Consider the following 188,799-nt stretch of genomic DNA (forward strand, 5'->3'; position numbering starts at 1 on the left):
AGCGTGGCGATGTACCCCGACACGAGGACGACCGCCGCGATGAGGCCCCACTGCCGCGCGGCCGCGAGGTTGGTGAAAGCGCCGTCGATGCCCAGCAGCGCGTACGAGCCTTCGAGCGCGGAAGCCAGGTCGAGGTAGCTGAACAGCGAGACCAGCACATTCGCCGCGCCCGCGGCGAGCAGCATGATCGTCGCGAGCCGGTTCACCGACGAGCCTCGGCGAACGGGAGCGGGAGCAGGCGCGGGTCCTGGCGCGGCGACGATCGGCTCGGGATCGGATGCCGAGGGCGCGATGCCCGCCGACAGCGCTTCGGTCGCGTCGGGCTGCTGGATGCGGGCGCGCTGCTCATCCGCCGACGCGTACTCGCCGTACCGCGGCCGCTGACGGCCGTCGGGACCGACGTGGGGCGCGTAGTCGCTCACGCGCGGACCCGTCCGCCGATGGCGCGGTCATCACGCGAGCCGTCGGCGTTCTGACGCAGTTCCTTGGGAAGCGAGAAGAGCAGGTCCTCTTCAGCCGTGCGCACCTCTTCGACATCGACGTAGCCCGCGTTCGCCAGGTCTTCGAGCACCTGCTGCACGAGCACCTCGGGCACCGAGGCGCCGCTGGTGACGCCGACGGTCTCGACGCCGTCGAACCATGCCTGCTCGATCTCGTCGGCGTAGTCGACGCGATACGCCGCCTTCGCGCCGTACTCGAGCGCGACTTCGACCAGACGCACACTGTTCGAGGAGTTCGCGGATCCGACGACGATGACGAGGTCGGCATCCTTCGCGACCTTCTTGATCGCCACCTGACGGTTCTGGGTCGCGTAGCAGATGTCATCCGACGGGGGATCCTGCAGGTGCGGGAACCGAAGACGCAGGCGCCGCACGGTCTCCATCGTCTCGTCGACGGACAGCGTCGTCTGCGACAGCCAGACGACCTTGGACGAGTCCTTGACCTCGATCGTGTCGGCCTCCTCCGGAGAGTTCACGACCGTGACGTGGTCGGGGGCCTCGCCGGCGGTTCCTTCGACCTCTTCGTGCCCTTCGTGACCGATCAGCAGGATTTCGTAGTCATCGCGGGCGAAGCGCACCGCCTCGCGGTGCACCTTCGTCACGAGTGGGCACGTCGCGTCGATCGCGCGCAGGCCTCGGTCGGATGCCGCATCCACGACGGCGGGAGAGACACCGTGCGCGCTGAAGACGACGTGCGCCCCCTCAGGCACCTCGTCGACCTCTTCGACGAAGATCGCACCGCGCTGTTCGAGCTCGGTCACGACGTGGATGTTGTGCACGATCTGCTTGCGCACGTAGACGGGCGCGCCGTACCGCTCGAGGGCCTTCTCAACCGCGACCACGGCGCGGTCGACACCGGCGCAGTATCCGCGCGGGGCAGCGAGCAGCACCTTCTTGTGTCCGGGGACGGGGATATCCTGAAGGCGCTCGCGCCGCCGCGGAACGCGGGGCACCGCCATCCGTACGATCGGGTTCGCAGACACAGCAGTCACATGCATGAGTCTATGGGCGGACACCTGTGCGAAGGCCGGACCACGTCGCGGCGCGCGCACACGAGAGGACTGCATGACCACTTTCCAGGCCGCCCCCGTGCCGGGCGCGGCTCCCCCGCCCGATTCGGTGCATCCGCGGGATTCCTCCCTCGAGGCCCCGACGTCGGTTTCCCGACTCAACGAGACCATCCGCGGTTTCGTGACGAAGTGGGGCTCAGTGTGGGTCGAAGGCGAGATCACCTCGTGGAACCTGCGCGGCGGCAACGTGTTCGGGCGCCTCAAAGACGTCACGTCGGATGCCGCCATCTCGTTCCGCCTGTGGTCGTCGACCCGCGAGCGCCTGCCGGCCGACCTCAAGGTCGGCGACCACGTCATCGCGTGCGTCAAAGCCGACTATTTCGGGCGCACGGGCGACTTCAGCTTCGCCGTGTCGGCGATGCGCCACGTGGGTTTGGGCGACCAGCTCGAGAAGCTCGAGCGCCTGCGGGCCCAGCTGCGCTCGGAGGGCATGTTCGATCCCGCGCACAAGAGGCCGCTGCCCTTCCTCCCCCACCTCATCGGCCTCATCACCGGCGAGAACTCCGACGCCGAGAAAGATGTGCACCGCAACGCCGAGCTGCGCTGGCCGCACGTTCGGTTCCGTACGATCCACGCCGCCGTGCAGGGCGACCGGTGCGTGCCCGAGACTCTCGCGGCGCTTCGCACCCTCGACGCCGATCCCGAGGTCGACGTCATCGTCATCGCACGCGGCGGCGGCGACCCGCAGACGCTTCTGGGCTTCAGCGATGAGCGTCTCGTGCGGGCTGTCGCCGCGGCATCCACACCCGTGGTGAGCGCGATCGGCCACGAGAACGACCACCCGATCCTCGACGACGTCGCCGACCTGCGCGCATCGACCCCCACCGACGCCGCAAAGCGGATCGTGCCCGACGTGGCCGAACAGCGCGCCTACGTCGCGCACCTGCTCTCCCGTCTGACGTCGCTGCTGACGACCCGCGTCGGCCACGACATCGCCCAGCTCGAACAGCTGCGCTCCCGGCCGGTGCTGCGCGCACCCGAGTCTCTCCTGACGACGCGCGCCCACGAGCTGCACCTGCTGGGCGCGCGGGGGCGCGATGTCGTCGACCGTGCCCTCGAGCGGCAGGGGCGACGCACGGCCGAACTGCGCGCGACGCTGCGCGCGCTGTCACCCGCGGCGACGCTTGCCCGCGGCTATGCGATCGCCCACCTCGGCGACGGCGCCATCGTCCGCGATGCCGAGCAGGCACCGGCGGGGGCGCACGTCGCCGTCACGGTCGCACGAGGCTCCTTCGGGGCCCGCTCGGAGGGCCCACTCGACGAAGGCGACGCGACCGGGCGTCCGGCGGCTGCGAACTAGGATGGAGCCCATGACCGACTCGACCGCCGCGGCAGTCTCGGACCTCTCGTTCGAGCAGGCACGCGACGAACTCGTCCGTGTCGTCGCCGAACTCGAACAGGGCGCTCCGACCCTCGAGCACTCGCTCGCGCTGTGGGAACGAGGCGAAGCCCTCGCCGCCCGCTGCGAAGAGTGGCTGCTCGGCGCGAAGCGCCGCCTCGAAGCCGCGCGCGGCACCACCCAGCCGGACGCGGAGGCGTGATGGCGTCGCGCCAGCCGCGGATCGTGGCGGAACTCGGCCGCCCCGAGACCCCCGCCGAGACCGCGACCCGCAAGGCCGAAGCCTCGCGCACCTACCGGTCGAGCCAGACCACCCGCAACCTCATCGCGGCACTGCTCGTCACGATCGCGATCGTCGCCGTCATCGTCCTGGGCGTGCCCCGCGGCACGCCGCCACCGCAGGAGCCGATCGATGTCGCGGCAACGGCCGAGAGCATCGGCGTCGCTGAGGGGCACACCGCGATCGCCCCCGCCGTGTCCACCGACGACTGGGTCGTCAACCGGGCTTCGGTCGATGGTGACGGCTCCGTCCGCGCCTGGACGATCGTCTACGCCCCCGCCGATGAGAAGATCCCCGGATACCTCATCGTCGCGCAGGCCTTCGACGCTGACGCCGGCTGGATCACACGCGAGCTGTCGGGGTCCGCGCCGAGCGGCACGCAGAAGATCGGCGGCGTGACGTGGGACCGCTACGACCTCGAGGCGAGCCGCACCGGCAACATCACCGTCGCCCTCGGCACGACCGCCGGCGACGACTCGATCCTGATCTACGGCACCGCCGCTGACGCCCTCCTCGAAGACATGGCGACCGCGGTGGCCGACGAAGTGCTGACGCTGCGAGAGGACGCTGAATGAACGGGATGCCGACACCGCAGGAGGCGTGGGACGAGATGCGGCGCGGCAACGAGCGATTCGTCGCCGGCGCGCCGCGGCACCCCCATCAGGATGCCCAGCGTCGCCACGAACTCGCGAGGGGGCAGCGCCCGCACGCGGCGCTCTTCGGCTGCTCGGACTCCCGACTCGCGGCCGAGATCATCTTCGACAAGGGCCTGGGCGACCTGTTCGTCATCCGTAACGCCGGTCAGGTCATCTCGGACTCGGTCGTGGGCAGCATCGAGTACGCCGTCGCGGTGCTCGACGTGCCCCTCATCGTCGTGCTCGGCCATGACGAGTGCGGCGCCGTCGCGGCCGCGATCGAGAGCACGCAGCTCGACGCTCCCCCGCTCGCGCCCCACATCTGGCGCCAGATCGCGCCCATCGTGCCCGCTGCACGCCGCGTCATCCGCGAGCAGACCGTCGACGGCGTCCGTCCCGGGACCGTTGACGCCGAGCTCGTCGGCCGTGAGCACCTGCGCGACACCGTTGCGTGGCTGCTGCATTCGTCCGAGCTCGTCAGCCAGGCGATCGCCGAGCAGCGGGTGGGCATCGTGGCTGCGAACTACCGCCTGGCCGAAGGGCTCGCCGCCCCGGCCATCAGCCTCGGCGTCACGACAGACGCCTGACCCCCGAGATCCAGAGACGAGAGGAACGACGACGTGACCGATATCGAGTACCGCACCGAGCACGACACCATGGGAGAAGTCCGGGTGCCCAAGGACGCCCTCTACGGCGCACAGACGCAGCGTGCCGTCGAGAACTTCCCCATCTCCGGAGACCGTCTCGAGCCGGCCCAGATCGCCGCCCTCGCGCTCATCAAGAAGTCCGCCGCGCTCGCCAACGCTGAGCTCGGCACGCTCGACGCCGACATCGCCGACGCCATCGCGCGCGCGGCCGACCGCGTCATCGCGGGCGAGTTCGCCGACCAGTTCCCCATCGACGTGTACCAGACCGGTAGCGGCACCTCGTCGAACATGAACATGAACGAGGTGCTCGCCAAGCTCGCCTCGCTCGACCTCGGGCAGCCCGTACACCCCAACGATCACGTCAACGCGTCGCAGTCGTCGAACGATGTCTTCCCGACGTCCGTGCACATCGCCGTGACGCAGGAGATCATCGACGACCTCATCCCGGGCCTGGACCACCTCGCGGTCGCGCTCGAAGCAAAGGCCGAAGCCTGGGCGAGCGTCGTGAAGTCGGGCCGCACGCACCTCATGGACGCCACCCCCGTCACGCTCGGCCAGGAGTTCGGCGGCTACGCGCGCCAGATCCGCCTCGGCATCGAGCGCGTGCAGGCCGTCCTCCCCCACGTCGCCGAGGTCCCCCTCGGGGGCACCGCCGTGGGCACCGGCATCAACACGCCGCTCGGGTTCCCGCAGAAGGTGCTCGAACTCATCGTGAACGACACCGAGCTGCCGATCACCGAGGCGAAGGACCACTTCGAGGCCCAGGCGAACCGCGACGCTCTCGTCGAGGCATCCGGTGCCCTGCGCACCGTCGCCGTCTCGCTCACGAAGATCAACAACGATATCCGCTGGATGGGCTCCGGCCCCAACACGGGTCTCGGAGAACTGCACATCCCCGACCTTCAGCCGGGCTCCTCGATCATGCCGGGCAAGGTCAACCCCGTCATCCCCGAGGCCGTGCTCATGGTGTGCGCCCGCGTCATCGGCAACGACGCGACGATCGCGTGGGCCGGCGCGTCCGGATCGTTCGAACTCAACGTCGCGATCCCCGTCATGGGCTCGGCGCTGCTCGAGTCGATCAGCCTGCTCGCGAATGCCTCACGCCTGCTCGCCGACAAGACGATCGACGGGCTCACGGCCAACGTCGACCGCGCGGCTGCCTTCGCCGGCATGTCGCCGTCGATCGTGACCCCCCTCAACAAGCTCATCGGGTACGAAGCGGCGGCGAAGATCGCGAAGCACTCGGTCGCCAACGGCATCACGGTGCGCGAGGCCGTCCTCGACCTCGGCTACGTCGAGCGCGGCGAGCTGACCATCGAGCAGCTCGACGAGAAGCTCGACCTGCTGTCGATGACGCACCCGGGCTGATCGAAGCCGAAGCACCACGCGGGGCCACGGGGGTCCATAATCAGGGAGTGGCCCGAACACCACGCCCGATCTCGGCGCGCGTCCGCATTCTCGGCGCGGTGCTTGCCGTGGCCTGCGTCGGACTCACGATCGTCGGTGGTGTGACCTTCCTGATGCAGCGCGACTGGGTGGTCACCGAGATCAACGAGCGCCTGGAAGCTCAGGTGGCGCGTCTGCAGACGGTCGCCGACGCCCCTCTGTCCTCGCCCCCCGGCGACGGGCAGACCCAGACGGCGGTCGAGGACGTCCCCGTCACCGACTTTCCGTCCGTCGACGCGTACCTCGAGGCGGTCGTCGCGCGGCTCGTCCCCGCGCGCAACGAGGCCTCGATCGCGATCGTCGACGGCGTTCCGCGATTCGTTCCCTCGACGCTGTCGGGCTTCGACATCTCGGACGACCAGGACTTCGTCGATCGCGTCGTCTCGGAAACGGCGTCCGGGCAGACAGTGCGCGGTACCGCAGTGACCTCGCACGGGCCGTTGAGCTACATCGCGATCCCGATCCGTATGGACGGCGATCCGCAGGAAGGCGTGTACGTGCGCGCCGTCGACCTGGAGGCGGAGCTCGAGCCGGTGACCGCCGCGATGGCGACGTACGGCGTCGCGACGCTCATCGTGCTCATCGCGATGGGGGTCGTCGGCTGGTTCGTGACGGGGCGCCTGCTCTCGCCGATCCGGCACCTGCGCGAAACGGCCGACACCATCACCCTGGACGACCTGTCGCCGCGCCTTCCCGCCGTCGGCAACGACGAGATCGCCGACATGTCCCGCACCGTCAACTCGATGCTGGACCGCCTCGAAGGTTCAGTCGATGTGCAGCGCCGACTCCTGGATGACGTGCGGCACGAGCTGAAGACGCCGATCACGATCGTGCGGGGACACCTCGAACTCATGAACCCCCGGGATGCCGCCGATGTGACCAGCGCCCGAGATCTCGGCATCGCCGAGCTTGACCGCATGACCCGACTCGTCGAGGACATCGATCTGCTCGCGAGCGTCGAGGGGGGCTCGTTCACCCTCACCCGTATCGATCTCGCTGCACTCACCGAGCGCGTCGGCGAGCTCGTCTCGGTCATCCCGGGTCACACGTGGCGTGTCGAGCATGTCGCGCGCGGCCGCCTGCTGGGCGACGACGACCGTCTGTTGCAGGCGTGGCTGCAGTTGGCCGACAACGCCGCCAAGTACACCACCGAAGGGTCGGTCATCGAGATCGGCAGCGCGAAGGACTCCTCCGGCATCCGACTGTGGGTGCGCGACCACGGTGCCGGGATCCCGCCGGCGGCGCGGCATCGCATCTTCCGCCGCTTCGACCGCGCACACGGCAAGCGCAGCGTCGGCGGGTCGGGTCTGGGCCTGGCGATCGTCGACGCCATCGCCAAGGCGCACAACGGTCACTGCGCCGTGACCGATACCCCCGGCGGGGGTGCGACCTTCACGATCCATCTCCCCCTTCCCGTCGCAACGACGGAGTTCCCCGCACCCGTCCGCGCCGGTGACGTCGTGCTTCAGCGAGAGGCATCGGGATGACGACGATTCTGATCATCGAAGATGAACCCCACATCGCGGCGTTCATCGCACGCGGGCTCGAGACCGCCGGCTACGACACGATCCAGATCGAAGACGGCGCCGAGGGGCTCCAGGCAGCGCTCAGCGGTGCCGCCGACCTCGTCCTGCTCGACATCGGGCTCCCCACGATGGACGGCTTCGAAGTGCTGCGCGAGCTGCGGGCCGGCAACACGGCGCTTCCGGTCATCATGCTGACGGCCCGATCGAGTACGCGGGACACGGTCGAGGGACTGGACGCCGGTGCCAACGACTACGTCGCCAAGCCCTTCACATTCGACGAACTTCTCGCACGTGTGCGCTCACGGCTACGTGAATCCACGCAGGCCGGCGGTGTGCTGATCAGCCGCGGCGACATCGTGCTCGATGTGCTGGCACGCCGAGTGACCGTCGCGGGCGTTCCCGTCGAGCTGTCGGCGCGCGAATTCACCCTTGCCGAGCAGTTCCTTCGCCACGCGGGCAGCGTCCTCAGCCGCGAACAGCTGCTGAGCACCGTGTGGGGCCTCGATTTCGACCCCGGTTCGAACGTCGTCGATGTCTATGTGCGCTACCTGCGCGGCAAGCTGGGGGCGCATCACATCGTCACGGTGCGCGGCGAAGGCTATCGCTGGGAATAGTCCCACGCGAGAGAAGCCCCCGACGTTGGGGGACGTCGGGGGCTGGAAGACCGGTCTGGGGGAGGCCGGTCGCACATCAATCGCGTGAGTCTGGGGAACCTTGCGATCGATCTCTCTTCGAGCCGTCCCCGTGCAGGGGTGTCCCGGGGACGGACGATCTCACCGCCGGAGCGGAAGTCTCAAGGGGCGCCGGCGCCTCGCCGCGCAGGCCGAAGCGGGGGTGGTCGTGGGTGTCGACGCTCTCACGGTTGTCGCGATCGGGGCGCTCGGCGGGGCTCGACGGACCCGGCCCGACGACCGTGACGTCCGGTACGACCACGATGGGCGCGGGAGCAGGCACGACGACGGCGACCGGCGGTTCGGCGACGACCGGCGGCGTATGGACCACGGGCGGGGCGACCGGCGTCGCCGGCGGAGCCACGGCAGCGGGCGGCTCGGCGGCGGGAGGCGCCACGGGCGAGGGGACGTCTTCGCCGACGATCTCGGTGACGGGCGACACGTCGGCCGGTCCGGCGGCGGGCGCCGGCGTGACGGTCGCCTGCGGTGCTCGACTGATCTGGACCGTCGCGGTGTTGACGGGAGCCCCCGGCAACTCCGCGAAGATCGCGGCATTGCTCACGACCACGGTGGCGACGACGGCGGCACTCACCGCAAACGCGGTCGTACCTCCGATCGCGATCCGTGCGCGCGTGTCCACGAGAGCCGTCCCTTCGAGTCCGTGGAATTCACGGACCCTTCAATGGTGTCAGAGCCCACCCCCTGACCGTCCCTCTCGCGGGTGAGACTTTTCTCATACCGGCCGCCGATTCAGGCCAGTTCACCCGCCTCCAGCAGGTCGGTGACGAGCGCGGCGATCGCCGACCGCTCGGATCGCGTGAGCGTCACGTGCGCGAACAGGCCGTGTCCCTTGAGCGTTTCGATGACCGATGCCACCCCGTCGTGCCGTCCGACGCGCAGATTGTCGCGCTGTCCGACGTCGTGGGTGAGCACCACTCGGGAGTTCAGCCCGATGCGGCTCAGCACGGTCAGCAGCACGTTGCGCTCAAGGGACTGAGCCTCGTCGACGATGACGAACGCGTCGTGGAGCGAGCGGCCACGGATGTGCGTGAGCGGCAGCACCTCGAGCAGACCGCGCTCGATCACTTCGTCGAGGACATTGCTCGAGACGACCGATCCGAGGGTGTCGTAGACCGCCTGACCCCACGGGTTCATCTTCTCCTGCTGGTCTCCCGGCAGATACCCCAGCTCTTGCCCGCCCACGGCGAAGAGCGGTCGGAAGACGATGATCCGCTTCTGCTGCTGGCGCTCGAGAACGGCCTCGAGGCCCGCGCACAGCGCGAGCGCCGACTTGCCGGTCCCCGCGCGGCCACCGAGCGAGACGATGCCCACGTCAGGGTCCAACAGCAGGTCGATCGCAATGCGCTGCTCGGCCGAGCGGCCGTGCAGTCCGAACACCTCGCGGTCTCCCCGCACGAGCGAGAACGAGCCGTCGCCATGTGCCCGCCCGAGCGCCGACCCCCGCTCGGAGTGCACGATGAGACCGGTGTTGACGGGAAGACCCCGCACGTCGTCGCTCTCGGCGACCTCGCTCTCGTACAGGTCGCTCATCTCGTCGCCCGAGACATGGATGTCGGCGATGCCCGTCCATCCCGAGTCGACGGCCTGCTCGGCGAGGTACTCCTCGGCGCTCACGCCGAGCGAGGCGGCCTTGACGCGCATCGGCAGGTCCTTCGAGACGACCGTGACCTCGTGGCCGTCCTGCGCGAGGTGCATCGCGACCGCGAGGATGCGGGAGTCGTTGTCGCCCAGGCGCATGCCCTGCGGCAGCACCGAGGCATCGGTGTTCGACAGCTCGACACGCAGCGAACCGCCCTCGCCGACGGGTACGGGAAAGTCGAGTCGACCGTGCTCGACACGTAGCTCGTCGAGGTGGCGCAGGGCCTGGCGGGCGAAGTAGCCGATCTCGGGATCGTGGCGCTTGCCCTCGAGCTCGGTGATGATGACGACCGGGATCACGACGCTGTGCTCGGCGAATCGGAAGAACGCCCGCGGATCACTCAGCAGCACCGAGGTGTCCAAGACATAGGTGCGCAGCGTCTGATCGGCCTGGTCGAGGCCGGGCAGCTCCTGGTCGATCTGCTCGTGTGGTGCTCGTGTGGTGGTCACAACCCACTCCCCGCCCCCGGGTGGAGAACCCGGCAGTCACGAGTCGACCAGGTGTCACGAGTCGCGATCCAAGAGGCCGACCCGACCGGGCACGATGCCCGATGCGATGAACGTACGTCCGCCACATGACATCCGCTGCGTTCGACACGCCGAGGCGAGGCTAAGCGGCGGTGAACGTGCGTTCCCACACGCGCGCCGTCGCGAAGGCGGGGGCCGTCAGCTGCCGAATCGCCGATCGCGGTCTGCGTAGTCGCGGATCGCGCGCAGGAAGTCGACTTCGCGCAGATCCGGGCCCAGCGCCTCGACGAAGTAGAACTCGGAGTGCGCTGACTGCCACAGCAGGAAGTCGCTCAGTCGCTGCTCGCCCGAGGTGCGGATGACGAGGTCCGGGTCGGGCTGACCGCCCGTGTAAAGGTGTTCGCCGATCTGCTCGGGAGTCAGGCTCTCGGCGAGCTCGTCGAGTGATCCCCCCGACGTCGAGTGATCCGCGATGATGCTGCGCACGGCATCGACGATCTCGCCTCGCCCGCCGTATCCGACGGCGAGGTTGACGTGCAGACCCGTGTTGCCCTTCGTGCGCTCCTGCGCTTCCTCGAGCACGCAGGCGAGATCGGGCGGCAGCAGCTCGGACCGCCCGACATGCTGCACTCGCCAGTCGCGTTCGCGTGAGAGTCCGTCGGCGAGTTCGGCGATGATGTCGATGAGGTCGGACAGCTCACGCGAGTCGCGCTTGGCCAGGTTGTCGTTGGAGAGCAGGTACAGCGAGACGACCTCGACCCCGATGTCGTCGCACCAGCCGAGAAAGTCGCGCATCTTGGCCGCTCCGGCGCGATGTCCGTGAGCGGCCGAATCGTAGCCGAGCTGGCGGGCCCAACGCCGGTTGCCGTCGATCATCATGGCGACATGCCGCGGTACCGCCGCGTCATGGAGGCGGCGGCGGAGCCGGTTGATGTACAGCCGATAGAGGGGCCCTCTACCCTCGTTCGACGAAGCGCGCGCCACACCCCTACGCTACCGCGCGACGCCGCGCGGCATGTTTCCCGCGGCATACTCGGACGCGTAATCTGTGCGTGTGACCGACCGCCGCCGTGTTTCCGAAGAACCCGACGTTCCTGAGCTGCCCCTCATGGAGGCAGCGGACGTCGACGCCGCGACCCCCGAGATCCGCCCGACCTGGCGCGGCTGGATCCATGCCGCGACCTTTCCGATCGCGATCGTGGCGGGCATCGTGCTCATCGCTCTGGCGCAGGGCGGCCCGGCGAAATGGGCCTCGGCCGTCTTCATGCTCACGTCGATGCTGCTCTTCGGCAATTCCGCCCTGTACCACCGCATCGACTGGGGTCCGCGCACCAAGGCCATCCTGAAGCGGATCGACCACGCCAACATCCTGCTGCTCATCGCCGGCACGTACACCCCGATCGCGGTGCTTGCGCTCCCGACCGCCCAGGCCGTGACGCTGCTCTCGCTCGCCTGGGGCGGCGCGCTGCTGGGCATCCTGTTCCGGGTGTTCTGGATCGACGCGCCACGCTGGCTCTATGTCGCCCTCTACCTCGTGCTGGGCTGGGCGGCCGTCATGTACCTCGTGCCGCTGTTCGAGGCGAACCCGGCGATGATGATCCTCGTCGTCATCGGCGGTCTGCTCTACACGCTCGGCGCGGTCATCTACGCGCTCAAGCGGCCGAACCCGTGGCCCGGGCACTTCGGCTTCCACGAGATCTTCCACGTGTGCACCGTGCTGGCGTTCCTCTGCCACTGGACGGCGTGCCTGCTCATCGCTATGCAGCCGGCCTACCACGGCCCCTGATCCTCAGGCGCGCGGCGGTGCCTGCGAGTCGTCTGAACGTGAGCCGTCCCCCTGCCCGGCCGCATCGCGCGCCTCGGCCTCTTCGCGCAGTTCGTCGGCGATGTCAGCGCGCACGCGGCCTCGACGGATCCGGCGCAGCATGTCGAAGATGAGCAGGAAGACCGCGACGACGATGAGCACGATGACGGCGAAACCCAGTGGACCGGGAGTCACCAGCGACGGGTCGACCGTCATGCTCGGCGTCGGCTGGGGGGCTGCGGTCGCGAACGCGGCGATCACGGCGTGCATGGTGTCCTCGATCCGCGCAGAAAGCGCATAGCCTGGATGTCCCAGCCTAATCTTCTCGACAGGATCGCGATGACGACCCAGGACATGCTCGACCGGCGCTATGGTCGGCGCAGTCGTTCGGGTTCGCGTGCGCTCGTCATCATCGGGATCACACTTGCCGTCATCGCCGTGGGACTCTTCTCGTGGATGACGGTGGCTTCGTCCCTCGATGCGGTCGACGCCGACACGACGGGCTTCGATGTGGTCGATGAGCGCACCATCGTCATCGACTTCCAGTTCACCTCTCCCCCGGAGCGCAGCGTCGCGTGCGTCCTCGAGGCTCAGGACGAAGATCACGGCGTCGTGGGCTGGAAGGTCGTCGAGTACGAGGCGAGCGACCTGCACGGCCGCGCGTTCAGCGAGGTCGTTCCCACGACGGCGGGCGCGGTATCGGGGTTTGTCAACGACTGCTGGGTGACGTAGTCTGTTCCCGTTCACGCCCTGGCAACCGCCGGGGCGTTCGCCGTACCGCCCCCACAGCAAGGAGATCGACGTGTCCAGCGATGCCCAGGTGACCTTCCTCACCCAGGATGCCTACGACCGTCTCGCCGACGAGCTCGAGCGTCTTTCGACGACCGGCCGCGAGGAGATCGCCAAGCGGATCGAAGCCGCCCGCGAAGAGGGCGACCTCAAAGAGAACGGCGGCTACCACGCCGCCAAGGACGAACAGGGCAAGCAGGAGGCCCGCATCCGCACGCTGCAGCAGCTGCTGAAGGATGCGACCGTCGGCGAAGCACCCGAGAGCACGGGCGTCGTCGAGTCCGGCACGGTGGTCACCGCCATCGTCGCGGGCGGCGAAGAGGTCTTCCTGCTGGGCAACCGCGAGATCGCGGTCGGCTCCGAGCTCGACGTCTACAGCGAAGCCTCGCCTCTCGGCTCGGCCATCCTCGGCCTCGCCGAGGGCGAGAAGACCTCGTACACCGCACCGAACGGCCGCGAGATCGCGGTCGAGGTCGTCAAGGTGGAGACCTACGCGGGGCAGTGACCCTCGCGCGGGCCCGGCGACAGCTCAGCCGCGGACGATGACGGGCTCGAAGCCCGCCTCTTCGAGCACGGCGATGACGTCGGCGCGGTGCTCTTCGCCGCGCGTCTCGATGCTCAGCTGCAGAATCACCTCGCTGATCTGCAGACCCTGACCGTGCCGCGTGTGCAGCACCTCGATCACGTTCGCCCCAGCGCGCGAGACCAGCTCAGACACACGCGCGAGCTGCCCCGGGCGATCCGGCAGCGGGATCCGCAGTGACGTGTACCGGTCGGATGCCGCAAGTCCGTGCGCGACGACGCGCTGCAGCAGCAGCGGGTCGATGTTGCCGCCAGAGAGCACACTGACGGTCGTGCCCGTCGGTTGCAGCTTGCCCGCGAGCATCGCGGCCACACCGACGGCGCCGGCGGGTTCGACGACCTGCTTCGCACGCTCGAGCAGGACGAGCAGCGCCCGGGCGATGTCGTCTTCGGAGACGGTGACGACTTCGTCGACGACTTCGCGGATGATCTCGAATGTCAGATCGCCGGGGCGGGCCACGGCGATGCCGTCGGCGATCGTGGGGCGCGTGGCGACCGCGACCGGGTGACCGGCGGCGAGCGAGGCGGGGAAGGCTGCGGAGTTCTCGGCCTGCACGCCGACGATGCGGATCGAGCGCCCCACGGCCGCGGCACGCGCTTTGAGGGCGGCTCCGACCCCCGCGATCAGTCCGCCTCCGCCGATGCCGAGCACGACCGTGTCGATGTCGGGCAGCTGGTTCCACAGCTCGATGCCGAGCGTCCCCTGCCCCGCGATGATGTCGGGGTGGTCGAAGGGATGGATGAGCACGGCGCCCGTGCGCTCGGCGAACTCGGCGGCGAGGCGCAGAGGCGTCTCGACGGTCTCACCTTCGAGCACGACGTCGGCTCCGTACCCGCGCGTCGCGAGGAGTTTGGGCACGGGCACACCGAGGGGCATGAAGATCGTCGCGGGGATCCCGAGCTCCTGCGCCGCGAGGGCGACCCCCTGGGCGTGGTTTCCCGCCGAGGCGGCGACGACACCACGCGCGCGCTCGTCGGCGGTGAGGCGCGAGAGTCGGTAGGTCGCCCCACGGATCTTGAACGAGCCCGTGCGCTGCAGGTTCTCGAGCTTGAGGTGCACGGGCACACCGAGCAGCTCGGACAGGTACTGCGAGGCATCCACCGGGGTCGGTGAGATCACGCCGGCCAGCGACGCCGCGGCATCCTCGAAGGCGGCCAGCGGCGGCACGGCCGACCGGATCTGAGATGTGCTCACGCGCTTGTCCTCCTGGGACGTGGGACGGTCGTCCAGATGAAGTCGCCGGTGGGTGGCGCGCCGGTCTCCCACGCCCGCCTGCTGAGATACACCGTCACGACGTTGGCGAATGCGGCCAGCGGTACGGCAAAGAGCGCACCCGGGATGCCGGCGATCATGGCGCCACCCGCGACGACGATGACGATCGCGAGCGGATGCACCTTGACGGCGTGGCCCATCAGCAGCGGCTGCAGGACGTGACCCTCGAGCTGCTGCACGCCGAGGACGACAACGAGCATCCACAGCGCGATCCACGGGCCGTTGTATACGAGGGCGAGGAACACCGCGACGGCGCCCGTCAGCACGGCACCGACGATCGGAACGAACGCACCGAGGAACACGAGGACGGCGATGGGGATGGCCAGCGGCACGCCCAGCAGGAACGCGCCCAGCCCGATTCCGACGGCGTCGATCGTCGCGACGAGCATCTGCGTGCGGGCGTAATTGACCACCGTGACCCAACCGGCCTTCGCAGCTCCGTCTACGGCAGGGCGCGCCCGCCGCGGGAAGAGCCGTGTCGCCCACTTCCAGATCCCCGCGCCGTCGGCGAGAAGGCACAGCAGGATGAAGACGGACAGCAGCGCCCCGGCCGCGACGTGACCGAGCGTTGTTCCGATCGCGAGTGCACCCGACCACAGCAGCTGACCCTGCTCCTGCATGAGCTGGCTGCCCTGCGCGAGCAGGTCGTCGATCTGCTGCTCCGTGAGGTGCAGCGGGCCGTCGACGAGGTACTGGCGGAACTCGACGACCGCGTCGACGGTGCGTGCCTGCACCGATGCCAGCTCCTTGCTGATCTGCCACCCGACGAGCCAGAGCAGGCCCGACACGACCGCGAGCGTGCCCACGACCGAGATGACGATCGCGATCCATTTCGGAACGCCTCGGCGCAGCATCCATGAGAAGGCCGGCCACAGCAGGGCCGTCACGAGGATCGCGATGAGAAGAGGGATGACCAGCAGCTTGAGCTGGATGATGAGCCAGATCGCGACCCCGACGGCCGCGGCGATGACGAGCAGCCGCCACGAGTACGCGGTCGCGATGCTGAGGCCGGGCGGCACGGTGCGGCTCGCCTCTGTCGTGACGACGCGCCTGCGATCCCGCAGGGCGTCGAACAGCGAGCCGCGCGGCGGGGGTTCGTCCCGCCCTGACTCGGTGCTGCTCATCCATCAAGTCTACGACCGGCGCATTCCGCAGTCATGATGCTCGCACGCGGTGTCGGGAGCGGTCATTAGGCTGACGCCCGTGAAGTCCTCGCTCAGTCGTGCCGAGGCCCGCCGCATCGCCGTCGCCGCGCAGGGCTTCGCCCGCCCGTATCCCGATGACGTGGGCACGCGGCAGCTCAATCTCGCCCTCGGTCGCATGGCGACGCTGCAAATCGACTCGGTCAACGTGTTCGCGCGGTCCCATTACATGCCGCTGTTCTCGCGTCTCGGGCCGTACGACCCCGCACTTCTGGATCGACTCCTCTTCGCTCAGCGCCCGCCCTACCTCGAGTACTGGGCGCACGTCGCGGCGTTCATCCCGGCGACCGACTGGCCGCTGTTCCGGTTCCGCATGGATGCGCTGCGCGCGAAGTACGGCACAGGTCCCGATACGTGGTTTCAGGCACATCGCCCGGTCGTGGACTGGGTGCGCGCCGAGCTCGCTGAACGCGGCCCGCTCCGACGGGCGCAGATCGAGTACGACACGCAGCGCGGCGCGCGCGGTGAGTGGTGGGACTGGGATGCCGTCAAGCGCGCGCTCGAGCAGCTGTGGCTCTTCGGCGAGGTCGCGATCGCCGGCCGCCGCGGCTTCGAGCGCCGCTACGCTCTCGCCGCGGATGTCGTGCCTGCTGCGTCCCTCGGTGCGCGCGTGCCGCGGGAAGACGCCATCCGCGAGCTCGTGCGGCGCGCGGCGCGCGCCTACGGCGTCGCCACGGCGGCCGATCTCGCCGACTACTGGCGGATCACCGACCGCGCCGCGCTGCGGGCTGCCCTCCATGATCTCGTCGAATCGCGTGAGCTGCAGCCCGTCACGGTCGAGGGGTGGACGACGGGCGGCAGACCCACGCCGGCCTGGGTGCACACGGATGCCCGCCTCCCCCGGAGCATCGAGGCGAACACGATCCTGACCCCGTTCGATCCCCTCGTGTGGTTCCGCGACCGCACCCAGCGCCTGTTCGACGTCGAGTACCGGATCGAGATCTACACGCCGGCCGCCCGCCGCCGGTTCGGCTACTACTCCCTGCCGGTCCTGCAGGGTGACGACGTGGTGGGCCGCGTCGACCTCAAAGCCGACCGGGCGGCATCCCGTCTGCTCGTGCAGTCCGCGTGGTGGGAAGCAGGTCATCCCCCGGATGCCGCGGGGCATCTGGCTGACCGGTTGCAGGCCGCCTCCGCGTGGCAAGGGCTCGACACCCTGTCGATATCGGGGTGGGGCGATGCGGTCGACGATCTCGCGGCAGCGCTCCCCCGCGCCGGGCGTCACGATGCAGGTCCGCTCACCGCGGGTTAGCGTGGCACTGTGCAACGCCGTGTCATCGCAGGGGTGGTCGCCGGCGTCGCGGCGGTCGCGGTCGGCGCCGGCATCGCGGCGTGGGCGCTGACGCGTCCGCCGTCGGCCGATGACGCCGCCGAGCAGTACCTGCGCGCACTGTCCGACGGAGATTTCGCCGCGATCTCTCCCCTGCTGCCCGAGACGGCCGACGCGACGCGCCTCGAAACGGCGTTCGCGGGGGCGACAGGACACCTCAGCGACTACACCGTGAGGGTGACCGACGAGGGCGACACGGTCCACGCGCGGGCCGACGTGCAGCTCGGCGGTGCCGACGGCGTCGTCGTCTTCGAGCTTTCGCGCAGCAAGACGGGCTGGGTGCTCACGGCAGAGTCATTCGCGAGCCTCGAGGCCACGACGACCCTCGGCGACTCCGTCGTCATCGGCGACGCGCTCGAGCCCTCGGGTACACCGATCCCGCTACTCCCTGCTGTCTACCCCGTGTCGGCGGCGCCGACAGGGCTCCTCGACGCGCGTGTCGAGGCGGTCGTCACGGGCGAGCGCCCCGTCACGGTCGCGCTCGATCCGATCCTCACGCCGACAGCGACAGAGGTCGCCCAGCAGCAGCTCGACGCATACGCCGAGGCGTGCACCGCACCGGCGGCCACGGTTCCCGAGCGGTGCGGCCTGCGCGTGCCGTGGGCTGCGGATCTGCGTGTGCTCGAGCGCGTCGCCTTCCGCGTAGAAAAGCTCCCGACTCTTCAGATCGGCCCCGACGGCCGATCGTTCGAAGCGACCGGCGGCGCCATCGTCGCCACCGCGACCGGCACGACCAGAGCCGGCTCGGCGGCCTCGTTCACCTACCGTTCCGGTGCGTGGGCGCTACGTGGGACCGTCGACTTCGAGGGCGAACAGATGGTGCTGCGGGTCCACTGACCGCCTACCGAGACCGGCGCTGACACGACAAATGCCGCATATCTGCATCGACGAACGCGACATTGTGGCCGCGCATATCAGAGTGGACGCAGTTCAACAAGACTTATATCCGCACGCGCGCGACGCTATGCAAGGAGTATGACAACATCCCTACCCCTACCCGGAACAGCTCGGAGGCGTCGCGGCACAGTTGCCGCCACCGTCACCGTCGCAGCCCTCGCGGCTGCTCTGCTCAGCCCGACGGCGGCATCAGCGACAGCCGCTGACCCCGTCATCACGATCGAAGACGGCGTCACCCAGCCGGTCTTCGACTACGGCACGGCCGTGCGTGAGCGCGTCTTCATCCCCGTCGAAGGCGTCGACCAGGACAACGACGGCATCACCGATGTCACGTCCGTCGACATCATCCGCCCGGCCGCGGCCTCGCCGGAGATGAAGGTCCCCGCGATCATCGACCCGAGCCCGTACTACACGACACTCGGACGCGGCAACGAGTCCCAGCTGCTGACGGACGTCGACGGCGACGGCGTCGCCGATCTGTTCCCCCTGTTCTACGACAACTACTTCGTACCGCGCGGCTACGCCGTCATCCACGCGCAGATGAACGGCACCGGCTGGTCGACCGGGTGCCCCCACCACGGTGGTGCCGGTGACATCGAGAGCATGAAGGTCGTCGTCGACTGGCTCAACGGCCGTGTCCCCGCCTTCAACGCCGCCGGTGACGCCGTCGCTGCGACGTGGCACAACGGCAAGTCGAGCATGATCGGCAAGTCCTACGACGGCACGCTGGCCAACGGCGTCGCCGCAACCGGCGTCGACGGACTGTCCACGATCGTCCCGATCGACGCGATCAGCGACTGGTACCGCTACTCGCGCACAAACGGCATCCGCCACAACTCGAACTACCCGGCGAGCCTGTCGAACACCGTCACCAACCCCGACCGTCGCGCCCTGTGCGCCCCGTCGCGTGCCGTGTTCAACGACATCGACGGTGACGAGACGGGCGACATGAACCCGTTCTGGGACGAGCGGAACTACCTCAACGGCATCGACAACGTCAAGGCGTCGGTCTTCGCGATCCACGGCCTCAACGACGACAACGTGCGCATGAGCCAGTTCGGCGACTACTGGGAGGCCCTCAGCGAGCGCAACGTGCCGCGCAAGGTCTGGCTCCCCCGCCTCGGCCACATCGACCCGTTCGAGTTCAATCGTGAGGTGTGGGTCGACACGCTGCACCGCTGGTTCGACTACTGGCTGCACGGCATCGACAACGGCATCATGAACGAGCCGCAGTCCACCGTCGAGTTCGGTCCGTCCGAGTACGTCCACGAGGCATCGTGGCCGGCTCCCGGCACCGAGACCGTCGAGCTCAACCTCTCCGGTGCGACGCAGGGCGCTGCCGGTGCGCTGCGCATGGCCCCGGTCGCCGATGCATCGACCCTCTCGTTCCGCGGCGGCTCCAACGCGCCCGCTGAGAACACGTTCATCCAGAACCCGACCGCCGCCCAGGCCAACCGCGTCGTGCTGCTCTCCGAGCCGCTCACGCAGGACCTGCGTGTCTCGGGTACGCCCGTCGTCAAGCTCGACGCGTCGCTGAGCCAGGAGCAGTCGAACCTCGCTGCGCTGCTGGTCGACTACAGCACCGACGTGCGCACCCCGCGTTCGCCCGGTGATGGCATGCTGACCACAGACGTCCGCACCTGCTGGGGCGTTTCGAGCGCCACCGACAGCGCGTGCTACCTCGAGGCTGAGCGTCGCTCGGCATCGTCGGACTTCTGGCGCGTGTCGCGCGGCGTCCTGGACTCGTCGAACCGTGAGGGCATCGCCGAGGGCCAGGCATCGCCGGTCGTCCCCGGTCAGAAGTACGACTTCGACTGGAAGATGGAGCCGTACGACCACGTGTTCAAGGCAGGCTCGCGCATCGGCGTCATCCTGACGACGAACCTGTCGGGCTACCAGGCCGGCTCGCCGAACGCCACCGTAACCTTCGACGCTGCCACGTCTACGATCGCCCTGCCCATCGTGGGCGGCGCGAACGCGGCGGCCTCGGCCGGTCTGAACACCGTCGCCCTCGATGCAGCCGTCACGGCGCGCTGCCTCGCCGGCAAGGTGTACAACACGGTATCGGTCACGAACAACGACTCCGTCGCTGCGAACATCTCGGTCACGAGCCAGCACGGCAACAAGTCGTTCGTCTCCGTCCAGCCGGGCAAGACCGTCTCGGTCTCGCTCAACACCCGCACGGCAACGCTGACCGCGGGAGAGATCGGCATCGGCGGTAACGCTGACGGCCGCACCGACCGCACCAGCACGGTCACCTACGCCGCACACACCTGCGGCTGATCCATCACTGACGCCGGCCGCGGCATCCTGGTTTCGCCAGGGTGCCGCGGCCGTCGCCGTCGGTACCGGCGATTCCCCGTCGCACTCGGCACAGCCGGGCGGCGGGGTCTTGCCCGCATCGCGCCGGCCGGGTCGGAGTGCATTCGCGCTGACGGCACCGTCGCGGTGACACCGCGGCACTCGCCGGAGGCGCCGGGCCGGTGGCAGCACCCAGCACCCAGCACGCAACAGGCACACCGATAGCGCCCCTACCGGCACGTCCTCATCGCTGAGGGCCGGGTCACAGCAACGCGTCTGCCCCCGGCAGGGAGCAGACGCGCACGGTGGATCAGAACTGCACGCGGGGCGGCTCCGAGATCGCGGCGCCGTCGACGACCTCGAAGAACTCGCGCTCGTGGAATCCGAGGTTGCGTGCGAAGAGGTTGTTCGGGAACACCTTGATCTTGGTGTTCAGCTCGCGCACGCCGCCGTTGTAGAACCGGCGCGACGCCTGGATTTTGTCTTCCGTGTCGACGATCGACTGCTGCAGGTGCAGGAAGTTCTGGCTCGCCTGTAGCTGGGGGTAAGCCTCGGCGACGGCGAACAGCGACTTGAGCGCCTGCTGCATGTGCCCTTCGGCCACGCCCGTCTCAGCCGGCCCCGTCGCCGTGAGCGTCTCGGCGCGCGCCCTCGTGACGTTCTCGAACACGGCCTTCTCGTGCGCCGCATAGCCCTTCACCGCCTCGATGAGGTTGGGCAGGAGATCGGCACGCCGTTTCAGCTGCACGGTGATGTCGGCCCACGCCTCGTCGACGCGGACGTTCAACTGCACAAGCGAGTTGTACGTCGCCCAGAGGTAGACACCGGCGATGACGACGAGCGCCACGACGATGAGAACCGGAATGAGCCATTCCCACATAGCCACAAACTCCGTTCGAAAGATCACCTCATCCTAACGGCGGCACCGACGCCGCGACCGGCACCAGAGGAGACTCCCAGCTACTCGCCGAGCACACGTCCGAGGTAGGAGTTGTGGAACATGCGCGTCGGATCGAGTCGATCCCGCACGGCGATGAAGTCGTCGAACCGCGGGTACCGGTCGCGCAGGTCCGAGGCATCCCGCGTGTGCATCTTGCCCCAGTGCGGTCGTCCGCCGAAGCGCAGCATCACCTCCTCCGCGGCTTCGAAGTACGCCGTCGGGTCTTCGCGGACGTACCGGTGCACCGCGATGTACGCGGTCTCGCGTCCTGACGCGGTCGACAGCCACAGATCATCGGATGCCGCGAACCTGACTTCGATGGGAAAGGAGATGCGCCACCCCTCGTCGGCGATGAGGGTGCGCAGGGCCGCGAAGGCGGGTACGGCGTGCTCGGCAGGCAGGGCGTACTCCATCTCACGGAAGCGCACGCTGCGCCGGTGGGCGAAGACGCGCGCCGAGTAGTCGGTCTGCTCGCTCGTGCCCGTGAGCTTCGTCGCGGCACGCGACACCGCGGGCACGACGCCGGGAACCGCCGACCCGAGCGCGCACGTCGCGCGGTACACGCCGTTGGCCAGGAGGATCTCGTCGACCCAGCGCCGGACGACCGGAACCGGTTGGCGCACGTCGCTCTCGGGCAGGCGTGTCAGCGACGTGGTGAGCGCCACCTCGGTGTGCGGGAACCAGAAGAACTCCGTGTGGTCAGCCGCGCGCACACGCGCGGCGAGCCCGTCCAGGACGTCATCGAGCGGCTCGCGGCGCTCGACGGCGTGCAGCAGGAACGCCGGCACGCATTGGATCGTGATCTCGACGAGGATGCCCAGGGCACCGAGGCCGAGAGCGACCGCCGGCAGCAGATCGGTGTTCTCGTTCTCGTCGACGGTCATCCGCTCACCGTCGGCCTGCACGAGGGTGACGCCCGTGACCTGGGTCGCGAGTCCGCCGAACCGCGCACCCGTGCCGTGCGTACCGGTCGAGATCGCGCCGGCGAGCGACTGCCGGTCGATGTCGCCGAGGTTCTGCATCGCGAGCCCGTACCGCGCCAGCAGACGCGGGATCTGGTGCAGGCGGGTGCCGGCCAGCAGCGTCACGCGGGACAGCTCGCGGTCCACGCGCACGACACCGCTGAGATCGGTCAGATCCAGCAGCACCCCCGGCGCAACGGCGATGGCCGTGAAGCTGTGCCCCGCGCCGACGGCTTTGACGCGCATCCCCCGTGCGGCCGCCGCTCGGACGGAACGCTGCACGGCCGACACCGACCGCGGAAACTCGATGCGCTGCGGCCGCACCGAGACCGAACGCGCCCAGTTGTGCCATGTCCCGCCCGGACGCGTCACAGGAAGGCCTTCCCCTCGCCGCGATAGGTCGGCAGCTCGTCGACGACGGCTCCGTCATCGACGACGTGATATCGGTCGAGCCGCTCGGCGAGCTCGCCGCTCTTCGCGTGGCGGAACCACACCCGGTCTCCGACCGACAGCATGCGCGCCGCTTCGCCCTGCAGCGGGGTCTGCACCTCGCCGGCGCCTTCGCGAGGCAGCATCCGCAGTCCCTCCGGCCACACGGGTCGCGGCTGTCGACTCGCCGCCGGCGGGCCCGATGCCACCCATCCCCCGCCGAGCACCGTGGCGATGTCGGGGCGGGGTTTGCGGACGACCTCGAGCGCGAAGGCTGCGGCCGGCGCCGGGTCGAAGGCGCGGTAGCCGTCGAAGAGGTGTCCCGCGAGCAGTCCGCTGCCTGCCGTGAGCTCGGTGACCGACTGATCGGATGCCGTGAGCTCGAGCGAGCCCGTCCCCCCGGCGTTGACGAACTCGAGCGGCGCGACATCGCGCAATGCCGCGACGATCGCCGCTCGCCGGTCGAGCAGCTCGTGCGCCGAGCGGCGCTGCATCCAGCGGATCGCCGCATCGCCCGCCCCCGTGGCATCGCCCTGCCCCGCGATCTGGGCTTCGTACATCATCAGACCGACGAGACGGAAGCCGTCGCGAGCCGCGATCGAACGGGCGAGAGATGCCACCTCCCCCGGCTCGTGCAGAGGCGAGCGGTGCACCCCGATGTGCCCGAGGCCGGGTGCCCGCCAGGACGCGTCGGCGTCGATCGCGACCCGCAGCTCGGGCCGCGCTCCGGGTGCGGCGACGGTGTCGACGAGGTCGAGCTGCGCGGCGTCATCGATCATGAGCGTGATGCGGGAGGCCGCTCGCTCATCGGCGGCGAGCGCAGCGATCGAGGTGCGGTCGGCCGTGGGATAGCCGAGCACGACGTCCTCGTGCGTATCGGCGAGCCAGAGCGCCTCGGGCAAGGTGAAGGCGAGCACGCCGCGGTAGCCCGCGAGGGCGAGAGTCGCATCGAGCACTCCGCGCACACGCACCGACTTGCTCGCGATACGGATCGGCACGCCGCCCGCGCGCACCACCATGTCGAGGGCGTTGTGGCGCAGCGCCGCGACGTCGATCACCCCGACAGGCCCCGAGATGTCGGCGACAGCGCGGGTCAGCGTCGTCCAGTGCCGAGCGGGTTCGGGCCAGGTGGGAGCCGAGGTGGCCGTCGCGAGCAGGTCCATGCGCCCCAGCCTACGAGGCCGTTGCGCACGGCACCCGCGTGCGGTTCGATGTGGGCATGACCACTGCCATCCACTACCTTGCGCCCGGCACGAGTCGTCCCGCGTGCGGGGACACGAGCCCGGACGCTCTGTCGTCGGGGTCCCTCGCTTTGGTGACGTGCACGGCGTGCGCACGCGTCGTCACGACGCCGCGCCGGCCGACGCCACACGGGCGAACCAACTGACGCGCGCGAAAGAGCACCGTCGTGCCCCCGGTGGGACTCGAACCCACACTTCAGCGATTTTAAGTCGCCCGCCTCTGCCATTGGGCTACGGGGGCATCGTCGTCGACGACACCCACGCTATCGGTCAGCTCGAGACAGCGGCCTTCTCGGCGTCGGCGTTCTTCGCATCGGCCGACTTGCCCTGGTCACGGGGTTCGGCCGGCGGCGTGACGGCCGGCTGCGTCGGACGAGGGCGGGCGGCGAACTCTTCGAAGACGTAGCGCGGGCTCTGCACGGTCTCGAGGTTGACGAGGTCGCGACCCAGCCAGAAGTTGTTCCACCAGCCGCCGATCACGCGCCACTTGCGCTCCCACGACGGCATCGCGAGGCCATGGTAGCCACGGTGCGCGACCCAGGCGACGAAGCCCTTGAGTGCGATCTTGCCGGACTGGAAGACGCCGTTGTAGAGACCGAGGCCAGCGACGGCGCCCAGGTTGTGGTGGACGTACTCGCGCGGCAGCTCGCCGCGCAGGACACCGACGATGTTCTTGGCGAGCAGCTTCGCCTGACGCACGGCGTGCTGCGCGTTGGGCACGCAGTAGCCGCCCACGCCGCCGCCCGAGAGGTCGGGCACGGCCGAGATGTCGCCGGCCGCCCAGGCGCCCTCGACGATCTCGTCAGCGGTGCCGACGCGCAGGTCGGGGCGGGTCTGGATGCGACCGCGCTCTTCGACGGGCAGGTCGCTGCCGCGCACGACGGTCGGGTTCGCCATGACGCCGGCGGTCCAGATGATGAGGTCGGTCGGGATCGTCTCGCCGGTCGACAGCTGGACGTTGCCGTCGACGGCACCGGTCACCTGGGTGTCCAGGTGCACCGAACCGCCGCGCTCGGCGAGGCTCTTGAGCACCCACTCGCTCGTCTTGAGCGAGACCTCGGGCATGATGCGCCCCATCGCCTCGACGAGGTGGAAGTGCGTGTCATCGAACGTGATCTGCGGGTAGCTCTTCACGAGCGAGGATGCCAGCGAGCGCAGCTCGGCGAACACCTCGATGCCGGCGAACCCGCCGCCGACGACGACGACGGTGAGCAGACGGTCACGCTCGGGTCCGGGCGGCAGCACGGACGCCTTGTCGAAGTTCGACATCAGGCGGTCGCGGATCGCGACGGCCTCTTCGATGGTCTTGAGACCGATCGCGTTGTCGGCGATGCCCGGGATCGGGAATGTGCGCGACACGGCACCGGCGGTCACGACGATCTGGTCGTACTCCTGCTGGTACGGCTCGCCTGCGACGGGGGTGATCGTCGCGACCTTGCGGGCGTGATCGATTCCCGTGACCTTCGCCGCGATGACGGCGGTGCGCTTGAGGTGACGACGCAGCGCCACGACGGAGTGACGCGCCTCGATCGAGCCGGCAGCTACCTCGGGAAGGAACGGCTGGTACGTCATGTACGGCAGCGGATCGACGATCATGACTTCGGCTTCGCCCTTGCGGAGAAGCTTCTCCATCTTCCAGGCGGTGTAGAAGCCCGCGTATCCGCCTCCGACGATGAGGATTCTGGGCACAGTGTTGCTCACGGCGGGGAAAACTCCTCGTGGATCAGCGGCTCGGCGCGCGGGACGCCATTCGGATGCGTCGGACAGTTGCAGTGACGCCGAGCCCCATCAGTATAGCGGTGGACGTCAGCACCAGGAGCGGGAGCGTGCCATACAGCAGAGACTCATACGACGGCAGCAAGGGGGAAGCTTCCACCGGCCCGTCAGCGACCGGCGGCAGAGGGTCGATGTCGACGGGGCCGCCCGTCGGCGCGGGCGCGGGTGCGGCATCCGCTCGGCGGTAGAGGCGGACCCACTCTTCCAGGCTGCCCATCGGATTGGACGAGACGGCGGGAACATCCGCCGAGATCGCGGCAGCGGCATCCACGAGACCGTATCCGTATAGCGGGTCGGGGTGCGCCGTCGCCAGCGGAGACGGTCGCGCCGTCTGGATGATGCGGTTGATGACGTTGTTCGCGTCGAGGTCGGGGTGCGCGGAGCGCACGAGCGCTGCGATGCCGGCGACGATGGGGGCCGCCCCGCTCGTGCCCTTCCACAGCACGACCTGGCCATCGGCTGCGATGCCGAGCAGGTTCTCGCTCGGCGCCGAGACGCCGATCGTGATCCCCTGCGTCGAGGCTTCGACGCTCGCGCGTCCCTCGGGGTCGACGCCGCCGACGGTGAGGACGCCCGGGATGGTCGCGGGGGCGCCGACGCGCGACGTTCCGCTCGCGCGGTTGCCCGCCGCGACGACGACGACGACGTCGTTCTCGTAGGCGTAGAGGAAGGCTTCGTCCCAACTGCGGTCCCAGTCGGGCACGTTGGTCGTGAGCGAGAGGTTGATGACGTCAGCGCCGTTGTCGACCGACCAGCGCATCGCCTCGGCGATCTGGTCGACGAAGGGCACGGAGGCGGCAGCTCCGAAACCGACCGACACCGACAGCAGCTCCGCTTCGGGCGCGACGCCGATCATGCCTGTCCCGGGCCCCGTGCCGCGCGCCGCGGCGAGCGAGGCCACGAGCCCCCCGTGACTGCGATCGACCGTGCCGACGGGCTTGCGGCCTTCGGGACCGCCGGTTCCCGAGACATCGATGCCGCCCACGACGGCACCATCGAACTCGACGGGGCCCCGTGCGATGCCGGTGTCGATGATCGCGATGCGAACACCCTCGCCCCGGGTCGTCTGCCAGGCCTCTTCGATGCCGTACTCGTCCAGCCAGTACTGCATTCCGCGGATGGGGTCGATCTCGGGCACGTCCGCAACGGCCGGGGCGGCGGCCAGCGGAGCGACGAGCGACAGCAGGAGCGCGCCGGCCGCGAGCGCGCCGCGCCTCACCCCGCGGCTCCCGGCTGGGCGCATACGCAGCGCTCGGGCGACCACGACGACAACGCGAGCGCCCGGTCACCGAAGGGGTTGACGCCGGGTCCTGCCGCGAGCGCGTGCGCGAGCACGGCGTGCAGGCACTTGATGCGGGTCGGCATGCCGCCCGCGGAGATGCCTTCGATCTCGGCGACCTCGCCGTAGGGCGCACGGTCGGCGAGGTAGGCCTCGTGTGCGCGCTGATACGCCGCGCGCACGTCGTCGTCGTTCGCGAGGTCGTCGGTGAACTCCCGCATCACCTGACCCGCTTCCAACGTCGACATCGCCGCCGTCGCGGCGGGATGCGTCAGGTAGTAGAACGTCGGGAACGGCGTGCCGTCGTCCAGGCGCGGCGCCGTCGCGGCGACCGTCGGGTTGCCGCACACGCACCGCGCGGCGATGCCGACAACCCCCCGGGCTGGACGCCCGAGTTGGTCGCGCAGGACCGCGAGATCGGCGTCGCTGACAGGCGGATAGGGAGGCGTAGGCACGCTCTCCAGGTTACCCGGCACCTCCGGGAGACAGCTGAATCTCCTCACCCCTCGGGCGAGTCCGCCGGCTCCGGGTCGGGCACGCCGATCGTCGGCGGCGCGACCGTCTGCGCGAGGCCCGCTTCGGTGAGCGAGCGCACGAACTGCGACATCCAATCGGTGCGCGTCTGCTCGACGTCTTCGCTCACGGAATCGAGCTCCTGCGGACGCTGGTATGCGGGCAAATCGTTGTCGACGAGGTAGATGACCTCGCCCGGCTTGACGTAGTAGAGACGCTCGCGCGCCTGCGTCGTGATGTACGCGGGGTCGCGCCAGCGTTCGCGCTGCTCTTCGAGCGCGGTGACCTCTTCACGGCTCATCTGCACCGAGCGCTCGAGCGCCGACAGCTGCTGCTGCTGCTCGATGTACATGCCGATCGTGGGGACGAGCACGAACGCCGCGAGCACGACGAGCCCCAGCATGATCACCATGAAGCCCGACAGGCGGATGCCGCCGAGCCACTGCCTGACATCGACCTGACGCGCTTCGCGCGAGCGCCGGGCACGAGAAGGGGAAGCCGTCGTCTTCGCCACGGCTTCCCCCTTTGCGTGAGCAGCCCGCGCCCGGGCGTATCTGGATCTAGGCCTTGAAGCGCGGGAAGGCCGAGCGACCCGCGAAGACCGCGGCGTCGCCGAGGTCTTCCTCGATGCGCAGAAGCTGATTGTATTTCGCAACGCGCTCGCTGCGGGCGGGCGCGCCGGTCTTGATCTGACCGCAGTTCACCGCGACGGCGAGGTCGGCGATCGTGGTGTCCTCGGTCTCGCCGGAACGATGCGAGAGCATCGAGCGGTAGCCGTTCTGCGTCGCGAGAGCGACGGCGTCCAGCGTCTCGGACAGCGTTCCGATCTGGTTCACCTTGACCAGAAGCGCGTTGGCCACTCCGAGGTCGATCCCCCGCTGAAGTCGCTCGGGGTTCGTCACGAACAGGTCGTCGCCGACGAGCTGCACCTTCGAGCCGAGCCTGTCGGTGAGAACCTTCCAGGCGTCCCAGTCGTCTTCGTCGAGGGCATCCTCGATCGTGACGATCGGGTAGTTCGCGACGAGGTCCGCGAAGTAGTCCGTCAGCTTCTCGGCCGACCAGGACTGCCCCTCGACGGTGTAGACGCCGTCGTCGAAGAACTCCGTGGCGGCGACGTCGAGCCCGACGGCGATATCGGTGCCGGGCGTGTAGCCGGCCTTCTCGATCGCGCGCATGAGGAAGTCAAGACCGTCGCGGTTGCTCGGCAGGTCGGGGGCGAAGCCGCCCTCGTCGCCGAGTCCCGTCGCGAAGCCCGCAGCCTTCAGCTCGCCCTTGAGGACGTGGTAGACCTCGGTGCCCCACCGCAGCGATTCGGCGTAGGTCTCGGCACCGATCGGCGCGAGGAAGAACTCCTGGAAGTCGATGCCGTTGTCGGCGTGCTCGCCGCCGTTGATGACGTTGAACAGCGGCACCGGGAGAACATGTGCGTTGGGACCGCCGAGGTAGCGGAACAGGGGCAGGTCGGCAGCATCGGCGGCCGCCTTCGCGACGGCGAGCGAGACGCCCAGGATCGCGTTGGCGCCGGTGCGCGACTTGTTCTCAGTGCCGTCGGTCTCGATGAGGATCTCGTCGACGATGCGCTGCTCGCTCGCCTCGACTCCCTCAAGGGCCGGTCCGAGCTCGTCGATGACGGCGGCGACGGCCTTCTGAACGCCCTTGCCGCCGTAGCGGCTCTTGTCGCCGTCGCGCAGTTCGTACGCCTCGAACGCTCCGGTCGATGCGCCGGAGGGGACGGCCGCACGCTGGACGGTGCCGTCATCGAGCAGCACCTCCACTTCGACGGTCGGGTTGCCGCGCGAATCCAGGATCTCGCGCGCGCCTACAGCCTCGATGAGTGCCACGGGGGACTCCTTAGGTCGTGGAAGTGGGGATCGGCGGAGCGTCGTCGGTCCGTCGGTGCGAGTCTAGTGATCGGACGCCCTTTCGGAACGGCCCCGGCCACTCCCCGGCCGCCCCCGGAGCCCGCCGGGGATGTGTCACCCGCCGTTATACGACCAGCGCGATGGCGATGCCGTCCCAGCCCTTCGCGTCGAGCGTCTGGATCGCCGTCGCATCGAAGCGGGGGTCACGGCCCAGCATCTCGAGGCCGCGCTGCACGCCGATGATCTGCGGGTCCTCGGTCGCCGGATCGGCCACCTCGCCCGAGCGGACCGTGTTGTCGACGACGACGATGGTTCCCGCCCGCCCCAATCGCGCGGCCCAATCGAGGTAGATCGTGTTCGACTCCTTGTCGGCGTCGATGAAGACGAGGTCGAACGGCTCGCCGCCCTGAAGTGTCGGCAGCACATCGGCGCCGCGACCGAGCGCGATCTCGACCCGGTCTCCCACGCCGGCGCGGTCGAGGTTTCTGCGCGCGACCTCGGCGATGTGCGGCTCGGCCTCGATCGTCACGACGCGGCCACCCTCGGGAAGCGCGCGGGCGAGCCAGATCGTCGAGTACGCGCCCAACGTTCCGATCTCGAGCACGCGACGTGCGTGGGACACGCGGGCGAGCAGGTGCAGGAGCTTGCCGTTGACGGGAGCGACCTCGATCGACGGCAGGCCTGCTGCCCGCTGATCGGCGACGGCCTCCTCGAGGTCGGCGTCATGGCCGACGAGCGTGTCGGTCAGGTAGGCGTCGACCCGACGCCAGGAGTGCGGGTCGGGAAGAGGTTGGTTCACCCGTCCAGACTCGCCGGACCCTCTGCGTCCGTCAACCCGGCGGCGATCGGCGGGTCTGCGCTTTCGCGCGCGCCGCCATCGTGGCCAAGAGCGCGGCCCCGGTCTCGGCATCGTCGACCGTGACGACGAAGGTGCGCCCGTTCGACCTCGAGACCTCGATGCACGATCCCGTCCGCAACACGGCACCGTATCGACCGTCGGGCGACCAGCGCATGCCCCACCCGCCGAAGTCGGCCATGGGGTTCACGTGCGATGCCGTCACCGCCGCGACGTCGCTCGCGGCGATTCGGAACCTCGGGATCCCGAGCGCCGAGCGCACCGTGAGCCCGGACGCATCGACCACGACGTGGAAGACCGTGTTGGAGGCGATGAGGAGCGCCATCAGCGCGCCGAGGCCGAGGCCGATCCACCCAGCGCCCGACTCCCCCGAGAGGATCATCCCCACTCCGATCGCGACGAGAAGCGCCACGGCGCCGGCGAGCAGGATCATGCCCCCGCGCGACATGACGGCCGAGCGGATCCAGACCGCCTGCACGCCCTCGGCGAGCGGCAGCGGTGCGATCTGCGCGAGGGCGGCACGCGGCGGCGCCGCCGGCAGCGACGCCCACGCGATCGCGACCCCGACAGCGCCGGCCACGACGCCGACGAGCATGCTCGGCCAGATCGTCGGGGCATCCGTCGCCTCATCGGCTCCCACCTGTGCGAGCACGGCGGTCGTCATCAGCACGACGATGAAGGCCGTCGTGCCGAGCGACACCGCGCCGATGAAGCGGTAGGAGCCGCCGCCGTGGTCCGCGCGCGGGTCGACGCGGCGCGGCCACAGGGCGGGTCCGACGACGATGAGCGGCAGCAGCACCCCGATCACGGCCGTCAGTGCGAGGGCGACCCAGGCGGGAGCGTGCCCGTCGGGCTGCCCGCTCACCCCCCAGTGGATCACGATCTGCGCGGGAAGGCGCGGCAGGCAGATCGCCTGGATGATCATGCCGACGAGGGCGAGCGCGACGGGGACGACCAGACCGACGACGCGCAGCCGGGAGGCGACCTCCCGGCTCATCGCGCCGTTCCCCGTCGACCGGGAGAGCGGAGGCTCACGTGTCGTGTTCGATGATCCCCACGTCCTGCCGGTGGTCGTCAGGGTCGCCGGGTGGGAAGACCGCGACCTCGGGCCTCTTGCGCAGCGAGAGGGCGCTGGCGACCGCCCCACCCCACACGACGACGATCGACAGGACGAGGAACGTGATGGCGAGGGGGGTCATCGGGACGCCTTTCGCTGAGCCGACAGGGTTTTCGGCGCCGGGGGAAATGGCGGCCAGGCCTCGAAGTCATCCGGCGAGCGCTTCCACCGAAGCGCGGTCAGCACGGCGGCGCCGACCACGATGACCCCGATCGTGCCCCAGCCGAAGGTGAGGAGGTACCAGTCGGGCAGGCCGCCGTAGCCTTCCGTGACGAGCACGATGATGCGCTGCACGAGCATGTAGCCGAGGACAACCGGACCGAGGACACCGACCAGGAAGATCCACCAGCCGCCGACACGGAAGGTCGAGAGGGTATTGAGGTGGTAGCGCAGCTCGGGCCCCTTGCGCGCGACCCACACGACCAGGATCGTCAGGAACACCGCGGATGCGACGATGCCGATGTTGTTCGCCCACTGGTCGACCGTGTCCAGCGCGAGCAGACCCGTCGTCGTCGAGAAGATGAGGATCGACAGCACGGCCGACACGACGCCGACACCGATCGATGCCGTGCGGCGCGTCCACCCGAACTTCTCCTGCACGGCCGCCGAGACGACTTGCAGGATCGACACGAGCGACGTGAAGCCGGCAAGGGTCAGCGAGCCGAAGAACAGGCATCCGAAGATCGGGCCGCCCGGCATCTGCGACACGATCGCGGGGAACGTGATGAACGACAGTCCGACGCCCGTCAGCCCTTCGAGCTCGTCGACCGCGATCCCCTGCTGGAAGGCGAAGAATCCGAGCGTCGCGAAGACGCCGATGCCGGCGAGGATCTCGAACGACGAGTTCGAGAACGCCACGACGAGACCCGGCGTCGTGAGGTTGGACTTGCGGCGGCGATACGACGCGTAGGTCACCATGATGCCGAAAGCGATCGACAGCGAGAAGAAGATCTGGCTGTACGCCGCGATCCACACGTTCGGGTTCCCCAGTGCCTCCCAGTCCGGCGTGAACAGGGCGTTGAGGCCCTCGGCCGCGCCGTCGAGGAAGAGCGCACGCACGACCAGCACGGTGAAGGCGACGACGAGCACCGGCAGCGCGATCATGTTCGTGCGCTGCACGCCCTTGGCGACACCCGCCGCCATCACGATGATCGCAACGACCCAGACGATCGCGAGCGGAATGAGTACGCCCGGCACGAACTCGAGGCTGAAGCCCGGATCGCCGACCTTCAGGTAGTCGTTCATGAGGAACGCGCCCGGGTCATCGCCCCAGCGCAGATCGAACGAGAAGACGAAGAAGCTCAGCGCCCATGCGATGACGGCGGTGTAGTACAGCGCGATGACGAAGGCGATCATCGCCTGGAACCAACCGAGGGCCTCGAACAGGCCCTTGCCCCGGCGTGCGAGCCGGCGGAACGCCGTCGGCGAGGCGCCGCGGAAGCGATGGCCGATCGCGTAGTCGAGGAAGAGGATGGGGATGCCGGCGGTCAGCAACGCGATCAGGTACGGGATGAGGAAGGCGCCGCCGCCGTTCTCGTACGCAACACCCGGGAACCGCCAGATGTTGCCGAGACCCACCGCCGAGCCGATCGCGGCAATGATGAAGCCGACCTGGCCGGTCCATTGCTCGCGGGGCTTCTCGGTGCTCACTCCGGTGCGCGACTGTGCTGTGGCCACAGGTAACTCCCTCGTCAGTGTGACGACCGCGCGCAATCTGGGGGGGGTGCGGCGGTCACCGGAACGCTACCAGCCTCGTGCGCGTGCGCGCGAACCGCGCGGATCGCCGCTGCTCAGCCGAGCGGCTTGATCTCGAGGTCCGCGCGCGTCGCGCCGGCTGCCACGGTGGCGAACGCCGTGTACCCGTCGGATGCCGCGCGCTCGAGAAGCGCCTTGAGGTTCTTCGTGCGCCGCTCCAGGCGCACGCGCGAGCCCTCGGCGACGAGGGCTGCCTTGATCGCGATGAGCTCGTCCTGTGCCGTGTCGCGGTCGTGCACCAGGACGACGGCCGACGCTGCGGCATCCGCTCCCTCATGGACCAGGTCGACGATGCGCTCGAAGCCGATCGAGAAGCCCACGGCGGGCGCGTCCTGTCCGAGGAAGCGACCGATCATGCCGTCATAGCGGCCTCCGCCGCCGAGCGAGTAGCCGACGGACGGGTGTGCGAGCTCGAAGATCGTTCCCGTGTAGTACCCCATGCCGCGCACGAGGAAGGGGTCGAAGACGAGGGGGATGTCGGCGGCTTCAGCCGCCGCGTCAGCCGACGGGCGTGCCGCGGCCACGGCCGCGCCGATGCCAACGAGGTGCGCGACGATGTCGTCGGGCGCCCCCTCGGGAAGCATCCTGCGGATCTGGCGCTCGCTGTACGGGATGTACTCGAGCGTCATGGGGCGGGTGAGGAATGCCTCGAGGGCGTCGACGGCGGCGGGCGTCACGGCCCGGTCCCGCAGCTCGGACACGACGCCGGCGGGCCCGACCTTGTCGAGCTTGTCGATCGTGATGAGCACGCCGGGGCGCTCACCGGGGGCGAAGCCGAAGCTGTCCAGCATCCAATCGAGGATTCGGCGGTCGTTGATGCGCACCGTGCCGCCATCGAGCCCCAGGGTGTCGAGCGTGTCGAGCGTCGCCACGACGAGCTCGGCCTCGGCGCGCGCCGTGGCGTCTCCGATGATGTCGATGTCGCACTGCACGAACTGGCGGTAGCGGCCCTTCTGCGGGCGCTCGGCACGCCACACGGGGGCGATCTGGATCGCGCGGAAGACACTCGGCAGCTCACCGCGGTGGCTGGCGTAGAACCGCGCGAGAGGCACGGTCAGGTCGTAGCGCAGCCCCAGGTCGGTGAGGGCCGACGGGTCGTCGGCGGCGGCGCGGATCGCATCACTGTCGAGACCGCGCTTGAGCACGTTGTACGCGAGCTTCTCGTTGTCGCCGCCGATGCCGGCGTGCAGGCGCGCGTACTCCTCCATGACGGGGGTCTCGATCTCGTCGAACCCGTGCGCGCGGTAGCGCTCGCGGATGACGGCGAGCACACGCTCGCGGCGGGCCTTATCGGCGGGGAGGAAGTCGCGCATGCCGCGCGGCGGATTGACGGATGCCACGGCTCTATCTTTCCAGGTCTCGCAGCTGCTCTTCGGTCGCACGGATCTCGGCCTCGAGGTCGCGCAGCCGCACCCGCAGTGCGCGCTCTGCATCCCACCCGTTGGCGCGGGCGACCGCGACGAGCCCGAGCAGCGCGTCGCCGAGTTCGGCCTCGGTCGTCGGCTCGTCGACGACCTCAGGGGCCGGGTCAGAAGGTGAGCCCGCTTCGGGGCGCTGAGCTCGTGGAAGCGTCGCCGCCTTGCCCAAGAGCTTCTGCGCGAGCGCGAGCGAAGGCATCCGGTCGCTGACGCCGTCGAGAACGCTGGTGCGCTCGTGCTTCTCTGCGGCCTTTGCGGCGTTCCAGTGCACGAGCACCTCATCGGGGGTGCGCGCGACGGCGTCGGCGAAGACATGCGGATGCCGCCTCATCATCTTGTCGGTGAGCCCCCGGGCGACGTCGTCGATGTCGAACGGCTCGACGGCGTCGCGCGAGGCGATCTCGGCGTGGAACAGCACTTGCCAGAGCAGGTCGCCGAGCTCTTCACGCAGCTCGGCGGGCGTGCCGTCCTCGACGGCGTCGATGACTTCGGCGCTCTCCTCGACGAGGTACGGCACGAGGTCGCGATGATCGATCTGCTGGGTCCACACACAGCGATCCCGCACGGCGCGCATCGTCTCAGCCGCGGCACGGAGGGCATCGGGCTGCGAGCGCGGGTCGGGTGCGGCATCCGTCATGCGATCTGGCCCTTCGTCTCCTCCTGCGGCGGCAGCTTCTCGTCACGGGTCTCCGGCGACATGCGGCGATAGTGCAGCGCGCGCTGCGCGACGAGCGCAGCCGCCAGCACGATCGAGATCACCGAGCCGGCGAGCACGCCGAGCGTCGCCTCGTCGCGCATGAGCGGGCTGTCCGCGAACGCGAGCTCGGACAGCAGCAGCGACACCGTGAAGCCGATCCCGCCGAGCGCGCCGGCCGCGACGAGGTCGAGGAACGCCAGATGCGGCGCCGTCCCGCGTTTGCCGATGCGCAGCGATATCCATCCCGCGATCGTGATGCCGATGATCTTTCCCACGGGCAGCGCCACGAGGATGCCCCAGAACGCCGGCGAGAGCTCGGTGGGAGACACCATCGGGATCACCACGAGCGCCGCAGAGAAGGCGAACAGCGGCAGGACGAGCCCGTTCACGAACGGTTCGAGCGTGTGACGCGTGCGCATCGCGGGCTGCTGCGCCATCACGAGGCCGAGCGCGACACCGGCGATCGTCGCGTGCACGCCCGAGAGGTACACGAGCACCCACGTCGCCGACCCGAGCACGACGAGCCCTCCGATGACGGCGCCGTCCGCACGCGAGCCGAGCATGCGGCTCAGAACGGCGAAGATCGCCACGGCGACGACGGCGAGCGCGAGCAGGCCGACGTTGACGTCGTTCGTGAAGAGCACCGCGATGAAGACGATGCCCACGATGTCGTCGAGGATCGCCAGCGCGAGGAGGAAGATCCGGATGCCGCTGGGCAGGCCCTTGCCAAAGACGGCGAGCACGCCCAGGGCGAAAGCGATGTCGGTCGCCGTGGGGATGGGCCATCCCCCGGCGGCGTCGGACCCGCCGGCGAAGAGCAGGAACACCCCGATCGGCACGAGGACTCCCCCCGCGGCAGCGATCGCCGGCTGCAGGGCCTTGCGTGCGGAGTTGAGCTCCCCCACCGTCAGCTCGTACTGCAGCTCGATCGCGACCACGAAGAAGAAGATCGCGAGCAGACCGTCCTGCACCCAGTGTCCGACGGACATCTCTAAGACGCCCGGGATGCCGAGGTACGTCGCCTTTATCTCGGCGATGGCAGGGCCTATCGGCGAATTGGCCAGGACCAGACCGAGGATGGCTGCGGCCAGCAGCAGGACGGCGGGAAAGCGCGCGGAGCGGAGCAGGGACATGGGCCTCTTTCGAGTGAGTCGGCAGGGTACGGCAGCACCGTGCCGACCAGACTTCCCGGCTCACCGCGGCCCAGTGTACCCAGACGTGGTCAGTCCACGCGCGTGTCCTTCGCGTGGCGGGCGAGACTCTGCCCGTAGCGCTCCGTGAGCTGCACCATGAGGTCGGGGGTCTCGGCGTCGAGGCCGAAGACGTAGCCGGGGAAATCGAGTTCGCGCTGCGCCGCCCAGATCTCCTCGTGGCGCTCCGGCGGCAGGATCCGGGCGGGCTCGCCGACAGCGACCCATCCGATCGGGACGACCGACTCGGGCGGCAGAGTCGTGCGCAGGTGCACGACGGCGTTGATGCGGATGTCGCTTCGCGCACCGATCCGGGCGCCGTTGAAGACGCGGGTCCCGGTCGCCAGGAACACTTCGTCCTCGATCGTCGCGCCCGAAACGCTGGCCATCGGCCCGACGAGCACGTGGTCTCCGATGTGCACGGGATTCGTCGCCGTCGCGCGAACGAGCGCATTCTCCATGACGATCACGTCGTGCCCGAGCGTGACCCGACCTCCCTCGGAGGTGAGGACGGCTCCGTGCAGCACTTGACACTCGGGGCCGATCTGAACGTCTCCGCTGATGACAGCAGTCGGTGCGATGACCGCCGTGGGGTGGATGCGGGGCTCGACCCCGAGATGCGTGAACCTCATCGTTCCTCCTCGGTCGGCGCTCAGCGTAGCGCGCCCTGACGCGCGTGGCATCCGCTCAGGAGTCGCGCGCGTTAGGCTGATGTCTCTCATCCGTGCCGATGCGCGTCACCCGCGCACCCCCCGGACAGCCACGCACAATCCGCGTCGCACCCGGCAGCCCACGAACCCGTGGGTGGGGATCGCCGGTTCCGGGTGCTATCGCTCCGGCCAGAAAGTGCTCTCCGTGACCGAACCGCTCGCCGCTCTTCCGCCCGCCGTCACCGAGGTGTTCGACACCGTTCAGGCACGCAACCCCCACGAACCCGAGTTCCTCCAGGCCGTGCACGAGGTGCTCGAGTCGATCGGTCCCGTGCTCGAGCAGAATCCCGAGTTCGTCGACGGCGGCATCGTGGAGCGGCTCGTCGAGCCCGAACGACAGATCCTGTTCCGCGTGCCGTGGGTTGACGACAGCGGGCGTCTGCGCGTAAACCGCGGATTCCGCGTGCAGTTCTCGTCGGTGCTCGGGCCGTACAAGGGCGGACTGCGCTTCCACCCGTCCGTGAACCTCTCGATCGTGAAGTTCCTCGGCTTCGAGCAGGTGTTCAAGAACGCGCTCACGGGCCAGGGCATCGGCGGAGCGAAGGGCGGCAGCGATTTCGACCCGCACGGCCGCTCCGGCGGTGAGGTCATGCGCTTCTGCCAGGCGTTCATGGACGAGCTGTACCGCCACCTCGGCGAGCACACCGACGTCCCCGCGGGCGACATCGGTGTCGGCGCGCGTGAGATCGGCTACCTCTTCGGCCAGTACCGCAAGATCACGAACCGTCACGAATCAGGCATGTTCACCGGCAAGGGCGTGCAGTGGGGCGGCGCCGAAGTGCGCACCGAGGCGACCGGCTACGGCGCGGTGTTCTTCGCGCAGGAGATGCTGGGCGTGCGCGGTCAGTCGCTCGCGGGCCTGCGCGTCGGTGTGTCCGGCTCGGGCAACGTCGCCATCTACGCCATCAAGAAGGCCTGGCAGCTGGGCGCGACCCCCGTGACGGCTTCGGACTCGTCGGGTTACGTCGTCGACGACGCCGGCATCGACGTCGAACTGCTGCGCCAGATCAAAGAGACCGAGCGCGCTCGGATCTCGGAGTACGCCGCACGCCGGCCGTCGGCACGATTCGTCGAGGGTGCTCGCCCGTGGGAAGTGCCCGTCGACATCGCGATTCCGGCGGCGACCCAGAACGAGCTCGACGAGCGGGACGCCCGCGCGCTCATCGCCAACGGAGTGCGTGCGGTCGCCGAAGGGGCGAACATGCCGTCGACGCCCGGCGCTGTCGCGGCCTTCCAGGCCTCCGGCGTGCTGTTCGGGCCGGGCAAGGCCGCCAACGCGGGCGGTGTCGCGACCTCGGCGCTCGAGATGAGCCAGAACGCGTCACGCCAGCGCTGGACGTTCGATGACAGCGAGGCGCGCCTGCGCGCGATCATGAAGGACGTCCACGATGCGGCCTTCGATGCCGCGGCACGCTACGGTCGCCCCGGCGACTACGTCGTCGGGGCCAACTCGGCTGCCTTCGAGCGTGTCGCGCAAGCGATGCTCGCGCAGGGCGTCATCTGACGCCTTTCGACGACGCGTGCGGTCAGCCGGCCTCGGCCGGCGCCGCATCCTTCTGCGGCCAGAGCTGATCGAGCAGCTGCGCGACCCACGCGATGAGCTCGCCGTCGCGCAACACTTCGCCGCCCGCGGTCGGCAGCGGGACGACGAGGGCGTCACCGCTCGAGACGAGCTTCGCCTTGGGGTACAGCCGCTGCAGCCGCACCCGCATCGAATCGGGCAGGTTCGCCGGGGCGATGCGCAGATTCGGTCCCATCGCGACGACGTCGGCCAGCCCCGCGCGCGCGGCGCGACGCCGCAGCCGCGCGACCGCGATGAGACCGTCGACGTCGCTCGGCAGGTCGCCGTAGCGGTCGGTGAACTCGTCGACGACGAGATCGATCGCGTCGTCCTTCGCCGTGAGCGACGCCGCAGCCGAGAGCTTCTGGTAGGCCTCGAGCCGCAGCCGTTCACTGTCGATGTACGACTCGGGGATCCGCGCCTGCACGGGCAGCTCGAGCCGCAGCTCGGTCGGACCCTCGACATCGTCGCCGCGGAACGTCGCGACGGCCTCTCCGATCATGCGCAGGTACAGGTCGAACCCGACCCCCGCGATGTGACCCGCCTGCTCGGCACCGAGCAGGTTGCCGGCACCGCGGATCTCGAGGTCCTTGAGCGCGACCTGCATGCCCGACCCGAGGTCGTTGTTGACGGCGATCGTCTCGAGGCGGTCCGCGGCGGTCTCGGACAGCGGCTTCGTCTCGTCGTAGAGGAAGTACGCGTACGCCCGCTCGCGCGCGCGCCCCACGCGTCCGCGCAGCTGATGCAGCTGCGACAGTCCGTATTTGTCGGCCCGGTCGATGATGATCGTGTTGGCGTTGGAGATGTCCAGGCCCGTCTCGACGATCGTCGTGCAGACGAGCACGTCGAACCGGCGCTCCCAGAACGCATCGACGACCTCTTCGAGGGCGTGCTCGCCCATCTGGCCGTGGGCGACGGCGATGCGCGCCTCGGGCACGAGCTCCGCGAGGTCGGCCGCGACCCGCTGGATCGACTGCACGCGGTTGTGCACGAAGAAAATCTGCCCCTCGCGCAGCAGTTCTCGCCGGATGGCCGCAGCGATCTGCTTGTCGTTGCGCGGACCGACGAACGAGAGGATCGGATGCCGGTCCTCGGGCGGCGTCTGCAGCGTCGACATCTCCCTGATGCCGGTGACCGCCATCTCGAGCGTGCGGGGAATCGGCGTGGCACTCATCGCGAGGATGTCCACGTTCATCTTCAGCTTCTTCAGCGCGTCTTTGTGCTCGACGCCGAAGCGCTGCTCCTCGTCGACGATCAGGAGCCCGAGGTCTTTGAAGATGACCTTCTCGGTGAGGATCCGGTGCGTCCCGATGACCATGTCCACCGTGCCGTCGGTGATCCCCGCGAGCACGTCGCGCGCCTGCTTGTCGGTCTGGAACCGCGACAGCGCTTTGACCTTGACGGGGAATCCGGCGAACCGCTCCGTGAACGTCTCGAAATGCTGCTTCACGAGCAGTGTCGTGGGCACCAGCATCGCGACCTGCTTGCCATCCTGGATTGCCTTGAAGGCCGCCCGCACGGCGACCTCGGTCTTGCCGAAGCCGACGTCGCCCGACAGCAGCCGGTCCATCGGGATCGGCTTCTCCATGTCGGCCTTGATCTCGTCGATCGTCTGCAGCTGATCGGGAGTCTCGGCGAACGGGAAGGCCTCTTCGAGTTCGCGCTGCCACGGTGTGTCCGGACCGAACGCGTGACCCTTGGCCGCCATGCGCGCCGAATACAACTTCACGAGCTCGACCGCGATGTCGCGCACGGCCCGGCGCGCCTTGCCCTTCGCCGCGGCCCAGTCGCTGCCGCCCATCTTGGACAGTGTCGGCGCTTCGCCTCCGACGTAGCGCGACAGCAGGTCGAGCTGATCGGTCGGCACGAACAGCTTGTCGCCCGGATACCCGCGTTTGGACGGCGCATACTCGAGCACGAGATACTCGCGCACGCTCTTGACCGGATTCCGCCCGCCGCTGGAGACCTCGCGCTGCGTCAGCTCGATGAAGCGCCCGATGCCGTGCGTGGCGTGCACGACGGGATCTCCAGGCTTGAGCTGGAGCGGGTCGACGACGTTCTTGCGGCGCGACGCGAGCTTCTTGACGACGCGCTGGTCGCCACCGATCGTGCGGCCGTAGAACTCGGTCTCGGTGAGCACGGCGAACTTCGCGTCGGCCACCTCGAAGCCGCGTTCGAGCGGTGTCGCGACGACGTACGCCACGCCGCCATCCGGAATACCAGAGAGGGTCTCGACCTTGCGCGCCGCGATGCCGCGTTCGGCGAGCACGTCCCGCGCGCGATCCACGAGGCCGCCGCCGGACGCGGCGACGACGACGCGCCATCCGTCGGCGAGCAACTGGCCGACATGCGCCGTCGCCCCGTCGACGTTGCCCTGGAACGAAGGCACGGATGCACCGGGCACGCGGATCGCCGAAGCCTGCTCGAGGGCGACGTCGATGTCGATGTCCTTGCCGGCCTCCTGAGCCGCGCGCAGCTCGGCGATCGCGTCGGCCGCACCGGAGTCGAAGGCGCTCAGCGTCCACCACACGGCGCCACGCTCGTGGGCAGCCTCACGCAGACGCGGCAGTGTGATGAAGTCCCCCGCGCCGAGGTCGATCGGTGCCTCCGCACCGGCCGTCGCGGCGCTCCACGCGGCCTCGAGGAACTCGCGGTTGGTCTCGCCGAGGGTGATGGCGCGCGCGACGGCACGCTCGGGGTCGACGAGGGCGATCGCGGCGCCCTCGGGCAGGTAGTCGACGAACGTGACGATCCGATCGGCGACGGCCGGCAGAAGCGACTCCATGCCCTCGGTCGGGATACCCTCGGCCATCTTCTCGAGCATGCCGCGCAGGCCCGGGAAATCATCCGCCAGGGCGCGGGCACGCTCGCGGACATCGCTCGTGAGCAGCAGCTCGCGGCTCGCGATGAGCTGCACGGCGTGCACGTCTCCGGGCAGCGAACGCTGGTCGGCGACCGAGAAGGCGCGGATCTGGTCGACCTCGTCGCCGAAGAACTCGATGCGGTAGGGGTGCGGGGCTGTGGGCGGGAAGACATCGAGGATGCCGCCGCGCACCGCGAACTCGCCGCGGCGCGACACCATGTCGACGCGCTGATACGCCAACTCGACGAGGCTCAGCGCGATCGTCGACAGGTCGTGGCCGCGTCCGCCGACCGAGAGCTCGACGGGGGGCACGTCGGTCAGGCCCGCGGCGAGGGGCTGGATCGCACCGCGCACCGAGGTCGTCACGACGAGGGGGGACGTGCCGTCCCACCGCGCGATGCGGCCGAGCACGTCGAGCCGGTTGCCGACGATCTCGGCCGACGGGCTGAGTCTTTCGTGCGGCAGGGTCTCCCACGCCGGGAAGTGCATGACCTCGGCGCCGGGAAGCACCGACCCGAGCGACGGCCCGAGCGCATCGGCGCGGCGGCCCGTCGGCGTGATGACCAGTAGCACGGGCGGATGACCCGCCGCGCGGCGCCTGTCGAGGAGCGCCGCGAGCAGCGGAGCGTCGAGGCCCTCGACGAGCGAGAAGTCGGCATCGACGGAGGCTGCGCTCGCGGCATCCCGGAAGGACTCAGCCTGTTCGAGGGCACGCACGATCCCGGGAACTGTCACCGCAGAAGTCTACGCGTGACGACGGACATGGTTGCCGCGGGCGCTCGTAGGATGAACGGGTGAGCGATCGACAGCCCTTCGGGAGCACCCCCGCGAATGCCCCGTACGCTCCGCCGTACGTGTTTCCGCGCGCGATGGTGATGCCGCCTCCTCCCCCGCCGCGGCCTTCGGCGACGATCGGGATCGTCGCGCTCGTCGCCGCACTGGTCGCCGCCGTTGCGGCGCCCCTCGTCGTCGCGTTCGCGGCGTACAGCATCGGAGCGTCGGGCATCGACTTCGCCCGGCTCGTGAGCGGGCCCGACCTCGACCTGGCAGTGCTCAGCCCCGTGCGCGACACGGTGCTCGTCAGCGAGATCGCGGGGTGGGCGGGCACGGCGGCGGGCATGTGGGCCCTCGTGCAGGGCATCATCGCGATCGCGACGGGCGCAGGGCGCGGTCAGGGGATCGCGGCCGTCGTGCTCGCCGTCTGCGGTCCGCTGCTCTTCGCGATCGGCGTCCTGGCCGGTCTCGCGCTCGGCCACGCGGCAACGCCGATCTGATCCGACCGCGCCGTACGCCTCAGACGCGTGGGGCGTGATGCTTCTGCTGCGCCGCGAGCAGTCCCTCGCCGACGAGCTGCTCGACGGCATCGGCGGCGTCGGAGAGCAGGATCGGCAGCGTCTTGCGCTCCGTCGCCCCGAAGGGATCGAGCACCCAGTCCGCGGCATCCTGACGCCCGGGGGGCCGGCCGATGCCGACCCGCACGCGCGGGAAATCCGGAGTGCCGAGAGCCTTCGCGACGTCGCGCACACCGTTGTGACCACCGTGGCCGCCGCCTGTTTTCAGCTTCAGGGTGTCGAACGGGATGTCCAGCTCGTCGTGCACGACGATGACATGGTCGGCATCGATGCCGTAGAACTTCGCGAGCCCCGCGACGGGCCCTCCTGAGACGTTCATGAACGAGTTCGGCTTCGCGAGGATGAGCTTCGCACCCCCCGGCCGCAGCCACGTCTCGACGACCCGGGCATTCGCCTTGTGCGCCTTGAACCCCTCACCGCGCCGTGCCGCGAGCTCATCCACGACGAGCTGCCCGACGTTGTGCCGGGTCGTTTCGTAGCGCGGCCCGGGGTTGCCGAGGCCGACGACAAGCCATGCATCTGCCATGTCCACCATCCTGCCCGAACGCCACACGACTCAGCGCCGCCCGTCCCAACGCCGAAGGGGTGCGTCGCCCGATCGGACGACGCACCCCTTCATGAGCTTTCGGAGTCTTACTCTGCGCTCTCGGCCGACTGCTCGGCGGCGAGGGCGGCGTCGTCCTGGGCGATCTCTTCTTCAGCGGCGATCGCGGCGGCGGGCACCGAGATGGCGACGATGAGCGTCTCGGGGTCGGCGATGAGCGACGAGCCCTTGGGCAGCGTGAGGTCGGCGGCGGTGATGTGCGTGCCGTCCTCGAGGCCGTCGATGTTGACCTCGATGCCCTCGGGGATGTGGGTCGCCTCGGCCTCGAGCAGGATCGTCGCGGCGTCGAGGTTGGCGATCGTGCCCGGGGCGGACTCGCCCACCATCGCGACGGGAACGTCGACGTGGACCTTCTCGCCCTTGTTCACGACGAGCAGGTCCATGTGCTCGATGATCTGGCGTACCGGGTCACGCTGCACGTCCTTGACGAGCGTCAGCTGCGACGAGCCCTCGATGTCGAGGTCGAGCAGCGCGTTGGCGCGGCGCACGAGCAGCGAGACCTGGTGGCCCGGCAGCGCGACGTGCACGGGGTCGGTTCCGTGGCCGTAGATGACGGCGGGGATCTTGCCCTCGGCGCGGAGGCGACGGGCGAAGCCCTTGCCGAAGTTGTGGCGGGTCTCGGTGGCGACCTTGTTGTCGAGTTCGTTCGACATGATGTTTCTCCTTAGGGCACGCGGCCCGTCTGCTCTCGGGCACCGCGCGAGTCGCGGGCCCACGTAGATGGGGGTCTCGACTCGAACGCGAGTGCGTGAGGAAACCCGAAAGGCCTGCACACCCCCGTCGATAACGGATTCCGTCACGTACCGCCGGGGCGGCAAGCGACGATCCCTCGCCGAAGTCCTCCACGAGTCTACCAGCGCTCCCGCTACGATGAGGAACGGACCATCCTGCCCCGACCCCGGAGGACCCCGTGACCATCGATACCCAGCTCGCCACGACCCTCATGTTGGGGCTCATCAGCCTCCTGAGCGCCCTCGGACTGATCGCCCTCGCCGGCGCCCTGTGGTCGCTCGGCCGCTCGGGGTACCGCAACAGCTGAGCGCCCCGGCGCGGTGGGCGCGCCGCCATCCCCGCGCGATCGCGTCACGCGTTGCGCACCGAATCGTCCCTTCATCGATCCCAGGAGCACGCGTGCCGCAGACCGACCCCTCCCACAGCAACGACATCTCGACCGATCGCGACGACCAGCCGGGCTCGGCTCCCGCCCACGAGGGCGCTCCGCGGCCCGAAGAGGTCGACCGTCCCGTTCCTTCGCCCGAAGGGCCGGATGCCGCGGTCTCCGCGACGGCGAACATCGGTGTCGTCGGCCTGGCGGTGATGGGCTCGAACCTGGCGCGCAACCTCGCCTCGCGCGAGGGGAACACCGTCGCGGTGTTCAACCGCACCTACGCCAAGACCGACGAGCTCGTCACCGAGCACCCCGAAGCCGGTTTCGTCGCCACGTCGTCGTACGAGGAGTTCGCCGCGTCGCTCGTGCGTCCGCGCACGGCCGTCATCATGGTGAAAGCCGGCCCCGCCACCGACGCCGTGATCGACGCGCTCGTGTCGGTGTTCGAGCCGGGCGACATCATCGTCGACGGCGGCAATGCGCTGTTCACCGACACGATCCGCCGCGAGAAGGCCGTGCGGGACACGGGCGTCAACTTCGTCGGCATGGGCGTCTCCGGCGGCGAGGAAGGCGCGCTGCTCGGTCCCTCGCTCATGCCCGGCGGATCCGACGAGTCCTGGACCACGCTCGGCCCGATCCTGCGTTCGATCGCGGCGGTCGCCGAGGGCGAGCCGTGCGTGACGCACGTCGGCCACGACGGCGCCGGACACTTCGTGAAGATGGTGCACAACGGCATCGAGTACGCCGACATGCAGCTGATCGCCGAAGCGTACGACCTGATCCGGCGGGCCACCGGCAAGAGCCCCGCCCAGATCGCGGACATCTTCACGCAGTGGAACACCGGCGAGCTCGAGTCGTATCTGATCGAGATCACCGCCGAAGTCCTCCGCCAGACCGACGCCTCCACCGGCGAACCGCTCGTGGACGTCATCGCCGACCAGGCGGGCGCGAAGGGCACCGGGGCATGGACGGTGCAGACCGCCCTCGACCTCGGCGTGCCGGTGTCCGGGATCGCGGAAGCCACGTTCGCCCGGTCTCTCTCGGCACAGGGCGCCCAGCGTCCGTATGGCGCGAACCTGCCCGGCCCCGACGGCGACCTCGACGTCACCGACGTCGAGGCGTTCATCGAAGACGTGCGGTTGGCGCTGTACGCGTCGAAGATCGTCGCGTACTCGCAGGGATTCGACCTCATCCGCGCCGGCGCCGCCGAGTACGGCTGGGCGATCGACCTCGGCGCCATCTCGAAGATCTGGCGCGCGGGCTGCATCATCCGCGCCCAGTTCCTCAACCGGATCGCCGACGCCTACACGCAAGACCCCGGTCTGCCCCTGCTCATGGCCGCTCCGTACTTCGACGAAGCGCTCGGCCGGGCACAGGGGGCATGGCGCCGCATCGTCGCCGATGCCGCCGTCAGCGGCATCCCCTCCCCCGCATTCAGCTCGTCGCTGGCCTACTACGACGGCATCCGCGCCAAACGACTGCCGGCGGCGCTCATCCAGGGCCAGCGCGACTTCTTCGGTGCGCACACCTATCGGCGGATCGACCGCGAGGGCACCTTCCACACCCTCTGGTCGGGGGACCGCACCGAGATCGAGGCCGAAGACACGCACTGACGCGCGCCCGTGACCCCGAGACACCGGCCGCCGAGAGCGGTCTCGGTCATCGGGCTCATAGGAAGTGCATAGACAGTGCCGAGCGCGGGGCGTAGGCCAGACCCGGGGAACAGCCCACAATGGGAAGCGTGAACGCAACCCCCACTCTGCGCCGGCCCGACGGCACGGCCCTGCGCGTGCTCGTCGTCGACGACGAGCAGATGCTCACCGACCTGCTCGCCATGGCGCTGCGCATGGAGGGCTGGGAGGTGCGTGCCGCGTCTTCGGGCACCGAGGCGCTGCAGGCCGCGCGCGAGTTCGAGCCCGACGCCATGGTCCTCGACGTCATGATGCCCGACCTCGACGGGATGGCCGTGCTGCAGCGCCTGCGCCACTCGGGTGACAACGTGCCCGTGCTCTTCCTCACGGCGAAGGACGCCGTCGCCGACCGCGTCGCGGGTCTCACCGCGGGCGGCGACGACTACGTCACGAAGCCCTTCAGCCTCGAAGAGGTCGTGGCGCGTCTACGCGGCCTCATGCGCCGCGCAGGAACGGCGCATACGAGCGGCAGTGAGCCCATCCTGCGCGTCGGCGATCTCACGCTCAACGAGGACAGCCACGAAGTCGAGCGCTCGGGAACAGAGATCGAACTCACGGCGACCGAATTCGAGCTGCTGCGCTTCCTGATGCGCAACCAGCGCCGCGTCGTGTCGAAATCCCAGATCCTCGACCGGGTGTGGAACTACGACTTCGGCGGGCGCTCATCGGTCGTCGAGCTGTACATCTCGTACCTGCGGAAGAAGATCGATGCGGGCCGCGAACCCCTCATCCATACCGTGCGCGGCGTCGGGTACATGATCAAGGCCCCGCAGTGACGTCGGATGCCGCTCCCCCGGCGTCACCGAAAGGCCGACGGCCCTGGACCCTGCAGAACCGCCTCATCATCACGATCGTCTCGATCGTCTCGCTCATCCTCGTGCTCGTCGCCGTCGCGATGAGCGCGATCCTCGGCACCGTGCTCGAGCAGCGCCTCAACGCGCAGCTGACCGCGACGGCGAACCGCACGGCGCTGTGGATCGGGCCCCTGCTGAACGCGGGCCTGTCCGCCGCTGACGTGCTGCGCGAGAATCCACAGCCGGTCGGATCGCTGCTGGCGATCTCGTCGCCGTTCGGAGACGCGACGGCCGCCGTCGTCACCGAGGACGGCAGCGTCACGGCGCTCGATGACGATCAGATCTCTCAGATCGAACAGGGACTGCGCGTCGAGGGACCCATCGTCGCGTCGATCGACGGTGTCGGGACGTACCGGCTCGAGGGACTGCGTGCGGGGGCCACCGTCGTGCTCGTCGGCCTGTCGCGCGCCGATGTCGCCGCCACGATCGGACAGATGCTCACGACGATCACTCTGCTCACCCTCGGCGGACTGATGCTGCTCAGCGTCGCGACGGCGTGGACGATCCGCGTGGGACTCGCGCCGCTTCGGGCCGTCGCCGACACCGCAGCGCGGGTGTCGGCGCTGCCCCTGGCCGAGGGCACCGTGTCGCTCACCGAACGCGTGCCGGCCACGCAGGCCGACCCGCGCACCGAAGTCGGACGCGTCGGCGCGGCGCTCAACACGCTGCTCGATCACGTCGCGGCTTCGCTCGATGCGCGTCAGCGCAACGAAGAGCGGATGCGGGCTTTCGTCGCCGATGCGAGCCACGAGCTGCGCACGCCCCTCGCCTCGATCCGGGGGTACTCCGAGCTGTCGCTGCGATCCCTGCGGCAGGCGCAGGGATCGGGCGGGGCGGCCGCGGACACCATTGCGCGCGAGACGACGGAGGCCTCGCTCGAGCGCATTCAGGCGCAGTCGCTGCGCATGACGGCGCTCGTGGAGGACTTGCTGCTGCTCGCCCGGCTCGATGAGGGACAAGAGCTCGTCTACGGCTCTGTCGACCTCTCGCGGCTCGTGATCGATGCGACGGGCGACGCGCGGGCGGCGGCATCCGATCATGACTGGTCGCTCGATCTCGACGAGCAGCCCGTCGTCGTGGCGGGAGACACCGGGCGGCTCACGCAGGTCGTGGCCAACCTGCTCGCCAACGCGCGCGTGCACACGCCCGCGGGCACGCACGTCGCGGTCTCGGTGCGCCACGACGGCCGAGACGCCGTCGTGCGCGTGCACGATGACGGCCCGGGGATCGACCCCGCCGTCGCCGACGAGCTGTTCCAGCGCTTCGCGCGCGGCGACCGCTCGCGTGCGCGGCAGACCGGCGGCACGGGCCTCGGGCTGTCGATCGCGCAGGCGATCGCCCGCGCACACGGCGGGTCGCTGTCGGTGCGGTCGGCACCGGGCGACACGACGTTCGAGCTGAGGCTTCCTGCGGCGCGACCGGCTGACCCGGGCGCGCACCCCGCTCAGTAGCCGCTGAAGGCGTCGGTCGTGATCGAGCGCGCGCGCTCGAGGGCGGGCGCGAGGTCGGCGATCAGCCCGGCCGGCCCGGAGATGTAGGCGTGCCGTGAGGTGATGTCGGGTACGACGCGCACGAGGCCCTCGGCGTCGAGCCGGACACCCCGCGCCCACATCCAGTGGGACGGCAGATCCTCGGGCCGATCCCGCGTGAAGACGACCACGGGCACGCCCGTCGACTCGAGGTCGGAGCGGTAGGCGAGCTCGGACGCCTCGGAGGCCACGTACACGAGAATGACGTCGCGTGCCTCGTCGGCGAGCTTCGCGGCACGCAGCTGCGACACGAACGGCGTCACGCCGATGCCGGCGGCGACCAGCAGCAGGGGCGCGCTCGTGCGCCGGGGCAGCACGAAGTCGCCCCACACGCCCGTGACGGGCAGCGCGGTTCCGGGTTCGACGGCCGCCAGCGCGCGCTTGTACGAGCTCGGCGGCTTCGCCCCGGAGCTCGGCGCCTCGCGGAAGGCGACGCGCACGAAGGGCATGTCCTGCGGCGCCGAGGCGATGCTGAACTCGCGCCGTGTTCCGCGGGCATCAGGGTGGTGGTGGGGCACTTCGAGCTCGAGGTACTGCCCCGGCACGAACCGCAGAGGACGACGGGCGCGGAAGGTGATCTCGCGGACGGTCGGGGTGAGCTGTGCGCGTGATTCGAGCACGAGGCTCACCGACGAGCGCACCGCGAACGCGAAGGCGACGAGGTTGCCGATGAGCAGCGCCCGCTCCTGCCCGAGAGTGATCGCTCCGAGATCGATCGGCCAGCCCGCGAGAAGGCCCACGACGCCGGCGACGATGAACTGCTGGCGACGACGCGGCGGCAGGGTGAGGGGCTCGGAGAGCATGAACGCGCCGAGGAAGAGGAAGGGGGAAGACGACAGGATCGGCCAGAAGATGTCGCCGACCTCGGTCGACACCCCCGCCGCCTGATACTGCGCCGCCGTGCGCACGACGGCGACGCCGACCGCGACGACGAGGAAGACACCGATCACCCGCAGCTTCTCTGTGCGCCACAGGACCACGATGCCGAGCAGCGCGACGGGTACGGCCATCGCGGGTGTGCCGACCCACCACGACGGCATCCCGAGCGATGGCACGGCCAGTGCGACCAACGTCAGCACCGTCGCGCCGACGGCGGCGGGGTTGAGGATGTGCCGGCCCTGCCACGCCAGGATGTACTTCGAGAGGGATGCCACGGCGGCTGCCAGCGCGATCCCGGCCAGTCCCGCGAGGTCGAGCGTCGGGCGCAGCACGAAGAGCAGGATGTGCGCCGTGATGAGCGAGGACTCCAGACGCCACGGCAGCGAGAGGATCCGCTGAGCCGCGGCATCCACCCCCACGCACACGACCGAGAGCACCGCGAGCGTCGCGATCAGCTCGAGCGGACCGGGGGCGACCAGACCGAAGAACGACAGCACGAAGGCGACGGCAGCCAGCGCGGCGAGCGCGAGCATCACGAGCCGGTACATCGATACACGTCCGAGAACCGCGAAGACCCGGCTCCAGAGGACGGTCAGCGAGCCCAGCACGTCACACCACCTCACGAGAGAGGTCGGCAGACGAACGGAGGCGCGGCGAAGACGTGTCGGTCACCGTTCCACGGTACTGCCCGCACCGAACAGCTCTGCACCGCAGCCGGGCGACCACTGCACCCGACCGTCGGTGCTCATCCGCACCCACTCGACGCCCCAGGCGTGGGCGAGCCGAGGACCGCCGTCGAAGAACAGCGCCGTCGCGATCGCGTCGGCCCGCAGCGCCGTCTCGCCCACAGCCCACGTCGCCGCGATCGCGCGCACGGGCTCCCCCGTCCGGGCATCGAGCACGTGGTGCAGGCGCTCGCCCCACGCGCGCCGGTTCGTCGCCGAGGCGCACAGCGCGGCATCCTCGATCTGCCACACCCCGATCGCGCGGCGAGCGTCGAACGGGTGCTCGAGCCCGATCCGCTCGCGCGTACCCCGCACCGCGATGTCGCCGCCGGCGTCGACGACGGCATCTCGGCATCCCGCGCCGGTGAGGACGTCCGCGACGAGGTCGACGAGACGACCCTTGCCGACCGCGCCGACATCGATGAGGGCGGGATGCCGCAGGCCGAGATGGTGCTCGCTCCAGGTGAGCAGGTCGCGCCAGTCGGCGGCCGCGGGCTGCGCGCCGCGATCGACGAGAGAGAAGTCCGCGTCGTATCCGCGATGCGCGAGCGCGTCGCCGACGAGGGGCTGCACGGCGCCGGCCGTCGCCTCGGCCAGAGCGACGTAGACGTCGAGCATGGCGCGGGTGTCCGCGGGCGCAGGCACCTCTCCCCCGTCACGCGCGAGCAGGCTGATGAGCGAATCGGGGCGGAAGCGCGACCAGGCGGCATCGAACGACGAGATGACGGATGCCACGCGGTCACGCACGGCGCTGGGCACCGGATCGGCGGTCTCGATGTGCCACACCGTGCCGATGGCGGTGAAGCCCCACTGCGAGCGCGGCGACACGTGCGTCAGCCCGCGGCGTCGGCCTTGATCGCCCCGAGCGCCTCGGCGAAGCCGCCGCTGGTGAGCGAGGACCCGGCGACGCGGCTGACCGAGATCTCATCGAGCGGCTTTCCCACGACCTCGTCAGAGATGCCGCCGATGAACTGCGACTGGAACTGCCCCGACTCGGCGCGTTGCGGGTCTCCGACGACGCTCACGTCGGTCACGACCTCATCGGCGAGCGTGAGGGTCACCGTGATCGTCTCGACCGTCTCGGGCGTCGCGTACGAACCCTGCGCCGTGTAGGTGCCGTCGGCGTACTGCCCTGTGGAGCGCTCACCGTCGGGTTCGGCGGAACCGCACCCCGCGAGACCGAACGCACCAGCCACACCGAGCGCGGTCGCCATGACCACGCGAGTACGAGCGATCACGCCGCCCCGTCGAACATGCTCGTGACCGAACCGTCCTCGAAGATCTCGTGGATCGCGCGGGCGAGCAGCGGAGCGATCGGCAGGACGGTGAGGCTCGGGAAGCGCTTCTCGGGCGGCAGCGGGACCGTGTCGGTGACGACGACCTCGTCGATCGCTTCGCTCTGCAGACGCTCAGTGGCGGGAGCGCTGAAGATGGCGTGCGTCGCGGCGACGATGACGCGCTCGGCGCCGCTCTTCTTGAGAGCCTCGGCCGCCTTCACGATCGTGCCACCCGTGTCGATCATGTCGTCGACCAGCAAGCAGACCCGACCCTCGACGTGCCCGACGATCTCGTTGACGGACACCTGGTTGGCGATGTTCGGGTCGCGGCGCTTGTGGATGATCGCCAGCGGCGCGCCGAGACTGTCCGACCACAGGTCGGCGACGCGCACGCGGCCGGTGTCGGGAGAGACGATGGTGAGCTTGGCGCGGTCTTCCTCTGAGAGCGTGTTCTCGAAGTACTCCAACAGCACAGGCTTGGCGAACAGGTGGTCGACGGGGCCGTCGAAGAAGCCCTGGATCTGCGCGGCGTGCAGGTCGACGCTCATGATCCGATCCGCGCCCGCGGTGCGCAGCAGGTCGGACACGAGTCGGGCGCTGATCGGCTCGCGACCGCGACCCTTCTTGTCCTGACGCGAGTAGGGGTAGTACGGCATGACCACCGTGACGCGCTTCGCGGAAGCGCGCTTGGCGGCATCCAGCATGATGAGCGTCTCCATGAGCCACTCGTTGACCGGCGGCCCGAAGCTCTGGATGAGGAAGAAGTCGCATCCGCGGATCGACACCTCGAAGCGGGTCAGGATCTCTCCCGACGCGAACGTGCGGTACTCGGTCGGAACGAGCTTCGTACCCAGACCCTCGGCGACGTCGGCCGCCAGTTCGGGGTGCGAACGGCCCGACGCGACGACGAGCCGCTTCTTGGTCTTCGCTACCAGGCCCGGGGCCATGTCCCGCGCGTTGTCGCGGTCAGCCGTCTTGCTCTTGCGCCCCATCGTCCGCTTTCTGTGCGGACCGAGCCTTGGCCGCGACGTCCGCGGCTCCGGTTCCCGGTCTGTTCATCTCGACCCACCCCTCGACGTTGCGTTGAGGTGAGACGCTCAGTGCCAGGGCACCCGCGGGAACGTCCTTGCGAACGACGGCTCCCGCCCCGGTCTTCGCGCCATCTCCGATTCTAACCGGCGCGACGAAGACGTTATGCGACCCCGTGTGTACCTCGTCGCCGACCTCGGTGCGGTGCTTGGCGAGATCGTCGTAGTTGGCGGTGATGGCGCCGGCACCGAGGTTCACACGGCGGCCGATCGTCGCGTCGCCGATGTAGGACAGATGAGGAACCTTGCTGCCCTCGCCGATCGTGGTGTTCTTCGTTTCGACGAACGTTCCGATCTTGCCGTTCTCGCCGAGGATCGTGCCGGGCCGCAAGTACGAGAACGGTCCGACCGTCGCACCTGCGCCGATGACGGCCAGTGTCGCGTCGGTGCGCTTGACGGTCGCACCCTCCCCCACTTCGCAGTCGGACAGCGTCGTGTCGGGTCCGATGACCGCGCCCGAGGCGATCGTCGTCGTCCGCAGCAGATACGTGTTCGGCAGGACCGTGACATCGGGCGCGAGCGTCGCGTCGACGTCGATCCATGTCGTCGCGGGGTCGAGGATCGACGCGCCTTCGAGCTGCCAGCGTCGCACCGTGCGGGCATTGAGCAGACGCGCCGCCTCGGCCAGCTGCACGCGGTCGTTGACCCCGAGCGCGACGGCGGCGTCGGGGGCCGGTGCCGCGGCGACCGGCTCGTCGGCACCGCGCAGCAGGCCCACGACATCGGTGAGGTACATCTCGCCCTGCGCGTTGGCGGTGCCCACGCGCGCGAGCTGCGTGCGCAGCGACGCCGCGCGGAAGACATAGACCCCCGCGTTGATCTCGGTGACGGCGCGCTCCTCGGGCGTGGCATCCTTCTGCTCGACGATGCGCTCGACAGCGCCCGACGCGTCGCGGATGATGCGGCCGTAACCGGTCGGCTCATCGAGGATGGCGCTCAGCACGGTCGCGGCGGCGGCACGCTCACGGTGCGTCCGAAGCAGCATCTCGAGGGTGTCCGCGTCCAGCAGCGGCACATCGCCGCTCAGCACGAGCACATCCCCGTCGAAGGCGGGGATCGCCTCGAGCGCGATCTCGACGGCGCGGCCGGTGCCGGGGACGTCGTCCTGATCGACGACGACGGCCTCGGGGTCGGTGTCGACCACGGCCTGCGCGACACGGTCGCGCTCGTGCCGCACGACGACGAGCACGGCGGCGGGTGAGAGCGCGCGAGCCGTGCGCACGACGTGCCCGACCAGCGGAAGCCCGCCGATCGGATGCAGCACCTTGGGCAGCGCCGACTTCATACGGGTGCCCTGCCCCGCGGCGAGGACGACGACGGCCAGCGGTGTGTGCGTGTTCGACATGCTCCGCCGCCAGGATTCGAACCTGGGCCTAACAGCTCCAAAGGCTGTCGTGCTGCCGTTACACCACGGCGGACCGGCCGCCACCGCGGCACCCGACAAGTCTGCCACGTGGAAGGCGGATGGGATGATGGGCGGGTGGCGGATAAGTCGGACGAAGTCGATCGCATCGTCGAGGCGTGGGTCGCGCAGCGCCCCGACCTCGACTTCTCGCCGCTGGAAGTGCTCTCGCGCGTCGACCGGCTCTCTCGCCACCTCGATCGCGCGCGTCGCGATGCGTTCCGCCGCAGCGACCTGGAGCCGTGGGAGTGGGACGTGCTGTCGGCTCTGCGGCGCGCGGGTGAGCCGTTTCAGCTGAGCCCCAAGCAACTGCTGCAGCAGACGCTCGTCTCCAGCGGCACGATGACGAACCGCATCGATCGGCTCGTGGCGCGGCGGCTCGTGCGACGCGAAGCCGACCCCGACGACGGGCGCAGCATCCTCGTCACGATCACCGATGACGGACGCCTGCGCGTCGATGCGGCCATCACGCGCCTCGTCGACGCCGAGGCGACGCTGCTCGCGACTCTCTCCCGCGCCGACCGCGATCGCCTCGCCGGGCTGTTGCGAAAGCTGAGCCTCGGCTTCGACCGCTGAGCGCATCCGGGCCGGCGTCACCACCGGGCCCGGATGCCACAGGTCAGCGTCCGACGGACTCCGCGAGGTCAGCGCCGGCCGACTCGTCGAGGTAGCGCTCGAGGCTGTCATCGAGTTCGTCGATCCACGGCGTGTGGTGCTGCACGGCGATCGTTCCGGTCATGACCGAGCGGTAAGTGCGGTCACGGTAGCCCATGATGTCCTCGGCCTTGTCGTGCTTCCACGCCAGGAAGATCTCGACGACCTCATCGATGTCGAACATCGGGTGGTCCGTCGCATCGATCAGGTCACGGATGTAGTCGCCCTGGAAGCGGATCTCATCGGCGGCGCTGGCGATCGCGTGGAACCGCGCGAGCCACTGATCGATGTCGATCTGCCGCGTCGCGGCATCCGGAAGCCGGATGCCGCCGAGGATGACATCGCGCACGAACCAGGCCTGGGCGTCGAACATGTTGAAGGTGAACCACTGGTCCTGCGCGCCGAGATAGAACACGTGCGGGTTGTCCTGCCACACGACACCCTTGTACAGCCCCGCGGGGTAGACGCAGTTGCGCGATTCCAGGGCGAGCTCGTCGGGAAGGAACGGGTACTTGTGCAAGTAGCCCGTGCACAGGATGACCGCGTCGATCTCGGCGACGCTGCCGTCCGAGAAATGCGCCGTCGATCCCTCGAAGCGATCGATGAGCGGACGCTCTTCGAACCCCTCGGGCCAGTCGTATCCCATGGGCTGCGTGCGATAGCTCGCGATGACGCGGCCGGCGCCCATCTTGTAGGCCTGGCTGCCGATGTCCTCGGCCGAGTAGCTCGAGCCGACCACCAGGACGGTGCGGTCCTTGAGCGCCTCCGCGCCACGGAAGTCATGCGCGTGCATGATGATGCCGGGGAACGTCTCGACACCGGCGATCTCAGGCTGGGACGGGAACGAGAAGTGACCGGACGCCACGATGATGCGATCGAACTGCTCGCTGGTCGTCGTGCCCTTGACGAGGTCTTCACTCGCGAGTGTGAACGTCTCGGTCTCGGGGTCGTAGTCCACCCAGCGAACGACCGTGTTGAAGCGCACCGCTGTGCGCAGGCCGGCCTTCTCGACGCGGCCGTTGATGTAGTCCCACAGCACCTCACGCGGCGGATAGGACGAGATCGGCTTTCCGAAGTGCTCATCGAAGCTGTAGTCCGCGAACTCCAGGGCTTCCTTGGGGCCGTTGGACCACAGGTTGCGGTACATGCTGGAGTGGACCGGCTCGCCGAATTCATCGAGACCCGTGCGCCACGTGTAATTCCACTGGCCGCCCCAGTCCTCCTGCTTCTCGAAGCAGACGATCTCGGGAACTTCTGCGCCCGCTTGCTCTGCCGCGTGGAAGGCTCGCAGCTGCGCCATCCCACTGGGACCGGCGCCGATAATCGCTATTCTCATGTATTCGTATCCTCTAGTTACGTGTCATTTGCATCTGCGTCATCGCATACGTCGGCACCGCTGCGGCACGGGGAAGAAGCACCACGCGCACCGTTCGGGTATCGGTGCTGACCGTTTTCCAGGGTATCAAGCACGCGATCAGAGGCCCTTTCCAGAGGTCACGGTCACCACGAAACACTGCGCGGGCCCGCCCCCGAAGGGACAGACCCGCGCAGTGTTCTGGAGAGGATCGGCTACGAGCCCTGATATGGGGTGAAGACCGTGAAGGTCTCGCCCGTCTCGAGGTTCGTCACCGTCACGGTCGCTTCACCGTCGGCGACCGACGCCGACCGTGAGTTGAGCGAGACGGCGACGGTCTTGCCCGGTGCGACCGACGAGAACGACTTCTTGCCGAAGGCCGTCGCGACGTTGATGTTCACCGGGGCATCCCCGTCGTTCGTGACCGAGACGGTCACGTACGCCGTGCTGCCGAGCGAGCGCGTCGCGGTGCCGGCCGTGACGGTGAGCGAGTCTGCGAGCTCTCCGCAGTCACCGACCGTCGCGCCACCCAGGGCGTTCGTCGCGCCGAAGTCACTCAGCGCGGCGCTGTTCGCGTCACAGGTGAGCGTGCCGTACACGGTGTTGCCTGCGAACACGGGACCGTACGCACCGGCGAGCCTGCTGAAGCGCTCGTTGGCGGTGACCTGCGTGTTGCCGGACAGCTCGACGCCACGACGGAACGTCGTGCCCGCCGCGGTGACGTCGCGCTCGACGCCGCTGATGGTCGCGGCGCCCTCGACGGTCGATCCGAAGATCTGGAACGTCTCGGCGTCGTTCACGGCGAGTGCGCCCGAGATGACCGTGTCGGTCACCAGGGCAGAGGCACCGTCGGCGACGGTGAGGGCCCCGGCGATGTCGGCATCCGTGATGCACGTGGCACCCTCGGTCAGCGTCACGGACTCGAGCGAGCCGGTCAGCGTCTGAGTGCACTCGAGAGCCTCGCCGGGCAGTGCCGTCGCGGTGTACGAGTCGGCATCGCCGATGTTGCCGGCGGCGTCGATTGCGCGGTGCTCGACGAGGTGCGTACCGAACCCGGGGATGAAGCCGCCCAGCGGGTGGTCATCCGGAAGGGTCTGCTCGAACGCGGCCTTGCTCAGTCCACCCGAGCCGAGGTTCCCGTAGGTGAGAGCCTTCAGGTCGGTGCCGGAGTGACGGAAGCGGAACGGCGAGTCGGGCATCGGCTGCTCGGGGAAGCCCGAGTAGTCGAGCCATCCGTCGCCGTTGAGGCGCAACTGGCCGACGACGTAGCGCTCGCTGTCGTACCCGACGGTGGAATCCGTCGGGTCGAGCTTCATGTCCCATCCCCCGAAGTAGATCGGGTGCGCGTCGGTCGTCGAGGTCGCAAGCGACTCGGACAGCGTCCGCGGCGCGGTGGGCATGACGGCGTCGATCTTCCACGCCTGGGTCGCCGGAGCGACGTCAGGGTGTGCCGGGTCGGTGACCGAAACCGTCAGGTCGTAGGTTCCCGAACCGAGATCGAGAGCGCCCAGATCGAGCGTCGTGCGCGTGCCGGACTGCACCTCGACGCCGTCGATCTTCCACGTCACCGTGGGGATGCGGTCGCTCGGGTGGTTCGTCCGGACGAAGACGACCTCGTCGTGTGCGAGCGGCGTGGCAGTGAGGCTCGCCGAGGTGATCTCTGCACCGGGAGCGGACGGAACGACGGCCTCTGCGCCGATGGTCCACTGACGGGTCTGCACGAAGCGCGGACCGTTGTATCCCGAGTCGGTTGCCGTGTTGTTCGTCGACGGGATGCGGACCCAGTCGATGCCGTCGGGACCGACGGGGTCACGAACCTCGACGTGGACGATCGTGCCCTCGGGCAGGTCGAGCTCTCCGAGATCGAGGCTGCGCTCGGGGCCTGAGGCGATGATCTCGCCCTCGGGACCGCCGTTGCGCCACGTCACCGTGAGCTCGTGGAAGCGCGGCTGGCCGGACTCGGTCCACAGGGCGCTGTCGGCGGGGACGACGCCCTCGGGCGTCGACGTGACGACCATCTGGCCCGAGTCGCGCAGGCCCGTGATGCGGGCGACCATGTGCTCGAGGCCGATCTGATCGAAGTCGTATCCGACCCAGCGCATCATCGAGTGCTCGCTCGGGCGGAATTGGCCACAGGGGTACAGGCCGCCGGATTCGTAGAGGCCGATTCGGCCGCCTGAGCGGCTCTCTTCGCCGAGCCAGCGGAACCACTTGTGCTGGTCGGCAATCATCTGCTCTTCGGACGTGTACGTCGTGTGGTGGAAGCTCGTGCCCGACTCAGCACCCGTGTAGCACGAACGGACGATGTCGCGCGAGTTGTAGGGGTACTCGTCGCGCAGCGTGCCGAGCGAGTGGCCGAGCTCGTGCAGCGAGACGACGGGTCCCTGCGGGGAGCCCGCGGAGGTCGTCGCGTCGCGTCCGCCGATGCCGCCGTACGTGAAGGTGTTGGCCAAGGCCAGCGTCTGGACGTTCTGCGCCGTGCGCGGAATGCCCAGCAGCGGAGCGACGTAGTCGTCGAGGATCCGGCGCTGAGCCTCGATGCCCGTCTCGCAGGGGTTGACGCCCTCGGGGTAGCGGCCCGCCTGCGACGCGCAGTCGACGGGGGCGCGGCCGTAGGTGATGCCCCGGGCGAGCGGGTCACTGCAGCCACTCAGCGTGAGGCGCAGGGCCGTGTTCTTGGTGGCGAGGGGTCCCTCACGCTCGCCGGTGTCGCGGATCGTGCCGTCGGGGTGACGCACACGGCCGTCGGGGTCGCAGTGCACGCCGTAGTCGATCGAGGCGAGCTGCACGGCGTAGATGTTGATGTAGTTCTTGTAGCTGCGGAAGGGCTCGGTCCCCCACAGCACGCCGAGGTTGCGGTCGAGGTCGGCCATGAACAGGCTCTGCTGGTCAGCCTGGTAGCCGTCGCCGAAGACGACGAGGTTCAATCGCTCGCTGGGGTCGCCGGTCACCTGGATCGGCACGACATTTGGCTCGGGCAGCGGGTCGACCGCTGTCGCCGTCGCTGTCGCGGCACCGCCGACGACGAGCGTTGCGGTCATCGCGACCGTCGCGAGTACCGCGCCGATCCTCGATGACGCTCTTCTGGGGGTTTTCAACACGTGAACCTTCCTCTTCCGGGGACGCGTCGGTGCGCCATCACGGATCCACACCGCTTCGTAGGGGTGCAGGGGTCTCCGGGCGGGCGCCCGGTGACGTGTTACACACTACTGAAGCGCTCCGACAACGACCACGGACGGACGCCCGCGGTTAGTAATATTTGACATATCACTGATGGCCCTGCGACGATTCGGGCACCGTCGACGGATTCCACGCGGCACGACGTCGTGACAGCACCACGGAATCCCGTCGATCAACGCAACCGCTACGCACGATGCCCGCGGTGAGGCGGGCACGTGCACGGACCCCGACATCGTCGAAGAAGGGACCCTCCACCGTGAGACTCAGAACGCCCGCAGCCGCGGCTGCCCTGGTGTGCGCCGGCCTCGTCGCCGCCACGGCGACCCACCCCGCGACCGCCAGCACCACCGCGCCCCCCGAGATCGTCGTCGCCGACGGCGTGACCCAGCCGGTGCACGGCTATGCCGACGCCGTACGCGAGCGCGTCTGGGTGAAGGCAGGCATCGACAGCGACCGCGACGGCGTCGAAGACGTGATCCGAGTCGACATCATGCGCCCGGCCGCGACCGAAGACGGCCTGAAAGCCCCGGTCATCATCGACAACTCCCCCTATTACACGACGCTCGGACGCGGCAACGAGTCCGAGCTCAAAGCCGATGTCGACGGCGACGGGCTCAACGACCGGTGGCCGCTGTACTACGACAACTACTTCGTGCCGCGCGGATACGCCGTCGCGCTCGTGGACATGACCGGGACCGCCGGATCGACAGGGTGTCCGACGATCCAGGGCGAGTCCGAGAACCTCTCGGGGCCCGCCGTCGTGGATTGGCTCAACGGTCGCAACACCGCCGTCGATGCGAACGGCGACCCCGTCGTCGTGGACTGGCACAACGGCAAGTCCGGCATGATCGGCAAGTCGTACGACGGCGCGCTGGCGATGGGAGCCGCCGTCTCGGGCGTCGAGGGTCTTGCGACCGTCGTGCCGATCGGCGGGCCGTACAACTACTACGACTACACCCGCACGAACGGGCTCGTGCAGCGTGGGGGCAACTACCTGCGGTCCCTCGCCACGACGATCACGAACGACGACCGCGCGCGCCAGGCCCGGTGCGCACCGGTGTGGGATGAGATCGACGCCGCCGACGGCGACGAGAACGGCGACTACTCGCCGTTCTGGTACGAGCGCAACTACCTCGACGACGTCGACAAGGTCACCGCCTCGGTCTTCCTCGTGCACGGCCTGCAGGAGGAGAACGTGCGCGCCGATCACGCCTCGAAGATGTGGGCAGCCCTGGGCGCCCACGACGTCGAGCGCAAGATGTGGCTCTCACGCACGGGCCACATCGAGCCCTTCGACTTCCGCCGCGGCGAATGGGTCGACACCCTGCACCGCTGGTTCGACCACTACCTGCACGGCATCGACAACGGCATCGACGACGAGCCGATGGTCGATGTCGAGGTCGCCGGCGGCGAGTGGGAGCAGCACGCCGACTGGCCCATCGCAGGGACAGAGCACGTGGAGTTCTATCTTCGCCACAACGGAGACGGGGCCGGGTCGTTCGCCCTGACCCCCGCTCCGGGCGAAGCGTCGTCGGCCTCGTTCGTCGATGACTCGCGCCAGACCGAGGCGCAGGCGATGGCGAACCCGCAGGCGACGTCGGCATCGCGGCTGGCCTTCCTGTCGGAGCCGCTCGCCCGGGATCTGCGCATCTCGGGAACCCCCGTCGTCGAGCTGACGGCCGCCTCGAGCCAGGACGTCGCCTATGTCGGCGCGATGCTCGTCGAGTACGGCCCGAGCAGGCAGAACGACCGCACCGGCGACGGCATCCGGCAGAACACGACGGCACCCGAGACGTGCCACGGTGAGGCGTCCGAGCACGATGACGCCTGCTACCGGATCGTGGACTACCGTCCCATCACGACCGACCAGTGGCGCGTCACGAAGGGCGCGATGGATGCCCGCAACCGCTTCTCGCTCGAGGAGGCGACGCCGCTCGTGCCGGGTGTGCCCGAGAGCCTCAGCTTCCCGATGCTCCCCGAGGACTACACGTTCACCGAGGGAAACCGCATCGGCGTGATCCTGGTCGGCTCGTACCGGTCGTACTCGGTCGAGACACTGGCATCCCGCCCCGAGATCACCGTCGACACGAAGGTGAGCCGCATCAGCCTCCCCGTCGTCGGCGGGACCCAGGCGGCATCGGATGCCGGGGTCGAAGCGCTCGCCGGAGCGGCGACGGCCACGACGCGCACGCTCGGCGGCACGGCCTACGTGAGCGTCACGGTCGGCAACGACGCCGAGGGCGCGGTGGACATCACCGTCGAGACGGAGTTCGGCACGAAGAGGTTCGCCTCGGTCGCGTCCGGCAAGACCGTCAGCGTGTCGTTCAACACGCGTGCGACCTCGGTCGGCGCGGGCGAGGCGACCGTCACGGTGACCGGTGTCGTCGACGGTGAGACGATCACCGTCATCAAGAAGGCGCCCTACTCGGCGCGCTGAGTCCAGAGGCGGCGGGGGTGCGCTCTCGCACCCCCGCCGCCTGCCGCTCACTCCTCGACGGTGGACAGCTCGAACCAGCGCTCCTCGACGGCATCCCGGTCGGCCTGGAGCGCCGTGATCTTCGCCATCTCGGCGGCGAGGCCCTCGTAGTCGGCCTGGTCGTGGTCTGCCAGCGCCGCGCGCGCGGCGGCGATCTGCTGCTCGAGCTTCGCGAGTCGACGCTCGAGCGAGGCGAGCTCCTTCTGCATGGCCCGCAGCTCGGCGCCGCCCAGCCGCGGTGCATCCGGTGTGTCAGCGGATGCCGCAGCCCGGTCCGCTGCAGGAGCGTTGCGCTCGCGCTCGCGCAGGCGCAGGTACTCATCGACGCCGCCGGGCAGGTGACGCAGGCGCCCGCCGAGGATCGCGAACTGCTGATCGGTGACCCGCTCGATGAAGTATCGGTCGTGGCTCACGACGAGGAGCGTGCCCGGCCACGTGTCGAGGAGGTCCTCCATGGCGGCGAGCATGTCGGTGTCGAGATCGTTGGTGGGCTCGTCGAGGATCAGCACGTTCGGCTGCTCGAGCAGGATCAGCAGCAGCTGGAGGCGCCGCTTCTGGCCGCCCGAGAGGTCCTTGACCGGCGTTGAGAGCTGAACGCTCGAAAAGCCCATCTGCTCGAGCAGCTGACCGGGGGTGAGTTCCTGCGCCTTCGAGCCCGCGCCGAACGTGTACGACGTCCGCAAGCTCGCGATCACGACGCGGACCGGGTCGTTCAGGTGCTCCTCGAGTTCGTCCAGGCGCTGCGTCAGCGTGGCCACCTTGACGGTCTTGCCTCGCTTGACGCGGCCCGTCGTCGGTTCGACCTCACCCGAGACGAGCCCGAGCAGGGTGGACTTGCCGGCGCCGTTGACACCCAGGATGCCGGTGCGCTCCCCCGGCGCGATGCGCCATTCGACGGGGTGCAGCACCTCACGGTCGCCGTACGAGACCGACGCGTCGAGCAGGTCGACGACGTCCTTGCCGAGCCGGGTGACGGCGAGAGACTGCAGCTCGGTCTTGTCGCGGATCTCGGGCACGTCGGCGATGAGCTCGTTGGCGGCGTCGATGCGGAACTTCGGCTTCGACGTGCGCGCGGGGGCTCCTCGTCGCAGCCACGCCAGCTCTTTGCGGGCGAGGTTCTGGCGCCGCGCCTCGATCGTCGCCGCCTGACGGTCGCGCTCGACCCTCTGCAGGATGTACGCGGCGTACCCGCCGTCGAAGGGCTCGACGATGCGGTCGTGCACTTCCCACGTCGCCGTGCACACCTCGTCGAGGAACCACCGGTCGTGCGTCACGACGAGCAGTCCGCCCTGATTGGCCGGCCAGCGGCGCTTGATGTGGTCGGCGAGCCAGGCGATCGCCTCGACGTCGAGGTGGTTCGTCGGCTCGTCGAGGAAGATCACGTCGTGGTCGCCGACGAGAAGCTGCGCGAGCGCGACACGACGGCGCTGACCGCCGGACAGGCCAGCGACCGGACCGTCCCACGCGATGTCGGCGAGGAGCCCCGAGATGACGTCGCGCACGCGCGGCGAGCCCGCCCACTCGTACTCGGGCGTGTCGCCGACGACGGCTTCGGCGACCGTGCCGGTCTCACCCAGCGTGTCGGACTGATCGAGCACGCCGACGCGCACGCCGCCGCGCACGGTGACCCGGCCGCCGTCGGGTTCGAGTCTGCCGGCGAGCATCGCGAGAAGGCTGGACTTGCCGTCGCCGTTGCGGCCGACGACGCCGATCCGATCGCCTTCGTCGATGCCCAGCGAGACGGAGTCGAAGACGACTTTGGTCGGGAACTCGAGGTGCAGGGCTTCCGCCCCGAGAAGATGCGCCATATTCCTTCCAGGCTATGCCCCCCGTGAGCCCGAGAGTGCACCAGGGGCCGAGGCTGCGGGATTCACCCGATGTTCACGGCGGCGGACGGCCGCCCGCCGGCGCGCGGTGAGGGCCTACGGGGTCAGTACCAGAACGACAGGCGGGGCGACGACGGCCACGACAGGATCGCCGCGGCGCGGATCGGGTCGGGGGTCTCGGCCCGTCCGGCGGCGGCGAGGGTCGCAAGCGAGACCCCGCCGAGGTAGACCGCGCCGAGCTCAGCGGCACCGAGCGCGACCGGAAGCGCGTCGACAGGTGCGTCACCGTCGACACGCGACACCCGGGCCGCGCCGTCGTCGGCGACATCGAGCAGGTATCGCCCCGCCGCGAAGCCCAGCGGGTCGGTGACCTCGAGCACGAGCCGGCCCGGCGACGCATACCGCCGTGCCTCGAGGGCCCCTTCGACGTCGAGGATGCGCACGTACTGGTGGTCCTGAACCGTCACGACCGCCGCACGCTGGTCGGCGATCATCCACCGCAGCGGCTCATCGACCGAGACCTCTTCGGCGCGCACCTCGGCCACGAGGTCGAGCTCGAGCAGGAACCGCCACAGCGCCGCGTACGCGTCATCGCCGTCCGCGACGAGGTAGTGCACCGAGGCCGTCGCCTTCGTGAAGTCGTCGTGGTTCTCGCGGACGGCGTACACCGCCACGCCGCGCACCTCGCCCGCAGCATCCGTGTACTGCACGGCCCGCTTGTCGCGGGCCTTCTCGGTGTCGGGGCGCGTACCGGCGAAGCCGTCCCAGTGGGAGTCCGGGATCTCGATCTCGCCCGCGACGCGCAGGCGCGACCGCTCGTGCACGAGGGGCATGAGCTCGCGAGCCCGCTCGCGGGTGATGAAGTCGACCCGCCCGTCGGGGCGCGGTCCGATCCATCCGGCGCGCGCCGTCTCGATCCGCACCGACGCGCTCATCGCCGCGGGTCCGAAGCCGTAGCGGCCGTAGAGCGTCGACTCGCTCACCGTGAGCATCGCCGCCGGCACACCGGCATCCCGCGCGGCGCGCAGCTCACCCTCGAGCATCGCCCGCGCGATCCCGCGGCGGCGGTGCGTGGGCGAGACCGTCACGGCCGAGATGGCGCACGAGGCGATGCCGCCGCCACCGGGCACCGTGAGCTCGGAGATCCACGACGCGATCGTGCCGACGGGCGCGTCGGCCATGGGCGCCGTCGGGTCGTAGACGCCCGTCAGTCGCCGGTACCCACTGCGCTCGCGGACCGCCGCGACCTGCTCGTCGGTGCGCTCGCCGTCCTGGAACCCGCGGCGGACGACCTGCAGCCACGGCGCGAAGCCGTCGGAGTCGACGGCGACGCGGCGATATTCCAGCCCGCTCGTGGCGAGCCGCTCGGCCGATACGGCATCCGCTGCTCCCTCGCGGAACGCCGCACGGGCGGCGTCGTCGAACAGGTTCATGGGCGTTCTCCTCGGTAGGTCGCGGTCGACAGGTCAGGTGTGGACGACGCGGGCACCCGCGACGGGACCGTGCACGTGCAGGGCGTCATAGCCCGCGGCCGACAGCGTCACCTGAAGGTCGATCGCCCCCTCGGCATCGCTCGCAAGGAAGGCGATCGTCGGCCCGGATCCCGACACGATACCCGCGAGCGCCGACGCACTCGACTCGCCGAGTTCGAGCAGCTCGCGCAGGTCGGGTCGCAGCGACAGCGCCGCCGTCTGCAGGTCGTTGCTCAGCGCGTCTGCCAGCGCCGCGGCATCCCCCGCGCGCAGCGCCTGCAGCACGGGCGGCGCGACGTCAGGCGTGCGGTCCGGACGGGGGGCGTCTGTGGTTTCACGCAGCTCGTCGAGGTGCCCATAGACCCGCGGCGTGGACAGGCCGTCGTCCGAGGGCACGATGACCCAGTCGAACCGCCCCTTCGCGAGTGCGGGACTCAAGCGATCGCCCCGGCCCGTGCCGACCGCCGTGCCCCCGAGCAGAGCGAAGGGCACATCGGCGCCCAGGCGGGCGGCGAGGCGGTGCAGCTCGGCACCGCCGAGGTCGGTCCCCCACAGGGCGTCGCACGCGACGAGCGCGGCGGCGGCGTCGGCCGAGCCGCCGCCCATGCCTCCGGCGACCGGCACATGCTTGACGATGTCGAGGTGCACGCCCCCCGTGTAGTTCGCCCTCTGCGCGACCAGTCGCGCGGCGCGCACCGCGAGGTTGCGGTCATCCAGCGGCACGCCCGTGACATCGACCGAACCCGACACCGACATGGTGAACTCGTCGGAGTGCGAGGCCACGACGTCTTCGTACAGCGACACCGCCTGGTACGCCGACGCGACGTCGTGGTATCCGTCTTCCTGCACGCGCCCGACCTCGAAGAACACGTTGAGCTTGCCGGGCGCGCGCACACGCACGTCGTCGTTCACGAATGCGTGCGTCACGTGTCCTCCGCTTCCTGCCACAGGTCTCGCTGACCGCCCTCGCCGAGCGCATCGATGCGGGCGAGTTCGTCAGCGGTGAAGGGCGCGCCCTCGAGGGCGGCGAGGTTCTCGTCGATCTGAGCGGGGCGGGACGCACCGATGAGAGCGGATGCCACGACACTCTCGCGCAGCACCCATTGCAGCGCCAGCTGGGCCAGCGACTGGCCGCGCTGCTGCGCGATCTCGTCGAGGCCCCGCAGCCGCGCCAGGCCGGCGGGGGTCAGCGGACGGTCAGGGAGCGATGCGCGCTTCTGCGACCGCTGGGCGGGGGTGCCCGCGAGGTACTTGTCGGTGAGCAGGCCCTGCGCCAGCGGGACGAACGCGATCGCGCCCATTCCCTCCTGGTCCAGAACGTCCGTCAAGCCGTCCTCGATCCAGCGGTCCAGGACCGAGTACGACAGCTGGTGGATGACCAGCGGCGTACCCATCGACCGCGCGATCGCAGCGGCCTGCGCCGTCTGCAGCGCGTCATACGACGACACCCCGACGTAGCGCGCCTTGCCCGCGCGCACGAGCGTGTCGAGGGCTCCGATCGTCTCCTCCAGCGGAACGTGCGGGTCGAACCGGTGCGAGTAGAAGATGTCGACGTGGTCCAGACCCATGCGCTGCAGGGACTGGTCGGCGCTGGAGAGCAGGTAGCCGCGCGATCCGCCGTCGCCGTAGGGACCGGGCCACATGCGATAACCGGCCTTGGACGAGATGATGAGCTCGTCCCGGTAGGGCGCGAAATCCTCACGCATCATGCGGCCGAAGTTCGTTTCGGCCGAGCCGAACGGCGGGCCGTAGTTGTTGGCGAGGTCGAAGTGCGTGATGCCCCTGTCCAGCGCGTGGCGAAGCAGAGCGCGCTGATCGTCGAAGGCGATGTTGTCGCCGAAGTTCCACCACAGACCGAGCGACACGGGGGGCAGGACGAGCCCGGACGATCCGACACGGCGGTACGGCACATCCTGATAGCGGTCCGCGGCAGCGGTATAGGGACGGTGCAGGTCTCCACCGTCAGGCGTTCGGGAGGGCACGTCGCTCACAGATCCAGGCTAGTGATCGACACGGGCGATGCGCAGGTAGTCCTCGACCGTGAGGCTCTCGCCCCGCGCCGTCGGGGCGACGTGCGCCGCCTCGAGCACGGCGCTGGCGTGCGCGGACGAGCCGCCGAGGACCTCGGAAAGCGCCTGGCGAAGCATCTTGCGTCGCTGTTGGAAGGCCGCGTCGACGATGCGGAAGGTGCGGCGACGTTCGTCCTCGGTGCCCCGCGGTTCGGCGTCGCGCTCGAAGGCGACGAGCACGCTGTCGACGTTGGGCACGGGCCAGAACACGTGACGGGACACCGTGCCGGCGAGGCGCCAGGTTCCGTACCAGGCCGCTTTGACGCTGGGCGACCCATAGGTCTTCGATCCGGGGCCGGCGGCGAGGCGCTCCCCCACTTCGGCCTGAACCATGACCACTCCGCGCTGCAGCCGCGGAAAGGTCTCGAGGAAATGCAGCAGGACGGGCACGCTGACGTTGTACGGCAGGTTCGCCACGAGCACCGTGGGGTCACCCGGAAGCTCCGTCACCCGCAGCGCGTCGGCGTCGATGACCGTGAGCGCACCCTCGGGCACGCCGTGCGCGCGGGCGGTGTCCTCCAGACGCGCCGCGAGCCGGTGATCGATCTCGACGGCCGTGACGGCGGCCCCGGTCTCGAGGATCGCAAGAGTGAGCGAGCCCAGCCCCGGTCCGACCTCGACGACGCGCTCCCCCGCGGCGACGCGGGCGACGTTCACGATCTTTCGCACGGTGTTCGCATCGACGACGAAGTTCTGCCCGAGCTTCTTCGTCGGGGTGACATCGAGTTCTGCCGCGAGCGCGCGGATCTCGGATGCACCGAGGAGAGTCACGGCCATGCGTCAACTGTAGTCACGTGGCAGAGGCTCTCCGTCCCTAAGATGTCGAGGTGCCTTCCCTCGGTGACTTCATCGCGCCGCGGCGACTCGGCAGGGACTTTCGCTGGCTGCTCTCCTCGTCCTGGACGAGCAATCTCGGCGACGGCATCGCGCTGTCGGCATCCCCCCTTCTGATCGCCTCGCTGACGTCGTCGCCTCTGCTCGTGGCCGCCGGGGCGATGATGCAGTTCCTGCCGTGGCTGCTGTTCGGCCTGCTCGCCGGCTCGATCGCGGATCATCACGACCGCCGGCGGCTCGTCATGATCGCCAACGCCTCGCGCGCCGTCGTCGTCACGGGACTCGTCGTCTTCCTGCTGACGGACCAGGTGACCGTGGTCATCGTGCTCGCGGCGGCCTTCCTCTACGGCACGGCCGAGGTGTTCGCCGACACGGCGGGCGCGACGCTCCTGCCGATGCTCGTGCGCCCGGCCGACCTCGGCATCGGCAATGCGCGCCTGCAAGCGGGGTTCCTCGTCGGCAATCAGCTCGCGGGACCGCCCCTGGGCGCTTTCCTCTTCGCGGCGGGCTCGTTCTGGCCGTTCGTCACCCAGATCGTCTGCGTGAGCCTCGCCGTCATCCTCATCTCGCGCATCGCCCGCACACCCGTTCCGCCGAAGGAGGATCCCGCCCCCGAGGTGAAGCCGCGTCCGATCCGCGAAGGGCTCGCCTGGCTGCGCGCCAACGCGCCCGTGCGCACACTCGTCCTCATCATCCTCGTCTTCAACGTGACGTGGGCAGCCCCGTGGGGCGTCCTCGTGCTCTATGCGACCGAGTATCTCGACATGGGCGCGGTCGGCTACGGCGCCCTCACGACGGCGTCGGCGCTCGGCGGACTCATCGCCACCGTGTGCTTCGGGTGGCTGGAGCGGCATGTCTCGTTCGCGACGCTCATGCGCGTGTGCCTCACGCTCGAAGTGCTCATGCACCTCGCTTTCGCGCTCACGACATCGCCGATCGTCGCGTTCGCCCTCATGTTCGGATTCGGCGCGTACGCGTTCGTGTGGGGAACGATCTCGACGACCGTGCGCCAGCGGCTCGTGCCGATGCACCTGCAGGGCCGCATCGCATCGGTCAACATGGTCGGCGTCTTCGGAGGGCTCGTCATCGGGCAGCTGATCGGCGGCCTGCTCGCTCAGGGCTGGGGGCTCACCGCGCCGTGGTGGTTCGCGTTCGTCGGCTCGGCGATCACGCTGCTCGTCGTGTGGCGGTCGATCTCGCACATCGCGGCGTCACGCCCCGTGCTGGGCGACGACGCGACGGATCAGTCCTCGAACGCCCCGTAGACCTCGAGCGTGTTGGCCGCCAGCTGCGCGCACAGTTCGTCGAGCTCGACGCCCAGCTCGACGGCGAGGAAACGCACCGTCACGGGGATCAGGTACGGCGCGTTGGGGCGACCGCGGTGCGGCACGGGGGTGAGGAACGGCGCATCCGTTTCGACGAGGATCCGCTCGCGCGGGGTCACCTTGAGGGCATCCCGCAGGTTCTGGGCGTTCTTGAACGTGACGTTGCCCGCGAACGACAGGTAGTAGCCCCGTTCGGCGGCGATCTCGGCCATCGCCGCGTCGCCCGAGAAGCAGTGGAAGACCGTGCGCTCGGGGGCTCCGACCCGCTCGAGGGTCTCAAGGACGGCGTCGTGGGCCTCGCGGTCGTGGATCTGCATCGCGATGCCGTGCTTCTTCGCGAGGGCGATGTGCGCCTCGAAGCTCTCGAACTGCGCGGGCAGGCCCTCTTCGCCCGTACGGAAGAAGTCGAGCCCCGTCTCACCGATCGCGCGCACGCGCGGCTGGGCGGCGAGCTCATCGATGACGCCGATCGCTTCGTCCAGCCGCCCGGCGCTCTGGTACGCGGGCGCCTCGTTGGGGTGGATCGCGACGGCCGCGAGCACGCGGGGATGCGATGCCGCCGCCCACGCCGACCAACGGCTCGAGTCGATGTCGCCACCGGCCTGCACGACCCCCACGACGCCGACCGCCGCAGCGCGCTCGAGCTGCTCGTCGAGGCTCAGCGACGCATCGCCGTCGTCGATCTCGAGGTGCGCATGGTTGTCGTACACCGGCACGGGCAGGGGCTCGGGAGCTTCGGGCCACCGCACGTCGCCGCGGCCCTCCTGCGAACGGGTACGGACGTACTGCGACGGGTCGCTGTCTGTCACGAGGAGCGCCGTTCCCGCACGCTCACGCGCCCTGCTCGACGCGCGGGAACAGCGGCGCGAGGCCGTTGACGCTCGTGCCGGGACGCAGGACACCCCACTGGCCCGCCTCGCGGATGGGCTGATCGACCAGTCGACCGAGCGACTCGGCCGCGCCGAGCGCGACCCACAGCTTCTCGGTCGCCTCGGGCATGACGGGAGACAGCAGCACGGCCAGGGCGCGCAGCCCTTCGGCGGCGGTGTAGAGCACGGTGCCCAGTCGCACGCGCTGCGTCTCGTCCTTCGCGAGCGCCCAGGGCTCGTTCTCGGTGATGTACAGGTTGAGGTCGTCGACGATCGTCCAGATGGCGTGGATCGCCTCGTCGATGCGGAATCGCTCGATCGCGGCATCGGCGCTGGCGGCGGCATCGGCCACGATCTGCTGCACGCGCAGGTCACGCTCGGTGTATTCGCCGGGGGGCGGCACGATGCCCTCGAAGTAGCGCTCGACCATCGCCGTCGTGCGCGAGGCGAGGTTGCCGAAGCCGTTGGCGAGCTCGGCCTGGTAGCGCGCGGCGAGGTCCTCCCACGAGAACGAGCCGTCCTGTCCGAATGCGATCGCCGAAAGGAAGTAGAACCGGTACGCATCCGACCCGAAGACGTCGGTGATCTCGGTCGGAGCGATGCCGGTGAGCTTGGACTTCGACATCTTCTCGCCGCCGACGAGCAGCCAGCCGTGCGCGAAGACACCCGCGGGCACATCGACGCCGGCGGCCATCAGCATGGCGGGCCAGATGACGGCGTGGAAGCGCAGGATGTCCTTGCCCACGACGTGGTACGCCGGCCAGCGGCGCGCGAATTCGCTTTCCTCGCCGGAGCCCGGCGCAGGGTCGTCGCCGTATCCCACGGCCGTGACGTAATTGAGCAGGGCATCGACCCACACGTAGATGACGTGGGATTCGTCCCAGGGCACCGTGATGCCCCAGTCGAACGTCGAGCGTGAGATCGACAGGTCTTTGAGCCCGCTCTTGACGAACGAGACGACCTCGTTGCGCGCGGACTCGGGTCGGATGAAGTCACTGCTCGCGTAGAGCTCGAGAAGCTTGTCCTGGAACTCGCTGAGCTTGAAGAAGTAGTTCTTCTCCTGCAGCAGCTCGAGCGGCTTCGAGTGGATCGCGCAGACCTTGAGCCCCTCGAACGCCCCCTCGCCCTGGACGATCTCGGCCTCGGTCTTGAACTCTTCGCAGCCGACGCAGTAGAGCGCCTCGAACTCGCCGGCGTAGATGTACCCACGGTCGTAGATGGCCTGCACGAACCGCTTGACCCGCTCCTCGTGGCGCGGCTGGGTCGTGCGGATGAAGTCGTCGTTGGCGACATCGAGGGTCTCCAGCAGCGGGAACCACGACTCGCTCACGAGCTTGTCGACCCATTCCTGCGGCGTCGACCCGTTCGCGGCGGCGGCGCGCATCATCTTCTGGCCGTGCTCGTCGGTGCCCGTCAGCATCCACGTGTCATCGCCGGCCTGGCGATGCCAGCGGGCGAGCGCGTCGACGGCCACGGTCGTGTAGCCGTGGCCGATGTGGGGCACGTCGCTCGGGTAGTAGATCGGCGTCGTGATGTAGAAGCTGCGGCCAGAAGTCACCCTTGAGATTCTAGGCCGGATGGATGCCGCTTCTGGCGCTATGACGGCCGCGCTCGCCGCGCGAGTGCTTCCTGGTAGAGATCCCGCGACGAGTGACCAGTGTGCGAGGCGACCTCGGTGGCGGCAACTTTGAGGCGCGTCCCCGCCGCGACGAGGTCGAGCACATGCGTCACGGCATCGGTGAAGGGAAGTTCACGCGCCGCGGCCCCGGCCACGACGATGACGAGCTCGCCCCGCACGCCCTGCTCGGCCCAGGCGACCAGTTCGGCCAGGGTGCCCCGCGCGACCTCTTCGTGCAGCTTCGTCAGCTCGCGGCAGACGGCTGCGCGCCGATCGGCGCCGAACGCCGCGGCCATGTCCGCCAGCGTCGCGGCGGCGCGCGAGGGGGCGTCGAAGAACACCATGGTGCGCTGCTCGCCCGCCAGCGCGGTGAACTCGGCCATCCGCTCGCCGTGCTTGCGCGCGACGAAGCCCTCGAACGTGAAGCGGTCGGTCGGCAAGCCCGCAACGGCGAGCGCCGTCACGACAGCGCTCGGACCGGGGATCGCCGTGACCGCGACGCCGGCCTCGGCGGCGGCCGCGACGAGCCCGTAGCCGGGGTCGGAGACCGTGGGCATGCCGGCATCGGACAGCACGAGCACGTCATTGTCGCGAGCGAGCTCGACGATCTCGGGCGCACGCTCCTTCTCGTTGTGGTCGTGCAGCGCGATGAGCCTCGGCCGGTTGGCGATGCCGAGCCCCGCGAGCAGCCGCTGCGTCGTGCGGGTGTCTTCGGCGGCGACGATCCTGGCCTCCTCGAGTGCTTCGACGAGGCGGCGCGACGCGTCGCCCAGATTGCCGATGGGGGTCGCCGCGAGGATGATCACGCCGCCAGCATAGGCTGGTCGCCGTGATGCCGATCGCCGAGCCGCTGCTGCCGCCCGCGCGACCGACCCTGTACGACCGGTGGATGCTGCGCCTGGCCGGCGAGCCGCGTCTGGCCCGGCTGTGGCGCTGGCTCGCCCCGACCCTCGTCACCGTCGTCGCCGCCGTCCTGCGGCTGTGGAACCTGGGGCATCCGAGCACCCTGGCGTTCGACGAGACCTACTACGTCAAAGATGCCTGGACGCAGTGGAACCTCGGCTATGCCGCGAGCTGGCCCGATGACGCCGATGCGAGCTTCATCGCGGGCGACACCGACATCTTCCTCACGTCCGGCAGCTTCGTGGTGCATCCGCCCCTCGGCAAGTTCTTCATCGGCCTCGGCATGGCGCTGTTCGGGCCGGATTCGGCCTGGGGCTGGCGCATCGCGGTGGCTGTGTTCGGCATCGCGACCGTGCTCGTGCTGTACCTCGTGGCGAAGTCGCTCACGGGTTCGATCGCCTTCGCCACCGTGGCATCCGGTCTGCTGGCCGTCGACGGTCTCGCGATCGCGATGAGTCGCGTGGCACTGCTGGACGGCATCCTCACGTTCTTCGTGCTGCTCGCGTTCTGGTTCGTGGTGCTGGATCATCGCCGCACGGCGACCCGGTTCGCCGCGGCGCTCGCCGCGCGCGACCACGGCGATGATCCGCCCGCGTGGGGACCCGTGCTGTGGAACCGCCCGTGGGTGATCGCGGCAGGTGCCGCGGTCGGAGCCGCGACCGCGGTCAAATGGTCGGGGCTGTACGTGGCTGCGGGCCTGGGGATCTACCTCGTCGTGGTCGATGCTCTCGCGCGACGCCGCGCGGGCGTCATCTTCTGGCCGACCGACGCCGCCTTCCGCCAGGGCGTCGTGACGTTCGTCCTGTTCATCCCGGTCGCCGCCGCGGTCTATGTGGCGTCGTGGGCGAGCTGGCTCCTGACAGACGGCGGCTACGGGCGCCGCGCACTCGAGGGCTCGGACGGCGGTGGCATCGGCTCGGCCCTGGCGAATCTGTGGGCGTACCACGAGCAGATCTACGGCTTCCACGTCGGACTCGTGAGCGCCCACGGCTACGCGAGCCCCGCCTGGCAGTGGCCCCTGCTCATGCGCCCGACGTCGATGTACTTCCAGAACGACGACGGCATCGTGCAGAACATCTACAGCATGCCGAATCCGCTTGTCTGGTACGCCGCCGTCGCCGCTGCGGTCTACCTCGTGTGGCGCTTCGTCGTGTCGCGGGATTGGCGTATCGCGCTCGTGCTGACCGGCATCGCGGTGACGTACGTCCCGTGGCTGCTCTACCCCGAGCGCACGATCTTCCAGTTCTACACCGTCGCGATCCTCCCGTTCCTGATCCTCGCGCTCACGTTCGCGCTGCGCGACGTCGCCGGCGCGGCGAGCACCGACGGCTACCGGCGCCAGTCAGGGCAGCGGGTCGTCTGGGTCTTCCTCGCCGTCGTGCTCGTGCTGGCGGCGTTCTGGTACCCGATCGTCACCGCGACCGGTGTGCCGTACGACTTCTGGCGCATGCACAACTGGCTGCCCAGCTGGATCTGACGGGCTGCGCGGGGTCTGTCCGCTCTCAGCCGTGCGAAGCCGCTGCCGCGGCGCGCGCCGCGATCGGAAGCGCGTCCAGGATCTGCTCGATCGCGGCATCGTCGTGCGCCGCCGTGAGGAACCACGCCTCGAAGACGCTCGGCGGCAGCGATACACCGGCATCGAGCATGGCGTGGAAGAACGGCGGGTAGCGCCAGGCCTCTTGCGCGCGGGCGTCGTCGTAGTCGCGCACGGGCTCTGGGCGGAACGCGAGCGAGAAGAGGTTGCCCGCGTGCGAGACGACGTGGGAGACGCCCTGGGCGGAGAGCGCCTCGCCGAGCGCCGTCGAGACCGCGCGGGCGGCGCGGTCGACGCGGTCGTAGACGTCGGCATCCGCCAGCCGCAGCGTCGCGATGCCCGCCGCGACGGCGAGCGGGTTGCCGCTCAGGGTGCCCGCCTGATAGACGGGGCCGAGGGGTGCGAGCAGCTCCATGAGGTCGGTGCGACCGCCGATCGCCGCCAGCGGCATCCCCCCGCCGATGACCTTGCCGAACGTCACGAGGTCGGGGCGCCATCGCCCGCCTGCGGCTTGTTCGAGACCCCACCAGCCGGCCGGTCCGACGCGGAAGCCCGTGAGGACTTCATCGAGGATGAGCAGCGCACCGTTCGCGTGCGCCGTCTCGGCGAGGAACGCGTTGAACCCCGGATCGGGCACGAGGATGCCGGCATTCGCACCGGCGGCCTCGGTGATGACGGCCGCGATGCGCCCGGGGTGCGCGGCGAAGGCCGCGCGCACGGCATCGCGGTCGTTGTAGGGCAGCACGAGGGTGAGCGCCGCGACGTCGGCGGGCACCCCCGCCGAGCCCGGCAGTCCGAGGGTGGCGATTCCCGAACCGGCTTCGGCGAGCAGACCGTCGGAGTGCCCGTGGTAGTGCCCGGCGAACTTGACGACGATGTCGCGCCCCGTCGCTCCTCGTGCGATGCGGATCGCGGTCATGGTCGCCTCGGTGCCCGTCGACACCAGCCGCAGGCGGTCGATTCCCCGCACGTCGTCGATGCGCAGCCGGTCGATGACGAGTTCGGCCAGCTCGGTCTCGCCCGGCGTCGATGCGCCGAACGACAGGCCGCGGGAGGCGGCCTCCTGCACGGCCGCGACGACCTCGGGGTGAGCGTGGCCGAGGAGCGCGGGGCCCCACGAAGCGACGAGGTCGATGTAGTCGCGGCCGGCGACGTCGCGCACGGTCGCTCCCGTCGCCGAGACGATCGAGAGGGGCGTGCCGCCCACCGATCCGAAGGCGCGCACGGGAGAGTTCACGCCACCGGGGATCACGGCGCGTGCGCGGACAGCGGCGTCGTCGTTCGTCGTCATGCGCTCAGCCTTTCGGCGGCCTCGATGGCCCAGTAGGTCAAGACGGCGTCGGCACCGGCGCGCACGATCCCGACGAGCGATTCGTCGATCGCGCGGGTGCGGTCGATCCAGCCCTGCGCGGCGGCGGCCTCGATCATGGCGTACTCCCCCGACACCTGATACGCCCAGACGGGCACGGGTGAGGATGCCGCTGTGTCGGCGAGCACGTCGAGGTAGCTCATAGCGGGTTTGACCATGACGATGTCGGCCCCCTCGGCGATGTCGAGGTCGACTTCGCGCAGCCCCTCGCGACGGTTCGCGGGGTCGAGCTGATACGTGCGGCGGTCGCCCACGAGCGAGGACTGCACGGCTTCGCGGAAGGGTCCGTAGAGGGCCGAAGCGTACTTCGCGGCGTACGCGAGAATCGCCGTCGCGCCGTGCCCGGCACCGTCGAGCGCCGCCCGCACGGCTGCGACCTGGCCGTCCATCATCCCGGACAGTCCCAGCAGCCGCGATCCGGCGGCCGCCTGCGCGAGAGCCATGTCGCGATACCTCTGGAGGGTCTCGTCGTTGTCGACGCGACCCTGGTCATCGAGCACGCCGCAGTGACCGTGGTCGGTGAACTCGTCGAGGCACAGGTCGGTCTGCACGACGAGCGTGTCGCCGACTTCGGCGGCGGCGACGCGTGTCGCGACGTTGAGGATGCCGTCGTCGTCGGTTGCTCCCGACCCGATGGCGTCTTTGTGCTCGGGCACGCCGAAGAGCATCACCCCGCCGATGCCCGCCGTCGCGGCGCGATGAAGCTCGGACTTCAGAGAGTCGAGCGAATGCTGCACGACGCCGGGCATCGAGCTGATCGGGCGGGGTTCAGTCGCTCCTTCCCGCACGAACAGCGGCAGCACGAGCTGTGCCGGGCTCACCCGGGTCTCTCGCACGAGTCGGCGCCAGGCGGCCGTCGCGCGCAGTCGGCGAGGGCGGACAGCGGGAAATGCGGTCATTGGGGATCCTCATAGGGCCGTGCACGCAGCGGGGCCAGGTCGGCGGCTCCCGCGGCGAGCAGTTCGTCGGCGACACGCTCAGCCATCTCGAGCGCCGTCACGTCGCCCAGGTAGGCGGCGTGCGAACTCGTGAGCTGGTCTCCGCCGTCGGGCCGGTAGACCCGCGCCGAGAGGAACAGCATCCCGTCCTCGACGAACGCGTGGGCTCCGACAGGGGCAGCGCACCCCGCTTCGAGCCGGGCCAGCACGCCCCGCTCGGCTTCAGCCGCGACGCGCGACGGGCGATGGTCGACGCGCGCCGCCAGGCGCTCATCTCCCACGCGGGTCTCGACCGCGAGCGCTCCCTGCGCGGGGGCGGTTGGCCATCGGTCGAGCTCGAACAGCTCGGTGACGACGCCGAGCCGGCCGAGCCGCGTCAGACCCGCCGCGGCGAGCACGACGGCGTCGAGGTCGGTGCCGACGCGGCTCAGACGCGTGTCGATGTTGCCGCGGATGTCGATGAGGTCGAGATCGGGCCGGTGCCTCGCGAGCTGGGCGCGGCGGCGAGGTGACCCCGTGCCGATCTTCGCGCCCTCGGGCAGCGTGTCCAACGTCAGAGCGTCACGCGCGCACAGTGCGTCACGTGCGTCCTCCCGCTTCGGCACCGCGGCGATCGACAATCCCTCGAGCGGGCTGGTGGGCAGGTCTTTGAAGGAGTGGACGACGGCATCGATCTCACCGGCCAGGAGCGCCTCTCGAAGCGCCGCAGCGAAGACGCCCGTGCCGCCGAGGGTCGACAGCGACGCCGTGGAGCGGTCGCCCTCGGACACGATCGGCACGAGTTCACCGCCGAGGGCGTCGGCGACGGTGGCGGCCTGGGTCATCGCGAGGGCGCTCGCGCGCGTGCCGATCCGCAGGGCGCTCATGACGTCGCCGGCGCGGTCATGCAAGCACCTCGCCCAGTTCGTCGGGTGTGATGAGGCGACCGGTGAAGAACGGCACCTCTTCGCGCACGTGGCGGCGCGCTTCGGTGAACCGCAGGTAGCGCATGAGATCGACGAGTTCGATGGGATCGTCGGCTTCGAGGCCGAGCAGCCACTCGTAGTCGCCCAGCGCGAAGCTCGCGACGGTGTTCGACTGCACGCTCGGGTACTCCCGCCCCTTGCGGCCGTGGTCGGCGAGCATCGCCCCGCGTTCGGCGGAGGGCAGCAGGTACCACTCGTAGCTGCGCACGAACGGGTACACCGTGAGCCAGCCCTTGGGCGGCAGGCCACGGGCGAAGGCCGGTGAGTGGTCGCGGCTGAACTCGGCATCGCGGTGCACGCCGAGCGCGTTCCACGTCGGCAGCAGGGGCGACAGCTCGAGCGAGCGGCGCAGCGTGCGCAGATCTGCCTGCAGACCCTCAGCGGTGTCGCCCGTGAGCCACAGCATCACATCGGCGTCGGCGCGCAGGCCCGAGACGTCATAGACGCCGCGCAGGCTGGACACGCCCGCCGAGACCTCGGCGAAGCCGGAGCCCGTCGCCGGCGCGGGGTGCGGGTCGCGACGGAAGACAGCCCACAGAGTGTAGAACGTCGCCGTGGAGGTCGTGTCGGTGGTCGGATCGGTGCCATCGTTCGAAGAACTCACCCGTCCATCCTCCCCCTTTTCCGAGGGGATGCGCCCGTCATGCCGAGGTCGTCATCGCCGCGGCCGTCCGTTCGGCATGCGCGATGACACCGGCAAGGCCTGTGCCGGCGACTCCCTCCCCCACCGAGATGACCTCGTCGGGATACGGCTGCGCCCCGCGGTCCCAGGCCTGCACGGCGGCATCCGTCACCGCCTGAAGCGGCGCGCCGAGCAGCTTCTGCGCGTCGGCGACGGCGCGCGCGACGGCGTCGCCGGCGAGGTCTCCGTCGTAGGACAGCCGGACGGCGTGTCGAGCGCCGAGCGCCTCGGCGGCCCACGCCCACTTCGCGGTGATGTGGGTCAGGGCCCGCGCCCCCACGCCCGGAGCGTCAGCTGCCACGAGCAGTCCCGTGCCGCGCGGTGCGGCATCCCATCCCGGAGCGTCCACGACGAGCGTGACGAGCGTGAGCCGCCGCCGCGCAGCGGGTGCCGAGAAAGCACGCACGACGGTGCCGTCGAGGCGCTGCCCCCCGGCGACGACCCCGTGGGCATCGAGCGCGGTGACGTCGACGCCCGTGCGCACATCGACGCCCAGCCGGGCGGCGTCGGCGGCGAGCGCCGTGACGAGTCGGTGCATCCCGCCGCGCAGGCCTGCGACCTGCGTGCCGGCGGGGGCCTGCGCGCGGAGAGCCTGCACGGCCGCCGCGAGCGAACCCCGGGCCGTGAGTTCGGCGCGCAGCCGCGGCGCCACCGCTTCGACGGGCAGCGCGTCGGGTTCTTTCGAGTGCACGCCGCGCACGACAGGGGCGACGAGTCCGTCGACGACGCGAGACCCCATGCGAGCGCGCACGAGGGCGCCGAGGGATGCCGCGTCCCGGCCGATCCGCGCCGGCAGAGCCCGATCGAGTGCGGCGCGCCAGGCTCCGACGCGTCCGATCGCGCGAACGACGTCGGGCGCGAGCGGTGTCCCCGGAATGCCCAGGACGCCGACCGCCGGCAACGGCACGGCGGTTCCGTCGGCGCGGTGCAGCCACGCCGATACCGGAGCGGGCGGCACGACCTCGAGGCCGAGTTCGGCGGCGAGCGTCGTGACGGCACCGCCGCGCGTCGCGAACGACTCGGCGGCGGCGTCCAGCGTCACTCCGGCCAGCGGTAGCGGCTGCACCTGACCGCCGAGCCGGTCACTGCGCTCGAGCAGCACGACGTTGCGGCCCGCGAGGGCGAGGCGGCGCGCGGCGACGAGGCCCGCGACGCCGCCTCCGACGACGATGACCTCAGAGCTCATGCACCAGGTCGACGATGCGCGTCAGCACGGTGGGGTCGGTCTCGGGCGGCACGCCGTGCCCGAGGTTCACGATGTGCGCCGGGGCCCCCGAGCCGCGCTCGACGACGTCGCGCACGTGGCGCTCGAGGAGGTTCCAGGGCGCCGTGAGCAGAGCGGGGTCGATGTTGCCCTGCAGCGGCATCGTGCCGCCCAGACGCCGGTTCGCCTCGTCGAGCGGCAGGCGCCAGTCGACGCCGATGACGTCGGCACCGACCGCAGGGGTCGCGTCGAGCGCTTCGGAGAGTCCGAGGCCGAAGTGGATGCGCGGCACGTCGAGTCCGCGCAGCCAGTCCATCGCGCGACGCGAATGCGGCATCGCGCGGCGCACGTAGTCATCGCGCGAGAGGGACCCCGCCCATGAGTCGAAGAGCTGCACGACGCTGGCCCCGGCGAGCACCTGCGCGCGCAAGAAGGCGCCCGTCACGTCGGCGCACCAGTTCAGCAGCGTCGCCCACGTGTGCGGGTCGCTGCGCATGAGCGCGCGCGTGCGCAGCTGATCCTTCGAGGGCCCACCCTCGATGAGGTAGCTCGCGACGGTGTACGGCGCTCCACCGAACCCGATGAGCGGCGTGCTGCCGAGTTCGGCGACGGTACGGGCGACGGCCTCCGAGATGGGCGCGAGTGCGTCGGGTTCGAGGGGACGCAGAGCCAGGACATCGGATGCGGACCGCACGGGGTTCGCGAGCACGGGACCGCGTCCGGGCACGATGGTGACATCGACGCCCGCGAGGAGGACCGGAACGACGATGTCGCTGAAGAAGACGGCGGCATCGACACCGTGGCGCCGGACGGGCTGCAGCGTGATCTCGGACGCGAGCGCCGGAGTGAGGCACGACTCGAGCATCTCGGTGCCGGCCCGCAGCTCGCGGTACTCCGGCAGCGAGCGGCCCGCCTGACGCATGAACCAGACCGGCAGGGTCTCGGGCCGGTCGCCCCGTGCGGCGCGGACGAGCCGGGCACCGGTCGTCCTGCCGTCGCGCAGGGGGTGGGTATCGGGCAGGACCGTCACGTCGGAAAGCACACAGCCAGGCTACGACCTCACGCCGTTAGAATCTCTGCGTGCTGTTCTGTCTGACGGCGAATCACCGCAACACCGAGTTCGAGGTCTTGGACCGTATCTCGCGTGTGGCTGAAACGACCGCCGCCGACCTCACCGAAGCGCATGACTTCGTGCGCGGAGCCGTCGTGCTGGCCACGTGCAACCGCTTCGAGACATACCTCGACATCGACGAGCCGCTCACGGGCGCCGTCGCCGTCGCGCGCGAGGCCGTGCTCGAGCAGCTGGCGCTCGCCGACACCGACATCACGGCGCTGCGCGCGTCGGCGGTGACCGTTGCAGGTGACGACGTCGTTCGCCACCTCTTCAAGGTCAGCTCGGGCCTGGAGTCGATGGTCGTCGGCGAAGAGGAGATCAGCGGTCAGGTGCAGCGCGCGCTCACGGCGGCACGCCGCGACGGCACGACGAGCCCGACCCTCGAGCGGGTCTTCCAGCGCGCGGCGCACGCGACCCGCGCCGTGCGCGCGCAGGCAGACGTCGCCGCGGGCGGCCGCTCCCTCGCCCGGCTCGCGCTCGAACTGGCCGACACGCGCGTGTCCGATTGGCAGAGCACGCCGGTCCTCATCGTGGGCACGGGCCAGTACGCCGCGACGACGATCGCCGCCCTGCGGGCCCGCGGCGCAGCCGACGTTCGCGTGTACTCCGCGACCGGCCGCGCGCAGCAGTTCGCCGCGCGCTACGGCATCCGTGCCGAGCACGACCTGCGCACCGCGATCGGGGGCGCCCGCATCGTGCTCACCTGCACGACCCGCTACACGATCGTCGGCGACGATGTGCCCACCGGTGCCCCGCGCCTCATCATCGACCTCGGCCTGCCGCGCAACGTCGATGCCGCCGTCGCCGACCTCGACGGGGTCGAACTGCTCGACCTCGAGCTGCTGGGCCGGCATGCCGCGCTTCCCGAGCTCGGCGCGGGGGCGCACGAGATCGTCGGGTCGGCAGCGGCGGCCTTCACCGCCGAAGCCGCGGCGGCTCCCGCCGTCGTCGCGGTGCGCTCGCACATCCAGGCGGCCCTCGACGACGAGCTCGCCCGCGCCGCCGCGCGCGGCGGTGATGCGGCTACCGAAACCGCGCTGCGTCACCTCGCCGGGGTCATTTCGCACATCCCGTCGGTGCGGGCCCGCGAGCACGCCGAACAAGGACGCCTCGACGAGTACGAGCGCGCGCTCGGGATCGTCTTCGGCATCGACGTACCCGCCGCGGCCCGATGCCCCCGCGGGCTCGAAGCGGTCTGACCGTCGCCGCACCGGCATCCCCTCGACGCCAGACGCAGCACGTTGCCGAGACGGCGGACCGGCACCCCCGAGAAAGCTCGAGGGCACCGGTCCGGTACGTCACGCGGAGGCCTGCCTCCGGGTGCGGAGCACGAGGATCGTGGCCCCGCCCAGCAGCGCCAGACCCGCCAGGCCGGCGATCCACGGCGTGCCGATGGATCCGGTGAGCGGAAGCTCACCGCGCACGAGCGTCACTTCGTCCTCTTCGCCGCAGTCGCCCTTCGCGAGCACGACCGGCGCATCCAACCCCTCCGGCGTGTGCTGCAGGGTCGCGACCCACAGCTGACGTCCTTCCCTGGTCGCCGTGAGGGCAGGTGAGGCGAAGACTCCCGAGCCGACGATCGAGGTGCGACGCGTCTCGACGAGGGTCTCGGCCGTGCACGTCGGAGCCTGGTCGTGCGCGTTGTGGAACACCTCGAAGACGATCTCGGCCGCGACGTCGTCGCCGAGCCCTTCGACGAACGCCTCGTCGCGGTAGGTGTCACCGATCCCGACCGAGGGCGTCGCCTGCGTGCGCAGTGACGCTTCGCTCACGAGCGTCGTCTCGTGCGGCAGACCGCACTCGCCCTGGTCGAGCACGATCGGATCACCGTCGGCGTCAGCTCGCCACGACAGGCGCTCGACGCTGTAGTGCGTGCCCGCCTCCGTGACGCGGATGCCGGGCGAGGTGTACTCCCCCGCCTGCGTGATGACGACGGGCCGGTCGCTCGTGTCCCCTACGAGGGAGTCCGCCGTGCAGGAGTCGATCGGGGCGACGCCGTCGACGGCGCGGTAGAGCTCGAACGTGATGTATGTCTCGCCGTCGGCCGGTACCAGTCCGTCGACGATCGCGACATCGCGCACGAGACCGGCATAGCCGATCGTCTCGGGTGCAAGCGAGCCGATCGTCGGCACGGGCGCCGAGGTCATCTCGCTCTCGAGGCCGCACTCGCTGACCATGATCTCGCGCCCGTCGACATCGTCTGCGCGGTGCTGCCACGCATAGTCGCCGAACGACGGCACGACAGGAGCCGTGAACGTGTACCGGCCGACGGCGTCGATGTGCAGCGTCTCGCTCTGCCAGACGAGGTTCTCCGCGACGCACGCGCCCAAGGCCTCGGTGTCCTCGGGCACCCGGTAGAGCGCCGTCGAGATGTCGGCGCCGCCGGCGGGAAGCACGTCGGCGACGATGACGGTGTCGAACGCCGTGCCGCCCTTCTGCGCCGCGGGCTGGGCCTCGGAGGTGATGTTGGGCACCATCGTCATCTGCGTCTTCTCTCCGAAACGCTCGTGCCGTTCGTAGGCGGACCCGTTCTGCAGGTACGCCCGCGTCTGGTCGGACTGGTCGGTGCCGATGATGCTCCATACCGCGGTGTAATGGCCGGGACCGGGGAGTTCCCAATCCGACTCGACCCGGTACGGCTGTGACGGACCTGTCGCCGGATCCGTGACCAGCACGAGCTCGCCCACCTCGACGGCGTCGGCGGGGATGTCCGCCGTGGCCTCGATCGGCTGCGCGGGGGTGCTGTACACCCGGGCCGTGGCTGCCACGGTCACGAACCGACCCCCCGCGACCCGCGGCCACTCGTTGAGCGACGTGCCGAATGTCACGTGGTCGACGAAGGTGCCTCCCGGCGCGTAGACCTGCTCGACCTGCGTCGTGATGTGCGGCGCGAAGGTCACACTGCGGGCGGTCGAGTCCTTGCCGGCGACGCGGAAGGTTCCGGCGCCGCCAGGACCGACAGCCGCCTGCTGACCGGGCGTCGTCCACAGGTGCAGCGCCGCGGCATGCCCCGACCCGAAGGTGCCCGAACCCGAGATCCGATAGGACGCGCCGTTGTGGGTCGGCGGCACTCCGCGCACGGGATAGGCGACACCCTGTCGCATGCCGGCGAGCGACGCGCTCCCCGTCGAGGCGAAGATGCCGTTCGTGAGCGAAACGGTTCCCGTTGCGGGCGTCCCCACCATCTTGACCGTGCCGGCGTAGTTGTTCGCGGCGTCGGTGGTGAAGACGAGCTCGCCCGCACCGTTGACGGCTCCCGCGGTGACGCCTTCGACGGCCGCGAGCAGTTGCGCGGCGCGGGCCTGGATCGCGCCGACGGTCGCGGGGCCGACGAGCCCGACGAGCTTGTAGTTGATGAAGCCGTTGAGATCGTGGGAGCCGTTCCAACCGCTGGAGTTGTACATCGCATCGGGGTTGGCGAGATGCTTGACGACGAACGAGACCGCCGAGGCGTTCACGTTGTCCCAGCTCTGGCCGTACTGCGTGACGATCGTGTTGATCTTCGCCGCGGTGTCCCCGCTGATGGTCGACGTGCCGAACGGGCTGTCCGAGATGATCGACGAGTGGATGCCGGCCGAGCTCGTCGCCCCGGTGGGGTTGGCGGCGCCCGGCACGATGCAGTAGATGAGGCTGCCGTCGGGCGCGATGAAGGCGCCCTCCCAGCCGATATGGCTGCTCGGCCACGTGCCGAAGCCGGGACCTTGCGACGCCGCCGACGCGCTCTGCACGCCGACGATCGCACCGGCGGCGACGATCGCCGTCGCCAGCACCGTCGCGACGAGTCGCACGGTGCGACGCGCGAACGTGCGCCGGATGCGCAGCATCCGGCGGGTGATGGTCGTGGAGTCGGCCCGCTCGCGAGCTGCTTTCCGGATAGACATGATTCTGCCCTTCGTTCGTTTCGGAACGACGGTAGGTATCTGTGGATGTGCGAGGGCCCGTGCGAGCCCCCGTGCCGTGCCGCCACAGCGGATCTGCGTGCCGGGTTGCGGGATTGCCGTGTCGGTCGGACGATACGCGTGACCGCGAGCTCAGCCGGCGGCGAGCTGCGCGGGGTCGGTGACGGGAAGGCGGCAGGCGAAGCCGTGGCAGTCGTATGCGGTCGCACGGGCGCCGACGATCGCCGGTTTATCGGCGAACAGCTCGAAACCCGCGTCGACCCACTCTCTGGCCTGGTCGGGGCTGATGACCGCGACGACATCGGCATCGAGACCACGTGCCTCGCGCGCGAGCGGATCGTCGGAGTCGCCGATGACGACGACCTGCCGCGGGGGCGCCGCGATGATCGTCGCGACGCGCAGCAGCGCGCCGTGCGCGAGCGGCTGGGAAAGCGCGGCAGCGGCGTGTCGGGCGACGAGGTGCTCGGCCCGAGCCCTCAGCTCATCACCCCCGCCGAGCAACCAGAGCTGCGCGGCCGCGTCGGCCAGCGCCGCGACCCCCGAGGGCTCGTCTCCGTCGGATGCCGCGTCGGGTGCGCCGATGCCCTGCACCGTGAGCACGGGGTCGCCGCCGCCGGGCACGGCGGGCTCGTCGTCGGCGAGACAGGCCTCGACGAGCTCACGGGCGCGCACGGCCGCTGCCGGCTCGCCCGTCGCGATGGCGAGCGCGACGAGCCCGGCGGCGAGCTGACCGTAGTCGGAGAGCGTCGCGGCGGCGCGTGAGGGGATCTCGTCCAAGGACGCACGCACGAGGCCGCCGTCGGGCAGCGTGTTGGCCCCGAGCACGGCGTCCGCCGCCCACGCGGCCGCCTCGATCCAGGAGGGTTCGCCGAAGCGCGCGCCGGCACGGGCGAGCGCACCGATCGCGAGACCGTTCCACCCCGTCACGACCTTGCCGTCGACGGCTGGCGGCTCGAGTCCCGAACGGTCTTCGAGCAGGTAGTACCCGCCCTCGCTGCGGACGCCGTCGATCCACGACTCGGAGTCCTGCGCCGCACCGAATCCCCCCGATGGCTGCTGCAGCACCGAGGTGAGGAACGAGGCGATGCCGCGTGCGGTGCGCTCGTCGTCGGCCTCGCGGGCGGCCTCGAGCAGCAGCGCGTTATCGGTCAGCATGCGCTCGTAGTGCGGCACGGTCCAGTCGCGCCGCGTCGCATAGCGGAAGAAGCCGCCCTCGGCCCGGTCGCGCAGCGGCGACGCAGCCATCGTCTGCAACGCCCGGTAGGCGACGGCCGCCGCCTCGGGCTCGGCCGTGCGCACGAAGCGGCTCAGCAAGAAGCCCAGTCCCGTCGCGACGGGGAACTTCGGCGCAGCCGGGTCGCCGCCCCAGAACCCGGCGTACTCGGGATCCTCCTGTGCCGCGAGAGCGCGTGCAGCGGCGCGCAGCTCTTCTGCGTCGGGCAGCGAGCCGGCCTCGCGGGTCTTCGTCCGCACCTCGGTGAGCGCGTCGACGATCGCCTCGGCGGTGCTGTCGACCTGGTCGCGACGCTCGGTCCACGCCTCGTGCACGGCCGCGAGCACCTGACGAAACGCCGGCAGACCGCCGCGCGGTTCGGGCGGGAAGTACGTCCCCGCGAAGAACGGGCGCCCCTCGGGCGTCGTGAAGACCGTGAGCGGCCAGCCGAGGCTCGGCGTGAACGCCGCGGCGGCGGCCATGTACGCCGCGTCGACCTCGGGATGCTCCTCCCGGTCGACCTTGATCGCGACGAAGCCCGCGTCGAGATCCGCCGCGGTGGCGGCGTCGGCGAAGGACTCCCGTGCCATGACATGGCACCAATGGCACGTCGAGTAGCCGATCGACACGAGCACGGGCACGTCACGCCGACGCGCCTCAGCGAAAGCCGCCTCTCCCCACGGATACCACGCGACGGGATTCTCGGCGTGGGCCCGCAGGTAGGGGCTGGCCGAACGAGAGAGGCGGTCGTTCATCTCCTCAGTTCAGCTCATTCGGGTGCGCGCCGACGCGCCCCGTGCCATCACCCGGATCGAGAGCGTCGATCGCCGCCATCTCGGCGTCCGAGAGCGCAAAGTCGAAGATGCGCAGGTTCTCGCGCAGTCGTTCGGGGTTGACCGACTTCGGAAAGACGATATTGCCCTTCTGGATGTGCCAGCGCAGCACCACCTGCGCGGGCGTGCGGCCATGAGCTGCCGCGGCGTCGTGCACGGCGGGTGTGCCGAACAGGTCGTACTTGCCCTGTCCGAGCGGACCCCACGCCTCGATGCGGATGCCCCGTTCGGCGCACCACGCGACGACGTCGCGCTGCTGATGGGCGGGGTGCAGCTCGATCTGGTTGACGGCGGGCAGCACTCCCGTCGCATCGACGATGCGCTCGAGGTGCTCCACGAGGAAGTTCGACACGCCGACCGAGCGCACGAGACCCGTGTCGCCGAAGGTCGTGAGCGACTTCCACGCGTTGACGTAGTTGTCGTTCGCCGGTGCGGGCCAGTGCACGAGATAGAGGTCGACGTACTCCAGCCCGAGTGTGGTCAGGCTCTGCTCGAGCGCAGCGCGCGGCTCTTCCCCGGCTTGCCGGTCGTTCCACAGCTTCGTCGTGATGAACAGCTCCTTGCGCGGGATGCCGCTCCGCGCGATCGCCGCACCGACACCCGCTTCGTTGCCGTAGATCGCTGCGGTGTCGATGTGGCGGTAGCCGAGCGCGAGCGCCTCACTGACGACCTTCTCGGTTTCCGCGGGCGGCACCTTGAACACGCCGTACCCGAACTGCGGAATGTCGTACCCCGAGTTGAGCGGAATCCGCGGCACATCGGCGGGGGGCTGAGCCTCGGGGCCGGCGTGGTGGTGTGCGTGGTGGTCTGCCATGCGAACAGACTACGACCGCAGAGCCTGCCCGTCTCGGGTGGATGTGAAGAAACCGGGTGACAGACGTACGCCCCCGACCGCCGCGGGCACGACGGGCGACCCTTCCTACGCCGGATCGCACGCCGACGCCCGCCGGGGAGCCTGCGACAGATACGATCGAGGGCTGTGTCCGCGCCAGAACCTGTCATCTCATACCCGCCGGAGCTGCCCGTCAGCGCCGCACGGGACGACATCGCGCGCGCCATCCGCGATCACCAGGTCGTCATCGTCGCCGGCGCCACGGGGTCGGGCAAGACGACGCAGCTGCCGAAGATCTGCCTCGAGCTCGGCCGCACCCGCATCGCCCACACCCAGCCGCGCCGGATCGCGGCGCGCACGATCGCCGAACGCGTCGCCGAAGAGCTCGAGGTTCCCCTCGGCACGACGGTCGGCTACAAGGTGCGATTCACCGACAAGGTCACCGAGGACACCCGCATCGCCGTCATGACCGACGGGATCCTCCTCAACGAGATCCACCGCGACCGGCTGCTGCGGCGATACGACACGATCATCATCGACGAGGCGCACGAACGCTCTCTCAACGTCGACTTCCTGATCGGGTACCTCACCCGCATCCTGCCCCAGCGCCCCGACCTCAAGGTCATCATCACGAGCGCGACGATCGACCCCGAGAGCTTCGCGAAGCACTTCGCAGGTCCGTCCGGGCCCGCGCCCGTCATCGAGGTGTCCGGCCGCACGCACCCCGTCGAGATCCGGTACCGGCCACGGACGGATGCCGCCGAGAGCGACGGCGACGACGTCGACGGAATCACCGCGGCGCTGCGCGAACTCGATCGCGAACCCGCGGGCGACGTACTGGTCTTCCTTCCCGGCGAGGCAGAGATCCGCGACGCGATGGATGCCGTTCGCGGCATGTACGCCAAGGATGCCGCGCCGACCGAGGTGCTCCCCCTGTACGGGCGCCTCTCCTCGGCCGAGCAGCACCGCGTGTTCGAACGCTCACGCGTCGCGGGCGTGCGCCGCCGTGTCGTCCTGGCGACGAACGTCGCCGAGACGAGCCTCACGGTCCCCGGCATCCGGTACGTCATCGACACGGGCACCGCCCGCATTTCGCGGTACAGCAACCGCACGAAGATCCAGCAGCTGCCGATCGAACCGATCTCGCAGGCCTCGGCGCAGCAGCGCTCCGGCCGCGCAGGACGCACGGCGCCGGGCATCGCGATCCGGCTCTACGCCGAAGACGACTTCGCGACGCGGGACGAGTTCACCGAGCCCGAGATCCTGCGCACGAGCCTCGCCTCGGTCATCCTGCAGATGCTCGCGCTCGGATTCGGCGAGATCGAGCGGTTCCCCTTCCTCACACCGCCCGACTCGCGCGGTGTGAAGGCGGCCGTCGACCTCCTGACAGAGCTGGGCGCCGTCGAGACGGCGCGCTCAGGGGGCGGCAGGGGCGCGTCAGAGACAGGACGGCTCACCGAGATCGGCCGGGAGATCGCACGGCTGCCGATCGACCCGCGGTTCGCCCGGATGATCGTCGAGGCCCGCCGCACGGGCGTGATGCCCGACGTGCTCGCGATCGTCGCCGGGATGTCGATCCAGGATGTCCGCGAACGACCCGAGGAACGGCGCGAAGAGGCCGACCGCCTGCACGCCCGGTTCACCGATCCGACCAGCGACTTCATCACGCTCCTCAACCTCTGGAACCACCTGCTCGAGAAGCAGAGCGAGCTGGGCTCGAGCGCGTTTCGCCGCATGTGCCGCGCCGAGCACCTCAACTACGTGCGCGTGCGGGAGTGGTTCGACGTCCACCGTCAGCTCAAGGCTCTGCTGGGTCGTTCCCCGCGAAACCGCACGGCCGACGCGCACTCCTCCCGTGACGGCGAAGCTGCGGGCTCGGATGCGGACGCCATGCACAAGGCGATCCTGTCGGGCCTGCTCTCGCACATCGGCATCCTCGACGACCGCGCCCCCGCCCGTCAGACCGGCGCGAAGGGCGCCCAGGGCAAGAGCGCCGCTCCGGCAACCTACATCGGCGCGCGCGGCACCCGGTTCTCGATCTTCCCCGGGTCTGGGCTGAAGAAGAAGCGGCCCACCGCCGTCATGGCCGCCGAGCTCGTCGAGACGAGCCGCCTCTTCGCCCGGACCGTCGCAGCGATCGACCCCGCCTGGGCCGAGCCGCTCGCGGGCGACCTCGCCAAACGGCAGCTGAGCGAACCGCACTGGTCGAAGGCCGCGGGCGCGGCATCCGCGTATGAGAAGGTCACTCTCTTCGGGGTCGAGATCGTGCCGCGCCGCCGCGTGCAGCTCGCCCGGTTCGACCGGCCGTTCGCCCGCGAGCTGTTCGTGCGCCACGCGCTCGTCGAAGGTGACTGGGATTCGTCGCACCTGGACAAGCGGCTCACGGCCTTCGAACGGCGCAACCTCGAGCTGCGTCGCCGGCTCGAGAAGATCGAGGAGCGCGAGCGGCGACGCGACATCCTCGTGGGCGACGAGGCCGTCTACCGCTTCTACGACGCGCGCATCCCCCGGGACGTCTTCGACGCGCGCTCTTTCGAAGCGTGGTGGCAGGATGCCGCGGCCACGACGCCGCGCCTGCTCGACATGGCCGAGGCCGACCTCCTCGACGACGCGGCGCGCGGCGACGAGCGGGACTTTCCGGCGCGCTGGCGTCAGGGCGATCAGGTGCTCTCGCTCGCCTATCGCTTCGAGCCGGGCGCACCCGATGACGGTGTCACGGTCATCGTGCCCCTCGCTCTGCTGGCGCAGCTGCGTCCGGACGGGTTCGACTGGCAGGTGCCGGGTATGCGCGACGAGCTCATCACGGCACTCCTGCGCGCGCTGCCGAAAGCGATCCGCCGGCATGTCGTGCCCGCCGCGGACTGGGCCGCGCGGCTGTCCGAAGACCTCGCGGGCCTCGGGCCCGAATCCCACGACGGTCTGCCTCCCACGCCGCTGCTCGACGCCCTCGCGACCCGCATCCAGCGGATCGCCAACCAGCCCGTCACCCCCGCGGACTTCGAGCTGGCTCGCGTGCCGTCGCACCTGCTCGTTTCGTTCCGCGCCGTCGACGAGCGGGGACGCACGGCCGGATCGGCGCGCGACCTCGGCGACCTGCAGCGACGGCTCGCCGATCGTGCGCGCACGGCCGTCTCGCGCTCGCTGACCCCGCGTGCCGCGGCGCCCGGGCCCGCAGCACCGCCGAGCGCGGCAGCATCCGCCGCCGTCACAGAACGGTCCGGCCTCACCGACTGGGAAGTCGGCGACCTGGCCGACGTCGTCGACACGAAGGTGGCCGGCGGCGTCGTACGCGGGTATCCCGCGCTCATCGATGAGGGTGCCAGCGTCGCACTCCGCATCGAGACGACTCCGGAGGCCGCCGCCGCCGCAACACGCGCGGGCGTGCGCAGACTCGTGCTCCTGACGGCCCCATCGCCCGCCGCCTATGTGCTGGAGCACCTCACGTCGGCCGAGAAGCTCGCACTGGCGGCATCCCCGTATTCGTCGGCGAAGGCGCTCATCGAAGACGCGCGCCTCGCTCTCGCCGACGCTGTCATCGCGCGCACGGTTCCCGACGGTGTCGTGCGCACGCGCGCCAGATTCGAGGCCGTGCGGGATGCGTTCTCAGCGGTCGTCGTCGATGAGCTGTTCCAGACCGTTTCGCTCGTGGCCCGCATCTTGACGGCGGCGCGCGATGTCGAGCGGGCCGTCCGCGACCAGAACTCGCTGACGCTGCTGGCGGCCCTGAACGACGTCAAGGCGCAGGTCGCGGGGCTGGTCTTTCCCGGCTTCATCGCGCGGACAGGCCTCGAGCGGCTCGCGCACCTGCCGCGGTATCTGCGCGGTGCGCTCGAGCGGGTGCGCAGCCTCACCGACAGCCCCGGGCGCGACCGTCAGCGGCAGAACGAGTTCGAGCGCGCTGCCGCGCTGTACATCGAGGCGGGCGGCACGCTCCCCCTCGCGCCCGATGCATCGCCGTCCCTCAACCGCGTGCGCTGGCTGCTCGAGGAGTACCGCGTGAGCCTTTTCGCGCAGGGGCTCGGCACGGCCGAGCAGGTCTCACTGCAGCGCATCCAGAAGGCGCTGCGGGAATAGTCCTTCGCCGCGGACGGGTTGGCCCCGACATGGCACACGCGATCGTCTACACCGAGTTCGGCGGACCCGAGGTCCTGCACCAGATCGACTTCGATCCGTCCGAGCCCGGGCCGGGCGAGGTCGCCGTGCGGGTCGAGGCGGCCGGCGTCAACCCGATCGATGGCAAGCTGCGGTCCGGACGCCGGGCATCCGCTCCCCTGGACGGGCCACGGCGCGTCGGCGCCGACGGGGCCGGCGTCGTGACCGCCGTGGGCACCGACGTCGAGGGACTCCGCGTCGGTGACGCCGTCGTCTTCTCGGGCGTCATGGGGGCCTACGCGACCGCCATCGTGGTCGACGCCCGGCGCGTCGTGCCGCGACCGGCGTCGGTGAGCGCCGAACTCGGTGCGGCCCTGGGCATCCCCTTCGGCACCGCCTACCAGGCTCTGCGCTCGCTCGCCGTCGGGCCGCGCGACGCGCTGCTCATCCACGGCGGATCGGGTGCCGTCGGCCAGGCGGCGATCCAGTTCGCCGTGCTCGCCGGCGCGACCGTCGTCGCGACGGCGTCCGAGCGCCGGTTCGACCGCGTCCGCGCGCTCGGGGCGATTCCCGTGGCGTACGGCGAGGGACTCGTCGATCGGGTCCGTGCCGCGACCGCGAACGCGAACGCGATCACGGTCGCCCTCGACGCGGCGGGAACCGACGAGGCGCTGCAGGCGTCACTCGATCTGGTCGCCGACCGCGCCCGCATCGCGACGATCGTTCGTGGGGCGGATGCCGCTGGCCTGGGCATCCGCGCCTTCTCGGGCGGCAGCCCCGACCCGCTCACCGCGCAGCAGCAGGCCTGGCGTGCCGAGGCCGTGCCGGTGACCCTCGCGCTGCTGGCCGCGGGCCGCTTCTCGGTCGAACTCGGCCCGTCGCTGCCCCTCGCGGAAGCATCCGAGGCCCAGCGCCTCGTCGACTCCGGCACGGACGGCAAGGTCACCCTCCGCCCGTGAACTGCGACCTTGCCCCCGGACCGCGAGAGGCTCGGTACGCTCGGAGAATGACTGCATTGCGCTGGGGCATCCTCGGACCTGGCGGGATCGCCCGTGCGTTCGCCCGCGACCTGAAGACGGCCGGGCTCGACCTCGCCGCGGTGGGCTCCCGCCGACTCGAGAACGCCCGCGCGTTCGCCGACGAGCTCGGCGTGCCGCGCGCCCACGGGTCGTACGAAGACCTGGTCGCCGACCCCGGCATCGACATCGTCTACATCGCGACACCGCACCCGTTCCATGCGGCGCAGGCCATCCTCGCCCTCGAAGCGGGCAAGCACGTTCTCGTCGAGAAGCCCTTCACGATCAACGCGGCCGAGGCCGCCCTCGTGCGCGACGTCGCCCGGGCGAAGGGCCTCCTCGCGATGGAGGCGATGTGGACGCGCTACCTGCCGCACATGGTCCGCATCCGCGAGCTGCTCGCGCAGGGCGCGCTGGGCGCCGTGCGCGCCCTGACGGCCGACCACACGCAGCGAATCAGCTCGGACCCCGCGCATCGTCTCAATGCCCTCGAACTCGGGGGCGGTGCACTGCTCGATCTGGGCATCTACCCCGTCTCGTTCGCATGGGATGTGCTCGGCGCGCCCGCGACGATCGCGGCTGCGGGGACTCTCGGTCCGACCGGAGCCGACGCCGAGATCGCAACGATCTTCACCTACCCGTCGGGAGCGATCGCGACGACCCTGTCGGCGGCGCACTCGGCGGGCCCGAACACGGCGCACATCATCGGCACGGATGCCCGCATCGAGATCGACCCCGTCTGGTACACGCCGACGTCCTTCCGTCTTCTCGGTCCCGACGGCGCGGTCCGTGAGGCGTTCGCGTCGCAGGTCGAGGGCCGGGGCATGCAGTATCAGGCACTCGCGGCCGAGCGCTTCATCGCGCAGGGAGTCACCGACAGCGATGTTCTGCCGATCGATGAAACCGTCCAGATAATGGGCAGTCTCGACGCTGTCCGTGAGATCATCGGTCTTCACTACCCCGGAGAGAACTGAACATGCCAGACCTGCTCCAGCCCCGCGTCGCCGTCTACCTCGACTTCGACAACATCGTGATGTCCTGGTACGACCGCGTGCACGGGCGCAACGCCTATTCACGTGATCGTCAGCGCATCGCCGAGAACGCCACGGCGCCCGAGATCGCCGAACGGCTCGCCGCGGCACGCATCGACGTCGGGGCGATCATCGACTACGCCGCATCCTTCGGAACCCTCGTGCTCACGCGCGCCTACGCCGACTGGTCAGCGCCGGTCAACGCCGACTACCGCTCGCAGCTCGTCGCGCGCGCCGTCGACCTCGTGCAGCTGTTCCCCGCCGCCGCCTACGCCAAGAACGGCGCCGACATCCGCCTCGCCGTCGACACGGTCGAGGACATGTTCCGCCTTCCCGACCTGACGCACGTCGTCATCGTCGCCGGAGACTCGGACTACGTGCCCCTCGCCCAGCGCTGCAAGCGGCTCGGCCGGTTCGTCGTCGGCGTCGGCGTCGCCGGCTCGACCGCGAAGTCGCTCGCCGCGGCATGCGACCAGTTCGACGCCTACGACGCGCTGCCGGGCGTGACCCCGCCGGCGACCGGCAAGTCCGACGGCGGCACCCGCCGCTCGCGCCAGAAGGCCAAGGACCCGGCCGCCGATCTGCTCGAGCGGGCGCTGCGCCTCGAGAACGACAAGGACGACGACAAGTGGCAGCACGCGTCCGAGGTGAAGAGTCTCATCAAGCGGCTCGACCCCGCGTTCAGTGAGAAGGCGGTCGGACACAAGAGCTTCACCGACTTCGTCAAGGCCCATCCCACGGTGGCCGAGGTCGACGAGTCGTCGAACATCGTGCTCATCCGTCTCGCGGGTGAGCGCCGCTGAGGCCGTGAACACTGTCGGGTACAGTGTGGGACTGTGGCACGACGCAGCGCCCAGCCGGGCTCGCAGTCCTCGCTCCGCGAGGCCAATCGCGCGCGCCTGCTCGAGTCTCTGAAGCGGCACGGGCGCCTCACTCAGGTCGAGCTTGCCGGGATCACCGGCCTCTCACCGGCGACCGTGTCGAACATCGTCAAAGAGCTCACGGCATCGGGTGTGCTGCACACGTCGTCCACCTCGCGCAGCGGTCGCCGCGCGACCCTCGTCTCGCTCGCCCGACGGCTCGGACTCGTCGCGGGCGTGCATTTCAGCTCTCGGCACCTGCGCATCGCGATCGCCGACCCGATGCGCACGATCGTGGCCGAGACGGCGCTGCCGGTCCCCCTGGATCACCGCCACGACGCCGAACTGGACCGCGTGAGCATCCTGCTCGGCGACATGATGGAGTCCCTCGGCGGGAACGTCTCCGACCTCCTCTCGGTGGGGCTGGCCCTTCCCGCGCCGATCGATCCGCGAACGGGCATGATCTCCACCCCCGGGCTCCTGCGCGGGTGGGAGGGCGTCGATGTCGGCGAGAGCCTGCGAGCGCGTATCGGGCGACCCGTGCACGTCGACAGCGAAGCGAATCTCGGCGGCCTCGCCGAAGCACGTGAGGGCAGCTCGCGCACGGCCGCGTCGTCGGTGTTCATCCGGGTCGGCCACTCGATCAGCTCGGGCCTCGTCATCGGCGGCGACCTCTTCCGCGGCGCGAACGGCAAGGCCGGCCAGATCGGCCATGTGACGCTCGACGAGAACGGCCCCATCTGCCGGTGCAGCAACCGCGGCTGCCTCGAAACGTTCGCCGGCGGTCCCGCGCTGCTGTCGCTGTTCCCCCCGGGCGAGGGCATGCAACGACTGGGCGATCTCTTGCAGGCTGCCGAGGACGGCGACGGCAGCGCCCGCCGCGTCATCGCCGACGCGGGCCGTCATATCGGTATCGCCGCGGCGAGCCTGTCGAACCTCTTCGACCCCGAGATGATCGTCGTCGGGGGTGAGCTGGGCCTCGCGGGTGAGATCCTCATGGCACCGATGCGGCACGCGCTCGAGCGCTCGGCGCTACCCGCCGCGGCGGGGCTGCCCGAGGTGGTCGGGGCATCGTTCGGAGAGTGGGCCGAGACGCGCGGAGCAATCGCGATCGCCCTCGACAACGTCGCCGTCGAATCCGATGTTGTGGCCATCACGGCGTAGCGTGCTCGGATCCGCGCGAGTGCGCCGCGTCATCGCCGCCTTCGCGGCAGTGTGCCTGAGCGCGATGCTGCTCGTGGCGTGCAGGGATGACGGGGGCTCGGCGGGAACGATCGCCCTCCTGCTTCCCGATGCCAAGACGGCGCGCTATGAGACTTTCGACCGGCCCTTCTTCGAGGCGCGGGTCGCCGAGCTCGGCGACTACCGCGTGCTCTACGCCAATGCCGACCAGGATGCCGCGAAGCAGCAGCAGCAGGCCGAATCCGCGCTCGCGTCGGGGGCCGGTGTGCTCGTCCTGGACCCCGTCGACGGGCGCGCCGCGGTGAGCATCGTGACAGCGGCGAATGCGCAGGGCGTGCCTGTCGTGTCGTACGACCGGCTCGTCGAAGGCGGGGATCTGGCCTACTACGTGTCGTTCGACAACGAGAAGGTCGGGATGCTCCAGGCGACGGCCTTCGTCGACGCGCTGCGCGACCGCGGCGAGGGCACCGGCGGCATCCTCATCGTGAACGGATCGCCCACCGACGGCAACGCAGCCGCTTTCAGCGCCGGTGCCCACAAGGTCATCGACCGGACGGGCCTGGACGTGCTCGCCGAGTACGACACGCCCGATTGGAGCCCCGACAAGGCACAGGACTGGGTCGCCGGACAGATCACCCAGTACGGCGACCGCATCGCCGGGGTCTACGCGGCCAACGACGGGATCGCGAGCGGCGCGGTGGCGGCCCTACGCGCGGCCGGGGTCTCGCCGATGCCGGTCGTGACGGGTCAGGATGCCGAACTGTCCGCGCTGCAGCGCATCGTGCGCGGCGACCAGTACATGACCGTCTACAAGGCGATGAGGCCGCAGGCAGAGCTTGCCGCCGAGGTGGCCGTCGCGCTCCTGCGCGGCGATACCGTGGCGGCGCCGATGACGATCGACGGCACACCGACGACACTGCTCGAGCCGGTCGCGGTGACCGTCGACGACATCGTCGACACCGTCATCGCCGACGGCTTCTGGCGGCTCGAGGACATCTGCACGCCGGACTACCGCGCGGACTGCGTGGCAGCGGGGCTCGTCGTGGAGTGAGCGCGGGGCGCGAGTAGGGTCGTTGCCAACGACCCCGATGACGAGGAGTGACGATGGCGCCGACTCGGCCAGGGCGCTCCCGCGAGCGCGTGCTGACGATGCGCGGGATCGGCAAGCGCTTCGGTTCGGTGAGGGCCCTCACCGGTGTCGACTTCTGGGTCAATGAGGGCGAGGTCGTCGCGCTCGTCGGCGATAACGGTGCGGGGAAGTCCACCCTGATCAAGGTGCTCGCGGGTGTGCACGCTCCGGATACCGGCACGATCGAGTTCGACGGCGAATCGGTCCAGATCCACTCCCCCGCCGACGCGCAGCGCTTGGGCATCGCGACGGTGTTCCAGGACCTCGCGCTGTGCGACAACCTCGACGTCGTGGCGAACCTGTGGCTCGGACGGGAGCTCGTCGCCGACGGCCTTCTCGACGAGGTCGGGATGGAGAAGCGCACCTGGTCGCTGCTGCGCGAGCTCTCGGCCAAGGTGCCGTCGGTGCGCGTTCCTGTCGCGTCGCTGTCGGGCGGACAGCGTCAGACGGTCGCGATCGCACGCTCGCTGGTGGGCGATCCGAGGGTCATCATGCTCGACGAGCCGACGGCGGCGCTCGGTGTCGCGCAGACGGCGGAAGTGCTCAACCTCGTCGAGCGACTGCGCGAACGAGGGCACGGCGTGGTGCTCATCAGCCACAACATGGCTGACGTCCTTGCCGTCGCAGACCGCGTCGTGGTGCTGCGGCTGGGCAGGAACAACGGGGTGTACAGCGCCGCCGAGCTCACGAGCGAGACACTCATCACCGCCATCACGGGCGCCACAGACGTGTCCACACGCCCGGCTGCGGCCCCACCGCCTGAAGCGCCCGGCCTGGACGAAGAGCGCACGGGGGCGCAGGTCATCCCGCTCCCGCGCCCCCACGAGCGGCGCAGCGGACGCCGGGGCGGGGACGCATGAACGGGCGGGACACCGGTTCGGCCGCTGTCGAGGACGAGCTCGGACGATCCGCCGGCATCCGATCCTCGCTCGACCTGCTGACGGCCCGGATCCGCGGCGGTGACCTCGGCGCACTCCCCGTCATCGGCGGCCTCCTCGTCATCGCGATCGTCTTCCAATCCCTGAACCCCGTGTTCCTCTCCTCGACCAACCTCGTCAACCTCACGATGCAATGCGCGGCGATCGGCACGATCGCACTCGGTGTCGTGATCGTGCTGCTCGTGGGCGAGATCGATCTGTCGGTCGGCTCGGTCTCGGGTGTCGCCGCGGCGGTGCTGGCGGTCACGTTCGTGCAGCTGTCGTGGCATCCGATCCTCGCTCTCCTGGCGGCCGTCGCGATCGGCGTCGCGGCGGGGCTGCTGTACGGGTTCCTCTTCACGCGGTTCGGTGTGCCGAGCTTCGTCATCACCCTCGCCGGACTCCTCGGGTTCCTCGGGCTGCAGCTGTGGGTCCTCGGCCCCAACGGCTCGCTCAATCTGCCGCCCGACTCCTGGCTCGTGACGTTCGCGCAGCGGCTGTTCCTTCCCGCGTGGGCCTCGTACGCCCTCGCGGTGCTGGCTGCAGCAGGCTACGCATGGACGCGCGTGCGCCACGCCCGCCGCCGTGCAGCGGCCGACCTCGTGCACCGCGGGTACCTCGAGATCGGCCTGCGGGCGGGCGGGCTGCTCGCCTTCCTCGTCGTCGTCGCCTGGTATCTGCATCTTTCCCGCGGTGTGGGCGTCATGTTCCTGCTGTTCGTCGTGCTCGTCGTCGCGGTCAACGTCCTGCTCACGCGCACGCGGTGGGGTCGGGCGGTCTACGCCGTCGGCGGATCGGTCGAGGGTGCCAGACGTGCGGGAATCCGCGTCGAGCGCATCTACGTGTCTGCGTTCGTCCTGTGTTCGACGCTCGCCGCCCTCGGGGGCATTCTCGCGGCGGCGCGGCTCGCCGCGGCGAACCAGAGCTCCGGCGGCGGAGATACGAACCTCGTCGCCATCGCCGCCGCGGTGATCGGCGGGGCGAGCCTGTTCGGCGGCCGAGGCACGGCATACGCCGCACTGCTCGGGATCATCGTGATCCAGTCGATCTCGTCGGGGCTGACGCTGCTGAACCTGGATTCATCGATCCAGTTCATCGTCACAGGCGTCGTCCTCGTGCTCGCCGTCATCGTCGACTCCGTCTCTCGTCGCTCGCGCGCGGCGAGCGGACGGGCATGATCTCTGGATTCACTTCACGAACGAGTTGCCAAAGCGTTACGTTCACTACTTGACGTCAAGGATGCTGCGGCCCCAAGATCGACCTGAGAACGATGCGCCTCGGGCGCCGCCCGGGATTCGCACCTTCAATGACGAAAGGCGAACGATGAAGAAGTCATCTCTGTTCGCGGTCGCCGCACTCTCAGGCGCCGCCGCGATGATTCTGGCCGGCTGTGCCGGCGGCGGCGCCACGCCGTCCGAGAGTGGCGCCGACAGCGGAGCCGGCGGCGACGCGACCGGCCGAGCCTGCGTCATCCTGCCCGACGCCGCATCATCTCCTCGCTGGGAGAACTTCGACCGCAAGTACCTGCAGGAGGGCCTGGAGGGCGCCGGCTTCGAGGTCGACATCCAAAACGCCCAGGGCGATGTGAACAAGTTCTCCACGATCGCCGATCAGCAGCTTACGCAGGGCTGCGGTGTCATGCTGCTCGTCGATTACCAGGGCGCCGCCGAGACGGTCGCCGCCAAGGCGCGGGCCGAGGGCATCCCTGTCATCGCCTACGACCGGCCGTTCGCCGGCGCCGACTACTACGTCTCGTTCGACAACGTCGAGGTCGGTCGCCTGCAGGGCCAGACGGTTCTCGACGGCCTGGAGACCGCCGGTGTCGCCCCCGCCGATGCGACGGTGGTCTACATCGGGGGCGACCCCACCGACGGTAACGCCGCGATGTTCCACGAGGGCGCCGTCGAGGTCATGGAGGGCGCCGGAGTCGTCGCAGCTGCAGAACCTCCCGGCGCATGGGACCAGGCGAAGTCGCAGACGAACTTCGAGCAGGCGCTGACCTCTCTGGGCGGCGAGGTCGACGGCGTGTGGGCGGCCAACGACACCAACGCCGCCGGCGTCATCAAGGTGCTGCAGGACAACAACCTCGAGGGCGTGGCGGTGTCCGGCCAGGACGCCAACGTGGCGGGGCTGCAGAACATCCTCCTCGGCTGGCAGACCGCTACGGTCTACAAGCCGGTGGCCGATGAGGCCGCCGCGGCTGTAGAGGTCGCCATCGCCCTGCTCAACGGCGACACGGTCGAGACCGACGCAGAGCTCGACGACGGGACGCCGTACATCCAGGTCACTCCGGTGCTCGTCGGACCGAACGAAGTCAAGGATGTCGTCGCCGCCGGCGACGCCGCCTTCGACGATGTCTGCACGCCCGATGTCATGGCCGCGTGCGAGGAGTTCGGCGTCGTCGCCGGCTGACCTCCTCATAAGGGGGCGCCGCGTCCGCACGGGCGCGGCGCCCTTCCCCACCATCGCAAGGAAGCGAGCATGCCAGAGACCATCCCCGCCCCCCAGCCGATCATCGAGCTCATCGGCGTCAAGAAGGCCTTCGGGCCGGTCAGCGTCCTCAAGGGCGTCGATCTCACCATCCGCGCCGGCCGGGTCACGGCCCTGGTCGGTGACAACGGCGCGGGAAAGTCGACGCTCATCAAGGGGCTCGCCGGCGTCCAGCCCTACGACGAAGGCCAGGTGCTCGTCGACGGGGCGCACCGGGACCTGCACGCTCCGCGCGACGCGGGTGCCCTCGGCATCGAGGTCGTCTACCAGGACCTCGCGCTGTGCGACAACCTCGACATCGTGCAGAACATGTTCCTCGGCCGCGAGGAGCTCGCGAACGGCACGTTCGACGAAGGGCGCATGGAACGAGAGGCCTCCGACACTCTGCGCTCGCTCTCGGTGCGCACGGTGAAGTCGGTGCGCCAGAAGGTGTCCTCCCTCTCGGGCGGGCAGCGCCAGACCGTGGCCATCGCGCGCGCCGTGCTGAAGAAGGCGCGCGTGGTCATTCTCGACGAACCCACCGCGGCGCTCGGCGTCGCCCAGACCGAGCAGGTGCTCAACCTCGTCGAGCGGCTGAGGGACCAGGGCGTCGCGGTCGTCCTCATCAGCCATAATCTCGCCGACGTGTTCGCCGTCGCCGACGACATCGCCGTTCTCTACCTCGGACAGATGGTCGCCCAGATCGACACCGACGAGACCACCCGGGACGACGTCGTGGGGTACATCACCGGCACCAAGACGAGAGGCGTCACGCTCATCGACAGCACCACGATCCCCACCGGAGGCGTCGAATGACCACGCAGGCGCCACGCACCGAGGCCTCGCCCGACCCGCTCGCGAGCGACATGATCGGCAGCGGCGTCGAGGGGGGTCTGCGAGATCAGGTCACCGCGTGGTGGCAGCGCGTGCGCGGCGGCGACATGGGAGCCCTCCCCGCCGTGGGCGGGCTGGTCGTCCTGGGCATCATGTTCAGCGCCCTCAGCCCGTTCTTCCTCACCGAGCGCAACTTCGCGAACCTGCTCAATCAGGCGGCGTCACTGGTCGTCCTGGGGATGGCACTCGTCTTCGTCCTGCTGCTCGGCGAGATCGATCTGTCAGCCGGCGTCACGGGAGGCGTCGGCATGGCGTTGTTCGTCGTGCTGAACGCCGTCGTTGGAGTTCCCTGGCCCCTCGCCCTGCTCATCGGATTCGGATTCGGCCTGCTCACGGGCGCCCTCATAGGTTTTCTCGTGGCGAGAATCGGCATACCGTCGTTCGTCGTCACGCTCGGCCTGTTCCTCGGGTTCCAGGGTCTCGCGCTGGTCATCATCGGTCCTGGCGGGCTCTACCGCATCCAGGTGCGCGAACTCATCGCGCTGCAGAACGGCAATCTGCCGGTGTGGGGCGGCTGGGTCATGCTCGCCGTCATGCTGGCTGTCTCCGGCGGCACGGCGATCTGGGACCGCGCACGGCGGACGCGGGCCGGCGTACCGAACCGCGCGATGCCGCTCGTGTGGATCAAGCTCGCCGTCATCGCGGTCATCGGCGGTGCTGTCGTGTACGTGCTCAACCAGAACCGCGGACAATCCGTCGTCGAGGTCGCGGGTGTGCCCGTCATCGTGCCGATCGTGCTGGTCATCCTCTGGATCGGCACGTTCGTGCTGGACCGCACGAAGTTCGGCCGGTACATCTATGCGATCGGCGGAAACGCCGAAGCGGCACGCCGCTCGGGAGTGAAGGTGCGGTGGGTGAAGTGGTGGGCATTCGTCATCTGCTCGTCGCTCGCCGTAGCCGCGGCGCTCTTCTCGGTCTCGCGCGTGGGCTCAGTCGACGCGACGGTGGGCCGTGACATCGTGCTGTCCGGCGTCGCGGCGGCCGTCGTCGGCGGGGTGAGCCTCTTCGGCGGCAAGGGCCGGCTCGTGAACGCCGCGATCGGCGCGCTCGTCATCGCGATCATCACGAACGGCCTCGGGCTGCTCAATCTGCCCGCCGGCGTCAATCTGCTCGTCACGGGCGGCGTGCTGATCCTCGCGGCGACCGTCGATGCGCTGTCGCGACTGCGTTCCGGGGGCGGGATGCGCACGTAGCGCCCCTCTGGCGTCATCGCAGCAGAGAGCGCAACGCCTGATTCGGTCAGCACGCCTGGAGGACGGCAACGGGGAGCACCCCTCTCACCAGGGCGACCCCGGACACCGAGGCCTATCGCGGCGGTGCGCCCCGGGGCCATACTCGGGGCATGCGAGCGGTGTTCGATTTCCTCGCCACGCAACCGGTCCTGACCGCGTTCCTCCTGGTGGGGCTGGGCTCTGCGCTCGGTCGCGTGCGGGTGGGCGGGGTGTCGCTGGGTGCGATCGGCGTCCTGTTCGCCGCGATGGGCCTGACCGCGTGGGGTGTGGCCACCGGGGTCACCATTGAGCTTCCGGCGCTCATCGGCGACACCGGTCTGGTGGCCTTCGCCTTCTGCGTCGGCCTGATCGCCGGACCCAGCTTCGGACATACCCTCCGCACCGCCTACCCCCTCCTCCTCCTGGTCACCGGGCTTCTCTTGGCCACCGCGGCCACCGGCCTACTGCTCGGTCGCGCTCTGGGCTTCTCGACGGTGACGATCGCCGGCACGTTCGCGGGTGCGGTGACGAACACACCGGCACTGGCGGCGAGCGGAGGCAGCCCGGAGGCCACGGTGGGGTACGCGAGCGCCTACGTCTTCGGCGTGATCGCGCCCATCGTGGCCGTCAGTCTGGCGCTGCGTCATCGCGCTTCGCACGACGAGGCTGCCACGCAGTTGGAGAACAAGGCTGTGCGGATCGACACCACCGATCGCCCGACGGCAGGGGCGCTCAGCCGTCGCTATGGAGGGCGCATCACGTTTTCGCGGCTCCGCTCGAAAGGCGGCGGCGACTACGTCGTCGTCGGGCCCGACACCGAGCTCCCGCCCGGCGGAGTGGTCAACGTCGTCGGTCCGCGCGAGGCGGTCGACGCGGTAGCCGCCGAGCTGGGGCACACCTCATCCCTCGACATCATCCAGGACAGGTCCCGGCTGGAGTATCGCCGCCTCATCCTCTCCAACCCCGAGCTCGCCGGCCGCGCACTCGGCGCTCTCGGGCTGCGCGAACGCTTCGGGGCGACCGTGCCGCGTGTGCGCCGCGGCGATGCGGAGATGCTCGGTGCGGACGATGTGATCCTGCAGCAGGGCGACCGGCTGCAGGTCGTGGCTCCCCGGGACGAGATGCCCGCCCTGACGGCGCTGATCGGCGACTCCGAACGGGGCATGACCGATATCAACCCTGTGGCGCTGGGCATCGGAATCGCGCTCGGGCTCGCGCTCGGTGTCGTCACGGTGCCGTTGCCGGGTGGCGGCGGATTCGCCCTCGGCCCGGCGGCGGGCGCGCTCATCGCCGGTCTCGTTTTCGGTCGCGTCCGCCGCGTGGGCCCGGTCGTGACGACGCTGCCCACCAGTTCCGCAAACGTGCTGGCCGAGCTGGGGCTCGTGCTCTTCCTCGCCTACGCCGGAACCAAGGCAGGGTCGCTGATCGTCTCAGCCATCACGTCGGGCGAGATCGTCGGCCTCCTGGTGCTGGGCGCCGCAATGACGGCGCTCCTCGCCGTCGGGACGTACGTCGTCGCGCGTCTCGCGCTGCGCACCGAGGGCACGCGCCTGGGCGGAGTGTTAGCGGGCACCTTCACCAACCCGGCGCTGCTGGGCTTTGCCAACACGCGCACCGGCTACGACATGCGTGTCACGGTGGGCTACACGCTGGTCTACCCCGCCGCCATGGTGGTGAAGATCCTCATCGCACAGGTCCTCGTCGTGGCGTTCTGACAGTCAGGCGCCCCGGCCGAGGCGATGTTGAGGAGGCGCTTGGGCGCCGCGACCAGCAGAGCGGCAAGCACCCAACAGGCCAGGCTGCGCCACATCATGCGGCGGCCGCTCGCACGTCGTCGATGAACCGCACGTACTCGTCGGCCGTGTTCTCCGCCGTCATGACGCGCAGCACGACCTCGTCGACGGCGTCGCGATACTGCGGGATGCTTCCCGCCAGCGCCGCCGGTTCGATCGTCGTGTCCAGCGCGGCGATGCCGAGCCGCGCGAAATGCGCGCGGTACGCCGGGTACCCCGCGTAAGCGTCGGCCTCGGCGCGCAGCCGCCCGACGGCGGCTGGATCCGACGTGGCGCGGACATAGAGGGCGATCCGCGTGCTCGGCGCGGCTTCGTGCGCCTGGGCGCGCTGCGTCCGCGCGACGTCGGGCGTGAGCCAGCTCAGGACGAGACCGTCGGATGCCGCGGTACCGAGCCGCCGCATCCGTGGGCCGAGTGCCCCGACGACGATCCGCGCCGATGTGCCGGCGCGGATCTCGGCCACGGCGCCCCGCACCCGATCGAGTGCCCCCGTGCGCGCCTGGCCGGAGCCGATGCCGAGCACGAGGCGGTCTGCCGGAAGCCCGGCGGCGCGCTCGAGGATCTCGCGGGGCGAGCGCCGGTCGACCGGCAGCACGCCGGTGGCCAGCACAAGGCGCTCCGTCGCTGCAGCGGCGGCGGCGATGACGTCGAGCGCGTCATGCCCGACCGTGTCGTTGACCCACAGCGCGTGCAGGCCAGCCTGTTCGGCCGCCCGTGCGACGGCGCTGCCGACGGCCGGGCCCGCGGCGGCCGCGATGCCGATCGACAGATCGCCTGTCACGGTGCCACCCCGACGTGCCGTGCCACCGCGCCGGTGTGCGCATAGAAGGCCGCCAGATCGGACTCGCCGTCAGCTGGAAGCAGGATGACGGCGTCGACCCCGGCCTCGAAGAATCGTGCGGCGCCGGCGGCGACATCGTCGGCCGATCCCCACAGCACGCGCCCCTCGGCGGGACGGTCCGGGAACTCCCCGCGGGCGCGTTCCTCGGCGGCGTCGCCGAACGCGGCATGCACGTACGCGACGATCTCGTGCGCGCCGGTGCGCCCCGAGGCCTCGCGCCCCTCGCGCACGATCGCGATCCGATCGGCGACCTCGTCGGGAGTGTATCCACCGACGAGCACCGTTCCGTCGGCGACCTCGCCGCTCAGGCGCAGCGTCTTCGGACCGTCGGCCGCGGCATACACCGGCGGTGCGACGGCGACCGGCCACTCCAGGCGCACGGCGTCGAGTGTGACGTAGCGGCCCGAGACCGTGACCTCGTCGCCGGCGAGAAGAGCGCGCACACTCGGGATGTACTCGCGCATGAGGGTGAGCGGCGAGGCGACGCGGGCGCCTGCCTGCCCCATCCAGTCGAGCACTCCGTGGCCGAGTCCGGGCAGGAACCGACCGGGGAACATCCGCTCGATCGTCGCGATCTCCATCGCCGTGAGGGCGGCGTTGCGCAGCGGCATGGGTGCGATGCCGAGGCCCACCCGCAGGTTCTCACTGCACGCGAGCGCGACGGCCGCGGTCGCGAAGCCGGACTCGCGGAAGCAGTCCTCCCACACCCACAGCTCGGTAACGCCTCCGGCCTCCGCGGCCTCGACGGCTGCGCGAAGCGCCTCGGGAGGGTTCTGGTACGGGCTGAAGATCGTGCCGATGCGTGCCATGCCTCCACTCTGGCACCACCGACAGACACCCGCACCGGATGACCGGTGCGGGTGTCGGATCGGTTGTCGGGCTCAGGCGGCGACGGCCAGCGGCACCCCCGCCGTCGCGACGATGCCGTCGGCGGCGGCATCCACCGTCACGGCACCGCCATCGGTGAGCGCGCCCGTCACGAACAGCTCTGCGAGCCGGTCATCGACCTCACGCTGGATGAGCCGACGCAGCGGCCGCGCCCCGTACTCGGGTTCGTAGCCGTGCTCGGCCAGCCACTCGATCGCCGCGTCCGTCACGGTCACGGTCACCTCGCGCTGCGCCAGCCGTGCCTCGGTCGCGCCGAGCATCAGGTGCACGATCTCGCGCAGCTGCGTCTTGTCGAGCTTGCGGAACAGCACGATGTCGTCGATCCGGTTGAGGAACTCCGGTCGCATCGCTTCGCGGAGCTTGCCCATGACCCGGTCGCGCAGGTCCTTCTCAGACCCGAACCCCGTGGAGCCGCCGCTGTCGGCGAGGAAGCCGATCGCTCCACCGCGCGACGCGAGGAACTCCGAGCCGAGGTTCGAGGTCATCACGATAACGGTGTTGCGGAAGTCCACCGTCCGGCCCTGACCGTCGGTGAGCCGCCCGTCCTCGAGCACCTGCAGGAGCAGGTTGAAGACATCCGGATGCGCCTTCTCGATCTCGTCGAACAGCACGATCGAGTACGGGTCGCGGCGCACGCGCTCGGTGAGCTGACCCGCCTCGTCGTAGCCGACGTAGCCCGGAGGGGCGCCGACGAGTCGCGACACCGTGTGGCGTTCGCCGAACTCGCTCATGTCGAAGCGGATGATGCTCTCGGAGTCGAACAGCGAGGTCGCCAGGGCCTTCGCGAGCTCGGTCTTGCCGACGCCGGTCGGTCCGAGGAAGAGGAACGATCCGACGGGGCGACGCGGGTCTGCCATGCCGGTGCGGCTGCGGCGCACCGCCTTGGCCACAGCGGCGACGGCGTCGTCCTGCCCGATGACGCGAGCGTGCAGTTCGGACTCGAGGTGCGCGAGACGGTCGCGTTCGGACTCGGTGAGCCGCGCGACCGGGATGCCGGTGGCCCGGCTGATGACACTCGCGATCTCGGGTTCGTCCACGACGTGGCTCGCCTCACCCGGCTCGCTGTGGGCCATCTTCTCGGACACGCTCTCGAGCCGGCCCTGCACGGCGGCGATCTCGTCGCGCAGACGGGAGGCCTCTTCGTAGTGCTCGGCCGACACCGCGGCGTTCTTGTCCGCTTCGAGGGTCGCCAGCTGAGCCATGAGCGCACTGATGTCGACCTTGGCGCCCAGGCGCAGTCGCAGTCGCGCACCGGCCTGGTCGATGAGGTCGATCGCCTTGTCCGGAAGCACGCGCTCCGTGAGGTAGCGGTCGCTCAGTTCGACGGCGGCGCGCAGCGCCTCGTCGGTGTAGACGATGCCGTGGTGCTGCTCGTACACGGATTTGAGCCCGTGCAGAATGCGGACGGCGTCTTCGATCGAAGGCTCGCCGACGCGGACCGGCTGGAAGCGACGCTCGAGCGCGGGGTCCTTCTCGATGACGCGGTACTCGGTGAGTGTCGTCGCCCCGATCAGCTGCAGATCACCGCGTGCCAGGCGCGGCTTGAGGATGTTGCCGGCATCCATCGAGCCGTCGCCGCCGCCTCCGGCGCCCACGACGGTGTGCACTTCATCGATGAAGACGATGAGCTCGCCCTTGCGTGCGGCGATCTCGTCCATCGTGCCGGTGAGGCGCTCTTCGAAGTCACCGCGGTAGCGGGTCCCGGCGAGCATGGCGGGCAGATCGAGCGCGATGACGCGCTTGTCGCGCAGCTGCTCGGGAACCTCGGCTGCCACGATCGCCTGCGCGAGGCCCTCGACGACGGCGTTCTTGCCGACGCCGGCCTCGCCCACCAAGACGGGGTTGTTCTTCGTGCGGCGGCTCAGGATCTCGATCGTCTGCTCGATCTCGGCGGCGCGGCCGATGACGGGGTCCAGCTCGCCCGCTGCGGCACGGGCCGTCAGATCGGTGCCGAACCTGTCGAGCATCGGCGTGTCGGATGCCGTGGCCTCGGGCTGCTGCTCAGGACCGCCGACGCCGCCCGGCGTGACGGTCTCGCGCGCGCCCTGCGTGAGGGCTTCGGCGGTCACGCCGGCCTGTGCCAGTACCTGGCCCGCCGGGGTGTCCTGCGCGAGCACCAGAGCGAAGAAGAGGTGCTCCGGGTCGACATAGGTCGAGCCCGAGGAACGGGCGACCTGGAACGCGTGGAAAAGCGCGCGCTGCACCGAAGGAGTGACGACGGCACCGTCGATACCGGCAGCACCGGATGCCGCGGGCAGACGCTCCTCGGTCGCGCGGGCGATCGCCGCCGGATCGGCGCCGATCCGCTCGACGGCGTCCTTCGCGGGCGATTCCGTCACCAGGACGCGCAGCACGTGAAGTGCGTCGAGCTCGTGCTGACCGCGTTCGAGCGCGAACCGGCCGGCGCGCTGCAGGATCTCCTGCGTGCGCGAGCCGAGGAACCGGGTGAGGTCGATCGAACGGCCCGCGCGAGCGCGCTCGCCGGCGAGGTACCGCGCGAGGAACTCATCGAACGAGCTGTTCTCGCCGGCACCGTAGGGGGGCGTGAAGTCTTCGGGCATGCATTTCTCCTGGTCAAACCTGAGTAGAGCGCTATCAACTTACAAAGTTGAGCAGAGTCGTATCAAGTTCAACGAATGGCGTGCCGACATATTCCCCGCGTTGATCGCTCACACCGAACGCTCCGAAATGTCCGTGCGGAGCACGGATGTGCCGATCCGGCGACGGGACGATGCTGGATCGGTGTCACCGAGACAAAGGAGAAGGACATGACCGATCTGCAGACCACCACGATCAGCGAGGCCGACAGGGCACTCAAGGCCAAGCACCGCGCGATGTGGGCATCCGGGGACTACCCCCGCGTCGCATCCGACCTCGTCTGGCCTCTCGGCAGACGCGTCGTCGAGGCCGTCGACATCCGCCCCGGCGAGCGCGTGCTGGACATCGCCGCCGGATGCGGCAACGCTGCCATCCCCGCTGCGCTGCGCGGCGCGACGGTCGTCGCGAGCGACCTGACCCCGGAGCTGTTCGACGAGGGTCACCGCCTGGCACAGGCGGCGGGCGCGGAGCTCGAATGGATCCCCGCTGACGCCGAGGCCCTGCCGTTCGAAGACGACGCTTTCGACGTCGCGCTCTCGACGGTCGGCATCATGTTCGCCCCGCACCATGACCGCAGCGCCGCCGAGATCGTCCGCGTGACCCGACCGGGTGGGCGCATCGGGTTGCTCAACTGGACGCCCGAGGGGTTCATCGGGCGGATGTTCGCCGTCATGAAGCCGTTCGCGGCGCCCCTGCCCGAAGGAGCGCAGCCCGCTCCTCTCTGGGGCGACGAGGAGTATGTGCGTGCGCTGCTCGGCGACCGGGTCGACGACGTGCAGGTGTCACGCGACACGGTGCGAATCGACCACTTCTCGGACGGAGAGCAGTTCCGCGCGTACTTCGCGTCGAACTACGGCCCGACGATCGCCGTGTACAACCGCAACGCCGACGATGCGGCACAGAGCTCAGCCCTCGATGCCGCGCTCGTCGCCCACGCCGACGGCGCTCTGGGCGAGAGCGGATCCATGGAATGGGAGTACCTGCTGGTCACCGCCCGCGTCTGCTGAGCATCGCCCCCCTTCCGCTGACGTCAGGCGTGACTACACTGAGCGGCGTGCTGGGCCCGCCCCTCACTCCGCGCGAAAGCGCGGTGCTGGCAGCCGTAGAGCGGCGTTTGAACAACTCCGAGATCGCCGCGGAGTTGTTCATCTCGGTGCGCACGGTCGAGAGTCACATCGCGAGTCTGCGCCGCAAGCTCGACGCCCATGCGCGGACGGAGCTGCTCGAAGCGGCCCGCGAGCGCCGAGCGGCCGCGGTGCATGTCCCGACGAACACGCTGCGCGGCAGGGGTCGCGATCTCGCGCGGCTCGAGCAGCTTCTTCGCCATGGCAGGTGGGTGACGATCGTCGGGCCCGGCGGCGTGGGCAAGACCAGGCTCGCGCTCGAGATCGCGAAGTCCCCAGGGCCCCGCATCCCCTTCGTCGTCGACCTCGAGCACGCCGAACCCGACGATGTCGTCTCGAGGGTCACGTACGCCCTCGGCCTCGAGGGCTCACTTCGCGGCGATCTCTGCGCCCAGCTCGGCGTCGCCCTGTCCGCCCGGCCGTACATGCTCGTGCTCGACAACGCTGATCGGGTCGGCGCGACGACCGCACGAGCCGTGCGGCGGCTGTGCGATGCTGCCCCCGACCTGCACGTCATCGTCACATCGCGCACCCCGCTGGGCGACGAGGACGAAGTCGTCCACGTTCTCGCTCCCCTGTCCACCGAAGGCCCCGATGCCCCGGCCGTCGCGCTCGTCGTCGATCGGCTCGAGTCCGCGGGCTACACGTTGACCCCCGAGGACCTCGCAGCCGTCCAGCGCATCGGCCAGCGGCTGGACGGCCTGCCGCTCGCCCTCGAGCTCGCGGCATCCGCCGCCCGCCATCTTCCGATCGCGCAGCTCGACGCCCGGCTCTCGCGCGGTTTCGCGACCCTTGACCGGGCGGCACCGCACGGTCGCCATCGCACGCTCGAGACGACCTTCGACTGGACGTGGGATCTGCTGGCAGCCGACGAGCAGGAAGTGCTGCGGCGGCTGGCCGCCCTTCCCCGCACGTTCGATGTCGACCTCGCCGAGGCCGTCACCCACCCCGGCGTCGAGAGCGTCATCATGCGCCTGCTCGATCGCTCGCTCCTCGTGCCGCACTCGCAGGAGCCGCTGCGCTTTCGCTTGCTGGCGGTCATGCGCGAGTTCGTGCATGCGCGCACGGATCCCTCGCTCATCCGCGAGGTGCTCGAGCGCCACGCCGACCACACGATGCGGATCGCGAGCGACTTCGCCTCACGAGCACGCACCGACGGCACCCCCGCCGCTGCCCGCACCTCGGCTGCCCTGTGCCCCGAGATCCACGCGGCGCTTCGCTGGTCGCTCGCGGCGCGGCATCCGAGCGCCGTCGCCCTCGCGTCATCGCTCGCGGTCGGGGTCGAGCAATACGGAGCCGACGTCGAGAGTATGAGCCTGATCGCGGCCGCGTCGACTCAGGACTGGTTCCTCGACGCGATGCGGCCGCAAGACCTTCTCGTCCTCGGAAACGCCCTCGCCTTCTCGGACATCGACCGGGTCGCCCTCCTCGCCGAACGCGCCCTCGCGATCGCCGCTGACGACGAAGCACGCGCCGCGCATCAGCTGGCAGGCCTTGCGGCGGCCTACCGGTCTGACTCGCCGGAAGCGCTGCGACACCTCGCCGAGGCCGAGCGGCTCGCCGAAGCCCCCGGCGACGACTGGGAGCTGGGGGCGATCCGCCAGTTCCGCGGAATCGCGCAGCGGGCATCCGACCCGTCCGACCTGCAGGCGGCGCTGTCGTCGTTCGAGTCCGCCATGCGCGCCTTCGCGCGGGCGGGCGACGACACACACGTGAACAACGTGCGCTACATGATGGCGCTGACCTCAGCCGAAAGCGGCCACGACCCCGAGCGCGCCGTGCGCTGGGCTGCGGAGTGCGTCGAGCATGCCGCGATCACCTTGAACGAGCATGAACTCGCGCACGCTCGGCTGGTGCAGGCATGCCTCGGACTGGAGGTGGCCGGCGACCCGGCGGAGCTCGCAGAGACCTTCCGGCATCTGGGTGACCTGCGCTGCACGAACCGGATGCTGCTGCTGTGCGCCGCGCGCACGCCCGAGCCGCGGCGACGCATTCCGATCCTCCGGGACGCGCTGGCGATCGCGGTTTCGGCGGGCGATCATGCGCGCGAAGTCGACACGCTCGGCAGCCTCGTGAGCGCCTACGACGCCGCAGGCGACGAGGCAGAGGCCCTGGCCGCGCTCGATCGGATCGCCCGACTCTCGAGTCAGGAAGCAGCCGAAGCGGCGTGCCCGCCCGGCCTGCGCGCGAGGTTCGCCGAGATCAGTGCCGTCCGCCCGGAGGGCCGATGATGAGCAGCGCGACGAACACCAGGATCACCGCGAGCGCCAAGAGGATCGCCAGCACCCACGGCCGGCGCAGGAACCACCGCATGAGCCGGTCGTGCCACGCGGCATCTCGGGGGTCGTTCGTCTGCTCCAGCCGCCACGCTCCGCGGAGTCGGCCCGTGCGGTGCAGCCAGATCTCCATCGGGATCGTCGCGTAGGGCACGATGGCGCTCACCACGGCGCTGATCGTCGGCCCCAGACGCCAGCGCTGGTTCTTCGCGACGAGGATCGCCGTCGCCCCGTACGACAGGAACACGAAGCCGTGGATGCCGCCGCCGATCGTCGTCGCGATGGTCAGGTCGAGCGTCGCCCGCAGGATCAGACCGGTGATGAGCAGCGTCCACGAGATCGCCTCGGCGATCGCCAGCGTGCGGAACAGGGTCTGGGGCGTGCGGAACACGGGTCTCCTCGGGTGGGCGCTTGCCTTCCACCCTACGTTCGTGCGTGACACGCGAACGACACCGGATGCCGCGGGTTAGCGTGGAGCGGTGATGTTCTCGCTCGACGACCTGCGGCGCTGGCCCGACCTCGAAGCACCCGGACTCGTCGCGGTCGACGCGGCCGACCGACTGCTGCTGGACGAGTCCGCCGCCGCACGCTCTGACCTCGGTCCCGGTGAACTCGTCGTGATCGGCGACGCTTACGGCGCCCTCACCCTCGGCGCGGCCGCGCAGGGAGCCCAGGCCATCCGCGTCCATCAGGATGCGCTGACGGGCGAGCGCGCGCTCGGGGCCAACGCCGAGCGCGCGGGGCTGCGGGACGCATTCGCCTCGCACACCCTCGACGCGTCCCTCGTGAACGGCGCCCGCGTCGTGCTCGTCCGCCTCCCCCGCTCGCTCGACGCATTGCGCGACATCGCCGCGCTCATCGCCGCCCACGCGGCATCCGATGTCGTCGTCTTCGCCGGCGGGCGCATCAAGCACATGACGCTCGCGATGAACGATGTACTGCGGGTGAACTTCGACCGGCTCGACGTGACGCACGCACGGCAGAAGTCACGGGTCCTGGTGGCTCGCGGGCCGCGTGACGGGCACGACCCCACGCCTCGCCGACAGGAGCACGACGGCCTCATCGTCTGCGCGTTCGGTGGCGCGTTCGCCGGAACGTCGATCGACATCGGCACGAGGCTGCTGCTGGAGCACCTGCCCGAACGCGTGACGGCTCCGGCGATCGACCTCGCCTGCGGTACAGGCATCGTCGCGACCGCGCTCGCGCTGCGTCACCCCGACCTGACCGTGTACGCGTCGGACGAATCGGCGGCTGCGGTCGCCTCGGCCCGCGCGACGGCCGACGCGAACGGCGTGGCAGACCGCGTGCGGGTCGAGCGCGACGATCTGCTCGGGTCGCTTGCCGCGGGAAGCGCCGGCTTCATCGCGCTCAATCCGCCGTTCCACAGCGGAAGCGCCGTGACGGAAGACCTCGCACGGCGGTTCTTTCAGGATGCCGCACGGGTGCTCCGCCCCGGCGGCGAGCTGTGGACCGTGTTCAACTCGGGCCTTCGCTACCGCGCCGCACTCGAGAAGATCGTCGGTCCGACCCGTCAGGTCGCGCGCAACGCGAAGTTCACGGTCACCGCGTCCACGCGTCGGTGACACGCCGTCCGAGGCGGTGGCGGAGCTCGCATCCCGCGCGCCGATAAAGTCGGAAATGCTGTCCATTTTCCGCCTTTGGAGGCCCCATGACGATGACCGCTGCACCCCGTGACGCCGAGCGCGCCGACGACGGCTATTTCGGCCCCGAGAGCATCTCGTGGCGGATCTTCTCGGACCCGACGTCGAAGCTGGGGGGAATGGCGGCTCTCATCATGCAGGCCCTCAACCCGAGCATGATGCGCCTGTTCTACGCCGCGACCGAGTCGCACGGCGACGCGGCCGGACGCGACGAGCGCACCGGGCGGTACTTCGACACCGTCGTGTTCGGCGACAAGGCGCATGCTGACGCCGCCGCGGCCTCGGTGCGCCGCATGCACGCCCACGCGACGTGGACCTCGCCGGACACCGGTGAGGTGCTGCGGGCCGACAAGCCCGAGTGGCTCGCGTGGACCCACAACACCTTCGTTTACGCGCTCCTGCGCGTCTCAGAGGAGTTCGGGCTCGAACTGACCCCGGCCGAGCAGGAGCAGTTCATCGTCGAGCAGCTGATCGCAGCGCGTCTTGTCGGCATCGAAGACGAGGCGCTGCTGCCCCGCACCCGCGCCGACCTCGAGTCGTACATCAACGCGCAGACCGGCTGGCTCGCGCTGACCCTGCCGGCCGCCGAGGTGACCCGGGCGCTCCGCGCGCCGTCACTGCGGGGGAACCCCATCACGGTGTGGACGACGATCATCGTGCAGGACGGCGTGCTGTCGGTGCTGCCGGAGTGGGCTCTGCTGCTGTACGGCATCGAAGGGCGACCGATGAACCTGCGCGCCGCGGCCCGCACGACGAAGCGCCTGATGGGCATCGCCCGGCGTTCACGTTCCTACGCCGACACGATCGCCGACGCCACGAAGCGCGTCACGACCCACCCGTACCGCAAGGTGCGTCCCGCGCGTCGCTGACGGTCAGGCGTTCTCGCCGGACTGCTCGCGCCGACGCCGCGCGAGTTCGGCTCGCAGCCGGTCCTCTTCGATCTCCCTCTCGAGCGCGGCGAGCTGCTCCTCGGTCGTGCGCACATCGTGACGGATGGGCGCGGGTGCGGGAGCGGGCTGCGCCCGGGGACGCGGCGCGGTGCGCGGCATCCGCGGGCCGTCTTCGGGATACACGCGACCGAGCGTGAACCACAGCATGCTGCCGATGATCGGCAGCAGGATCACGATGATGATCCACATCGTCTTGGGCAGGTGCTTCACCTGGAAGTCGTCACGACGGATGATGTCGACGAGCGAGAACACCATCACTCCGACGACGAGAACCGAGATAAAAGGCATAAGGTTCCACAGCCTAGCGCTGTGCCGACAACCGGTTGCCTACGGCCCCCGAGCGGAACGTCGGGTCGGGATCGTTCCACGTCTCGACGGTCTGTGCGATCCAGAAAGCGGCGAACAGGACAAGGGCGAGGGCTTCGCCGAGGAAGACCGGCGAGACACCCCACAGCTCAGGCACCCCTCCGCCGAGAGAGCCGACGATGACGACCGCGAGCAGGGCCAGCAGCACGGCGATGATCGCGACCGTGATCGCGAGATAGACGGCTCGATAGCCGAACGCACGCGCACGGCCGGCGTCGATCGCGGACGCGAGCGCGGCGAGCGCGATGAACCCGAAGAACGAGGCCGCCGCGATGACGTGACCGACCCGCAGAAAGCCGTCGGGGGCCACGAACCGCCACACCGCCGTGGCGGCGATGAGCGCCCCCGAGACGACGAGCGTGGGGAGCCGTCGGGACACCGTGCGCTCGGTGATCGCCAGCACGAGCACACTCCCCCAGCCCACGGCCCCGATGACCAGCAACGCCGTCATGCCGTTGCCGACCGCCTGCGCGAAGGCCTCGGGCACGCACGGCTCGACGCCGCCAGGGCACTCCACGGCGAGCCCGGGCACATCCCCCGCGAAGACCGGTGTGGGCACGATCGCGATCAGGGGCGCGACGACCGCCGCCAGGTCGAGAGACACCTGGCCGAAGCTGCGCCCGGACAGCACGAGCAGCGCGAGCGCGACGGCGAACACCCCGCCGACGAAGACCGGTCCGGCGGCGGTGTAGTACGCCGCGCTCACCGAGCCCAGCGGACCGCTGTCGATCCACAGCGCCGTGAGCGAGGCGGCCAGCAGCACCACGATGCCGACGAGCGAAAGCCGGACGTAGCGATACGTGCGCTGCAGCGACGTGCTCGCGACGGGTATCGCCGGGCCCGCGATGAACGATCCGTCTGCTCCGGCGACCCTTGATCGGGCGGGCTTTCGAACACGTTCCGCGCTGGCTTCCATCTCGTCGCCCAGCGTGCCCTGCCACGCCCGATGGGTCAAGCGATCTTTGCTCGAGCGGCGGGTGCTCAGGGCCGATGCACGCGCGTCGCGCGGCGCGCCTCGAACTCCGGTACAACTGGTGCTGACGCACAGTCATCTGCGGGATGCCTCCCGACAGGGCGGCGCCGGAGTACATTGCCGCTGAAGGGACCGCGTTGAGCAGCACCGCCCACCCCCCTCGCCCTGACCGCCGCCGACCGATCACGGTCGCCGTGCTGGGGGCGGCGGCCATCCTCGTGGGTGCGACCGTGGCCGTCGCGATGATGGCCACCGCGACCGACGCCGGCCGTTCGTCGACAGCCTCTCCCTCAGCACCCTCGCTCAGCCCTCCCCCCACCCCGACGCCCACACCCACCCCACTCACGCCGCAGGAGCAGCTGCTCGCGTCGAGCGACGACCCGAACGCGTGCTCCGTCGCTTTCGCAGGCCCCGGGATCGCTGATCCCCCGATGCTGCAGACCCAGGGGGCGCTCTACACCGGGCTGCCGATTCCCACGCAGGACGGCGCCGTCTTCGCCGGCTGGTACGCGACACCGGCCGATGCCGCGGCCTACGCGGTGCCCGGGCGGGTCAACGGGTCGGAGGCCGTCGTCTGCGCCGACCAGCAGGTCACGCTGCACGGCTCGTGGATGACCCCCGAACTCAACGCCGCAGAGAGCGCTCGAATCCCGATCCTCATGTACCACCAGTTCACCGCGAAGCCCGAGGGCGAAGCAGGCTGGCTGCGCGGCAACTACGCGTACATCGGGGATTTCGAGGCGCACATGGCCTACATCGCGTCCACCGGCTTCTACCTGCCGACCTGGGATGAGCTTTCCGCATTCATCGACGGGCGACTCTTCCTGCCCAACCGCTCGGTCATCGTGACCGACGACGACGCCGACCAGTCGTGGTTCGATCTCGCCGTGCCCGTCATCGACGCCCACCAGGTGCTCGCCACCTCGTTCATGGTCACGGCCTACCGGCAGGATCCTGCGCCGTCGTCCTACGTGCTGCGCCGATCCCACACGCACGACATGCACCAGGCAGGCGCGAACGGCGACGGACGCATCGTGAACTGGTCAGTGCCCGAGATCGTCGCCGACATGGAGATGTCGGGCGCGACCCTCGGGGTGAAGGAGGTCATGGCCTATCCCTTCGGGCACTACAACGACACCTCGAAAGAAGCACTGCGGCAAGCCGGCTGGGAGTTGGCCCGCACGATCGAACCGGGCTCTGTGACGATCGGAACCGACAAGCTCGCCCTGCCGACGGTGCGCATCAACTACGGGATGGGCCTCGACACGCTCATCGGCCTCATCGGCTGACGCTGTCGCGCGTCGACCAGAACGCCCACGCGACGAGCAGGGGCTGGAAGAACAGCCGGACGAGGCGCTTGCGGTCGGTATCGAGTCCGAAACCGTCACGCCGCATGCGCCACTGCTCGATGTTGCCAGGGAACACCGCGATGAAGAACGCGGCGAGGATCACCCCGAGCGTGCGACGCGAGCGCGGCAGTGCGACCAGAGACGCACCGAGCATCACCTCGACGACACCGGATGCCACGACGACGGCATCCTTGTCCATGACTCGGGTCGTGAAGTCAGGCACCTGCGCTTGGAACTCTTTCCGCGCCCAGAACAGGTGACTGATGCCGGCGAAAACCATGGATCCGGCCAGCAGCCAGCGTGCGATCGCCCTCATCGGCTCACTCTCATCTCATCTCTGAAGATCCGTGGCGCGGATCATCGTCACATCTCGGTGCAGGCGTCACCCGACGAGGGGTGTCCATAGAGAACGAGCGCCGCGCCGGTGTCATCGAGGACCGAGACGGAGGTCGCTCCGAGGCGAACCGCTTCTTCGCAGAGCGCGAGAGCCGCCTGCGCTTCGGGGCTGCCCGGCTCGCCGCGCGGCGTGGGGATGCTGGTGGAGATCTCCCACCGCCCCGGTTCGGTCTCCCGCACGCCCGTGGCTTCCGGGGCGACGATGCTCAAAGACGCCAGCGTGTCCCCCTCTGCCGGCGCGTCGGCCGGCGGCGCTGTCTCAGTGGGTGCATCCGCTGCCGGCGTCTCGGCGGCAGGTGTCTCGGTAGCCGGTGTCGGAGTCGGAGTGGCGGACACCGTCGCGGTTCCGCTCGGCGTGGCCGTCGGCGAGGGATCAGACGCTGCACAGCCGGTGAGCACGAAGACGAGGGCGACCGCGGCGAGAGACAGGGGGCGCTTCATGCCTGCCACGTTATCGCGCTCCCGCGCGGGTCGGCGCGGAGGCTCATCGGTGCTCGGGTTCGGCGGCGAAGACCGGCTCGGGGGTCGCCAGTCGAGCGACGATCGAGTCCCGCCTTCAGATTGTCGAACGGTTTCTCGACCAGGAACCACGAGGCCGTCGCCGCGAGGATCGTCAGCACGAAAGCGCCGATCTGCCAGTACTCCCAGCCCGCGTCGCGAAGCCACCAGGTCAGGGGGTAGTTCCAGAGGTAGGCGGCGTACGAGATCGCTCCGAGCCCCAGGAGGGGCTTCACGGCCAGGGGCACGACGGGAACATCGCGAAGCTTCCACAGCACCACAACGGTCAGAAGACCGATCACGATTCCTCCGACGTAGTAGGTCGCGGGGAGCTCCTTCGCGCCCGGAACGACGGCATAGACGATCAGCGCCAGCCCACCCAGGCAGGCGCCGGCGGTCGCACGGCGCCCGTACACGTAACGCGAGATGTGATGCTGCCCGAGCTGCGCCGCCGCTCCGATGACCATCGCGATCGTCCAGGTGGTGACAGCGTTGTAGGTCAGCCAGTAATCGGGGGCGACGAGCGTGAGCCAGAGACAGTTGCCGGCGAAGATGAGCACGGCCGTCACAGCGACAACGAGCCGAAGGCGCTTCCACCGCAGTCCGATCGCCAAGACGAGAGGCCACACCAGGTAGAACTGCTCTTCGTTGGCGAGGGTCCACAGGTGACTCATATTGCCGCTGCCGTGACTGAAGAACGGCACGTTCATCGTGTACGTGAGAGCGACCATGACCGTGCGGACCACCTGTGGGCGGGTGTCGGAGATGTTGAGCACCCCCTCGACGATGACGAACCCGATGAGCAGGAAGACCAGTGCAGGAACGAGGCGGATCGCGCGGTTCCGATAGAACCGCCCGTAGCGCACTTTTCCGTACCGCCGCAGGTCCGACATCAGGAGCCCCGTGATGAGGTAGCCGCTCAGGGTGAAGAACACCACGACGCCGATCAATCCCCCCGCGCTTGTCACCTCCGGATACGAATGCCGGATGAGCACGAGCAAGATGGCGATGCCGCGCAGGACGTCGAGTCCTTCGATGCGCGCGCCTTTAAGAAACGGCACTGTTCCCCCAGATGAGCGGCAGCCGCAATCCCCATGCGCGGCCGACGTGCGCTCACAATAGCGGTGCGCGTTCCGCGAGAACAAGCATCATGTGCGGGCATCCGGGAGAACCCGACCGACCGGGGGCCGAGCGGTCACGTCAGGAGGCCCTCCCCGATGTAGCCGCCCGCCGCGCAGCCCGGTGGTACGGCGAAGACGGCCGAGCCGATCGGCGTCGTCCACTCGTTGAGCAGGTCGAGCTCATCGAGTCGCCGCTGGATCGGGGTGAACTGACGATCGACGTCGGCCTGGAAGGAGACGAAGATCAGTCCGGCCCTCGAGATCTCCCCCGCGACGGGCATGTCGTCGTAGTTGTATGCCCGACGGAAGATCCGTTCGGTGGGGTTGTCACTGCGTGCACGCCGCAGGTGCGAGAACTCCGGAATCACAGGGAAGCCGATCGCGTCGGTTGCCGTGAAGTCGGGCTCGTCGAACTCGTCTGTTCCGGTCAGCGGCGCGCCGGTGGATTGGAAGCGGCCCACCGACTGGTCTCGGCCGCTTCGGTCGAGGCGGTCCCACGTGTCGAGGTTCATGTCGATGCGACGGATCACGAGGCTTGTTCCGCCGGCCATCCACCCGTCGGTGTTCCACACGACCTGGTCGAAGTCCGGCGTGCCGGGGCTGACGTTCGAAGTGCCGTCGACCTGGCCGAACAGATTCCGCATCGTGGTGCCGGGCTTCACGGTCCCGTGCGCGCGACGGAACCCCTGCTGCGACCAGCGCAGGGTCGCGAAGCTGCGGGCATCCTTCAGCAGCATCCGCGACGCGTGTGCGACCGTGAGCGGGTCGTCGGCGGCGACCTGGATCAGCAGGTCGCCGTCGCTGTACTCCGGCTGCAGCCGGTCGATCGTGAAGGCCGGCAGGGGGCGCAGCCAGGAAGGCGCCTTTCCCTGGGCGCGGCTCACGAGTTCCGGGCCGAAGCCGAACGTGACCGTCAGCCGCGCGGGCGAGACGGCGAGTTCGGGCTCCGTGTCAGCCAGTGCGCCCTGACCCTGTGTGAGGCGGGCGGCGTCATCGGTGAGGATCCGCATCATCCGCCGCAGTCCGTCCCGATCGGTCCCGGGCAGCAGATCGAGGGCGAGGAAGACCCCGTGCGCTTGCGCGTCGGTGTCGATGCCGGCCTGGTGGGCGCCGTGGAAGGGGACCGTCGTGTCGCCGTTGAGGGGCACGGATGCCGCCGGGGCAGGCGCCGGGTCCTGTGAACGGACGACGAGGTCGATGCCGACCGCCGCTGCTGCGCCGACACCGGCGACAGCGCCTCCGAGGAGGAACTGTCGCCGGGTCGCGCTGCGGCGGCCGGGAATGTCGTCCCGGCCGCGGCTCATTTGTGGTCCATCTCCATGTCCCCGTCGTAGTTCTCGTTCGCTCCGGCGAAGTCCTTCACGGGGGCGACGAACTCGAACGAGGAGCCGTCGGACAGGAGGAGGGTCAGGGCGAGCTCGTCTCCGGCGTGCAGCGGCTGGGTGAGTTGCATCAGCATGATGTGGTTGCCCCCCGGTTCGAGCGTCAGCATTCCGGATGCGGGGATCACGAAGCCGCCGTCGACCGGACGCATCATCATCTCGCCGGTGTCGTTGGCGACCGTCTCGTGCAGCTCGAGCATCGGCGACACTGCCGCCTCGGCTCCGACGACCGTGACGTCGGCGTCGCTGCTGTTCGTCAGCTCACCGAACGCGGCGGACATCCCGCCGTCGACCGCTTTCACCCACGCGTCGGCGATCTCGATCGAGTCCGCGGCGGGTGAAACGGTCTCGGCGTAGGCGGGCTCCGGGGCGGGAGCGGCGCTCGACGCGCAGCCGGTGAGAGCGAAGGATGCCGCAGCGAGCAGGATCCCGGCGCGGAGGGCGATGTTTTTCTTGATGATCACGGGGGTGTGCCTTTCACAGATGGTTCGACGACTCATCGATGGGAGCCGCCGGTGTCGACACCGGATCGGTGCCGACGAAGGAATCGGAAGAGCGCGAACAGGGCGACCGCGACGATCGCTCCGCCCGCGCCGATGAGAACCGTCCGCAGCGCGGGGTTCTCCTGTGTGGCCTGACTCTCTTGTACGCCGGCGTTCTCGGGTGCGCCCGCCTTATCGGGTGCGACCGCCCCGGCCCCTGACCCCGCATCCGTGGCGCGCGCCAACGGCTCGCCATCGCCGACCGTGAACGGGATGATGCCCGAGATCGGGTGGCCGTCGTCCGACACGACCCGCCAGCGCAGTTCGTATCCGGCCTCGGGCATTCCAGGACGCACCTCGGCGGTGACCTCGTTGCCCTCGGGGACGGGCGCCTCGGCGATCCAGTCGGCGCCCTCGGCGTCGACGATCACGACGACCGCGCCGGTGGTGAGCACGTCGCCCGAGAACGTCAGCGACACCGCCGCAGGTGCCTCGGCGAGTGCCTCGCCCGCCGTGGGCGAACTGGCGATGAGCTTGTCGTGCGCGGATGCCGGGTCGGCCGCGGACAAGACCGCGAACATCGCCACAGCCACCCCCGCCGCGAGCATGCGAAAACGGGACATGACAAACCTCTTCGATCACGCGTCACGTCGTGACGCAGCGGACGAGTGTCACCTGCTCACGGAGCAGGCGACGGGGGTCACCCTCCGAAGGATTCCGGAGGAGAGATCAGACCGATACGAAGAGAGGGGGCCCGCGCCGCGCGAGCGAAGAGGGGTGCCATCCGAGCGGAGCCATCGCGCGCCGTTCGATGGCGACGGCGGCGATACGGCGCGGTGCGAGCACGACGCTGACCGACGCGAGGCGCCGGGTCGCCGCATGCAGGACGTCACCTGCCAGGGCGAGAAGCCGGCGGACACCGCGCTCGCCGCGGTACAGCACGGCGAGCGTCACGACTGCGGCGACTGCGTGGCCGAGCCACATCGTCACTCCGTCCGGCGCGACTCCGGGCGCCGACACGGTTGTCGACGCGGTGACGTGATGGGTGAACAGCGCCGGCGACGAGGCACCGGACCCGCGCGACATCCCCAGGACGAAGAGCTCGTGGAACAGGGCCTGGCTCGCGACGACCGCGGCCGACAGTCGCCACAGCGAGAGGGACCGACCGGTCAGCAGCGTGCAGACCATGACCGCGAGCAGCCACGGCACGATGACACCGGCCCAGCCGGGCATCTCGCCGCCCCCCGCGACGTGCGACAAGAGGGCGATGAAGGTCGAGACGGATGCCGCCAGCACACCCCGCAGGACACGGGGGCCTCGTGATGCCCGGGTGGCGCTCCCCGTCGGCACGTGATCGTTCGCCGGAGGGATCAGAGAGACGGAGTCGAGGTCATCCACGCCGGTCGCACAGAAAGGTGGGCGCGAAAGCGCGCTCTCTCTCGTACGACTCTGCATGTCGATCGCTGCTCCGGGTGTGAAGGGTCGCGGTCGACGGGACGCTGCCGGCGCCGAGACTTCACCCGCAACGCTACCAATCGCGTCAGCGCCCACCAACCACGTTCAGAGCGACGAACGCCGGGCACCCATGGTTTGGTGGCTGCGGCCTCGCCGATGACAGACGACGCGGGCGGGTCACCGCGATGTCCTCGCCACCCGAAGTGGCGCTCTTCCGCCTGGCGGCCGTCAGCCCGAGCGAGGTGCGGTGGGCCCGGGCGCTTGGCGTCACCCGGGCCCGCCCTTCCGCTGACTGACCGGTCCTGACCCGGCTCTCGCAGCAGGCAGTGCACCAAGTGAGAGGGAAGCTGGGGACAACCCTCTCTGTACGCCACACGGTAGACGCCGCGGGAAACCAGCGACAAGGGTGAAATCGGAGTTCACCCGCACGTCACCCGCCCGCGGCAGTGACATGCGTCTTTGGCAGCCGCTGTGCGGCGTCGTCGCAGTGCTTGGCACGGTAGGGAGCATCCGGGTGGTCGGGACTCGTCGCTCCGCGACACGGAGATCAGCCGCCTGAGGCCGCGCCGGTCAGCAGCCGAGGGCGGCGAGGAAGGCAGCCTGCGCGGGGAACCGGTAGACCTCGCCGCCCTCGTGCCGGTTGAAGCCATAGACGTCGATGCGGCGGTCTGCGGTGGCGAGGTGGTTGAAGGCGGCGAACACCGTCGACGGCGGGCAGGTGTCGTCGAGGATCGCCGTGGAGTACAGCGCCGGCACGGAGGACCGCCGCGCGAAGTTGACGCCGTCGACGTACGAGAGCGTGTTGAACACCCGCTCGGCATCACCACTGCCGCGGTGTACGGCGAGATAGCGCACGATCTCGGCGTAGGGGTCCGTGTCGGTCATCCCCACCGCCCGCTCGAAGTGGCAGAGAAAGGGCACGTCCGGCATCGCGGCGACCAGCCGCGGGTGAAGGCCACTCACCGCGACGGTGAGCCCGCCACCCTGACTGATGCCCGTGATGGCCACCCGGTCCGGGTCGACGCCGTCGAGACCGAGCGCCGCGTCCACGCAGCGGATGGCGTCGGTGATGAGCCGGCGGTAGTAGTAGTCCTCGGCGTCCTCGATGCCCCGGGTCATGAGTCCCGGCACGCTTGGACCGGTGCCGTGCGGATCGGCGGTGTCCCCGCCGCCGCCCCATGTGGCGCCCTGCCCGCGCGTGTCCATGACGATGTGTGCACGACCGGATGCCGCCCACGCGAGGCGCTCGTGCGGCAGGCCGCGACCGCCGCCGTAGCCGAGGAACTCGACGACCGCGGGCAGGCGTCCCGTGACGCCCGCCGGGCGGAGGTACCAGGCGCGGATCGGGTCGCCGCTGAAGCCAGGGAAGACGAGGTCGTACACCTCGATGTGCCGCAGCGCCGTGGCCACGGGGGTGAGCACGGCGGCGTCGCCGACCGCCCGCGCTTCGGTCAGCGTGCGCTCCCAGAAGTCGTCGAAGTCGGCAGGTTCGCGGACCTCAGGCCGGTAGGTCCGCAACTCGGATTCGGGCAGGTCGAAGCGTGGCACGGCGATCCTTCCGGTGACGCCTCCGGCGGCGTGGGTCGAGCCTAGCTACGTCGGCGTCCGCCGTCACGGCCGAGGTTTGCCTGGGGCTTTCCCAAACCGCGCGCAGTGCCTTGTGCAACTCGGGCCGGCGTAGCCGTCTCGTCCCACGACGGGGCGTCCCGCCCCGACTGCGTCAGCGCGCAAACGGCGACTCGCGGCGCCGCGAAGGCTTCTAGAAGTCCCAGTCGTCGTCTTCGGTCGCTTCGGCTTTGCCGATGACGTACGACGAACCGGATCCCGAGAAGAAGTCGCGGTTCTGGACATTGGGTTGTCGTGGCGGCGTCTGCCGCGGAATCACGCGGCATTTCGCCGCACACTCACCCACTCGGTAACCCGCTAACCGCGGACGTTCGTGGGCAAAATGTGGGCACGTGTGACGCCCGATTCACCACGTCGCCATGGCGCCGACGCGTCACGGCAGGATCGTGACGAGCGTCCCCAAAGGAAGAGCGTCGACGGCTTCAATGGCTTCCGCGCCGAGGCGGAGGCATCCGTGGGAAACCGCACCGCGGGCCACTTGTTGATAATGAATGCCGATCAGCCCGCCGACACTCCCTCCGTATGGCTCATCCGCAGCGGTTGCGTGCAAAGACGTCAGCTGGATTCGGTGCGTGTCCTGCTGTTGGGCGGGGTCCAGGTATTGGGCCTGCAGATACCCCAAGACGTTGACCGGCGTCGGGGTTTCTGGAGTGCCTACACCCACTTCGAACACGTGTTGAACGGCGTCACCTTCCAGGATGGTGAGCGTCTCGTCAGACACGACGACAACGATCTGCGACGTGATCGGGCGCGGATTGCGGAGCTTATCGCTACGTACCCATGCTGCGGTCTGCGCCGCGGGCGGAGTCGAAGCGCTGGCGGAGCGCTGTGAGGGTAGCTCGCGACGTGATGGCGTGAGTATCAACGACCAGTCACCTTGTCTCAGAATCTCCACCAGCACTGAGGGCTCGCCGAGAAAGTTCACCGCGGCGAACCGCGCAACAGGTTCAGAGCGATCCGCTCCAAAGAGTGGCACATCGGACTCGACCATGTATGCGGTTGCGGAGGTCCGAGCCGAATCGGAGTAGGTAAGTAGTCCGGGGATCACGGCGTCGTAGGAGGCTTCAGGCAGAAGCGCGATCTGGTCGTCGCTGAGTGGAGCCTTCGGCGCGAGCGTGGGTTGGTCACGAAAGGCGTCCTGGTTCATACGTTCGGCGACGGGCGCCGGGTTCGCGCAGCTGGCAAGCATCATGATCAGGGCGAGCGCAAGAACACCAGACGGTGGGAGCCTCCGCCAGCCTGGGCTTGCATGCCGTGCGCGCAAGCCCAGGCCGCCGAGAGTGTTCATCGCGATTGCTATCCGGAAACCACTGGTAGCGCCGGTCGGCTCGGGCGGTCCGGTGCCGGCGGAGCAGGTTGTGACGGATCCTGCACTTCGATCGCTCCCACTTCGATAATTCCGTCCACGGTGCAACCGAAGTCACCCAACGTGAAGGTGCCGCCGCCGGGCTCGCTCACGGTAACCCCCGTGATGGTCACCGCCGACCCCTGTACGTGAATCAGGTAGCTACCCGACGGGCCGAACGTGTACGCCGGAAAGGATGGCGAGGCCACGATCGGAAATGGTGCTGCCGGGTCAGGGACGGTGGTGAGAGGCAACGGAAAGTTCGTTGCTGTCAGCGGGCTTGACGTGTTGTCCGGCGCGGTGATGTCCACCGTGACATTGACGAAGCCTTCCATGGTTTGGTAACCGTTGTCGAGGATGGCTTCGGCGACCTCGGCAGGCAGCTCGAGGTCTACGGTGACCTCGGGATAGACAGTGTCTCCAGCATGGATCGTGTCCGGCAGAATCACGTCGACCTCGACACCAACCGCGAATGGGTTCCCCTCATTGACATACCCCTGAGTACAGGAGACGTCGAACGTTGCGTGCACAGTCTGCGCGCTCGCAGGTGCCGCCAACCAGAAGCCGCCGCTAACGACGAGAGCCGCAACAGCGATAACTCCCATTCGGCGTGTCTTGTGCGCGCATTTATCCTTGATCTCCACGTTCGCTCCCTGTGTGTTCGGTCGTCCGCCAATGAAAAGCCGGTCCGTGTTGGCCGAAGGTATCTGCACGCTGGGTGAAATGGAAGTGGCCACCTCCCCCTTGTTAATTCGCAATCACAGACCCTGATGGATGCCGATCATGTCAGAGCGGCGATAGCTGAAGCGGGCCGGCACATGCACGTCTGGTTTCGCGTCGTCCGCAGAATCACGTGCATATTTGCAGCATTTCGCGCGTGCATGCAAGAAAGCGAATAGCAGCGAAATACCACACTCAGCCTTCTGACAACTAGGCATATCGGGCAGTGCAGAGATCACCCGGGTGACAATGAAGATCACCCTCGGGTGAAGACGCTCTCAGCCACACTTACGGAAGTACTCTGCTGCCCTAAATAGCGGGTATGCGCTGACCAACTCGCTCATATGTGACACTTTGCTCACCCTGCTGGGCTGCCCAATTCAGACGTCACCTACCGATACGGCAGCCCCGAGGCGTTCTCGTGGCTCACCGGCATCCGAACAAGATGCGGTGGGCCTGGGCGCTTGGCGTCACCCAAGCCCACCCTTCAGCCGTGTCGCCGGAACCGACCCCGGATTTTCGCAGCGGGCATTGCACCAAGAGAGAGGGAAGCTGGGGACCCCCTCTCTGTACGCCACAACGTAGGGGCGGGGAAAACCAGCAACAAGGGTGAAACTCGAAGATCACCCGCACTTCACCCCGGCCCCGCGGCATACATCCTGCGTGCCGGCGGCCACCCGATGGATCAGTACCTGCCCTGCCCCGCTCTGTCAGAGCGAACGGCCTCGCGCGCGCCGACAAGCGCACACGAGGGCCTAACCGATTGGAAGGCCGTTGAGATTTACTGAGCAGCCGAGCACTGTGGCAGGCTAAACGCGCGACCCGACGCTGGCCCAGCGAACAACGTCTTGGCCATCGCAGGATTCGCGGTCGGAGTGACCAGGTCCTCGATGTTGATCGCCTGCACACGGCTGGGCGTTTCCAGCAGGTACCGGTTCGTGACCGACTGCGCGCGGCCGTCGTGTGGTCGAGCTTGATGCCGTTCTCGCCGTACTTCGCTTCCAGACGCCGTCCTCGTTGTACGTACTGATGTCACCCTTGGCCATCGTTCGTCCCCTCTGAGGAGGTCAGCCGCTCACAGAATGTGGGCAAAACGTGGGCAAGGCCCCCGCCGGGGGCTCTATGCGAGCTGCTGGCGGGGGCCTCAGTGTTCATGGTGCGATCCGGTGATTACCTGCTTGACCTGGACTTTTAGAAGTCCCAGTCGTCGTCTTCGGTCGCCTCAGCCTTGCCGATGACGTACGACGAACCGGAGCCCGAGAAGAAGTCGTGGTTCTCGTCGGAGTTCGGCGAAAGCGCGGACAGGATCGCGGGGTTCACGTTCGTCACCGACGAGGGGAACATCGCCTCGTAGCCGAGGTTCATGAGCGCCTTGTTGGCGTTGTAGTGCAAGAACTTCTTGACATCTTCAGTGAGACCCACGGGGTCGTAGAGGTCTTGCGTGTACTGAACTTCGTTCTCGTACAGCTCATACAACAACGAGAACGTGTAGTCCTTCAGCTCGTCGCGCGTCGCCTGGTCGACGGTCTCGAGTCCGCGCTGGTACTTGTAGCCGATGTAGTAGCCGTGCACGGCCTCGTCACGGATGATGAGGCGAATGAGATCGGCCGTGTTCGTGAGCTTCGCCTTCGACGACCAGTAGATCGGCAGGTAGAAGCCCGAGTAGAACAGGAACGATTCGAGCAGGGTCGAAGCGACCTTGCGCTTGAGGGGGTCATCGCCGCGGTAGTAGTCCACGATGATCTGCGCCTTCTTCTGCAGATTCGTGTTCTCGGTCGACCAGCGGAACGCCTCGTCGATCTCTTTCGTCGAGCACAGCGTCGAGAAGATCGACGAGTAGCTCTTGGCGTGCACCGACTCCATGAACGCGATGTTCGTGTAGACGGCCTCTTCGTGCGGCGTGATCGCGTCGGGGATGAGCGAGACGGCGCCGACCGTGCCCTGGATCGTGTCGAGCAGGGTGAGACCCGTGAACACCCGCATCGTCAGGATCTGCTCGTCATCGGTGAGCGTATTCCAGGACTGGATGTCGTTGGACAGCGGCACCTTCTCGGGCAGCCAGAAGTTGTTCACGAGGCGGTTCCACACCTCGAGGTCTTTGTCGTCCTGGATGCGGTTCCAGTTGATCGCCTGCACGTGGTTCAGGAGCTGCAGCTTCTCAGCCATGATTGCCTTTCGAAAAATCCCAGATCAAAGCCACTACAGCATGCACGAGACACACTCGGTCATGTCGGTGCCCTCGAGTGCCAGCTGCCGCAGGCGGATGTAGTAGATCGTCTTGATGCCCTTGCGCCACGCGTAGATCTGCGCCTTGTTGATGTCGCGCGTCGTGACGGTGTCCTTGAAGAACAGCGTGAGCGACAGGCCCTGGTCGACGTGCTGCGTCGCCGCGGCATACGTGTCGATGACCTTCTCGTAGCCGATCTCGTAGGCGTCCTCGTAGTACTCGAGGTTGTCGTTCGTCATGAACGGCGCCGGGTAGTAGACGCGGCCGAGCTTACCTTCCTTGCGGATCTCGACCTTCGACGCGATCGGGTGGATCGACGACGTCGAGTTGTTGATGTACGAGATCGAACCGGTCGGCGGCACGGCCTGCAGGTTCTGGTTGTAGATCCCGTGCTTCTGGATGCTGGCCTTCAGCGCCGTCCAGTCCTCCTGCGTGGGGATGTGGACACCGGCGAAGAGCTCGGCGACGCGCTCGGTCTGCGGCACCCACTCCTGGTCGATGTACTTGTCGAAGAACTCCCCGGACGCGTAGGTGGAGTCCCAGAACCCGTCGAAGACCTGACCCCGCTCCTTCGCGATGACGTTCGACGCGCGCAGCGCGTGGTAGAGCACCGTGTAGAAGTAGATGTTGGTGAAGTCGAGGCCCTCTTCCGAGCCGTAGCGGACGTGCTCGCGGGCGAGGTATCCGTGCAGGTTCATCTGCCCGAGGCCGATCGCGTGCGAGCGGTCGTTGCCGTCTTCGATGGAGCGCACCGAGGTGATGTGGCTCTGGTCGCTCACGGCGGTGAGCCCCCGGATGGCCGTCTCGACGGTCTGGCCGATGTTGCCGCCATCCATCGCGAGGGCGATGTTCATCGAACCCAGGTTGCAGGAGATGTCCTTGCCGATCTGGTCGTACGACAGGTCCTCGTTGTACGTCGTCGGCGTGTTGACCTGCAGGATCTCGCTGCACAGGTTGGACATGTTGATCCGGCCCTTGATCGGGTTGGCCTTGTTCACCGTGTCCTCGAACATGATGTACGGGTAGCCCGATTCGAACTGGATCTCAGCGATCGTCTGGAAGAACTCGCGAGCGTTGATCTTGGTCTTCTTGATGCGCGCGTCATCGACCATCTCGCGGTACTTCTCGGTGACGGAGATGTCACCGAACGGCACGCCGTAGACCTTCTCGACGTCGTACGGAGAGAACAGGTACATGTCCTCGCCGTTCTTGGCGAGCTCGAAGGTGATGTCGGGCACCACGACACCCAGCGACAGCGTCTTGATGCGGATCTTCTCGTCGGCGTTCTCACGCTTGGTGTCGAGGAAGCGCATGATGTCGGGGTGGTGGGCGTTGAGGTAGACAGCGCCGGCACCCTGACGCGCACCGAGCTGGTTGGCGTAGCTGAAGCTGTCTTCGAGGAGCTTCATGACGGGGATGATGCCCGAAGACTGGTTCTCGATCTGCTTGATCGGCGCGCCCGCTTCGCGGATGTTCGACAGGAGCAGGGCAACGCCGCCGCCGCGCTTGGACAGCTGCAGCGACGAGTTGATGCCGCGCGAGATCGACTCCATGTTGTCTTCGATGCGCAGCAGGAAGCACGAGACGAGTTCGCCGCGCTGCGCCTTGCCCGAGTTGAGGAACGTCGGCGTCGCCGGCTGGAAGCGACCCGAAATGATCTCTTCGACCAGGTCCATCGCGAGCTTCTCATCGCCGTCGGCCAGGCCCAGCGCCGTCATGACGACGCGGTCCTCGAAGCGCTCGAGGTAGCGCTTGCCGTCGAAGGTCTTGAGCGTGTAGCTCGTGTAGTACTTGAACGCACCGAGGAACGTCTCGAAGCGGAACTTCTTCGAGTACGCGAAGTCGTTGAGCTTCGAGATGAAGTCGAACGAGTACTTCTCGAGCACGGTCGGCTCGTAGTACTCCTTCTCGACGAGGTAGTCGAGCCGCTCCTTGAGGGAGTGGAAGAACACCGTGTTCTGGTTGACGTGCTGCAGGAAGTACTCCCTCGCCGCACGCTTGTCGGCGTCGAACTGGATCTTGCCGTCGGCGTCGTACAGATTCAGCATCGCGTTGAGGGCGTGGTAATCCAGCCCTTCGAACGCGGGGTTGTGCTTGAAGTCGGTCCGCGCCTCGGTCACTGCAGATTCCACCATTGTTCCAATCCGTCGCTCACGCGATCGATGTCCTCGGGCGTGCCGAATACTTCTAGCCGATACAAGTGGGGCACACGGCACTTGCGGCTGATGATGTCGCCGGCGAGGCAGAACGCCTCGCCGAAGTTGGTGTTCCCCGCGGAGATGACCCCGCGGATGTGACGACGGTTTCGCTCGTCGTTGAGGAACCGGATCACCTGTTTGGGAACGGCCCCCTTCTCTTCGCCTCGACCCTGGCCGCCCCCGTAGGTGGGAGTGACCAGGACGAACGGCTCGTCGACGAGAAGGGGTTCGTGAGATGGATACAGCGGGATGCGTGCGGCACGCATGCCCAGCTTCTCGATGAAGCGGGCGGTGTTGCCGGAAACGCTGGAGAAGTACACCAGCAGCGGTGCCTCAACGGCGACCTGCATGGCCTTCCCCCTCAGTGATGCGTCCTGATCAGAGACGAGACGCGAGCTCGTCGATCTTGTCGGGACGGAAGCCCGACCAGTGGTCCTCATCGGTGATGACGACAGGCGCCTGCATGTAGCCGAGCGCCTTCACCTGCTCGAGTGCCGAGGGGTCCTCGGAGAGGTCGAGAACCTCGTACTCGAGGCCCTTCGAGTCGAGTGCTCGATACGTCGCGGTGCACTGCACGCACGACGGCTTCGTGTAGACCGTGATCGCCATGTGGATCCGTCTCCCCCTTACATTCGATGCTTTCCGGCGGTTTCCCCCCACCGGGAGTCCAATACTACATATGGGTGCCGACATTCGATAGCACCACAAGGTCTAGTAGTTACATCCGTGTAGTTTTCCACCGTTCTCTACAGGTACAACACAAGTTGTCCACCGATTCATCCACAGGATCGACACTGGCTGCGGTGTCCGAAAAGGCCAGGATCACGCCAGTTTCGGAGGCCCCGCACTCAAACGATCCACAGGCGGGACGCTACGAGGGGGTTCCGACATCGGATCGGGCGATGATCGGACGCCCTGGCGTGTCGTGGGCGTGTCGCCCGGCAGCATCCCGAAGCACTACCTTTGATCCGTGGCGGGGTACCGGGAGCTTCTGCGCACGCCCGGCGTCGGGCGGATCATGGCAGCGCAATTGACGGCGCGCTTCCCCAATGGGATGACGAGCCTGGCGGTGCTGCTGCACATCGAGCACGTCACCGGCTCGTACGGGGCAGCAGGCCTCGTGCTCGCGGCGACCTCGATCGGGCAGGCCGTGGCCGGGCCCGTCACCAGCCGCTGGATGGGCCGCTGGGGCATGCGGCGCGTCATCTCGATCGCCCTCGTCGTCTGCGCGCTCGCGATCCTCTCGATCGCCCTGCTCGTCCTGCCGCTTGCGCTGTACATGGCGCTGGGTCTCATCGCCGGCCTGTCGACGCCGCCCGTGCAATCCGCCGTCCGCACGATCTACCCCAAGATGGTGCCGGCCAAGCAGCTCACGCCGCTGTACTCGCTGGACGCCTCGCTGCAAGAAGTCATCTGGATCCTCGCGCCCGTCGTCATCACCTTCGTCGCGACGCAGGTGGGAACCGTCCCCGCGCTCCTGGTCGTCGTCGTCGTGCTGATCGGCGGCGGCACGTGGTTCGTCCTGTCCCCCGAACTCGGGCGCGTGCGGATTCCGCCGAGCCGCCGCGGGATCGGGCGCGTGCTGGCCAAGCCACCCGTCCTGCTCGCGACGGTCGTAGGCTTCCTGCTGATCGGCGCGTGCGCCTCGGTCGAGGCCGGCGTCGTCGCGACGTTCGACCACGGCGGCCTCGAGGCGGGCCTCGTGCTCGCCGTCTTCGCCTTCGGCAGCCTCGGCGGCGGTCTCGCCCTCGGCCACCTGCCGATGGGGCGCTGGTCGATGGCGCGGCGCCTCGCCATCGTCACGGTCGGCCTGTCGCTCACGATGCTCTCACTCAACGTGTGGTGGCTCGGCGGCACCCTCGTGCTCGCCGGCATCGGAATCGCCCCCGCCCTCGCGGTCATCTTCGCGATGACCTCGGCGAGCGTGAAGTTCAGCGAGACGGCCGAGGCCTATGGCTGGGTCGGCACGGGACAGCTCATCGGCGCCGCAGCCGGGTCGTCGATCGCGGGCTTCCTCATCGACGACATCGGCCCGAGCGGTGCGTACATCGCCGGAACCGGATTCGCCGCCGCCGGGCTGCTCGTCGCCGTCGTCTTCGTGCGCTGGTTCCCCGATCTGAGGCACCGTGACGTGAGCCCGATCCCCGACACCGAACCGATCTCGACCCTCACCCAGCCCTGATCATCCTCGAGAGGTACGCAGGTCGTGCCGCAGACGGATGCCGCACCCCCGGCCGCGTTCATAGCGTTGGAGTGTGACGAAGAACCTCTCTGCGACCGGAGCCTTCGTGCTCACCCTGCTCGGCAACATCCTCTTGCTCATCGTGCTCGCTGCGGCAGCCGTCGTGGTGCCCGCGGCGGCGATCATCGTCTTCGGCGGGGAGCTCCTCGGCCTGTGACCCGGGCGCGGCCTACCCTGGAACCATGCCGGCTCCCGTGACCCTCCCCCGTCTGTCCTGGGGCGATCCCGCCGCTGATCGCCACGCCCTGCTCGTGCACGGCCTGGGCTCGAACGGCGCGCTCATGTGGCGCTACGGCATAGCCCTCGCCGAGGACGGCTGGCACGCGGTCGCGGTCGACCTTCGTGGCCACGGGACGGCGCCGCGAGCCCTGGACTACACGATCGCCGCTTATGCCACCGACCTCGCGGTCACACGCCCCGATGACGGCGGATCGTGGGACCTCGTGATCGGCCATTCGCTCGGTGCGGCGGCCTCCACGGCGACAGCCGCGACCGACCCAGCGTGGACGCGCAGACTCGTGCTGATCGACCCCGCGATCCACCTGGGCGCCCGCGACCGCGAGATCGTGCGCACGAGCCTGGAACGCTCGTTCGCCGACCCCACGCCGGCGGCCATCCGCGCCGAGCATCCGACCTGGCACGAGAACGACATCGAGCTCAAGGCGCTGTCGGCTCAGCAGGCCAGCCGTTGGGCGGTCGAGCAGACGAGCGCCCAGAACTCGACGTGGGACGAAAGGGACGCTGCATCCCGCCTCTCGATCCCGACCCACGTCATCGCGTCCGACCCGACGGTGTACTCGATCTTCACGGGCGCGCTCGCACGCGACGTGCTCACGAACCCGCTCGTGATGATGTCCGTCGTCGCGGGCGCCGGCCACTCGCCGCACCGCGACAAGCCCGACGACACCATCGGGCACCTGAGAGAGGCACTGTCATGACGACCTTCGACCCCGCGGACCTGCTGCCCGACGACCTCCTCGAGCGCTTCCGTGCCCGCGCCGTCGTGTATGACCGGGACAACACCTTTCCCGAGGACGACCTCGCCGATCTGAAGGCGAACGGCTACCTCGCGATCCTCGTGCCGCGCGACCTCGGGGGTGCGGGGCTCGGCCTGGCCGAGGCATCCGTTCTGCAGCAGCGCCTCGCGACGGCTGCTCCTGCGACAGCACTCGCGATCAACATGCACCTCGTCTGGACAGGGGTCGCCAAGGTGCTCGCCGATCGCGGCATCGACAGCCTGCGGTTCGTGCAGGAGGGCGCCGCCGCGGGCGAGGTGTTCGCCTTCGGGATCAGTGAGGCTGGCAACGACCTCGTGCTGTTCGGCAGCGATACCGACGCGGCGCCTCAGCCCGACGGCGGGTACGCGTTCACCGGAACGAAGATCTTCACGTCACTCGCCCCCGTGTGGACGCAGCTGGGCCTGCACGGCCTCGACACGACCTCGCCCGATGCTCCGCAACTGGTCTATGCCTTCGTTCCGCGGTCAGAGGCCGTCGTGACGCGCGACGACTGGGACACACTGGGCATGCGCGGCACACAGTCGCGTACGACCGAGTTGCACGGCGTGATCGCGCCGGCTGACCGGGTCGTGCGGCGTGTGGCGCCAGGACCCAATCCCGACCCGATCGTCTTCGGGATCTTCAGCGTCTTCGAGCTGCTGCTCGCCTCGGTCTACACCGGCATCGCGCGGCGGGCGCTCGATGTCGCCGTCGAGACGGTGCAGCAGCGCACCTCGAAGAAGACGGGCAAGACGTACAGCCAGGACCCCGACATCCGCTGGCGCATCGCCGAAATGGCCCTCGCCTACGACGCGCTGCCCCCGCAGATCGAGGCGCTCTGCCGCGACGTCGACGGTCTCATCGACCACGGGGCCCGCTGGTTCTCGCTGCTGAGCGGCGTCAAGCATCGGGCCGTGACGATGGCGAAATCCGTCGTCGATGACGCCGTCCTCGCGGCGGGCGGCTCGTCGTACTTCACGCGCTCCGAGCTCAGCCGGCTCTATCGCGACGTGGTCGCGGGGCTCTTCCACCCCTCTGACCCCGAGTCCGCTCACGCGACGGTCGCTTCGGCCTGGCTGGGGCCGGTCGAGTCCTGACGGCGACGGTGTTGCGCCCGTAGCGCGTCGACAACTCCGGAGGAATGGGGAGTTGGGCGGTTGGGGGCGGCCCGGGCGACGATCCGTCCGGAGTTGTCGACGGGTCAGCGACGCCGCATCCCGAACAGCAGCCCCTTGAGCGCACTCAGCACGGTGTCGGGGTTGTACAGAATGTCCTCGGCTATCGGGCGATAGACCGCGTATCCGAGGGCCGCGAGCTTCTGGTCGCGGCGGCGGTCCTTGCGGATGTCGGCCCAGCTGCTGTGGTGTGCGCGGCTGTCGCACTCGATGACGAGCCAGCCGTCGACGAGCAGGTCGACACGCCCCACGCCGCGGATCTCCACTTGCAGCTCTGGGCGGACGCCGAGGCCGCGGAGCATCAGCCGTACGAGCGTCTCTGGTCCGGATTCGGCGAAACCGTCGACGAGCCCACGCAGCCGACGATGCCGGCGCGGAAGCGCGTCGAACAGCTCGTCCAAGTCGTCCTTGTGGAGCAGCCCGAGGTGAAGGGCGGAGTCGATCGACGCGATCGTCGCCCGTGGGGATTGACAGCCCGCGGCCTGCACGAGCGCGTCGAAGACTCCGACGGTGGCGTGCTGGGGAGGCTGCTGGCGACGGACTTCGACCCAGTGCAGCCGTACTCCCGCGCCGCGTGCGGGCACGGGCAGCCGGCTGGCGCGGGCCGAGACCTGCACGTGGACGGCGCCGAGGCTGCCGAGCTGATCCGTCGCCCCGCCGTGCACGAACACGCCGGCGAGCTGAAGGGCCGAGACGCACGCGAGGCGTCCTCCGGCGCGTGCCGCCGTGGCGACGGAGGGCGCACAGTCCGCTCGGAGGAACACGCCCCGTCGAGCTTTCAGCAGCACGCCGTCGCGAACGAGGCGCCGCGCGTGACGGTCGCTCAAGCCGTGACCGGAGAGGTCGCAACGTCGCAGCAGGGTGTTCCGGGGCACATCGAGGTGCATCATGCCGACGATCGTCGGGGCGGCGCGGCGTGCCGGGCTCGCCGACAGCCGGATGTGGGGAGGGGGCGCGCTCAGTCAGCCCTGGGGAGGGGCGTCGACAACTCCGGAGAAACCGCCCGCCACCCGCCCGTTGCAGGCCCGAAACCCGGTTCTGTCCGGAGTTGTCGACGCCTCCCGGCCGCGCCCGCCCGCCGCCCGCCCGCCCCCCACCGGCCCGGCCCCCGCCCGCAACCCCCGCCGTGTCGGCCTCCTCCCGTGCGAGGATGACGCCATGGCGCGCACCCCCACTCACCTGCTGAGCCCCGCCGACCAGGAGCGGCGCCGCGGACTGCGCTTCATGAAGGGCGTCGCCCTCGGCGCACTGGTCTTCATGGCGATCGTGTTCGTCGTCGCCTTCGCCCTGCAGCAGCAGCTCCCCTGGCTCGCCTACGTGCGGGCGGCCGCCGAGGGCGGCATGGTCGGCGCCCTCGCGGACTGGTTCGCCGTGACGGCGCTCTTTCGCCACCCGCTCGGGATTCCCATCCCGCACACCGCGATCATCCCCCACCGCAAGGACGAGATCGGGCGCACTCTCGGCGAGTTCGTCGAGACCGAGTTCCTGCGCGGCGACGTCGTGCGCGCCAAGCTTGAGGCGACCGCCCTGTCGGCGCGGCTCGGCGAATGGCTCGCGCAGCCCGAGCACGCCGATCGCATCGCCGCCGAGGCGTCGGTCATGGCCTCCGGAGTCCTCAGCGCCCTGAGCGACGACGACGTGCAGCATGTCATCGAAGACCTCGCCCGCGAGCACCTCATCGCCCCGGAGTGGGCCCCGCCGCTCGGGGACTGGCTCTCGCGCATCGTCGAAGCCGATGCCCACCACGCCGCCGTCGACCTCGCCGCCGACAGCATCGCCGCGTGGCTCGAGAACAACCAGGACGCCTTCACCGGACTGCTCTCGCGCCGCCTGCCGAGCTGGTTGCCCTCGATCGCCCACCGCCTCATCGACGAGACCGCCTACCGTGAGGCGACGAAGTTCGTCGCGGCGGTTCGCGCCGACCCGCAGCACCCCGCACGCACGGCGATCGACGGCTACCTCGTCCGCCTCGCCGACAACCTGCGGCACGACCCCGTCACGATCGGCCGGTTCGAAGACGCCAAGGCCGCCGTGTTCGACAGCCCCCGCGTGCGCGAGCTCGCCGCGCAGGCATGGGGCACGGCGAAGGCAGGCCTGCTGCGCTCTCTCGCCGACGCCGACAGCCCGCTGCGGCGCCGGGCGACGGTGGCCATCGCCGAGATCGGCGAGCGCCTCACGACGGATGCCGCACTGCAGAACCGCGTCGACACGTGGGCGACCGACGCCGCCGTGTTCCTCGTCGACCGCTACCGGCACGACATCGCCTCGATCATCTCCGACACCGTCGAGAAGTGGGATGCCGCCGAGACGACGGAGAAGATCGAGCTCATGGTGGGCCGCGACCTGCAGTACATCCGCCTGAACGGCACCATCGTCGGCGCCCTGGCGGGTCTGGTGATCTTCACGATTGCCCATGCACTCCTGGGGTGACACGGCGTAATCTGAGCCCGTGGATGCCGACCAGCTCCTCTTCTCCTACGCGACGCTGCAGCGCCCAGACGTGCAGCTGAACACGTTGGGCAGGCCCGTCGAGAGCGAGCCCGACATCTTGCCGGGGCACCGGCTCGACTATGCCGAAGCACCCCACCCCCGCTCGTCGGATTCGCCGCCGCGGCCCATGCTGCGTCCGACCGGCAGCGAGCTCGACAAGGTCATCGGGCGGGCGATGTGGGTGACCGAGACAGAGCTCGACGCGTGCGACGAGTACGAGGCGGAGCTGTACCGGCGCGTCGAGGTCACGCTCGCGAGCGGCCGCGCGGCATGGGCTTACATCGCGAACCGACTGCACTAGCGTGTGGGCATGGCGCTCTCCCACGATCCCCTCTGGCCCCGCGCGGGCGACTGGCCGCCCGCCGCTGATGAGATGACGGATGCCGCGATCCTCGGCGTCCCCGCTCACGCCACGTCCTTGTCACCGACCGGAGCCGCCGCGACTCCGGCCGCCGTGCGAGAGGCGCTGCGGCGGTACAGCCCGACTCTGATGGGACCGCCGCCGGTCGATCTGACCGTGCTCGACGTCGTCGACGGCGGCGACATCGACGACCCCGACGGGCCCGGCGGCGAGGAGCGGACCGAGTCGCGCGTGCACGCCCTCGCGGAGCGTTCTCGCCGGGTCGTCGCCCTCGGCGGCGACAACTCGATCACGTATGCGGTGGCGCGCGGCGCCGGTGCGTCAGGGCTCATCACGTTCGACGCCCACTTCGATCTGCGCGACGGCGTCTCGAACGGCTCGCCCGTGCGCCGGCTCGTCGAGTCGGGGTTCGACGCCCGCCGCATCGTGCAGATCGGCATCGCGGACTTCGCGAACTCGATCGCCTACGCCCGTCGCGCCGCCGACCTCGGCATCACGGTCGTGACGCTCGACGACGTGCGCCGCCGCGGCCTCGCCGAGGTGGTGGCGCATGCGCTCGAGGTCGCGGGTGCCGAGGATGGCGGCATCCATCTCGATATCGACGTCGACGTGTGCGATCGCTCGGTCGCACCGGGGTGTCCCGCGTCGCTGCCGGGCGGCCTCGCCGCCTGGGAGCTGCGCGCTCTCGTGCGCGGCGTCGCGACCGACGGGCGAGTGCGCTCGGCCGACATCGTCGAGGTCGACGCGACGGGCGATGCCGACGATGCGCGCACCGTGCGCCTTGCAGCACTGTGCGTGCTCGAACTGCTCGCTGGACTCGCCGGGGTGTCGTCATGACGCACCTCGTGCTCGTGCGGCACGCCAAGTCGGACTGGAACTCTCCCGACCTCGACGACCATGACCGTCCGCTCAACGCGCGCGGTCTGCGGGATGCCCCGCTGATGGCGGCGCGGCTGGCGGCGACGGGCCTGCGGGTCGACGCGATCCTGTCGAGCACGGCGCTGCGCGCGTCCACGACGGCCGACTTCTTCAGCGGCGCGATGGGTGTGCCGGTCGAGGAGCAGGAGCGCCTCTACGGCGCCCCCGCCCCGGTGCTGCTGCGGGCGGCGGCCGAGTCGGGGGCCCGATCGGTCATCGTCGTCGCGCACGATCCGGGCATCAGCACGCTCGCGGGCGAGCTGTCCGGCGGCGGGATCGGGCACATGCCGACGTGCGCGGTCGCGACCTTCCGGTGGGACACCGACGACTGGGACATCGCGACGAGCATCGATCCCGAGGACTGGACCTGGAGCACGCCGCGCTCAGAGTAGGACGCCGTCCTTCCACACCGCACGTATGATCGGCACCCCGGGCCGGTAGGCCAGGTGCACCCGCGTGGGGGCGTCGAGCAGGGCGAGGTCGGCCCGCATTCCGGGAGCGATGACGCCGACGTCGGTGCGGCGCAGAGCCTGCGCGCCGCCCGCCGTCGCCGCCCAGACGGCTTCAGCCGGCGACATCCCCATCTCGCGCACGGCGAGCGCGATCATGAGCGGCATCGAGCTCGTGAAGCACGACCCCGGGTTGCAGTCGCTCGCGAGGGCCACCGTGACGCCGGCGTCGATGAGGCGGCGCGCGTCGGGGTACGGCTGCCGGGTCGAGAACTCGACGCCGGGCAGCAGCGTCGCGACGGTTCCGGATGCCGCGAGCGCCGCGACGTCCTCGTCGCTCAGGTACGTGCAGTGGTCGACCGAGGCTGCACCGGCGGCGACCGCGACGGCGACGCCTTCGCCGTGGCCGAGCTGGTTGCCGTGCACGCGGGGGGCGAGTCCGCGGTCCACGCCTGCCGCGAGAATCCGCCGTGCTTCGGCGGGCGTGAAGGCACCGCGCTCGCAGAAGACATCGATCCAGCGGCTGTGCGGCGCGCACGCGGCGAGCATCTCGCCGCAGACGAGGTCGACGTAGGCGTCGCGGTCGTCGGCGTATTCGGCGGGCACGACGTGCGCGCCGAGGAAGGTGACCTCATCGGTCACTTCGGCCGCGAGTCGGGCCAGGCGCTCCTCGTCGGCGACCGACAGCCCGTAGCCCGTCTTGACCTCGAACGTTGTCGTGCCCTGGCCGTGCAGCTCGTCGGCGAAGCCGGCGAGGCGCGCGCGCAGCTCGTCGTCGGTCGCGGCGCGGGTGGCGGCGACGGTCCGCCGTATACCGCCCGCGGCATACGGCACGCCCGTCATACGAGCCTCGAACTCGTCGGCGCGGTCGCCGCCGAAGACGAGGTGGGTGTGCGAGTCGACGAACCCGGGGAGGACTGCCCGTCCCCCGGCATCCACCACGTCGCCCCCGCCCGCCGACAGCGACGCCGCGGACGGGGCGTCGGCGGCGGAGCCGACCCAGGCGATGCCGCCGTCCTCGATCAGGACGGCCGCATCGCGCAGCGTGCCGCAGGGGTCACCGGCTTCCTCGACGTTCGTCGTCAGTTCGCAGATGTTCGTGATGAGGGTCGTCGTCACGGCAGTCGCCTTTCTTTCGGGCTCGCGGCCATCACAGCATGGGCACGTTCAGCCCGCGCTCGCGCGCGACCTCGACCGCCCGCTCGTATCCCGCGTCGACGTGGCGCATGACGCCCGTGCCGGGGTCGTTCACGAGCACACGGGCGAGCTTCTCGGCGGCGAGGGGCGTGCCGTCGGCGACGGTGACCTGCCCCGCGTGGATCGAGCGGCCGATGCCGACACCGCCACCGTGGTGGATCGACACCCACGATGCACCGGATGCCGTGTTGAGCAGGGCGTTGAGCAGCGGCCAGTCCGCGATCGCGTCCGACCCGTCGGCCATTGCCTCGGTCTCACGGTACGGCGAGGCGACCGAGCCCGCGTCGAGGTGATCGCGGCCGATCACGATGGGCGCCGACAGCTCGCCCGACGCGACCATCTCGTTGAACTTCAGCCCCGCGAGGTGGCGCTCCTGGTAGCCCAGCCAGCAGATCCGGGCCGGAAGCCCTTCGAAGTGCACGGTGTCGCCGGCCTTCTCGAGCCATCGCACGAGCCCCGCGTTGTCGGGGAAGAGCGCCTTGACGGCCTCGTCGGTCTTGCGGATGTCTTCGGGGTCTCCCGACAGCGCCACCCAGCGGAAGGGCCCGCGCCCTTCGGCGAACTGCGGGCGGATGTACGCCGGCACGAAGCCCGGAAACGCGAACGCGTTCTCGTACCCGCCGAGTTGCGCCTCGGCGCGGATCGAGTTGCCGTAGTCGAACACCTCGGCACCGGCATCCTGGAAGCCCACCATCGCTGCGACCTGCGCCGCCATCGACGCGCGGGCGCGCTCGGTGAACCCGGCCGGGTCGCGCTCGGCTTCGGCCCGCCACTGGTCCAGCGGCACGCCGACGGGCAGGTAGGCCAGCGGGTCGTGTGCGCTCGTCTGGTCCGTGACGATGTCGATCGGGATGCCGCGGTTCAGCAGCTCGGGGAACACCTCGGCGGCATTGCCCACGACGCCGACCGACCGTGCCTCGCCCGCCTCACGGGCAGCGAGGACGCGCGTGACCGCCGCGTCGAGATCCGTCGTGTACTCGTCGAGGTAGCCGTGCTCGACGCGGCGCGCGAGGCGTGACTCGTCGACGTCGACGATGAGCACGGCGCCGCCGTTGAGGGTGACGGCAAGAGGTTGCGCGCCTCCCATTCCGCCGCATCCGCCGGTCAGGGTGAGCGTGCCGGCGAGGTCGTCGCGGCCCAGTGACCGCGCGACGGCGGCGAAGGTCTCGTACGTGCCCTGCAGGATGCCCTGCGTGCCGATGTAGATCCACGACCCCGCCGTCATCTGCCCGTACATCGTCAGACCCAGCTCTTCGAGCTTGCGGAACTCGGGCCACGTCGCCCAATCCCCCACGAGGTTCGAGTTGGCGATCAGCACGCGCGGCGCCCAGTCGTGCGTGCGGAACACCCCGACGGGCTTGCCGGACTGCACGAGCAGCGTCTCGTCGGGCTCGAGTTCGTCGAGCGTGCGAACGATCGCGTCGTAGGCCTCCCACGAGCGGGCGGCGCGGCCCGTGCCGCCGTAGACCACGAGGTCTTCGGGGTGCTCGGCGACCTCGGCGTCGAGGTTGTTCATCAGCATTCGCTTGGCGGCTTCGGCGCCCCAGCTCTTCGCGGTGCGCTCGGGCCCGCGCGCGGCGCGGATGGTGCGGGTGTCAGTCATGGCGTGCTCCTCGGTCGGTGTGGTCGGAACAGGTGTTCTGGCTCAGGCGGGGCATCCTCACTCGGCGGCGTCCTGTCCGTGCGAGAGCGCCCGCTCAGAGTGAGGGGATGCGGCTTCGGCGACGGCGCCCGAGAGGACGAGCCCGGTCGCGGTCTCGATGTCGGGTGAGACGAAGGCGTCCGGCCCGGGCCCGGCGATGCCGGATGCGCGCAGCAGCGAGCGGACGGCACCCGTCGCGGGTGCGGGCTCGAGCGGCGCGCGCAGGTCGAGGGCCCGCGCCGCCGTGACGAGCTCGATCGCGAGCACCCGGGCGAGGCCGTCCACCGCGCGGCGCAGCTTGCGCGCTGCGGCCCACCCCATCGAGACGTGGTCCTCCTGCATCGCCGAGGACGGGATCGAGTCGACCGATGCCGGCACCGCGAGCCGCTTGAGCTCGGACACGATCCCCGCCGCGGCGTACTGCGCGATCATGAGCCCGGAGTCGACGCCGACCTCGTGCGCGAGGAACGGCGGCAGGCCGTTGCTGCGGGCGGGATCGAGCGCACGGTCGGTCCGCCGCTCCGAGATCGAGGCCACGTCGGCGGCGGCGATCGCGAGGAAGTCCAGGACGTACGCGACCGGGGCGCCATGGAAGTTGCCGTTCGACTCGAGGCGCCCGTCGAGCGTCAAGACGGGGTTGTCGACGGTCGAAGCGAGTTCGCGCGACGCGATCAACGCGGCGTGGTCGAGCGTGTCGCGCGCCGCGCCGTGCACCTGCGGCGAGCAGCGCAGCGAGTAGGCGTCCTGCACACGGGTGCACACGGCCGGGTCGCGGTGCGACGCGACGATCGACGAGCCCGCGAGGTGGGCGCGCAGGTTCGCAGCCGACACGGCCTGGCCGTGCTGCGGCCGCAGTGTCATGAGGTCGGCCGCGAAGACGGCATCGGTCCCCAGCTGACTCTCGACGGACATCGCTGCGGCGAGGTCGGCCGTGTCGAGCAGCGTCCCGAGGTCGTGCAGGGCGAGCAGCAGCATCCCGAGCATCCCGTCGGTGCCGTTGATGAGGGCGAGGCCCTCTTTCTCCTGCAGTTCGAGCGGAGTGATCCCCGCCGCCGCGAGGGCTTCGGTGGCAGGCACGATCTCGGAGTCGGCCGCGCCGCTGCCGGCCACCCGCACGTCTCCCTCTCCCATCGCGGCGAGCGCGACGTGCGACAGCGGCGCGAGGTCGCCCGAGCAGCCGAGCGAGCCGTACTCCCGCACGATCGGCGTGATGCCCGCGTTGAGCATGGCGGCGTACGTCTCGACGACGATCGGCCGCACGCCCGTGCGCGCCGATGCGAGCGTCTGCAGCCGCAGCAGCTGAAGTGCACGCACGACCTCGGTCTCGATCTCGGCGCCCGTTCCCGCCGCGTGCGAGCGGATGAGGCTCGCCTGCAGCTGGCGCCGGCGCTCGGGGGCGATGAACGTCGTCGCGAGTGCACCGAAGCCCGTCGAGACGCCGTAGTGCGGCTCGGGATCGTCCGCGAGTCCTTCGATGAGGGCGCGGGATGCCGCCGCCCGCTCCATCGCGGCGGTGTCGAGGTCGACGCGGGCACCGTAGCGCGCGACGGCGACGACGTCTTCGGGCAGGAGGGGCGCAGCGCCCACGACCACAACAGAACTCATGGCTTGATTCCACACCCCGTCCCTCGCAGGCAACGGTGGCGTATGCCAAGCTGTGTCTGTCATGCCAGACAAACCCGTGCCCCGAGGCCCCCGGCCCCAGGTGCCCGCCGCCGATCAGACGCTGCGGATCCTCGCGCACCTCACGAAGCAGCGCGGTCCCGTGCCTGCCCAGACGATCGCGACGGCGCTCGACCTGCCCCGCTCTACGGTGTACCACCTGCTCGCGACCCTGCAGGAGCACGCCTTCGTCGTGCACCTGCCCGAAGAGCGGCGGTGGGGGCTCGGGATCGCGGCGTTCGAACTCGCCGGAGGCTATGCGCGCCAGGAGCCGCTCGCCCGGGTGGGCCGCCCTGTGCTCGCCGACCTCGTCGATCGCGTCGGTGAGAGCGCGCATCTCGCCGTCATGCACGGCCGCGACGTGCTGTACATCGTCGAGGAGCGCGCTCCCCGGCGCCCCGCCCTCGTGACCGACGTCGGTGTGCGGCTGCCCGCGCACCTGACCGCGACGGGCCGCGCGATGCTCGCGGCACTCCCCCGCGAGCAGGTGCGAGCCCTGTATCCGGATGCCGCGGCCTTCGCCGACCGCACGGGCCGGGGCCCCCATCGACCGCGCGAGCTGCGCGACGTGCTGCGCGAAGCGCGCGAGCGCGGGTGGGCGACCGAGGACGGCGAGGTCACCCTCGGTCTGCAGTCCATCGGCGTCGTCGTGCGCGACCACGCCGGGTGGCCCGCGGCCGCGATCGCCGTGACGTGGCCGGCCGACGGAACGGCTCCCGACCCGGCTCACGCCGCCAACGCGGCGCGCGAGATGGAGCGACGGATCGGGCGCGTCGGATAGCGCGGACACGCATGTCGTGCAGCCCCTTGGGGGTCCTCGGCGGTCATGCATAGCGTCGAAGCATGACGCCCGAAGAGACCCCAGACCAGACCGGACTCCTCGATGCGACCGGCACGATCGACGAGTTCGGCCAGGTCGAGCGCGAAGAAGATGCCACCCCGCTCGTCGACGAGATCGCCGCGCGGGTGCTGCGCAGCGGCGGCCGAGTGCGCGCCGCGCCGCGCCGCGATCTGGTCGACGGCTCTCCCGTCGCGGCGACGCTGCGCTTCGCCGTCGCGGCCACCCGCAGCTGATTCCGGTGACCGCCCGGCCGAATCGCGCCGGGCGGTCACCGCATTCGCGGGGTGGAGCCCCTAGTCGACCTTCGCGACCCGTCCGCCCGTCAGGGCGACGAGCTCGTCATAGGTCAGGGGGAAGACCGTGTGCGGCGTGCCGCCCGCGGCCCAGATCTGGGGGAACGCCGCGAGATCTTCGTCGACGATCGTCGTGAGGGGGGCCGGGTGCCCGGTCGGTGCGACGCCGCCGATCGCCTGCCCCGTCGCATCCCGCACCTGCTGCGCTGTCGCCCGCACGATGCTGCCGCGACCCAGCCGTTCGGCGAGAGCCGCGGTGTCGACACGGTGCGCGCCACTCGTCATGACGAGGAGGGGCTCGTCGTCCGACCAGAACACGAGGCTGTTGGCGATCGCGCCGACCTCCACTCCCAGGGCCGCGGCGGCGAGCGCGGCGGTCGAGGCGGCGTCAGGAAGAACCACGATCTCGCCCTCGACGCCCGCGGCGCGGAGGGCATCGTGGACCATTCGGCTTCGGGGGTGCAGGTGCTCGGTCACCGCCCCAGCCTAGAGGCCACCGCACGCACAGTGCCCACCCCGCTGACACCCGGTGCCCGCCGCGCTTGTCGATGTGCTGAACTCGCCGCGCCTCGGTTGAACGATCCGCACATCGGTGGTCCAATGGTGACGGATGCCGCACAGCCGCGGCACTCACCAGCGCACTGCCCATAAGGCCCGCCGAAAGAAGATCGCGATGACGCACACTCTGCCCCTGCCCGATTTCACTCACGAGCGCGTGGAGGTGACCACGGGGCGACGCAGCGGGCTGTTCATCGCCGTCGCACTGCACTCCTCTGTGCTCGGCTCGGCGCTGGGCGGCGCACGCCTGTGGACCTACCCGCACTGGAGCGACGCCCTGGGCGACGCGCTTCGGCTGTCGGCCGCCATGACGCTCAAGAACGCCGCAGCCGGGCTCGACTCGGGCGGCGGCAAGTCGGTCATCGCTCTGCCCGAGGGGGTCATCCTCGACGAGGAACGTCGCCGCGCGGCATTCCTCGATCTCGGCGACGCCGTCGAGCTGATGGACGGCCTCTACCGCACGGCGGAAGACGTCGGCTCGACGACCGAGGACATGCTCGTCGTCAGCGAGCGCACGGCGCACGTCGTGGGCCTCCCTGAAGCCGGGGGCGGCTCGGGCGAGCCCGCCGGCCCCACGAGCCTGGGCGTCTACGAGTCGCTGCGCGCGACACTCGAGCGCGTGACGGGCACCGCCGACGTCGCTGGCCGCCGCATCACGATCTCGGGCCTCGGCCAGGTCGGCAGCCGCCTCGCGGTGCGCCTCGCCGCCGAGGGCGCGATGCTGACCGTGACCGACGTGAACCCCGCCAAGCAGAACCTCGCCGGCGAGCTCGGCGCGCACTGGGCCACCCCGGGCGAAGAGCACCTCATCACCTCCGACGTCTTCGTGCCGGCCGGCATCGGCGGCCTCCTCACCGATGCGGTCATCGACGCGCTCGACACGAAGGCCGTCTGCGGCCCCGCCAACAACCCCCTCGCACGTCGCGAAGGCGCCGACCGGCTCGCCGCGCGCGGCATCCTGTACGCGCCGGACTTCGTCGTCAACGCGGGCGGTGTGATCTACCTCGACCTCGAGGCCAAGCAGATGGGCACGCGCACCGAGATCATGGACCGCGTCTCGGCGATCGGCGACACGGTGCGCCGCATCTTCGACGAGGCCGAGTCGCGCGGGGTCACCCCGCTCGCCGCCGCGGAGGCCCTCGCCGCCGAACGGCTCGCCGCCGGTCGCACCGCGTTCGTCAACACCGCTTCGTAGTCGGGCTGCGCCCCCTGTCAGCGACGCCCGCGCGTCACTGACAGGGGGCGTTCCCCTTCTGTGGGGGTGGGCCGCGGAACGCGCACGCTTCGCCCCGCCGAGTTGTTTTCGGTCCACCGAAGTTCTAAGTTTTCGGTATGCCGAAATGTGCCCGCGCGATCGCCGTCCCCGCCGCCGCGGTGCTCGTCGCGCTCACCGGCTGTGCGTCGACGGTCGACCTGAGCGATGACCGTCCGGTCGCCCTCGCGACGTTCACCGTGCTCGCCGACATCGCGCAGAACGTCGCGGGCGACCACATCCGCGTCGAGTCGATCACGAAGCCGGGCGCCGAGGTGCACGGCTACGAGCCGACGCCGCGCGATGTGGCCAAGGCATCCGAGGCCGATCTCATCCTCGACAACGGGCTGAACCTCGAGGCGTGGTTCGAGCGGTTCGTCGAGTCCGCAGACGCCCCCCACCTCGTCGTGAGCGACGGGGTGGACACGATCGACATCACCGACGACGCCTACGCCGGCATGCCGAATCCGCACGCGTGGATGAGCCCGCTCAACGCCCAGATGTACGTCGACGCGATCGTGCCGGCTTTCTCCGAGCTCGCCCCCGAGCACGCCGAGGCCTTCGCGGCGAACGGCGAGGCCTATAAGGCCGAACTGCAGGCGGTGCACGACGAGCTCATCGACGCGCTCGGCGAGCTTCCCGACGCGCACCGATCGCTCGTCACGTGCGAAGGGGCGTTCTCGTACCTCGCGCGCGACGCAGACCTGACCGAGCAATACATCTGGCCCGTCAACGCCGAGCAGCAGGCCACTCCGCAGCAGATCGCCGCGACGATCGAGTTCGTCCGCGACAACGACGTTCCCGCCGTCTTCTGCGAGTCGACTGTGTCGGATGCACCGATGCAGAGGGTCGTCGAGGCGACCGATGCCGCGTTTGGCGGAACCCTCTACGTCGACTCCCTGTCCGAGCCCGACGGCCCCGTGCCGACCTACCTCGATCTGCTGCGCCACGACACCCGCACGATCATCGACGGGCTCACAGGCGGCCGGTCATGACGATCGACGTGCAGGACGTCACCGTGCGGTACGGCGACGTGCCGGCCCTCGAGGACGTCTCGCTCGTGATCCGGCCCGGGCTCGTCACGGGCCTCATCGGCACGAACGGCTCGGGCAAGTCCACCCTGTTCAAGACGATCACGGGGATGCTGCGCCCCGACCGTGGACGCGTGCTTCTGGACGGTGCCGATCCTGCCGTCATCCGGCGCCGGGGCGGTCTGGGCTACGTGCCGCAGGCCGAAGACATCGACCCGACCTTCCCCGTCTCGGTGCGCGAGGTCGTCATGATGGGCCGCTACCGCGATATGGGCCTCACCCGGCGACCGCGCGCCGCCGATCGCACCGCCGTCGACGCTGCGCTGGCGCGCGTCGAGCTCACCGACCTCGCCGATCGTCAGATCGGACGCCTGTCGGGCGGGCAGCGCAAGCGGGCGTTCGTCGCCCGCGGGATCGCTCAGGATGCCGACATCCTGCTGCTGGACGAGCCCTTCGCGGGTGTGGACCGGCGATCCGAGGCGCTCATCGTGCGACTGCTCACGGACCTCGCCCGCGAGGGTCGCACGGTGCTCGTCTCGACGCATGACCTCGCCGGGCTCGCGCGGCTCGCCGAGGAGGCGATCCTGCTGCAGCGGCGCGTGCTCGCGCACGGTCCGGTCGCCGACGTGCTCACTCCCCGCAACCTCGCCCTCGCATTCGGCACCAACATCGAGGAGCAGCCGTGATCGATCTGCTCCTCGAACCGCTGCAGTACGACTTCATGGTGCGCGCGCTCGTCACGACCGTGATCGCCGCCGTCGTCTGCGGGCTGTTGTCGTGCTGGCTCGTGCTCGTCGGCTGGTCGCTCATGGGCGACGCGGTCTCGCACGCCGTGCTGCCGGGGGTCGTGATCGCCTACGTCGTCGGAGCGCCGTTCGCGATCGGCGCTCTCGTCTTCGGCTTCCTCGCCGTCGGACTCATCGGCGCGATCCGCGGCACGACCAGAGTGAAAGAGGATGCCGCGATCGGCATCGTCTTCACGACGCTGTTCGCCCTCGGACTCGTGCTGATCTCGGTCACGCCCAGCCAGACCGACCTCAACCACATCATCTTCGGCAACATCCTCGGGGTGAGCACGGCCGACCTGATCCAGATCGGGATCCTCGCCGCCGTCGCCCTCGTGATCCTGCTCGTCAAGCGCCGCGACCTCACCCTCTACGCCTTCGACGCGACGCACGCGTTCGCGATCGGCCTGAACCCGCGACTGCTCGGAGCGCTGCTGCTGGGCCTCATCGCGCTCACCTCGGTCGTCGCCCTGCAGGTCGTCGGCGTCATCCTCGTCGTGGCGATGCTCATCATCCCGGGTGCGACGGCGTATCTGCTCACCGACCGCTTCAGCCGGATGCTGCTGCTCGCACCCCTGCTCTCGGCGGCGAGCGCCGTCGTCGGCATCTACCTGAGCTACTGGGTGGATGCCGCGTCCGGCGGCCTCGTCGTGCTCGTGCAGGGCGTCGTCTTCGGCCTCGTCTGGGTGTTCAGCCCGCGGCACGGCCTGCTCGGTCGGCGGCGCTCCGCGCGCCGGCGCCCGGCCCGCGGCATCCTCACTCCCCCGGCAGCGCGCTGACCAACGAAAGAAGGCACCCACGGGGGGTGCCTTCTCGAGTGTGGTGGACCTGAGGGGATTCGAACCCCTGACCTCTTCATTGCGAACGAAGCGCGCTACCAACTGCGCCACAGGCCCGTAAACCTCAGCAAGATTATCACGCTGAGAAGTCGCGGACGAACGCGCTACTGACCGGATGCGCGACGCGTGAGCAGGTCGCGCACGTGCGCTTCGATCTCGGCGTCGTCGACGTACCCCATGCGGGAGTACTCCGCGGATGCCGCGCGCTGCGGTCGCGCCGACTCGATCGACGTCGGGCGCTGCGCGGCGGCGCGCTGACGGATCGCCTCGTCGACGGCGGCCAGGCGCAGGGCCTCACGCGCGTCTTCGCCGTCGAGCACGGCCGCGGCGCGGGAGCCGGCCGATGCGGTCAGCGGACGCGGAAGCTCACGCGGCGCCCACTCGCGGCGGGTCCGCTCGAGCTCGACGTCCTGCATGTCTAGGGCGACGCGCTCCCGAGCGACGTGGGCGGCACGGGTCACGGCGCGTGCGCCGACACGCGCCATGCGCTGCAGCACGAGCACGGCGATGAGGGTCGCGGCGAGCCCCACCCACAGAAGCAGCTGTGCGCCTGTCGCGATGACGGCCCAGGCGCCCCACCCGGCGACGCCGAGCCCGGCCAGGCCGAGCATCATGGCGCTCAGCCGCACACCGCGGCGCGCGCGGGCGCGACGGGCTTCGGGACTGAGCCTCGCGGCGACGCGCTCGTCACGGGCACGCTCGAGTTCGATGCGCGCGTGTTCGAGGGCCGCCTGCTCGCGCTCGGCGAGAGCGCGGCGAGCGAGCTTCTGCTGCGCCATAGCGGTGCGGGCCGTGAGCTCGAGACGAACCTCTTCGGGTGTCTCGCTCGTCTCGGCGAGCACGCGGAGGGCCTGGTTGAGGCGTACGGCATTGCGCTCGGCGGCGTCGTACTGCCGCCGGCTGTGCCAGCTCGGCAACAGGTAGACGAGCCACAGCAGCGCCGCGACCAACACGATCACGCCGCCGCCCAACACCTGCCCACCCATGCCGTCCACGGTAAGCGACGCGGGCCGTGCGCCCCCGCATCCCCCCGCGTGTCTTCCCAACCCCGGCACGGCGAACCTGCCACGCCGAGGCCGAGGCCGCCGCCGAGGCGACAGAGGTGCGGCGACGCGGGTCAGGCGTGCAGGCGGTCGGCCGGGGGCACGGTCGCCGCGTCGGCGGGGGCGCGACCCGAGACCCAGCGGCGCAGCACGCCCTCGGGCACGTCCTCGCGCACGAGGGCGAAGGCGTAGTGATCCCGCCAGTCGCCGTTGATGTGGATGTACCGGCGACGCAGACCCTCGTACCGGAAGCCCAGCTTCTCGACGACGCGCAGGCTCGCGACGTTCTCAGGGCGGATGCAGATCTCCATGCGGTGCAGCCGCAGGTCGGTGAAGCACACGTCGGTCGCCAGCGCCACTGACGTCGGCGTGATGTTGAGGCCGGCGAACCGCTCGCTCACCCAGTAGCCGATCGTCGCGGTCGCGAGCGAGCCGCGCGCGATCCCCCACACGTTGAGCTGTCCGGCGATCTCACCGTCGTACTCCATGACGAAGGGCACCCCGGAGCCGTCGCGATACTGCTGCAGCAGCCGGCGGACGCCCAGACGCATGTCGAACGACACGGCGCCATCGGGGTTCGTGGCTTCCCACGGGCGCAACCACGAGCGGTTGCTGAGCAGTTCGTTCTGCAGCGTGCGAGCGTCGCGCTGACGCACAAGTCGCACAGAGATCGGCCCGTGTGCTCGCGGAGTCGTGAGATCCATCCGACTCCCCCTACTCGGCGGCGATCAGAGCGTCGCCGCGAAGTCCTTGATCCATGGACGCAGCTCGGGACCGAGATCCTCGCGGTCGGCCGCGAGCTGCATGATGGCCTTGATGTAATCCAGCCTATCGCCGGTGTCATACCGGCGCCCGCGGAACACGACGCCGTATACGCCGGGTCCGTCCGGGTCGGCCGCGAGTTCTTGCAGCGCGTCGGTGAGCTGGATCTCGCCGCCCTTGCCCGGCTCGGTGTGCTCGAGCACGTCGAACACCGACGGAGCGAGCACGTAGCGCCCGATGACGGCGAGGTTCGAGGGTGCGTCTTCGCGCGGGGGCTTCTCGACGAGGCCCGTCACACGCACGACATCGTCATCGCCGGTGTGCTCGACGGCCGCGGCGCCGTACATGTGGATGCTGTCGGGCTCGACCTCCATGAGCGCGATGATCGCGGCGCCCGTGCGCTCGTGCTCGGCGAGCATGCGCGTCAGCAGCTCGTCACGCTCGTCGATGAGGTCATCGCCCAGGAGGACGGCGAAAGACGCGTCGCCGACGTGGGCGCGGGCACGCAGCACGGCGTGGCCGAGCCCCTTGGGCTCGCCCTGGCGCACGAAATGGATGTCGGCGATGTCGCTGGATTCGAGAACGCGACGCAGTCGCTCGTCGTCTCCCTTGTCTTTCAGCCTGACCTCGAGCTCGGGCACCGAGTCGAAGTGGTTCGAGATCGCGTTCTTGTTGCGCCCGATGATGACGAGGATGTCGTCGATGCCGGCGCTCGCGGCCTCTTCGACGACGTACTGGATCGCCGGCTTGTCGACGACGGGCAGCATTTCTTTGGGCATCGCCTTCGTGGCGGGGAGGAAACGCGTCCCCAACCCAGCAGCGGGAATGACGGCCTTGAAAGTCTTCTGCGACATGTTCGTTACTCTACCGGCGCGTCCGACACAGCCCTCTCCCCGCTTCGGAAAGCGGATGAGCGCTTCGCTCAGCCGCCCGCCTCCGGCCGGGGCGCGAGCACCGCGATTAGACTCGGGGCATGGCTCCCGACCTCGTCAACGCGAAGCGCGCCCTGCGCGCCGACCTGCGCGAGCGTCGCCAGACGCTTTCCGACAGCGCACGGGATGCCGCAGCCCACGGCATCCGCGAACAGCTCGACGCCCTCGTGTCCGAACTCGGCGCGACGAGCGTCTCGTGCTTCCTGTCGACACCGACCGAACCCGGCACGCGCGAGTTCGTCGACGCCGCCGTGGCCCGCGGCATCCGGGTCCTGCTGCCCATCACCCGCGCCGACGGCCTGCTGGACTGGTCGGTGTCGACCCCCGACTCCCCCATCGCCGAAGGACTGTTCGGCATGCCCGAACCGGTCGGCGACGTGCTCGGACCGATCGCCGTCAACGATGTCGACCTCATGATCATCCCCGCCGCGGCCGTGTCGCTCGACGGGATGCGACTGGGCTGGGGCCGCGGATACTTCGACAAGACGCTCGGCTCGATGGAGCGCCGTCCGCCTGTCTACGCCGTCGTCTACGACACCGAAGTGCTCGACGAGGTTCCCTTCGACGAGCTCGACCAGCCCGTCTCGGGCGTCGTGACGCCCACCCGCACCCTGTCCCTGTCCCTCGAGCGACACTGACCCATCCGAGAGCACCCATGCCCACCTACGCCTATGCCTGCAAGCAGTGCAATCACCGCTTCGATGCCGTCCAGTCCTTCGCGGACCCCACCCTCACCGAATGCCCCGAGTGCGGCGGATCCCTGCGCAAGGAGTACGGCTCGATCGGGGTGACCTTCAACGGCTCGGGCTTTTACCGCACCGACTCGCGTGCGTCCAGCAGCACGGCGAGCAGTTCCGGTGACTCCGGGTCGTCTTCCGGTTCCGCGTCATCTTCGGCATCATCGAAGCCGGAGGCAAAGTCCTCCCCCGCCGCGACGGGCTCATAACCGGCGGAAGCCGACAATCTCAAAGGAGACCTCGTGATCAAGGGCTTCAAAGACTTCATCATGCGCGGCAACGTCATCGACCTTGCCGTCGCGGTCGTCATCGGAGCGGCGTTCACCGCCGTCGTGACAGCCATCGTCGACAGCATCATCACGCCTCTGCTCGCCATCTTCTGGAAGCCCCAGGAAGACGGCGCGATCGGCTTTCCCGTGCCTGACCTCTACGGCGGCACCGTGACGTTCCCGATCGGCAATCTGATCAACGCGCTCATCAGCTTCCTCGCCATTGCCGTCGTCGTCTACTTCGTGTTCGTGTACCCCATGAACAAGTGGAAAGAGGTCCAGGCGGCCAAGGCCGGCGTCGACGAAGAGCCGCCGGCTCCCACCGAGACCGAGCTCCTCGTCCAGATCCGCGATCTCCTCGAGCGCCAGACAGGCGTCCAGGTCTCTTCGACTCCTCCCGCAGGCGACGCACCGCGTCAGTAGTGCGGGGGGACGTCCTGGCGCATGCGCTCGTCGTTCGGGCCTGAGGGCGAACCGGATGCCGCGGCATCCGGTTCGTCCTGCGTCAACGGTTCGTCCGTCGTCCCCGGCACGGGCGTGAGCCTGACCCGACGGGAGCCGGGCACCCGCACGAGCTTCTGACGGTCGTCGTCAGTCGACATCGATCGGCTGCGTCTGCTGCTCAGCGCGCGGCGATTCGGGTGCGACGCCGAGCAGTTCGGCGATGCGCGTCGCGACGGCGCGGGGGTCGCTGTACAGGTCGAACGAGTGCACGCGCACGTAGTGCCAGCCCAGACGCCGCAGGATCTGCGGGCGCAGGCGCAGGGCCTCGCGCAGCGATTCGCCGATCGTCTCGGGGTCGCTCTCGGCGACGACGGCCTTGCCGTTGTACTGCGCGACGAGCGGCAGGGTTCCGCGGTAGTGCACGTCGACGGCGATGCCGAGGCTGCGCAGCTCGCGGGCGAGGGCCAGGGTGAGCGGGTCGGCGAGGTCTTCGAGCCGGGCATCGCGCGAGCGCGCGGCGATTCCGCCGAGGATCCCCATCAAGGTCGCGGCGCCGTGCTCGAGGCGTCCGTCGTCGAAGGCCGAGGGCCGGATCGACGACACGATGACCATGGAGCGTCGCGCGCGCGTCATGCCGACCGTGAGCAGGCGCTCGCCGTCGGGGGTCGACAGGTCGCCGAAGTCGCTCAGCACGCGGCCGTGCTTGGTGAGGCCGAATCCGAGCGAGAAGACGACGCGGTCGCGGCTCTCGGCGACCGACTCCTCGAGGGTCAGCACGGCGAACGGCTCGGCGGTGTCGCGCGAGACGAAGTCGGCGACGTCGGAACGCCCCGCGAAGGCGCGTTCGACAGCGGCGCGCACGCGTTCGGCGTGCTTGGCGCTGGCGGTGACGACCATGAGCGATTCGTTGCCGCGGTTGATGGCGTGCTCGACGACGAGCGTCACGACGCGCGCGACCTCGGCGTCGGGGCTCTCGACGGCGCCGCTCACGGGATCGGGGGCGCCCGTGCCGCCCTCGACGTAGTCGACGCTCAGACTGCCGCGGCCGAGGTACGAGCCCGCCCACGGGTAGGAAAGGATCTCGCCGCCGTAGAACGCGTCGTTGACGAGCTCGGCGAGGTCTTCGCCACCGGCGCGGTAGCTGCGGGTGAGGGTCTCGACGGGCACGATGTCGGCGAAGCGCTCGAACAGGCTCGTGTCGTCGAAGGGAACCTCGGGCTCTTCGGCAGCGGGGTGCCCGACGACTGCCGCGACGCCGAAGGGCGTGGGCTTCTGGGTCACGGGGTCGCCGAAGACGACGACCTGCCGCGCGCGGCGCAGCGCGGGTGCGGCTTCGGCGAGGCAGAGCGCACCGGCATCCGCGATGATGACGACGTCGAACCCGAACGCGTCGGGGATCGAGGGCACGTCGTAGGGCGACGAGAGCCACACCGGAGCAAGCGAGCGCAGCAGGGTCGGCGCAGCGGCGAAGAGCTGGCCGGGGGTGGCGGCACCGTCCTTCAGCAGCCGCTTGAGCGCGGTGGCTTCGCCGGCTTCGTCGACGATGCCGATGCGCCACTGCGTCGCCAACTGGGCCGCGAGCAACGGACCGGATGCCGCGGCGTGCGCTTCGTCGACGAGCCGGAAGTCGCGCTCGAGCCGGTCGACCACCGAGGTATTCGCACCGAGCAGGCCACGGTCGCTGCGCAGCAGGTGCTCGAGGGCCGACTGCCACCACGCGTATTCGAGCTCGCCGCCGACGCGCTCTTCGGGCACGTGGCGCACCGACAGCTCGGACAGCAGGGGTCCCAGTCCGAGCTGGGACAGCTCGGTGCGCAGCGTCGCGCGTTCGACGAGGTTGTCGAAGACATCGGAATCTGCCGCCAGGCCCGCGATGGTGCGCACGAGCTCGGCGACGGGAAGGGTTCTGAGACTGTTGGATTCGGAGCGGCCGAGTGTGCGGTCGAGCTCGGCGAGCTCGCCGTCGACACGCTGCCACGCGACCTGCACGTCGCCCAGACCCAGCGGCACCTCGGGTGCGACGCCGGATTCGACGAGCCGCTGCCATTCGGTGCGCTGCTGTTGGATGCGGATGAGCGCTTCGTGCATGTCGGCGATGTGCACGCCCGGGCGGATGTACTCCTTCGACAGCCGCCGCAGCCGCCGCCGGTTGGCCCCCGTCATGGTGGGGGAATCACGGCGCGGACCGTGCGCTTGGATGAGTTCGCCGAGCGGACGTTCGAACACCGTCAGGCTGAACCGGTCGAGCGAGTCGCGGATGCCCTGCAGGAGCCGCAGATACACGCCGAGCTCGGCGACCGTGCGGAAGGGGCGCATCCGCGTCTGGGCGATGAGCTCGTAGCCGCGCTCGAGCAGGGCGGGCAGGTCCTGCCGGTGCAGGCGCGATGCCAGTCCGTGCGCACCGCGGGCCTGTTCGGTCGTGTCGAACGAGACGCCGTACCAGGGCGAGTCGTCGGGCCCGAAGCGGAACTCTCCGAGCCGCGCGGCGGAAGCGAGCTTCGCGGCGGCTTCGGCGCGCACGGGGGCCAGGCGCTGCAGGGCGCCGATGTCGAAACGCGCGGATGTGGTGGGCGCGGGCTCGCGGGCCGTGAGTTCGGCGAGCGTGCGCAGGACGTCGAGCACCGAGACCGAAAGCGTCGGGTGCTTCGCCGTGACGGCACCGCGATAGTCGCGCAGCACACCGCGCAAGCGCACGAGCGCGTCGTCGATGTCCGAGATCTTGGGGGGAACGGCCTTCTCGTTGCGGCCGATCGCGCGGATGAGGTCGCGCTGCACGTGCCGCGGCGAGACCGCGAGCCCGGGCAGGCCGACACCCGCGAGGCGGTGCCGCACGCCCTCGAGGGTCGAGCGGCGCGCGCTCACGACGAGCACCCGCTTGCCGTCTTTCACGAGCTGGCCGACGGCATTGATGACGGTCTGCGTGCCGCCCGTGCCGGGAAGGGTGTGCACGACGAGCGACTGCCCCGCCGCGATCTTCTCGAGCACGCGCTCCTGCTCGGCGTCGGCGTCGAGGAGCAGCGTGTCCGATGCGGGAGGCCGCTCATCGGAGTTCGGCCGCGTCGGCACCGAAACGCGCGTCGCGAGCCGCTCCCGGTCGCCGACGTGACCGGCGAGCGCATTCAGCACGGGGTGGTCGAGGTTCGCAGCATCCGTCGCCATCGCCGCCCCGACATCGCCGAAGCTCGACACGACGAGGCGCGGATGCACCGTGAACGACGCGATGTCGCGCGTGATGGCGCGCAGGTGGTCGATGACCGGCTGCGGCTTGAAGATGCCCTCGTCATACGCGAGGGCGGCGAGCGCCATGGCGTCGATCTCGATGCCGAAGTGCGTGCGCAGGGCGCGCGCGAGTTCGGGGTTGAGGGTGATGGGGCCGTGCAGCTTGACTTCGAAGTCGGACTGGTGGCGCCGGATCGCGAGCGGGCGCAGCAGCACGGGTGCCGTGCAGGCGACGCCGCCGATGCGCCACGAGGCGAGGCCGACGGCGAGGTGCACCGTGTCGAGGCCTCGTGTCGTGCGCAGCTCGACGCTCTTGGCCGTGATGCGCTCGGCGGCCAGGCGTGCGTTACGCAGCGCGACCTCGTCGCGGAAGAGGTTCGACAGCAGCGTCGAGCGTCCCGTGAGGAACTGCGGAAGGCTGCTGGGGTGGGCCTGCGTGATCTCGATGCCCGCGTCGTCGCGGTCGGTGAAGTGCAGAAGCGTCGAACGACCGCCGAGTTGCGCGGCTTCGCGCCGCAGCCGGTCGCGTTCGGAGTCGGCGACGTGCGCCACCTCGACGCCGGGGTCGGACAGCCCGAGGTCTGCCGGACCAACCGTCGCACCCACCTCGTCACCGATCACGGTGTTGCCATTTGTTCGCCACACGTCAGCAACATTAGGCGGCGTCTGCCCGCCCTGGTTGCATCCGCGCCGGGTTTCACGGTATTAGGGCGCCGCTCCTCCCCACGGTGGGCCACCGCCGCGTTCTCCCCCGTTGCGCGACGCGCGGGCCGTCGCACGGGCGGTGGCGTCAGGATGGTGCGCATGACCGCTCCGACGCCGCGCTTCTTCGTCCACCCGTCTCCCGTCGGCGACATCCTCGTCGTAACCGAGGGCGAGAGCATCGTGTCACTCGCGCCCTTCGGCGCTCCCCTCGGCATCGAGCTCGAGCAGCTGTCGCGTCGTCTGGGCGCGGTTCCCGAGGCCGCCGTGACGGATGCCGCGACAGAAGCGGCCGCCCAGCTCGACGAGTACTTCGCGGGCGAGCGCCGCGGGTTCGACCTCGACCTCGACTGGCGACTCGTGCGCGGGTTTCCGCGCGAAGCGCTCGAGGCGGCGTGCGACATCCCGTACGGCGAGACAGCGAGCTACGGCGAGGTCGCCATCATGGCGGGGCGGCCCGGCGCGGCACGGGCGGTCGGCACGGCGTGCGCGAAGACGCCGTTCTCAATCGTCGTGCCGGTGCACCGGGTCGTGCGATCCGACGGCTCGCTCGGCCTGTATGGGCGGCATCCCGAGATCAAGCGCCACCTCATCGACATGGAGCACGCGGTGCGCGCCGCCGAGAGCGTCGCTCCGAGCGCGGGCGTGTAGGCCGCCCGCGCACACGGCGACCCCGGGGTCCTCCCCCGGGGTCGCTCTGTGCATCAGTGGTCGGTGGCCTTTTCGGCTCCGTACCCGGTGAGCGAGCGCACCTCCATCTCGGCGGCCTTGCGCCGGTCCTCGGCCTTGCGCGAGGTGACCGATCCGAGCCAGCCGAGCAGGAACCCGAGCGGGATCGACACGATGCCGGGGTTGTTGAGCGGCCAGATCGCCGTGCCGACGTTCTTGAACACGCTCGTCTCGGTGCCCCAGAAGACCGGCGACAGGAAGATGAGGATGATCGCCGCGGCGAGTCCTCCGTACATGCTCCACACCGCGCCGCGCGTGGTGAAGTTGCGCCAGAACAGCGAGTACAGGATCGTCGGCAGGTTCGCCGACGCAGCGACGGCGAACGCGAGGGCGACGAGGAAGGCGATGTTCTGCCCCTGCACGCCGATGCCGCCGATGATCGCGAGCACGCCGATCACGATGACCGTGCGACGGGCGACCTTGACTTCACCGTCGGGCGGCACGTTGCCCTTCTTCATGACGTTCGCATAGATGTCGTGCGCGAACGATGCCGCCGCCGTGATCGTCAGACCCGCGACGACCGCGAGGATCGTGGCGAAGGCGACCGCCGAGATGAAGCCGAGCAGCAACGGCCCGCCGAGCTCGAACGCGAGCAGCGGGGCGGCCGCGTTGACGCCGCCAGGGGCGTTCTTGATCGTCTCGGAACCGACGAGCTGACCCGCGCCGTAGCCGAGCACGAGCGTCAGCAGGTAGAACAGGCCGATGAGCCAGATCGCCCAGACCACCGAGCGACGGGCTTCCTTCGCGGTGGGCACGGTGTAGAAGCGCATGAGCACGTGCGGCAGACCGGCCGTACCCAGCACGAGGGCGATCGCGAGCGAGATGAAGTCCCACGGGTTGGCGCCGTACTGCAGCCCCGGTTCGAGGATCGCATCCTTCGGGTCGCTGACGGATGCCTCGACGGCTCCGGCCAGCAGTGCGTCCAGGCTGAACCCGTTGATCGCGAGCACCCAGATCGTCATGACCAGGGCGCCGCCGATGAGCAGGAACGCCTTGACGATCTGCACCCAGGTCGTGCCCTTCATGCCGCCGATGAGCACGTACACGATCATCAGCAGGCCGACGACCGCGACGACGAGCGACTGCCCGACCCAGTCATCGATGCCCAGCAGCAGCGAGACCAGGCCGCCGGCTCCGGCCATCTGGGCGAGCAGGTAGAAGAAGCACACGGCGAGGGTCGTGATGGCCGCGGCCATCCGCACCGGACCCTGCTTGAGCCGGAACGACAGCACGTCGGCCATCGTGAACTTGCCCGTGTTGCGCATGAGCTCGGCGACGAGCAGCAGGGCCACGAGCCAGGCGACGAGGAACCCGATCGAGTAGAGGAATCCGTCGAACCCGTTGACGGCGATCGCTCCGACGATGCCGAGGAAGGATGCCGCCGAGAGGTAGTCGCCCGAGATGGCAAAGCCGTTCTGGGGGCCGGTGAACGAGCGGCCGGCGGCGTAGTAGTCGGCGGCGGTCTTGCTGTTGCGGCTCGCGCGGATGACGATGAACAGCGTCACGGCGACGAAGGCGCCGAAGATCGAGATGTTCAGGACGGGGTTGTTCTCGACGGTCTGGACGGCCGAGTCGATGGCTCCGAAGACCTCGTTCATGCCGAAGCCTCCTGCTGCTCGAGCTCGTCGCGCAGCTGCTCGGCGAGCGGGTCGAGGCGGCGGTTCGCGTACGAGACGTAGCCCATCGTGATCGCGAAGGTCGACACGAACTGGCCGAGGCCCAGCAGCAGACCGACGTTGATGTTGCCCCACACGGGCTGCGCCATGAAGTCCGGCGCGAACGACGCCAGCAGCACGAACGTGAAGTACCAGACCAGGAAGGCGATCGCGAGCGGGAACACGAAGCTGCGCTGCCGGCGCTTGAGCTCTTGGAACGGCGGCGATTCATCGACGGCGATGTAATCGATGCCGCCTGGGGGCGCCGCATCGATGCGGGGTTCGGACATGTGGCCTCCTTGCCTACATGGTCGTGACGCGTCATCGCGTCCTTTTCCGGTCAGACAGGTGCGATCCTGCCCGGTGGTAGGGTCGACGCTACGAAATGCGGCGACGAGGCCGTACCCCCGGAAGTAGGTAGTTGGTGGGAGCAGCTCAGACGGCCATCGACGCCGACGCGCAGCTCGTGCGACGTGCGGTCGATCAGCTGTCGCGCCGCACACGATTCCCGGTCGCCTTCGGCGGCTTCGAACGAGATGGCGCGGTGCACGTCTCAGCGATCACGGGCGCCCGTACTCGCGCCCTCGACGGGCTCGTCGTCGAGGCGGGTCGGGGCCTCGGTGGCCGCGCGCTCGTCGAGCGGCGCGCGCGCCTGGCCCTGGACTACCGCTCGTCGCGCGGCATCACGCATGACTACGACCGAGCCGTGCTCGGTGAGGGCATCGCGACGCTGTTCGCCGTGCCCGTGATCGTCGGCGACCGCGCGCGCGGCGTGCTGTACTGCGGCTCGTGGGCCGAATCCCCCGTCGGCTCCTTCGGCACGGCATCGGCGTTCGAGGTCGCCAACGAGCTCGCCACCGAGCTGCGCGTGCGCGAAGAGGTCGAGCGACGGCTGTCGCTGGTGGTCCCGAATCCGCCGGCAGGCGCGCTGAGCGGCTCGGCGAGAGAAGAGCTGCGACACAGCTACGCCGAACTGCGCACGATCGCCTCCTCGGTGCAGGATGCCGCGCTGCGCGACCGGCTCGAGCAGGTCGAGCGACGCCTCGCCGCCCTGTCGACCGAGACCCCCGAAGCTCCCGCGGCGCTCGATGTGCGCCTCTCACCGCGCGAGACCGACGTGCTCGCGTGCGCTGCTCTGGGCTCACGCAATGCCGAGATCGCCGAGACCCTCGGCCTCAAAGAAGTCACCGTGAAGTCGTATCTGCAATCGGCGATGGCAAAACTCGACGCGTCGAGTCGCCACGCCGCCGTGGCGAAAGCGCGGCACGCCGGGCTTCTTCCCTGAACGGAATTCCCCGCCTTTTCCGATGAATTGTCGCGCTGCAGTGAGGGAATAGTGGACGGACCGATATCGGCGTATCGTTCAGTCATGGCTCGAAGAATTGTGCATCAGCTGGTCGACGACCTGGACGGCACCGTCCTCGATGTGGGTGAGGGCGAAACCGTGCTCTTCTCGCTCGACGGCGTCGCCTACGAAGTGGACCTCACCGCCGAGAATGCGCGCGCGCTGCGCGACTCTCTCGAGCGGTTCATCACCGCCGGCCGCCGCATCTCGGCGTCGCGCGGCTCGACCACGACCGGCGGAAACTCCGGGCGCACCCGCCGCCGCTCGGGGCAGACCGATTACAGCGGCATCCGGGCCTGGGCGAAAGACAACGGCTACAGCGTCTCCGAACGGGGCCGCGTGCCGGCTTCTGTCATCGAGGCCTACGAGGCAGCCCACTGACGCGTCGATAACTCAGGAAGAAGAGCGACTCCCGACGGCTACACGCCGTCGGGAGTCGCTTTTATCCGGAGTTGTCGACACTCCCCCGGTCAGAAGTCGCGGAGGATGTCCTCGACCCGAACCTTCGCGTCGCCGAAGAGCATCTGCGCGTTCTCGCGGTAGAACAGCGGATTCTGCACGCCGGCATAGCCCGAGGCCATCGAGCGCTTGAACACGACGACGTTCTCGGCCTCCCACACGCGTACAACGGGCATGCCGGCGATCGGCGAGCCCGGGTCTTCGGCCGCGGCGGGGTTGACGGTGTCGTTCGCACCGATCACGAGCACGACGTCGGTACGCGCGAGGTCGTCGTTGATCTCGTCCATCTCGAGGACGATGTCGTACGGCACCTTCGCTTCGGCCAGCAGCACGTTCATGTGGCCGGGCAGGCGTCCCGCGACGGGGTGGATGCCGAATTTCACGTCGACGCCGCGTTCCCGCAGGCGACGCGCGAGGTCGGCGACGGGGTACTGCGCCTGCGCGACGGCCATGCCGTAGCCGGGCACGATGACCACCGACGACGCGCCCGTGAGCATGGCGGCCACCGAGGCGGCATCGATCTCACGGTGCTCGCCGTGGTCCTCATCGCCCGAGCGGGGCGCTTCGATGCCGAAGCCGCCGGCGATGACCGAGAAGAACGACCGGTTCATCGCCTTGCACATGATGTAGCTGAGGTAAGCACCCGACGAGCCGACGAGGGCACCGGTCACGATGAGCAGGTCGTTGTTGAGCAGGAAGCCCGCTGCGGCCGCTGCCCACCCCGAGTAGCTGTTGAGCATCGACACGACGACGGGCATGTCGCCGCCGCCGATCGAGGCGACCAGGTGCCAGCCGAGGGCGAGGGCGAGGATCGTCACGACGACGAGCAGCCAGATGTCCGGCGTGATGACGTACCAGACCGTGAGCCCCGCGAACACGACGAGGGCGCCGAGGTTGAGGATGTTCTTGCCCGGCAGCACGAGGGGCTTCGACGACACGCGGCCCGACAGCTTGAGGAACGCGACGATCGACCCGGTGAACGTGATGCCACCGATGAACACGCCGATGAAGACCTCGGCGTGGTGGATGTCGCGCAGCGCGCCGGTCAGATCACCGTCGTACAGCGCGCCGTTCCAGCCGACGAGCACGGCAGCGGCACCGACGAACGAGTGCAGCAGCGCGATGAGCTCGGGCATGCCGGTCATCTCGACCACGCGCGCCCGCCACAGGCCGATCGCGGCGCCGATGGCGATCGCGATGATCATGATGATGAGGCCGGTCATCATCCCGTCGCTCGGCGACTGCGACATCAGCCACACCGTCGCGACGAGCGCGATGGTCATGCCGACGATGCCGTAGGACACACCGGCGCGGGATGTCTCGTGCTTGGACAGCCCCGCGAGGCTCAGGATGAACAGCAGCGCCGCGACGAGATACGCGGCGGTGGCGATCGCTTCCGCGTTCATCGGGCGTCTCCCTTCGAGAACATGCGCAGCATGCGTCTGGTCACGGCGAACCCGCCGAAGATGTTGATACTCGCCACCAGCACGCCGATGCCGGCGAGGATCTGCACGACCAGGTCATCGGTGGTCAGCTGCAGCATGGCGCCGACGATGATGATGCCCGAGATGGCGTTGGTGACGCTCATGAGCGGGGTGTGCAGCGCGTGCGCGACCTTGCCGATCACATAGAAGCCCACGACGACCGCGAGGGCGAACACCGTGAGGTGCTGCGGCAGCGGCTGGGGCGCGAAGGCGGCGGCGAGGAACAGCAGCACAGCCGCGGCGGCGAACCCGATGATCTTCGGGGCCTTGCGCACGGGCTTGGCGGCGGGCGCGACGACAGCGGCGGGCTGTGCCGCGGGCGGCGCGGCGGACACTTGCGCGGGCGGGGGCGGCCACGTCTCGACACCGTCGCGCACGACGGTCACCGAGCGCTGCACGATGTCATCGAAGTCCAGCGTGAGCCGGCCGTCCTTGCCCGGCGTGAGCAGCGTCAGCAGGTTCACGAGGTTCGTGCCGTACAGCTGGGATGCCTGAGCGGCGAGCCGCCCCGCGAGGTCGGTGTAGCCGAGGATGATGACGCCGTTGTCGGTGACGATCCGCTCCCCCGCGACCGACCCCTCGACGTTGCCGCCCGACCCCGCGGCCATGTCGACGATGACCGAGCCGGGCCGCATGGTCGCGACATCGGCCGCCGTGATCAGGCGCGGCGCCGCGCGCCCCGGGATCTGCGCCGTCGTGATGATGATGTCGACGTCGGCCGCCTGCTCCGAGTAGATCTCGGCGGCGCGCCTGTCGTACGCCTCGCTCGTCGCCTTGGCGTAGCCGTCGGTGGATTGCTCGACCTCGACCTCGACCTTGAGGTACTCGCCTCCGATCGATTTGACCTGGTCGGCGACCTCCGGACGAGGGTCGGTCGCGCGCACGATCGCGCCGAGGCTGGATGCCGCACCGACGGCCGCCAGGCCCGCGACGCCGGCACCGGCGACGAGCACCTTGGCCGGAGGCACCTTGCCCGCGGCCGTCACCTGGCCCGTGAAGAACCGGCCGAACTCGTTCGCGGCTTCGACGACAGCGCGGTAGCCGGCGATGTTCGCCATCGACGAGAGCACGTCCATCGACTGTGCCCGCGAGATGCGGGGCACGGCGTCCATCGCGATCGCCGTGATGCCGCGCACCGCGAGCGCGGCCCGCAGCTCGGGACGCAGCGCCGGACTCAGCAGACCCACGAGGGTCGCGCCGTCGGACAGGCGCGCGATCTCCTCCTCGGTCGGCGCGTCGACTTTCAAGACGATGGGCGCGGCCCAGGCCGTCGCCGTGTCGACGATGTCGGCGCCGGCCTCGGCGAACGCGGAATCCGGGAACGACGACGCGTTGCCCGCCCCCGATTCGACTGAGACGTCGTAACCCAATTGGCGCAGCTTCACCACCGTCGCCGGCGTCGCGGCGACACGGTTTTCCCCCGGCCGCTCGGCGACAATGCCGATACGAGACATGCACAGCTCCTTTGCTCACCTGTGCACCGCGAGAGCGCGCACGATTCCCGACTCTATTGGTCACGATGACCTGATCGCATCTCCCGACGCGGGGCACGCCGCATCCGCGTCGGGAGTCGTCTCCAGCACGGCTCGAAGACTCATCTCGGCGCGGTGTTCCCGTGGCGGGCCTTCACCGCGTACCGTTCCGGTATGGGACTGTTCGGGAAAGAACCGCGAACCATCCGCCTCGAGGATGCCTCGATCGAACTCGAGGCGTCACGCCAGCCGTGGAGCCTGTGGGCCGACGGCTTCGGCAAGCTCGCGATCCGCGCGCTGCAGGTGATCCTCGTGGTGGCGGTCGCCGCCGGCATCATCTTCGTCATCCAGACCCTGACGCTCGTGACGATCCCCCTCGTCATCGCGCTCATCCTCGCGTCGGCGTTCTCGCCCGTCATGCAGTTCATGCGGAGGCATGGCTTCCCGTCGCTGCTCGCGACCGTCCTGACCCTGCTCGCGATCGTCGTCATCCTGTCGCTGCTCGGCTGGCTCATCGTCTGGGCGGTGCGCGACCAGTGGGACGACCTCTACGCGCAGGCCGAAGACGGCGTGCAGAGCCTGCTCTCCTGGATCAACACCCTGCCGTTCGAGTTCCTCTCGCCGGATCAGATCGACGAGTGGCTCAACGCCCTCGGCGACTTCGTCACGAGTGCGCAGTTCGGCTCGGGCGCGATCGCCGGCATCGGCGCCGTCGCGAGCTTCGTCACGGGCCTCGTGCTCATGGTCGTGATCCTGTTCTTCTTCCTCAAGGACGGCCCGCGTATGTGGGAGTTCCTGCTGCGCCCCTTCCGCGGCGAGAGCTACGCGCGGGCTCGCCGCATCGGCGACAAGACGGTGTCGGTGCTCGGGTCGTACGTGCGAGGGACGGCGACCGTCGCGGCCGTCGATGCCATCGGCATCCTGATCGGTCTGCTCATCCTGCAGGTGCCGCTGGCGATCCCGCTGGCCGTGCTCGTGTTCCTGCTCGCGTTCATCCCCATCGTCGGTGCGACGCTCGCCGGCATCCTGGCCGCCCTCGTCGCCCTCGTCGCGAACGGCTGGGTCAACGCCCTGTTCGTCGTCGGTGTCGTCGTGCTCGTCAACCAGCTCGAGGGCAACTTCCTGCAGCCCGTGCTGATGGGACGGTCGATGAAGCTGCACGCCTTCGTCATCTTGGTCGCCTTGACCGTCGGCACCGCCGTCGGAGGGATCGTCGGCGCCGTGCTGGCCGTGCCGATCGCGGCCGCCGTGTGGGGGGTCGTGCAGGTGTGGGACGGCCCGGATCTTCCCGCCCGCTGGGCGCGCCCGAAGCATCCGTTACAGGCCTGACCGCCCCGCCGGTGAGTCGTGAGCCTGACTACCCCGACCGAACCTGACTAATACCCCGGTTCATATGCCCCGAAATGCTCCAAAGCCCCGGCCGGCGAGCAGATTGAGGCAAACGAACGGATGCCACGCGCGCCAACGGATGCCACGGGCGAGCCCGCGGCCGAACTCAGTCCTGGGTGCCCTCGCGCTCGGCGGTCGAGGGCTCGGCCGTGATCGCGCGGCCCTCGGCGAGGTAGGCCAGGCGGTGCAGGGTCTCGCGGTTGCGCCAGTACAGCGGCACATCGAGCACGGGCGCCGGCACGAGACGGCCGGGGCCTGAGACGGCTTCCTCCTGAATGCGCACGAGGCACCGCCCCTCGGCGTGCGCCTTCACGTCGATCACGACGCGCGCCTCGCCGATCGGCCAGCCGCGGGCCTGCAGCACGGCGCGCCGCGGCGGGTCCCACTCGAGGCTCACGGTCGTGTCGTCGATGAGCGCGGGCCAGACCCCGAACGAGTGATGCAGCTCCGAACCGGGTTGCGGCCACCTCGCGTCGACGTCGCGCATGCGCGATGCGCCGACGACCCACGAGGGGTAGAGCCATCCGTTCGAGAGCACGTCGAAGACGTGCTCGGGTTCACAGCGCAGCATCCGGACGTTGGTCGACATGCTTCGACCCTGCCACCGGTCACGGCGCGGGCACACGGGGTTTTGCCCGCGCGCGATGTGGGCTATACGACCGAGGTCCCGCACATGCCGCACTCACCCTTTGCCGACACCTCGACGTAGCACGAGGGGCACATGGCGCGCGGCTTCGGGTCTGCCACGGGCGTGCGGCGCGGGGCGGTGGTGCGCTCGGGGCGGGATGCCGCACGGGCACGGGCGGGCGCCGCGACAGGCTCAGGCTGCGTGACCACGGGCACGTGGGCCTGGCAGTAGAACCGTACGAAACCGTCGTGATGGCGCGGATGCCGGTGCTTGAACGCCCACAGCTCGGTGCGCTCGCGGGGCTCGGACGACAGGCCGCACTCGAAGCAGCGGGTCGGCTCGCCCGGTACGAGATCAGCCACCAGCATCGGCGACTCGAACGGAATCGACTGGCGCCAGTCTGCGGATGATGCAACCTTCATGCGACGAGCCTCACTTTCCCCACCTCAACGTTACGCGACCGGCCACCGCCGACTGACCACGGGTGCCATGCCCCACGCCCGAATGCAACCCCTTTGGCACCTGTGTCGGCGGCCGCGAGAGTGGGGGAAACGGGAGGAGACCCATGAAGGCGATGACCTACCGCGGCCCCTACAAACTGCGGGTTCAAGAAAAACCCGATCCGGGCATCGAGCACCCCAACGATGCGATCGTGCGGGTCGAGCTCGCAGCGATCTGCGGTTCCGACCTGCATCTTTATCACGGCATGTTGCCCGACACCCGGATCGGCCACACGTTCGGCCATGAGTTCATCGGCACCGTCGAGTCGGTCGGTTCGTCCGTGCAGAACCTGTCCCCCGGCGACCGGGTCATGGTGCCGTTCAACATCTATTGCGGGTCATGCTTCTTCTGCGCGCGTGGCCTGTTCTCGAATTGCCACAACGTCAACGCGAACGCGACGGCCCTCGGCGGCATCTACGGCTATTCGCACACCGCCGGCGGGTACGACGGCGCGCAGGCCGAGCTGGTGCGCGTGCCGTTCGCCGATGTGGGGCCGAGCGTCATCCCCGAGGACATCTCGTCAGAGGACGCGCTCATGCTGACCGACGCGTTCTCGACCGGATACTTCGGAGCACAGCTCGCCGACATCGTCGAGGGCGACACGGTCGTTGTGTTCGGCGCGGGCCCCGTCGGCCTCGCGGCGGCGAGGTCGTGCTGGCTCATGGGTGCGGGACGGGTGATCGTCGTCGATCACCTCGCCTACCGTCTTCGCAAAGCGGCCGACTTCGCGTACGCCGAGACGATCAACTTCGGCGAGGTCGATGACATCGTGCGCACGCTCAAGAAGGCCACGTTCGGGCTCGGTGCCGATTCGGTCATCGACGCCGTCGGAGCCGAGGCCGACGGCCACGTGCTGCAGCATGTCACGTCGGCCAAGCTGAAGCTGCAGGGCGGATCGCCGGTCGCGCTCAACTGGGCGATCGACGCGGTGCGCAAGGGCGGCACGGTCTCGGTGATCGGGGCGTATGGCCCCCTGTTCAGCGCCATCAAGATGGGCGACGCCGTGAACAAGGGCGTCACGATGCGCATGAACCAGGCTCCCGTCAAGCGTCAGTGGCCGCGCCTGTTCGAGCACATCCGCGCCGGTCACATCGCACCGCGCGACCTGATCACGCACCGTTTTCCGCTGGACGAGATCGCCGAGGGCTACCACGTCTTCTCGTCGAAGCTCGACGACATCATCAAGCCCGTCATCGCGCCGGTGGCGTGACCCGGGAAAGGAGCACCATGCCGTACACCGCAGACAAGCCCGGCAGCACCCCCGACCCCACCGACCTGCGCGCGCGCATTCCCGGGTGGGGCGCCGATCTCGATCCCGCCGACCGGCCCGCCTTCCCGCGCGAGCAGCCGGGGATCGAGACCGGTGCGCACTGGGACCTGCCCGAACAGCAGCCCGGGTTCTCCGGCCGCGAGCGCTCGGTCGAGCACGAGCGAATGACACCGGTCTTCGGCACGGCGCAGCCGCTGCACGGAGTGTCCGGCGCCATCCGCCGCTTCGCCTACGTTCGCTACAGCGAGGGCCAGACAGCGCATTGGCTGCTTCTCATCCTCGGTGATCGAGTGGATGCCGCGCTCTCGCACGGGCGGTCGTTCTTCTCGCGGCATCCCGATGAACCGATCAGCCAGTCGGGCATCGCCGGCGAGCGCGGCCGGCATCCGATCGCGTCGCGCCTGACGCCGGGACGCATCGACTACAAGCACACCTGGATGGATCCGCTCCTCGTCGTCGGTCCGTGGGTGCTCGCGGGGCTGGCCGCCGTCACGCTCGGTCGCGCGATCTTCCTGCCCGCAGAACGCCGACACCGCAGGCGGTAGCCGCACCGAGACCGGCACTCGATCAGGCGACCCGCGCCGCCACCCGCGCCGCACCGCGCGGGCGACCGGCTGCGCGGTACCACTGCGCGCAGAACACGACCACGATGACCGCCTCGACCCACGCCCCGGCGTAGTACATCAGCTGCGCCGCCTGCTGCACGGCGGCGACGTCGAGCCCGGCCGGCGGGTACGCGTAGAGGTATTTCGCGACGATGCTGTGCGCCGCGAGGCTCAGCACGAGAACCACGGCGACGACGGGGCGGGGCGTCGGGTGCGGCCGCGGATCGAGGCCGATGACCGCCGCGGTGAAGAGGTATCCGACGACGACGAGGTGCGCGAGCACGAAGACGTGCAGAAGCGGCACCTGCTGCACGACGACGATGAGCGGTGTCGCATAGAGCAGCCACGATCCGCTCACGAGCAGAATGCCGGCGGTGACGGGATGCGCGATGAGTCGCGCCGCCGCGGAGCCGAGCACGCGCGACAATCGCCGGGCCGGGATCACCGCGAGGCTGCGCAGCGCGAGGGTGACGGGGGCGCCGAGCACGAGCAGCACGGGGGCGAGCATCGCGCCGACGAGGTGCACGCCCATGTGCGCGACCACGTCGCCGTGCGCGGCGTGCGCGAACGGGCCCGCCAGCGACAGGGTCGCGGCGGTGACTCCCAGCATCCACAGGACCGACCGTGACCAGGGCCAGGCCCGGCCCCGCCGGCGCGAGATGACCACCCCGGCGCCGTAGGCGAGGATCGCCGCGAGTCCCACGAGCACGACGAGCGCGTCGAGCACGGGCAGGGCACCGCCGCTGTGCGCGTGCACGTCAGCGGCCGTCTGCCGTGCGGCGGCGTCGCGTCGCGATGACAAGCACGACGCCCGCGGCGATCATGATGACGGCGGTGACGTTCCAGACGATGTCATAGACGATGAGGTCGTCGACGTATCTGATCTGGTGAAGGCCCATCAGTTTGTGCTGCACGATGCCGTCGTACAGCTGGAAGGCGCCGCCGCCGACGAGCGCTCCCCCGATCCAGCGCCGCCACGAGAGGGCGTTGCGGCGGCGCAGATCGGCGAGGAGGAACAGTCCCGCGATCGTGGCGAACCAGCTGAGGGCGTGGAAGAGCCCGTCCGAGACGAGGCCGATGTCGGTCGTCGACCGGTCGTAGAAGTGATGCCAGTGCAGCAGTTGGTGAAAGACCGTCTCGTCGATGAAGGCGATCGCCCCGACACCGAACAGCACGCCCGACCAGAGGTTGCGGGAGGGCCGCTCGGACGCGGCGACGGACAGGGGCGCCGCTTCTGCGGCTGCGTCGTGTTCGGCTCGCATCCTTCGACAATGCGGGGTTTCGCGCTGGCGCGCGCGGGGCTTGAGGCGCGGCTCGTGTCCTGCTAGCGGTGCCCCGGAAGCATCCACGCGCATGCGCTGTTACCCCTGGCATGGACTACGGCCACCTTCTCCGTTTCGGCACCTTCATCACTCCCGCCGCGGGTGATCCCCAGCGGCCCGTGCAGCTCGCGCAGTTGAGCGAGCAGCTCGGCTTCGACCTCGTCACGTTCCAGGACCACCCGTATCAGCCGGCGTTCCTCGACACGTGGACGCTGCTGTCCTACGCCGCCGCGGCGACGTCGACGATCCAGCTCGCGCCGAACGTGCTGAACCTGCCGATGCGTCCGGCTCCCGTAACGGCGCGCGCGGCGGCATCCCTCGATCTGCTCTCGGGCGGCCGCTTCGCCCTCGGGCTCGGCGCGGGCGGATTCTGGGATGCGATCGAGGCGATGGGCACGCGCCGCCTGACGCCCGGCGAGGCGGTTGACGCGCTGGCCGAGGGCATCGAGGTGATCCGCGAACTGTGGGACACCGACACGCGCGGCGGGGTGCGCGGCGGCGAGCACTACCCCCTGAAGGGCGCCAAGCGAGGGCCCGCGCCCGCGCACCGCGTGCCGATCTGGATCGGCGCCTACAAACCCCGGATGCTGCGCCTCACCGGCCGCCTCGGCGACGGGTGGCTGCCCTCGCTCGGGTATATGAAGCCCGGTGACATCGCCGCGGGGAACGCCCGGATCGATGACGCGGCGACCGCGGCAGACCGGCACCCCGATGAGATCGTGCGGCTGCTCAACATCTCGGGGCGCGAGTCGGCCGACGAGCTCGCGGCGCTCGCCATCGACGACGGGGTCTCGACGTTCATCGTCAGCAGCGACGACCCGGGGCTGCTGCAGCGCTTCTCGGCCGAGACCGCGCCCGCCGTGCGCGAGGCCGTCGACGCCGAACGCGCACGCACCGGAATCTCGACTCCCGGCCGCTCGAGCACCGCGCTCGCGGCCCGCCGCGCCGGCATCGCGTACGACGGCATCCCCGCCTCGCTGCGGGACACCGCCGTCGAGCCTGGCGACTTCGCGTACCGCACGGTGCGCTCGACGTACATGCGCGGCGGCGCGCCGGGGGTCGTGCTGCGCCCCCGCACGGTCGACGAGGTGGTGGATGCCGTGGGCTTCGCGCGGCAGCATCCGGATCTGCCGTTGGGTGTGCGAAGCGGCGGGCACGGCATCAGCGGGCGGTCGACGAACGACGGCGGCATCGTGATCGATCTGCGCGCGCTCGCCGACATCGAGGTGCTCGACGAGCAGACCCGGCGCGTGCGGATCGGCCCCGGAGCGCGGTGGATGGAGGTGGCCCGGGCGCTGCAGCGGTACGGCTGGGCGCTGAGCTCGGGCGATTCCGGCGGTGTCGGCGTCGGCGGACTCGCGACGGCCGGCGGGGTGGGCTTCCTCGGGCGCGAGCACGGGCTGACGATCGACAGTCTCGTCGCCGCCGAGGTGGTGCTCGCCGACGGGCAGGTCGTGCGCGCGTCGGCCGACGAGAACCCCGACCTGTTCTGGGCGCTGCGCGGCGCGGGCGGCAACATCGGCATCGTGGTGTCGTTCGAGTTCGAGGCATCGGCCGTCGGCGACGTCGGGTGGGTGCAGCTCACCTTCGACGCCTCGGATACCGCCGCGTTCGTGCGCGGCTTCGCCGACACGATGAGTGCCGCCCCGCGGGATGTGACGCTGTTCGCGATCCTCGCGCCGGCGCGCGGCGGCCAGCCGCCGATCGGGCAGGTGTACGGCGTCGTCGACAGCCCCGACGCCGACACGATCATCGAGCGACTGCAGCCGTTCGCCCAGATCGCGCCGTTGGTCGGGCAGTCCGTGCAGCTCGCGTCGTACGCCGATGTGATGGCCAACGCCTCGGATGCCGCGCACAGCGGTCAGGGCGAGCCGCGGTTCCGCTCGGGCCTTCTCGGCCGCATCACCGACGAGAGCGCCGAGGCGATCGCCGCGATCGTGCGGTCGGGATCGGCACCGTGGTTCCAGTTGCGCGCCGTCGGCGGGGCGGTCGCGGATGTGCCCGCCGATGCCACCGCCTACGCGTTCCGCGACGCGGAGTTCTCGGTCGCCGCGATCGGCTCGAGCGCGACGTTCGAGCAGCTGTGGAACGACCTCGCGCAGCATTTCGACGGCCTCTACCTGAGCTTCGAGACCCGGGTCAGCCCGGAGATCGTGGCGCAGGCTTTTCCTCCGGCGACCCTCGAACGGCTGCGCGAGGTCAAGCGCCGCTACGACCCGACGGCGCTGTTCCGCGACAACTTCCCCATCGGCTGACCCCGGCGAGGCGCCCGCGGCAGGTCGTGGCGGGCGTCCACCGCTCAGCGACCGGTCGCGGTGTCCGAGAGCGCCTGCGCGATGTCGGCCCAGAGCTCTTCGGTCGGCTCGCAGCCGACCGACAGGCGCACGAAGCCGTCGGGCACGTCGTCGCCCCAGCGCGCCCGGCGCTCGGCCGATGAGTGCACACCCCCGAAGCTCGTCGACGGCACGACGAAACGTGCTCGCTCGATGAATCGCTCGGCGGCATCCACGGTGTCGAGGGTGATCCCGATGAGCGACCCGAACCGCAGCATCTGCCGCTCGGCGATCTCGCGCTGCGGGTGCGACGACAGGCCGGGATACGCCACCTCGACCACGCCCGGCACGTCGACGAGCCGCTCGGCGATCACGGCGGCACTCGCGCACATGCGGTCGAATCGCACCTCGAGCGTCTCGAGGCCGCGGTGCACGATCCACGCCTCGAACGGCCCCGGAATGCCGCCCGTGATCTTGCGCCAGTCGCGCACCCGCTCCATGACACCGGCGTCGCGGCTCGCGACGTGACCGAGGAGTGCGTCGGAGTGCCCGTTCACCGCCTTCGTGTCGGATGCCACCACGACATCGGCGCCGAGATCGAGCGGACGCTGCCCCAGAGGCGTCATGGTCGTGTTGTCGACCACGAGGAGTCCGCCCGCGTCGTGAACACGGCGCGCCATGTCGGCGATGTCGCACACGTCGAGAGCAGGGTTCGAGGGCGTCTCGAGGAACACGAGCCGGAATCCCGCCACGTCGACCGAGGCGTAGTCGCGCGTCGCGCACAGCTCGACCTCGACGTCGATCGTCTCGAGGTACTTGTCGGCGATGAGGCGCGTCGTGTAGTAGCCGTCGCTCGGGAGCAGCACGCGGTCCCCCGGACGCAGATGCGTCAGCAGCACGGCCGCGATCGCGGCCATCCCCGACGGAAAGATCGCCGTCTCGGCGCGCTCGAGCAGCGACAGCGCGTCTTCGAGGGCCGTCCACGTCGGCGAGCCCATCCGTCCGTACTGGTACGGGATGCCCGTGGGGTCTCCCGGCAGCACGAACGTGCTCGCCGAGACGACGGGCGGCGAGAGGGGTTCGCCGGGGCGCAGCGTCTGCGCACGATGGTGCAGCACCTCGGCAAACGAGGGCTCGGCGAATGCGTCCACGGTTCACTCCTTCCGGCAGCCGACGCGACATCGTCGGACGCTCAGATTTTCACACGGATCCCCGACACCCCGCGTGGCCCACGACCGCGCCCGCCCGAATCGCCCACTGCTGCCCTCCCGTCGTACAGTCGACTGACCCTCTCGCCCACGAACGGAGCCACTGGTGTCCTCACGTCCGACGCCATCACCCGCCTTCCAGCGCAACGCCCTGGCCCCGGGGATCCTGGCCTCGATCGTCTGCATCGCCGGCATCGCGCTCGTCGATCAGGAGCTCTACCTCGTGGCACGCTTCATCATCGCGATCCTCGCCGTGATCATCGGCTGGTTCGCCGTGCAGGCGGGGCAGTGGTGGTGGGCCCTGCCGATGCTCGCGATCGCCGTGGTGTGGAACCCGCTCTACCCGATCGTCTTCGACGGACCGTGGTGGATCGGCGTGAACATCGCCGCGACGGCGACGTTCCTCTCCGCCGGCGCGCTGATCAAGACCCCGAGGCCGATGCCCTGACCCGCGGGGGGTCTCCCCCGGCGTCAGCCCCGGTCAGATCGCCATCGCCATCGCGCCGTATCCCATCGCGATGAAGAACGACATCACCGCGAGCACGAGCGACACGGGCGCCATCGTGTAGCGCTCGGGTCTGCTGCGTGAGATCGCGTTCACGGCGATGCCGAGCACGAAGTAGGCGAAGATGACCCACATCGCGATCTGGCTGAACGGCTCGGGGAACACGTGGACGACGCCGACCCGGTCCCACGCGATGAGGGCGATGAGCGCGTAGACGAGCACCGAGACGGCGCTGCCGATGCGCAGGCGACGGGGAAGCACCCTGCGCTGCCCGCCCCACGCGAAGCGCCCGAGCGGCGCCCCCGCAATGAGGGCGATCTGAAAGATCGCGAGCAGCGCCAGAACGACGGTGAGCACGAGGGCGAAGGGCATGGGCTCACCGTAGCGGGCGGCGTCAGCGCAGGCTGAACCCGCCGTCGCTCGTGAGCACCTGACCCACGACCCATCTGCCCGTATCAGCCGCCACCCGCCATCCCTCTTTTTCTTGTGACCGCATTCAGCGCCCTTCACGCGCAAGGAGGAGTCATGGCTGCACGCAGCGTGACCATCAAGGTCCAACTCGACATCGATGTGGCTCTCGTGTTCGATCACGACAGCGTGCAGCACGGCATCTGGGGTTCGCCGCCGCCGCCGCGGATCGAGCCCGGCACGACGGCCCAGTGGGTCGCCGAGTCTGACGGCATCGCGACGGGAACCGAGGGCACGGTCTGGTACCGGCTCGATACGCCGGGAGCGACGGGTCTCGTGCGCCTGCACTGGGACAACCCGTACATCGGCAGCAACAACTTCGACCAGTCCGGTCCCGAGGTGCTGACCGTGGCGCGCGCCGGCGACGGGTCGGGCAACGACGCGACGGCGCACTGGGTCATCGCCGACGCGTCGACGACGGGCGACGGCATCCCTGATTCGTGGAAGACCTCGGGCGCGACGATCGACCCCGGCGACGGCTCGGGACCGCAGTTCGTCGACCTGCCCGCGATGGGTGCGACGGTCGGCAAGCCCGACATCTTCGTGCACCTCGACTGGATGGATGACGCCACCCACTCGCACCGCCCGAGCGACGCTGCGATCCGGCTGGTGATCGATGCGTTCGCGAATGCGCCGTACGTGGCACGCAACGGGGCTGTGGGCATCAATCTGCACGTGGATGCGGGGCCCACCAGCATCCTGAATCCGACGACCGGCGCGACGTGGGGGCCCCTCAGCCGTGCCGCGTCGGTGGGGCACGTCGCGCAGCTGGGCACGACGAGTCCGGACGCCGCGGGCATCAACTACGACTGGACCGATTTCGACAAGCTCAAGGGCCGTGCCGGCGGGCACCTCGCCTCAGGGCGCGGTCCGATCTTCCGCTACGCCGTGGCGTGTCATCAGATCGGCTCGGTGGGAAACAGCGGCGTCGCCCGCAATATGCCCGGGTCGGACTTCATCGTGAGCCTCGGCACGTTCGCCCCGCCGATCACCGACATGAACGTGGCGGGCACCTTCATGCACGAGCTCGGTCACGCGCTCGGCCTGGATCACGGCGGCAGTGACGGGGTGAACTTCAAAGCGAACTACCCGAGCGTCATGAGCTATCTCTGGCAGATGTCGGGCATCCGCCGAGGCGGCGCATTCGTCCTGGACTACTCGAGCGTCGCGCTGGCGGTCCTCAGCGAGATGGCACTCAACGAGACGGTCGGTTTGGGGCCAGGTTCAGCCGGGTACGCCACGTCGCGCTGGCTGCCGGCGACCCCCACCGCCCCCGCGGGCTTCGTGCAGGTGGCGGATGCCGCCGCGCCCATCGACTGGAACGGCGATGGTCTCGCCACCGCCGTGAACCTGTCGGTGGACACCAACAACGACGGCGCGCAGACGACCCTGCAGCCGTGCAACGACTGGCAGATCCTGCGGCTGCGCGGCGGGGCGATCGGCTCGGGCGGGTATGAGCCTCCGACCGTGTCGCTCCTGCTGCCCGAGCTCACACCGCAGCTGCAGGCGCAGATCCTGCCGCCAGACACGACCCCTCCCACGACGACCGCGATCGTGTCGCCTCCGCCGAACGCGGCGGGCTGGAACCGCACGCCGATCGCCGTGCAGCTGACCGCGACCGACGACATGTCGGGTGTCGCGCGCACCGAATACCGCCTCGACGGCGTCGGGCCGATGACGTATTCGACGCCGATCGGCGTGGCGAGCGAGGGCTCGCACGCGGTCGATTTTCACTCCGTCGACCGGTCGCAGAACGTCGAGCCGCAGCAGCGGCTTGTCGTCGCGGTCGACCTGACGGCGCCCGAGATCGAGATCTTCTACGCCCCCGACATCGATGACATCCTCGTGCAGGGGCGGGACGCGCTCTCGGGAGTGGCGACGGGACCGATCGCACCGGCATCCCGCGCCGACACGGAGTGGACGCCCTTCGGCTCGGACACCGCCGAGACGCGCGTCTACGAGGTGCGTGATCGTGCCGACAACACCACGACGCTGCATCTGAAAGTGCGGTGCTCGCCGTTCGCGTACGAGGCGAGCGTGATCGCGCTCGTGTACGACGACTACCGGCACGCGCGCGAGAGCGCAGACGAGGTGCGGCCCATCGACTCGCCCGAAGGCGAGCGCGACGAGTGGCGGCGACGCAGCGAGCGCAACACGATGGTGTTCGAGCGCCTCGTGGGTCGCAACGCCGCTCACCCCCTGCTCGGCGTGCGCCAACTCGTCGCGATCGGCGGCGGAGAAGCTCGGCGCGTCGTGAAGGCGCGGTGGGATGCCCTCGACGACTACTCGATCGTCGTGCACGAGTCGGGGACGGGGACGTGTGGGCCGTGCCGGGATGCGGATCCGGAGCGCGAGCGGGAGCGCGAGCGCGAGGAGCGAGAGCGGGAGCAGCGCGAACGCGAGGAGCGGGAACGCGAACGCGAAGAGGAGCGCGAGCGCGAACGCGAGGAGCAGAAAGGCGAGCGGGAACGCGAGGAGCGGGAACGCGAACGCGAGGAGGAGCGCGAGCGCGAAGAGGAGCGNGGAACGCGAGGAGCGGGAACGCGAACGCGAGGAGGAGCGCGAGCGCGAAGAGGAGCGCACCGAGCGAGACGTGGATGAGCGCAGCGAGCGCGCGCTGCCGCATACCGCCGGGCGCCCGGTCGACGGCAGGACGCAACCACGCGACGCCGACTGCGGATGTGGCGAAACCCCGAACGACGAGGGTTCGGACAACGAGGGCACCGCGCGCACCCCTTCGACCACAGGGAGTGCCCGTCCGTGCGGCCCGGTGCCCGTCTCAGAGCGGGACGTCCGCGGCTTCGTCGTCCTGCGGGTGCGCAGCGACGACGGCCGCCTCTACGTCGACGAAGAGTAGACGGGGGCGGGCATTTCCAGCCGGTCCGCGCGAAGCTGTAGCATTCGGCGGTGGCGAAGAATGCGGCATACATCGGGCTGGCCGGTCCGTTCGGTTACGACTACCGCAATCCGGCACCGCGGGTGGATGAGCGCGACGGCAGCAGTCCCAACCCGGTTCTCGAGAACGTGCTGGGGCTGCTCCTCTGCTACGACGAGCTCGTGTTTCTGGCGCCGCAGTTCTGCCCCGCGGATATGCGCGACCTTCCCTATGTCCGCTTCCTCACCGACGACCCCCCGTCGATCGACGCCGCCGTCACCGCGCTCGACGCGTTCGACGCAGCAGGTGACGCCGAGTGGTTGGACAGTCCCAGCTTCCAGCTCTTCGCCGACATCTCAGCGGAGATGTGCGGGCCGGCCTCGGGCGAGTTCGCGATCGACAACCACACGAGAAACCTGCATGTCGGGCAGACCGAGGTCGTGGGCAATGGCATGCGACTCGACAACGCATTGCGTGACCTGTGGGTCGTTGCCGAACTCGGCCTGAGTCACACCGACGTCATCTTGGGTTCGCCAGCCCAAGAAGCGCTGAACAACGAGCTCGAGCGCGAGCTGGCCGACAGCCAATACTTCAGCGCGACGAAGCGCGCCGCAGCGACACAGCTGGCGGCCCTACAAGTGCCCAACATCCTCGGCCCGTCCGGTTCGTACCACGAAGGGCTCGAGGACATCCGCGATCGCCGCGATGTCGCTGAGTTCCGGCAGTACCTCCTCTCCATCGATGCACCGGTCACCGACGGGATCAGCCTCGCGAACGAGATCTCTCAGGCGGCGTTCGACGCCGTGGATGCCTTGGCCGAGCGGTACGTGAAGGATCCGCACGTCTTTCGGTCGATCGGTGTCCCCGTCGCCCAGGGTGTGCTGGACACGATGGTTCCGGGGGTGGGAACCGCGGCGACCTATACCGCAGAGACGCCGTTCCGTATCCGGGAGCGCAGGTTCCAGAACGCGCGCACGTGGGCGCCGTTCGTGGTGGCGTTGAATCGGCCGACCCGATAACGGAATGGCTCGCACGGCTCGCCCGGGGCCTTGACCAGACAACTTGTGAACCACCGAAGGATCCCCATGAGTCACGCCCGGATCCTTCCGAACAGCACCCGCTCCCTGGATCGAGCGCTCGTCGCGATCGGCGCGCTCAGCGCCTTCGTCGTGATCATCGTCGTCGCGATCCTGTGGCCGCAGGTCACCCCCGACGACGCTGTCACCCTGATCTCACCCCTCGGATTCGCGATATATGCCGTCGCGGGAATCATCGCCTGGCAGCGTCGGCCGAGCAACGCCATGGGTGCCCTCATGATCTGGACCGGGGCGGCGGTGCTGGTGGGCGGCCTCGGCTCGACCGGGGTTCCGCTGTTGCAGGCCCTCGGCACGATCCTCGCCACGCTCGCACTGGCGGCGGTGATTCATCTCGTGCTCGCCTTTCCCACCGGACGGCTTGAGACACCCGCCACGCGGGTAGCGGTGTGGTGCACCTATGTCGTGTCGCTCGTCCTGCAGATACCGCTCTACCTCTTCGACCCGAACAGTGCGTTTCCGCCGCTCGCCATCGCGGACGCCCCCACGGTCGTCGAGGTGACGAAGCTCGCCCAGACCGTTGCGGGGGCGACCGTCACGATCGCCGCCGTGGTGATCCTGGTGGGGCGGCTTCTGCGCGCCGAGCCCATCCATCGCCGCATGCTCGTGCCGCTGCTGGCCTACAGCATCTTCGCCGTGGCGTTCACTCCCCTGCTCTCGCTCGTGCGCGCCCTGGTGCCCGTTGACCCGCTGGTGCTCGCGATGTCGCAGTTCGTCGTGGTCTCGGGCGTGCCGATCGCCTTCGTCTTCGGGCTGCTGCGCGGCGGCTTTCCGCGCACGGGCGGCCTCGAAGAGCTCGGCACGTGGCTCGGGGATGCCTCGGTGTCGGGCGATCGTCTGTCGGACGCCCTCTCGCGGGCCCTCGGCGACCCGTCGCTCGAGCTGTACTTCCGCTCCGATGAGAAGGGCGTCTTCGCCGACGCCGAAGGCCGCGTGATCGACGAGCACGCAGACCCGCGCCGCGGGCGCAGCGACATCGTCGTCCGCGGTGAGGTCGTCGGCATCATCGTCTACGACGCGGGCCTGATCACCGACGCGGGCCTCGTCGCCGCGGCGGGCGGTATCGTCGCCATCGCCGTCGAGCGCGAACGCCTGAGCACCGACCTGCTCGCCACCAAACAGATCATGGTCGGCCGGTCGCTGGGCAGTGACGCCGTGTTTCGCTCGCTCACTCCGCGTCAGCGAGAGGTGCTCGCGCTGGTGGCCGAGGGGCGCAGCAATGCCAGCATCGCCGCCAAGCTCTTCGTCGCCGAGAAGTCGGTCGTGCAGCACGTCTCGCGCATCTATCAGGCACTGGATCTGCCGATGGATGCCGAGGCGCACCGCCGCGTGCAGGCTGTCGTGCTCTACCTCGCGGCCGCCGAGACGTGAGATCCAGGCCCGTTTCTCGCGGGCCTCAGCGAGAACGGGACCTAGGTCGCTACTGCGCGTGATCCCGAAGTCGCTAGCTTGGAGCCCTCTTCGACCTGGGGGGTCTCTCGTGTTCGGCTTCACGGCTCTCGGCACACCCGCGCGCCGACGCGGCATGCGCACAGCCATCCTGTCCACCGTCATCGTCGTCGCCGGGGCCGTCGCACTGGGCGGCTGCGCCGCGACACCGGGCACCGGCCCGGCGTCGTCATCCGCCCCCTCGGCCTCTGCGGCCGACCGGCAGTTGCCGGCCGAGCTGCAGGCCGAGTTGCAGAAGACACTCGATGAGAGCATGGCCGAGTTCGATGTGCCGGGCGCTCTGGTGGGCGTCTGGATTCCGGGTCAAGGCTCGTGGACGACGGCCGCAGGCCTGGCCGATATCGACGGCGGCGCTGCACCGACACTCGACATGTCATGGCCCATCCGCAGTGTGACGAAGTCGTTCACGGTCACGCTCCTCTTGCAGCTCGTCGACGAGGGCAAGGTGTCGCTCGATGACACGCTCGACCAGTACGTCGCCGATGTCGCGAACGGCGACCGCATCACGCTGCGCCAGCTCGCGGGCATGTCCAGCGGCAACCCCGACTACACGACGGACGAGTTCCAGACGGTCTTCCTCGAAGACCAGACGCGCATGTTCACGCTCGCAGAGCTCAACGGCTTCGTGCTCGGCCAGCCCGCGCAGTTCGAACCGGGCGCGAAACACGTCTATACGAACGCGAACACCAACCTGCTGGGCGCGGTCATCGAGAAGGTGACCGGCCAGCCGTATGCCGAGGTCATCGACGAGAGGATCCTGACGCCGCTCGGGCTCGACGACACCCGGTACATCCTCGATGTCAGCACCTGGACCGAGCCGCATCCGCTCGGTTACGGACCCCCCGACGAGCCGCGCGAGCCGTTCGAGCAGAACTTCTCGATCCTGGGCCCGGCCGGGTCGCTCATCAGCACGGTCGACGACGCCCGCACGTGGGTCGAGGCTCTCGCCACGGGTGCGCTGCTCTCGCCTGAGACGCAGGCCGAGCGTCTCATGGGAGCGCCGCTGGACGCGGGCCCGCCGTACGGCCAGTACGCGCTCGGGATCGGCGAGACCGACGGATGGTGGGGCCACAACGGCGAGGGACTGGGCTTCACCGTCGCGGTCTTCCACAACCCCGACAGCGGCGCCAGCATCGTCGTATACACGAACGAATCCAATGCCGAAAACGGCGTACACCCCGCCGACGAGACGTTCCGACGCCTCGCCGCCATCGTAGACAGCGAGTAGCACGTGCCCCTCTCCCCCGTCCGTTGGACCGCCGCCGCGGTAACTCTCGTGCTCATCGGTGGGCTGATGACCGCCTGCACCGTCGGCGCCCCGAGCCCCGCATCGACGACGAGCGATTCCGCCGTGCCCGAGGCTGCGCTCAAGGTGATGAACCAGCCGCAGTACTCCCACGCGAGCTGGTTGATGTCGGTGCGCGACCTCGACACCGGAGAGGTGCTGCTCGACCTCGACGGCGACAAGATGAGCGAGCCCGCGTCATTCACGAAGACGTACAGCGTCGGCGCGGCGTGGCTCAAGTGGGGGCCCGACTACGTCATCACGACCCCGGTCAAGAGCACCGGCGAGGTCACGGCGGGCACCCTGGACGGCGACCTCGTGCTCGTCGGCAAGGGCGACTTCACGCTCGGCGGCCGCACGAAGGCCGACGGCACCGTCGACTACACGAACCTCGACCACAACGACGCCAACCCGCTGCCGGGAGCCACGCTCACGACCGAAGACCCCCTGACGGGCCTTGACGACCTCGCGGCTCAGGTCAAGGCATCCGGAATCGACGCGGTGTCTGGAACCGTCGTGGTCGATGACCGTCTCTTCCAGGGCACGCTCGAGGGCGAGCCGATCACCCCGATCGTGGTCAACCAGAACCTGATCGACGTGCTCGTCACGCCCGGGGCACCCGGCGAGCCGGCGACGGTCGAGATGAGCCCGCAGGTGTCGCCCTGGCGCATCGTGAGCGACGTGCAGACGGTGGATGCCGGCGCCGATTTCGCTGTCACCAACCCGGCCGACGGGGGCGGCGGCGCGATCACTGTCGGCGGCACGATTGCCGCCGACAGCGAGCCCGTACTCAAGGTGTTCGCGCTGGACGACCCCGCGACGTTCGCCCGCACGGCGTTCATCGAGGCACTCGCGCGTGCCGGAGTCACCGTCGGCGGCGACCCGATCGCGGTCAACTCGACGGCGTCGCTGCCCTCGAAAGAAGACGTCGACGCGCTGCCCTCGGTGGCCGAGTTCGACTCGCTGCCGCTGTCTGAGCAAGCCAAGTACGTCATGAAGATCAGCTACAACCGCGGCGCGCAGGCGTACGTGTGCATGCTGTCGGCAGCCGCGGGCAAGGACGACTGCAGCGCCGGTTTGACCGAGCTGCAGAAGATCTGGACCGATGCCGGGCTCGACACCACCGGGATCTCGCTCGTAGACGGGTCAGGTCTGGTCGGCAACTACGTCACTCCCCGAAACGGGGTCGAGGCGCAGTCGATCATGCTGAAGCGCCCCGACGGCGACCTCTGGCGGGCCACGATGCCGATCCTCGGTGTCGACGGATCGCTCGCCACCGTGCAGCCCGACAGCAGCGCCGCCGGCAAGGTGTTCGCCAAGACCGGCACACTGCTCGGCGCTGATGAGGCGAACGGCCGCTACCGCGTCAACACCAAGGCGCTCGGCGGAGACATGGAAGCCCAGAGCGGCCGCAACCTCGTGTTCGTGATCATCATGAACCAGGGCTTCGCCTCGGATATCAATGGGGTGTTCGCGGCGAACGATGACGTCGGCGCGGTTGTTGCGGCGATACAGCAGGCTTATTGAGGGTTGTAGGCCGGCTCTGCGTACCTGGCGGTGATGTGCACCGACGCGCTGCGAGCTCGCGGGGAGCTCCTGTCCGGGAGGGCGCCGGGGCTGTACCCCTGGAGGGACTCGAACACATTGAGCATAATGCTCAATCCGACGCAAACCGGCGAAAACCGCGGAATTATGCGGGATCCGGAGGAGTCCACCAACATCGCGCAACCGCCGAAAACAGGTCGCGACGAACAGTTTGCGGGCAAAATGTGGGCAAAAACCCTTGGAAAATCAGGCGAGTCAGACGCCTGCCAAGCACGCCGACCGGCTCCGAAACCAACCGCGATCTCAGTCAGCGCCAAATGAGCACATTGCGTAGTAGATGGCTGCAAGATCTGCTAGACCTGAGCAAGATGCTCAACGTGGCGTCGCTGACACGAATCGGCGGGAGGTCGCCGGATGCACCCGCCGCGGCCTGCTCATCGCCCGATCGACGGACCCCCAGTCCCGGACGGTCCGTGGTGCGGGGCCGATGGGTCATACGGCCGGCCCGGGTTGTACGGGTCAACCGCCGGCGCCCGCCGCGGCTCCTGGATCCGCACCTCCGGCGCGAGACCGGCATCCCGGGCGCGCGTCATGAGGCGGGTCGCGGTGCTCTGGCTGATCTTGAGAGTGTCGGAGACGAGCTTGAGCGGGGGGTAGCTGATTGCCGTCGCGACGCGATAGACGGCGATCGCGGCGTACAGGGACTCCAACGGTTCGCGCTCCTCCTTCGCCAGCACGCGGCTGAGGAACTCTTGCACTGAAATGCGGTCGCGGTCGCCAACCCCCTCCCCGCTGACGTCGACCGTGACGACCTCGAGCGCCGACCTCGTCATGATCCAATGTGTGCGCACCTCGCGGAGCATCTGGCTGGTGATGTCGACGCCTTCCCCTTCGCGTTCGAGGGCGGCAAACACGACAGCAATGCGGCCGAGCGCAGCATCCCACTCCACGCGCACGGTGATCGTGCCGGGCACGTCCTGCTCCCCCGATACGCGCGCATACCAAGACTTCGGCAACGTTACGTGGCTGCCCAGATCGATGCGTTCGTCGCTAATGTCGTATGCCTCGACGTCTGCCATGGAGCCCACTATTCCAGGTCACGCGCGATTCGCGAAGAAGACTGTCGATCTTGGCTCAAAGTTGTGGTACTTTGCGACGAAGGGAGACTGACAGTGCTGGCTCAAGGAAGGAAGGGCTATGAACCACTCACCGGAGCACCTTGCTCTGACGATGAAGGATGCCGCCAAGCTCGTCGGCGTCGACTACCGCACGATCAAGCTCGGCATCGAGAGCGGGACCATCCCCACGGTCCAGCTAGGGCCGCGCCGAATGATCCCCCGCGTCCCGCTGCTACGCGTGTTCGGGATCAACGCCTGAAACCGGCGCGGCTGGCGGAGCTGCCCTCGTGCCGGCGCTCAGCCGGAGGGAAGCACCTTCGAAAGCTCCTCCAAGGTCATGCCGTTCCCACTCGCGAACGCCGCCGCTGCTGCCTTTCTCCGTCGGGGTCGGTGCCGCGTCCGTTCAGGTCCGGCTTGACCGCTGTGTACAGTCCGGAGACTCCGTGGAGGCGCTCGCGGGATCTGACGATGCGGAGGCCCGCTTGAGTGGCACGCTTGCGGAGTTCGTGGAAGCTAGGCGTTGCGGGCGCTTCATCGGCAATGTCGCGGTTGGGTGTCGAATCGTCGTCAGGAGTGGTGGCGTTGATCATCACAGCCACCCTGGCAGACGGGCGACTTGCAGTCGAGCCGCCGCGCTACGCGACTGAGCTTTTCTACCTGCCCTGCGATCAAGGCGCCGCGAACTGGTCCGCCAGCTGGTGTCGTCGCGCTTTGACTCGCCATCATTCTTCCTGAAGCTTCTGCGCTGCCAGCGCAGCCAGCGCGTTGACGCGGTCTTGTAGGGCCGAATCATCTCGAACATTCTTGAACCGCATCTGTCGGACGCTGTACGCCATGACTATGGCCCAGAACTCGCGGCGCGATGATGAGCGATCAGCGATCCAGCGCAGCACTGAAGCGCACCATGCAGGTGAGGGCGAGTTGAGCGAGAATGTCACTTCCCCGAAGCGCGTGGTCAGGTCATCGACTGAAGGCCAGTCCCCTCCCAGAAGCGGAGAATCTGGATGAACCCACGCCGACAGCAGAAGCACCACCGGATCGCGCAGGGCGCTTGAGAACACGTTCTCGTCTGAATCAATGATGACCGGCTCGCCATCGCAAATCAGCACATTCCCGGCGTGAAGGTCGGTGTGGCTCATGACGGTCGATGTCGAGGTCCACAGATCCGGCCGAGGCGGCTCGACCCCAATCTTCGATAGCTCCGTTGCCAAGATGTCCCAGTCGATGATCTGTTCCACGATCTCTCGAAGAGGCACGGTTACCGTCGGTGACGTCTCCAAGCGATCGAGTGTCACACGGAGACTGTCGACCATCGTCGCGGCGCGCAAGTCCTCGCTAGACAACAGCGCCATGAGCGGTGTCGGGGACTCGCCGGCGAGCTGGAGAACGCTGACGATGGTCCCGCCCATCAGACCGCTGATGACCTCGACGCGGCGGGCTATGCGCTCCCGGGGAACCAGATCTTGAAGGCCGCCCGGAGACGGGATGTTCTGGCCCAACTTTGCCACAACAATTGCGACTGCGCCGCGCGGAGTCGTGATTCCGCATCGCCACACACCTGCGCCGGTAAGCCCTCCGGTTAACGGCTCAGCTGCGATGGCTGACCCCTCATAATGGTGAGCGATCCTGCGGAGCACCCGCTTTTCCCGAGCATCCCTCGCCGCAGGAGCCGTCAGTTCGATGCGTTCAAACTCCGCTATCACCCCGCGGAGCTCGCTCAGGTGCCGCTCGAACTTGTCGAACTGAGACTTGCGCAGGACACTGACGCGACCGATGCGCGTGCTGCCCCGCTCGAATAAGAGTCCGCTTCCTTCCATGGACTCCTGTGCGTGGTCGAAGTCGGTGTAGCCGCTGAAAACGAGGATCCTCGCATCCGGATACGCGCTTGATACGAGGCGGAACAACTCATCTCCGAGTTCGTCCACCGCTGGCTCACCAGCTCGCATCGGCAACTTGCGGTCCAACACGAAGAGATCGACGAAATCCTCGCTGATGTCAATGAAACTCAGGGCGTCACCAACCGCTCCGAACGTGATCAGGTCGAAGCCAGCTTCTTCTATAGCTGACGAGGCCTCGGCTAGCTGCTGCGGGTCATCGTCTACAAGAACCGCCAGTGGTCTCGACACGTCAGGCCCGCGCACCGGTTAGCGTGAAAGTGGCTAGCCCCGATCTTCCGGCGACGCGGAAACCGTAACCGAGCCGCGTGCTTGCAGTCTTGATGAGCGACACTCCGATGCCCTGGTGTCCACTCTTTGTGGTAATCCCAGTTGCCGCAACGTCTCGTATATCGAACTGAGTGCCCGCGAACGGATTCGACACACGCACCCAGAACCGATCTGCGACGATGCTCCACGCCACATGGATGGGACGTCCGTCAGGCACTTCTAGTGCCGCATCGATCGCGTTCTGATACACATTTGCCATGAGTATCTCGAAAAGCCCTTCGTCGGTGCGGATCTCCGGCTGACGAAGGTCCGTGTCAGGTGCGGCGCTGAAGGTGGGGAGCGCCGTGGGATCTGGCCAAGCCTCGCGCAATGCGCGCTCCAAGTTGCACTGCACCAGTTCCAGTTCGGACTCGCTGCGGATCAACGAGATAAGGGCGTCGAGCCGACGCTCCAGACGATTCACCGCATCTCCGGTAGCACTTCGCCGAAAATCATCGATTTCGCGGTTGCCAGCCCGCCGAATCCAGCCAATTGGTGGCGATAACTCGTGCCTGATCAGGCGGGCTAGCTCAGGGATCGCTGATTGCGAACTCGATGATTCTGTGCTCGATGGAGCCCCGGTGACCGGTGTTGTGAGAGCTGCCCTGGTTTCCAGAACATCGTTGAAGACCTGCCTGATCTGCGGCACCGATTCCCTTTGCATCGCGCGCATGATTGTGCCGACCGGAATGACGTCGGGGTGGTTCTTCATCCAGGATGCAGCCCTAAGTCGCGACGAGGGCGAGGCGGAGTGAACTGCCTCGTCCAGCCACTCAGGCTCCTGCATGAGATGGTTCCCCGTGGTGTTCGTAGAACCGAGCCCGCCGTTCGAAGGCCTCCCGACCGCCCTCCATAATCGTCGTTATCGCGTCAACGACAGCTGGCTCATCGAACTTCCCCGACTCACGTACCGCACCACGCTGACCATCGCTTGACAGGACGAAGACGCGACCTGCTTCACCCAGGACAGGAATGTTTGCGTTGTGGGTTGCCACGATGGTCTGCACCTTATTTTCAGTGCGCTTGGACATGGCCGATACAACGTGGTCGACGAGATAGGCGTTGTCGAGATGGTCCTCTGGCTGATCGAGGATGAGGGTACGGTCCCGCTCAGAAAGCACGATCGGAAGGGTTACCGCGCACTTCTGGCCGGTTGAGAGGTTGTCGACGCTCTTGTCGACTGCGCCATCCCGAAGCATGAAGTCAACGCTGTCTTTGAGTGAGACCTGCGCCAGCCGTGCCAGCTCTTCAGGCGAGTCAAGGACGCTGATTACCCGCAGTGCTTGCTCATCAGAGAGATCGCCTGCCGAGGCAAGTCCAGCGACGTCGTGTGCCTCGACGAGCTCCAGCAGAAGCCTAGGAAGAACCCGGGCAGCCAATGAATCGATGAGAGCTGCCCGCGTGTGGGTACCGCGAAGCGCATCGGTCAACAGGTCGCGAAGCTGAGTGGCGTCCGCGAGGTGTTCCACCACGACCACAATGTGCTGGTCAATCTGTTGTGACGTGCTCTCAGCTACGAGCCGGCGAGCACTATAAACACGCTCCTCCTCCGCCTCGACTAGGTCAAAAAGTGAGCTTCGCTCTTTGATCAGGGACGCTAGTTCGCGCGATAGCGAGGCAATATGCGTGTCGTTGTCGTCGAGTTCCGCCAGTTGACCGTCTATGTTCCGGATCTGGGCTGTGAGCTGGCCAAGGCCCGCCTCTGCCTGCTCAAGTGACTCCCGTACGGGCGCTGCCGCTTCGCGAAGTTTCGCTTCCTCGGCGGAGGAAGCCTCAACTTTGGAGCGGATCTCTGCCGCAAAGCGCTCGATCGCCGTTTGCAAGGAGACGACACCGACGTTGATCGGATGTAGCGACGCTGCAAATGCTGCGTCGTCTGAGATGAACTCGCGGCCGAGGTCCTCGAGCTGCGAAGCATGTTGAGCGGCGGAGATAGCTGTGAGGCGAAGTTCGTCTGTCACCCGTGCAGCCTTGGTCAGAGCGGCTGCGCGCCGGTTGAGCTCACTCGAGCGTGATTCGAGAGCACGAAGAGCGTCGCGCTGAGTCGCAAGTGGCCCCTGCGCGTCGCCGATGAGCGACTCTTCTTGCGACCGGTAAATCTGACGATCCGCCTCAAGCCCTGGGCGCTTCAGGGATTCTTCTCGTCGCTTTGCGAGCTCCGCCCGAACGCCAAACATTCGCTGCGTGATGTGGCCTAGCTGCCCCCGTGAAACTGTGATCTCATCTACCCCGGCGCGGAGATCAAGCAACTTCAGCCTGTTCGCAGCGTCAGACGCAATATCCTCAAGCTCACTCTGACCAAGCACAAGGACCGACTGAGAAAGGTCGTCGTCGCGTCCGCGCCCCTTGCTATCCACGATGACTTGAATCGCTCCGGCTTCGGACTCGAGGTCCACGATCACCTCCCCTGGGCCGAGAATAGCGTCCAGAAACTGGTTACGCTGCTCGCGCCGTTGCTTTTCCGCGTGCTCAGCGCCGAGGGCGTGTCGCAACAGCTCAAGCAGGGTGGTCTTGCCGACTCCGCGCGGGCCAATCACGACGTTCAAGCCGCGGATGAAGGACACGTCGAGTCCGCTCAAGAATCCGCCGTTGACTCGAAGTCGGGATACCCACATGCACGAGCCCTTCAGTCTGTACGTCACTGGTGAAGACATTACAAGAGTGCTCAGTTCACATCGGCCACAGGGCAAGCCTGACATGTGTTGGGCGAGCGAAGGGGACTGCCCCTACTTTGGTTGACGGGTA

The 188,799-nt window shown here is 69.3% G+C and carries 169 protein-coding genes and 3 tRNA genes (1 of these 172 running past the window's edge); 73 read left to right on the forward strand and 99 right to left on the reverse strand.

Annotated elements, in window-relative coordinates:
• Together AC25Y0_RS09925 and AC25Y0_RS09930 are read right to left on the reverse strand one after the other, a co-directional pair.
• Positions 1-422: the 5' portion of a DUF6264 family protein gene (locus AC25Y0_RS09925; RefSeq protein WP_488123916.1), read on the reverse strand. Its footprint begins 154 nt before the window's first position; the window shows 422 of its 576 coding nt (coding positions 1-422); it begins with the start codon at positions 420-422; its stop codon lies off the left edge, out of view.
• Positions 419-1,459: a 4-hydroxy-3-methylbut-2-enyl diphosphate reductase gene (locus AC25Y0_RS09930; protein ID WP_488124045.1), complete on the reverse strand. Its 1,041-nt coding sequence runs from the start codon at positions 1,457-1,459 to the stop codon at positions 419-421. The genes AC25Y0_RS09925 and AC25Y0_RS09930 overlap by 4 nt, the downstream gene beginning before the upstream one ends.
• 106 nt (positions 1,460-1,565) lie before the next feature.
• Between AC25Y0_RS09930 and xseA the strand changes: the two genes are divergently transcribed.
• Genes xseA through AC25Y0_RS09965 form a run of 7 tightly spaced genes read left to right on the forward strand, consistent with a single transcriptional unit; the run spans position 1,566 to position 8,057 of the window.
• Positions 1,566-2,870 carry an exodeoxyribonuclease VII large subunit gene (gene xseA, locus AC25Y0_RS09935; protein WP_488123915.1) on the forward strand — a complete coding sequence of 435 codons (1,305 nt, stop codon included), beginning with the start codon at positions 1,566-1,568 and terminating at the stop codon, positions 2,868-2,870.
• Between the two features lies 1 nt (position 2,871).
• Positions 2,872-3,111 (forward strand): exodeoxyribonuclease VII small subunit, encoded by a 240-nt coding sequence (locus tag AC25Y0_RS09940; RefSeq protein WP_488123914.1) that lies wholly within the window; start codon positions 2,872-2,874, stop codon positions 3,109-3,111.
• Positions 3,111-3,764, forward strand: coding sequence for a DUF4245 family protein (locus tag AC25Y0_RS09945; protein WP_488123913.1), 654 nt, complete (start codon positions 3,111-3,113; stop codon positions 3,762-3,764). Before AC25Y0_RS09940 ends, AC25Y0_RS09945 begins: the two co-directional genes overlap by 1 nt.
• On the forward strand, positions 3,761-4,411 hold the full coding sequence (locus tag AC25Y0_RS09950; protein ID WP_488123912.1) for a carbonic anhydrase: 651 nt from the start codon (positions 3,761-3,763) through the stop codon (positions 4,409-4,411). The genes AC25Y0_RS09945 and AC25Y0_RS09950 overlap by 4 nt, the downstream gene beginning before the upstream one ends.
• A 33-nt stretch (positions 4,412-4,444) precedes the next feature.
• Positions 4,445-5,839 (forward strand): class II fumarate hydratase, encoded by a 1,395-nt coding sequence (locus AC25Y0_RS09955; protein WP_488123911.1) that lies wholly within the window; start codon positions 4,445-4,447, stop codon positions 5,837-5,839.
• Between the two features lie 47 nt (positions 5,840-5,886).
• Entirely contained in the window at positions 5,887-7,404 is a 1,518-nt protein-coding gene (locus AC25Y0_RS09960; protein WP_488123910.1) for a sensor histidine kinase, read from the forward strand.
• The gene (locus AC25Y0_RS09965) at positions 7,401-8,057 is read left to right on the forward strand and encodes a response regulator transcription factor (RefSeq protein WP_488123909.1); all 657 of its coding nucleotides are present in this window, start codon (positions 7,401-7,403) and stop codon (positions 8,055-8,057) included. The genes AC25Y0_RS09960 and AC25Y0_RS09965 overlap by 4 nt, the downstream gene beginning before the upstream one ends.
• Positions 8,058-8,133: 76 nt before the next feature.
• Here AC25Y0_RS09965 and AC25Y0_RS09970 read toward each other — a convergent pair whose 3' ends face one another.
• The 3 genes from AC25Y0_RS09970 to AC25Y0_RS09980 form a co-directional block, all read right to left on the reverse strand.
• The gene (locus tag AC25Y0_RS09970; RefSeq protein WP_488134577.1) at positions 8,134-8,754 is read right to left on the reverse strand and encodes a hypothetical protein; all 621 of its coding nucleotides are present in this window, start codon (positions 8,752-8,754) and stop codon (positions 8,134-8,136) included.
• Between the two features lie 110 nt (positions 8,755-8,864).
• A complete protein-coding gene (phoH2, locus tag AC25Y0_RS09975; protein ID WP_488134645.1) occupies positions 8,865-10,193 on the reverse strand; it encodes an RNA 5'-3' helicase PhoH2 in 1,329 nt (442 codons plus the stop codon).
• Between the two features lie 246 nt (positions 10,194-10,439).
• A complete protein-coding gene (locus AC25Y0_RS09980) occupies positions 10,440-11,225 on the reverse strand; it encodes an isoprenyl transferase (RefSeq protein WP_488123907.1) in 786 nt (261 codons plus the stop codon).
• Between the two features lie 124 nt (positions 11,226-11,349).
• On the opposite strand from AC25Y0_RS09980, the gene trhA reads away from it, so the two are divergent.
• Positions 11,350-12,027 carry a PAQR family membrane homeostasis protein TrhA gene (trhA, locus tag AC25Y0_RS09985; RefSeq protein ID WP_488124043.1) on the forward strand — a complete coding sequence of 226 codons (678 nt, stop codon included), beginning with the start codon at positions 11,350-11,352 and terminating at the stop codon, positions 12,025-12,027.
• Between the two features lie 3 nt (positions 12,028-12,030).
• Here the strand turns inward: trhA and AC25Y0_RS09990 are convergent, their stop codons facing one another.
• The gene (locus tag AC25Y0_RS09990) at positions 12,031-12,315 is read right to left on the reverse strand and encodes a hypothetical protein (RefSeq protein WP_488134578.1); all 285 of its coding nucleotides are present in this window, start codon (positions 12,313-12,315) and stop codon (positions 12,031-12,033) included.
• Positions 12,316-12,384: 69 nt separating this feature from the next.
• Between AC25Y0_RS09990 and AC25Y0_RS09995 the strand changes: the two genes are divergently transcribed.
• Positions 12,385-12,777: a DUF4307 domain-containing protein gene (locus AC25Y0_RS09995; RefSeq protein WP_488123905.1), complete on the forward strand. Its 393-nt coding sequence runs from the start codon at positions 12,385-12,387 to the stop codon at positions 12,775-12,777.
• A 70-nt stretch (positions 12,778-12,847) separates the two neighbouring features.
• Positions 12,848-13,339: a transcription elongation factor GreA gene (gene greA, locus AC25Y0_RS10000; RefSeq protein WP_488123904.1), complete on the forward strand. Its 492-nt coding sequence runs from the start codon at positions 12,848-12,850 to the stop codon at positions 13,337-13,339.
• A gap of 24 nt (positions 13,340-13,363) precedes the next feature.
• On the opposite strand, the gene ilvA is transcribed toward greA, so the two are convergent.
• Both ilvA and AC25Y0_RS10010 read right to left on the reverse strand, forming a co-directional pair.
• Positions 13,364-14,611 carry a threonine ammonia-lyase gene (ilvA, locus tag AC25Y0_RS10005; protein WP_488123903.1) on the reverse strand — a complete coding sequence of 416 codons (1,248 nt, stop codon included), beginning with the start codon at positions 14,609-14,611 and terminating at the stop codon, positions 13,364-13,366.
• On the reverse strand, positions 14,608-15,813 hold the full coding sequence (locus AC25Y0_RS10010; RefSeq protein ID WP_488123902.1) for an AI-2E family transporter: 1,206 nt from the start codon (positions 15,811-15,813) through the stop codon (positions 14,608-14,610). Before AC25Y0_RS10010 ends, ilvA begins: the two co-directional genes overlap by 4 nt.
• 79 nt (positions 15,814-15,892) lie before the next feature.
• On the opposite strand from AC25Y0_RS10010, the gene AC25Y0_RS10015 reads away from it, so the two are divergent.
• The 3 genes from AC25Y0_RS10015 to AC25Y0_RS10025 all read left to right on the forward strand — a co-directional run bounded on the left by AC25Y0_RS10015 (position 15,893) and on the right by AC25Y0_RS10025 (position 20,401).
• A complete protein-coding gene (locus tag AC25Y0_RS10015; RefSeq protein WP_488123901.1) occupies positions 15,893-17,143 on the forward strand; it encodes a winged helix-turn-helix domain-containing protein in 1,251 nt (416 codons plus the stop codon).
• 9 nt (positions 17,144-17,152) lie between these two features.
• Complete coding sequence (locus tag AC25Y0_RS10020) at positions 17,153-18,058, forward strand: hypothetical protein (protein WP_488123900.1); 906 nt, start codon at positions 17,153-17,155, stop codon at positions 18,056-18,058.
• Between the two features lie 138 nt (positions 18,059-18,196).
• On the forward strand, positions 18,197-20,401 hold the full coding sequence (locus AC25Y0_RS10025; protein WP_488123899.1) for a CocE/NonD family hydrolase: 2,205 nt from the start codon (positions 18,197-18,199) through the stop codon (positions 20,399-20,401).
• Between the two features lie 328 nt (positions 20,402-20,729).
• Here the strand turns inward: AC25Y0_RS10025 and AC25Y0_RS10030 are convergent, their stop codons facing one another.
• The 17 genes from AC25Y0_RS10030 to AC25Y0_RS10110 form a co-directional block, all read right to left on the reverse strand.
• On the reverse strand, positions 20,730-21,299 hold the full coding sequence (locus AC25Y0_RS10030) for a LemA family protein (protein WP_488134579.1): 570 nt from the start codon (positions 21,297-21,299) through the stop codon (positions 20,730-20,732).
• 80 nt (positions 21,300-21,379) lie between these two features.
• Complete coding sequence (locus AC25Y0_RS10035; RefSeq protein WP_488123898.1) at positions 21,380-22,693, reverse strand: D-arabinono-1,4-lactone oxidase; 1,314 nt, start codon at positions 22,691-22,693, stop codon at positions 21,380-21,382.
• Positions 22,690-23,913, reverse strand: coding sequence for an alanine racemase (locus AC25Y0_RS10040; protein WP_488134580.1), 1,224 nt, complete (start codon positions 23,911-23,913; stop codon positions 22,690-22,692). Before AC25Y0_RS10040 ends, AC25Y0_RS10035 begins: the two co-directional genes overlap by 4 nt.
• 246 nt (positions 23,914-24,159) lie before the next feature.
• Positions 24,160-24,232 (reverse strand) — tRNA-Leu (locus tag AC25Y0_RS10045).
• A gap of 29 nt (positions 24,233-24,261) precedes the next feature.
• The gene (locus tag AC25Y0_RS10050; protein ID WP_488134646.1) at positions 24,262-25,680 is read right to left on the reverse strand and encodes an NAD(P)/FAD-dependent oxidoreductase; all 1,419 of its coding nucleotides are present in this window, start codon (positions 25,678-25,680) and stop codon (positions 24,262-24,264) included.
• A 34-nt stretch (positions 25,681-25,714) separates the two neighbouring features.
• On the reverse strand, positions 25,715-27,010 hold the full coding sequence (locus AC25Y0_RS10055; RefSeq protein WP_488123896.1) for a S8 family serine peptidase: 1,296 nt from the start codon (positions 27,008-27,010) through the stop codon (positions 25,715-25,717).
• Positions 26,983-27,501, reverse strand: a complete 519-nt coding sequence (locus AC25Y0_RS10060; protein WP_488134581.1) for a DUF501 domain-containing protein — start codon at positions 27,499-27,501, stop codon at positions 26,983-26,985. The genes AC25Y0_RS10055 and AC25Y0_RS10060 overlap by 28 nt, the downstream gene beginning before the upstream one ends.
• Before the next feature lie 44 nt (positions 27,502-27,545).
• Entirely contained in the window at positions 27,546-28,073 is a 528-nt protein-coding gene (locus tag AC25Y0_RS10065) for an FtsB family cell division protein (protein ID WP_488123894.1), read from the reverse strand.
• Positions 28,074-28,119: 46 nt separating this feature from the next.
• Positions 28,120-29,400 carry a phosphopyruvate hydratase gene (gene eno, locus AC25Y0_RS10070; protein WP_488134582.1) on the reverse strand — a complete coding sequence of 427 codons (1,281 nt, stop codon included), beginning with the start codon at positions 29,398-29,400 and terminating at the stop codon, positions 28,120-28,122.
• 145 nt (positions 29,401-29,545) lie between these two features.
• The gene (locus AC25Y0_RS10075) at positions 29,546-30,220 is read right to left on the reverse strand and encodes an O-methyltransferase (protein ID WP_488134583.1); all 675 of its coding nucleotides are present in this window, start codon (positions 30,218-30,220) and stop codon (positions 29,546-29,548) included.
• A gap of 31 nt (positions 30,221-30,251) precedes the next feature.
• Complete coding sequence (locus AC25Y0_RS10080) at positions 30,252-31,274, reverse strand: DUF1648 domain-containing protein (RefSeq protein ID WP_488134584.1); 1,023 nt, start codon at positions 31,272-31,274, stop codon at positions 30,252-30,254.
• Positions 31,275-31,308: 34 nt separating this feature from the next.
• The gene (locus AC25Y0_RS10085; protein WP_488123890.1) at positions 31,309-31,476 is read right to left on the reverse strand and encodes a methionine/alanine import family NSS transporter small subunit; all 168 of its coding nucleotides are present in this window, start codon (positions 31,474-31,476) and stop codon (positions 31,309-31,311) included.
• On the reverse strand, positions 31,473-33,071 hold the full coding sequence (locus AC25Y0_RS10090; RefSeq protein ID WP_488123889.1) for a sodium-dependent transporter: 1,599 nt from the start codon (positions 33,069-33,071) through the stop codon (positions 31,473-31,475). The genes AC25Y0_RS10085 and AC25Y0_RS10090 overlap by 4 nt, the downstream gene beginning before the upstream one ends.
• Before the next feature lie 113 nt (positions 33,072-33,184).
• Positions 33,185-34,462, reverse strand: a complete 1,278-nt coding sequence (gene hisS / locus AC25Y0_RS10095; RefSeq protein WP_488124040.1) for a histidine--tRNA ligase — start codon at positions 34,460-34,462, stop codon at positions 33,185-33,187.
• A gap of 31 nt (positions 34,463-34,493) precedes the next feature.
• The gene (locus AC25Y0_RS10100) at positions 34,494-35,204 is read right to left on the reverse strand and encodes a nucleoside triphosphate pyrophosphohydrolase (protein WP_488134585.1); all 711 of its coding nucleotides are present in this window, start codon (positions 35,202-35,204) and stop codon (positions 34,494-34,496) included.
• Entirely contained in the window at positions 35,201-36,397 is a 1,197-nt protein-coding gene (locus AC25Y0_RS10105) for a Na+/H+ antiporter NhaA (RefSeq protein WP_488123887.1), read from the reverse strand. Before AC25Y0_RS10105 ends, AC25Y0_RS10100 begins: the two co-directional genes overlap by 4 nt.
• Positions 36,398-36,486: 89 nt before the next feature.
• Positions 36,487-37,086: a gamma carbonic anhydrase family protein gene (locus AC25Y0_RS10110; protein ID WP_488123886.1), complete on the reverse strand. Its 600-nt coding sequence runs from the start codon at positions 37,084-37,086 to the stop codon at positions 36,487-36,489.
• A gap of 223 nt (positions 37,087-37,309) precedes the next feature.
• Between AC25Y0_RS10110 and gdhA the strand changes: the two genes are divergently transcribed.
• The gene (gene gdhA / locus AC25Y0_RS10115) at positions 37,310-38,668 is read left to right on the forward strand and encodes an NADP-specific glutamate dehydrogenase (protein WP_488123885.1); all 1,359 of its coding nucleotides are present in this window, start codon (positions 37,310-37,312) and stop codon (positions 38,666-38,668) included.
• Between the two features lie 22 nt (positions 38,669-38,690).
• On the opposite strand, the gene mfd is transcribed toward gdhA, so the two are convergent.
• A complete protein-coding gene (mfd, locus tag AC25Y0_RS10120; RefSeq protein WP_488123884.1) occupies positions 38,691-42,323 on the reverse strand; it encodes a transcription-repair coupling factor in 3,633 nt (1,210 codons plus the stop codon).
• A 59-nt stretch (positions 42,324-42,382) separates the two neighbouring features.
• Between mfd and AC25Y0_RS10125 the strand changes: the two genes are divergently transcribed.
• A complete protein-coding gene (locus AC25Y0_RS10125; RefSeq protein ID WP_488134586.1) occupies positions 42,383-42,862 on the forward strand; it encodes a hypothetical protein in 480 nt (159 codons plus the stop codon).
• Positions 42,863-42,881: 19 nt separating this feature from the next.
• On the opposite strand, the gene pth is transcribed toward AC25Y0_RS10125, so the two are convergent.
• Together pth and AC25Y0_RS10135 are read right to left on the reverse strand one after the other, a co-directional pair.
• Positions 42,882-43,466: an aminoacyl-tRNA hydrolase gene (pth, locus tag AC25Y0_RS10130; protein ID WP_488123882.1), complete on the reverse strand. Its 585-nt coding sequence runs from the start codon at positions 43,464-43,466 to the stop codon at positions 42,882-42,884.
• Positions 43,467-43,573: 107 nt separating this feature from the next.
• Positions 43,574-44,197, reverse strand: a complete 624-nt coding sequence (locus tag AC25Y0_RS10135; protein WP_488123881.1) for a 50S ribosomal protein L25/general stress protein Ctc — start codon at positions 44,195-44,197, stop codon at positions 43,574-43,576.
• Positions 44,198-44,454: 257 nt separating this feature from the next.
• Here AC25Y0_RS10135 and AC25Y0_RS10140 point away from each other — a divergent pair, with 257 nt between their 5' ends.
• From AC25Y0_RS10140 to AC25Y0_RS10155, 4 genes are all read left to right on the forward strand, one after another.
• Positions 44,455-44,583, forward strand: a complete 129-nt coding sequence (locus AC25Y0_RS10140) for a hypothetical protein (protein WP_488123880.1) — start codon at positions 44,455-44,457, stop codon at positions 44,581-44,583.
• 254 nt (positions 44,584-44,837) lie between these two features.
• Complete coding sequence (gene gndA / locus AC25Y0_RS10145) at positions 44,838-46,265, forward strand: NADP-dependent phosphogluconate dehydrogenase (RefSeq protein ID WP_488124039.1); 1,428 nt, start codon at positions 44,838-44,840, stop codon at positions 46,263-46,265.
• A 128-nt stretch (positions 46,266-46,393) separates the two neighbouring features.
• Positions 46,394-47,119 (forward strand): response regulator transcription factor, encoded by a 726-nt coding sequence (locus tag AC25Y0_RS10150; RefSeq protein WP_488123879.1) that lies wholly within the window; start codon positions 46,394-46,396, stop codon positions 47,117-47,119.
• A 119-nt stretch (positions 47,120-47,238) separates the two neighbouring features.
• Positions 47,239-48,648, forward strand: coding sequence for a sensor histidine kinase (locus AC25Y0_RS10155; RefSeq protein ID WP_488124038.1), 1,410 nt, complete (start codon positions 47,239-47,241; stop codon positions 48,646-48,648).
• Here the strand turns inward: AC25Y0_RS10155 and AC25Y0_RS10160 are convergent.
• The 6 genes from AC25Y0_RS10160 to AC25Y0_RS10185 form a co-directional block, all read right to left on the reverse strand.
• Positions 48,642-50,213: an FAD-dependent oxidoreductase gene (locus tag AC25Y0_RS10160; protein WP_488123878.1), complete on the reverse strand. Its 1,572-nt coding sequence runs from the start codon at positions 50,211-50,213 to the stop codon at positions 48,642-48,644. The two genes, AC25Y0_RS10155 and AC25Y0_RS10160, sit on opposite strands and share 7 nt — an antisense overlap.
• Before the next feature lie 60 nt (positions 50,214-50,273).
• Positions 50,274-51,158, reverse strand: a complete 885-nt coding sequence (locus AC25Y0_RS10165) for an FAD:protein FMN transferase (RefSeq protein ID WP_488123877.1) — start codon at positions 51,156-51,158, stop codon at positions 50,274-50,276.
• Between the two features lie 5 nt (positions 51,159-51,163).
• Positions 51,164-51,544 (reverse strand): FMN-binding protein, encoded by a 381-nt coding sequence (locus AC25Y0_RS10170; protein WP_488123876.1) that lies wholly within the window; start codon positions 51,542-51,544, stop codon positions 51,164-51,166.
• 20 nt (positions 51,545-51,564) lie between these two features.
• Entirely contained in the window at positions 51,565-52,599 is a 1,035-nt protein-coding gene (locus tag AC25Y0_RS10175; RefSeq protein ID WP_488123875.1) for a ribose-phosphate diphosphokinase, read from the reverse strand.
• A complete protein-coding gene (glmU, locus tag AC25Y0_RS10180) occupies positions 52,574-54,040 on the reverse strand; it encodes a bifunctional UDP-N-acetylglucosamine diphosphorylase/glucosamine-1-phosphate N-acetyltransferase GlmU (protein ID WP_488123874.1) in 1,467 nt (488 codons plus the stop codon). The genes AC25Y0_RS10175 and glmU overlap by 26 nt, the downstream gene beginning before the upstream one ends.
• Position 54,041: 1 nt before the next feature.
• Positions 54,042-54,113 (reverse strand) — tRNA-Gln (locus tag AC25Y0_RS10185).
• A gap of 62 nt (positions 54,114-54,175) precedes the next feature.
• On the opposite strand from AC25Y0_RS10185, the gene AC25Y0_RS10190 reads away from it, so the two are divergent.
• A complete protein-coding gene (locus tag AC25Y0_RS10190) occupies positions 54,176-54,673 on the forward strand; it encodes a MarR family winged helix-turn-helix transcriptional regulator (protein WP_488123873.1) in 498 nt (165 codons plus the stop codon).
• Positions 54,674-54,716: 43 nt separating this feature from the next.
• On the opposite strand, the gene AC25Y0_RS10195 is transcribed toward AC25Y0_RS10190, so the two are convergent.
• The gene (locus AC25Y0_RS10195) at positions 54,717-56,087 is read right to left on the reverse strand and encodes an NAD(P)-binding domain-containing protein (protein WP_488123872.1); all 1,371 of its coding nucleotides are present in this window, start codon (positions 56,085-56,087) and stop codon (positions 54,717-54,719) included.
• A 233-nt stretch (positions 56,088-56,320) separates the two neighbouring features.
• Positions 56,321-59,146, reverse strand: coding sequence for a M64 family metallopeptidase (locus tag AC25Y0_RS10200; RefSeq protein WP_488123871.1), 2,826 nt, complete (start codon positions 59,144-59,146; stop codon positions 56,321-56,323).
• A 395-nt stretch (positions 59,147-59,541) separates the two neighbouring features.
• On the opposite strand from AC25Y0_RS10200, the gene AC25Y0_RS10205 reads away from it, so the two are divergent.
• The gene (locus tag AC25Y0_RS10205) at positions 59,542-61,722 is read left to right on the forward strand and encodes a CocE/NonD family hydrolase (RefSeq protein WP_488123870.1); all 2,181 of its coding nucleotides are present in this window, start codon (positions 59,542-59,544) and stop codon (positions 61,720-61,722) included.
• A 47-nt stretch (positions 61,723-61,769) separates the two neighbouring features.
• Here AC25Y0_RS10205 and AC25Y0_RS10210 read toward each other — a convergent pair whose 3' ends face one another.
• From AC25Y0_RS10210 to rsmA, 5 genes are all read right to left on the reverse strand, one after another.
• Positions 61,770-63,569, reverse strand: a complete 1,800-nt coding sequence (locus AC25Y0_RS10210) for an ABC-F family ATP-binding cassette domain-containing protein (protein ID WP_488123869.1) — start codon at positions 63,567-63,569, stop codon at positions 61,770-61,772.
• A 122-nt stretch (positions 63,570-63,691) separates the two neighbouring features.
• A complete protein-coding gene (locus AC25Y0_RS10215) occupies positions 63,692-65,020 on the reverse strand; it encodes a GNAT family N-acetyltransferase (RefSeq protein WP_488123868.1) in 1,329 nt (442 codons plus the stop codon).
• Between the two features lie 33 nt (positions 65,021-65,053).
• On the reverse strand, positions 65,054-65,986 hold the full coding sequence (locus AC25Y0_RS10220; RefSeq protein WP_488123867.1) for a 4-(cytidine 5'-diphospho)-2-C-methyl-D-erythritol kinase: 933 nt from the start codon (positions 65,984-65,986) through the stop codon (positions 65,054-65,056).
• The gene (locus AC25Y0_RS10225) at positions 65,983-67,050 is read right to left on the reverse strand and encodes an aldo/keto reductase (protein WP_488134587.1); all 1,068 of its coding nucleotides are present in this window, start codon (positions 67,048-67,050) and stop codon (positions 65,983-65,985) included. Before AC25Y0_RS10225 ends, AC25Y0_RS10220 begins: the two co-directional genes overlap by 4 nt.
• Before the next feature lie 9 nt (positions 67,051-67,059).
• Entirely contained in the window at positions 67,060-67,905 is an 846-nt protein-coding gene (gene rsmA / locus AC25Y0_RS10230) for a 16S rRNA (adenine(1518)-N(6)/adenine(1519)-N(6))-dimethyltransferase RsmA (protein ID WP_488123865.1), read from the reverse strand.
• A 50-nt stretch (positions 67,906-67,955) separates the two neighbouring features.
• On the opposite strand from rsmA, the gene AC25Y0_RS10235 reads away from it, so the two are divergent.
• Complete coding sequence (locus AC25Y0_RS10235) at positions 67,956-69,227, forward strand: MFS transporter (RefSeq protein ID WP_488123864.1); 1,272 nt, start codon at positions 67,956-67,958, stop codon at positions 69,225-69,227.
• Here AC25Y0_RS10235 and AC25Y0_RS10240 read toward each other — a convergent pair.
• Genes AC25Y0_RS10240 through rsmI form a run of 3 tightly spaced genes read right to left on the reverse strand, consistent with a single transcriptional unit; the run spans position 69,206 to position 72,580 of the window.
• Positions 69,206-70,096, reverse strand: coding sequence for a TatD family hydrolase (locus AC25Y0_RS10240; protein WP_488123863.1), 891 nt, complete (start codon positions 70,094-70,096; stop codon positions 69,206-69,208). The two genes, AC25Y0_RS10235 and AC25Y0_RS10240, sit on opposite strands and share 22 nt — an antisense overlap.
• A gap of 22 nt (positions 70,097-70,118) precedes the next feature.
• Positions 70,119-71,714 (reverse strand): methionine--tRNA ligase, encoded by a 1,596-nt coding sequence (gene metG, locus AC25Y0_RS10245; protein ID WP_488123862.1) that lies wholly within the window; start codon positions 71,712-71,714, stop codon positions 70,119-70,121.
• 38 nt (positions 71,715-71,752) lie between these two features.
• Entirely contained in the window at positions 71,753-72,580 is an 828-nt protein-coding gene (gene rsmI, locus AC25Y0_RS10250; RefSeq protein WP_488123861.1) for a 16S rRNA (cytidine(1402)-2'-O)-methyltransferase, read from the reverse strand.
• 26 nt (positions 72,581-72,606) lie between these two features.
• Between rsmI and AC25Y0_RS10255 the strand changes: the two genes are divergently transcribed.
• On the forward strand, positions 72,607-74,154 hold the full coding sequence (locus AC25Y0_RS10255; protein WP_488124037.1) for a dolichyl-phosphate-mannose--protein mannosyltransferase: 1,548 nt from the start codon (positions 72,607-72,609) through the stop codon (positions 74,152-74,154).
• Positions 74,155-74,179: 25 nt separating this feature from the next.
• On the opposite strand, the gene hemL is transcribed toward AC25Y0_RS10255, so the two are convergent.
• From hemL to hemE, 6 genes are read right to left on the reverse strand one after another with little or no spacing between them, the layout of a single operon-like run.
• On the reverse strand, positions 74,180-75,502 hold the full coding sequence (hemL, locus tag AC25Y0_RS10260) for a glutamate-1-semialdehyde 2,1-aminomutase (RefSeq protein WP_488134588.1): 1,323 nt from the start codon (positions 75,500-75,502) through the stop codon (positions 74,180-74,182).
• The gene (gene hemB, locus AC25Y0_RS10265; RefSeq protein ID WP_488134589.1) at positions 75,499-76,479 is read right to left on the reverse strand and encodes a porphobilinogen synthase; all 981 of its coding nucleotides are present in this window, start codon (positions 76,477-76,479) and stop codon (positions 75,499-75,501) included. The genes hemL and hemB overlap by 4 nt, the downstream gene beginning before the upstream one ends.
• Entirely contained in the window at positions 76,476-77,384 is a 909-nt protein-coding gene (gene hemC / locus AC25Y0_RS10270) for a hydroxymethylbilane synthase (protein ID WP_488124036.1), read from the reverse strand. Before hemC ends, hemB begins: the two co-directional genes overlap by 4 nt.
• A gap of 16 nt (positions 77,385-77,400) precedes the next feature.
• Positions 77,401-78,087: a hydrogen peroxide-dependent heme synthase gene (hemQ, locus tag AC25Y0_RS10275; protein ID WP_488123858.1), complete on the reverse strand. Its 687-nt coding sequence runs from the start codon at positions 78,085-78,087 to the stop codon at positions 77,401-77,403.
• A 37-nt stretch (positions 78,088-78,124) separates the two neighbouring features.
• The gene (locus AC25Y0_RS10280) at positions 78,125-79,351 is read right to left on the reverse strand and encodes a protoporphyrinogen/coproporphyrinogen oxidase (protein ID WP_488123857.1); all 1,227 of its coding nucleotides are present in this window, start codon (positions 79,349-79,351) and stop codon (positions 78,125-78,127) included.
• Positions 79,341-80,411: a uroporphyrinogen decarboxylase gene (hemE, locus tag AC25Y0_RS10285; protein ID WP_488123856.1), complete on the reverse strand. Its 1,071-nt coding sequence runs from the start codon at positions 80,409-80,411 to the stop codon at positions 79,341-79,343. Before hemE ends, AC25Y0_RS10280 begins: the two co-directional genes overlap by 11 nt.
• A gap of 38 nt (positions 80,412-80,449) precedes the next feature.
• Between hemE and AC25Y0_RS10290 the strand changes: the two genes are divergently transcribed.
• Complete coding sequence (locus AC25Y0_RS10290) at positions 80,450-81,682, forward strand: glutamyl-tRNA reductase (protein ID WP_488123855.1); 1,233 nt, start codon at positions 80,450-80,452, stop codon at positions 81,680-81,682.
• Positions 81,683-81,781: 99 nt separating this feature from the next.
• On the opposite strand, the gene AC25Y0_RS10295 is transcribed toward AC25Y0_RS10290, so the two are convergent.
• The 3 genes from AC25Y0_RS10295 to AC25Y0_RS10305 all read right to left on the reverse strand — a co-directional run bounded on the left by AC25Y0_RS10295 (position 81,782) and on the right by AC25Y0_RS10305 (position 87,242).
• The gene (locus AC25Y0_RS10295; protein ID WP_488134590.1) at positions 81,782-84,364 is read right to left on the reverse strand and encodes an LPXTG cell wall anchor domain-containing protein; all 2,583 of its coding nucleotides are present in this window, start codon (positions 84,362-84,364) and stop codon (positions 81,782-81,784) included.
• A 150-nt stretch (positions 84,365-84,514) separates the two neighbouring features.
• A complete protein-coding gene (locus AC25Y0_RS10300; protein WP_488134591.1) occupies positions 84,515-86,350 on the reverse strand; it encodes a thioredoxin domain-containing protein in 1,836 nt (611 codons plus the stop codon).
• 4 nt (positions 86,351-86,354) lie between these two features.
• Positions 86,355-87,242, reverse strand: coding sequence for an aldo/keto reductase (locus AC25Y0_RS10305; protein WP_488123852.1), 888 nt, complete (start codon positions 87,240-87,242; stop codon positions 86,355-86,357).
• Between the two features lie 150 nt (positions 87,243-87,392).
• Here AC25Y0_RS10305 and hrpA point away from each other — a divergent pair, with 150 nt between their 5' ends.
• From hrpA to AC25Y0_RS10365, 12 genes are all read left to right on the forward strand, one after another.
• Complete coding sequence (gene hrpA / locus AC25Y0_RS10310; protein ID WP_488134647.1) at positions 87,393-91,334, forward strand: ATP-dependent RNA helicase HrpA; 3,942 nt, start codon at positions 87,393-87,395, stop codon at positions 91,332-91,334.
• 29 nt (positions 91,335-91,363) lie between these two features.
• Positions 91,364-92,311 (forward strand): quinone oxidoreductase family protein, encoded by a 948-nt coding sequence (locus AC25Y0_RS10315; protein WP_488123851.1) that lies wholly within the window; start codon positions 91,364-91,366, stop codon positions 92,309-92,311.
• Between the two features lie 47 nt (positions 92,312-92,358).
• Positions 92,359-93,342: a Gfo/Idh/MocA family protein gene (locus tag AC25Y0_RS10320; protein WP_488123850.1), complete on the forward strand. Its 984-nt coding sequence runs from the start codon at positions 92,359-92,361 to the stop codon at positions 93,340-93,342.
• A 2-nt stretch (positions 93,343-93,344) separates the two neighbouring features.
• Complete coding sequence (locus AC25Y0_RS10325; RefSeq protein WP_488123849.1) at positions 93,345-94,202, forward strand: NYN domain-containing protein; 858 nt, start codon at positions 93,345-93,347, stop codon at positions 94,200-94,202.
• Between the two features lie 33 nt (positions 94,203-94,235).
• On the forward strand, positions 94,236-95,423 hold the full coding sequence (locus AC25Y0_RS10330) for an ROK family transcriptional regulator (RefSeq protein WP_488134592.1): 1,188 nt from the start codon (positions 94,236-94,238) through the stop codon (positions 95,421-95,423).
• A 19-nt stretch (positions 95,424-95,442) separates the two neighbouring features.
• Positions 95,443-96,492, forward strand: coding sequence for a sugar ABC transporter substrate-binding protein (locus AC25Y0_RS10335; protein WP_488134593.1), 1,050 nt, complete (start codon positions 95,443-95,445; stop codon positions 96,490-96,492).
• A 53-nt stretch (positions 96,493-96,545) separates the two neighbouring features.
• Positions 96,546-97,430, forward strand: coding sequence for an ATP-binding cassette domain-containing protein (locus tag AC25Y0_RS10340; protein WP_488134594.1), 885 nt, complete (start codon positions 96,546-96,548; stop codon positions 97,428-97,430).
• Positions 97,427-98,665: a sugar ABC transporter permease gene (locus tag AC25Y0_RS10345; RefSeq protein ID WP_488134595.1), complete on the forward strand. Its 1,239-nt coding sequence runs from the start codon at positions 97,427-97,429 to the stop codon at positions 98,663-98,665. Before AC25Y0_RS10340 ends, AC25Y0_RS10345 begins: the two co-directional genes overlap by 4 nt.
• Before the next feature lie 145 nt (positions 98,666-98,810).
• Positions 98,811-99,899: a sugar ABC transporter substrate-binding protein gene (locus AC25Y0_RS10350; RefSeq protein WP_488134596.1), complete on the forward strand. Its 1,089-nt coding sequence runs from the start codon at positions 98,811-98,813 to the stop codon at positions 99,897-99,899.
• A 69-nt stretch (positions 99,900-99,968) separates the two neighbouring features.
• A complete protein-coding gene (locus AC25Y0_RS10355) occupies positions 99,969-100,772 on the forward strand; it encodes an ATP-binding cassette domain-containing protein (RefSeq protein WP_488123843.1) in 804 nt (267 codons plus the stop codon).
• A complete protein-coding gene (locus tag AC25Y0_RS10360) occupies positions 100,769-102,043 on the forward strand; it encodes a sugar ABC transporter permease (protein WP_488134597.1) in 1,275 nt (424 codons plus the stop codon). Before AC25Y0_RS10355 ends, AC25Y0_RS10360 begins: the two co-directional genes overlap by 4 nt.
• 149 nt (positions 102,044-102,192) lie before the next feature.
• Entirely contained in the window at positions 102,193-103,776 is a 1,584-nt protein-coding gene (locus AC25Y0_RS10365) for an aspartate:alanine exchanger family transporter (protein ID WP_488134598.1), read from the forward strand.
• A 94-nt stretch (positions 103,777-103,870) separates the two neighbouring features.
• Here the strand turns inward: AC25Y0_RS10365 and AC25Y0_RS10370 are convergent, their stop codons facing one another.
• The 3 genes from AC25Y0_RS10370 to AC25Y0_RS10380 all read right to left on the reverse strand — a co-directional run bounded on the left by AC25Y0_RS10370 (position 103,871) and on the right by AC25Y0_RS10380 (position 108,144).
• Positions 103,871-104,635: an LLM class flavin-dependent oxidoreductase gene (locus tag AC25Y0_RS10370; protein ID WP_488134599.1), complete on the reverse strand. Its 765-nt coding sequence runs from the start codon at positions 104,633-104,635 to the stop codon at positions 103,871-103,873.
• Positions 104,632-105,504: an LLM class flavin-dependent oxidoreductase gene (locus AC25Y0_RS10375; protein WP_488134600.1), complete on the reverse strand. Its 873-nt coding sequence runs from the start codon at positions 105,502-105,504 to the stop codon at positions 104,632-104,634. Before AC25Y0_RS10375 ends, AC25Y0_RS10370 begins: the two co-directional genes overlap by 4 nt.
• A 72-nt stretch (positions 105,505-105,576) precedes the next feature.
• Positions 105,577-108,144 (reverse strand): ATP-dependent Clp protease ATP-binding subunit, encoded by a 2,568-nt coding sequence (locus AC25Y0_RS10380; protein WP_488134601.1) that lies wholly within the window; start codon positions 108,142-108,144, stop codon positions 105,577-105,579.
• A gap of 207 nt (positions 108,145-108,351) precedes the next feature.
• Here AC25Y0_RS10380 and AC25Y0_RS10385 point away from each other — a divergent pair, with 207 nt between their 5' ends.
• Positions 108,352-109,188, forward strand: coding sequence for a class I SAM-dependent methyltransferase (locus AC25Y0_RS10385; RefSeq protein ID WP_488123837.1), 837 nt, complete (start codon positions 108,352-108,354; stop codon positions 109,186-109,188).
• A 47-nt stretch (positions 109,189-109,235) separates the two neighbouring features.
• On the forward strand, positions 109,236-111,536 hold the full coding sequence (locus AC25Y0_RS10390) for an ATP-binding protein (protein ID WP_488134602.1): 2,301 nt from the start codon (positions 109,236-109,238) through the stop codon (positions 111,534-111,536).
• Here AC25Y0_RS10390 and AC25Y0_RS10395 read toward each other — a convergent pair.
• A complete protein-coding gene (locus AC25Y0_RS10395; RefSeq protein ID WP_488123835.1) occupies positions 111,508-111,972 on the reverse strand; it encodes a DUF3817 domain-containing protein in 465 nt (154 codons plus the stop codon). The two genes, AC25Y0_RS10390 and AC25Y0_RS10395, sit on opposite strands and share 29 nt — an antisense overlap.
• A 91-nt stretch (positions 111,973-112,063) precedes the next feature.
• On the opposite strand from AC25Y0_RS10395, the gene AC25Y0_RS10400 reads away from it, so the two are divergent.
• Both AC25Y0_RS10400 and AC25Y0_RS10405 read left to right on the forward strand, forming a co-directional pair.
• Positions 112,064-113,164 carry a class I SAM-dependent methyltransferase gene (locus tag AC25Y0_RS10400; RefSeq protein ID WP_488124034.1) on the forward strand — a complete coding sequence of 367 codons (1,101 nt, stop codon included), beginning with the start codon at positions 112,064-112,066 and terminating at the stop codon, positions 113,162-113,164.
• A gap of 86 nt (positions 113,165-113,250) precedes the next feature.
• A complete protein-coding gene (locus AC25Y0_RS10405; protein WP_488134603.1) occupies positions 113,251-114,111 on the forward strand; it encodes an oxygenase MpaB family protein in 861 nt (286 codons plus the stop codon).
• A gap of 3 nt (positions 114,112-114,114) precedes the next feature.
• Here AC25Y0_RS10405 and AC25Y0_RS10410 read toward each other — a convergent pair whose 3' ends face one another.
• Together AC25Y0_RS10410 and AC25Y0_RS10415 are read right to left on the reverse strand one after the other, a co-directional pair.
• On the reverse strand, positions 114,115-114,480 hold the full coding sequence (locus AC25Y0_RS10410) for a PLDc N-terminal domain-containing protein (protein ID WP_488123833.1): 366 nt from the start codon (positions 114,478-114,480) through the stop codon (positions 114,115-114,117).
• 13 nt (positions 114,481-114,493) lie between these two features.
• Positions 114,494-115,513: a hypothetical protein gene (locus tag AC25Y0_RS10415; protein WP_488134604.1), complete on the reverse strand. Its 1,020-nt coding sequence runs from the start codon at positions 115,511-115,513 to the stop codon at positions 114,494-114,496.
• Positions 115,514-115,668: 155 nt separating this feature from the next.
• Between AC25Y0_RS10415 and AC25Y0_RS10420 the strand changes: the two genes are divergently transcribed.
• The gene (locus AC25Y0_RS10420) at positions 115,669-116,820 is read left to right on the forward strand and encodes a polysaccharide deacetylase family protein (protein WP_488134605.1); all 1,152 of its coding nucleotides are present in this window, start codon (positions 115,669-115,671) and stop codon (positions 116,818-116,820) included.
• Here the strand turns inward: AC25Y0_RS10420 and AC25Y0_RS10425 are convergent.
• From AC25Y0_RS10425 to nrdH, 15 genes are all read right to left on the reverse strand, one after another.
• Complete coding sequence (locus AC25Y0_RS10425; RefSeq protein WP_488123830.1) at positions 116,810-117,196, reverse strand: DoxX family protein; 387 nt, start codon at positions 117,194-117,196, stop codon at positions 116,810-116,812. The two genes, AC25Y0_RS10420 and AC25Y0_RS10425, sit on opposite strands and share 11 nt — an antisense overlap.
• A gap of 47 nt (positions 117,197-117,243) precedes the next feature.
• Positions 117,244-117,717, reverse strand: a complete 474-nt coding sequence (locus AC25Y0_RS10430; RefSeq protein ID WP_488134606.1) for a hypothetical protein — start codon at positions 117,715-117,717, stop codon at positions 117,244-117,246.
• Complete coding sequence (locus tag AC25Y0_RS10435; protein WP_488134607.1) at positions 117,714-118,835, reverse strand: acyltransferase family protein; 1,122 nt, start codon at positions 118,833-118,835, stop codon at positions 117,714-117,716. Before AC25Y0_RS10435 ends, AC25Y0_RS10430 begins: the two co-directional genes overlap by 4 nt.
• 134 nt (positions 118,836-118,969) lie before the next feature.
• Entirely contained in the window at positions 118,970-120,199 is a 1,230-nt protein-coding gene (locus tag AC25Y0_RS10440) for a Dyp-type peroxidase (protein WP_488123827.1), read from the reverse strand.
• Positions 120,196-120,741 carry a copper chaperone PCu(A)C gene (locus tag AC25Y0_RS10445; RefSeq protein ID WP_488134608.1) on the reverse strand — a complete coding sequence of 182 codons (546 nt, stop codon included), beginning with the start codon at positions 120,739-120,741 and terminating at the stop codon, positions 120,196-120,198. The genes AC25Y0_RS10440 and AC25Y0_RS10445 overlap by 4 nt, the downstream gene beginning before the upstream one ends.
• A 32-nt stretch (positions 120,742-120,773) precedes the next feature.
• Positions 120,774-121,382, reverse strand: a complete 609-nt coding sequence (locus tag AC25Y0_RS10450; protein WP_488134609.1) for a copper resistance CopC family protein — start codon at positions 121,380-121,382, stop codon at positions 120,774-120,776.
• 106 nt (positions 121,383-121,488) lie between these two features.
• Positions 121,489-122,157 (reverse strand): hypothetical protein, encoded by a 669-nt coding sequence (locus AC25Y0_RS10455; protein WP_488123824.1) that lies wholly within the window; start codon positions 122,155-122,157, stop codon positions 121,489-121,491.
• Positions 122,158-122,784: 627 nt separating this feature from the next.
• The gene (locus AC25Y0_RS10460; RefSeq protein WP_488134610.1) at positions 122,785-123,762 is read right to left on the reverse strand and encodes an acetylxylan esterase; all 978 of its coding nucleotides are present in this window, start codon (positions 123,760-123,762) and stop codon (positions 122,785-122,787) included.
• A gap of 211 nt (positions 123,763-123,973) precedes the next feature.
• Positions 123,974-124,099 carry a hypothetical protein gene (locus tag AC25Y0_RS10465; RefSeq protein ID WP_488124054.1) on the reverse strand — a complete coding sequence of 42 codons (126 nt, stop codon included), beginning with the start codon at positions 124,097-124,099 and terminating at the stop codon, positions 123,974-123,976.
• 114 nt (positions 124,100-124,213) lie between these two features.
• Positions 124,214-125,128, reverse strand: coding sequence for a L,D-transpeptidase (locus AC25Y0_RS10470; RefSeq protein WP_488123822.1), 915 nt, complete (start codon positions 125,126-125,128; stop codon positions 124,214-124,216).
• An 8-nt stretch (positions 125,129-125,136) separates the two neighbouring features.
• Positions 125,137-125,922 carry a DUF6801 domain-containing protein gene (locus AC25Y0_RS10475; protein ID WP_488134611.1) on the reverse strand — a complete coding sequence of 262 codons (786 nt, stop codon included), beginning with the start codon at positions 125,920-125,922 and terminating at the stop codon, positions 125,137-125,139.
• Positions 125,923-127,096: 1,174 nt separating this feature from the next.
• Positions 127,097-128,071, reverse strand: a complete 975-nt coding sequence (gene nrdF, locus AC25Y0_RS10480; protein ID WP_488124169.1) for a class 1b ribonucleoside-diphosphate reductase subunit beta — start codon at positions 128,069-128,071, stop codon at positions 127,097-127,099.
• A gap of 33 nt (positions 128,072-128,104) precedes the next feature.
• Entirely contained in the window at positions 128,105-130,267 is a 2,163-nt protein-coding gene (gene nrdE, locus AC25Y0_RS10485) for a class 1b ribonucleoside-diphosphate reductase subunit alpha (RefSeq protein ID WP_488134612.1), read from the reverse strand.
• A complete protein-coding gene (gene nrdI / locus AC25Y0_RS10490) occupies positions 130,249-130,680 on the reverse strand; it encodes a class Ib ribonucleoside-diphosphate reductase assembly flavoprotein NrdI (protein WP_488124167.1) in 432 nt (143 codons plus the stop codon). The genes nrdE and nrdI overlap by 19 nt, the downstream gene beginning before the upstream one ends.
• A gap of 28 nt (positions 130,681-130,708) precedes the next feature.
• On the reverse strand, positions 130,709-130,939 hold the full coding sequence (gene nrdH, locus AC25Y0_RS10495) for a glutaredoxin-like protein NrdH (protein ID WP_488124166.1): 231 nt from the start codon (positions 130,937-130,939) through the stop codon (positions 130,709-130,711).
• Positions 130,940-131,300: 361 nt separating this feature from the next.
• Here nrdH and AC25Y0_RS10500 point away from each other — a divergent pair, with 361 nt between their 5' ends.
• From AC25Y0_RS10500 to AC25Y0_RS10515, 4 genes are all read left to right on the forward strand, one after another.
• On the forward strand, positions 131,301-132,512 hold the full coding sequence (locus AC25Y0_RS10500; RefSeq protein WP_488134613.1) for an MFS transporter: 1,212 nt from the start codon (positions 131,301-131,303) through the stop codon (positions 132,510-132,512).
• Between the two features lie 73 nt (positions 132,513-132,585).
• Positions 132,586-132,729 carry a hypothetical protein gene (locus tag AC25Y0_RS10505; protein WP_488134614.1) on the forward strand — a complete coding sequence of 48 codons (144 nt, stop codon included), beginning with the start codon at positions 132,586-132,588 and terminating at the stop codon, positions 132,727-132,729.
• A 25-nt stretch (positions 132,730-132,754) separates the two neighbouring features.
• Entirely contained in the window at positions 132,755-133,510 is a 756-nt protein-coding gene (locus AC25Y0_RS10510) for an alpha/beta fold hydrolase (RefSeq protein WP_488134615.1), read from the forward strand.
• Complete coding sequence (locus AC25Y0_RS10515) at positions 133,507-134,667, forward strand: acyl-CoA dehydrogenase family protein (protein WP_488134616.1); 1,161 nt, start codon at positions 133,507-133,509, stop codon at positions 134,665-134,667. Before AC25Y0_RS10510 ends, AC25Y0_RS10515 begins: the two co-directional genes overlap by 4 nt.
• Positions 134,668-134,771: 104 nt before the next feature.
• On the opposite strand, the gene AC25Y0_RS10520 is transcribed toward AC25Y0_RS10515, so the two are convergent.
• Positions 134,772-135,635 carry a DUF559 domain-containing protein gene (locus AC25Y0_RS10520; protein ID WP_488134617.1) on the reverse strand — a complete coding sequence of 288 codons (864 nt, stop codon included), beginning with the start codon at positions 135,633-135,635 and terminating at the stop codon, positions 134,772-134,774.
• Positions 135,636-135,903: 268 nt separating this feature from the next.
• Here AC25Y0_RS10520 and AC25Y0_RS10525 point away from each other — a divergent pair, with 268 nt between their 5' ends.
• From AC25Y0_RS10525 to AC25Y0_RS10540, 4 genes are read left to right on the forward strand one after another with little or no spacing between them, the layout of a single operon-like run.
• Complete coding sequence (locus AC25Y0_RS10525; RefSeq protein ID WP_488134618.1) at positions 135,904-137,175, forward strand: DUF445 domain-containing protein; 1,272 nt, start codon at positions 135,904-135,906, stop codon at positions 137,173-137,175.
• Positions 137,176-137,194: 19 nt separating this feature from the next.
• Positions 137,195-137,536 (forward strand): gamma-glutamylcyclotransferase family protein, encoded by a 342-nt coding sequence (locus tag AC25Y0_RS10530; protein ID WP_488124159.1) that lies wholly within the window; start codon positions 137,195-137,197, stop codon positions 137,534-137,536.
• 9 nt (positions 137,537-137,545) lie between these two features.
• Positions 137,546-138,433: an arginase family protein gene (locus AC25Y0_RS10535; protein WP_488134619.1), complete on the forward strand. Its 888-nt coding sequence runs from the start codon at positions 137,546-137,548 to the stop codon at positions 138,431-138,433.
• Entirely contained in the window at positions 138,430-138,906 is a 477-nt protein-coding gene (locus AC25Y0_RS10540) for a SixA phosphatase family protein (protein ID WP_488124157.1), read from the forward strand. The genes AC25Y0_RS10535 and AC25Y0_RS10540 overlap by 4 nt, the downstream gene beginning before the upstream one ends.
• Here the strand turns inward: AC25Y0_RS10540 and hutI are convergent.
• The 3 genes from hutI to hutH are packed head-to-tail and all read right to left on the reverse strand — an operon-like array spanning position 138,898 to position 143,407.
• Positions 138,898-140,082: an imidazolonepropionase gene (hutI, locus tag AC25Y0_RS10545; RefSeq protein WP_488134620.1), complete on the reverse strand. Its 1,185-nt coding sequence runs from the start codon at positions 140,080-140,082 to the stop codon at positions 138,898-138,900. The genes AC25Y0_RS10540 and hutI overlap by 9 nt on opposite strands.
• 31 nt (positions 140,083-140,113) lie before the next feature.
• Positions 140,114-141,763: a urocanate hydratase gene (gene hutU, locus AC25Y0_RS10550; protein WP_488124155.1), complete on the reverse strand. Its 1,650-nt coding sequence runs from the start codon at positions 141,761-141,763 to the stop codon at positions 140,114-140,116.
• Between the two features lie 57 nt (positions 141,764-141,820).
• Positions 141,821-143,407, reverse strand: a complete 1,587-nt coding sequence (gene hutH, locus AC25Y0_RS10555) for a histidine ammonia-lyase (RefSeq protein ID WP_488134621.1) — start codon at positions 143,405-143,407, stop codon at positions 141,821-141,823.
• A 61-nt stretch (positions 143,408-143,468) separates the two neighbouring features.
• Here hutH and AC25Y0_RS10560 point away from each other — a divergent pair, with 61 nt between their 5' ends.
• Complete coding sequence (locus tag AC25Y0_RS10560) at positions 143,469-144,245, forward strand: IclR family transcriptional regulator (RefSeq protein ID WP_488124153.1); 777 nt, start codon at positions 143,469-143,471, stop codon at positions 144,243-144,245.
• Positions 144,246-144,307: 62 nt separating this feature from the next.
• On the forward strand, positions 144,308-144,538 hold the full coding sequence (locus tag AC25Y0_RS10565; RefSeq protein ID WP_488134622.1) for a hypothetical protein: 231 nt from the start codon (positions 144,308-144,310) through the stop codon (positions 144,536-144,538).
• A gap of 60 nt (positions 144,539-144,598) precedes the next feature.
• Here AC25Y0_RS10565 and AC25Y0_RS10570 read toward each other — a convergent pair whose 3' ends face one another.
• Positions 144,599-145,075, reverse strand: coding sequence for a YbaK/EbsC family protein (locus tag AC25Y0_RS10570; RefSeq protein WP_488134623.1), 477 nt, complete (start codon positions 145,073-145,075; stop codon positions 144,599-144,601).
• Positions 145,076-145,271: 196 nt separating this feature from the next.
• Here AC25Y0_RS10570 and AC25Y0_RS10575 point away from each other — a divergent pair, with 196 nt between their 5' ends.
• From AC25Y0_RS10575 to AC25Y0_RS10590, 4 genes are all read left to right on the forward strand, one after another.
• The gene (locus AC25Y0_RS10575; RefSeq protein ID WP_488134624.1) at positions 145,272-146,351 is read left to right on the forward strand and encodes a Glu/Leu/Phe/Val dehydrogenase family protein; all 1,080 of its coding nucleotides are present in this window, start codon (positions 145,272-145,274) and stop codon (positions 146,349-146,351) included.
• Between the two features lie 137 nt (positions 146,352-146,488).
• Complete coding sequence (locus AC25Y0_RS10580; protein ID WP_488124149.1) at positions 146,489-147,403, forward strand: metal ABC transporter substrate-binding protein; 915 nt, start codon at positions 146,489-146,491, stop codon at positions 147,401-147,403.
• On the forward strand, positions 147,400-148,125 hold the full coding sequence (locus AC25Y0_RS10585; RefSeq protein WP_488134625.1) for a metal ABC transporter ATP-binding protein: 726 nt from the start codon (positions 147,400-147,402) through the stop codon (positions 148,123-148,125). Before AC25Y0_RS10580 ends, AC25Y0_RS10585 begins: the two co-directional genes overlap by 4 nt.
• Positions 148,126-148,160: 35 nt before the next feature.
• Complete coding sequence (locus AC25Y0_RS10590; RefSeq protein WP_488134648.1) at positions 148,161-149,003, forward strand: metal ABC transporter permease; 843 nt, start codon at positions 148,161-148,163, stop codon at positions 149,001-149,003.
• A 41-nt stretch (positions 149,004-149,044) separates the two neighbouring features.
• On the opposite strand, the gene AC25Y0_RS10595 is transcribed toward AC25Y0_RS10590, so the two are convergent.
• The 4 genes from AC25Y0_RS10595 to galU all read right to left on the reverse strand — a co-directional run bounded on the left by AC25Y0_RS10595 (position 149,045) and on the right by galU (position 151,722).
• A tRNA-Ala gene (locus AC25Y0_RS10595) sits at positions 149,045-149,120 on the reverse strand.
• A 47-nt stretch (positions 149,121-149,167) separates the two neighbouring features.
• The gene (locus tag AC25Y0_RS10600; RefSeq protein ID WP_488124147.1) at positions 149,168-150,049 is read right to left on the reverse strand and encodes a large exoprotein; all 882 of its coding nucleotides are present in this window, start codon (positions 150,047-150,049) and stop codon (positions 149,168-149,170) included.
• 131 nt (positions 150,050-150,180) lie between these two features.
• Positions 150,181-150,810 (reverse strand): GNAT family N-acetyltransferase, encoded by a 630-nt coding sequence (locus tag AC25Y0_RS10605; RefSeq protein WP_488124146.1) that lies wholly within the window; start codon positions 150,808-150,810, stop codon positions 150,181-150,183.
• A 24-nt stretch (positions 150,811-150,834) separates the two neighbouring features.
• The gene (gene galU / locus AC25Y0_RS10610) at positions 150,835-151,722 is read right to left on the reverse strand and encodes a UTP--glucose-1-phosphate uridylyltransferase GalU (RefSeq protein ID WP_488124145.1); all 888 of its coding nucleotides are present in this window, start codon (positions 151,720-151,722) and stop codon (positions 150,835-150,837) included.
• A 119-nt stretch (positions 151,723-151,841) separates the two neighbouring features.
• Between galU and AC25Y0_RS10615 the strand changes: the two genes are divergently transcribed.
• From AC25Y0_RS10615 to mscL, 3 genes are read left to right on the forward strand one after another with little or no spacing between them, the layout of a single operon-like run.
• Positions 151,842-152,438, forward strand: a complete 597-nt coding sequence (locus AC25Y0_RS10615; RefSeq protein WP_488124144.1) for a 5-formyltetrahydrofolate cyclo-ligase — start codon at positions 151,842-151,844, stop codon at positions 152,436-152,438.
• Between the two features lie 17 nt (positions 152,439-152,455).
• On the forward strand, positions 152,456-152,746 hold the full coding sequence (locus tag AC25Y0_RS10620) for an FmdB family zinc ribbon protein (protein WP_488124143.1): 291 nt from the start codon (positions 152,456-152,458) through the stop codon (positions 152,744-152,746).
• Positions 152,747-152,779: 33 nt separating this feature from the next.
• Positions 152,780-153,229 (forward strand): large conductance mechanosensitive channel protein MscL, encoded by a 450-nt coding sequence (mscL, locus tag AC25Y0_RS10625; protein WP_488134626.1) that lies wholly within the window; start codon positions 152,780-152,782, stop codon positions 153,227-153,229.
• Here the strand turns inward: mscL and AC25Y0_RS10630 are convergent.
• Together AC25Y0_RS10630 and AC25Y0_RS10635 are read right to left on the reverse strand one after the other, a co-directional pair.
• Entirely contained in the window at positions 153,223-153,408 is a 186-nt protein-coding gene (locus AC25Y0_RS10630; protein ID WP_488124141.1) for a hypothetical protein, read from the reverse strand. The two genes, mscL and AC25Y0_RS10630, sit on opposite strands and share 7 nt — an antisense overlap.
• Positions 153,398-157,114 (reverse strand): AAA family ATPase, encoded by a 3,717-nt coding sequence (locus AC25Y0_RS10635; protein WP_488134627.1) that lies wholly within the window; start codon positions 157,112-157,114, stop codon positions 153,398-153,400. The genes AC25Y0_RS10630 and AC25Y0_RS10635 overlap by 11 nt, the downstream gene beginning before the upstream one ends.
• 159 nt (positions 157,115-157,273) lie before the next feature.
• On the opposite strand from AC25Y0_RS10635, the gene AC25Y0_RS10640 reads away from it, so the two are divergent.
• Positions 157,274-157,822: a methylated-DNA--[protein]-cysteine S-methyltransferase gene (locus AC25Y0_RS10640; protein WP_488124139.1), complete on the forward strand. Its 549-nt coding sequence runs from the start codon at positions 157,274-157,276 to the stop codon at positions 157,820-157,822.
• A 53-nt stretch (positions 157,823-157,875) separates the two neighbouring features.
• Here AC25Y0_RS10640 and AC25Y0_RS10645 read toward each other — a convergent pair whose 3' ends face one another.
• Together AC25Y0_RS10645 and AC25Y0_RS10650 are read right to left on the reverse strand one after the other, a co-directional pair.
• Entirely contained in the window at positions 157,876-159,498 is a 1,623-nt protein-coding gene (locus AC25Y0_RS10645; protein ID WP_488124138.1) for a solute symporter family protein, read from the reverse strand.
• Positions 159,495-159,845: a DUF485 domain-containing protein gene (locus tag AC25Y0_RS10650; RefSeq protein ID WP_488124137.1), complete on the reverse strand. Its 351-nt coding sequence runs from the start codon at positions 159,843-159,845 to the stop codon at positions 159,495-159,497. The genes AC25Y0_RS10645 and AC25Y0_RS10650 overlap by 4 nt, the downstream gene beginning before the upstream one ends.
• Positions 159,846-159,979: 134 nt before the next feature.
• Between AC25Y0_RS10650 and AC25Y0_RS10655 the strand changes: the two genes are divergently transcribed.
• Positions 159,980-160,840 carry a LuxR C-terminal-related transcriptional regulator gene (locus AC25Y0_RS10655; RefSeq protein WP_488124136.1) on the forward strand — a complete coding sequence of 287 codons (861 nt, stop codon included), beginning with the start codon at positions 159,980-159,982 and terminating at the stop codon, positions 160,838-160,840.
• Positions 160,841-160,924: 84 nt separating this feature from the next.
• Complete coding sequence (locus tag AC25Y0_RS10660; RefSeq protein ID WP_488134628.1) at positions 160,925-161,281, forward strand: histone-like nucleoid-structuring protein Lsr2; 357 nt, start codon at positions 160,925-160,927, stop codon at positions 161,279-161,281.
• Between the two features lie 89 nt (positions 161,282-161,370).
• Here the strand turns inward: AC25Y0_RS10660 and pntB are convergent, their stop codons facing one another.
• Both pntB and AC25Y0_RS10670 read right to left on the reverse strand, forming a co-directional pair.
• Complete coding sequence (gene pntB / locus AC25Y0_RS10665) at positions 161,371-162,765, reverse strand: Re/Si-specific NAD(P)(+) transhydrogenase subunit beta (protein WP_488124134.1); 1,395 nt, start codon at positions 162,763-162,765, stop codon at positions 161,371-161,373.
• Entirely contained in the window at positions 162,762-164,297 is a 1,536-nt protein-coding gene (locus AC25Y0_RS10670) for a Re/Si-specific NAD(P)(+) transhydrogenase subunit alpha (RefSeq protein ID WP_488124133.1), read from the reverse strand. Before AC25Y0_RS10670 ends, pntB begins: the two co-directional genes overlap by 4 nt.
• A gap of 192 nt (positions 164,298-164,489) precedes the next feature.
• Here AC25Y0_RS10670 and AC25Y0_RS10675 point away from each other — a divergent pair, with 192 nt between their 5' ends.
• The gene (locus tag AC25Y0_RS10675) at positions 164,490-165,644 is read left to right on the forward strand and encodes an AI-2E family transporter (protein WP_488124132.1); all 1,155 of its coding nucleotides are present in this window, start codon (positions 164,490-164,492) and stop codon (positions 165,642-165,644) included.
• Between the two features lie 166 nt (positions 165,645-165,810).
• Here AC25Y0_RS10675 and AC25Y0_RS10680 read toward each other — a convergent pair whose 3' ends face one another.
• Complete coding sequence (locus AC25Y0_RS10680; RefSeq protein ID WP_488124131.1) at positions 165,811-166,293, reverse strand: SRPBCC family protein; 483 nt, start codon at positions 166,291-166,293, stop codon at positions 165,811-165,813.
• 62 nt (positions 166,294-166,355) lie between these two features.
• On the reverse strand, positions 166,356-166,754 hold the full coding sequence (locus AC25Y0_RS10685; protein ID WP_488124130.1) for a glucose-6-phosphate dehydrogenase: 399 nt from the start codon (positions 166,752-166,754) through the stop codon (positions 166,356-166,358).
• A 143-nt stretch (positions 166,755-166,897) separates the two neighbouring features.
• Here AC25Y0_RS10685 and AC25Y0_RS10690 point away from each other — a divergent pair, with 143 nt between their 5' ends.
• On the forward strand, positions 166,898-168,043 hold the full coding sequence (locus tag AC25Y0_RS10690; RefSeq protein ID WP_488134629.1) for a zinc-dependent alcohol dehydrogenase: 1,146 nt from the start codon (positions 166,898-166,900) through the stop codon (positions 168,041-168,043).
• A gap of 17 nt (positions 168,044-168,060) precedes the next feature.
• Positions 168,061-168,648 (forward strand): hypothetical protein, encoded by a 588-nt coding sequence (locus AC25Y0_RS10695; RefSeq protein ID WP_488134630.1) that lies wholly within the window; start codon positions 168,061-168,063, stop codon positions 168,646-168,648.
• Between the two features lie 22 nt (positions 168,649-168,670).
• On the opposite strand, the gene AC25Y0_RS10700 is transcribed toward AC25Y0_RS10695, so the two are convergent.
• The gene (locus tag AC25Y0_RS10700) at positions 168,671-169,510 is read right to left on the reverse strand and encodes a cytochrome c oxidase assembly protein (RefSeq protein ID WP_488134631.1); all 840 of its coding nucleotides are present in this window, start codon (positions 169,508-169,510) and stop codon (positions 168,671-168,673) included.
• Positions 169,467-169,970 carry a DUF2243 domain-containing protein gene (locus tag AC25Y0_RS10705; protein ID WP_488124126.1) on the reverse strand — a complete coding sequence of 168 codons (504 nt, stop codon included), beginning with the start codon at positions 169,968-169,970 and terminating at the stop codon, positions 169,467-169,469. Before AC25Y0_RS10705 ends, AC25Y0_RS10700 begins: the two co-directional genes overlap by 44 nt.
• Positions 169,971-170,080: 110 nt before the next feature.
• On the opposite strand from AC25Y0_RS10705, the gene AC25Y0_RS10710 reads away from it, so the two are divergent.
• A complete protein-coding gene (locus tag AC25Y0_RS10710) occupies positions 170,081-172,285 on the forward strand; it encodes an LLM class flavin-dependent oxidoreductase (RefSeq protein WP_488134632.1) in 2,205 nt (734 codons plus the stop codon).
• 44 nt (positions 172,286-172,329) lie between these two features.
• On the opposite strand, the gene AC25Y0_RS10715 is transcribed toward AC25Y0_RS10710, so the two are convergent.
• A complete protein-coding gene (locus AC25Y0_RS10715) occupies positions 172,330-173,454 on the reverse strand; it encodes a cystathionine gamma-lyase (protein WP_488134633.1) in 1,125 nt (374 codons plus the stop codon).
• A 163-nt stretch (positions 173,455-173,617) separates the two neighbouring features.
• Between AC25Y0_RS10715 and AC25Y0_RS10720 the strand changes: the two genes are divergently transcribed.
• Positions 173,618-173,959 carry a DUF6804 family protein gene (locus AC25Y0_RS10720; RefSeq protein ID WP_488124123.1) on the forward strand — a complete coding sequence of 114 codons (342 nt, stop codon included), beginning with the start codon at positions 173,618-173,620 and terminating at the stop codon, positions 173,957-173,959.
• Between the two features lie 33 nt (positions 173,960-173,992).
• On the opposite strand, the gene AC25Y0_RS10725 is transcribed toward AC25Y0_RS10720, so the two are convergent.
• Positions 173,993-174,388 carry a hypothetical protein gene (locus AC25Y0_RS10725; protein WP_488134634.1) on the reverse strand — a complete coding sequence of 132 codons (396 nt, stop codon included), beginning with the start codon at positions 174,386-174,388 and terminating at the stop codon, positions 173,993-173,995.
• Positions 174,389-175,672: 1,284 nt separating this feature from the next.
• Between AC25Y0_RS10725 and AC25Y0_RS10730 the strand changes: the two genes are divergently transcribed.
• The 6 genes from AC25Y0_RS10730 (at position 175,673) to dacB (ending at position 182,714) form a co-directional block, all read left to right on the forward strand.
• Positions 175,673-177,085, forward strand: a complete 1,413-nt coding sequence (locus tag AC25Y0_RS10730; protein WP_488134649.1) for an OmpL47-type beta-barrel domain-containing protein — start codon at positions 175,673-175,675, stop codon at positions 177,083-177,085.
• A complete protein-coding gene (locus tag AC25Y0_RS10735) occupies positions 177,078-177,341 on the forward strand; it encodes a hypothetical protein (RefSeq protein ID WP_488134635.1) in 264 nt (87 codons plus the stop codon). The genes AC25Y0_RS10730 and AC25Y0_RS10735 overlap by 8 nt, the downstream gene beginning before the upstream one ends.
• 50 nt (positions 177,342-177,391) lie before the next feature.
• On the forward strand, positions 177,392-178,378 hold the full coding sequence (locus AC25Y0_RS10740; protein ID WP_488134636.1) for a hypothetical protein: 987 nt from the start codon (positions 177,392-177,394) through the stop codon (positions 178,376-178,378).
• Positions 178,379-178,444: 66 nt separating this feature from the next.
• The gene (locus tag AC25Y0_RS10745; protein WP_488124119.1) at positions 178,445-179,824 is read left to right on the forward strand and encodes a helix-turn-helix transcriptional regulator; all 1,380 of its coding nucleotides are present in this window, start codon (positions 178,445-178,447) and stop codon (positions 179,822-179,824) included.
• A gap of 109 nt (positions 179,825-179,933) precedes the next feature.
• Positions 179,934-181,130, forward strand: a complete 1,197-nt coding sequence (locus AC25Y0_RS10750; RefSeq protein ID WP_488134637.1) for a serine hydrolase domain-containing protein — start codon at positions 179,934-179,936, stop codon at positions 181,128-181,130.
• A 3-nt stretch (positions 181,131-181,133) separates the two neighbouring features.
• Complete coding sequence (gene dacB, locus AC25Y0_RS10755) at positions 181,134-182,714, forward strand: D-alanyl-D-alanine carboxypeptidase/D-alanyl-D-alanine endopeptidase (protein WP_488134638.1); 1,581 nt, start codon at positions 181,134-181,136, stop codon at positions 182,712-182,714.
• A gap of 452 nt (positions 182,715-183,166) precedes the next feature.
• On the opposite strand, the gene AC25Y0_RS10760 is transcribed toward dacB, so the two are convergent.
• Positions 183,167-183,811, reverse strand: a complete 645-nt coding sequence (locus AC25Y0_RS10760) for a hypothetical protein (protein ID WP_488134639.1) — start codon at positions 183,809-183,811, stop codon at positions 183,167-183,169.
• 118 nt (positions 183,812-183,929) lie between these two features.
• Between AC25Y0_RS10760 and AC25Y0_RS10765 the strand changes: the two genes are divergently transcribed.
• Positions 183,930-184,109 carry a helix-turn-helix domain-containing protein gene (locus AC25Y0_RS10765; protein WP_488134640.1) on the forward strand — a complete coding sequence of 60 codons (180 nt, stop codon included), beginning with the start codon at positions 183,930-183,932 and terminating at the stop codon, positions 184,107-184,109.
• Between the two features lie 463 nt (positions 184,110-184,572).
• On the opposite strand, the gene AC25Y0_RS10770 is transcribed toward AC25Y0_RS10765, so the two are convergent.
• From AC25Y0_RS10770 to AC25Y0_RS10780, 3 genes are all read right to left on the reverse strand, one after another.
• Complete coding sequence (locus tag AC25Y0_RS10770) at positions 184,573-185,991, reverse strand: hypothetical protein (RefSeq protein WP_488134641.1); 1,419 nt, start codon at positions 185,989-185,991, stop codon at positions 184,573-184,575.
• Positions 185,978-186,766 (reverse strand): GHKL domain-containing protein, encoded by a 789-nt coding sequence (locus AC25Y0_RS10775; RefSeq protein WP_488134642.1) that lies wholly within the window; start codon positions 186,764-186,766, stop codon positions 185,978-185,980. The genes AC25Y0_RS10770 and AC25Y0_RS10775 overlap by 14 nt, the downstream gene beginning before the upstream one ends.
• Positions 186,767-186,827: 61 nt before the next feature.
• The gene (locus AC25Y0_RS10780; protein WP_488134643.1) at positions 186,828-188,633 is read right to left on the reverse strand and encodes an AAA family ATPase; all 1,806 of its coding nucleotides are present in this window, start codon (positions 188,631-188,633) and stop codon (positions 186,828-186,830) included.
• Positions 188,634-188,799 lie beyond the last annotated feature (166 nt).

This window comes from Microbacterium sp. Y547 (genome assembly GCF_057669785.1).

What these genes read in the sequence shown, in the direction of transcription:
- AC25Y0_RS10645 (WP_488124138.1), bottom strand. Translation starts at nt 159,498, where the DNA reads ATGAACGAGGTCTTCGGAGCCATCGACTCGGCCGTCCAGACCGTCGAG.
- pth (WP_488123882.1), bottom strand. Translation starts at nt 43,466, where the DNA reads ATGGCAGATGCATGGCTTGTCGTCGGCCTCGGCAACCCCGGGCCGCGC.
- AC25Y0_RS09990 (WP_488134578.1), bottom strand. Translation starts at nt 12,315, where the DNA reads ATGCACGCCGTGATCGCCGCGTTCGCGACCGCAGCCCCCCAGCCGACG.
- hisS (WP_488124040.1), bottom strand. Translation starts at nt 34,462, where the DNA reads ATGCGCGACTTCCTCCCCGCCGATAAGGCCCGCCGCGAGCGTGTGCTC.
- AC25Y0_RS10590 (WP_488134648.1), top strand. Translation starts at nt 148,161, where the DNA reads ATGGTGCGCGCGCTCGTCACGACCGTGATCGCCGCCGTCGTCTGCGGG.
- AC25Y0_RS10565 (WP_488134622.1), top strand. Translation starts at nt 144,308, where the DNA reads ATGACGCCCGAAGAGACCCCAGACCAGACCGGACTCCTCGATGCGACC.
- AC25Y0_RS10560 (WP_488124153.1), top strand. Translation starts at nt 143,469, where the DNA reads ATGCCAGACAAACCCGTGCCCCGAGGCCCCCGGCCCCAGGTGCCCGCC.
- AC25Y0_RS10410 (WP_488123833.1), bottom strand. Translation starts at nt 114,480, where the DNA reads ATGCCTTTTATCTCGGTTCTCGTCGTCGGAGTGATGGTGTTCTCGCTC.
- AC25Y0_RS09965 (WP_488123909.1), top strand. Translation starts at nt 7,401, where the DNA reads ATGACGACGATTCTGATCATCGAAGATGAACCCCACATCGCGGCGTTC.
- AC25Y0_RS10775 (WP_488134642.1), bottom strand. Translation starts at nt 186,766, where the DNA reads ATGAAGAACCACCCCGACGTCATTCCGGTCGGCACAATCATGCGCGCG.
- AC25Y0_RS10580 (WP_488124149.1), top strand. Translation starts at nt 146,489, where the DNA reads ATGCCGAAATGTGCCCGCGCGATCGCCGTCCCCGCCGCCGCGGTGCTC.
- AC25Y0_RS10450 (WP_488134609.1), bottom strand. Translation starts at nt 121,382, where the DNA reads ATGTCCCGTTTTCGCATGCTCGCGGCGGGGGTGGCTGTGGCGATGTTC.
- AC25Y0_RS09940 (WP_488123914.1), top strand. Translation starts at nt 2,872, where the DNA reads ATGGAGCCCATGACCGACTCGACCGCCGCGGCAGTCTCGGACCTCTCG.
- nrdH (WP_488124166.1), bottom strand. Translation starts at nt 130,939, where the DNA reads ATGGCGATCACGGTCTACACGAAGCCGTCGTGCGTGCAGTGCACCGCG.
- AC25Y0_RS10660 (WP_488134628.1), top strand. Translation starts at nt 160,925, where the DNA reads ATGGCTCGAAGAATTGTGCATCAGCTGGTCGACGACCTGGACGGCACC.
- AC25Y0_RS10405 (WP_488134603.1), top strand. Translation starts at nt 113,251, where the DNA reads ATGACGATGACCGCTGCACCCCGTGACGCCGAGCGCGCCGACGACGGC.
- AC25Y0_RS10085 (WP_488123890.1), bottom strand. Translation starts at nt 31,476, where the DNA reads ATGACCCCCCTCGCCATCACGTTCCTCGTCCTGTCGATCGTCGTCGTG.
- AC25Y0_RS10385 (WP_488123837.1), top strand. Translation starts at nt 108,352, where the DNA reads ATGACCGATCTGCAGACCACCACGATCAGCGAGGCCGACAGGGCACTC.
- AC25Y0_RS10365 (WP_488134598.1), top strand. Translation starts at nt 102,193, where the DNA reads ATGCGAGCGGTGTTCGATTTCCTCGCCACGCAACCGGTCCTGACCGCG.
- AC25Y0_RS10695 (WP_488134630.1), top strand. Translation starts at nt 168,061, where the DNA reads ATGCCGTACACCGCAGACAAGCCCGGCAGCACCCCCGACCCCACCGAC.
- AC25Y0_RS10470 (WP_488123822.1), bottom strand. Translation starts at nt 125,128, where the DNA reads ATGAACACTCTCGGCGGCCTGGGCTTGCGCGCACGGCATGCAAGCCCA.
- AC25Y0_RS10575 (WP_488134624.1), top strand. Translation starts at nt 145,272, where the DNA reads ATGACGCACACTCTGCCCCTGCCCGATTTCACTCACGAGCGCGTGGAG.
- AC25Y0_RS10725 (WP_488134634.1), bottom strand. Translation starts at nt 174,388, where the DNA reads ATGCCCTTCGCCCTCGTGCTCACCGTCGTTCTGGCGCTGCTCGCGATC.
- galU (WP_488124145.1), bottom strand. Translation starts at nt 151,722, where the DNA reads ATGTCGCAGAAGACTTTCAAGGCCGTCATTCCCGCTGCTGGGTTGGGG.
- AC25Y0_RS10345 (WP_488134595.1), top strand. Translation starts at nt 97,427, where the DNA reads ATGAACGGGCGGGACACCGGTTCGGCCGCTGTCGAGGACGAGCTCGGA.
- AC25Y0_RS10305 (WP_488123852.1), bottom strand. Translation starts at nt 87,242, where the DNA reads ATGGCAGACCACCACGCACACCACCACGCCGGCCCCGAGGCTCAGCCC.
- AC25Y0_RS10040 (WP_488134580.1), bottom strand. Translation starts at nt 23,913, where the DNA reads ATGGACCTGCTCGCGACGGCCACCTCGGCTCCCACCTGGCCCGAACCC.
- AC25Y0_RS10105 (WP_488123887.1), bottom strand. Translation starts at nt 36,397, where the DNA reads ATGTCCCTGCTCCGCTCCGCGCGCTTTCCCGCCGTCCTGCTGCTGGCC.
- AC25Y0_RS10295 (WP_488134590.1), bottom strand. Translation starts at nt 84,364, where the DNA reads ATGTCTATCCGGAAAGCAGCTCGCGAGCGGGCCGACTCCACGACCATC.
- AC25Y0_RS10110 (WP_488123886.1), bottom strand. Translation starts at nt 37,086, where the DNA reads ATGAGGTTCACGCATCTCGGGGTCGAGCCCCGCATCCACCCCACGGCG.
- AC25Y0_RS10195 (WP_488123872.1), bottom strand. Translation starts at nt 56,087, where the DNA reads ATGAGAATAGCGATTATCGGCGCCGGTCCCAGTGGGATGGCGCAGCTG.
- AC25Y0_RS10255 (WP_488124037.1), top strand. Translation starts at nt 72,607, where the DNA reads ATGCCGATCGCCGAGCCGCTGCTGCCGCCCGCGCGACCGACCCTGTAC.
- AC25Y0_RS10175 (WP_488123875.1), bottom strand. Translation starts at nt 52,599, where the DNA reads ATGGGGCGCAAGAGCAAGACGGCTGACCGCGACAACGCGCGGGACATG.
- hemL (WP_488134588.1), bottom strand. Translation starts at nt 75,502, where the DNA reads ATGACGACGAACGACGACGCCGCTGTCCGCGCACGCGCCGTGATCCCC.
- AC25Y0_RS09930 (WP_488124045.1), bottom strand. Translation starts at nt 1,459, where the DNA reads ATGGCGGTGCCCCGCGTTCCGCGGCGGCGCGAGCGCCTTCAGGATATC.
- AC25Y0_RS10525 (WP_488134618.1), top strand. Translation starts at nt 135,904, where the DNA reads ATGGCGCGCACCCCCACTCACCTGCTGAGCCCCGCCGACCAGGAGCGG.
- AC25Y0_RS10510 (WP_488134615.1), top strand. Translation starts at nt 132,755, where the DNA reads ATGCCGGCTCCCGTGACCCTCCCCCGTCTGTCCTGGGGCGATCCCGCC.
- AC25Y0_RS10585 (WP_488134625.1), top strand. Translation starts at nt 147,400, where the DNA reads ATGACGATCGACGTGCAGGACGTCACCGTGCGGTACGGCGACGTGCCG.
- AC25Y0_RS10200 (WP_488123871.1), bottom strand. Translation starts at nt 59,146, where the DNA reads ATGACCGCAACGCTCGTCGTCGGCGGTGCCGCGACAGCGACGGCGACA.
- AC25Y0_RS10055 (WP_488123896.1), bottom strand. Translation starts at nt 27,010, where the DNA reads ATGCGCCCAGCCGGGAGCCGCGGGGTGAGGCGCGGCGCGCTCGCGGCC.
- AC25Y0_RS10155 (WP_488124038.1), top strand. Translation starts at nt 47,239, where the DNA reads ATGAGCGCGATCCTCGGCACCGTGCTCGAGCAGCGCCTCAACGCGCAG.
- AC25Y0_RS10135 (WP_488123881.1), bottom strand. Translation starts at nt 44,197, where the DNA reads ATGTCGAACGAACTCGACAACAAGGTCGCCACCGAGACCCGCCACAAC.
- nrdF (WP_488124169.1), bottom strand. Translation starts at nt 128,071, where the DNA reads ATGGCTGAGAAGCTGCAGCTCCTGAACCACGTGCAGGCGATCAACTGG.
- hutH (WP_488134621.1), bottom strand. Translation starts at nt 143,407, where the DNA reads ATGAGTTCTGTTGTGGTCGTGGGCGCTGCGCCCCTCCTGCCCGAAGAC.
- AC25Y0_RS10280 (WP_488123857.1), bottom strand. Translation starts at nt 79,351, where the DNA reads ATGAGCTCTGAGGTCATCGTCGTCGGAGGCGGCGTCGCGGGCCTCGTC.
- AC25Y0_RS10440 (WP_488123827.1), bottom strand. Translation starts at nt 120,199, where the DNA reads ATGAGCCGCGGCCGGGACGACATTCCCGGCCGCCGCAGCGCGACCCGG.
- pntB (WP_488124134.1), bottom strand. Translation starts at nt 162,765, where the DNA reads ATGAACGCGGAAGCGATCGCCACCGCCGCGTATCTCGTCGCGGCGCTG.
- AC25Y0_RS10690 (WP_488134629.1), top strand. Translation starts at nt 166,898, where the DNA reads ATGAAGGCGATGACCTACCGCGGCCCCTACAAACTGCGGGTTCAAGAA.
- AC25Y0_RS09995 (WP_488123905.1), top strand. Translation starts at nt 12,385, where the DNA reads ATGACGACCCAGGACATGCTCGACCGGCGCTATGGTCGGCGCAGTCGT.
- AC25Y0_RS10650 (WP_488124137.1), bottom strand. Translation starts at nt 159,845, where the DNA reads ATGTCCGAACCCCGCATCGATGCGGCGCCCCCAGGCGGCATCGATTAC.
- AC25Y0_RS10535 (WP_488134619.1), top strand. Translation starts at nt 137,546, where the DNA reads ATGGCGCTCTCCCACGATCCCCTCTGGCCCCGCGCGGGCGACTGGCCG.
- AC25Y0_RS10620 (WP_488124143.1), top strand. Translation starts at nt 152,456, where the DNA reads ATGCCCACCTACGCCTATGCCTGCAAGCAGTGCAATCACCGCTTCGAT.
- AC25Y0_RS10210 (WP_488123869.1), bottom strand. Translation starts at nt 63,569, where the DNA reads ATGGCGCATCTTCTCGGGGCGGAAGCCCTGCACCTCGAGTTCCCGACC.
- AC25Y0_RS10705 (WP_488124126.1), bottom strand. Translation starts at nt 169,970, where the DNA reads ATGCGAGCCGAACACGACGCAGCCGCAGAAGCGGCGCCCCTGTCCGTC.
- nrdI (WP_488124167.1), bottom strand. Translation starts at nt 130,680, where the DNA reads ATGCAGGTCGCCGTTGAGGCACCGCTGCTGGTGTACTTCTCCAGCGTT.
- AC25Y0_RS10320 (WP_488123850.1), top strand. Translation starts at nt 92,359, where the DNA reads ATGACTGCATTGCGCTGGGGCATCCTCGGACCTGGCGGGATCGCCCGT.
- AC25Y0_RS10520 (WP_488134617.1), bottom strand. Translation starts at nt 135,635, where the DNA reads ATGATGCACCTCGATGTGCCCCGGAACACCCTGCTGCGACGTTGCGAC.
- AC25Y0_RS10745 (WP_488124119.1), top strand. Translation starts at nt 178,445, where the DNA reads ATGAGTCACGCCCGGATCCTTCCGAACAGCACCCGCTCCCTGGATCGA.
- AC25Y0_RS10680 (WP_488124131.1), bottom strand. Translation starts at nt 166,293, where the DNA reads ATGTCGACCAACGTCCGGATGCTGCGCTGTGAACCCGAGCACGTCTTC.
- AC25Y0_RS10515 (WP_488134616.1), top strand. Translation starts at nt 133,507, where the DNA reads ATGACGACCTTCGACCCCGCGGACCTGCTGCCCGACGACCTCCTCGAG.
- trhA (WP_488124043.1), top strand. Translation starts at nt 11,350, where the DNA reads ATGGAGGCAGCGGACGTCGACGCCGCGACCCCCGAGATCCGCCCGACC.
- AC25Y0_RS09945 (WP_488123913.1), top strand. Translation starts at nt 3,111, where the DNA reads ATGGCGTCGCGCCAGCCGCGGATCGTGGCGGAACTCGGCCGCCCCGAG.
- AC25Y0_RS09950 (WP_488123912.1), top strand. Translation starts at nt 3,761, where the DNA reads ATGAACGGGATGCCGACACCGCAGGAGGCGTGGGACGAGATGCGGCGC.
- AC25Y0_RS10600 (WP_488124147.1), bottom strand. Translation starts at nt 150,049, where the DNA reads ATGGGTGGGCAGGTGTTGGGCGGCGGCGTGATCGTGTTGGTCGCGGCG.
- AC25Y0_RS10710 (WP_488134632.1), top strand. Translation starts at nt 170,081, where the DNA reads ATGGACTACGGCCACCTTCTCCGTTTCGGCACCTTCATCACTCCCGCC.
- AC25Y0_RS10170 (WP_488123876.1), bottom strand. Translation starts at nt 51,544, where the DNA reads ATGGCGACCGCGCTCGGTGTGGCTGGTGCGTTCGGTCTCGCGGGGTGC.
- AC25Y0_RS10375 (WP_488134600.1), bottom strand. Translation starts at nt 105,504, where the DNA reads ATGGCACGCATCGGCACGATCTTCAGCCCGTACCAGAACCCTCCCGAG.
- AC25Y0_RS10010 (WP_488123902.1), bottom strand. Translation starts at nt 15,813, where the DNA reads ATGAGCAGCACCGAGTCAGGGCGGGACGAACCCCCGCCGCGCGGCTCG.
- AC25Y0_RS10760 (WP_488134639.1), bottom strand. Translation starts at nt 183,811, where the DNA reads ATGGCAGACGTCGAGGCATACGACATTAGCGACGAACGCATCGATCTG.
- AC25Y0_RS10430 (WP_488134606.1), bottom strand. Translation starts at nt 117,717, where the DNA reads ATGAAGCGCCCCCTGTCTCTCGCCGCGGTCGCCCTCGTCTTCGTGCTC.
- AC25Y0_RS10640 (WP_488124139.1), top strand. Translation starts at nt 157,274, where the DNA reads ATGACCGCTCCGACGCCGCGCTTCTTCGTCCACCCGTCTCCCGTCGGC.
- AC25Y0_RS10630 (WP_488124141.1), bottom strand. Translation starts at nt 153,408, where the DNA reads ATGTCGACTGACGACGACCGTCAGAAGCTCGTGCGGGTGCCCGGCTCC.
- AC25Y0_RS10355 (WP_488123843.1), top strand. Translation starts at nt 99,969, where the DNA reads ATGCCAGAGACCATCCCCGCCCCCCAGCCGATCATCGAGCTCATCGGC.
- AC25Y0_RS10675 (WP_488124132.1), top strand. Translation starts at nt 164,490, where the DNA reads ATGGGACTGTTCGGGAAAGAACCGCGAACCATCCGCCTCGAGGATGCC.
- AC25Y0_RS10425 (WP_488123830.1), bottom strand. Translation starts at nt 117,196, where the DNA reads ATGAGGGCGATCGCACGCTGGCTGCTGGCCGGATCCATGGTTTTCGCC.
- xseA (WP_488123915.1), top strand. Translation starts at nt 1,566, where the DNA reads ATGACCACTTTCCAGGCCGCCCCCGTGCCGGGCGCGGCTCCCCCGCCC.
- hemB (WP_488134589.1), bottom strand. Translation starts at nt 76,479, where the DNA reads ATGACCGCATTTCCCGCTGTCCGCCCTCGCCGACTGCGCGCGACGGCC.
- AC25Y0_RS10380 (WP_488134601.1), bottom strand. Translation starts at nt 108,144, where the DNA reads ATGCCCGAAGACTTCACGCCCCCCTACGGTGCCGGCGAGAACAGCTCG.
- nrdE (WP_488134612.1), bottom strand. Translation starts at nt 130,267, where the DNA reads ATGGTGGAATCTGCAGTGACCGAGGCGCGGACCGACTTCAAGCACAAC.
- AC25Y0_RS10670 (WP_488124133.1), bottom strand. Translation starts at nt 164,297, where the DNA reads ATGTCTCGTATCGGCATTGTCGCCGAGCGGCCGGGGGAAAACCGTGTC.
- AC25Y0_RS10325 (WP_488123849.1), top strand. Translation starts at nt 93,345, where the DNA reads ATGCCAGACCTGCTCCAGCCCCGCGTCGCCGTCTACCTCGACTTCGAC.
- AC25Y0_RS10615 (WP_488124144.1), top strand. Translation starts at nt 151,842, where the DNA reads ATGGCTCCCGACCTCGTCAACGCGAAGCGCGCCCTGCGCGCCGACCTG.
- AC25Y0_RS10685 (WP_488124130.1), bottom strand. Translation starts at nt 166,754, where the DNA reads ATGAAGGTTGCATCATCCGCAGACTGGCGCCAGTCGATTCCGTTCGAG.
- hutU (WP_488124155.1), bottom strand. Translation starts at nt 141,763, where the DNA reads ATGACTGACACCCGCACCATCCGCGCCGCGCGCGGGCCCGAGCGCACC.
- AC25Y0_RS10315 (WP_488123851.1), top strand. Translation starts at nt 91,364, where the DNA reads ATGGCACACGCGATCGTCTACACCGAGTTCGGCGGACCCGAGGTCCTG.
- glmU (WP_488123874.1), bottom strand. Translation starts at nt 54,040, where the DNA reads ATGTCGAACACGCACACACCGCTGGCCGTCGTCGTCCTCGCCGCGGGG.
- AC25Y0_RS10360 (WP_488134597.1), top strand. Translation starts at nt 100,769, where the DNA reads ATGACCACGCAGGCGCCACGCACCGAGGCCTCGCCCGACCCGCTCGCG.
- AC25Y0_RS10400 (WP_488124034.1), top strand. Translation starts at nt 112,064, where the DNA reads ATGTTCTCGCTCGACGACCTGCGGCGCTGGCCCGACCTCGAAGCACCC.
- AC25Y0_RS10300 (WP_488134591.1), bottom strand. Translation starts at nt 86,350, where the DNA reads ATGAACGACCGCCTCTCTCGTTCGGCCAGCCCCTACCTGCGGGCCCAC.
- AC25Y0_RS10025 (WP_488123899.1), top strand. Translation starts at nt 18,197, where the DNA reads ATGACAACATCCCTACCCCTACCCGGAACAGCTCGGAGGCGTCGCGGC.
- AC25Y0_RS10080 (WP_488134584.1), bottom strand. Translation starts at nt 31,274, where the DNA reads ATGAGCCGGGAGGTCGCCTCCCGGCTGCGCGTCGTCGGTCTGGTCGTC.
- AC25Y0_RS10100 (WP_488134585.1), bottom strand. Translation starts at nt 35,204, where the DNA reads ATGACGGATGCCGCACCCGACCCGCGCTCGCAGCCCGATGCCCTCCGT.
- hemC (WP_488124036.1), bottom strand. Translation starts at nt 77,384, where the DNA reads ATGAGCGCCCTGCGGATCGGCACGCGCGCGAGCGCCCTCGCGATGACC.
- AC25Y0_RS10215 (WP_488123868.1), bottom strand. Translation starts at nt 65,020, where the DNA reads ATGAACCTGTTCGACGACGCCGCCCGTGCGGCGTTCCGCGAGGGAGCA.
- AC25Y0_RS10540 (WP_488124157.1), top strand. Translation starts at nt 138,430, where the DNA reads ATGACGCACCTCGTGCTCGTGCGGCACGCCAAGTCGGACTGGAACTCT.
- AC25Y0_RS10030 (WP_488134579.1), bottom strand. Translation starts at nt 21,299, where the DNA reads ATGTGGGAATGGCTCATTCCGGTTCTCATCGTCGTGGCGCTCGTCGTC.
- AC25Y0_RS10765 (WP_488134640.1), top strand. Translation starts at nt 183,930, where the DNA reads ATGAACCACTCACCGGAGCACCTTGCTCTGACGATGAAGGATGCCGCC.
- rsmA (WP_488123865.1), bottom strand. Translation starts at nt 67,905, where the DNA reads ATGGCCGTGACTCTCCTCGGTGCATCCGAGATCCGCGCGCTCGCGGCA.
- AC25Y0_RS10350 (WP_488134596.1), top strand. Translation starts at nt 98,811, where the DNA reads ATGAAGAAGTCATCTCTGTTCGCGGTCGCCGCACTCTCAGGCGCCGCC.
- AC25Y0_RS10340 (WP_488134594.1), top strand. Translation starts at nt 96,546, where the DNA reads ATGGCGCCGACTCGGCCAGGGCGCTCCCGCGAGCGCGTGCTGACGATG.
- AC25Y0_RS10605 (WP_488124146.1), bottom strand. Translation starts at nt 150,810, where the DNA reads ATGGATCTCACGACTCCGCGAGCACACGGGCCGATCTCTGTGCGACTT.